182 protein-coding genes and 6 tRNA genes are annotated in these 193,128 nt (G+C 31.5%); 100 read left to right on the top strand and 88 right to left on the bottom strand.

From position 1 onward, the window contains the following. Positions 1–75: 75 nt before the first annotated feature. The 4 genes from GFJ99_RS09265 to lysS form a co-directional block, all read right to left on the bottom strand. Positions 76–447 carry a hypothetical protein gene (locus GFJ99_RS09265; protein WP_153208457.1) on the bottom strand — a complete coding sequence of 124 codons (372 nt, stop codon included), beginning with the start codon at positions 445–447 and terminating at the stop codon, positions 76–78. A gap of 81 nt (positions 448–528) precedes the next feature. Beyond that, the gene (locus GFJ99_RS09260; protein ID WP_008256541.1) at positions 529–948 is read right to left on the bottom strand and encodes a hypothetical protein; all 420 of its coding nucleotides are present in this window, start codon (positions 946–948) and stop codon (positions 529–531) included. Positions 949–1,039: 91 nt separating this feature from the next. Next, on the bottom strand, positions 1,040–2,569 hold the full coding sequence (locus GFJ99_RS09255; protein ID WP_153208456.1) for a hypothetical protein: 1,530 nt from the start codon (positions 2,567–2,569) through the stop codon (positions 1,040–1,042). A 68-nt stretch (positions 2,570–2,637) separates the two neighbouring features. Then, a complete protein-coding gene (lysS, locus tag GFJ99_RS09250; RefSeq protein ID WP_153208455.1) occupies positions 2,638–4,335 on the bottom strand; it encodes a lysine--tRNA ligase in 1,698 nt (565 codons plus the stop codon). Between the two features lie 172 nt (positions 4,336–4,507). Here lysS and lipB point away from each other — a divergent pair, with 172 nt between their 5' ends. Then, complete coding sequence (gene lipB / locus GFJ99_RS09245) at positions 4,508–5,203, top strand: lipoyl(octanoyl) transferase LipB (RefSeq protein WP_153208454.1); 696 nt, start codon at positions 4,508–4,510, stop codon at positions 5,201–5,203. A 79-nt stretch (positions 5,204–5,282) separates the two neighbouring features. On the opposite strand, the gene GFJ99_RS09240 is transcribed toward lipB, so the two are convergent. Next, positions 5,283–5,942: a ribonuclease HII gene (locus tag GFJ99_RS09240; RefSeq protein ID WP_153208453.1), complete on the bottom strand. Its 660-nt coding sequence runs from the start codon at positions 5,940–5,942 to the stop codon at positions 5,283–5,285. A 198-nt stretch (positions 5,943–6,140) separates the two neighbouring features. Here GFJ99_RS09240 and GFJ99_RS09235 point away from each other — a divergent pair, with 198 nt between their 5' ends. From GFJ99_RS09235 to GFJ99_RS09095, 30 genes are all read left to right on the top strand, one after another. Continuing rightward, on the top strand, positions 6,141–9,377 hold the full coding sequence (locus GFJ99_RS09235; protein ID WP_153208452.1) for a SusC/RagA family TonB-linked outer membrane protein: 3,237 nt from the start codon (positions 6,141–6,143) through the stop codon (positions 9,375–9,377). A gap of 11 nt (positions 9,378–9,388) precedes the next feature. Next, entirely contained in the window at positions 9,389–10,885 is a 1,497-nt protein-coding gene (locus GFJ99_RS09230; RefSeq protein WP_153208451.1) for a RagB/SusD family nutrient uptake outer membrane protein, read from the top strand. 19 nt (positions 10,886–10,904) lie between these two features. Continuing rightward, positions 10,905–11,732, top strand: coding sequence for a hypothetical protein (locus GFJ99_RS09225; protein ID WP_153208450.1), 828 nt, complete (start codon positions 10,905–10,907; stop codon positions 11,730–11,732). A gap of 128 nt (positions 11,733–11,860) precedes the next feature. Then, positions 11,861–13,810 carry a putative porin gene (locus GFJ99_RS09220; RefSeq protein ID WP_153208449.1) on the top strand — a complete coding sequence of 650 codons (1,950 nt, stop codon included), beginning with the start codon at positions 11,861–11,863 and terminating at the stop codon, positions 13,808–13,810. A gap of 195 nt (positions 13,811–14,005) precedes the next feature. Next, positions 14,006–15,367 (top strand): pyridoxal-phosphate dependent enzyme, encoded by a 1,362-nt coding sequence (locus tag GFJ99_RS09215; protein ID WP_153208448.1) that lies wholly within the window; start codon positions 14,006–14,008, stop codon positions 15,365–15,367. An 89-nt stretch (positions 15,368–15,456) separates the two neighbouring features. Beyond that, positions 15,457–16,725 carry a DUF2851 family protein gene (locus GFJ99_RS09210; protein ID WP_153208447.1) on the top strand — a complete coding sequence of 423 codons (1,269 nt, stop codon included), beginning with the start codon at positions 15,457–15,459 and terminating at the stop codon, positions 16,723–16,725. A 27-nt stretch (positions 16,726–16,752) separates the two neighbouring features. Then, positions 16,753–16,974, top strand: coding sequence for a PspC domain-containing protein (locus GFJ99_RS09205; protein WP_153208446.1), 222 nt, complete (start codon positions 16,753–16,755; stop codon positions 16,972–16,974). A gap of 78 nt (positions 16,975–17,052) precedes the next feature. Continuing rightward, positions 17,053–18,723, top strand: coding sequence for a sodium-dependent transporter (locus GFJ99_RS09200; protein ID WP_153208445.1), 1,671 nt, complete (start codon positions 17,053–17,055; stop codon positions 18,721–18,723). Positions 18,724–18,743: 20 nt separating this feature from the next. Further along, positions 18,744–18,875, top strand: coding sequence for a hypothetical protein (locus GFJ99_RS13880; protein WP_255473856.1), 132 nt, complete (start codon positions 18,744–18,746; stop codon positions 18,873–18,875). Positions 18,876–18,885: 10 nt separating this feature from the next. After that, positions 18,886–19,764 carry a helix-hairpin-helix domain-containing protein gene (locus GFJ99_RS09195; protein ID WP_153208444.1) on the top strand — a complete coding sequence of 293 codons (879 nt, stop codon included), beginning with the start codon at positions 18,886–18,888 and terminating at the stop codon, positions 19,762–19,764. 35 nt (positions 19,765–19,799) lie between these two features. Beyond that, positions 19,800–20,969 (top strand): acyl-CoA dehydrogenase family protein, encoded by a 1,170-nt coding sequence (locus GFJ99_RS09190; RefSeq protein ID WP_153208443.1) that lies wholly within the window; start codon positions 19,800–19,802, stop codon positions 20,967–20,969. Positions 20,970–21,042: 73 nt separating this feature from the next. Then, positions 21,043–21,237: a 30S ribosomal protein S21 gene (gene rpsU, locus GFJ99_RS09185; protein WP_008256580.1), complete on the top strand. Its 195-nt coding sequence runs from the start codon at positions 21,043–21,045 to the stop codon at positions 21,235–21,237. Between the two features lie 66 nt (positions 21,238–21,303). Continuing rightward, positions 21,304–22,191 (top strand): tyrosine-type recombinase/integrase, encoded by an 888-nt coding sequence (locus GFJ99_RS09180; protein WP_153208442.1) that lies wholly within the window; start codon positions 21,304–21,306, stop codon positions 22,189–22,191. 37 nt (positions 22,192–22,228) lie between these two features. Further along, positions 22,229–22,531 (top strand): ribosome hibernation-promoting factor, HPF/YfiA family, encoded by a 303-nt coding sequence (gene hpf, locus GFJ99_RS09175; protein ID WP_008256582.1) that lies wholly within the window; start codon positions 22,229–22,231, stop codon positions 22,529–22,531. A 92-nt stretch (positions 22,532–22,623) separates the two neighbouring features. Further along, positions 22,624–22,697: transfer RNA gene (locus GFJ99_RS09170), tRNA-Thr, on the top strand. Positions 22,698–22,729: 32 nt separating this feature from the next. Further along, positions 22,730–22,811 (top strand) — tRNA-Tyr (locus tag GFJ99_RS09165). A 73-nt stretch (positions 22,812–22,884) separates the two neighbouring features. Continuing rightward, positions 22,885–22,956, top strand: a tRNA-Thr gene (locus tag GFJ99_RS09160). A gap of 57 nt (positions 22,957–23,013) precedes the next feature. After that, complete coding sequence (gene tuf, locus GFJ99_RS09155; RefSeq protein WP_153208441.1) at positions 23,014–24,201, top strand: elongation factor Tu; 1,188 nt, start codon at positions 23,014–23,016, stop codon at positions 24,199–24,201. Between the two features lie 52 nt (positions 24,202–24,253). Then, positions 24,254–24,325, top strand: a tRNA-Trp gene (locus GFJ99_RS09150). 15 nt (positions 24,326–24,340) lie between these two features. Then, positions 24,341–24,535, top strand: a complete 195-nt coding sequence (gene secE / locus GFJ99_RS09145) for a preprotein translocase subunit SecE (RefSeq protein WP_153208440.1) — start codon at positions 24,341–24,343, stop codon at positions 24,533–24,535. 9 nt (positions 24,536–24,544) lie between these two features. Next, positions 24,545–25,096, top strand: a complete 552-nt coding sequence (gene nusG, locus GFJ99_RS09140; RefSeq protein ID WP_153208439.1) for a transcription termination/antitermination protein NusG — start codon at positions 24,545–24,547, stop codon at positions 25,094–25,096. Positions 25,097–25,162: 66 nt separating this feature from the next. Further along, the gene (rplK, locus tag GFJ99_RS09135; protein WP_008256586.1) at positions 25,163–25,600 is read left to right on the top strand and encodes a 50S ribosomal protein L11; all 438 of its coding nucleotides are present in this window, start codon (positions 25,163–25,165) and stop codon (positions 25,598–25,600) included. A 19-nt stretch (positions 25,601–25,619) separates the two neighbouring features. Beyond that, positions 25,620–26,309: a 50S ribosomal protein L1 gene (rplA, locus tag GFJ99_RS09130; protein WP_153201553.1), complete on the top strand. Its 690-nt coding sequence runs from the start codon at positions 25,620–25,622 to the stop codon at positions 26,307–26,309. A 22-nt stretch (positions 26,310–26,331) separates the two neighbouring features. Continuing rightward, positions 26,332–26,829, top strand: a complete 498-nt coding sequence (gene rplJ, locus GFJ99_RS09125) for a 50S ribosomal protein L10 (protein ID WP_008256591.1) — start codon at positions 26,332–26,334, stop codon at positions 26,827–26,829. A gap of 55 nt (positions 26,830–26,884) precedes the next feature. Beyond that, complete coding sequence (gene rplL / locus GFJ99_RS09120) at positions 26,885–27,256, top strand: 50S ribosomal protein L7/L12 (protein WP_008256592.1); 372 nt, start codon at positions 26,885–26,887, stop codon at positions 27,254–27,256. Positions 27,257–27,496: 240 nt separating this feature from the next. Further along, positions 27,497–31,309: a DNA-directed RNA polymerase subunit beta gene (gene rpoB / locus GFJ99_RS09115; protein WP_008256593.1), complete on the top strand. Its 3,813-nt coding sequence runs from the start codon at positions 27,497–27,499 to the stop codon at positions 31,307–31,309. A gap of 263 nt (positions 31,310–31,572) precedes the next feature. Beyond that, on the top strand, positions 31,573–35,880 hold the full coding sequence (gene rpoC / locus GFJ99_RS09110) for a DNA-directed RNA polymerase subunit beta' (RefSeq protein ID WP_153208438.1): 4,308 nt from the start codon (positions 31,573–31,575) through the stop codon (positions 35,878–35,880). Between the two features lie 222 nt (positions 35,881–36,102). Beyond that, a complete protein-coding gene (locus tag GFJ99_RS09105) occupies positions 36,103–36,411 on the top strand; it encodes a DUF3467 domain-containing protein (RefSeq protein WP_153208437.1) in 309 nt (102 codons plus the stop codon). Between the two features lie 82 nt (positions 36,412–36,493). After that, positions 36,494–36,991, top strand: coding sequence for a GNAT family N-acetyltransferase (locus tag GFJ99_RS09100; RefSeq protein WP_153208436.1), 498 nt, complete (start codon positions 36,494–36,496; stop codon positions 36,989–36,991). A 62-nt stretch (positions 36,992–37,053) separates the two neighbouring features. Further along, entirely contained in the window at positions 37,054–39,204 is a 2,151-nt protein-coding gene (locus GFJ99_RS09095) for an erythromycin esterase family protein (protein ID WP_153208435.1), read from the top strand. A gap of 3 nt (positions 39,205–39,207) precedes the next feature. Here GFJ99_RS09095 and rluF read toward each other — a convergent pair whose 3' ends face one another. The 3 genes from rluF to GFJ99_RS09080 form a co-directional block, all read right to left on the bottom strand. After that, a complete protein-coding gene (gene rluF / locus GFJ99_RS09090) occupies positions 39,208–39,996 on the bottom strand; it encodes a 23S rRNA pseudouridine(2604) synthase RluF (RefSeq protein ID WP_153208434.1) in 789 nt (262 codons plus the stop codon). A gap of 594 nt (positions 39,997–40,590) precedes the next feature. After that, positions 40,591–41,370, bottom strand: coding sequence for a zinc ribbon domain-containing protein (locus tag GFJ99_RS09085; RefSeq protein WP_008256599.1), 780 nt, complete (start codon positions 41,368–41,370; stop codon positions 40,591–40,593). Between the two features lie 2 nt (positions 41,371–41,372). After that, positions 41,373–42,488 (bottom strand): Nif3-like dinuclear metal center hexameric protein, encoded by a 1,116-nt coding sequence (locus GFJ99_RS09080; RefSeq protein WP_153208433.1) that lies wholly within the window; start codon positions 42,486–42,488, stop codon positions 41,373–41,375. 92 nt (positions 42,489–42,580) lie between these two features. Here GFJ99_RS09080 and lpxK point away from each other — a divergent pair, with 92 nt between their 5' ends. Both lpxK and GFJ99_RS09070 read left to right on the top strand, forming a co-directional pair. Further along, a complete protein-coding gene (gene lpxK / locus GFJ99_RS09075; protein WP_153208465.1) occupies positions 42,581–43,597 on the top strand; it encodes a tetraacyldisaccharide 4'-kinase in 1,017 nt (338 codons plus the stop codon). Continuing rightward, entirely contained in the window at positions 43,569–44,381 is an 813-nt protein-coding gene (locus tag GFJ99_RS09070) for a purine-nucleoside phosphorylase (protein WP_153208432.1), read from the top strand. The genes lpxK and GFJ99_RS09070 overlap by 29 nt, the downstream gene beginning before the upstream one ends. On the opposite strand, the gene GFJ99_RS09065 is transcribed toward GFJ99_RS09070, so the two are convergent. The 9 genes from GFJ99_RS09065 to GFJ99_RS09025 all read right to left on the bottom strand — a co-directional run bounded on the left by GFJ99_RS09065 (position 44,371) and on the right by GFJ99_RS09025 (position 53,670). Then, entirely contained in the window at positions 44,371–46,563 is a 2,193-nt protein-coding gene (locus tag GFJ99_RS09065; protein ID WP_153208431.1) for an ATP-binding protein, read from the bottom strand. The genes GFJ99_RS09070 and GFJ99_RS09065 overlap by 11 nt on opposite strands. A gap of 60 nt (positions 46,564–46,623) precedes the next feature. Beyond that, the gene (gap, locus tag GFJ99_RS09060) at positions 46,624–47,622 is read right to left on the bottom strand and encodes a type I glyceraldehyde-3-phosphate dehydrogenase (RefSeq protein WP_153208430.1); all 999 of its coding nucleotides are present in this window, start codon (positions 47,620–47,622) and stop codon (positions 46,624–46,626) included. 102 nt (positions 47,623–47,724) lie between these two features. Next, positions 47,725–48,600, bottom strand: coding sequence for a lipoyl synthase (lipA, locus tag GFJ99_RS09055; RefSeq protein ID WP_153208429.1), 876 nt, complete (start codon positions 48,598–48,600; stop codon positions 47,725–47,727). Positions 48,601–48,707: 107 nt separating this feature from the next. Then, on the bottom strand, positions 48,708–49,154 hold the full coding sequence (locus tag GFJ99_RS09050) for a hypothetical protein (RefSeq protein ID WP_153208428.1): 447 nt from the start codon (positions 49,152–49,154) through the stop codon (positions 48,708–48,710). Positions 49,155–49,200: 46 nt separating this feature from the next. Further along, on the bottom strand, positions 49,201–49,764 hold the full coding sequence (locus GFJ99_RS09045; RefSeq protein WP_008256607.1) for an RNA polymerase sigma factor: 564 nt from the start codon (positions 49,762–49,764) through the stop codon (positions 49,201–49,203). Beyond that, positions 49,755–50,864: a glycosyltransferase gene (locus GFJ99_RS09040; protein WP_153208427.1), complete on the bottom strand. Its 1,110-nt coding sequence runs from the start codon at positions 50,862–50,864 to the stop codon at positions 49,755–49,757. Before GFJ99_RS09040 ends, GFJ99_RS09045 begins: the two co-directional genes overlap by 10 nt. 12 nt (positions 50,865–50,876) lie before the next feature. Further along, entirely contained in the window at positions 50,877–51,080 is a 204-nt protein-coding gene (locus GFJ99_RS09035) for a hypothetical protein (RefSeq protein WP_008256618.1), read from the bottom strand. Positions 51,081–51,398: 318 nt separating this feature from the next. Continuing rightward, positions 51,399–52,433, bottom strand: a complete 1,035-nt coding sequence (gene murB / locus GFJ99_RS09030; RefSeq protein WP_370454308.1) for a UDP-N-acetylmuramate dehydrogenase — start codon at positions 52,431–52,433, stop codon at positions 51,399–51,401. Positions 52,434–52,590: 157 nt separating this feature from the next. Next, entirely contained in the window at positions 52,591–53,670 is a 1,080-nt protein-coding gene (locus GFJ99_RS09025; protein ID WP_162523961.1) for a DNA replication and repair protein RecF, read from the bottom strand. Between the two features lie 135 nt (positions 53,671–53,805). Between GFJ99_RS09025 and GFJ99_RS09020 the strand changes: the two genes are divergently transcribed. From GFJ99_RS09020 to GFJ99_RS08980, 9 genes are all read left to right on the top strand, one after another. Beyond that, complete coding sequence (locus tag GFJ99_RS09020; protein WP_153208424.1) at positions 53,806–54,585, top strand: tetratricopeptide repeat protein; 780 nt, start codon at positions 53,806–53,808, stop codon at positions 54,583–54,585. 2 nt (positions 54,586–54,587) lie between these two features. Beyond that, positions 54,588–55,076: a 6,7-dimethyl-8-ribityllumazine synthase gene (ribH, locus tag GFJ99_RS09015; protein WP_008256626.1), complete on the top strand. Its 489-nt coding sequence runs from the start codon at positions 54,588–54,590 to the stop codon at positions 55,074–55,076. A 109-nt stretch (positions 55,077–55,185) separates the two neighbouring features. After that, positions 55,186–55,485 (top strand): hypothetical protein, encoded by a 300-nt coding sequence (locus tag GFJ99_RS09010; protein ID WP_008256627.1) that lies wholly within the window; start codon positions 55,186–55,188, stop codon positions 55,483–55,485. A 12-nt stretch (positions 55,486–55,497) separates the two neighbouring features. Next, a complete protein-coding gene (locus GFJ99_RS09005; RefSeq protein ID WP_153208423.1) occupies positions 55,498–56,166 on the top strand; it encodes a Crp/Fnr family transcriptional regulator in 669 nt (222 codons plus the stop codon). Between the two features lie 81 nt (positions 56,167–56,247). Then, on the top strand, positions 56,248–58,101 hold the full coding sequence (gene mutL / locus GFJ99_RS09000) for a DNA mismatch repair endonuclease MutL (protein ID WP_153208422.1): 1,854 nt from the start codon (positions 56,248–56,250) through the stop codon (positions 58,099–58,101). Further along, complete coding sequence (locus tag GFJ99_RS08995) at positions 58,101–58,901, top strand: rhomboid family intramembrane serine protease (RefSeq protein WP_153208464.1); 801 nt, start codon at positions 58,101–58,103, stop codon at positions 58,899–58,901. The genes mutL and GFJ99_RS08995 overlap by 1 nt, the downstream gene beginning before the upstream one ends. Positions 58,902–59,050: 149 nt before the next feature. After that, a complete protein-coding gene (locus GFJ99_RS08990) occupies positions 59,051–59,908 on the top strand; it encodes a rhomboid family intramembrane serine protease (protein WP_153208421.1) in 858 nt (285 codons plus the stop codon). A 1-nt stretch (position 59,909) separates the two neighbouring features. Further along, entirely contained in the window at positions 59,910–60,941 is a 1,032-nt protein-coding gene (locus GFJ99_RS08985; RefSeq protein ID WP_153208420.1) for an endonuclease/exonuclease/phosphatase family protein, read from the top strand. Between the two features lie 214 nt (positions 60,942–61,155). Then, entirely contained in the window at positions 61,156–64,638 is a 3,483-nt protein-coding gene (locus GFJ99_RS08980; protein WP_153208419.1) for a T9SS sorting signal type C domain-containing protein, read from the top strand. A gap of 42 nt (positions 64,639–64,680) precedes the next feature. On the opposite strand, the gene GFJ99_RS08975 is transcribed toward GFJ99_RS08980, so the two are convergent. The 10 genes from GFJ99_RS08975 to GFJ99_RS13875 form a co-directional block, all read right to left on the bottom strand. Next, entirely contained in the window at positions 64,681–65,292 is a 612-nt protein-coding gene (locus GFJ99_RS08975) for a WbqC family protein (protein ID WP_153208418.1), read from the bottom strand. A gap of 96 nt (positions 65,293–65,388) precedes the next feature. After that, positions 65,389–67,086 (bottom strand): signal peptidase I, encoded by a 1,698-nt coding sequence (gene lepB / locus GFJ99_RS08970; protein ID WP_153208417.1) that lies wholly within the window; start codon positions 67,084–67,086, stop codon positions 65,389–65,391. 36 nt (positions 67,087–67,122) lie between these two features. Beyond that, complete coding sequence (dapB, locus tag GFJ99_RS08965) at positions 67,123–67,821, bottom strand: 4-hydroxy-tetrahydrodipicolinate reductase (protein WP_153208416.1); 699 nt, start codon at positions 67,819–67,821, stop codon at positions 67,123–67,125. A gap of 44 nt (positions 67,822–67,865) precedes the next feature. Further along, positions 67,866–68,384, bottom strand: coding sequence for a DUF5683 domain-containing protein (locus tag GFJ99_RS08960; RefSeq protein WP_153208415.1), 519 nt, complete (start codon positions 68,382–68,384; stop codon positions 67,866–67,868). Positions 68,385–68,425: 41 nt separating this feature from the next. Continuing rightward, on the bottom strand, positions 68,426–69,325 hold the full coding sequence (locus GFJ99_RS08955; protein WP_153208414.1) for a ParB/RepB/Spo0J family partition protein: 900 nt from the start codon (positions 69,323–69,325) through the stop codon (positions 68,426–68,428). Between the two features lie 8 nt (positions 69,326–69,333). Then, the gene (locus GFJ99_RS08950) at positions 69,334–70,098 is read right to left on the bottom strand and encodes a ParA family protein (protein WP_008256651.1); all 765 of its coding nucleotides are present in this window, start codon (positions 70,096–70,098) and stop codon (positions 69,334–69,336) included. 405 nt (positions 70,099–70,503) lie between these two features. Further along, a complete protein-coding gene (locus tag GFJ99_RS08940; RefSeq protein ID WP_153208413.1) occupies positions 70,504–73,626 on the bottom strand; it encodes a T9SS type B sorting domain-containing protein in 3,123 nt (1,040 codons plus the stop codon). A 268-nt stretch (positions 73,627–73,894) separates the two neighbouring features. Next, on the bottom strand, positions 73,895–75,022 hold the full coding sequence (locus tag GFJ99_RS08935; RefSeq protein ID WP_153208412.1) for a methionine aminotransferase: 1,128 nt from the start codon (positions 75,020–75,022) through the stop codon (positions 73,895–73,897). Positions 75,023–75,029: 7 nt separating this feature from the next. Next, the gene (locus GFJ99_RS08930; RefSeq protein WP_153208411.1) at positions 75,030–75,512 is read right to left on the bottom strand and encodes a DUF6169 family protein; all 483 of its coding nucleotides are present in this window, start codon (positions 75,510–75,512) and stop codon (positions 75,030–75,032) included. Continuing rightward, positions 75,513–75,635, bottom strand: coding sequence for a hypothetical protein (locus GFJ99_RS13875; RefSeq protein ID WP_008256657.1), 123 nt, complete (start codon positions 75,633–75,635; stop codon positions 75,513–75,515). It abuts the gene before it with no gap. A gap of 151 nt (positions 75,636–75,786) precedes the next feature. Between GFJ99_RS13875 and GFJ99_RS08925 the strand changes: the two genes are divergently transcribed. Continuing rightward, positions 75,787–76,353, top strand: coding sequence for a hypothetical protein (locus GFJ99_RS08925; protein WP_238990089.1), 567 nt, complete (start codon positions 75,787–75,789; stop codon positions 76,351–76,353). Between the two features lie 92 nt (positions 76,354–76,445). On the opposite strand, the gene scpA is transcribed toward GFJ99_RS08925, so the two are convergent. From scpA to udk, 6 genes are read right to left on the bottom strand one after another with little or no spacing between them, the layout of a single operon-like run. Further along, on the bottom strand, positions 76,446–78,587 hold the full coding sequence (scpA, locus tag GFJ99_RS08920) for a methylmalonyl-CoA mutase (RefSeq protein ID WP_153208410.1): 2,142 nt from the start codon (positions 78,585–78,587) through the stop codon (positions 76,446–76,448). A gap of 10 nt (positions 78,588–78,597) precedes the next feature. After that, the gene (locus GFJ99_RS08915; protein WP_008256661.1) at positions 78,598–78,891 is read right to left on the bottom strand and encodes a type II toxin-antitoxin system RelE/ParE family toxin; all 294 of its coding nucleotides are present in this window, start codon (positions 78,889–78,891) and stop codon (positions 78,598–78,600) included. Next, entirely contained in the window at positions 78,881–79,201 is a 321-nt protein-coding gene (locus GFJ99_RS08910; RefSeq protein WP_008256662.1) for a hypothetical protein, read from the bottom strand. Before GFJ99_RS08910 ends, GFJ99_RS08915 begins: the two co-directional genes overlap by 11 nt. A gap of 27 nt (positions 79,202–79,228) precedes the next feature. Then, positions 79,229–80,590 carry a methylmalonyl-CoA mutase subunit beta gene (locus GFJ99_RS08905; protein WP_162523959.1) on the bottom strand — a complete coding sequence of 454 codons (1,362 nt, stop codon included), beginning with the start codon at positions 80,588–80,590 and terminating at the stop codon, positions 79,229–79,231. 11 nt (positions 80,591–80,601) lie between these two features. Further along, on the bottom strand, positions 80,602–80,967 hold the full coding sequence (locus tag GFJ99_RS08900) for a septum formation initiator family protein (RefSeq protein WP_153208409.1): 366 nt from the start codon (positions 80,965–80,967) through the stop codon (positions 80,602–80,604). 2 nt (positions 80,968–80,969) lie between these two features. After that, complete coding sequence (gene udk / locus GFJ99_RS08895; RefSeq protein WP_008256668.1) at positions 80,970–81,578, bottom strand: uridine kinase; 609 nt, start codon at positions 81,576–81,578, stop codon at positions 80,970–80,972. 190 nt (positions 81,579–81,768) lie between these two features. Between udk and GFJ99_RS08890 the strand changes: the two genes are divergently transcribed. Both GFJ99_RS08890 and trxB read left to right on the top strand, forming a co-directional pair. Then, a tRNA-Pro gene (locus GFJ99_RS08890) sits at positions 81,769–81,843 on the top strand. Positions 81,844–81,976: 133 nt separating this feature from the next. Next, positions 81,977–82,924: a thioredoxin-disulfide reductase gene (trxB, locus tag GFJ99_RS08885; protein WP_153208408.1), complete on the top strand. Its 948-nt coding sequence runs from the start codon at positions 81,977–81,979 to the stop codon at positions 82,922–82,924. A gap of 524 nt (positions 82,925–83,448) precedes the next feature. Here trxB and GFJ99_RS08880 read toward each other — a convergent pair. After that, complete coding sequence (locus GFJ99_RS08880; RefSeq protein WP_153208407.1) at positions 83,449–84,897, bottom strand: glyceraldehyde-3-phosphate dehydrogenase; 1,449 nt, start codon at positions 84,895–84,897, stop codon at positions 83,449–83,451. 148 nt (positions 84,898–85,045) lie between these two features. Between GFJ99_RS08880 and GFJ99_RS08875 the strand changes: the two genes are divergently transcribed. Beyond that, a complete protein-coding gene (locus GFJ99_RS08875; protein ID WP_153208406.1) occupies positions 85,046–85,681 on the top strand; it encodes an acyloxyacyl hydrolase in 636 nt (211 codons plus the stop codon). A 61-nt stretch (positions 85,682–85,742) separates the two neighbouring features. Here GFJ99_RS08875 and GFJ99_RS08870 read toward each other — a convergent pair whose 3' ends face one another. After that, positions 85,743–87,122, bottom strand: coding sequence for a Do family serine endopeptidase (locus tag GFJ99_RS08870; RefSeq protein WP_153208405.1), 1,380 nt, complete (start codon positions 87,120–87,122; stop codon positions 85,743–85,745). A 123-nt stretch (positions 87,123–87,245) separates the two neighbouring features. Here GFJ99_RS08870 and dapF point away from each other — a divergent pair, with 123 nt between their 5' ends. The 5 genes from dapF (at position 87,246) to GFJ99_RS08845 (ending at position 91,425) form a co-directional block, all read left to right on the top strand. Continuing rightward, entirely contained in the window at positions 87,246–88,034 is a 789-nt protein-coding gene (gene dapF / locus GFJ99_RS08865) for a diaminopimelate epimerase (RefSeq protein WP_153208404.1), read from the top strand. Between the two features lie 66 nt (positions 88,035–88,100). After that, the gene (locus GFJ99_RS08860) at positions 88,101–88,631 is read left to right on the top strand and encodes a GNAT family N-acetyltransferase (RefSeq protein WP_153208403.1); all 531 of its coding nucleotides are present in this window, start codon (positions 88,101–88,103) and stop codon (positions 88,629–88,631) included. A gap of 11 nt (positions 88,632–88,642) precedes the next feature. Next, positions 88,643–89,683: an endolytic transglycosylase MltG gene (gene mltG / locus GFJ99_RS08855; RefSeq protein WP_153208402.1), complete on the top strand. Its 1,041-nt coding sequence runs from the start codon at positions 88,643–88,645 to the stop codon at positions 89,681–89,683. Between the two features lie 121 nt (positions 89,684–89,804). Beyond that, positions 89,805–90,677, top strand: coding sequence for a DUF2279 domain-containing protein (locus GFJ99_RS08850; protein WP_162523958.1), 873 nt, complete (start codon positions 89,805–89,807; stop codon positions 90,675–90,677). Positions 90,678–90,774: 97 nt separating this feature from the next. Further along, positions 90,775–91,425, top strand: coding sequence for a peptidoglycan-binding protein LysM (locus GFJ99_RS08845; protein ID WP_153208400.1), 651 nt, complete (start codon positions 90,775–90,777; stop codon positions 91,423–91,425). Position 91,426: 1 nt separating this feature from the next. On the opposite strand, the gene GFJ99_RS08840 is transcribed toward GFJ99_RS08845, so the two are convergent. The 3 genes from GFJ99_RS08840 to dnaA are packed head-to-tail and all read right to left on the bottom strand — an operon-like array spanning position 91,427 to position 94,052. After that, positions 91,427–92,161: an SAM-dependent methyltransferase gene (locus GFJ99_RS08840; RefSeq protein WP_153208399.1), complete on the bottom strand. Its 735-nt coding sequence runs from the start codon at positions 92,159–92,161 to the stop codon at positions 91,427–91,429. A 4-nt stretch (positions 92,162–92,165) separates the two neighbouring features. Then, positions 92,166–92,621: a low molecular weight protein-tyrosine-phosphatase gene (locus tag GFJ99_RS08835; RefSeq protein WP_153208398.1), complete on the bottom strand. Its 456-nt coding sequence runs from the start codon at positions 92,619–92,621 to the stop codon at positions 92,166–92,168. A gap of 3 nt (positions 92,622–92,624) precedes the next feature. Then, positions 92,625–94,052: a chromosomal replication initiator protein DnaA gene (gene dnaA / locus GFJ99_RS08830; RefSeq protein WP_153208397.1), complete on the bottom strand. Its 1,428-nt coding sequence runs from the start codon at positions 94,050–94,052 to the stop codon at positions 92,625–92,627. Between the two features lie 203 nt (positions 94,053–94,255). Here dnaA and GFJ99_RS08825 point away from each other — a divergent pair, with 203 nt between their 5' ends. Next, positions 94,256–94,657, top strand: a complete 402-nt coding sequence (locus GFJ99_RS08825) for a thioesterase family protein (RefSeq protein WP_153208396.1) — start codon at positions 94,256–94,258, stop codon at positions 94,655–94,657. Positions 94,658–94,661: 4 nt separating this feature from the next. On the opposite strand, the gene GFJ99_RS08820 is transcribed toward GFJ99_RS08825, so the two are convergent. The 4 genes from GFJ99_RS08820 to ribD are packed head-to-tail and all read right to left on the bottom strand — an operon-like array spanning position 94,662 to position 97,785. Next, positions 94,662–95,276 carry a YigZ family protein gene (locus tag GFJ99_RS08820; protein ID WP_153208395.1) on the bottom strand — a complete coding sequence of 205 codons (615 nt, stop codon included), beginning with the start codon at positions 95,274–95,276 and terminating at the stop codon, positions 94,662–94,664. Position 95,277: 1 nt separating this feature from the next. Beyond that, the gene (locus GFJ99_RS08815) at positions 95,278–96,138 is read right to left on the bottom strand and encodes a DMT family transporter (protein WP_162523957.1); all 861 of its coding nucleotides are present in this window, start codon (positions 96,136–96,138) and stop codon (positions 95,278–95,280) included. A 7-nt stretch (positions 96,139–96,145) separates the two neighbouring features. Further along, positions 96,146–96,748 (bottom strand): HAD-IA family hydrolase, encoded by a 603-nt coding sequence (locus GFJ99_RS08810; protein WP_153208394.1) that lies wholly within the window; start codon positions 96,746–96,748, stop codon positions 96,146–96,148. Next, positions 96,745–97,785, bottom strand: a complete 1,041-nt coding sequence (gene ribD / locus GFJ99_RS08805; RefSeq protein WP_153208393.1) for a bifunctional diaminohydroxyphosphoribosylaminopyrimidine deaminase/5-amino-6-(5-phosphoribosylamino)uracil reductase RibD — start codon at positions 97,783–97,785, stop codon at positions 96,745–96,747. The genes GFJ99_RS08810 and ribD overlap by 4 nt, the downstream gene beginning before the upstream one ends. Positions 97,786–97,866: 81 nt before the next feature. Here ribD and GFJ99_RS08800 point away from each other — a divergent pair, with 81 nt between their 5' ends. From GFJ99_RS08800 to prmC, 3 genes are read left to right on the top strand one after another with little or no spacing between them, the layout of a single operon-like run. Next, complete coding sequence (locus GFJ99_RS08800) at positions 97,867–98,343, top strand: GNAT family N-acetyltransferase (RefSeq protein ID WP_153208392.1); 477 nt, start codon at positions 97,867–97,869, stop codon at positions 98,341–98,343. 34 nt (positions 98,344–98,377) lie between these two features. Next, positions 98,378–99,310 (top strand): hypothetical protein, encoded by a 933-nt coding sequence (locus tag GFJ99_RS08795; protein ID WP_153208391.1) that lies wholly within the window; start codon positions 98,378–98,380, stop codon positions 99,308–99,310. Then, positions 99,300–100,181 carry a peptide chain release factor N(5)-glutamine methyltransferase gene (gene prmC / locus GFJ99_RS08790; protein ID WP_153208462.1) on the top strand — a complete coding sequence of 294 codons (882 nt, stop codon included), beginning with the start codon at positions 99,300–99,302 and terminating at the stop codon, positions 100,179–100,181. Before GFJ99_RS08795 ends, prmC begins: the two co-directional genes overlap by 11 nt. 137 nt (positions 100,182–100,318) lie before the next feature. Here the strand turns inward: prmC and GFJ99_RS08785 are convergent, their stop codons facing one another. Continuing rightward, entirely contained in the window at positions 100,319–101,560 is a 1,242-nt protein-coding gene (locus GFJ99_RS08785; protein ID WP_153208390.1) for an ABC transporter permease, read from the bottom strand. A gap of 246 nt (positions 101,561–101,806) precedes the next feature. Between GFJ99_RS08785 and hisS the strand changes: the two genes are divergently transcribed. The 3 genes from hisS (at position 101,807) to GFJ99_RS08770 (ending at position 104,303) form a co-directional block, all read left to right on the top strand. After that, positions 101,807–103,231 carry a histidine--tRNA ligase gene (gene hisS / locus GFJ99_RS08780; protein WP_153208389.1) on the top strand — a complete coding sequence of 475 codons (1,425 nt, stop codon included), beginning with the start codon at positions 101,807–101,809 and terminating at the stop codon, positions 103,229–103,231. Between the two features lie 200 nt (positions 103,232–103,431). After that, positions 103,432–103,779: a hypothetical protein gene (locus GFJ99_RS08775; RefSeq protein WP_153208388.1), complete on the top strand. Its 348-nt coding sequence runs from the start codon at positions 103,432–103,434 to the stop codon at positions 103,777–103,779. 11 nt (positions 103,780–103,790) lie between these two features. After that, positions 103,791–104,303 carry a MepB family protein gene (locus GFJ99_RS08770; protein WP_153208387.1) on the top strand — a complete coding sequence of 171 codons (513 nt, stop codon included), beginning with the start codon at positions 103,791–103,793 and terminating at the stop codon, positions 104,301–104,303. A 51-nt stretch (positions 104,304–104,354) separates the two neighbouring features. Here GFJ99_RS08770 and GFJ99_RS08765 read toward each other — a convergent pair whose 3' ends face one another. The 4 genes from GFJ99_RS08765 to GFJ99_RS08750 all read right to left on the bottom strand — a co-directional run bounded on the left by GFJ99_RS08765 (position 104,355) and on the right by GFJ99_RS08750 (position 111,340). Next, complete coding sequence (locus tag GFJ99_RS08765; protein WP_153208386.1) at positions 104,355–109,274, bottom strand: LamG-like jellyroll fold domain-containing protein; 4,920 nt, start codon at positions 109,272–109,274, stop codon at positions 104,355–104,357. Between the two features lie 271 nt (positions 109,275–109,545). Further along, positions 109,546–110,490 carry a tRNA-dihydrouridine synthase gene (locus GFJ99_RS08760; RefSeq protein WP_153208385.1) on the bottom strand — a complete coding sequence of 315 codons (945 nt, stop codon included), beginning with the start codon at positions 110,488–110,490 and terminating at the stop codon, positions 109,546–109,548. A 27-nt stretch (positions 110,491–110,517) separates the two neighbouring features. Beyond that, positions 110,518–111,201, bottom strand: coding sequence for a prolyl oligopeptidase family serine peptidase (locus GFJ99_RS08755; protein WP_153208384.1), 684 nt, complete (start codon positions 111,199–111,201; stop codon positions 110,518–110,520). Positions 111,202–111,266: 65 nt separating this feature from the next. Further along, positions 111,267–111,340: transfer RNA gene (locus tag GFJ99_RS08750), tRNA-Met, on the bottom strand. A gap of 149 nt (positions 111,341–111,489) precedes the next feature. On the opposite strand from GFJ99_RS08750, the gene GFJ99_RS08745 reads away from it, so the two are divergent. Together GFJ99_RS08745 and GFJ99_RS08740 are read left to right on the top strand one after the other, a co-directional pair. After that, entirely contained in the window at positions 111,490–111,882 is a 393-nt protein-coding gene (locus GFJ99_RS08745) for an START-like domain-containing protein (RefSeq protein WP_008256748.1), read from the top strand. 53 nt (positions 111,883–111,935) lie between these two features. Then, positions 111,936–112,775, top strand: coding sequence for an aminotransferase class IV (locus GFJ99_RS08740; protein ID WP_153208383.1), 840 nt, complete (start codon positions 111,936–111,938; stop codon positions 112,773–112,775). Here the strand turns inward: GFJ99_RS08740 and GFJ99_RS08735 are convergent. From GFJ99_RS08735 to GFJ99_RS08715, 5 genes are all read right to left on the bottom strand, one after another. Then, positions 112,768–113,328, bottom strand: a complete 561-nt coding sequence (locus GFJ99_RS08735; RefSeq protein ID WP_153208382.1) for a YqgE/AlgH family protein — start codon at positions 113,326–113,328, stop codon at positions 112,768–112,770. The two genes, GFJ99_RS08740 and GFJ99_RS08735, sit on opposite strands and share 8 nt — an antisense overlap. A 123-nt stretch (positions 113,329–113,451) precedes the next feature. Then, positions 113,452–113,727, bottom strand: a complete 276-nt coding sequence (locus GFJ99_RS08730) for an HU family DNA-binding protein (RefSeq protein ID WP_008256752.1) — start codon at positions 113,725–113,727, stop codon at positions 113,452–113,454. Positions 113,728–113,903: 176 nt separating this feature from the next. After that, entirely contained in the window at positions 113,904–114,851 is a 948-nt protein-coding gene (gene fmt / locus GFJ99_RS08725; protein ID WP_153208381.1) for a methionyl-tRNA formyltransferase, read from the bottom strand. Beyond that, positions 114,851–116,737 (bottom strand): ATP-dependent DNA helicase RecQ, encoded by a 1,887-nt coding sequence (locus GFJ99_RS08720; RefSeq protein ID WP_153208380.1) that lies wholly within the window; start codon positions 116,735–116,737, stop codon positions 114,851–114,853. The genes fmt and GFJ99_RS08720 overlap by 1 nt, the downstream gene beginning before the upstream one ends. A 38-nt stretch (positions 116,738–116,775) precedes the next feature. Next, a complete protein-coding gene (locus GFJ99_RS08715) occupies positions 116,776–117,315 on the bottom strand; it encodes an AAA family ATPase (RefSeq protein WP_153208379.1) in 540 nt (179 codons plus the stop codon). Between the two features lie 301 nt (positions 117,316–117,616). On the opposite strand from GFJ99_RS08715, the gene GFJ99_RS08710 reads away from it, so the two are divergent. The 6 genes from GFJ99_RS08710 to GFJ99_RS08685 all read left to right on the top strand — a co-directional run bounded on the left by GFJ99_RS08710 (position 117,617) and on the right by GFJ99_RS08685 (position 121,295). After that, the gene (locus tag GFJ99_RS08710) at positions 117,617–117,901 is read left to right on the top strand and encodes a DUF493 family protein (RefSeq protein WP_153208461.1); all 285 of its coding nucleotides are present in this window, start codon (positions 117,617–117,619) and stop codon (positions 117,899–117,901) included. A gap of 7 nt (positions 117,902–117,908) precedes the next feature. Beyond that, complete coding sequence (locus tag GFJ99_RS08705) at positions 117,909–118,610, top strand: DUF4290 domain-containing protein (RefSeq protein WP_008256768.1); 702 nt, start codon at positions 117,909–117,911, stop codon at positions 118,608–118,610. An 8-nt stretch (positions 118,611–118,618) separates the two neighbouring features. Beyond that, on the top strand, positions 118,619–119,929 hold the full coding sequence (gene murA, locus GFJ99_RS08700; RefSeq protein ID WP_153208378.1) for a UDP-N-acetylglucosamine 1-carboxyvinyltransferase: 1,311 nt from the start codon (positions 118,619–118,621) through the stop codon (positions 119,927–119,929). A 71-nt stretch (positions 119,930–120,000) separates the two neighbouring features. After that, positions 120,001–120,768 (top strand): TSUP family transporter, encoded by a 768-nt coding sequence (locus tag GFJ99_RS08695; RefSeq protein WP_153208377.1) that lies wholly within the window; start codon positions 120,001–120,003, stop codon positions 120,766–120,768. A gap of 69 nt (positions 120,769–120,837) precedes the next feature. Further along, positions 120,838–121,023 (top strand): hypothetical protein, encoded by a 186-nt coding sequence (locus tag GFJ99_RS08690; protein ID WP_008256772.1) that lies wholly within the window; start codon positions 120,838–120,840, stop codon positions 121,021–121,023. After that, positions 121,023–121,295, top strand: a complete 273-nt coding sequence (locus tag GFJ99_RS08685; protein WP_008256773.1) for a type II toxin-antitoxin system YafQ family toxin — start codon at positions 121,023–121,025, stop codon at positions 121,293–121,295. The genes GFJ99_RS08690 and GFJ99_RS08685 overlap by 1 nt, the downstream gene beginning before the upstream one ends. A gap of 96 nt (positions 121,296–121,391) precedes the next feature. On the opposite strand, the gene GFJ99_RS08680 is transcribed toward GFJ99_RS08685, so the two are convergent. The 4 genes from GFJ99_RS08680 to GFJ99_RS08665 form a co-directional block, all read right to left on the bottom strand. Beyond that, entirely contained in the window at positions 121,392–123,857 is a 2,466-nt protein-coding gene (locus GFJ99_RS08680; RefSeq protein WP_153208376.1) for a DUF5686 and carboxypeptidase regulatory-like domain-containing protein, read from the bottom strand. Between the two features lie 212 nt (positions 123,858–124,069). Continuing rightward, positions 124,070–124,441, bottom strand: a complete 372-nt coding sequence (locus GFJ99_RS08675) for a GxxExxY protein (RefSeq protein ID WP_153208375.1) — start codon at positions 124,439–124,441, stop codon at positions 124,070–124,072. 420 nt (positions 124,442–124,861) lie between these two features. Further along, on the bottom strand, positions 124,862–125,275 hold the full coding sequence (gene aroQ, locus GFJ99_RS08670; protein WP_153208374.1) for a type II 3-dehydroquinate dehydratase: 414 nt from the start codon (positions 125,273–125,275) through the stop codon (positions 124,862–124,864). A 75-nt stretch (positions 125,276–125,350) separates the two neighbouring features. After that, a complete protein-coding gene (locus GFJ99_RS08665) occupies positions 125,351–125,905 on the bottom strand; it encodes a porin family protein (RefSeq protein ID WP_008256781.1) in 555 nt (184 codons plus the stop codon). Positions 125,906–126,310: 405 nt separating this feature from the next. Between GFJ99_RS08665 and GFJ99_RS08660 the strand changes: the two genes are divergently transcribed. From GFJ99_RS08660 to xerD, 4 genes are all read left to right on the top strand, one after another. Continuing rightward, positions 126,311–126,910 (top strand): outer membrane beta-barrel protein, encoded by a 600-nt coding sequence (locus GFJ99_RS08660; protein ID WP_008256783.1) that lies wholly within the window; start codon positions 126,311–126,313, stop codon positions 126,908–126,910. Positions 126,911–127,071: 161 nt separating this feature from the next. Then, entirely contained in the window at positions 127,072–127,587 is a 516-nt protein-coding gene (locus GFJ99_RS08655) for a hypothetical protein (protein WP_008256784.1), read from the top strand. Between the two features lie 153 nt (positions 127,588–127,740). After that, positions 127,741–128,370: a porin family protein gene (locus tag GFJ99_RS08650; protein ID WP_153208373.1), complete on the top strand. Its 630-nt coding sequence runs from the start codon at positions 127,741–127,743 to the stop codon at positions 128,368–128,370. Between the two features lie 74 nt (positions 128,371–128,444). After that, positions 128,445–129,344 (top strand): site-specific tyrosine recombinase XerD, encoded by a 900-nt coding sequence (gene xerD, locus GFJ99_RS08645; protein WP_153208372.1) that lies wholly within the window; start codon positions 128,445–128,447, stop codon positions 129,342–129,344. 112 nt (positions 129,345–129,456) lie between these two features. On the opposite strand, the gene rny is transcribed toward xerD, so the two are convergent. The 3 genes from rny to GFJ99_RS08630 form a co-directional block, all read right to left on the bottom strand. Further along, complete coding sequence (rny, locus tag GFJ99_RS08640; RefSeq protein WP_153208371.1) at positions 129,457–131,019, bottom strand: ribonuclease Y; 1,563 nt, start codon at positions 131,017–131,019, stop codon at positions 129,457–129,459. A 206-nt stretch (positions 131,020–131,225) separates the two neighbouring features. Next, a complete protein-coding gene (locus GFJ99_RS08635) occupies positions 131,226–131,519 on the bottom strand; it encodes a cell division protein ZapA (protein ID WP_153208370.1) in 294 nt (97 codons plus the stop codon). A 7-nt stretch (positions 131,520–131,526) separates the two neighbouring features. Further along, entirely contained in the window at positions 131,527–131,817 is a 291-nt protein-coding gene (locus GFJ99_RS08630; RefSeq protein WP_153208369.1) for a hypothetical protein, read from the bottom strand. Positions 131,818–132,096: 279 nt separating this feature from the next. Here GFJ99_RS08630 and GFJ99_RS08625 point away from each other — a divergent pair, with 279 nt between their 5' ends. Genes GFJ99_RS08625 through GFJ99_RS08610 form a run of 4 tightly spaced genes read left to right on the top strand, consistent with a single transcriptional unit; the run spans position 132,097 to position 137,759 of the window. Beyond that, positions 132,097–133,779: a M23 family metallopeptidase gene (locus tag GFJ99_RS08625; RefSeq protein WP_153208368.1), complete on the top strand. Its 1,683-nt coding sequence runs from the start codon at positions 132,097–132,099 to the stop codon at positions 133,777–133,779. Positions 133,780–133,794: 15 nt separating this feature from the next. Beyond that, positions 133,795–136,257 carry a TonB-dependent receptor gene (locus GFJ99_RS08620; RefSeq protein ID WP_238990093.1) on the top strand — a complete coding sequence of 821 codons (2,463 nt, stop codon included), beginning with the start codon at positions 133,795–133,797 and terminating at the stop codon, positions 136,255–136,257. Positions 136,258–136,296: 39 nt separating this feature from the next. Then, on the top strand, positions 136,297–137,010 hold the full coding sequence (locus tag GFJ99_RS08615; protein WP_008256797.1) for a hypothetical protein: 714 nt from the start codon (positions 136,297–136,299) through the stop codon (positions 137,008–137,010). An 11-nt stretch (positions 137,011–137,021) separates the two neighbouring features. Continuing rightward, positions 137,022–137,759: an ion transporter gene (locus GFJ99_RS08610; protein ID WP_153208367.1), complete on the top strand. Its 738-nt coding sequence runs from the start codon at positions 137,022–137,024 to the stop codon at positions 137,757–137,759. Here GFJ99_RS08610 and GFJ99_RS08605 read toward each other — a convergent pair. From GFJ99_RS08605 to GFJ99_RS08585, 5 genes are all read right to left on the bottom strand, one after another. Continuing rightward, the gene (locus tag GFJ99_RS08605; protein WP_153208366.1) at positions 137,756–138,457 is read right to left on the bottom strand and encodes a hypothetical protein; all 702 of its coding nucleotides are present in this window, start codon (positions 138,455–138,457) and stop codon (positions 137,756–137,758) included. The genes GFJ99_RS08610 and GFJ99_RS08605 overlap by 4 nt on opposite strands. 196 nt (positions 138,458–138,653) lie before the next feature. Next, positions 138,654–140,483, bottom strand: coding sequence for an ABC transporter ATP-binding protein (locus GFJ99_RS08600; protein WP_153208365.1), 1,830 nt, complete (start codon positions 140,481–140,483; stop codon positions 138,654–138,656). Next, complete coding sequence (locus tag GFJ99_RS08595; protein ID WP_153208364.1) at positions 140,484–142,211, bottom strand: phospho-sugar mutase; 1,728 nt, start codon at positions 142,209–142,211, stop codon at positions 140,484–140,486. A 40-nt stretch (positions 142,212–142,251) separates the two neighbouring features. Beyond that, positions 142,252–143,193 (bottom strand): glycosyltransferase family 2 protein, encoded by a 942-nt coding sequence (locus GFJ99_RS08590; RefSeq protein ID WP_153208363.1) that lies wholly within the window; start codon positions 143,191–143,193, stop codon positions 142,252–142,254. A gap of 4 nt (positions 143,194–143,197) precedes the next feature. Continuing rightward, entirely contained in the window at positions 143,198–143,737 is a 540-nt protein-coding gene (locus tag GFJ99_RS08585; RefSeq protein ID WP_153208362.1) for a DUF4199 domain-containing protein, read from the bottom strand. 220 nt (positions 143,738–143,957) lie between these two features. Here GFJ99_RS08585 and GFJ99_RS08580 point away from each other — a divergent pair, with 220 nt between their 5' ends. Both GFJ99_RS08580 and GFJ99_RS08575 read left to right on the top strand, forming a co-directional pair. Next, entirely contained in the window at positions 143,958–144,209 is a 252-nt protein-coding gene (locus GFJ99_RS08580) for a type B 50S ribosomal protein L31 (protein ID WP_008256814.1), read from the top strand. 141 nt (positions 144,210–144,350) lie between these two features. After that, the gene (locus tag GFJ99_RS08575; protein WP_153208361.1) at positions 144,351–145,526 is read left to right on the top strand and encodes a GlmU family protein; all 1,176 of its coding nucleotides are present in this window, start codon (positions 144,351–144,353) and stop codon (positions 145,524–145,526) included. 17 nt (positions 145,527–145,543) lie between these two features. Here the strand turns inward: GFJ99_RS08575 and GFJ99_RS08570 are convergent, their stop codons facing one another. Next, positions 145,544–145,849 carry a hypothetical protein gene (locus GFJ99_RS08570; RefSeq protein WP_153208360.1) on the bottom strand — a complete coding sequence of 102 codons (306 nt, stop codon included), beginning with the start codon at positions 145,847–145,849 and terminating at the stop codon, positions 145,544–145,546. Between the two features lie 860 nt (positions 145,850–146,709). On the opposite strand from GFJ99_RS08570, the gene mtaB reads away from it, so the two are divergent. Next, positions 146,710–148,053, top strand: coding sequence for a tRNA (N(6)-L-threonylcarbamoyladenosine(37)-C(2))-methylthiotransferase MtaB (mtaB, locus tag GFJ99_RS08565; RefSeq protein WP_153208359.1), 1,344 nt, complete (start codon positions 146,710–146,712; stop codon positions 148,051–148,053). A gap of 49 nt (positions 148,054–148,102) precedes the next feature. Here the strand turns inward: mtaB and GFJ99_RS08560 are convergent, their stop codons facing one another. After that, positions 148,103–148,384 (bottom strand): GNAT family N-acetyltransferase, encoded by a 282-nt coding sequence (locus tag GFJ99_RS08560; protein ID WP_008256819.1) that lies wholly within the window; start codon positions 148,382–148,384, stop codon positions 148,103–148,105. 51 nt (positions 148,385–148,435) lie between these two features. On the opposite strand from GFJ99_RS08560, the gene GFJ99_RS08555 reads away from it, so the two are divergent. Genes GFJ99_RS08555 through GFJ99_RS08545 form a run of 3 tightly spaced genes read left to right on the top strand, consistent with a single transcriptional unit; the run spans position 148,436 to position 150,372 of the window. After that, entirely contained in the window at positions 148,436–149,095 is a 660-nt protein-coding gene (locus GFJ99_RS08555) for an alpha/beta hydrolase (RefSeq protein ID WP_203228782.1), read from the top strand. A 7-nt stretch (positions 149,096–149,102) separates the two neighbouring features. Next, positions 149,103–149,996 carry a lytic transglycosylase domain-containing protein gene (locus GFJ99_RS08550; protein WP_153208357.1) on the top strand — a complete coding sequence of 298 codons (894 nt, stop codon included), beginning with the start codon at positions 149,103–149,105 and terminating at the stop codon, positions 149,994–149,996. A 7-nt stretch (positions 149,997–150,003) separates the two neighbouring features. Beyond that, positions 150,004–150,372 carry a sulfite exporter TauE/SafE family protein gene (locus tag GFJ99_RS08545; RefSeq protein ID WP_008256824.1) on the top strand — a complete coding sequence of 123 codons (369 nt, stop codon included), beginning with the start codon at positions 150,004–150,006 and terminating at the stop codon, positions 150,370–150,372. 46 nt (positions 150,373–150,418) lie between these two features. Here GFJ99_RS08545 and GFJ99_RS08540 read toward each other — a convergent pair whose 3' ends face one another. Beyond that, positions 150,419–150,934: a DUF2892 domain-containing protein gene (locus tag GFJ99_RS08540; protein ID WP_153208356.1), complete on the bottom strand. Its 516-nt coding sequence runs from the start codon at positions 150,932–150,934 to the stop codon at positions 150,419–150,421. A gap of 168 nt (positions 150,935–151,102) precedes the next feature. Here GFJ99_RS08540 and rpmH point away from each other — a divergent pair, with 168 nt between their 5' ends. Together rpmH and carB are read left to right on the top strand one after the other, a co-directional pair. Further along, the gene (rpmH, locus tag GFJ99_RS08535; protein ID WP_007136275.1) at positions 151,103–151,264 is read left to right on the top strand and encodes a 50S ribosomal protein L34; all 162 of its coding nucleotides are present in this window, start codon (positions 151,103–151,105) and stop codon (positions 151,262–151,264) included. Between the two features lie 185 nt (positions 151,265–151,449). Then, positions 151,450–154,305: a carbamoyl-phosphate synthase large subunit gene (gene carB / locus GFJ99_RS08530; protein ID WP_008256840.1), complete on the top strand. Its 2,856-nt coding sequence runs from the start codon at positions 151,450–151,452 to the stop codon at positions 154,303–154,305. Positions 154,306–154,400: 95 nt separating this feature from the next. Here carB and GFJ99_RS08525 read toward each other — a convergent pair whose 3' ends face one another. The 10 genes from GFJ99_RS08525 to rsfS all read right to left on the bottom strand — a co-directional run bounded on the left by GFJ99_RS08525 (position 154,401) and on the right by rsfS (position 161,313). Continuing rightward, positions 154,401–154,778, bottom strand: a complete 378-nt coding sequence (locus tag GFJ99_RS08525) for a hypothetical protein (RefSeq protein WP_153208355.1) — start codon at positions 154,776–154,778, stop codon at positions 154,401–154,403. 71 nt (positions 154,779–154,849) lie between these two features. Next, positions 154,850–155,065, bottom strand: a complete 216-nt coding sequence (locus GFJ99_RS08520) for an SHOCT domain-containing protein (RefSeq protein WP_008256843.1) — start codon at positions 155,063–155,065, stop codon at positions 154,850–154,852. Positions 155,066–155,075: 10 nt separating this feature from the next. Then, on the bottom strand, positions 155,076–155,594 hold the full coding sequence (locus GFJ99_RS08515; protein ID WP_238990091.1) for a hypothetical protein: 519 nt from the start codon (positions 155,592–155,594) through the stop codon (positions 155,076–155,078). 183 nt (positions 155,595–155,777) lie between these two features. Next, positions 155,778–156,551 carry a superoxide dismutase gene (locus GFJ99_RS08510; RefSeq protein WP_370454309.1) on the bottom strand — a complete coding sequence of 258 codons (774 nt, stop codon included), beginning with the start codon at positions 156,549–156,551 and terminating at the stop codon, positions 155,778–155,780. 13 nt (positions 156,552–156,564) lie between these two features. Further along, positions 156,565–156,846 carry an acyl-CoA-binding protein gene (locus GFJ99_RS08505; RefSeq protein ID WP_153208354.1) on the bottom strand — a complete coding sequence of 94 codons (282 nt, stop codon included), beginning with the start codon at positions 156,844–156,846 and terminating at the stop codon, positions 156,565–156,567. A gap of 3 nt (positions 156,847–156,849) precedes the next feature. Beyond that, a complete protein-coding gene (locus GFJ99_RS08500; RefSeq protein WP_153208353.1) occupies positions 156,850–157,503 on the bottom strand; it encodes a phosphatidylserine decarboxylase family protein in 654 nt (217 codons plus the stop codon). Continuing rightward, positions 157,493–158,299, bottom strand: coding sequence for a phosphatidate cytidylyltransferase (locus GFJ99_RS08495; protein ID WP_153208352.1), 807 nt, complete (start codon positions 158,297–158,299; stop codon positions 157,493–157,495). Before GFJ99_RS08495 ends, GFJ99_RS08500 begins: the two co-directional genes overlap by 11 nt. A 2-nt stretch (positions 158,300–158,301) precedes the next feature. Then, positions 158,302–158,907, bottom strand: a complete 606-nt coding sequence (locus GFJ99_RS08490) for a lactate utilization protein B/C (protein ID WP_153208351.1) — start codon at positions 158,905–158,907, stop codon at positions 158,302–158,304. A 106-nt stretch (positions 158,908–159,013) separates the two neighbouring features. Next, complete coding sequence (gene ftsH / locus GFJ99_RS08485; protein ID WP_153208350.1) at positions 159,014–160,933, bottom strand: ATP-dependent zinc metalloprotease FtsH; 1,920 nt, start codon at positions 160,931–160,933, stop codon at positions 159,014–159,016. 8 nt (positions 160,934–160,941) lie between these two features. Then, the gene (gene rsfS / locus GFJ99_RS08480) at positions 160,942–161,313 is read right to left on the bottom strand and encodes a ribosome silencing factor (RefSeq protein WP_073583771.1); all 372 of its coding nucleotides are present in this window, start codon (positions 161,311–161,313) and stop codon (positions 160,942–160,944) included. 86 nt (positions 161,314–161,399) lie between these two features. On the opposite strand from rsfS, the gene GFJ99_RS08475 reads away from it, so the two are divergent. The 3 genes from GFJ99_RS08475 to GFJ99_RS08465 all read left to right on the top strand — a co-directional run bounded on the left by GFJ99_RS08475 (position 161,400) and on the right by GFJ99_RS08465 (position 166,081). After that, complete coding sequence (locus GFJ99_RS08475) at positions 161,400–162,128, top strand: biotin--[acetyl-CoA-carboxylase] ligase (RefSeq protein ID WP_153208349.1); 729 nt, start codon at positions 161,400–161,402, stop codon at positions 162,126–162,128. A 105-nt stretch (positions 162,129–162,233) separates the two neighbouring features. Further along, positions 162,234–165,392: a cytochrome c biogenesis protein CcsA gene (gene ccsA, locus GFJ99_RS08470; protein WP_153208348.1), complete on the top strand. Its 3,159-nt coding sequence runs from the start codon at positions 162,234–162,236 to the stop codon at positions 165,390–165,392. Positions 165,393–165,490: 98 nt separating this feature from the next. Further along, a complete protein-coding gene (locus GFJ99_RS08465; protein ID WP_153208347.1) occupies positions 165,491–166,081 on the top strand; it encodes a glutathione peroxidase in 591 nt (196 codons plus the stop codon). 67 nt (positions 166,082–166,148) lie between these two features. On the opposite strand, the gene GFJ99_RS08460 is transcribed toward GFJ99_RS08465, so the two are convergent. Continuing rightward, entirely contained in the window at positions 166,149–166,643 is a 495-nt protein-coding gene (locus GFJ99_RS08460) for a GNAT family N-acetyltransferase (RefSeq protein ID WP_153208346.1), read from the bottom strand. A gap of 78 nt (positions 166,644–166,721) precedes the next feature. On the opposite strand from GFJ99_RS08460, the gene menD reads away from it, so the two are divergent. Beyond that, a complete protein-coding gene (gene menD / locus GFJ99_RS08455) occupies positions 166,722–168,374 on the top strand; it encodes a 2-succinyl-5-enolpyruvyl-6-hydroxy-3-cyclohexene-1-carboxylic-acid synthase (protein WP_153208345.1) in 1,653 nt (550 codons plus the stop codon). 45 nt (positions 168,375–168,419) lie between these two features. Here the strand turns inward: menD and GFJ99_RS08450 are convergent, their stop codons facing one another. From GFJ99_RS08450 to GFJ99_RS08440, 3 genes are all read right to left on the bottom strand, one after another. Next, on the bottom strand, positions 168,420–169,565 hold the full coding sequence (locus tag GFJ99_RS08450; protein WP_153208344.1) for a T9SS type A sorting domain-containing protein: 1,146 nt from the start codon (positions 169,563–169,565) through the stop codon (positions 168,420–168,422). Positions 169,566–169,740: 175 nt separating this feature from the next. Continuing rightward, on the bottom strand, positions 169,741–170,694 hold the full coding sequence (locus tag GFJ99_RS08445) for a transketolase family protein (RefSeq protein ID WP_153208343.1): 954 nt from the start codon (positions 170,692–170,694) through the stop codon (positions 169,741–169,743). A 4-nt stretch (positions 170,695–170,698) separates the two neighbouring features. Continuing rightward, positions 170,699–171,610, bottom strand: a complete 912-nt coding sequence (locus GFJ99_RS08440; RefSeq protein ID WP_255473858.1) for a transketolase — start codon at positions 171,608–171,610, stop codon at positions 170,699–170,701. Positions 171,611–171,902: 292 nt separating this feature from the next. Between GFJ99_RS08440 and tgt the strand changes: the two genes are divergently transcribed. The 10 genes from tgt (at position 171,903) to GFJ99_RS08390 (ending at position 181,845) form a co-directional block, all read left to right on the top strand. Next, on the top strand, positions 171,903–173,033 hold the full coding sequence (gene tgt, locus GFJ99_RS08435; protein ID WP_008256892.1) for a tRNA guanosine(34) transglycosylase Tgt: 1,131 nt from the start codon (positions 171,903–171,905) through the stop codon (positions 173,031–173,033). A 9-nt stretch (positions 173,034–173,042) separates the two neighbouring features. Then, positions 173,043–174,131, top strand: coding sequence for an LptF/LptG family permease (locus GFJ99_RS08430; protein ID WP_153208341.1), 1,089 nt, complete (start codon positions 173,043–173,045; stop codon positions 174,129–174,131). Next, positions 174,118–175,002 (top strand): DMT family transporter, encoded by an 885-nt coding sequence (locus GFJ99_RS08425; protein ID WP_153208340.1) that lies wholly within the window; start codon positions 174,118–174,120, stop codon positions 175,000–175,002. Before GFJ99_RS08430 ends, GFJ99_RS08425 begins: the two co-directional genes overlap by 14 nt. Before the next feature lie 74 nt (positions 175,003–175,076). Further along, a complete protein-coding gene (locus GFJ99_RS08420; RefSeq protein WP_008256901.1) occupies positions 175,077–176,030 on the top strand; it encodes an acetyl-CoA carboxylase carboxyltransferase subunit alpha in 954 nt (317 codons plus the stop codon). 142 nt (positions 176,031–176,172) lie between these two features. Beyond that, positions 176,173–177,720: a replicative DNA helicase gene (dnaB, locus tag GFJ99_RS08415; RefSeq protein ID WP_008256903.1), complete on the top strand. Its 1,548-nt coding sequence runs from the start codon at positions 176,173–176,175 to the stop codon at positions 177,718–177,720. Positions 177,721–177,814: 94 nt separating this feature from the next. Further along, positions 177,815–178,123, top strand: a complete 309-nt coding sequence (locus GFJ99_RS08410) for a hypothetical protein (RefSeq protein ID WP_153208339.1) — start codon at positions 177,815–177,817, stop codon at positions 178,121–178,123. Positions 178,124–178,494: 371 nt separating this feature from the next. Beyond that, the gene (locus tag GFJ99_RS08405) at positions 178,495–178,758 is read left to right on the top strand and encodes a hypothetical protein (RefSeq protein ID WP_153208338.1); all 264 of its coding nucleotides are present in this window, start codon (positions 178,495–178,497) and stop codon (positions 178,756–178,758) included. Continuing rightward, on the top strand, positions 178,745–179,539 hold the full coding sequence (locus GFJ99_RS08400; RefSeq protein ID WP_153208337.1) for a sensor histidine kinase: 795 nt from the start codon (positions 178,745–178,747) through the stop codon (positions 179,537–179,539). Before GFJ99_RS08405 ends, GFJ99_RS08400 begins: the two co-directional genes overlap by 14 nt. Further along, positions 179,539–180,225 carry a response regulator transcription factor gene (locus tag GFJ99_RS08395; RefSeq protein WP_153208336.1) on the top strand — a complete coding sequence of 229 codons (687 nt, stop codon included), beginning with the start codon at positions 179,539–179,541 and terminating at the stop codon, positions 180,223–180,225. The genes GFJ99_RS08400 and GFJ99_RS08395 overlap by 1 nt, the downstream gene beginning before the upstream one ends. Positions 180,226–180,567: 342 nt before the next feature. Then, the gene (locus tag GFJ99_RS08390; RefSeq protein WP_153208335.1) at positions 180,568–181,845 is read left to right on the top strand and encodes an asparagine synthetase B; all 1,278 of its coding nucleotides are present in this window, start codon (positions 180,568–180,570) and stop codon (positions 181,843–181,845) included. On the opposite strand, the gene GFJ99_RS08385 is transcribed toward GFJ99_RS08390, so the two are convergent. Further along, complete coding sequence (locus GFJ99_RS08385; protein WP_153208334.1) at positions 181,842–182,306, bottom strand: DUF1569 domain-containing protein; 465 nt, start codon at positions 182,304–182,306, stop codon at positions 181,842–181,844. The genes GFJ99_RS08390 and GFJ99_RS08385 overlap by 4 nt on opposite strands. Positions 182,307–182,390: 84 nt before the next feature. Beyond that, positions 182,391–185,009 carry a cyanophycin synthetase gene (gene cphA, locus GFJ99_RS08380; protein ID WP_008256908.1) on the bottom strand — a complete coding sequence of 873 codons (2,619 nt, stop codon included), beginning with the start codon at positions 185,007–185,009 and terminating at the stop codon, positions 182,391–182,393. 224 nt (positions 185,010–185,233) lie between these two features. On the opposite strand from cphA, the gene GFJ99_RS08375 reads away from it, so the two are divergent. Further along, a complete protein-coding gene (locus GFJ99_RS08375) occupies positions 185,234–186,106 on the top strand; it encodes a cyanophycinase (protein WP_153208333.1) in 873 nt (290 codons plus the stop codon). Between the two features lie 88 nt (positions 186,107–186,194). After that, positions 186,195–187,040, top strand: a complete 846-nt coding sequence (locus GFJ99_RS08370; RefSeq protein ID WP_153208332.1) for an isoaspartyl peptidase/L-asparaginase — start codon at positions 186,195–186,197, stop codon at positions 187,038–187,040. Between the two features lie 227 nt (positions 187,041–187,267). Here the strand turns inward: GFJ99_RS08370 and rlmF are convergent, their stop codons facing one another. Beyond that, positions 187,268–188,176, bottom strand: a complete 909-nt coding sequence (gene rlmF / locus GFJ99_RS08365) for a 23S rRNA (adenine(1618)-N(6))-methyltransferase RlmF (protein WP_153208331.1) — start codon at positions 188,174–188,176, stop codon at positions 187,268–187,270. A 133-nt stretch (positions 188,177–188,309) separates the two neighbouring features. Here rlmF and GFJ99_RS08360 point away from each other — a divergent pair, with 133 nt between their 5' ends. Both GFJ99_RS08360 and GFJ99_RS08355 read left to right on the top strand, forming a co-directional pair. After that, complete coding sequence (locus GFJ99_RS08360; RefSeq protein WP_153208330.1) at positions 188,310–188,717, top strand: hypothetical protein; 408 nt, start codon at positions 188,310–188,312, stop codon at positions 188,715–188,717. Between the two features lie 160 nt (positions 188,718–188,877). After that, positions 188,878–189,243, top strand: a complete 366-nt coding sequence (locus GFJ99_RS08355; protein WP_153208329.1) for a hypothetical protein — start codon at positions 188,878–188,880, stop codon at positions 189,241–189,243. A gap of 133 nt (positions 189,244–189,376) precedes the next feature. Here the strand turns inward: GFJ99_RS08355 and rplT are convergent, their stop codons facing one another. From rplT to thrS, 4 genes are all read right to left on the bottom strand, one after another. Then, positions 189,377–189,721, bottom strand: coding sequence for a 50S ribosomal protein L20 (gene rplT / locus GFJ99_RS08350; protein ID WP_133610711.1), 345 nt, complete (start codon positions 189,719–189,721; stop codon positions 189,377–189,379). Positions 189,722–189,847: 126 nt separating this feature from the next. Further along, the gene (gene rpmI / locus GFJ99_RS08345; protein WP_008256922.1) at positions 189,848–190,045 is read right to left on the bottom strand and encodes a 50S ribosomal protein L35; all 198 of its coding nucleotides are present in this window, start codon (positions 190,043–190,045) and stop codon (positions 189,848–189,850) included. Between the two features lie 102 nt (positions 190,046–190,147). After that, complete coding sequence (gene infC, locus GFJ99_RS08340; RefSeq protein WP_083792195.1) at positions 190,148–190,696, bottom strand: translation initiation factor IF-3; 549 nt, start codon at positions 190,694–190,696, stop codon at positions 190,148–190,150. A gap of 28 nt (positions 190,697–190,724) precedes the next feature. Beyond that, positions 190,725–192,665 (bottom strand): threonine--tRNA ligase, encoded by a 1,941-nt coding sequence (thrS, locus tag GFJ99_RS08335; protein ID WP_153208328.1) that lies wholly within the window; start codon positions 192,663–192,665, stop codon positions 190,725–190,727. Positions 192,666–193,128: the final 463 nt, after the last annotated feature.

Below are 193,128 nucleotides of genomic sequence, written 5' to 3'. Positions count from 1 at the left end.
TTTATTGACTAAAAACGGTACTAATCAAAATAGTCGATGTTTTTCAGTGCCCTCGATTTTATCGGGACTTTTTTTTTAATTTATTAAGCTTTTAAGTAAATCAGGTTGACTTGTAATTTTATCCATTTGACTTGGAGTAAGTGTCGCTCTTAATTTAGCTTCAATTTGCTCACTAATTTGTTTTTTTTCATTTTCGTTTTTAGCTAAACTGAATTGATTATACTTGTAAAGAAATAATCCATTTAAATCTTTTGCCATTTGTTGGTCTAATTGTAATAATTTTACCAATTTATAAGTGTCTTTTTTTGCTAAATCATCAAAATCAACTTTTCTTGTTTCAATAGTTGTAATTTGTTTTTCTTGAGAATTAGATTTTTTAACATCTTGAGCATTAGCCGTCATAGAAACGCTAATAAACAATACAAATGCAGCGATTATTTTTTTCATGTTTGTGTAAAATTTATTTTTAGTTTGTCAAATCTAAATTATTTTTAGAATAAAAACAAAAAAAATGATAATGTTTAGAAATTATTCTTGATTTCCTTTTGCTTTTCTTTTAGATTTATCAATCATTGCTTTTCTGCTATTTTGTTTTTCTTCCCATTTTTTCATTTGTTCAGGACTCAAAACTTTTTTCATTTTTGCTTTTAATTCAATTTGATTGTCTAAAACTTCCATTTGCTTTTTGTATTTTTCATTAGAAGTAAATTTTTTATCTTCTTCTTTTCTAGCCTTCATTTCGGTTTTAATAGCTTCTCTTTTTTTAGCTTCTTCTAATAATAATGCTTTAACATCTTTTTGTTGATTAGCATTTAAGTCTAAATCAAGTGTCATTCTTTTGGTTTGAAGTTCAGCTACCTGATCAGGTGTTAATTCTTGAAATTTTTTGTTTTGAGCAAATGTTAAGCTACTTAATGTAAGCGCTACAACTAAAATAAGTTTTTTCATAATTTGTGTATTTTTATGTTTTCTATATATAAGACTATGTAAATGTAAAAAAGTTTAATTTTTGTAAAAAAGTTTTTAAAATAATTCGTTTTTAAAATTTCAAATAACCGTATCGAGCAGAATTACCGCAACGAGAACGAACAATGTAAGTGTTTTCATCAACCGGAATGGCAACAGATAAATCTAATTCATAACAAAAGTTGTATGTTTTTCCTACTCCCGAATTTGGAATATCTTTAGTGCTAACTACTGCACCATCATTGTTAATAATGCTCATAACAGCAAAACGGCTATTGCGAACAAAATATTTTGTATTCATATTAATGTCTCTCGAATTATTATAAATCAATACTAACTGATTGTTTCTAAAGAAATGCAAGTATTTTACATGATCGCCATTGTCGTTTGTGGTTCTTGGTTCTTCGTTTTTAATTCTGCTAATCCAATCTAATTTTCCACTGGTAGCATCTAGTTTAATAACGGTGAATCCAGTTGAAACATAAGAGTATTCTGTTGGTCTTTCTAATGGTTTAGAAGGGTCTGGTGCAGGTAAACGTTTAGATCCTGTGTATATTTCATTGAAAAGTAACCAAAATTTGTTGTCTTTTAAAATTATTTCTTCAAGGTTTATATTGTTTTGTTTTTCTAAAGCTATTTTTTCATTTAAAACTACTTTTCCATCAGCATCAAAATGCATTAAGAGTAACGAGTTTGTTGGGTTTGCTTCAGGTAAAGCACCGCCTAAATCTATGCCTACTTTTCGTTTGCCATCGCTAATACCTCCAATAAAATAGTTTCCATTATCCGTTTCTTTCCATTTAAATTGAGAAACTTGAAAATCTAAATCTTGTTTTAAATTATGTTCAACAACGTTTTGTGTCTTAGAATCCCAGTAAAATAAAGATTTGTAAGGTTTTATTTTTGGCAAATCAAGTTCTCTTACTATAGCTAAATTTCCATTATTTGAAACATGAACATCAATATTGAACGACTGTTTAGTAGTAAAAGCAAATTCGTGTTCAATACTTTTTACTATTTTAAAATTTGCATCTAAAATATGAAAAGTAACTTTTTCGTTTAGTTTTTTATCTCCAATAGGTCTTGATACAATACCATAAAACTGTTTGTTTTCAGATTGTGCAATAAAGTAATCGCCAATATTAAACATGTTTTTAGCTGGCATTTTGGTTAAAAAAGTAGCTTTTGTTTTTGTTCCGGTATCAATATTTGCTTTTTGCGTAAAAAGTTCAAATTCTTTAGTTTCGCTATTGAATTCTGTTAAAAAATACACATAATCTTTTCCTGTTAAATAAAAAAGATGCGTTAAGGTTTTCATATTTTTACCCATCACAGGTTGTTCTAAACCTACAGAAAAATTATTTTCATCTTTTTCGAAATCATCATTAGGTGAAAAAATATCTACAAAAACATCTTTGTTGAAAATTTTATCGTTGTAAGCCGATTTTATTTTAAAGATGCGATTACCATCAAAATGATTTTGAATCGTAAAATTTAATTCATTGTCAATAGACGAAGCGCTTTCACTCCAAGTAAACGTTGGTGTTTGAGCCAAAACAATAATGTTTTGAAACAAAATAATTAATAAACTTATTTTTTTCATTTTTTAAGAGAGTTGATTTTGGTAAATGTAAAAAAAAAGACTTCATTATTGAAGTCTTTTAATCTGATTTATTTTCCTGTGTAAATAGCAATTTTGTTTTCGCCATTTACTTCTATTTTAAGTAAGCCATGTTTGCTAATGCCTTTACTGGCTGCATCCCATTTTTTTCCGCTTAATTCCGATTTTATTTTTAAATCTCCAATGGAAATTCCTTCATTAGCTTTTAATATTTCAATGATATGTTTTTCATCTTCTGTTAATTCAGGTCCTTTTTTCTCTGGACGCATTTGCGGGAAGAACAGCACTTCTTGAATAGAAGCATTATTGGTTAAAAACATAATTAAACGATCCATTCCAATTCCCAATCCAGAAGTTGGTGGCATTCCATATTCTAAAGCTCTTAAGAAATCTTCATCGATAATTCCGTTTGCTTCATCATCACCTTTCTCGGCTAAAGCCATTTGTGCTTCAAAACGCTCACGTTGGTCAATTGGGTCGTTTAATTCCGAATACGCATTTGCAATTTCTTTTCCACAAACCATCAATTCGAAGCGTTCTGTTAATTCTGGATTATCTCGGTGTGATTTACACAAAGGCGACATTTCTTTAGGGTAATCAGTTATGAAAGTAGGTTGAATGAAGTTGCCTTCACATTTTTCACCAAAGATTTCATCAATTAACTTTCCTTTACCCATGGTATCGTTTACTTCAATCCCCATAGATTTTGCTGCTTCAAATAATTCAGACTCAGTTTTTCCAGTAATATCGAAACCAGTGAATTGTTTGATAGCATCGGTCATCGTAACTCTTGCATAAGGTGCTTTGAAGTTTACTTTATGTTCTCCAAAAGTAGCTTCAGTTGTTCCGTTGACTTGATTAGCGCAATATTCTAATAAATTTTCAGTCATTTCCATCATCCAGTTGTAGTCTTTATAGGCTACATAAATTTCCATTGCTGTAAATTCTGGATTGTGTGTTCTGTCCATTCCTTCGTTACGGAAGTTTTTCGAAAACTCGTAAACCCCATCAAAACCACCAACGATTAATCTTTTTAAATATAATTCGTTAGCAATTCGCATGTATAATGGGATATCTAAACTATTATGATGCGTAATAAACGGTCTTGCAGCCGCTCCACCAGGAATCGATTGTAAAACGGGAGTTTCCACTTCCATGTAACCTGCTTCGTTAAAAAACGTTCGCATAGCCGTGAACAATTTTGTTCTCTTCATGAAAACCTCTTTCACCTGCGGATTTACTACTAAATCTACATAACGCATACGGTAACGCAATTCTGGATCAGTAAACGCATCAAAAACATGACCTTCCTCATCAGTTTTTGGTAACGGAAGCGGTTTTAATGTTTTGCTTAACATTTTAAAATCATCCACACGAACGCACATTGCACCAACTTTTGTCATGAATAATTCGCCTTCAATTCCAATAAAGTCACCTAAATCGGTTAATTTTTTGAAAACTTGGTTGTAAAGTGTTTTGTCTTCGCCTTCGCAAAGTACATCTCTGTTAAAATACAACTGAATTCTTCCTTCGCTATCTTGTAATTCAGCAAACGAAGCCTTTCCTTGATCACGAACACTCATTAAACGTCCAGCCAAAATAACCTTCTTACCTTCTTCAAAATTTTCCTTCACCTGCTTTGAAGTGTGATTCACCGGAAATAAATCCGCTGGATAAGGGTTAATTCCAAGTTCGCGCAAAGCGTTTAGTTTGTCTCTTCTAATGATTTCTTGTTCCGAAAGTTGCATAGTATTGTATTTAAGCGTGCAAAGATAGGTATTAGTTTAAAAGTTTAAAAGTTTAGGGGTTTAAAAGTTTAGAGTTTCAAGTTTTTCAACTTCCAGCTTCCTTTATTCAGCTTCCATCATCAAAAAACTATTTGTATCTTTGCTTCACTTTTCAAAATACAACTTCTTACCTATGAATAAAAAAGTCCAACTTCAAGATTTAGGAAATAAAGATTACAAAGACACTTGGGATTATCAAGAAGAATTATTCAAAGAAATTGTAGATATTAAAGTTCAAAATAGGAGAGAGGAAACTTCATTTGCTACTCCAAACTACTTTTTATATGTGGAACATCCGCATGTTTACACATTAGGAAAAAGTGGTGATGTGTCTAATTTATTACTTTCCGAAAAACAATTAGAAGCAAAAGGAGCTACTTTTTATAAAATTAACAGAGGTGGCGATATTACATATCACGGTCCAGGTCAAATAGTAGGCTATCCGATTTTAGATTTAGAGAATTTTTTTACTGATATTCATAAATATTTACGATTCTTAGAAGAAGCCATTATTCTAACATTAGCAGAATACGGATTACATGGAACTAGAAGCGAAGGAGAAACCGGAGTTTGGTTTGATGTTGGAACGCCATTTGCAAGAAAGATTTGCGCCATGGGAGTTAGAGCTTCGCGTTGGGTAACCATGCACGGTTTTGCTTTAAATGTAAATGCTGATTTAGGTTATTTTGACAATATAATTCCATGTGGGATAAAAGGTAAAGCTGTAACTTCTATGCATGCTGAATTAAACCGCCATATTGATGAGCAAGAAGTAAAAGAAAAAATTCTAAAACATTTTCAAAACTTGTTTGAAGCGAATGTTTTATAGTTTTCAGTGTTCAGTCACAGTTTTCAGAAGTGTTTTTTGAATACCACAGCCAACTGCGACTGAACACTGCGACTGCCACTCACAACTCTAAAGCCAATTGCTCAGGTAATAATCGAAAACTCATTCGGTGATATTTGCAAGCGCCATATTTTTTGATAGCTTCTCTGTGTTCAACAGTAGGGTAACCTTTGTTTTTTTTCCAGTTATACATTGGAAATTCTTCATGAATTGTGTCCATGTAATCGTCTCGATATGTTTTTGCTAAAACAGAAGCTGCTGCAATACTTAAATATTTAGCATCACCTTTAATTATGCTCGTGTTGGGTATCGATTTTAAAAACTGAATTTCTTCTTCAGAAAAGATTTTTCCAGTTTTTTGTTTCATACCTAATTTTCCATTCAATGGCCTATTACCATCTACTATAATATATTCTGGTTTAGTATTAAGTTGTAAAATAGATTCTTGCATGGCTTTCATGGAAGCATTAAGAATGTTGATTTCGTCTATTTCGTTTGGAAAAATATGAGTTACTGCATAAGAAATTGCAGTTTCTTCTAAAATAGGTTTAAGTTTTTTTCTGTTATTTTCAGAAAGTTGTTTGGAGTCATTTAATAGTGTGTTTTTAAAATGTTCTGGTAATAAAATAGCAGCGGCAGTTACAGGGCCAGCTAAACAACCTCTGCCGGCTTCGTCGGTTCCAATTTCTAATGTTAAATTACTGTAACTTTTGCTTAACATACTTTTTTTTGACAAAAATATAATTTTATACGCAACCTTTCTGCGATATTTTCATCTTAAGTAAGAGAAACTTCCGTAAAATGCTTTTTTAAAACAAAAACTTTAACAAAAATAAATTAGTAATATTCCGAAGTATTATTTGTTTATTTAAGAAATAATTAAGAAGTTTGCGGAATAACTAACTCAAATAAATTTAATATGAGATCGAAGTTCAAATGGATTTTTACGCTTTTAGTAGCGTTTACGATGCAGTTTTCGTTCGCGCAAGAGAAAACTGTTACAGGTGTAGTTTCTGACGAACTAGGCCCAATTGCAGGTGCTAACGTTGTTGTTGAAGGAACAACTCGTGGTACTACAACTGATTTTGATGGTAACTATACTATCAAAGCTAAGCAAGGTGAAGCTTTAGTAATTACTTACACAGGTAAAAAACCTGCTAAGATTGTTATTGCTGCTGCTAATTCTTACAACGTATCATTGAAAGATGATGTTGTACAAGGTGTAGATGTTATTGTTGTAGGTTACGGTAAAACCTCAAAAGAAGCATTTACAGGTACAGCAACTCAATTAGTAAAAGAAAATTTAGAAGCTAAAACGGTTTCAAATATTTCTCAAGCTTTAAGAGGTGAGGTTGCCGGAGTTAACGTAATTACTGGTTCTGGTGCTCCTGGTAGCGATGCAACTATTCGTATTCGTGGTTTTGGTTCTGTTAATGGGAATCAAGCTCCTTTATACGTAGTTGATGGTGCTCCTTATAGTAGTGATATCAGTGCGATTAATCCTGCTGATATTGAAAATATCACAGTTTTAAAAGATGCGGCTGCAACTTCGATCTATGGATCTAGAGGAGCAAATGGTGTTATCTTGGTTACTACAAAACAAGGTAAAGCTGGTAAAACTATGGTTTCTGTTGATTTTAAAACAAGTATCAACTCTTTAATGTTGCCTAACTATGATGTTATCGATTCTCCAGAAGAGTATATCGAAACTGCTTGGGGTTCGTTAAAAACTAAAGGTATGTTGTTAGGTTATTTAGATCCAGTATCTTATGCTAATTCTAATTTATATGGTGATGGTACAGGTGAAACTATTAACAGTCAATATAACATTTGGAATGTTGATGGTTCTCAGTTAATTGATCCTGCTACTGGAAAAGTTGCTAATGGAGTAGCTAGAAGATATAATCCGGCTAAATGGTCAGATGCTGCTTTTGGTACAGGTTATAGAAGTGAAGCTAATGTTCAGTTTAGTGGTGGTAATGGTGATACTCGTTATTCAACTTCTTTTGGTTATTTAGATGATCAAGGATATGCTATTAACTCTAGTTACAAACGTTATACTGCAAGAATTAATTTAGAGCACAAGCCAAAAGAATGGTTAAGAGTAGGTGGTAATATGGCTTATACAGGAGCTAGATATACAAATTCATCTGATAGTGAAGGTGATGCTGGTTCTTCTGGTAATATCTTTGCTTTATCAAATACAACTCCTGCTATCTATGATTTATACTTAAGAGATACGGCTGGTAATTTAGTTGCTGATCCAATTTTTGGAGGTAGTCAATATGATTACGGAAGTATTTATGGACGTAGATCATGGAATAGTACTAATGGTATTGCTGATGCTTACTATGACTTATCTCAAACTGATGCTACTACTTTATTAGGTAACTTCAATTTTGCAGTTGATTTGACAAAATCTTTAACTTTTGAAACTCGTTACAGTGGTCAATATCAACAATTTGATGGTTCTTCTAGAAGTAATCCTTATTATGGAGGTTTTGCTGCTGATTATGGTGCTTTATTTAAAGATGTAAGTTCTACAGTAAATCAAAATTTCTTACAGTTATTACGTTACAGTAAAACTTTTGAAAATCATAGTTTAGAAGTTTTTGCTGCTCATGAGTCTACATCAAATACTTTTAAAGATTTTAATGCTGCTGCAACTGGAGCAATTTTACCTAACACGTTAGATTTATCTCAATATACTTCAGCTTATGGTAGAGCTTCTTCTTATTCTCAAAGATGGACTTTAGATTCTTATTTTGGTCAGTTAAACTATAACTACAACCAAAAATATTTCTTAACAGGTTCTGTAAGAAGAGATGGTTCTTCTCGTTTTATTAATAATAAATGGGGAACTTTTGGTTCTGCTGGTTTAGGTTGGATCGTATCTAAAGAAGATTTCATGTCTAAATTAAGTTTTGTTGACTTCTTGAAATTAAAAGCTAGTTACGGTTTAATTGGAGATCAAGGTACAAGTTTACAATACGGATGGCAACTTTCATCTATTAACCAAACTCCAAATGGTGATTATTCATTTACTGAAAGTTCAACTTTAGCAAATCCTGATTTAACTTGGGAAACTTCTAAAATTGCTCAAGTTGGTATAGAGTCTTCATTGTTTAATAATAGTTTAGATGTTAATGTTGACTATTATGTAAAAAACACTGAGAATTTATTCTTTACACAAACGTTACCTCCTTTCATTGGTTATACAACTATGCAAATTAATGATGGTCAGTTACGTAATAGTGGTATCGAGTTTGATGTTATGGGTCATATTTTAAAAGCTAAAACTTCTGATGATTTGAAATTATCTATTGGTTTTAATGGAGAAATATTGAAAAATGAAATTACTCAAATGCCAACTGATGTATTTACTGGTGAGAAAAAAGTCTTAGATGGTAGATTATCTGAAGGTCATTCATTATATGATTGGTATTTACGTGAGTGGGCTGGTGTTGATCCTGCTACAGGAGCTGGTTTATGGAATTTATATTATAATGATATAAATGACAATGGTATTTTTGATAATGGTGATGCTCCTATTAGTAGTATGACTATTTACATGAATGATAATCCAGATGCTAAAGTTTTAAAAACTACAACAACTAATTATTCTCAAGCAACTCAAAAATATACTGGAAAATCTGCTATTCCTAAGGTTAGAGGTTCATTCCGTTTAAATGCTGCTTACAAGAATTTTGATTTAACTGCTCAGTTCAGTTATAGTATTGGTGGTCATATCTACGATAATGGTTATGCTCAATTAATGGATAACTCTGATTTAATTGGTGCTAATAACTGGCATAGAGATATTCACAATGCATGGAAACAATATGGTGATGTTACAGATGTACCAAGATTATCTTCTGGTGTAGCTTCAGATGTTAACTTTAATTCTGCATCTACTCGTTTCCTTACAAAAGCAGATTTCTTGTCTTTAAATAATGTTAGATTAGGGTATAATGTACCTGAAGCTTTCTTGAGTAAATTACACTTGTCTAAATTTAGTTTATTTGTTTCAGGTGATAATTTATTAATGTTCAGTGCTAGAAACGGACTTAATCCATCAACTTTGATTAACTCGTCTAACTCTGGAATTTACATGCCAATGACTACTTTTAGTTTTGGTACTAAAATTGAATTTTAAAAAATTGTAATATGAAAAGAAGATTTATTTATTTCTTAGTAGCTACTTCGCTTGTAACAGCGGGTTGTAGTTCTGATTTCCTAGATCCAGTAAGAAACACCAATGTTATTACTAGTGAGGATATTGCTAATAATGTGGATGTTAATCCAGCATTAGTAGAAGGAAGTCTTAATGGTATTGGTAGTTTATTAATTGAGCCAGCTGGTATTACAGGTACAAGACACTATGACTTAGGTCAAAAAGGTGTGGATATTTGGTTAGATATTTTATCTGGAGATATGGCATTATCTGCTAACTCATACGGATGGTATCAAAATACAGCTAACTTAGTTGCTACTGTTGACTTTTCTCGTGAAGAGAATAGTATTATATGGCGTTTTTATTATAAAGTTATTAATTTATCTAACAATGTAATTAATTCTTTTGGTGGAAATGATGCAGAGCCTACAACTGCTCAAGCTCGTCAACTTTTAGGACAAGCTAAAGCATACCGTGCTTATGCATACTTTTATTTAGCTCAAATTTTTCAAAGAGCTTATGACCCTGCACAGCCTATTTTACCATACAATGATGGTGAATTAACTGTAGCTGCTAAAGTTCCAGCTTCTCAAATTTATGATTTAATTGAGAGCGATTTATTACATTCTATTGATTTATTAGATGGTTTTGTTCCAGCTTCTAAACAACAAATTAACCAAAACATTGCAAAAGGTTTATTAGCGTATACTTACGCAGCAATGGGTAACTATTCTGATGCTAGAATTTTATCTGATGAGATTGTTGATTCTGGAGCTTATCCATTAACTACTACTGGTCAATTAGCTTTCCCAGGTGTTGGTTCTGGTTTTAGAGATGTTAACACTCCATCTTGGATGTGGGGTTACGATATTACTACAGAAATGGGTCATCAGTTATTAAACTGGTGGGGTCAAGTTGATTACTATACATATAGTTATCAATGGGCTGGTGATAGAAAAACTATCGACACTGGATTGTTAGCTTTAATTCCTGCTAATGATATCAGAAGATCACAATTTGGTACTTCTGGTACTACTAATAGAATGCCTATTAATAAATTTTTCGACGAAGGTAGAACAGCAGGTGGTCAACAAATCGTAACTACTGATTATATCTTCATGCGTGTTGATGAGTTTTATTTATTGAGTGCTGAAGCTGCTGCTAAATCAGGAGATGAGGCTGGTGCTAAAACTAGATTAAAACAGTTTATGGCTAATCGTTTATCTGGTGGTGCTGCTGATGCTGATGCTTATGTAGATCCATTATCTGGTGATGATCTTAAAACTGCTATTTATCGTCAAACTAGAATTGAATTTTGGGGAGAAGGTAAATCTTATTTAGCATTAAAACGTAATCAAGCTACTGTAACTAGAGGTACCAACCACGTTTTCCGTGCTGGTCAATCTTTTGCTTATGATATTGATGAAATGTCATTCCAAATTCCTCAGGTTGAAATGGATAATAATCCAAGTATCACTGGTCAAAATTAATCATTAAATCATGAAAATTATGATGTTAAAAAAATCAATAGCTTTCTTTACTGCTCTTACATTGACTTTTACAATGTTAAGCTGTGAAGAAGATAATTCAGGTAATAGCCAAGCGGTTAATTATGTTGGATTAGAGAATTACCAAACAGTTGAACTTTCAGATGCTGAAACTGTTGTGGTTGAAGGTCGTATCTTAGCTTCAGAAGCTTCTGGAAGTGATAGAACTTTTAATTTAGTAGTTGATCCTTCAACTACTCATGGTGCTGCTAATTTTTCAGTTCCTGCTACAGTAACTATTCCTGCTGGTTCTAAAGAAGGAATCTATGAAGTAACAGTAGTTGGTAATGGTTTAGTAGACGGTAATAAAATTGTTGTTAGTTTAGAAGCTGATGAAGCTACTAATCAATCTACTTTCTATGGAACATATTCGAATGGTATATTAACAGGTGTAGGTAGTGCTAAATCTACTTTTAACCTTTTCAGACCATGTGCTTCTGTACGTGCAAGATTGTCTATTACTTTTGATAACTACCCTGAAGAAACTGCATGGGAATTATATGATGCAGATTTCAATGTAATTGATTCTGGAGGTTTAGATCCAACTGGTTCATTTATTACAGGATATCAAGCTCTTGGATTTGCAGATAGAAGTACTTTTTCAGTTGTTAAATGTTTGGCTCCTGGTACTTACACTTTTGTAATCTATGATGATTTCGGAGATGGTATGTATACTAGCTCAACAGTTTCTGGATCTTATTCTATGAATAACTTAAACAACGGAGCTTCTTTATTTTCTGGAGGAGGTGACTTTGGTTCTTTTTCAGAACATGAATTCGTAATTGAATAATTTACTTATTTATATATTAAAAACCGAAACGTAATTGTTTCGGTTTTTTTTTGCTTTTTTATATTGATTTTTCCTATTGCTTCTATATTCATAAAAATCTCCTTACATTTGCCATTATATAAATTGTAATGAGATTTTTAATAGTTATACTTTTTCTTACTTTATCAGGAATTTCTAATGCTCAAATTAGAAATGTAAATGGTGGTTTTGGTGGATTGCCAAATAAAAATTCAGATCCAAATGATACATTAGCGAATATCAATAAAGGAAAAAATAAAGAATTATTAGCAAAAGCTCCTCACGATTTATATAAAATCTATACACTACATAAAGATACCACTTATGTAGATACTTCTCTTACCATTCAAAGTGAATATAAATATAACTTACTCCGAAAAGATATTTTCGGTTTAATGCCTTTTGCAAATGAAGGACATACATATAATACGCTAAACTTCGGTTTAAATACAAAAAATGCTTCCCCAAATTTTGGTTTTTTAGCAAAACATTTTAATTACATAGAAGCAAACGATGTTAAGTATTATTCTGTTCCTACTCCATTAACCGATTTATATTTTAAAACAGTTATGGAACAAGGGCAATCTTTAGATGCTTTTTTAACTGTTAATACCAAACCAAATCTTAATTTTTCAATTGGGTATAGGGGATTGCGCTCTTTAGGTAAATATGTAAATAACTTAACTAGTTCAGGTAACTTTAGATTTACCTCTAGTTATTTTACCGAAGATAAACGATACTTTTTAAATGCTCATTTTACAGGTCAAGATATTTCTAACCAAGAAAATGGTGGGATTGTGAATTCAAGTGAGTTTGAATTAAGTGAAGATCCTTTTGGTGAAAGAGAACGAATACAAGTTTATTTTACAAATGCAACTTCTCTTTTAAAAGGGAATCGTTTTTTTGTAGATCATTCTTTCAGAGTAAATAAAAACAATCCTAATAATTTAGTTTTTACGCATCAATTTAATCAAGAATACAAGTTTTTTCAATTTACTCAACCTACAGTTAATTCAAGGTTTGGCGATTCATTTTCAACTAATATTAACAATAAAACACGTTATAATCATTTCTATAATAAATTTGGCGTAGCCTATACCACTAAATCTTATGGCGATTTAGAATTTTTTATAGACGATAATAATTACAATTATTATTATAATAGTGTTGTTTATAATTCTGGTGGTGATATTGTTGTTCCTAATTCTATTTCAGATAGAATCAATATGATTGGCGGAAATTATTCTTACTTAATTAATAAAGTCAATGTGAGGTTACACGTGTCTCAATCCATTACAGATCAATCGATTTCTAATATTGAGGCTAATGCAAATTATAAAATTAATGATGATTATTCGTTTCAATTCAAATACCAAAAATTAAATAGTTTACCTAATTTGAATTTTAATTTATACCAGAGTGGCTATATAAATTACAATTGGTACAATAATTTCAAAAATGAAAAATTAAATCAATTTGAATTTTCTGTTCAAACAAAATGGATAAACCTATCAACTACTTACAAAGTATTAAATGATCATTTGTATTTTGATAATATTACAAACGATATAACAAATTTAGAAGTAAAACCAATGCAGTATGATAATACGATTAATTATCTTGCTGTAACAGCTAGTAAAGAAATTAAGTTTTGGAAATTCGCTTTAGATAATACAATTTTATATCAAAAAGTAGATCAATCAAATGATATAGTTAATGTTCCACAAATTGTAACAAGAAATACATTGTATTTTTCTGATTTTGTATTTAAAAAAGCAATGCTTTTACAAACAGGAGTTACTTTTCAATATTTCAACAAATATTATGCAAATGATTACAATCCTTTAATTGGTGAGTTTTATGTTCAAAACGAAACTAAAATTGGAGGTTTTCCTATGTTCGATTTCTTTATAAATGCCAGAGTAAAACAAGCTCGAATTTTCTTAAAAGCAGAACATTTTAACTCGGCTTGGACAGGTTATGATTTTTATTCTGCACCTAATTATCCTTATCGCGACTTTATTGTTCGTTTTGGATTAGTATGGAATTTCTTTCAATAGAAACGAATCAACAGTGAATTGTTGGTTTCCTTTTTCCTGCTTTTACGAGTAGTTGTTCGCAAGCTCTCAAGCTACTTCGTGCAATCAGGGTTAGTTGGGTTTTCATTTTCATTTTTGTATTCGTAATATTCACACTATCTTTGCAATCAATTTTGAAAACACACATTTTCTAAATTTTAAATTCTATATTTTAAAATGAAATACGCAAAAAATATACTAGAAACTATTGGAAATACACCTTTAGTAAAGTTAAACAAAGTAACAGCAGAAGTAGATGCTTTAGTGCTAGCAAAAGTTGAAACTTTTAATCCAGGAAATTCTGTAAAAGACAGAATGGCTGTAAAAATGATAGAAGATGCAGAAGCAGATGGTCGTTTAAAGCCAGGTGGAACAATTATTGAAGGAACTTCAGGAAACACCGGAATGGGTTTGGCTTTAGCAGCAATTGTAAAAGGCTATAAATGTATTTTTGTAATTTCAGACAAGCAATCAAAAGAAAAATCTGATATTCTTCGTGCCGTTGGAGCAAAAGTAATAGTTTGTCCAACAGATGTAGAACCAACCGATCCTCGCTCGTATTATTCGGTATCAAAAAAATTAGGAGATGAAATCCCAAATTCTTGGTATGTAAATCAATACGATAATCCAAGTAATGCCATTGCACATTACGAGCAAACCGGACCCGAAATTTGGGAACAAACAGAAGGTAAAATTACACACTTTGTAGTAGGTGTTGGTACAGGCGGAACAATTTCAGGAACTGCTAAATATTTAAAAGAAAAAAATCCAAACATTAAAATTTGGGGAATTGATACGTATGGTTCGGTTTTTAAAAAATACCACGAAACTGGAATTTTTGATGAGAACGAAATCTATTCGTACATCACTGAAGGAATTGGAGAAGATATTTTACCTAAAAACGTTGATTTTTCATTAATTGATGGTTTTACAAAAGTAACCGATAAAGATGCAGCTGTTTATACAAGAAAAATAGCGTTAGAAGAAGGAATTTTTGTTGGAAACTCTGCTGGAGCTGCCGTAAAGGGTTTATTGCAGTTAAAAGAACACTTTGGTCCAAAAGATGTAGTTGTGGTCTTATTTCACGATTCTGGAAGCCGTTATGTTGGTAAAATGTTTAATGATGATTGGATGCGTGAAAGAGGTTTCTTAGAAGAAGAAATTACTAAAGCCGAAGATTTAATTAAAGAACACATCGAAAAACCTTTGGTTGTTGTTAGAACAGAAGAATTGGTTTCGCATGCAATTGAACGTATGAGAAAATATAAAATTTCACAAATTCCAGTGATTGATGTAAATGGATTTGTAGGTTCTGTTGATGAATCAGATTTATTTCAAAGTTTTATCACCGATAAAAATACTGCAGAGCGTCCTATTCGTGAAGTAATGGGAAAACCATTTCCAATCGTAAAAATTGGAACACCTGTAGAAGATGTTTCTAAATTAATCACTAAAGATAACCAAGCTGTTTTAATTGATTTAGGAAATGGTAAACATCATATAATTACTAAATATGACATTATTGGTTCTATAAAATAAACTAAGTTTTCTTTTTAAAAAAAACCTGTAAAATTAATTTTTACAGGTTTTTTTATATCTTTGTTTTTCAATTATATACGCCATACAGAATGAAAGAAGATTTTTTGCACCACGTGTGGCAGCATAAGAAATTTGCTGTTACTCAACTTAAAACTACAACAGGAGAATCTATTCAGATTCTTAATTCAGGTCAATATTTACAACTTGCCGGCCCCGATTTTTTTAATGCCCAACTCATTATTGGAAACCAAAAATGGGCTGGAAATGTAGAAATTCATCTCAAATCATCGGATTGGTATGTGCACAATCACGAAAAAGACAGTAATTACGATTCGGTTATTTTACATGTGGTTTGGGAGTATGATACGCCAATTTTTAGAAATGATAATTCAGAAATTCCTACGCTTGAGCTAAAAGAATTTGTTACGCTATCTGATTTACACAAATACCAGTCACTACTTGCCCAAAAATCATGGATATATTGTGAAAATGAAATTTGCACTATTGATGATTTTATTTTTAAGAATTGGCAAGAACGCTTATATTTTGAACGACTAGAAAGAAAAGCAACAGAAATTTCGCTGCTGTTAGAAGAGTTAAACAACGATTGGGAAGCTGTTTTGTTTTGTTTGTTGGCTAAAAATTTTGGTTTAAACACTAATGGTTTGTTGTTTTTTAATATGGCTAAATCTATTTCTTTTTCAATAATCAGAAAAGAATCTTTTTCAATTGAAAATTTGGAAGCCTTGTTTTTTGGGCAAGCCAATTTGTTAGATTTTGAATTTCAAGATACATATGTAAATAAACTACAACAGGATTATAAATGCGTATTACATAAATACGGTATTTCAAAAAAAGTATATGACAAAGTAGCATTTTTCAAACACCGTCCAGATAATTTTCCAACAATCCGACTAGCACAACTAGCAATATTATATCATACACATCAAAATCTTTTTTCTAAAATAATGAATGTTAATTCTATTGATGAAATTTATAATTTATTCAATGTTGAAGTCAGTATTTATTGGGAATCACATTATAATTTCGATAAAATAAGTATTCAAAAGAAAAAGAAAATGTCTCGTTCCTTTATAGATTTAATTCTCATTAACTCTATAATCCCTGTTAGATTTGCTTATGAACAAAGTTTACAAAAAGAAATTTCAGACGAGATTGTTGATTTAATGAAATCGATTCATTCAGAAAAAAACAGCATAATAGATAAGTTTGCAACAATTGGAGTTCATTCTAAAAATGCTTTTGATTCACAATCTTTATTACAATTAAAAAAGGAATATTGTGATGTTAAAAAGTGCTTACAATGTGCTGTGGGTTTGTATCTATTAAAAAAATAAGTATATTTGAACCTTATAAAATCAAAAATGGTACAAGGTGTATTTCATTACTTTGAAAAAAACGGTTTTTTTGTTGCTTCAAGACTAGCAGATAAGTTAGGAATGCGTGCAACTAATGTAAGATTGTTTTTTGTGTACATTACTTTTGTAACTGTAGGCTTAGGTTTTGGATTGTATTTAACAATAGCATTTCTTTTAAAGCTTAAAGATATGATACGAACAAAAAGAAGTTCCGTTTTTGATCTGTAAAATTTCATTATTTATATCTTTTATTTGAATTTTAGATAGTTTTCTTATCTTTGAATAATTAACAACCAATTAAACTTTATGTCAACAAAAACAGAATCGTGGGGTTCACGAGTTGGACTTATCTTAGCCATGGCAGGAAATGCTGTTGGATTGGGTAATTTTTTAAGATTCCCAGTTCAGGCAGTTCAAAATGGAGGAGGAGCTTTTATTATTCCTTATTTAATATGTTTTTTAATAATGGGAATTCCATTACTATTTATAGAATGGTCTTCTGGACGATATGGTGGAAAATTTGGAAACCATAGTACGCCATACATATTAGACTCTATGGTAAAAGGACGTCTATTAAAATATATAGGTGTTTTTGGAATTTTTACAAATATAGCGGTAGTTGCTTATTATTGTTACATTGAGTCTTGGACCATGTCCTATATGTTTCACTCTGTGATGGGAACATTTACAGGAATGAGTCAGGCTGATGTTTCTGCATTCTTTACTTCATATGTTGATATTGGACATTCAACAACAGGTATTCCTTATGAAGCGGTTGTTTTCTATATAATTTGTTTATTGATTAACACCTTTATCTTATCAAAAGGATTAAGTGGTGTTGAAAAAGTTGCAAAAATTGGAATGCCATTATTGATTTTATTTGGAGTTTTATTAGCAATAAAAGGTATTACTTTAGGAACTAGTGGGGCTTCTGAACAATTTCCAGATGCAAATGCTTGGGATGGTTTAAATTTCTTATGGACACCACAATATGAATCACTTTGGGATTTAAAAGTTTGGATGGCGGCAGCAGGGCAAATTTTCTTTACACTTTCAGTAGGTATGGGAACTATTCACTGTTATGCAGCTTATGTAAAACCTAAAGATGATATCGCTTTAAATTCGGTTTCTGCTGGATTTATGAACGAATTTGTAGAAGTAGTATTAGGATCATTAATTGTAATTCCAATTGCAGCGGGTTATTTAGGATTGGATTGGGTTAAAGAAAACGCTGGCTTCGGAATGGCGTTTCAAACAATGCCTTATTTATTCCAACAATGGGGTGAAGTACTTTCTGTAGTTGCAGGTGTAATGTGGTTTGGATTATTATTCTTTGCCGGAATTACATCGTCATTAGCAATGGGAACACCATGGATGGGATTCATGAGAGACGAATTTGGTTGGGGAAGAAATAAAGGTGCTTGGTCTTTTGGAGCTATGGCTTTAATTTTAGGATTACCAACGGTTCTTTTCTATCAACAAGGTGTGTTTGATGAATATGATTATTGGGCAGGAACTGTGAGTTTAGTTGTTTTTGCAATGTTAGAAACTATCTTATTCTCTTGGGTTTTTGGTATGGATAAAGGATGGAGAGAAATTACAAGCGGAGCAGATATTAAAGTTCCAAATATTTATAAATATATTATTAAATATGTAACGCCATTGATGTTGATTGTTATTTTCTTAGGTTCATTATTCAAACCATTAAATAATGATTGGTCAGGAAACGTAAGTAATTTAATGTCGGGTAACGGTTGGAGTTTGGATAATGGTTCAATTATTAAGACGATTACACACGCAGGATTGCATGAGCAAATTGCATCTTCTACAGATGTAGTTCAAATCGCGGCATTAGAAGATAAAATATTCTACATTAACATCGCAAGATTTTTACTTTTAGGATTATTTGTATTTATCAGTTTGTTAGTTTACATTGCATATAAAAAACGAGTTAAAGAAGGGAGAGCAACATTATGAATTCAGCAGCACTAACCACAATGTTACTTACACAGGGCATTGTAATATGTTTTACAGCATTTTTTTTCTATAAAGTTTTAACAACGCCTCCAAGACAAGAACCAGATTCTTATGAGGATAATGATGATGAATTAGTTAGAAAAAACGATTAAATAAAATACAATGAATAAGTTAAAATCCTACTTCCTGTTTTCAAGAGAACACAGAAGTGGGATTTTTTTGTTATTTGTGATTATTGTTTTTGCTCAATTGGGTTATTACTTTTTAGCTGATTATTTTGTTTCGACAAAAAATAATACAGAAGACAAAGCTTGGCTAATGGTGCAAAGCGAGATTGATAGTTTAAAAAACATTCAATTTACAAAGAAAGATACGATCTATCCGTTTAATCCTAATTACATTACAGATTATAAAGGATATAAACTAGGAATGACTATTCAGGAAATTGATCGTTTGCATGCTTATCGCAAAAAAGGAAAATTTGTAAATTCGGCAATAGAATTTCAGCAAATTACTAAAGTTTCCAATTCGTTTTTATCTAAAATTAGTCCCTATTTTAAATTTCCAGACTGGGTTAAAAATAAAGGAACTGCTACTTCTGAAAAGTTTCATAAGTTTTTACCAAAAGAAAAAGTAAAAATCATTCAAAAAGATATTAATGCAGCCTCAAGAGAAGAGTTGATTGCTGTATACGGTATTGGTGAAAAGCTTGCAGATAAAATTCTTCTCGAGAAAGAAAAGTTTGGTGGATTTGTAAGTATGGATCAGTTTCAATTTATTTGGGGAATTTCTCCTGAAGCAATTGCTGATTTAGAAAAGCGTTTTTTTGTTAAATCTCCAGAAGGAATTAAAAAAATTGCAATTAATGATTTGTCAATGAAAGAATTGGCAAAATTCCCTTATTTTAATTATGCGCTTGCAAAAGAAATTGTCGTGTATAGAACAATGAATAGCGGAATTAAAGAAATTGCGGATTTAACAAAAATTAAAGGAATGCCTAACGAAAAAATAAAAATAATCGCCTTATATTTGGAATTCTAAAAAAATATCAAAATTTTATAAAATATTTCAATTATATGAATTCAATATACTTCACAGAAGAACACCAATTATTTAGAGCTAGTTTTCGAGATTTTTTACAAAAAGAAGTTGTGCCTCACATTGAAAAATGGGAAAAAACAGGAACAATAGAACGTTTTATTTGGAAGAAATTCGGAGAAATGGGTTTTTTCGGAATAAATTATCCAGAGGCTTATGGCGGAATGAATTTGGATTTATTTTATACAGTTGTTTTTTTAGAAGAACTGCAAAAAGTAAAATCTTCTGGATTTGCTGCTGCAATGTGGGCTCATGCCTATTTAGCGATGACGCATTTAAACGCAGAAGGTGATGAAAGAATAAAACAAGACTATTTGGCTCCAAGTATTGCAGGTGAAAAAATAGGTGCATTATGTATTACTGAACCTTTTGGAGGTAGCGATGTAGCGGGTATGCGAACTACAGCTGTAAAAAAAGGTGATAGTTATGTAATAAACGGTTCAAAAACTTTTATTACTAATGGAGTTTATGCTGATTATTATGTAGTAGCGGCTAAAACAACTCCAGAGTTAGGAAATAAAGGAGTGAGTATTTTTTTAGTAGATGCAAAAACAAGCGGAATATCTGCAACTAAATTAGATAAATTAGGTTGGAGAGCTTCGGATACTGCAGAGATTGCATTTGATAATGTAGAAATTCCATTAGAAAATTTAATGGGAGAAGAAGGAAAAGGATTTCCTTATATTATGCAACACTTTGCTTTAGAGCGTTTAATTATGGCAATTAATGCTCACGCAAGAGCAGAATATGCAATTGATTATACTATAGAATATATGTCACAACGTGAAGCTTTTGGAACTACAATTAATAAATTCCAAGCATTAAGACATACTATGGTAGAACATGCAACAGAAGTAGAGCATTGTAAAGTTTTTAATTATGCTGCAGTAGCCAGATTAAATAAAGGCGAATACGTGGTTAAAGAAGCAACTATGGCTAAATTAAAATCAACAAAAGTTGCTGATGAGGCAATTTATAGTTGTTTACAGATGTTAGGCGGATACGGTTATATGGAAGAATATCCGTTAGCACGTTTGTTAAGAGATAGTCGTTTAGGTCCAATTGGCGGAGGAACTTCTGAAATTTTGAAAGAGATTTTATCAAAAATGATAATTGATAATCAGAATTATAAACCAGCAGTTAAATAATTTTTAATTTTTAATTTCTAATTCAGAATTATTTTCTACATTTGCACCCTTAACGAGAGGAGGTGTCTATATTATGTTAATTATACCAATTAAAGACGGAGAAAATATCGATAGAGCATTAAAGCGCTATAAAAGAAAATTTGATAAAACAGGAACTGTTCGTCAGTTACGTGCACGTCAAGCTTTCATTAAGCCTTCTGTATCAAATAGAGCTAAAATTCAAAAAGCTGCTTATATCCAAGGATTAAGAGACTCTTTAGAGAGTTAATATTTTTGAATAAACTATACTAACCGCTAATAAATAAAGTGTAACTTTGTTGTTAGCGGTTTTTTTATGTCTACAAATTTACAAGCATATCAGGATTATTTGGTTAAAGAGAAAAATTATTCTCCTTTAACAGTTCGCGCTTATTTAGATGATATTCAATCTTTTCAAGAATATCTTCTTGTTCAGTCTATTAGTTTGGAAGAAGTTGTTTATCCTAATATAAGAAATTGGATAGTTACTTTGGTTGAGCATAATATTTCAACTACTTCAGTCAATCGTAAAATTTCTGCATTAAAGTCGTATTATAAATTTCTATTAAAGGTGAAGCAGATTTCTGTGAATCCATTATTAAAACACAAATCTTTAAAAACAGCTAAAAAAGTACAAATTCCTTTTTCTGAAAAAGAATTATTGGATGTTTTTTCTGAAAATGAATATGCAGATGATTTTGAAGGAATTCGGAATCAATTTATAATTGAACTATTTTATACAACAGGTATTAGAAGGGCTGAGTTGATTAATTTAAATTTAAATAGTGTAAGCGAGATTCAAAAAACAATTAGAGTTATTGGGAAAAGAAATAAGGAAAGAATAATTCCTGTTTTAGATTGTACGTTAAATTTATACAAGAAGTATAAAAGTTTGCGAAATGGTTTAGAGTTAATTAGCGATAAAGAGATGTTAATTTTGTCTAAAACAGGAAATAAAGTAAGTGAATCGTTTGTTTATCGGTTAATAAATGATTACTTTAGTACTGTCTCGAAAAAAGAAAAAAAGAGTCCACACGTTCTTAGGCATTCATTTGCAACACATTTGTTGAATAATGGGGCCGATTTAAATTCCGTAAAAGAGTTGTTGGGTCATGATAGTTTGTCGTCTACTCAAATATATACGCACAGCAGTTTGGCTGAATTAAAAAAAGTATATCAGGAAGCGCATCCTAGAAATAAATAACAACTCTATTGTATAACCATTTTAATTAATTATAATTATGAAAGTTAATGTGCAAGCAGTAAATTTTAATGTAGACAAAAAGTTGATAGATTTCATTCAAGAAAAAATGGATAAATTGGAAAAATATTATGACAAAATAGTATCGTCAGATGTTTTTTTAAAGCTTGAAAATACCAGCGACAAAGAAAATAAAACGGTAGAGATAAAAATTAATGTGCCTGGAGATGATTTTGTAGTAAAAAAAACAACTAAAAGTTTTGAAGAAGGTGTTGATTTATCTGTAGATTCATTAGAGCGTGTAATATTGAAAAGAAAAGAAAAATTAAGAGAGCATCTATAAAAATAAAAAAAACATAAAAAATGTTTTGATTCAAAAATAAATTATATACATTTGCAGTCCGTTAGAAATAGCGGACTTTTTATATTTAAGTTGCCGGTGTAGCTCAGCTGGCTAGAGCAGCTGATTTGTAATCAGCAGGTCGTGGGTTCGAGTCCCTCCATCGGCTCAAGTTTTTAAGTAACTGAATGTAAAAGGTTTGGGGAGATACTCAAGCGGCCAACGAGGGCGGACTGTAAATCCGCTGACTACGTCTTCGCAGGTTCGAATCCTGCTCTCCCCACGAGATTTTGAATTTAGAGTGATGGGTTTAGTTTTTTTCTAAATTCTGACGGCTAACTTCTGAATACACAAAAGCCGGTGTAGCTCAGGGGTAGAGTGCTTCCTTGGTAAGGAAGAGGTCACGGGTTCAATTCCCGTCATTGGCTCTTAAAAAAGTTTATTTTTTGAACACTAATATATAACTAAGATTAAATTATTAAATCATGGCAAAAGAAACCTTTGATCGTTCGAAGCCCCATTTAAATATTGGAACTATCGGACACGTTGACCACGGTAAAACTACCTTAACAGCTGCAATTACTAAAGTATTAGCTGATGCTGGTTTATCAGAAGCAAAATCATTTGATCAAATTGATAATGCTCCAGAAGAAAAAGAAAGAGGTATTACTATTAATACTTCACACGTAGAATATTCTACAGCTAACCGTCACTACGCTCACGTTGACTGTCCAGGTCACGCGGATTACGTTAAGAACATGGTTACAGGTGCTGCTCAAATGGACGGTGCTATCTTAGTAGTTGCTGCTACAGATGGTCCTATGCCACAAACAAGAGAGCACATCCTTTTAGGTCGTCAAGTAGGTGTGCCTAGAATGGTTGTATTCATGAACAAAGTGGATATGGTTGATGATGCTGAATTATTAGAATTAGTAGAAATGGAAATTAGAGATTTATTATCTTTCTATCAATATGATGGAGATAATGGTCCAGTTATCCAAGGTTCTGCTTTAGGTGGATTGAATGGTGATCCAAAATGGGTTGCTACTATCATGGAATTAATGGAGGCTGTTGATAGCTGGATTGAATTACCAGTTCGTGACGTTGAAAAACCTTTCTTAATGCCAGTTGAAGATGTATTTACAATTACTGGTCGTGGAACTGTTGCTACAGGTCGTATCGAAACAGGTGTTGCTAATACAGGAGATCCAGTTGAAATCATTGGTATGGGTGCAGATAAATTAACTTCTACTATTACAGGAGTTGAGATGTTCCGTAAAATCCTTGATAGAGGTGAAGCTGGTGATAACGTAGGTTTATTATTAAGAGGTATCGCTAAAGAAGATATTAAAAGAGGAATGGTAATTGTTAAGCCAGGATCTGTTAAACCACACGCTCATTTCAAAGCTGAGGTATATATCTTGAAAAAAGAAGAAGGTGGACGTCATACTCCATTCCATAATAACTACCGTCCTCAGTTCTATGTACGTACAACTGACGTAACGGGTACTATTTCTTTACCAGCTGGTGTAGAGATGGTTATGCCTGGTGATAACTTAACAATTGATGTTACTTTGTTAAGTCCTATCGCTTTATCAGTAGGTTTACGTTTTGCTATCCGTGAAGGTGGTAGAACAGTAGGTGCTGGTCAGGTTACTGAAATTTTAGACTAATTATAAGTCAATAATAATTAAACCAGCAGTTTTGCTGCTGGTTTTTTAACATACGGGCGTAGTACAAGGGCTAGTATAGTGGTCTCCAAAACCATTGATGGGGGTTCGAATCCCTCCGCCCGTGCAAATAAAGATTAAAATGACAAAAGTAGTTAATTACATATCTGAAGCTTTTCATGAATTGAAAACTAATGTAACTTGGCCAATTTGGGCTGATGTACAACGTTTAACAATTATTGTAGCTGTGTTTTCAATTGTTTTCGCCTTATTAACATGGGGTGTAGATGAGTTATTCGTAAAAGCTCTTGAATTATTTTTTAACACTATAAAATAATACCAAGAAATGGCTGACAATAATGTGAATAAATGGTATGTGGTAAGAGCTGTAAGTGGTCAGGAAAACAAAGTTAAAGCTTACATTGAAACAGAAACAGCTAGATTAGGTATGGCTGATTATATTTCTCAGGTTCTTGTTCCAACTGAAAAAGTTGTTACTGTGCGTGACGGAAAAAAAATAGCTAAGGATAAAGTATACTTTCCTGGTTATATTATGATCGAAGCTAATTTAACAGGTGAAATTCCTCATATTATCAAATCTATCCCTGGTGTTATTGGCTTTTTAGGAGAAACTAAAGGAGGAGATGCTGTGCCGTTAAGACAATCTGAAGTAAATAGAATGTTAGGTAAAGTAGATGAGTTGTCTGTAAAAGTTGACAGTGTTGCTATACCATATAATATTGGTGAAACTGTAAAAGTAGTAGATGGTCCATTTAATGGTTTTAATGGTACTATTGAAAAAGTGAATGAAGAAAAGCGTAAACTAGAGGTAATGGTGAAAATTTTTGGAAGAAAAACACCATTAGAACTGAGTTTTATGCAAGTTGAGAAAGTATAATTTTCGTTACATATATAAATCACATCAATCGCTTCCAATTGATAGATGTGCTAAATTTTTTTAAAAATGGCAAAAGAAGTTAGTAAAGTAGTTAAACTACAAGTTAAGGGAGGTGCAGCGAATCCATCGCCACCGGTTGGACCTGCTTTGGGGGCTGCTGGGGTTAACATCATGGAGTTCTGTAAGCAGTTCAATGCAAGAACACAAGATAAACCTGGCAAAGTTTTACCAGTACAAATTACTGTGTATAAAGACAAGTCTTTTGACTTCGTTGTTAAAACGCCACCTGCTGCAATTCAATTATTAGAAGCAGCTAAATTAAAGTCTGGTTCTGGTGAACCAAATCGTAAAAAAGTTGCAAGTGTTACTTGGGACCAAATTAAAGCTATTGCTGAAGACAAAATGGCCGATCTAAATGCGTTTACATTAGAGAAAGCTATGAGTATGATTGCAGGTACAGCTAGATCTATGGGTATAACAGTAACAGGGAATGCTCCTTTTTAATCGTTAAAAGAATTAGACAATGGCAAAATTGACAAAAAAGCAAAAAGAGGCTGCAGCAAAAATTGAGAAGAATAAACTTTATAGTTTAAAAGATGCTTCTGCATTAATTAAACAAGTTGCTTCTGCAAAATTTGATGAGTCTGTTGATATCGCAGTTAAATTAGGGGTAGATCCAAGAAAAGCGAATCAAATGGTAAGAGGGGTTGTAACATTACCTCACGGAACTGGTAAAGATGTAAGAGTTTTAGCTCTTGTTACTCCAGATAAAGAAGCAGAAGCTAAAGCTGCTGGTGCAGACCACGTAGGTTTAGATGATTATCTTCAAAAAATCAAAGATGGTTGGACAGATATTGATGTAATTATCACTATGCCAGCTGTTATGGGTAAATTAGGTCCATTAGGACGTGTTTTAGGACCAAGAGGTTTAATGCCTAACCCTAAAACAGGAACTGTAACTATGGATGTTGCTAAAGCTGTTGCAGAAGTAAAAGCTGGTAAAATCGATTTCAAAGTTGATAAAACTGGTATCGTTCACGCAGGAATAGGTAGAGTATCTTTTGATGCTGATAAAATCTATGAAAATGCACACGAAATCGTTCAAACATTAATCAAATTAAAACCAACTGCAGCTAAAGGTACATATATTAAGTCTATTCACTTATCTTGTACAATGAGTCCTGCTATTGCTTTAGATCCTAAAGCAATATAATTGGTAGTTAAAAATTTTTAGTATGACTAGAGAAGAAAAATCAATCGCGATTAAAGATTTAACTGCACAGTTAGCGGATGTTAATGTTATCTATTTAGCAGACATTTCAGGACTAGATGCAGATACTACTTCAAACTTAAGAAGAGCTTGTTTTAAAGCAGGTATTAAATTAGAAGTTGTGAAGAATACATTACTTGAAAAAGCAATGGAAGCTTCTGATAGCGACTTTGGTGATTTATCAACTGTTCTTAAAGGAAATACTTCTATGTTTATTGCTGATACGGCTAATGGCCCAGCAAAAATCATTAAAGAATTTCGTAAGAAAGGTGAAAAACCACTTTTTAAAGGAGCTTATATTAACCAAGAAATTTACATCGGTGATAATTTATTAGACAGCTTAGTAGCTATCAAGTCTAAAGAAGAAGTTATCGGAGAAATCATTGGATTATTACAATCTCCTGCTCAAAGAGTTATTGCAGCTCTTAAAAATCAACCTAACAAGGAAGAAGGAGCAGAATAATAAGTACGCACAAATAAATTATATTTTTTACAAAACATTTTAAACGATAGAAAAAATGGCAGATTTGAAACAATTCGCAGAACAATTAGTTAACTTAACAGTTAAAGAAGTTAACGAATTAGCAACAATATTAAAAGATGAGTATGGTATCGAGCCTGCTGCTGCAGCTGTTGTAGTTGCTGCTGGTGGTGGAGATGCTGGAGCTGCTGCTGAGCAAACTGAATTTACAGTAGTATTAAAAGAAGCTGGTGCTTCTAAATTAGGAGTTGTTAAAGCAGTTAAAGAATTAACTGGTTTAGGTCTTAAAGAAGCAAAAGATTTAGTTGATGCTGCACCAACAAATGTAAAAGAAGGTGTTTCTAAAGATGAGGCAGAAGGTCTTAAGAAAGCTTTAGAAGAAGCAGGAGCTGTAGTTGAGTTAAAATAATTTTTACTCATTAATAAGCTAGGTTTAGGTCTTGGGAGTGTTCTCAAAGACCTAAACCATTTTGCGTATATTAAATTATTGTATTTTTTATGCGTTTTAAGGTAAACAATAACGAAGAAAAAAATTAAACTATCTTTCCTGGTTTATTTTAAAGATGTATTGTTTATTAAAAAGGAAGTATTATTAAAACAGTGTATTTACACAAAAATTACTTTTTTTAAATCAAAATTTTATCCATTGATGATTGCTAATCAGACTGAAAGATTAAATTTTGCTTCTACTAAGAACATTCCTCAATATCCAGATTTTCTAGATATTCAGGTAAAATCGTTTAAAGATTTTTTCCAATTGGAAACTAAATCTGACGAAAGAGGCAACGAAGGGCTGTATAATACCTTCATGGAAAACTTTCCAATTACGGATACGAGAAATCAGTTCGTATTAGAATTCCTAGATTATTTTATTGATCCACCTAGATATACCATCGAAGAGTGTATTGACAGAGGTTTAACGTATAGCGTTCCTCTTAAAGCTAGACTAAAATTATATTGTACTGACCCTGAACACGAGGATTTTGAAACAATCGTTCAAGATGTGTATTTAGGAACAATACCATATATGACACCTAGTGGTACATTCGTAATTAATGGTGCTGAGCGTGTAGTTGTATCGCAATTACATAGATCTCCAGGTGTATTCTTTGGACAGTCTTTCCATGCAAATGGAACTAAATTGTATTCTGCCAGAATTATTCCTTTTAAAGGTTCTTGGATTGAATTCGCTACTGATATCAATAACGTAATGTATGCGTATATTGATAGAAAGAAAAAATTACCTGTTACTACTTTATTTAGAGCTATCGGATTTGAAAGAGATAAAGATATCTTGGAAATTTTCGACTTAGCAGAAGAAATTAAAGTTTCTAAAACTGGTATTAAAAAATATGCTGGAAGAAGACTTGCTGCTCGTGTATTAAATACATGGCATGAAGATTTCGTAGATGAAGATACTGGAGAAGTAGTTTCTATCGAACGTAACGAAATTATCTTAGATCGTGATACAATCCTTGATAAAGATAATATCGAAGAAATAATTGAAGCTGACGTAAAAACTATCCTTTTACATAAAGAAGATAACAACGCGGCTGATTATACAATTATTCACAATACGTTACAAAAAGATCCAACAAACTCTGAAAAAGAGGCTGTTGAACATATTTACAGACAATTACGTAACGCGGAACCGCCTGATGAGGAAACGGCTCGTGGTATTATAGATAAATTGTTCTTCTCTGACCAACGTTACAACTTAGGTGAAGTTGGTCGTTACAGAATGAACAAAAAGTTAAACCTTGATATTCCAATGGAAAAACAAGTTTTAACGAAAGAAGATATTATTACAATCGTTAAATATTTAATCGAATTAATCAACTCTAAAGCAGAGATTGATGATATTGATCACTTATCAAACCGTCGTGTAAGAACAGTTGGTGAGCAATTATCAGCTCAGTTCGGAGTAGGTTTAGCTCGTATGGCTAGAACTATTCGTGAAAGAATGAATGTTCGTGATAATGAGGTGTTTACACCAATCGATTTGATTAATGCTAAAACATTATCATCGGTTATTAACTCATTCTTTGGAACTAACCAGTTATCTCAGTTCATGGACCAAACGAATCCATTAGCAGAGATTACACACAAACGTCGTTTATCTGCCCTTGGACCTGGAGGTTTATCTAGAGAAAGAGCTGGTTTCGAGGTTCGTGACGTTCACTATACACACTACGGAAGACTTTGTCCAATTGAAACACCAGAGGGACCAAACATTGGTTTGATTTCATCTTTAGGAGTTTATGCTAAAGTTAACGGAATGGGATTCATCGAAACACCTTACCGTAAGGTAACAGAAGGTGTGGTAGATTTACAATCAACTCCAGTTTACTTAAGTGCAGAGGAAGAAGAAGGTAAAATGATTGCTCAGGCAAACATTGAAATGGATGCAAATGGTAAAATTACTGCAGATAAAGTAATTGCACGTGAAGAAGGTGATTTCCCAGTTGTTGATCCAACTGAAATTCATTACACTGACGTTGCTCCAAATCAAATTGCTTCTATATCGGCTTCATTGATTCCTTTCTTAGAGCATGATGATGCGAACCGTGCGTTGATGGGATCTAACATGATGCGTCAGGCCGTTCCATTATTACGTCCTGAAGCTCCAATCGTTGGTACTGGTTTAGAAAGACAAGTTGCTTCTGATTCAAGAGTATTAATCAATGCGGAAGGAAACGGAACTGTTGAGTATGTTGATGCTAATATGATTACTATCAAATACGACAGAACTGAAGAAGAACGTATGGTAAGCTTTGATTCAGATGATAAAACGTATCAATTAATCAAATATAGAAAAACCAACCAAAGTACTTGTATCAACCTTAAACCTATCGTAAGAAAAGGTGACAGAGTTGCTAAAGGTCAAGTATTATGTGAAGGTTATGCTACTCAAAACGGAGAATTAGCAATCGGAAGAAACTTAAAAGTGGCGTTCATGCCATGGAAAGGGTACAACTTCGAGGATGCAATCGTAATTTCTGAAAAAGTAGTACGTGATGACATTTTTACATCATTACATATTGATGATTATACATTAGAAGTTCGTGATACTAAATTAGGTAACGAAGAATTAACTAATGATATTCCAAACGTTTCTGAAGAAGCTACTAAAGATTTAGATGAAAACGGTATGATTAGAATTGGTGCAGAGGTTAAACCTGGCGACATTTTAATCGGAAAAATTACACCAAAAGGAGAATCAGATCCTACTCCAGAAGAAAAACTTTTAAGAGCTATCTTCGGAGATAAAGCAGGTGATGTAAAAGATGCTTCATTAAAAGCGTCTCCATCTTTACACGGTGTGGTTTTAGATAAAAAATTATTTGCGAAAGCAGTAAAAGATAAGAGAAAACGTTCTAAAGATAAAGAAGACGTTGATAAATTAGAAACTGAATTTGAAGTTAAGTATACTGACTTGAAAGACAAATTAATTGAAAAATTATTTGTTATCATCGATGGTAAAACTTCTCAAGGTGTAATGAACGATTTAGGGGAAGAAGTATTACCAAAAGGTAAAAAATTCACTAAAAAGATGTTACAAGGAGTAGAAGATTTTGCTCACTTAACTAAAGGTCAGTGGACAACAGATGAGCATACCAATGCAATGGTGAACGACTTAATTCACAACTACAAAATCAAATTAAACGATTTACAAGGTTGGTTAAGAAGAGAGAAATTTACAATTACTGTTGGAGATGAATTACCTTCTGGAATTTTAAAACTTGCTAAAGTTTACATCGCTAAGAAACGTAAATTAAAAGTAGGGGATAAAATGGCAGGACGTCACGGTAACAAAGGTATTGTTGCAAAAATCGTTCGTCATGAAGATATGCCATTCTTAGAAGACGGAACACCAGTAGATATCGTATTGAATCCACTTGGAGTACCATCTCGTATGAACATCGGTCAGATTTATGAAACAGTTCTTGGTTGGGCTGGACAAAAATTGAACAAGAAATTTGCTACTCCAATTTTTGACGGTGCTACTTTAGATCAAATTAATGAATTTACAGACGAAGCTGGAATTCCAAGATTCGGTCATACGTATTTGTATGATGGAGGAACTGGAGAGCGTTTCCACCAACGTGCAACTGTGGGTGTAATTTACATGTTGAAATTAGGACATATGGTAGATGATAAAATGCACGCACGTTCAATTGGTCCATACTCGTTAATTACGCAACAACCATTAGGAGGTAAAGCTCAATTTGGAGGTCAGCGTTTTGGAGAGATGGAGGTTTGGGCACTTGAAGCATATGGCGCATCAAGTACTTTAAGAGAAATCTTGACTGTTAAATCGGATGACGTAATTGGTAGAGCTAAAACTTACGAAGCAATCGTTAAGGGTGAAACTATGCCAGAACCAGGATTACCAGAATCATTCAATGTATTAATGCATGAATTGAAAGGTCTTGGATTAGACATCAGATTAGAAGAATAATTATAGTAAACAGTCACAGTCGCAGTATGCAGTTCAATCTGAAAACTGCGACTGAAAACTGAATACTCATTATAATAAGTTTTTAAGGATTTATAACCGTAAACCGTTCCGATTTTTTATTTAAACCTTTTGGTTTTTATAATTAGCACTTCAAAATTTTAGGTTTGAAGTTTAGAGAAGTAATCCGAGTCAACAGAAAAGTAGTATGACTACAGCTGTTCAAAATCAATTTTTAATTGCAAAATAAATCAATAGTAAAAACTATGATGAATAATAGAAATAGTAAAGACAAGCAACAAATCAAAAGATTTAACAAAATCACGATAGGATTAGCTTCTCCAGAATCAATTTTAGGAGAATCTAGAGGTGAGGTTTTAAAACCAGAAACTATCAACTATCGTACTCACAAACCAGAAAGAGATGGTCTTTTCTGTGAGCGTATTTTCGGTCCAGTAAAAGATTACGAATGTGCTTGTGGAAAATATAAAAGAATTCGCTACAAAGGAATCGTTTGTGACCGATGTGGTGTTGAAGTAACAGAGAAAAAAGTACGTAGAGATAGAGTAGGTCACATCAACCTTGTCGTGCCAATTGCTCACATTTGGTATTTCCGTTCACTTCCAAACAAAATTGGTTATATTTTAGGGTTGCCTTCTAAGAAATTAGATATGATTATTTACTACGAAAGATATGTAGTAATTCAAGCAGGTATTGCTAAAAATGTTGATGGCGAATCATTACAAAGATTAGATTTCCTTACAGAAGAAGAGTATTTAAATATTTTAGATACACTTCCAATGGAAAACCAATATTTAGATGACAACGATCCTAATAAATTCATCGCTAAAATGGGTGCTGAATGTATTATGGATTTATTAGCTCGTACAGACTTAGATGAACTTTCTTATAGTTTACGTCATGCCGCTAATAACGAAACATCTAAACAACGTAAAACAGAAGCATTAAAACGTTTAAATGTTGTAGAATCGTTCCGTGACTCGAATAAAAACAGAGAAAACCGTCCTGAATGGATGATTTTGAAAGTTATTCCAGTTATCCCACCAGAATTGCGTCCGTTAGTGCCGCTTGATGGAGGTCGTTTCGCAACTTCAGATTTAAATGATTTATACAGAAGAGTTATCATTCGTAACAACCGTTTAAAAAGATTAATGGAGATTAAAGCTCCAGAAGTTATCTTAAGAAACGAAAAACGTATGTTACAAGAATCTGTAGATTCATTATTTGATAACACACGTAAAGCTTCTGCTGTTAAAACAGAATCAAACAGACCATTAAAATCATTATCTGATTCATTAAAAGGTAAACAAGGTCGTTTCCGTCAAAACTTATTAGGAAAACGTGTAGATTATTCTGCTCGTTCAGTAATTGTCGTTGGACCAGAAATGAAATTGTTCGAATGTGGTTTGCCAAAAGATATGGCTGCTGAACTATACAAACCATTCGTTATTCGTAAATTAATCGAAAGAGGAATTGTTAAAACAGTTAAGTCGGCTAAGAAAATTATCGACAAAAAAGAGCCAGTTGTATGGGATATACTTGAAAACGTAATTAAAGGTCACCCGGTATTACTTAACCGTGCTCCTACGTTACACCGTTTAGGTATTCAAGCATTCCAACCTAAGTTAATTGAAGGAAAAGCAATCCAGTTACACCCATTAGTATGTACGGCGTTTAATGCCGATTTCGATGGTGACCAGATGGCGGTTCACTTACCATTAGGACCAGAAGCTATTTTAGAAGCTCAATTATTAATGTTGGCGTCTCACAATATCTTGAATCCTGCAAATGGTGCTCCAATTACAGTACCTTCTCAAGACATGGTTCTTGGTCTTTATTATATGACCAAAGAGCGTTTGTCTACACCAGAAATGAAAATTTTAGGTGAAGGTTTAACTTTCTATTCAGCTGAAGAAGTAAATATTGCTTTGAATGAAGGAAAATTAGAATTAAATGCTAGAGTGAGAATTAGAGCAAGAGATTTTAATGAAGAAGGTGAATTAGTTTATAAAATTATTCAAACTACAGCAGGTAGAGTATTATTTAATGAAGTAGTACCTGAAGCTGCAGGATATATTAATGAGGTATTAACTAAGAAATCACTTCGTGATATTATTGGTAAAATCTTAGCGGTTACTGACGTTCCTACAACAGCAGCTTTCTTGGATAACATGAAAGATATGGGGTACAAGTTTGCATTCCGTGGTGGATTATCATTCTCATTAGGTGATATTAGAATTCCAGAACAAAAAACGCAGTTAATCGCTGATGCTCGTGAGCAAGTTGACGGAATTTCAATGAACTATAGCATGGGTCTTATTACTAATAACGAACGTTACAACCAAGTTATTGATATTTGGACTTCTGCGAATGCTCAATTAACTGAGTTAGCAATGAAAAATATCCGTGAAGACCAACAAGGTTTCAACTCGGTATATATGATGCTTGACTCTGGAGCAAGGGGTTCTAAAGAACAAATTCGTCAGTTAACTGGTATGCGTGGTTTGATGGCTAAGCCTAAAAAATCTACTGCTGGTGGTGGTGAAATTATCGAAAACCCAATTTTATCGAACTTTAAAGAAGGTCTTTCTATCCTTGAGTACTTTATTTCTACTCACGGTGCTCGTAAAGGTCTTGCGGATACCGCTCTTAAAACTGCCGATGCTGGTTACTTAACTCGTAGATTACATGATGTATCTCAAGATGTTATTGTAAACTCTGTAGATTGTGGTACTTTAAGAGGTATTGAAGTTTCTGCTTTAAAGAAAAACGAAGAGATTGTTGAAACTTTAGGAGAAAGAATCTTAGGACGTGTAGCTTTACAAAATGTAGTTAATCCACTTGATAATGAAATTTTAATTCATGCAGGTGAGCAAATTACAGAAGCTATTGTTAAGAAAATTGAAGTATCTCCAATAGAAAGAGTAGAAGTTCGTTCTCCATTAACTTGTGAAGCTACAAAAGGTATTTGTGCTAAATGTTATGGTAGAAACTTAGCTACTGGTAAAATGACTCAGAAAGGTGAAGCAGTTGGAGTTATTGCAGCGCAATCAATTGGTGAGCCAGGTACACAGTTAACACTTCGTACGTTCCACGTTGGAGGGGTTGCTGGAGGTATTTCTGAAGAATCAAATATTGTAACTCGTTTTGCAGGTAGATTAGAAATTGAAGATTTAAAAACAGTTAAAGGTGAAGATGCTGAAGGAAACACTGTTGATATCGTAATTTCTCGTTCTACTGAATTAAAATTAGTTGATGCTAAAACAGGTATTTTATTAAATACACACTATATTCCTTACGGTTCAAGTATTTTTGTTAAAGACGGAGACGTTGTTGAAAAAGGTACTGTAATTTGTAAATGGGATCCATATAATGGAGTTATTGTTTCAGAATTTACAGGAAAAATTGCTTATGAAGATTTAGAACAAGGACAATCGTTCTTAGTTGAAATCGATGAGCAAACAGGTTTCCAAGAAAAAGTAATTTCTGAAGGTAGAAATAAAAAATTAGTTCCTACTTTATTAATTTATGGTAAAGATGGCGAATTAATTCGTTCTTACAACTTACCAGTTGGAGCTCACCTTATGGTAGATAATGGAGAGAAAATTAAAGCCGGTAAAATTTTAGTAAAAATTCCACGTCGTTCTTCTAAAACTGGCGATATCACGGGAGGTTTACCAAGAATTACCGAGTTATTAGAAGCTCGTAACCCATCTAACCCAGCGGTAGTTTCTGAAATTGACGGTGTTGTAACATTCGGAAAAATCAAAAGAGGAAATAGAGAAATTGCTATCGAGTCTAAATTTGGCGAAGTAAAGAAATATTTAGTAAAACTTTCTAACCAAATCTTAGTGCAAGAGAATGACTACGTGAAAGCAGGTACGCCACTTTCTGATGGTGCAATTACTCCAGAAGATATTTTAAGAATTCAAGGACCATCTGCTGTTCAACAGTATTTAGTAAATGAAATTCAAGAAGTATACCGTTTACAAGGGGTAAAAATCAATGACAAACACTTTGAAGTGGTTATCCGTCAAATGATGCGTAAAGTAAGAATCGTAGATCCAGGAGATACATTATTCTTAGAAGATCAATTAGCGCATACAAGTGATTTCCTTGTTGAAAACGACAAATTATACGGAATGAAAGTGGTAGAAGAAGCAGGTGACTCTGAAAATTTAAAACCAGGTCAAATTATTTCTCCACGTCAGTTAAGAGATGAAAATTCGTTATTAAAACGTAATGATAAAAACTTAGTAGAAGCTCGTGATGTTATTACAGCAACTGCTACTCCAGTACTTCAAGGTATTACGAGAGCATCGTTACAAACGAAATCATTCATTTCTGCGGCATCGTTCCAGGAAACAACTAAAGTATTAAACGAAGCTGCTGTTGCAGGTAAAGTAGATACATTAGAAGGATTGAAAGAAAATGTTATTGTAGGACATAGAATTCCAGCTGGTACAGGTATGAGAGACTATGACAATATGATAGTAGGTTCTAAAGAAGAATACAATGATTTAGTGGCTGCTAAAGAAGAATTTAATTACTAAGAGTAGCGCTATTCTAATACTTAAAAACCTAACAAATTAATTTTTGTTAGGTTTTTTTTTAATCAAAATTATACTTAATCTTGTAATAGATTTAGTTCATCACTTAAACCAATTTAAAAATCCAATAAAGTCAAAAAGTATAAACTCCTATGGCTTATATGTTTTAAAATAAATAATTAACTTAAATGAGGAGATTACTTCGCTCCTCGTAATGATAAAAATATGGAAAACAACAACCAACAAGGACAAATAAACATTGAATTAGACGAAAAAACAGCAGAAGGAATTTATTCTAATTTAGCAATTATTAATCATTCAAATTCTGAGTTTGTTCTAGATTTTGTAGCTATTATGCCAGGAGTACCAAAAGCTAAAGTAAAATCTAGAATTGTATTAACGCCACAACATGCAAAGCGCTTGTTAAAAGCTATGGCCGAAAACATTAGAAGATTCGAAAGTCAGCACGGAGAAATTTTGGAAGGCGAAACACCAAATATTCCATTAAATTTTGGACCAACAGGTCAAGCATAATTTTTTTGTTTGTTAACCTGAACTTGTTTCTGTTTTTTAAGGCGAAACAAGTTTAACTTGACATTTTTATATCATTTGTATAATGAACTTAGTTAAAGTAAATATATCAGATCTTCCTATTATCATCGACTTAACCAAGAAAATTTGGCCCATAGCTTATGGTAAAATTATTTCCATAGCGCAATTAGATTATATGATTGATAAGTTTTACACAGAAACCGCTTTGGGTGAATTAATGCAAAAAGGGCACGTTTTTTATTTGGCACAAGACGATGATGACAAGTACGTAGGTTTTGTTTCCTATGAAATTAATAGCAAACCCAACAAAACCAAAATCCACAAAATTTACGTGTTACCCGAAACCCAAGGCACTGGTTTAGGACGACAGTTTTTTGAGCTCGTAAAAATAAAAGCTATAGAACAAGACCAAAAATACATTTTTTTAAACGTAAATAAATTCAATCATGCCATACATTTTTATACTAAACTAGGTTTTACAAAAGTAAAAGACGAAGTGATTGATATTGGAAACGGTTATATTATGGATGATTATGTGATGGAAGTAGCGATTATGCAATAACTCAATTATTTTTTCGTTATTCTATTGTTTAATTTTTTTTCATAACTATCAAAATAAACTATTTGAAAAATCTAACAATTGTACTTTGTATTTTATTTAGTCTAGCATTGTCTGCGCAAGAATTCAATCCTAAAATAATAACTCTTTCACAAAATCCCGAAATCACTGATTTTAGTTTTTTAAAAGAAGAATTAAAAGATGTTCAAGTGGTTATGCTTGGAGAAAATACGCATTTTGATGGAAATGTTTTTGAAATGAAAACTAAAATCGTTCAGTATTTACATCAAGAAATGGGTTTTAATACTATTGCATTTGAATCTGGAATTTATGATGTGTGGAAAGCTCAAAAAAGTATTAGTGAAGGGCAAAATGTAAAGGAAGCACTATCAAATTCTTTGTTTTCTATTTGGGCAAAAAGAAACGAATTTCAAAGTTTTATCGAGTTTTATAATCAGAAAAAGAAAAATTTTAAAATTTTCGGTTTTGATTATCAGATTACGGGTAATAATGGAAATGTCTTATTAGCTAAAGATTTATTTGAATATGCTAAAAAAATCAATCATAAAATAAAATTTAAACAAGAAGATTTTGAGTTGCTTTTAGAATCGATGACTAATTCTGGTATGTTTGATGAAGAAGATATTTCTTATGAGCAATTTAAAACCGAATTAACATTATTCAAATCTAAAATTAGCCAACAAAAAGATTCTGAAGAAAAGTTTTATTGGAATCAAATTGTAAAAAGTCTTTTAGAGTTAGGTAATGATGCTATTTCAAAAGAAGAGATTTTAAGTACTTTCAGTACAACTTCATTTGATAATATTCGTGATAAACAAATGGCGGATAATTTATTAGCTTATTTAAAACAAAATCCTGAAGCTAAGATAATTTGTTGGGGAGCCAATGCGCATTTTGCAAATAATATAAGTTCAATTACTGAGCCTATATTGAAAGAGTTTGTGCCAATGGGTTCTTACATAAAAAAAGAACTTAAAAACAAAGTGTACAGTTTAGCTGCAGTAACGGCTGAGGATTCAATTTATCTTCAAAATAAATGGTATGAAACATCAATTAAAAATCACTCATTTGAGTATTTTTTAAAAGAAAAAAATACTTCTCCACACATTTTTATTTCTTCAAACCAAAGCAGAATGCAAATTTTAGCATGGAACAGACTTTTTAGCCCGATTACCTTTGTTGAAAGCAAATTGAATGAGTTGCATGATGGTTATCTCTATTTTAGAAGCGTTACACCTTCTACTATAATAGATTCAGATGATGAGAATAAAGTTTTTAAAACTAAAAATATACATACGGCTAAACTATCAGAGTCTAATGATGATGAAATTAAGAAAACGGAATTAAATGAAGTTGTCATTTATGGAAAAAGAACGGCTTATCAGGTTATGAAAAATGTGATAGAATCTTTTGAAAGAAACTATCCTGATAATCCATTTAGTTCTGAGATGAAAACAAATATTCAAGCCAAAGTTTCAAATGTTACATATCTCGATTTTGATTTTATTGCCGAACAATATGATTTAGGTTATGTAAATCATATTAATAGAAGTACAAAGAATGTTAAAGAACTGAGGTGGAATAAGAAAGGTGATTTTTTATCAGAAAGTTTAAGAGAATATCATGGTTTGGTGTACAATTGTCCAATAAAATATGCCCCTTTTTTGAAAAAAGGAAAGTTTAAGAAATTTATTTTTCAAATTGAAGAAACTAAGATGTACAACAACGAAGAAGTCTTTGTGATTAATTTTTCATCGCCAAGAAATCATTCCACTTTTACAAGACGCGTTTTCTTAAGTGACTATTCAGGATATTTGTATGTGAATAAAAAAGATTTTGCCATTGTAAAGATTTTTGAAAATTGGTCAGTAACCGAATTTCCAGAACAGTTTAGAGAAGGATTTCATCTTAAAAATTCGTTGTCAAAATATACTTCAAAAGAGTTTAAAAACGAATCCATGCTTACAGATTTTACTAAGATTGGCGAATACTATTTCATTACACAATCTACAAGTGTTTTATCCGGTAATGTTTATAACAATGCAGTTGATAAAGAAGAATTTGAAATAATAGTAAATTCAAATTGGAAGGATTTTAACATTCAAAATCCTAAACTAATAAAAAATAAGGATGAAGAACATTTATTTGAAAAAGTGAAATATAATGTTGATTTTTGGAATAATATGAAGTTTTAAAAACTATCTATTTCGCTCCCCATAATTCCTCTTACCCGTAAATTTACCTTTATTACTTGGTAAACTTGCTTCTTCGGTTTTGCTCGAAGGCTCAATCAGTTTGTTTAATTCTGTTATTTCCGCATCGGTAAGGTTACGATATTTTCCTTCGGCAACATCTAATGAAATGTTAATGATACGCGTACGTTTTAAAGCAGTTACTTCGTAATCTAAATATTCACACATTCTACGAATTTGTCTATTTAAACCCTGCGTTAAAATAATGCGAAACACAAATTTACTAATATGTTCTACTTTACATTTCTTGGTAATCGTTTCCAAAATCGGAATTCCGTTTGCCATTCGTTCAATAAATCGGTCAGTAATTGGATGGTTTACAGTTACAATGTATTCTTTTTCGTGGTTGTTACGCGCACGAAGAATTTTGTTTACAATATCGCCATCATTCGTCATAAAAATCAAACCTTCACTGGCTTTGTCTAAACGACCAATAGGAAAAATACGTTCGGGATATTTTATAAAATCAATAATATTGTCTCTAACATCTAAGTTAGTCGTACACTCAATTCCTGCAGGCTTGTTGAATGCCAAATAAATTGGTTTTTCTGTGCGTTCCTGAATTAATTTACCATTCACACGAACTTCGTCGCTAGATATTACTTTGGTTCCCATTTCCGGAACCTTTCCGTTTATGGTAACTCTTCCTTGCTCAATCAAACGATCGGCTTCTCTGCGTGAACAAAAACCAGTTTCTGATAAAAACTTATTAATTCGGGTTGCATTTTCTTCCATGATGCAAAGATAAGTTTTTTTAGTGATTAGTGAATAGTGATAAGTAATTAGTCGATTTGGTTTCGTTACATAAAATTTCATTACAAGTTTTAAAAAAGTAAAATATCTCAGTGTATTTCTTTCTATTACAATCAATCCCAAAACTTCGGGACAAAAAACGCTATGAATCTCAGTGTAATTAACCGCAAAAGAGCGCAAAGTTTTTGTCTTAAAAGCTTTTAATAGTAAATGTCTTGGTGTATCTCTTTTCAACACAATCAATCCCGAAGCTTCGGAACAAAAAAACTCTGTGAAACTCTGTGTAATTTAACCACAAAGAGCGCAAAGTTTTTGTCTTAAAAGCTTATGATAGTAAATGTCTCGGTGTAACTCTTTTCAACACAATCAAAATAAAAAAAACTCTATAAATCTCTGTGTAATTTAACCACAAAGAGCGCAAAGTTTTTGTCTTAAAAGCTTATGATAGTAAATGTCTCGGTGTAACTCTTTTCAACACAATCAAAATAAAAAAAAACTCTGTGAATCTCTGTGTAATTAAAAACAAAAAAAGCCCTTTTAAAAAAAGGACTTTCTGTTATTTTGAAAATGTAATAATTACAGCGCTGCAAATAATTTTTCCATTTTTTCTTTTTCTTCGTCAGCTAAAACGCCATCAACTAAAATTCTTCCACTGTGCTCATCTGTAATAATTTTTTTACGTGCAGCAATTTCCATTTGTGTTTGTGGTGGAATAGTAAAGAATGAACCTGCAGAAGCGCCACGCTCAATAGAAACTACAGCTAAGCCGTTTCTTACACTAGTTCTAATTCTGTCATATGCAGCAATTAAACGCTCTTCGATTTGACCTCTTAATTCTTCTGATTTAGAAGATAAAAAGTTTTCTTCTTTTTCAGTTTCAGCCATAATGTCGCTTAATTCAGCTTTTTTATGTTTTAAGTGCGTCTGTTTGCCGTCTAATTTTTCTTTAGTTTGAGCAATTACTTCTTTTCTATGTTCAATAGAAGCTTTCATTTCTTTAATGTGTTTTTCAGCCAATTGAATTTCCAATTCCTGAAATTCCACTTCTTTAGTTAAAGAGTTGAATTCTCTATTATTACGAACATTTTTTTGTTGCTCTAAATATTTTTTAATCGCAGCTTTATGCTCATCAATTGCATTTTTCTTTTCTTTGATTTGCTCGTCAATAGTCTCTAAATCACTTTTTAGTTTGTCTAAACGAGTAGAAAGTCCTGCTACTTCATCTTCTAAATCTTCTACTTCAAGAGGTAATTCTCCTCTTACATTTCTTATTTCGTCTATTTTAGAGTCAACTAGTTGTAAAGCATAAAGGGCTCTTAACTTATCTTCTACACTTAGCTCTTTGATTGTTGCCATATTTAAAAGTACTTAACTGGATTTGTATTTTCTTCTGATAAAATAATTCCGCATTGCAGCGAATTTGGTGCAAAATTAGTGATTTTTTCTTTAAGAAAATCAACAATATAATTTTTTGTATATCTTTCGCTCTCAAAGTGACCAATATCGGCTAAAAGTAACTGATTTTCAGCTTCATAAAACTGATGGTATTTTAAGTCGGCCGTAAGGTAAGCGTCTGCTCCTGAAGATATTGCATTTTTAATTGCAAAACTTCCACTTCCGCCTAAAACGGCTACTTTTTTTATTGATTTTCCAGTAAAAGCAGAGTGTCTAATTCCACCACATTGTAATTTTTCTTTGACTAATTGTAAAAATTCAGTTTCAGAAAGCGGATTTTCAAGTTCGCCCACACGACCTAAACCAATATTTTGATGTTTGTTTTCCAATTGATAAATCTCATAAGGGACTTCTTCATACACATGGTGACTAAATAATGCTTTTAAAATTTTGCTTTGTAAATGTTTTTCAAACGTAACTTCAATTTTAATTTCAGATGCTTCTACAAATTCAAAACGTTCGCCATATTCTGGATTAGAATTTTCATTTCCCATATAGGTTCCAATTCCTTGCGAATTAAAACTACAATCTTCATAATTACCAATTTTCCCAGCACCAGCATCAAATAATGCATTTCTAATTTTTTCTGCATTTTCTGGTAAAGTAAAAGTTATTAGTTTTTGAATATAATTTTCTTTCGGAATTAAAACTTTAGAATTTTTTAAGCCTAGTGCATCGCAGAAAATTTTATTAACTCCATTCTGATGATTGTCTAAAGCAGTATGAACAGCATAAATTGCAATATCGTTTTTAATTGCTTTTAGAATTGCACGTTCTACATAATTTTTTCCTGTTATTTTTTTAATTCCAGAAAATAAAATAGGGTGAAAACATACAACCAAATTACATTTTTTAGAAATAGCTTCATCAATAACCGATTCTAACGCATCATGACAAACCAAAACACCTGAAATTGTCATGTTTTGATTCCCAACTAAAAGCCCCACATTGTCAAAATCTTCAGCATAACCAAGTGGTGCCATTTCTTCAAGAACAGAAAGAATTTTTTGTAACTCCATTTTAAATAATTTTCATTATCAAAGATAAAATTTTAAAAGGTATTTTCTGTATTTAATAGATGAATTTCACTCAAAATAATTACTTTCGTAATATGATTTTATTACGAAAAATACTTTTTCCTGTAGCCTTTTTGTATTGGCTCATTACTTATATCCGAAATTGTCTTTACGATAAAGGCATTTTCAAAAGTTATGCTTTTGATATTCCAATTATTGCAGTTGGAAATCTTAGCGTTGGCGGCACAGGAAAAACACCTCAAATCGAATATTTAATTCGTTTACTTTCTGATGGCTATAAAATTGCCGTTTTGAGTCGAGGTTACAAGCGTTCAACAGCAGGTTTTATTTTAGCTGATGATACAGCTACAGCATCTTCTATTGGCGATGAACCATTTCAGTTTTTTTCGAAATTTCCTAAAATTCAAGTTGCAGTTGATGCCAATCGTAAAAATGGAATTGAAAATTTATTACAACTTAAAGATAAGCCTGATGTTATTTTACTAGACGACGCTTTTCAGCACAGAAAAGTAAAAGCTGGATTTTACATTTTGCTAACCGCTTACGATGATTTGTTTTGCAACGATTATATTTTGCCTTTCGGGAATTTACGCGAACCTTCGTCAGGAAAAAAACGTGCCGATATGATAATTGTCACAAAATGTCCATCCGATTTATCAGAACTTGCACAGCAGAAAATCAGAGAAAAGTTAAATGTAACACAATCTGTTTTTTTTACAACAATACAGTATGATGATTTTGTTTTTGGAAATGATAGTCAATTGTTGGTTTCAGAAATTAAAAAGGAAAGTAAAGTGTTAGTTGCCGGAATTGCAAAGCCTAAGCTATTCTTCGAATTTTTACAAAGTGACACCGATGAAACTTTGGTTTTTCCAGATCATCATCATTTTTCAAAGCAAGATTGTGAGCAAATTTTAGCGAAAGCAAAAGGAAGAAAAATAATTACTACAGAAAAAGATTTTGTTCGTTTAAACGGATTGTTGCCAAAAGCGCAGTTGTTTTACTTACCAATAAAGTCGGCATTTTTAAATAATAAAAACATAGATAAAACGATAAAAGATTATGTGGGAAAAGGTTCAAGAAACAGTTAGTTTCATTAAAAATAAAACCAATTTTACTCCAGAATATGGTGTAATTTTAGGTTCAGGATTAGGCGGATTTACAGAAGATATTACCATAGAACATACAATACCTTATACAGAAATACCAAATTTTCCAGTTTCAACCGTTCAAGGTCATAAAGGTGCTTTAGTTTTTGGAACAATTGGAGCTAAAAAAGTGGTGGCAATGCAAGGTCGTTTTCATTTTTACGAAGGGTACGATATGAAACAAGTAACGTTTCCAGTGAGAGTAATGAAATATTTAGGAGTAACGAAGTTAATTGTATCTAATGCTTCTGGAGGTGTTAATCCAACTTATAAAGTTGGAGATGTTGCAGTAATCACAGATCACGTTAATATGATGCCTGAACATCCTTTGCGCGGGCATAATGATGAACGTTTTGGACCAAGATTTGTAAATATGAGTGAGCCTTATTCAAAGGCTATGAATTTAAAAGCATTTGAGTTAGCAAAAGAATTAAATATAGATTTAAAAAGCGGAATTTACTTAGGTTTACAAGGACCAACATTTGAAACACTTGCCGAATATAAAATGGTTAAAGCGTTAGGGGCAGATTGTGTAGGAATGTCTACAGTGCCAGAGGTGATTGTGGCACGACACATGAACATGGAATGCTTTGGAGTTTCTGTAATTACTGATATGGGTGATGAAGAAAATATTGAAGAAGTAAATCATGAAGAAGTACTACAAGCCGCTCAAAAAGCAGAACCTCATGTTCGCAATTTAATTAAGAACTTAATCGTTAATTACTAGTCAAATATTTAGTAACGATAGTATAGAAATGCTCTGGTTCAAAAGGCTTGGTGATTACATCATTCATTCCGTAGGATAAGAGCATTTCTCTATTTTCGTTTAGAGAAATTGCAGTTAATGCCACAATAGGAATTTTGTTGTTGAATTTTCTTATCTCACTTGTAGCTTCAGTTCCGTTTATACCAGGTAAATGAACATCCATTAAAATTAAATCGTAACTATTTGTTTTAACATCTTCGATGGCGTCTTCACCATTGTCTATTATCTTACAAGTAATACCTCTTTTTTCAAGCATTTTTTTAGTAATCATTTGATTGATCTTGTTGTCTTCTACCAAAAGAATATTTTTTTGGTTTAAAAATTCAACTTTCTGATTAACTTCAATTACAATATTGTCTCTTATTCCTTTTTCAAATTCTAATTCAAAACTAAATGTGCTTCCTTTTCCAGACTCACTTTTTAAATGAATTTGACTTCCCATTATTTCTAAAATCTTTTTCACAATAGATAATCCTAAACCTGTTCCTCCATAAGTTCTGTTAATTTCTACCGAACCTTGGCTAAAACTATCAAAAATGGCATCTTGTTTTTCTTTAGGAATTCCAATTCCATTATCGCATATTTCGAAATATAGAATTACATTGTTTTCCGTTTCAGATTTCTTTTTAATTGTGTACCAAACATCACCATCTTTACTAAATTTAATGGCATTGTTTAATAAATTTATCAGAATTTGCGATAATTTGGTTGGATCTCCTTTTAAATTATATATTATAGAATTATCAATATTTAAATGAAAATTTATATTGTTTTCATTGATAAATTCTTTAAAAGAAGCCGTAATGTTTTCGCTTAATTCAGTTAAGTTGAAGCTTATTTTTTCAATTAATACCTTATCCGATTCCAATCGGTTAATTTCTAATATGTCATTTATAAAATTTAGCAAATAGTTTCCAGAAAACTCTAACGATTTAAGATAATTTAACTGACTTACTTTTGGTTTTTCTTGTAAAAGTAGGTAAGTTATTCCGTTTATTGCGTTTAATGGTGTTCTTAATTCATGACTTACAGTAGATAAGAAATCGGCTCTAGCTTTAGACGCTCTTTCAGCTTTTTCTTTTTCAAGTGTTAACTCTTTGTTTTTATCTTTTAAAAGTTTGTTTGTACTAGTTCTAATTTTATTGTTTTTATATAAAGACAAACTCAACAAAGACAAAATAGAAATTAATGCAATACTTAGTATACTAATTAGCTTAGAAAATCGTAAGGTTTTTTGCTGACTTTTTCTTTCTTTATCTAGTTGTTCTATTGTTTTAAGTTGCTTGTCAAATTGAATTTTGTCAACAGTATTTTCTGTTAAATTGCTATTATTGAATTTGCCAATAGAATCGGTTAAACTAACGTATTTCTTTAAATAAAAATTTGAACTCGAAATGTTGTTGTTCTTTTCGTAGGTTGTACTTAGTAACTTATAAATACGCTTGGTTAATTTATAGTCGTTGTTACTAGCTTCGTTTGTCTGTTTGGCTAAATTTAAAAAGTCAATTGCTTGTGGATAGTCTTTCAATATAAGCTCAATTTCACCAACTTGAATATAGGCTTCTGTTTTTGTACTTAATAATGCATCATCACTTATGTTGTCAATAACGCCTTTTAGTATAATGACAGCTTCTTCGTATCTACCTTTTTCTTTTTTAATTATGGCTTTTTGAAGGTTAATTAACTCAATAGCTTCTAAAAAGTTTAATTTCTCATAAACAACGTTTGCTTTTTCAAAGTAATTTTCCGCATAAGCAATATTATTTTTTTTAAGATAACATTTTCCTAATCCATAATATGAAAGTGCAATATTTGATTTAGGTTCACTTTTGCTGTAAATACTAATTGCTCTTATATAGTAGTCAATTGCTAAGTCATTTTTTTCAAGTTCAAAAAAAATAGTAGCCAATTGTAAATAGCAATCGGCAAGTTTATCATTTAAATCATGTTCTTTGGCATAATCAATTGCTTTTTCGGTATACAAAATCGCTTTCGAATATGATTTTTTATCTTCTTTGTTAAAAAGTCCAATCTCTAAATAATAATCAGTACTGTCGTTAATTTTTGCAGCATCTTTATATACAGACTGCGAGTAACTGTTAGCAGTTACTAAAAACAATAATATGAAAATTTGCTTAATCAAGAATGAATATTGAGTTGAGTTAATCTCTGCAATTTAATGTTTTTAACTAAAACAAAAAATTTATTTTTTTGAAATATAAGTTATAAGATCAATAAGTCGAGAAGAATATCCAATTTCGTTATCATACCAGCCAACAATTTTAACCATTTTATCAATTACAGAGGTTAGTTGAGCATCAAAAACACAAGAATTTTTATTACCAATAATATCTACAGATACAATTGGATCTTCGGTATAATCTAAAATTCCTTTAAAATTGGTTTCTGCAGCTTTTTTAAATGCGGCATTAATTTCCTCAATAGAAACTTGACGTTTAACATTGAAAGTAATATCCGTTAATGAACCATCTGGAACAGGAACACGAATGCCACAACCTCCAATTTTTCCTTCTAATTCAGGAAATATTTTTGTCAATGCTTTGGCTGCTCCTGTTGTTGTAGGAACAATAGATTGTGCCGCACCACGAGCTCTTCGTAAATCTTTATGCGGTTGATCGTGTAAACTTTGGTCGGTAGTGTAGGAGTGAACTGTGGTGATATACGCTTGTTCAATTTCACACAATTCCTGAATGATTTTAATCATCGGCGCGGCATTATTTGTCGTACAACTTGCGTTAGAAATTATCGTTTCGCTTCCGTCTAAAATGTGTTCGTTTACACCTAAAACAACGGTTTTTATTTCATCCACTTCAGATGGTGCAGAAAGAATTACCTTTTTCGCTCCAGCTAAAATATGTTGATTAATGTCTTCAAACGTTTTGAATTTCCCCGTCGATTCTATAACAATATCAACGTTTGCCGATTTCCAATCTAAATTTTTGATTTCTCTTTCATGAAAAAATAAATAGGATTTGTCATCAATGATAATTGAATCCTCAGAAAACGAAACGTTATCATTCAAAACACCGTGAATGCTATCGTATTTTACCAAATGCGCCATTGTTTTGTTATCTGCAATGTCGTTGATGGCAACCACTTCAATAGTAGGATGATTCAAAAGCAATCGAAACAAATTACGTCCAATTCTTCCAAAACCATTAATAGCAATTCTTGTTTTCATTCTTGAGTTTAAAAGTTTAGGTGTTTAAAAATTTAAAAGGAAATAAAGTTTATAGGTTTCAGAAACTTTTTAAACGTATAACCTTCTAACCTCATAACCTTTTTAGTGAATATGTTTCTCCGCATGATAAGACGAACGCACTAAAGCGCCACTTTCCACATGTCTAAAACCTAATTCTTTTCCAATTTGTTCGTATTTAGCGAATTGTTCTGGCGTGATGTATTCTTTTACTGGTAAATGTTTTTTACTTGGTTGTAAGTACTGACCAATCGTTACAATATCTACTTTTGCATCAGCTAAATCATGTAAAACCTGAATCACTTCTTCTTCCGTTTCACCTAAACCTAACATAATACCCGATTTAGTTCTTTTGATGCCTTGCTCTTTCAAATAGCGTAACACTTCCAAACTTTTTTCATATTTCGCTTGAATACGCACTTCGCGAGTCAAACGTTTTACGGTTTCCATATTGTGCGAAACTACTTCTGGAGCTACTTCAATAATTCGGTAGATATTTCTTGTATTGCCTTGAAAGTCTGGAATTAATGTTTCTAAAGTCGTATTTGGATTCATTCGGCGAATCGCTTTCACGGTTTCTGCCCAAATAATTGAACCCATATCTTTTAAATCATCACGGTCGACACTTGTAATAACCGCATGCTTGATGTTCATGATTTTGATAGAACGCGCAACTTTTTCAGGTTCGTCCCAATCCACCGTTTCTGGTCGACCGGTTTTTACACCACAAAAGCCGCAAGAACGTGTACAAATGTTTCCTAAAATCATGAAAGTTGCTGTTCCTTCTCCCCAACATTCTCCCATATTAGGACAACTTCCCGAAGTACAAATCGTATTCAGTTTGTATTTGTCTACTAAACCTCTTAGTTCGGTATAGTTTTTACCCGTTGGTAATTTTACTCGTAACCATTTTGGTTTGGGTTCTCTTGGTGGAAATACATTTTCAATAGCCGTGTCCATAATCAAAATTTTGATAGGCAAAGATACGATATCAAATTTAGAATTTTGAAGTAAGAATTTAGAAATAATGAAAACTTTAGGAAAGTTTTAGGAAATGTAAAAAGAGATTATTTTAATTCCAATTTCTCTTTTTTTAATTTTTCAACAAATGTAATTCGATTTCGTTCAATATGGTCAAACAAACCTATTGGGTAATTGCAATTGCGAAAATTATCAAATTGATTTCCAGAAAATATTTTTGAGAAATATACATACTCAATAGATTTCATAAGAATAATTGATAAATCTCCTTTTCTAAGTTTACTGTTTTGTTTTATACAACTTTTAATATTTAGTGAAGTTGTATCTAATATGCTTTCAATAATTGCATTTCTGTTTTTGATATAATTAACTTTTAAATCTCTAAAGTTCTTGTTTTCAACAAAACGATTAGAAGATGTGTCCCAAGTTAGTGTATGATTAAAATTGAATTCAATTTCAACATTGTCAGTTTGCTTTTCAGAACATGAAGAAAGTAATATTATAATAGGTAAAATCCATTTGATATTTTTCATAAACTCTATCTAAAAGTTAACAGTATAATAAAGATAAAAAATATATTTACTTCCCCGAAATAATCTCCGCTAATAATTTCTTAGCTCGAAGCAATTTAATTTTGATGTTATTCAGTGGTTCATCAATTTGTTCAGCCATTTCTTGATACGTCATTTCTTGAAAATAACGCATTTGAATGACTTCCTGATAAGCAGGTTTTAATTGTTTGATGTATTGTAGTAATTGGGCTAAATTTTGTTCGATAATTAATTCATCTTCGGCAGAATTGGTATCATCGGCAACACTATAGGCTTTATGGTTGTCATCATCAGATATTTCTACAAAAAGCGAGGTTTTTTTCTTGCGTAGCATATCAATATGAACATTTTTTGCAATGGCAATTAACCAAGTATTAAACCCATATTCTGGATTGTAAGTGGCAATTTTATCAAATGCTTTTGCAAAAGTTTCAATCACAATATCGTCAGTATCGGTGTCGTTTTCGGTGCGTTTAAGCATAAAACCATATACTTCATTCCAGAAAAAATCTAATAAGAAGGTGAAAGCAACTTGGTCTCCCTTTTTTGCTTTTTCGATGTTTTCTTGAATAATAACCGAATTTACTTCCAATGTACAGGTTTTGAGATGAGGTTTCTAAAAAATACGCTCAGTTGGGTAAAGATAAGCACAATTTCAATAATTGGATACCAATACATCACATCTTTTTCTTTAAGTTTTCCGGCAGCATAGCCTAAGGAAATCCACGAAAATAAATATCTAAAAACGATAATTCCAGTCACAATCATCCATTGGAATTGAAACGCTAACAAAACAATCGCCAAAACTAGAAACCAAAACTGACTAAAGAAGAATAATCCCAATTGAAATTTGTCAAATCCTTTATAGAAATTAGCTGTAGTAGCGTGTCTTCTTTTTTGGTACATCCAAGATGAAAAAGTAGTTTTTGGTTCCGAAAAAGTAAAACTTTCGGGTGTGTATAAAATCGCAGTATTCTTTTTTGTAGCTGCTTGATTAATAAACAAATCATCATCTCCTGAACGAATTTTCATATGATCCATAAAACCACGAACGTTGAAAAATTCTTCTTTTTTATATGCTAAATTACGCCCAACACCCATATAAGGTTTACCAATTTTTGCCCAAGAAAAATATTGCGTAGCGGTTAACATTGTTTCAAAACGAATGATCTTATTTAAGAAAGAGTTTTTTACTTTTTCGTAAGCGCCATAACCTAAAACAATAGTTTTTTCTTTCGTAAACTGACTAGATATTTGTAATAACCAGTCATTACCCGAAGGATAACAGTCGGCATCAGTGAATACTAAATATTCATTTTTTGCGGCTTTAATTCCTAATGTTAAGGCGAATTTTTTATTGCCCCAAAAGGCTTCATTATTCTGAACCTTTACCAATTTTACATTCGCATATTGTTTTTCATACGCTTCAAAAAGTTCTAAAGTTTCATCACTTGAAGCATCGTCAATTAAGACAATTTCATAATCGGGATAATTTTGAGTAACCAAAGTTTGAAAATATTTTTTTATATTTTCTTCTTCGTTTTTAGCGCAAACAATAATAGAAATAGGCAAACGTTTCGGAGTTCCATCTGTTTTATTTCCAAACGAGAATTTTCCAAAAATAAATGAATAGTAAATAAATTGAATAAACACAATAACCGCAAATGCGATTAAAACTATTGTTAAGGCCATAAATAAAGTAAATTATGAATGCGAAGGTTCGCTGCAATCTTTCATTTCTTCCGGAGTTTTACCACAAAACCCACAGTTTTCACCTTCTTTATTTAAAAACGGACTTTGGCTGGCGCAAGTTCCTGCAAATTTTCCGTCTTTTTTTGCCCAAATTTTAATAGCAATTCCTGCAAAAGCAAGAGCTAAAAGTACAATGGTAAGTAATATAAGTTTCATCTTTTTCTATTTTGAACTGCAAAATTAATTAAAATCCAAATAACAAATCCCAAATTCCAAACAAATCTCAAAAAACAAATTCAAAATTTTTGGAACACTGATTAAAGAAATGGAAGAAATCTTTAAAGTTGATAAATTTAGCACGCGGATAGAACAGATTTGTTATTACAAAACGCAGATTAAAACAGATTTCTTATGTTCACTATGTCAAGTGAAATGTCCGAAGCTTCGATCCGACATTTCGGATTAAAATCAAAACAAAGCAAATCTAATGTGCCTATGTGTTTAAAAAAGAACACAATGATTTTAAACTCCCAACTAAATGATATTCACTTCCGCTTCTATTGCAATTCCGAATTTTTCTAAAATCGTTTGTTGAATATTTCTCGAAAGCGCTACAATTTCAGCTCCAGTTGCGGTTCCGTAATTCACCAAAACCAAGGCTTGGTTTTTATGAACTCCAGCATCGCCAAAACGTTTTCCTTTAAAACCAGCTTGTTCAATTAACCAACCCGCAGGAACTTTTACTTCGGTTTCTGAAACTACATAATGCGGCATTTCTGGGTGAAGTGCTTTTGCTTTTTCGTAAGCTTCTTTTTCGATGATAGGATTTTTAAAGAAACTTCCGCTATTACCTAATTTTTTCGGGTCAGGTAATTTGCTTTGACGAATGGTAATTACAGCATTACTAACGTCTTTTAAGGTTGGATTTTGTATGTTTTGATGCTGTAATTCAGTTTCGATTGCTCCATAAGTGGTAGAAACTTTATGGTTTTTCTTAGTCAATTTGAAACAAACTGAAGTAATGATGTATTGATTTTTTAGTTCGTTTTTAAAAACACTTTCACGATATTCAAATTTGCATTGCGCATTGGTAAACGTTTCGATTTCTAATGTTTTAAGGTTTAAAGCTTCGCAAGAAAACATAGTGTCTTTAATTTCAACACCATAAGCGCCAATATTTTGAATAGGAGTTGTTCCTACATTTCCTGGAATTAAAGATAAATTTTCAATTCCGCCAAAATTTTGATTAATACTCCAAAGTACAAATTCGTGCCAATTTTCACCAGCTTGCGCTTTTACGATGGCAAAATCATCATTTTCTTCTACAATTTCTCTTCCTTTTAAATTTACATGAACCACAAGTTTCTCGATGTCTTGTGTTAAAAGCATATTGCTTCCTCCACCTAAAATAAAAATGTCTTTATTGATTTGTAAAACTTCTTTTAATTCTGCAATCGAACTTACCGAAACAAATTGTTTGGCTTTTGCTTCAATTCCGAAAGTGTTATAGTTTTTTAAAGAGAAATTAGTTTGAATATTCATCGTGGAATAATTTTTTTCAAATGTAATGCATCTAGTAGAAATTCCAAAAATAAACACAGATTTCAAGAATTTTCACAAATCAAATCTATGTTGTCTATGAAAAGTGGAACGTCTTTTTATTTGTATAGTAAAACTAATGTGGCTATGTGTTTAAAAAAAGACTTCCAGCTTCTATAATCTAACACTAAATGGAAAATATTTTATAGGATTGATGGGTTTCTTTAATAATCAACTCCGTACGTTCAGCATGAGTATCGGAAATAAAAATTTGTCCAAAAACGGCATCATTCACCATAGTTACAATTTTTTGAACTCGGGTTTCATCTAATTTATCAAAAATATCATCAAATAGCAAAATAGGTAATTCACCACTTTGTTTTTTCATGAATTCAAATTGGGCTAGTTTCAAGGCAATTAAAAATGACTTCTGTTGGCCTTGTGATCCAAATTTTTTAATTGGGTACCCTTCAATTTCAAAAATTAAGTCGTCTTTATGAATTCCGGCACTAGTGTATTGGATAATTCGGTCTTTTTGAAATGATTCTTCTAAAAGTAGGAGTAAGTCTTTTTCAAACAATTGGCTTTCGTATTTTAATGCAACTTTTTCATTTCCTCCAGAAATATTGGCGTGATGTTTTTCGAAAATTGGAATAAAATCGGAAAGGAACTGTTTTCTCTTTTCAAAAATTAATTGACCAGAATGACTTAGTTGTTCGTTATAGATGGAAAGGTTATCGGCATCAAAAGTTTGATTTAATGCAAAATACTTTAATAAGGCATTTCTTTGAGCTACTATTTTTTGATACTGAATTAGCAATTGCAAATACGAATTGTCTAACGTAGCAATCACGCTATCAATAAATTTTCTTCTTGTTTCGCTTCCTTCAACAATTAAATCAGAATCAGATGGAGAGATTATTACTAAAGGAATTAATCCTAAATATTCAGAAAGTTTATCATATATCTTTCCGTTTCTTTTAATGGTTTTTTTTTGTCCTTTTTTTAAACTACAAACAATTTTTTCTTCTTTATTGTTTTTTTCTAGTAAAGCGTCAATAACAAAAAACTCTTCACCATGTCGGATATTTTGAATAGCCAAAGGGTTAAAATAACTTTTACCATAAGCCAAATGGTAAATTGCATCTAGGATATTCGTTTTTCCAACCCCGTTTTTACCTACAAAACAATTAATTTTAGCATCAAATTCAAATTCAATTTGTGCTAAATTCTTGTAATTAAGTAACGATAACTGTTTTAAAAACACAATAAATATAGGTTGTTTAGTAGATAATAATACGACTTCTTGCAAAAGTAAATTGAATTTGTTAAAAATATATACAAAAATGGTTTTTAATTTTAATAAAAATTATATTTTTGCACCTCATTAAATTTAAATTAAATGGCAACATATAACAAAAGAGGTTACAAAGCTCCAAAACCAGAAGAGGCTAAAGTTGAAAATGAATTTGAAGAAGTAGTAGATGTTCAAGATAGTACTACAGCTGAGGTTTTTGATGCGTTAGACGAAAAAGCTTCAAGAACCGAGGAGTGGGTAGCTAAAAATCAAAAAGTATTATTGGCTATTGTAGGTGCTATTGCTATTGGAACTTTAGGATATTTATTATACAATCGTTTTATTGTTGAACCAAAAGAAGAAAAAGCAGCTAATGAAATTTTTCAAGCACAACAATATTTTCAACAAGCGGTTGATGCTACAGAGAAAAACGATTCATTATACAATTTAGCACTTAAAGGTGGTGAAGGTAAATTAGGATTTATTGGAGTTGCAGAACAATATGCTGGAACTTCAGCAGGAAACCTTGCAAATTACCATGCAGGTATGGCTTATTTAAACTTAGGTGATTTTAAAAATGCTATAACTTATTTAGAAAAATTTAAATCTAATGATGCCATTTTAAATCCTTTAGCACTTGGTGCAATTGGAGATGCTTTAGCAGAAACAAATAAAATTGATGACGCTATTGTTTATTACAAAAAAGCGGCAGAAGCAAATAATAATGATTTTACTACACCAAGATTTTTATTAAAAGCAGCTCAATTGTCTTTAGTAGCAGGTAAAAAAGCGGAAGCACATGCATTATTTGTTGAGATTAAAGAAAAATTTGAAACTTCTAAAGAAGGTTTAAATATTGATGCTTTCATTGCAATGACAGAATAATAATGGCAACAGAAAATAAAAATTTATCCAATTACGATAAAAACACAATCCCAAACGCGAAAGATTTTCGGTTTGGGATTGTTGTTTCTGAATGGAACGAGCAAGTAACAGAAGGTTTATATAATGGGGCATTTTCTGCATTAACCGATTGTGGGGCATTGCCAGAAAATATAATCCGTTGGAATGTGCCAGGAAGTTTCGAATTGATTTTTGGTGCTAGACAAATGCATGAAAAACAAGAAGTAGATGCTGTAATTGTTATTGGTTGTGTAATTAAGGGTGAAACCATGCATTTCGAGTTTGTTTGTGAAGGTGTAACGCAAGGAATGAAAGATTTAAATCTTTTGTATGATGTGCCCACCATCTTTTGTTTGTTAACAGATAATAACATGCAACAATCTATTGATAGAAGCGGTGGAAAACATGGAAATAAAGGAGTTGAAGCAGCAATTGCAGCTATTAAAATGGTAGATTTAAACAGAAAATCATAATTTTTTTAAAATATTAGATATTTAATCCCGCTTATGGCGGGATTTTTGTTAACAAATAATTAGAAGTATAAAGTTTTTAATTTGTTAAATTTGAAAAAAATAGCGCAGTATGTTTAAGTTTGGTCGCGGTGGTCTAAAATTACCACAAAACAAGAAGTTTAATTATACGCCTCGTCATTACCAAGGTAAAGAGGTAAACAATCCTTTTGATTTTGATTCTTCTATACGTAGAGATAGAGAAACAGTTAATTATAACGATTTTCGTGCTCATTGGAGTGAAGCTAGAACAAATAGTCGCCATAGAGGAAACCGAAATTTTAATATGAGAATATTAATAATTGTCTTATTGTTATTAATGGTTTTTATGTACGTAATTGATTTTGATTTGTCTATTTTTAGAAGAAAATAACAGAAGAATTATATGAATAACTCCATTTGGTTTTTTGATAATATTGATGTGTTTCAAATTCTTTGTCCACATAAATTTAAAGAGTTTGAAAAAGACCACAGTTTTAATTTCTTTAAAAAAGGCGATTATATCTATTTTGAAGATGATTTAGCGAATAAAGTTTTTTTAGTTAATTCGGGTAAAATTAAAATTGGATATCTTACTGAAGACGGAGAAGAAATAATAACTTCGATTTTATCTAAAGGTCAAATCTTTGGAGAAAAAGCAATTCTTGGAGAAGAAAAAAGGAACGAATTTGCTCAGGCATTAGATAATGAAGTTTCATTATGTGTGGTTTCTTTAGATATGATGTATGAGTTACTTAGAAAAAATACCGAGTTTAGCATATCAATCTATAAATTCATAGGTTACCGATTTAAAAAATTAGAGCGAAGGTTACAGATTATGCTTTTCAAAGATGCAAAAACTAGATTGTTAGAATTTTTGAAAGAACTTTCTGAAGAGCACGGATTTAAGAATGCGGTTTCTGGTGATACCGTAATTAAACATCCATTTACTCAAAAAGAAATTGCATCATTAATTAGTTTGTCTCGCCCAACATTAAATATTTTAATAAATGAATTGCAAAATGATAAAGTGTTATCGTTTGAACGAAAGCAAATCATTTTGTTTAAAAAATAGCTACGATGGTTTTTTAAACTATAGAAAAAACCATATAATTTCTTTATTTTTGCAAATCACTCAATACACATTCAAACATTAATGGCTGCAAGTATAATTCAACTTTTACCGGATCATGTTGCTAATCAAATAGCTGCTGGAGAGGTTGTTCAAAGACCGGCTTCGGTAGTAAAAGAATTACTTGAAAATGCAGTTGATGCAAAGGCTTCTGATATTAAATTAATTGTAAAAGAAGCCGGAAAAACATTGGTTCAGGTTATCGATAATGGATTAGGAATGAATACAACCGATGCTCGTTTGTGTTTCGAGCGTCATGCAACGTCTAAAATTCGACAAGCAGAAGATTTATTTGATTTGCATACCAAAGGGTTTCGTGGAGAAGCATTAGCTTCTATTGCTGCAATTGCACATGTGGAAATGAAAACCAAACAAGATCAGGAAGAATTAGGGAATCATATTGTAATTGAAGGCAGTAAGTTGGTTATGCAAGAAGTGGCGGTTTTGCCAAAAGGAACTTCTTTTGCGGTTAAGAATTTGTTTTTTAATATTCCAGCTCGAAGAAACTTCTTGAAATCGGAAACGGTTGAATTTCGTCATGTAATGGATGAATTTCAGCGTGTTGCCATGGCGCATCCTTCTATTTCTTTTACCTTGATTCATAATGGAAGTGAATTATACAATTTACCTAGTTCAAATTATCGTCAGCGAATCGTAAATATTTTTGGAGGAAAAACCAATGAAAAATTAGTTCCCGTTACCGAAGATACCGATTTAATTACCATTTCTGGATTTGTAGGAAAACCCGAATTTGCAAAAAAGAGTAGAGGAGAACAGTTTTTCTTTGTAAACGATCGATATATTAAAAGTGCCTACTTGCATCATGCAATTATGAATGCCTACGATGGCTTGCTAAAAGAAGGCAATCAACCAAGTTATTTCTTGTATTTACAAGTCCCGCCTCACACAATTGATATCAACATTCATCCTACAAAAACCGAAATTAAGTTTGACGACGAACATTCGTTATATGCGATATTGCGTTCGGCTGTAAAACACAGTTTAGGGCAATTTAACGTAGCGCCAGTTTTAGATTTTGAGCGCGATGCTAATTTAGATACTCCTTATCAGTATAAAAATAAAGATGCCGATTTTCCAACCATTCAAGTGGATTCTAATTTTAATCCGTTTGCCAATGAAAAACCGACTAAATCACTTTCTTCATTTGGGAGTTATGAAAAAGAAACGAATACGGCTAATTGGGAGAGTTTGTATGTAGGGTTAAAGCAAGATACGCAAGAATTAGATGCCTTTAGTTTTGAAACAGAAGAAGTGACAAGTAAACTATTTGATGATGAACTTGAAGAAAAAGTACCCACTTCAACCTATCAAATTCATAAAAAATACATTGTTAGTGCTATAAAATCGGGCATGTTGGTTATCGATCAAGGAAGAGCGCATCAACGTATTTTATACGAACAATTTTTAACAAATATTACCTTAAATAAGGCTTCTAGTCAGCAATTGTTATTTCCTTTAGAGTTGTACTTTTCTTCAGATGAAATGATTTTACTTAAAGAATTACAACCTGTTTTAGAAAATACTGGATTTGTTTTTGATGCTTTTAATTCGGATTCATTACAAATATCAGGTTTGCCAATTGCAATGGCCGAAAGCGAAGTTTCAATAGTAATTGAAGAATTAATTAATAATTTACAAAATGAGATTCCTGAAAGTAGTTTTTCACAAAGCGATAGTATTGCCAAATCGATGGCAAAGAGTATGGCGGTAAAAACAGGAACTTATTTAACAGTAAAAGAACAAGAGAATTTAGTAAATTCGCTATTTGCGTGTAAAGATCCTAATGTTTCACCTTTTCAAAAACCAACCTTCATTACCTTAACGGTAGAAGATTTAGATAAAAGATTTGCTCTATGATGAATAATATGACCGATACCGTAAAACAACTTTTAATTATAAATATTTTATTTTTTATAGGAAGTTATTTTGTGCCTCAAGCTAATGAATTATTGTCGTTGCATTATTTTGAAAGCGATGGTTTTAAATTTTGGCAACCTATTTCGCACATGTTCATGCATGGAAGTTTGATGCATATTTTCTTTAATATGTTTGCTTTAATTTCTTTCGGAAGTGCTTTGGAACACTTTTGGGGAGCAAAGAAATTTTTATTTTTCTATTTTTCGTGTGGAATTGGAGCAGCTTTGGTTCATTCAGGAGTGAATTATTATGAAATACATTCATTATTGAATCAGTTAGAAAACACATCTATATCTTCAGCTGATATTCATACGATTTTAAATACCGATTTTGTTAGTGGTAATCAATATGTAGGAAAGTTATTGTATGAAAATGCAGTTACAATTTTCGATAAATTAAAACTTAATGATACCGATTTCGGATTGTTGTTTAATGCTGCAGTAAAAACACAATCGGCAGCAGTAGGAGCTTCTGGAGCGATTTATGGGTTGTTAGTTGCTTTTGCGTTTATGTTTCCAAATGCCGAATTAGCCTTAATGTTTATTCCGGTGCCAATAAAAGCCAAATATTTTGTTCCTGTAATTGTATTGTTGGATTTGTTTTCAGGTGTAACTGGAATTAATCTTTTTGGAGCTGGAAATATTGCACACTTTGCTCACGTAGGTGGAGCATTAATTGGATTTATTATGATGTGGTTTTGGAAAAAAAATCAATTCAATCAAAACCGTTGGGATAGATAAGAGTATTCAGTGTTCAGAAATCAGTTCTCAGTTTGTCATGCTGAACTCGTTTTAGCATCTTTTTTAGATTTTATTATTACACAGATATATATAGAGACGTTTTAATCTTTTGAGTTTTGAACTTGAACTTGAATTTGAAAATTTAATATATGAATATTTTAGACGATTTAAGACTACAATACAAAACAGGCGGAATGACTCAAAAGTTAATCTTTTGGAACATTGGGTTCTTTTTGTTGTCTTTGGTGTTTTTTTATAGTTTTTCATCTGGAATTTTTAGTTTTCCAAGTTGGATTGCTTTGTCGTCTAGTATAACTACTTTTATATTTAATCCTTGGACATTAATTACCTTTAATTTTTTTCATGTTGGTTTTTTGCATTTAGTTTTTAATCTAATGGTTTTGCATTTTTCTGGTAGATTGTTTTCAACATATTTTACTGATAAACAATTGATAGGTGTTTATGTTTTAGGCGGTATTTTTTCTGGAATTACTTTTGTCTTAACTTATTTTGTTTTTGGAAAGTCTTCATTATTATTAGGTGCTAGCGGTGCTATTATGGCTATTTTGATTGCTACTGCAACTTATGCTCCTTTTATGCTATTACGAATGCCATTAATTGGTATCGTGAAATTATGGCATGTTGCATTTGTAATTCTTTTAATCGATTTAATTCAACTACCTTTAGCAAACACAGGAGGTCATTTAGCCCATTTAGGTGGCGCTTTTTTCGGATTTATTTATATTAAATTATTACAAAAAGGTACTGATATTACAAAGCCTTTTTCTGCTTTATTAGATGTTTTTGCAAATCTTTTCAAACCTAAAAAGAAAACGCCATTTAAAAAAGTACATCGAAATACAACAAAAAACAATGTAAATTCGTTTCAAAAAGAAAAAGATATTACACAAAGACAAATTGATGAGATTTTAGATAAAATCAGTAAATCGGGATATGATAGTTTAACAAAAGTAGAAAAAGAATTTCTATTTAAAGCAGGAAAGTAATATGCGTAAACAAACTTGGTTGAGCAAAATAATGTTGTTTTTTAATATAGTACTTACTGTATTAACCTTTCTTGCTTATTCATTGCCGTTTTTAGCGCCAAAAGCATTTCCTTTTTTAAGTGTACTTACTTTACTATTGCCGTTTTTTCTAATGCTCAATTTTTTCTTTTTTGTATATTGGTTGCTTCAATTAAAACGATATGTTTTGATTTCTGGAATGGTATTATTGTTTGGAATTACATTTATTAATCGTTTTTATAAGTTTTCTGAAACCAATTTACCAAAAGAAGATTCCGATTTTACTCTAATGAGTTACAATGTTCGTTTGTTTAATTTATATGGTTGGTTGCCAAAAGATGATGTTCCAGATCAAATTTTAAAATTAATTCAAGAAAAAAAACCAAATATTTTATGTTTACAAGAATTTTCTCCAAATGATGCTGTAAATGCATCAGATTACAAGTATAGTTATGAAAAACTTTATGGTGGGAAAAATAAATACGGACAAGCAATTTACTCTAATTATAAGATTATAAATAAAGGTGAAATTACTTTTCCAAACTCTAGTAATAACGTAATTTTTGCAGATATTGTAAAAGAAAAAGACACACTGAGAGTATACAGTATGCATTTACAATCAATAAAAATTAGCACCGATATTGAAGATAAAATTGATGAGGCTAAATCTAAATTTATATATAGAAGATTGAGTAAAGCGTTTACAGAGCAACAAGTTCAGGCTGAATTAATTAAAGAACATTATGATACTTGTTCTTTTCCTAAAATTATTTGTGGTGATTTAAATAATAGTGCATTTTCATATGTGTATAGAACCATAAAAGGGGATATGGATGATGCTTTTGAAGAAGCGGGTTGTGGTTTTGGAAAATCTTATAATTTTAAATATTATCCTGCACGAATAGATTATATTTTAGTAGAAAACACAATTAAAGTTAAGCAGTATAAATCATTAGATGCTTTTTTTCAAAGTGATCATTTTCCTCAAATTGCTAGATTTTCAATTTCAAACTAGTTGTTTTGATATAGAATTAGTTATTTTTTTTGTTTCAACGATTTTTTTTGTTTTATATCGATTTAATCATTGATTGTTAACTTTTTAAGTTATTTTTGTAGCTTAATTTAAACCCCCTAAACCTGAAATGCTTATTAATAAGTAAAAATCATATTAATTGATATTTACTTAAAAATTTAATTCGGTATTTGGTTTTGCAATCCCTAAAAGCAAAATGAAAAATCACTACTTATTTGTGTGCCTATTTTTAGGTGCTTTATATACTTATTCACAATGTTCCTTTCCCGTTGGAGCTACTCAAAATGGGGCTACGCAATCTTTTTGTGTTAGTGCACCACCTCAAAGTCAAAATGTATCTAATGCTAGAGGGAATAATTATATCCTCTTGAATGTTGTGCAAGGTTTTACTTATGAATTCAGTGTTGGTGATGAATTCCCTTCTAGTTCTGAAAATTTAGACATTTTTAATTTGTCGAATGTTAACATTGGATTTTCTTCTGGAACAAACGGAGCTACTATTACAAATTGGGTTGCGCCTTATTCAGGTCAAGTAAAAATTGTATTGTCTTTTGATGCTTGTAATTTTTCTAGTGTTTCAGGTAGAACAATTACTCTTACATTGTTAGGTGTTGGTAATACATTAGATAATCAAAATGCAAGAGGAGTAAATACTTGGATTGGTCATGCTTATGATTGGATTTATGTTCCGCCTTCTCCTGGTGAGTTTGAACTTCCTCCAGGTGGGACAGTTTCGCCTGTTACTCCTACTTCAACATTCCCATTTAATAATGAAAATTATATAGGATATTATAATGTTGGTTCTGAAACTATAACAGAAAATTTTGGAGGCAATACAGTTTGTTTTCCACTAATAAGTGGCGGTTCAACACTTTCTTCTGTCTTTACTACTTCTTTTGCAATGAGATATAAAATGCGTTCAACACGTCCTGCAGGATGTTATATGGCTACAATTAAATGTAATGATGGTGTTCGTTTATATGTTGATAATCAGTTAGTTTTTAGTGAATGGAAAATTCAAAATACTTTATACAGTAATATTCTTATCTATTTAGATGGAGATGCTGAATTAGTGTTAGATTATTATGATAATGTTACTACTAATATTATTGAATTTTCATTGTCAAGTTTTGATAACACAACAAATTCAATTTCATTTGTAGGAGATTCTCAAGTTTGTAATAATGTGGCTCCAGGATTTCTTAATGGAACAAGTTATACTTATAGAGCTACAGCAACTAATCCAACTATTCACTACCAATGGCAAGTTTCAAATGACAATATTACGTTTGTAGATATTCCAGGTGCAACTTCTCAAAATTACACTCCTCCTGGAACTACAACGGCTGGGTTTAGATATTTTAGAAGATTGGTTTCTCCTTCATCAAATATAGGTAGTTGTTTTAATCCTAGTAATGTTATTAGTCTTGAAACAATAGCTACCCCTCCTTTATCTACGCCTGTAATTATTACTCCAACTAATTTACAATGTGATAGTTTTGATGCTAATTGGAATACGGTTTCTGGAGCAATTAGTTATTTGTTATATGTTTCAACCACTAGTAATTTTACTGCAATACTACCAGGATATGATGGATTAGATGTTGGAAATGTAACAAGTTATACTATTTCTGGATTAGATTATAGTACGACATATTATTACAGAATTCAAGCAGTTTCTTCTGCATGTTCTAGTAGGTTTTCATCTACAGTAAATTTTATTTATTTATATCGACCTAGCCGTCCCACAATATCTTTCATTTCATGTGATTCATTTTCAGTTAATTGGGCAAGTATACCAAGAGCAGATAGTTATGAATTAGATGTATCATCGGTTAGTAATTTTGCTACTTATTTACCGGGTTTTAATGGGTTAAATGTTGGAGGTGCTACTAGTCATCTTTTAACAGGCTTACCATTAGATACACCTATTTATTTTAGAGTTAGGGCTGTTAGTAATATTTGTGGAACTAGTCTTAGCTCTGCATCAAATAGTAATATGACTATATGGAATGGTACTACATGGTCAGCAGGAATTCCAGATTTCACGAAGTTTGTCCTGATTAATGGTGATTACGATATGACAACCTTACCAAGTATTGATGCCTGTTCTATACAGGTTAATAACGGACGTACTTTAACTGTTGTTGCAGGAAAAAATGTAAATGTTCAAAATAAAGTTATAGTGCAACCTCTTGGATTGTTGGAGGTTATTAATAACGGTTCTTTAGTACAAATTTCTGATGGAATCACTAATATTGGTGATGTTACTGTTGAAAGAACAAATCAAATACGTTTACAAGATTATGTGTATTGGTCTTCACCTGTGCTAAATTTTCCTCTTTTAAATCTTTCACCTAGTACACCTTCAAACTTTGTTCTTAATTGGGATGCTGTTTCTTTAAATTCTAATGGAGGACAAGGTGATTGGAAAATTGCGAATGAAAATATGGTTCTTGGAAAGGGTTATGCTATTCGTGGGCCTAATGGATTTACAAATGGAGCACCACAAAATTTCACGGCAACATTTACAGGAGTTCCTAATAATGGGGTTATTTCATTTCCTATTGAAAGAGGAAGTAATTTAGGAGCGGGATCTAATGGTCCAAATGGTGTATTGAGAACCGTTTTTGATGATAACTGGAATTTAGTAGGAAATCCATATCCATCATCAATAGATGTTATGGCTTTTCTAACAAATAACCCGGATATTGATGGTAATATTAGAATTTGGTCGAGTACTACTTTACCTTCTGATTTGGTTTCGGATCCATTTTATAATAATTTTTTATATAATTATTCTCCAAATGATTATATCGTTCATAACGGCACAGCTACAACCAGTGGTCCTGAATCTTTTAATGGTTATATCGCATCAGGTCAGTCTTTTATGGTGATGATGAATGAAGGGGCAACTGCAGCAACGAGTTCGGTTGTATTTAATAATGCAATGAGAAGTAATTTATATGATAATTCAGAATTTTATAGAAATGCCCAACCAGTTAATGAAAAACATCGTATTTGGTTAGATTTAATTTCAAATAGACCTAATGGAAGTGTTTCAAGAACAGTAGTTGGATATGTTGATGGCGCAACAAATGATAAAGACCGATTATATGATGCTGATACAACTAATAAATTGAGCCAGAATTTCTACTCTATTTTAGATGACGATATTTTATGTATACAAGGAAAAGGGCTTCCGTTCCTAGAGTCGGATGTCATTTCATTAGGATATAAAGGTTCTCAAAACGGTAGTTATACGATTGCAATTGCAGCTGTTGATGGTGTTTTTGAAGGTAGTCAAACAGTTTATTTAGAAGATAGATTAACTAATATTATTCATAACCTTTCGGAAAGTCCTTATGTTTTTCAGTCAAATTCCGGAATTTACAATAATCGTTTTGCCTTACGATATGCAAATTCAACTTTATCTAATCCTGATTTTGATGCAAATAGCATTGTAATTTATACAGAAGATGATAAAATTTATATGAATTCAGGAATTGAATCTATTTCTTCTTATGAAGTTTATGATATTTTAGGAAGGCTTTTAATTAGTGATTCAAAAGTGTCAAGTAATCAAGTAATTGTTGAATTGCAAAAATCAAACCAACCATTAGTAGTAAAAGTAAAATTCCAAAACAATCAGGTTGTAACTAAGAAGATAATTCATTAATATATTTAAATAATAAGCCTCTAAATTTAGAGGCTTATTTATTTATATTTTTTGTTTCTTTAAATAATCAACGGCATATCTGCCTTCATTAAATAGTAAATCTAGAATACTTAAATTATTCAAAAAACCATGCTTTTCATTGAAAACTTGAGTGTATTCTTCTAATTTAATAGTATCTTTTTTTCCGTTGACTAAGTGTCTGAAATCAGTGTAATTAGTTGCTTCATGAAAAAATTCAATAGTTTTTTTGGTTTCTATATTAATTCCTAAAGAATCATTTACCAATTCAAAAACTTCCAAATTCAAATCCATAAGAAATTCATGTTTTTTTTCAAATAACGGACGAAAATCATCTTCAAAATATTCAAAAAATGGAGAAGTTCTATAAGCTGCTTCTAAAGATTTAAAATGATTTTTTTGCCATCCAAAATCGTTTTCAATTCGAACGTCTTTATATTTTTGATGCTTTTCGAAAGCATGTTTTACTGGTATATTCAATAGCTGAACACCATTTGGACTATAAATATACATCCTGTTTCTGTTGGTTTGTTTTTGGAAATTATCTTCCATTTCAAACGTAACCGAATCAGCCTGAATCATAGCGATATAATGACTAATCGATGGAAAATAAGAGGGATGTATTAAGATGTTCATTATTAAATATTTTAATTAGTTATTAAAACATAAATTTCACTAATTAGCACATGAAAATTTGTGTTAATAGTGAAATTTACATGAAATAGCCTAAAATTAAGCTTCTTCTTTTTTCTTTTTCTTCTTTCTAAAATAATCAAAGCCAAAATAAAAGGCTAATGTTATTAAAAAATATTGAAAATACGATTGTGGTTGCCCTTTACCGCTTACTGTAGTAAATAATCTATCCCAACGAATGCTCCAATTTTTAATACCATCATTGATACCATCGATACTCATCCAAATAAAAATAGGCTTTCCTACAATATGATCAGCAGGAACAAATCCCCAATAACGTGAGTCTAAAGAGTTATGACGATTGTCTCCCATCATCCAATAGTAATCTTGTTTAAAATTATAAGATGTAGCTAACTCTCCATTGATACGGATTTCATTTCCATTTACTTTTAAATCGTTTCCTTCGTATTCACCAATTACTTTTTTATAAAATGGTAGTGTTTCTTTATTTAGTTCAATAGATTTTCCAGCTTCAGGAATGTAAATTGGACCTAAATTATCTACGTTCCAATCTTTATTTCCTGGGAAAATAGATTTTTCAACATCTTTGTGAATTATTCTTACTACAGAATCAACTATTTGTTTTTTTCTTAAATTTTCAGCATTCTCTAAAGTGAAATTAGCTTCTCTTTCAAAATCATTTACTTCGGTAATTGTAATGTTGTTGTTTGATATAACATTATTTGGAATACCTTTTTGTTCTGTAAAAACGGTTACAGTTCCATCGTTATTTTGAATAGAACCTCTTACATACGGATTTAGTGCTTCAGCTTGATTTTGATTGTATATAGTTGTTATATATTTTCTTGTAAATTCAGTAGAACCATTTTCAAGTAAAGTTGGTGACGAAACTCCGTTTTTAGAGTAAATTTTATGCATGTATTGCGGTTTAGCTCTTTCCGGAAGTATCGATTCTTTTCCGTTAATAAAAATAATTCCATCTTTTATTTCAATTTTATCACCAGGAATAGCTGTACAACGTTTTACATAGTTGGTTTTTTTATCAATAGGTTTTTCGTAACGTTTGTCTGCCGCTTTATACATGTGATATAATGTGTCGGCTGGCCAGTTGAAAACCACAATGTCATTACGCTCAATTTTTTGCAATGCAGGAAAACGGAAATAAGGTAAAGAAGGTTTTTCTAAATATGATTTTACTTTTATTACAGGCAAAGTGTCATGAACCATTGGCGCTGCAATGGGCGTCATAGGTGTTCTTGCTCCATAATGAAATTTACTAACAAATAAAAAGTCGCCTACTAATAAAGATTTTTCTAAAGATGAAGTAGGAATTGTATACGGTTGAATAAAATAGGTGTGCACTAAAGTCGCTACCACAACTGCAAAAGAAATAGATCCTAAAGTGTCCATTGTTTTGTTAGGCGCTTTTAAATCGCGATTTGCGTGATAAATTGTTTCTTGAGTATAGTTAACATAAGTAATGTAAAGTCCCAAAGTAACAACTCCCAAAACCATGTCTGCAGTTGATTTTTTGCCAAAAGTTCTTAAGGTTTCTATCCAAATAATTGGAAATAAAAACAAATTAATTACCGGAATAAAAAGTAATAAAATCCACCATTTTGGTCGATTGATGATTTGCATTAATACAATTCCGTTATATACCGGAATAAATGCTTCCCATGCTTTTCTCCCTGCTTTTACATATAATTTCCAAGTTCCAATTCCGTGAATTACTTGAACTAATAACATAAATATTAACCAACCTGATATTTCCATTCTATATTTGTTTTTATGGTTTATGAATATAAACTATTATATTCCTAATACGTCTTTCATTGTAAAAACTCCTTTTTTTCCAACTAACCACTCGGCAGCAACTACAGCACCTAATGCAAAACCTTCTCGACTATGAGCGGTATGTTTTATTTCAATTTGATCTACTTCGCTATCATAAAAAACACTGTGTGTACCGGGAATATTTTCTATTCTCTTTGCATTAATTTCAATTTGATTTTTAGTCGGATTTTCTAATGTCCAATTTGTATAATCAGTATGTTTAATAATGCCTTCGGCTAAAGTTATAGCTGTACCACTTGGTGCATCTAATTTTTGTGTATGATGAATTTCTTCCATAGAAACATTGTATTGTTTCAGGTTGGCCATCATTTTAGATAAATACTCATTCAATTCAAAAAAGATATTTACTCCTAAACTAAAATTAGAACCGTATATAAAACTGCCATTTTTTTCTTCACACAAAGCTACTACTTTCGGATAATCGTTTAGCCAGCCCGTTGTGCCAGAAATAACAGGAATTTCATTATTTAAACATTCTGTAATATTACTAACTGCGCTATCTGGAATACTAAAATCAATTGCAATATCAGCATTTAATAATCCATCAAAACTATTGCTTTGGTCTTTTTTTAATACGATTTCATGACCTCTTTCTAAGGCTATTTTTTCAATAACCTTTCCCATTTTACCGTATCCTAAAAGTGCAATTTTCATTCCTGTTAGTTCTTATATTAATAGTAATGTTACCTAATATTTTGTTAAAAATTAAAAGTAAGTGTCATTCCGTAATTGAATCTATAATCCATTTGATTTAGATTCATGTCGGGTTTAAGAGATAAGTTGTCATTAACATTAAATTGCATTAAATGAGCATCAATGTTAGCATCAATAATATTAAAAATATAAATTCCTGCTGTAATTAATGCCGACAAATCTCTATTTCTTTGATGAAATTTTTGAGCACGAATTAAACGATCATTATCTAAGTCACCATAAATTGGATGATTAGGGTCAAATGTTCCGTCTAATCTTCTTTTGTATTCGTCTCTAAATTCGTGGTATTTTTTTTGATTGAAAGTATAATAATAAAGTCCAGCACCTAAACCTGCATAAACAATTGGAATTTTCCAATATTTTTTGTTGTATGCCTGACCTAATCCTGGTAAAAGGGCCGAATAAAAAGCTGCTCTTGCGGGAGCATTAGGATTTATGATTGCTTTTACAGTATCTGAAGGTTTTAACGATATGTCTTCTTGTGCATTTCCTTGAAAACTCAAAAAAAGACAAATAAAAACCGCTATGTATGGAAGCACCTTCACTAAGAATTGATTAATTTTAATATACGATTAAAGTCTTCTTCAGAATGAAAAGGAATCGTTATTTTTCCTTTTCCATTTCCTGCCACTTTAACGTCAACTTTGGTGCCGAAATAGTTAGCAAACGCTTTTTTCTCGTCTTCTTTAATATCAAAAGAGTTACCTTTTGCAGGCTTAGCTGTTTTTGGTTTTAAACTATCTTGATAATTTTTTACCAATGCTTCCGTTTCTCTTACCGAAAGGTTTTGAGTGACAACTTTATGGTAAATATCGCTTTGAATATCTTGATTCTCAATATTAATTAACGCTCTTCCGTGTCCCATTGAAATAAATCCGTCTCTCATTCCAGTTTGAATAATAGGATCTAATCTTAATAAGCGAAGATAATTAGTAATAGTAGAACGTTTTTTTCCTACTCGTTCACTCAATTCTTCTTGAGTTAATTTAATTTCTTCAATTAATCTTTGGTACGAAATTGCAACCTCGATTGGATCTAAATCATGACGTTGGATGTTTTCTACCAAAGCCATAACTAATGATTCGTTATCATTTGCTAAACGTATATACGCAGGAACAGTTTGTAAACCTATAAGTTTTGAAGCGCGTAAACGACGCTCTCCAGAAATTAATTGAAATTTATTAAAATCTAATTTTCTAACGGTTATAGGTTGAATTACACCTAATTCTTTAATAGACTTGGCTAATTCTTGTAACGTTTCTTCATTAAAATTCGTTCTCGGTTGAAATGGATTAATTTCAATCGATTCGATATCAAGTTCAATAATATTTCCTACAACTTTATCTGCATTTTTGTCCTCAGCTGATTTTATATCATTTTCAGGATCTTTCAATAAAGCCGATAATCCTCTTCCTAAGGCTTGTTTTTTTACCGCTTTTGTCATCTTGTATATTATTGATTTTTCTTAATAATTTCTTCTGCTAAGCTCAAATAATTTGACGCTCCTTTACTTGTAGCATCATAGTTTATTATACTTTCTCCAAAACTTGGAGCTTCGCTTAGTTTGATATTTCTTTGAATAATAGTTTCAAAAACCATATCGTTAAAGTGTTTTTGCACTTCTTCCACTACTTGATTTGATAAACGTAAACGTGAATCGTACATAGTTAATAGCAAGCCTTCAATATCTAAATTTGGATTGTGAATTTTTTGAACACTTTTAATTGTGTTTAATAATTTTCCTAAACCTTCTAAAGCAAAATATTCACATTGAATAGGAATTACAACACTATCTGCAGCTGTTAACGCATTAAGAGTTAATAAACCTAATGATGGTGCGCAATCTATTAAAATATAATCGTATTTATCTTTTATGCTTTCTAATGCTTGTTTTAGCATGTACTCGCGATTTTCTTTATCAACAAGTTCAATTTCAATAGCAACCAAGTCTATATGAGCTGGAATTACCGATACATTTGGTGCAGAACATGAAACTATTGCTTGCTCAGGAGTAGCACTATGTTCTAGAACTTGATAAGAACCAATTTCAACACTTTCTACATCAATTCCTAATCCCGAACTAGCATTTGCTTGTGGGTCAGCATCAATTAAAAGTACTTTTTTTTCTAAAACACCAAGAGAAGCAGCCAAATTAACCGAAGTGGTTGTTTTTCCTACGCCACCTTTTTGATTGGCAATTGCAATGATTTTACCCATTTGATAATTAAAAAATTTAAGTGGTAAAAATACAATTATTTATGGTTTTTTCAAGGCAATTTTGTTAACAATGGGTTAAAGTATGATTTAACTGTTTTAGAGTCAGAAAAATATCGATTTAAAAATAATTTTCAACTCAAAATTATTAAATTTTAAAGCAGTATTTTGGTATTTGTTTCTGTAACTAATAAAAAAAGAAACACGAATATAATTCGTGTTTTGGGTATAAATTAATCACGCTTTGGCGTATTTTTTTTAGTACGTTTTTCTTCTTTTTTTTCTTTTGCCGTTTTTAATGGTTCTTTTTTTGCCGTTTTCTTTGCGTCTTGACTTTTTGCCATAATTTCTATGTTTTAGTAAATATAGTGATTATAAAGTAAACCTTGTAAAAATTGAAGCTAAGAATTATCGAATTAAACTAAAATGCGATTTAAATATTTTGGTAATATTGTTTTCTGTATAAGTAATCGTAAACCAATAATCAGATGCTGGTAATACTTCATTATTGTATATTCCATTCCAAAAAGGAACGTTTGAATTCATTGTTTTTAGTAATTTACCATATCGGTCAAAAATTGAAATACTCCAATTGTCTAAATTGTTTATTCCGTTTATTTGCCAAATATCGTTATATCCGTCATTGTTTGGGGTAAAGTAATTTGGATAATCAATTAATAAAATTTCTTCACTTATAGGTGCAGAACAACCATTTTTGTCATAAACTGTTATGGTATGATTTCCTGGAATTACATTTTCAAAAACATTACTTTCTTGAGGCACTTCATCATCTAATTGGTACAAATATTCACCATTTGAAATAGCGGTAATTGTAACCATCTGGTTGTTTGAAAAGGCATCGGATAGCGTGTATTCAATTGCAGTTAAAGTTGGTTGAAAAACAGTTGTAGTAATGGTTTGCGGAACTGCACATGCATTAGATGTTGGAGTAAATGTGTAACTTCCAGAAACTAAATTATCAATTATTGAAGGTGTCCAAGTACCAACTATCCCGTTTGGTGACGTTGCAGTAAGTACTGGTGCTGTTTCTCCTGCACAGAAAGCGATATTGTCAGTAAAATCAGGATAAAAGTTATCTCCAATCGTAACAGAAATAGAATAAGCAGTTACGGTAGTGCAAGGAATAGTTTGTGGTATAAATGTATAAGTGGTTGTTCCTAAAGTAGATGTGTCTATTGTTGAAGGATTCCAAGTTCCATTAATTGGAGTACTGTTATTAGATAAAACTGGAAGTGGAGCTGCAATTTCATTTAAACAATATAGTGTTTGAATTCCTGTAAAAACAGGTGTAATGTTGGTTTGTGGATTTACCGTTACCATTATCGTTTGTGGTGTTCCTACGCAGCCATTAAGTGTTGAATTTATAGAATAAATGACAGTTCCAGTAGTATTTCCTGTATAAGTTAATGTTTGTGAAATAGAATTGCCTGAACCGTTTGAAAATCCTGTTACATCAGTTGAACTGGCTGTCCAGTTAATGGTTGCATTTGGATCTGAAGCTACTAAATTTAGTGCCGTTGTTTGGTTAGAACAAATCGTTGTAGGACCATTAGAAGATATTGTAGTATTATTTGTTCCAACTGTTACATTTATCGTTTGTGTGTTAGCACACTGATTTGGATTTGGAGTAAAAAGATAACTTCCAGAGTTCAAATTGTCTATTGTTGCAGGCGTCCATGTTCCACTAATTCCGTTTGGAGATGTGGTGTTTAATGTTGGTGGAGTTGCTCCAGAACAAAAGAAAATTGTCGCATTAAAATCAGGTGAAATGATATTAGTAACGGTAATATTTATAGAATAAGGAGCATAAGTTACACAAGCATTTGTTTGAGGTGTAAATGTGTAAGTAGTCATTCCGGCAACTGAAGTATCAATTGTTGAAGGACTCCATGTTCCGTTTATTGGTGTGCTATTAGATGACGAGGTTGGAAGCAAAGGTGCGACTTCGTTTAAACAAAATGATGTTTGAATCCCTGAAAAAACAGGCGTAATGTTGGTTCGTGGATTTACCGTTACCGTTATCGTTTGTGGTATTCCTTCACAACCATTAATTATTGGAGTTACATTATAAATTACTGTTCCGGTAGCATTTCCAGTATAAGTCAATGTTTGTGAAATAGTATTCCCTGAACCGTTTGAAAATCCTGTTACATCAGTTGAACTGGCTGTCCAGTTAATAGTTGCATTAGAATCAGATGCAGTTAAATTTATTCCTGTATTTTCTAAAGAGCAAATTGTAGTTGATCCTGAAAAAGAAATGGTTACTACAGGTAAAAGAGTTATGGCTGTTCTTGTGTTACTTACACAATTTGTTATTGTGTTAAAAGACTCAGCATAAAAAGTTCCTGGAGCTGTTGGTGTATATTGTAAAGAATTTGAGAGCAATAAATTTCCATTTGTTGGACTATCATACCAATTAACACTTTCATTTGTAGAAACTGTTACGACTAAATTACTAGCCTGATTAGAACAAACAGTTTTATCTCCGTTTGAAATAGGAGGGTTAGGTGATGAATTTACAACAACTGTGTAAATTTCAGAAAGTGTAGAGCAAAATGGATTATTCAGATTTGAAATATCTTGTGCGGCTTTAACTCTGTAATACGTCGTTGTGTTTAAAATAGGAATTGTGAAATTTGATCCATTTTCTCCAACTATATCGGTATAATTTATATTGTCATTGCTTTCTTGCCATTGGTAAACATGTGCGATTGAACCTGTTGTATTTACTGCTAAGTTTGGATGGGGTGCAATGGTGTTTTCACAAACAATAGTACTGTTTCCGCCTGTATCAGTATCTGTTATTACGCTATATTCTCCACAAGCTCTAAACATAATATCATCAATAGCTAAATCATTTCCACAACCACCATTTCCATTATTTCGCATTTTAAGTATTACAGAAGTTTGCGAAGCGGGCATTGTAAAAACTAATCCAAATTGGTTCCAGTTAGGAAACGATGTTCCCGCAATATTTCCGGTATTTCCAGATTGAAGCAATATGGTATCTGTTGCATCCCAAATTTCGAATGTTACATTAATTGGAATGCCAGTGCCAGTACAACCTCCTGATGCAGCATTATAAATATTTAGTAGCCAAGCAGAAAATTCAAAACGAGTGTTGCTGCATAAACCAGTGACAGTTCTTCTGTAAAATTGCCCTGGGGTATTGCTAGCATTAACAATTAAACACTTTCCATTAACTCCATTTGGTTCACTATCAGGTGTATGATCTAAAGAATAAAGCCAGTTAGAGGAATTAGGAATTAAATTAGTTCTAAAGAACAATGTATATTGACCATCTTGTGGAAAACCACTATTAACATAGGTGTAATTTGTTGTTCCCGCAGGTAATGCCGGTCCGTAAGTTGTGCCGCTTCCAAAATTTTCAAAAAATATAGGTGAGCCACTACTGCCAGTACAAAAACTTAATTGTCCATAAGTAACAATGGGTTTAAGTATGACTACTAGTAAAATTGCACAATAGCTTATTTTTTTTAACGAAATCATCTTTTTAATATCAATTTTTATAAATGTAATGTTTTCAATTGGCAAAAAATTAAAAAATGATTTTACAAAAACTATACAAAATTAAGTATCAAATAATGGTCTGTAATAGCAATATCAAGTAAATTTTAGTATTAACCTTTGTTTAATGTATAGGTATTGTTAAGTTTTATTTTGCAATTTTTTAGAGTAAAAAATAAGGATTACTTTTTTATTTTATCAAAAAATGATTTTTCGGTAAAAAAGTTAAACTACATCGTTTGATTTTCATTTATAATAAGCATAATTTTTCCGCAGCAGCAATTAATGTTTCATCGGTTTTGGCAAAACAAAAACGCAACATGTGTCTGTCTGTAGCGTCTTCATAAAAAACAGATATTGGAATGGCGGCAACACCAAATTTTGTAATAAGTTTTTTTGCAAAATCCACATCATTTTCTTTAGAAATTGCATTGTAATTGACTACCTGAAAATACGTTCCATCACAAGGCATTAGTTCAAAACGGCTATTTTTTAGAAGTCCCTGAAATAAATCGCGCTTTTTTTGATACATTTTCGAAACTTCACTAAAATCAACCACATCCAAATATTCAGCTATAGCGTGTTGCGAAAAACTATTGACACTAAACACCAAAAATTGGTGTACTTTCTTCATTTCGTACATTAAATTTTCAGGCGCAATTAAATAGCCCACTTTCCAACCCGTAACATGTAACGATTTTCCAAAAGAAGAAGCAATTATGGTTCTGTTTACTAACTTCGGTCGTGTATTAAACGAAATATGCGGTTGCGAAAACGTAATGTATTCATACACTTCGTCTCCTAAAATAAGGATTTGAGGATGTTTCTCTAATATCGTTTCTAAAGATTCAAAATCACTTTCTGTCCAAATTCTGCCTGTAGGATTATGCGGATTATTTACCACAATCATTTTTGTTTTTGGAGTAATCGAAGCTTCAATGGTATTAAAATTAGGTGTATAGTCTAAATTCAATGACACTCGAACTGGTTTTCCACCCGCTACCAAAACCGAAGGTTCATAACTATCATAACTTGGATCTAAAATAATAACTTCGTCTCCAGCTGAAACAAATGTATTTATTGCTGTAAAAACACCTTGAGTAGCACCAGCAGTAATCAGTATTTCAGTTGCGGTATTGACTTTTCTACCGTATTGTTTTAACGTTTGATTTGCAATTTTTTCCAATAACGAAGGCAAACCTGCCATTGGTGTATATTGATGAATATTCGAACGAATTAAGCGCTCCGAAATTTGCAACAGACGTTCGTCTTCAGGAAAATTGGGAAATCCTTGCGATAAATTAATAGCTCCGTGTTCATTCGCTAATTGCGACATTACGGAAAAAATACTGGTGGTGATGTTAGGTAGTTTTGACATGAGATAATTATTTCATACTTGAAAAATCATCAAGTTGTGTTTTGATATGTTGTTTTACTATTTCGATATTATGAAACTCATTTTTGAATACGAATTCGAGTTTGTAACGAATTTCTTCCTCAGGGATTTCATAATTGATTTCCAATTTTGAAAATTCTTTATTATCTGATTTGGAATACCATTTGTCAAATAGTTTACTTCTAAAAAGTTGTTTGTTATCTAAACTATCACAAACATAGTGTAGTAAACTATCAGGATAAGATGCAAAGAAATCGAAAATAATCTCAATGATTGTATTTTCAATCAAATCGTCTTTTATGAATTTCTTGTTGTTTAATTCTCCAAAATCTATGGCATAAAGTCTATTGAAATTCTCATTTTCTAAATCCATTTTCTTAAACGAAACATAATATTCTAAACCATGCTTGGTTAAAAAAGTAAAAAGAGGGTCATTGCCCTCTTTTGTATATGAATATGAATTCGTGCTCATTTATTTTTTTGAAGCCTTAATTTTTGCCACAACAATTTCACGGTTTTCTTTTTTCAAAGCAACCATTTTTTTTAATGTAGCAGCCATTTTGATATCTGCTGTTATTGTAACTGTTTGTTTCATAGTTATGCAAATGTATATTATTTTGTAATATTCTCAAAAATTATTCCAATTTATTCTTTTTGAGAGTATTAAATTTGATTTTATATTTTTCGAGAATATACATACTTTAATTTCTTCAAATTACTTTATTTTGTAGTTTAATTCTAAGATTTTGAAAGTAATTATCCTAACACCGATGGAAATTGAGCGTGAAAAAGTACTAAATGCTTTAGCTCGAATTCCCAATTTGAATCATACCTACGAAATAATCGTTTCTGGAATTGGTCGTGAAAGTACGGCTAAGGCGATTATGCAAATGCCTCCTCACGATATTTGCGTGTTAATGGGTTTTGCCGCTGTAGTTGGAAAAGAAGCTCATTTGCCCGATTATTTGCATTTAGGAAAACCTATCGAAATTACCAATGCTTCGCTATACGGTTACGAAGGCGGCTTGTTTGAAAACGGAAAACCCATTATCACCGAAAAGCCAAAGCTAAATTTACCTTGTTTGTCTTCTTTAACTTCGGATAAGTTTGTAAGAACAACCGATTTAGGCGAAAAAACGGTTGTTAATATGGAAGATTACACGTTTAAATATTTGAAGAAACCACAAGATTTTATCGTGCGCATCATCTCCGATTTTTTACCTCACGAAACCGAAATTGACTTTTTTGAAGAAGTGAAAAGTATTGATTTTTATGATGGGATTTTAGCTGTTGTGAATTTAATTGAAAGATAATTTAATTATTATGTTATAACAAAAACACCAACATTTCTGCTGGTGTTTTTATTTTTAGATGCTGAAACAAGTTCAGCATGACAAGTTTTTATTTATTCCTCCAATAAAACCTCTAAAATCGTAATCGCCGCTTCGCTAATTTTAGTTCCAGGACCAAAAACCGCTACAGCTCCGGCGTCGAATAAGAATTGATAGTCTTGGTGTGGAATTACACCGCCAACAATGACCATAATATCTTCTCTTCCGTATTTTTTTAGCTCTTCGATTACTTGTGGTACTAAAGTTTTGTGTCCGGCTGCTAAAGAAGAAACGCCTAAAATGTGTACGTCATTTTCAACCGCTTGTTTCGCAGCTTCTTGTGGCGTTTGGAATAATGGGCCAATGTCTACGTCAAAACCTACGTCGGCATAACCTGTTGCTACTACTTTTGCACCACGATCGTGACCGTCTTGTCCCATTTTCGCAATCATAATACGAGGACGACGACCTTCTTTCTTCGCGAAAGCATCGGCTAATTGTTTTGCTTTTTCAAAACTTTCATCGTTCTTAATTTCTTTACTATACACGCCGCTAAAACTTCTAATTTGTGCTTTATATCTTCCAAAAACTACTTCTAAAGCATCACTAATTTCACCTAATGTAGCTCTGTTTCGTGCTGCTTCTACTGCTAAAGATAGTAAATTTTCACCACCATTTTTAGCGCTTTCGGTTAATTTTGCTAAACATTCGGTAACTTTAGCGTTATCACGAGTGGCTTTGATTTGTTCTAAACGTTCAATTTGTTGTTTGCGCACCATTTGGTTATCCACATCCAAAATATGTAACGGATCTTCTTTTTCCAAACGGTATTTGTTCACCCCAACAATAATATCTTGACTGCTGTCAATACGTGCTTGTTTGCGTGCTGCAGCTTCTTCAATTCGTAGTTTAGGAATACCAGCTTCAATGGCTTTTGTCATGCCGCCAAGAGTTTCTACTTCTTCAATTAAAGCCCAAGCTTTTTCAGCAATTTCTGCTGTTAAACTTTCTACATAATAACTTCCTGCCCAAGGGTCAACCGTTTTACAGATTTTAGTTTCTTCCTGTAAAAAGATTTGGGTATTACGAGCAATTCGAGCTGAGAAATCGGTTGGTAAAGCAATTGCTTCGTCCAAAGCATTGGTGTGTAATGATTGGGTTCCTCCAAAGGCTGCTGCAGCAGCTTCAATCGCAGTTCGAGCCACATTATTAAAAGGATCTTGCTCCGTTAAACTCCAACCCGAAGTTTGGCAATGTGTTCTTAAAGCTAATGATTTTTCGTCTTTTGGATGGAATTGTTTCAATAGTTTTGCCCAAAGCATACGGCCGGCACGCATTTTAGCAATTTCCATAAAATGATTCATTCCAATCGCCCAGAAAAACGAAAGGCGAGGAGCAAAAGTATCAATATCCATTCCAGCAGCTAAACCGGTGCGAATGTATTCCAAACCATCTGCTAAAGTGTACGCTAATTCAATATCTGCAGTAGCCCCGGCTTCTTGCATGTGGTAACCCGAAATCGAAATCGAATTGAATTTTGGCATATTTTTACTCGTATATTCGAAAATATCCGCAATAATTTTCATAGAAGGCGTTGGTGGATAAATATAGGTATTTCGCACCATGAATTCCTTCAAAATATCATTCTGAATTGTTCCTGACAATAGGTTAGGAGCAACGCCTTGTTCTTCCGCAGCCACGATGTAGAATGCCATAATGGGTAAAACCGCACCATTCATAGTCATCGAAACCGACATTTCACCTAACGGAATTTGGTCGAAAAGTACTTTCATATCTTCCACCGAATCGATGGCAACTCCAGCTTTTCCAACGTCACCAACCACTCGTTCGTGGTCAGAATCGTAACCTCTGTGCGTAGCTAAATCAAAGGCAACTGATAAGCCTTTTTGTCCAGCCGCTAAATTTCTTCTGTAAAAAGCATTACTTTCTTCCGCTGTTGAAAATCCGGCATATTGACGAATCGTCCATGGTCTGCGAACGTACATAGTTGCATAAGGTCCGCGTAAATTTGGTGCAAAACCAGCAGCAAAACCAATATGTTCTAAATTGGAAATATCTTCTTTAGAATAGGTTGACTTTAACTCAATTCCTTCTGCAGTGGTAAATGAGTTTAAAGTTTGGAGTTTAGAGTTTGGAGAAACTTCTAACTTCTGACTTTTAACTTTTAACTTTAAATGTTGTATATCTTTTCTCATAGTTATAAAACTATTTTGGGTATTTTTTGGTGCTTCTAGATGTATGAAAGCAACTTAATATTTTTATTTCTTTATTGTATTCGTCAATTTCAAAAATTAATATAAAAGGAAAAACTTTTAGAGGAATCGACCTATATGATTTATATTTAATTTGGAAATGAGGATTTATACTTAAAACTTTGTATGCTTCTTCAAGTTCTTCCAAAAATCTGACCACAATTTCAATAGTTATAGCTTCATAAAAGTCGGTAATTTTTTCAATATCATTATTTGCTAATGGCGAAACAATAACCTTATATTCCATATTTTTTCTTCAATCTGTTTATTGATTCTTCTCCTGAAATGAAGTCTTCTTTTGGTTGATTGGCTCTAAAATCCAATAACTTTTTATCTTCGTCAGATAAAGTATTATCATCAAATTCAATTCCAACTGAAGGATTCTTTAAATAATTTTCGGTTCGTTCTCTAACTTCATCAATTTGCCATTGTGGAATTTGATATTCCTTAGAAGTTGGAAGAATTATCACTTCTACTTCTTCTGCATTGAAATCTTCAGGTAAAGTGATGTTTACTTGATGATTTTTTACTTTTACAAATCTTCTAATTGCTTCCATGGTCTTCTTTTTCTGAAAGTTACGAAATTATTCCGAAGCTAATCTTTCTTGTTCTAATTTTTCAGCCAAACGTTTTTCGATAATCGGTGTGATTAGCGTTTTTCTAGCGTTTTGTTTTACAAATGGAAATAATTCCAAATCGTTTTTCATTTGGTCGTTTTTGTTTGGATACTTGTTAGTTCCTAACAAAACTTCTTTGCCTGAATCAAAAAGCTCTTGTTCTTTTTGTGCGCTCTCGTTAATTTTTCTTTGAATCGTTCCATCGATTAATTGCGAAATCAAACCGCCGTTTTTCTCGATATCTTTAAATAATTCTAAGGCTTTCTCGGCTAATTGTTCCGTTAACGTTTCAATGTAATAAGCGCCATCAGCAGGATTGTTTACCTTATCAAAATAACTTTCATGTTTTAAAACTAACAATTGGTTTCTTGCAATTCGATCTCCAAATTCATTGTCTTTATGATATAAAGCATCGTATGCTAAATTGGCAACTCCGTTTGTTCCGCCTAGTATAGCAGCCATACATTCTGTTGTAGTTCGTAACATGTTTACGTTGTAATCGTATATCGTTTTGTTACGTTTTGTGGGAGTTGCGATGATATGACAATCGAAATTATGATTGTATTCTGATGCTAATGTATTGAATAAAAGACGTAAGGCTCTTAGTTTTGCTATTTCGAAAAAATAATTCGTTCCAACAGCGACTTCAATTGTAATAGGTTGATTGATTGCTGAAATTCTATTGAAATATTCGTTTGCATGTGCTAAAGTGTATGCCAATTGCTGAATCATATTTGCACCAGCATTTTGATAAATTCCGCTAGAAATAGTTAAAAAAGGAATTGCTATTTTAGTTGCAATATTCTTTAGCTTATCAAAATCTTTTTCAAGGTTTTCAAACCAATTTCCTTCTTTTACTAATTGTCCTATTGGGTCAATTTGAATGGATATGTTGGCCTTGTTTTTTGAAGCAAAATCATTGATTTTGGATACGAAATCGATTGATAGAAAAGGCAAATTAAAGTAATAGATTACTTTTTCTAAGGGAAGATTTTGCATCAAATCATCAATAGAAATTGTTTCGTTTTCAATTGTAAAACGAATACTTTCTGCTCCTCTTTTTAGCGTGTCAATTGCACGTGAATTTGATTTTTGTATATCATGTACAAAAATATTTTGCACAATTGCAAAAGGATCTGAAGGAATAATTGCATTTAAATTTACTTCCGATTCATCGTTATGATAAAACGGTTTTACTTTTATGCCTTCTGGACTTTCCCAAACAAGAGTTTCGTTGTAATCGGCTCCTTTTAGTTCAAATTGAATTTGTTGTTTCCATTGTTTGGTGGAAATAAAATCAAATTCTGAAAATAGTTTATGATTAGTCACGAATTATATATTTAATTGTTACTATTTGTTTTTTCTCGAAATGTTTCGGTAGAATCTTTTTTATTGTCTTCAAAGTCAATAATATAGATATCTTCGTTTTCACGCTTCATATAATATTTTTCACGAGCATATTTTTCAACTCTATCATCATTTTTTAGATGTTTGATACTCGTACTGTCTTTTTTTATTTCGTTTTTATAATAATTAATGTTGTCTTCAATTTCATTAATTTCTTTATCTAAAACACGATGTTCTAAATAGGAATAATTATCAAAAAACATCATCCAAATCCCAAAAAGAATTAATACCAAAATATACCGATTCACTAAAAATTTTAGGAACGGATATTTGGAAATTAAATTTTTGAGTTTTTTCATAATTATGCAATTCTTTGGTTAATTACAGCTCTAACAACATCAATAGCTACTGTATTGTATTTGTCATTAGGAATTATAATGTCTGCAAAAGCTTTTGTAGGTTCGATAAATTGTTCGTGCATAGGTTTTAAAGTGTTTTGATAACGATTTAAAACTTCCTCCATATCTCTTCCACGTTCTGCAATATCACGTTTTAATCTTCGTATTAATCTTTCATCAGAATCGGCATGCACGTAAACTTTAATATCGAACATATCTCTTAATTCAGGATTGGTTAGAATTAAGATACCTTCAACGATCATTACTTTTCTTGGATGTGTGATAATTTTATCATCTGTTCTATCGTGAGTTACAAAAGAATAAACGGGTTGTTCAATAGTGTGACCTGCTTTTAGTTCTTTTAAATGAGCAACTAAAAGTTCAAAATCGATAGCTCTTGGATGATCAAAATTGATTTTGGTACGTTCTTCATAGCTTAAATGATGTGTTTCTTTATAATAAGAATCTTGAGAGATAATACCCACTTCTGAAGAAGGTAACTCGTTCATAATCTGATGTACAACTGTTGTTTTACCACTTCCGGTACCGCCGGCAATTCCTATAATAAGCATAAAGATTCTAAAGTTGATTATTTTAGCAAAAATAGAAATAATATTCTAGGTCTTTTTTGTTTTGATAAGAAAGTTTTTGGAATAAGTGCTAAAAAAATATAGGTTATTGATGTTAAATAATTTATTTTAAAAAAAATAATTGATTTTTTTGATACAATAGAAATTAGTTATATATTTGCACTCGCTAATACGGGGTGTAGCGTAGCCCGGTTATCGCGCCTGCTTTGGGAGCAGGAGGCCGCAGGTTCGAATCCTGCCACCCCGACGAAACCTTCTTGTTTACTCAAGGAGGTTTTTTTATTGTTAAAAACTATACGTTTATAATTAATTCTAATCTATTTTTAAGAATTATTTTTAATTAAAAACTTACATTTGCTATTCTTAAAAGATTATAAGTTATGTCAGATACAATTGAAAAAGTAAAATGTTTAATAATTGGTTCAGGACCTGCAGGATACACTGCAGCTATATATGCAGCAAGAGCAAATATGAATCCTGTTTTATATCAAGGACAACAACCAGGCGGACAATTAACAACTACAAATGAAGTTGAAAATTTTCCAGGATATCCTGAAGGAGTAACCGGACCTGAAATGATGGTTCAGTTACAAGAGCAAGCAAAACGTTTTGGCTCTGATATTCGTGATGGATGGGCTACAAAAGTTGATTTTTCTGGAGCTATTCATAAAGTGTGGATTAATGATACTATTGAAATTCATGCGGAAACAGTAATTATTTCAACTGGAGCTTCTGCAAAATATTTAGGATTAGAATCGGAGCAACATTACTTAAAACTAGGTGGTGGTGTTTCTGCTTGTGCGGTTTGCGACGGATTTTTCTATAGAAATCAGGAAGTTGTAATCGTTGGAGCAGGAGACAGCGCGTGTGAAGAAGCACATTACCTTTCTAAATTATGTAAAAAAGTAACGATGTTGGTTCGTAGCGATAAATTTAGAGCTTCTAAAATTATGGCTGAACGTGTACAAAAAACAGAAAACATCGAAATTTTAATGCATACTGAAACCGAAGAAGTTTTAGGTGACGGACAAGTGGTAACTGGTGTAAGAGCTAAAAATAGAGCAACTGGAGAAGTAAAAGAAATTCCAGCAACAGGATTTTTCGTAGCGATTGGGCATAAACCAAATACAGATATTTTTGCGGATTATATTACGTTAGATGAAACCGGTTACATTGTAAATGTTCCAGGAAGTTCAAAAACAAATGTAGCTGGTGTTTTTGTAGCAGGTGATGCTGCAGATCATGTGTATCGTCAGGCTATTACAGCTGCAGGAACAGGTTGTATGGCAGCTTTAGATGCAGAACGTTATATGGCGGCAAAAGAGTAATTCCAATACTATAAAAACCAAAAGCTCCTATTGAAAAATAGGAGCTTTTTATTTAAAAATCCAATCTTTATTTACAAATATAGCGCTAAGAAATAACATCGTTAAACTTGTTAAATAGTATATTAAAACAATAAATATAGATTCGATTGTTTTGGATCTAGGATTTATTTTTGTGTACGCATTGTAAATTTTTTCATAATTTTTATTGTAAGAGTATTTCAAGATAATTAATCCTCCCAAAATAGTTAACAAAATGATTTCTAAGATTTCGTTTTTTAATTTAAATAAAATAAAAAGTGATTGAATATTAAACATGAAACATAGAAATACAAATAATAAAGATATTATTAAAGGATTGTCTCTGTTGGCTTTCGATTTTAAAGCTAGTGAATAAATGTTTACAAATAAATGATTATAAATCATGCAAAAAATAATTAGTATATCTAATTTAATAATAATTTGTTTTAAAACAACAAAAAGCTCCTAGTTTCCACCAAGAGCTTTTAAAATTTTAAAACTATCTACTAATAGTAGCTGTATCTTCTTACTTTAGCAATGTATTTTGCTAAACGTATAACCTGGTGGCTATAACCATATTCGTTATCGTACCAAACATACATTACAATGTTTTTTCCGTCTCCAGAAACAATAGTTGCGTTACTATCAAAAATAGCAGGAGCTGATGTTCCTACAATATCCGAAGATACTAACTCGTTGTTTAAAGAGTATTTAATTTGCTCTACAAGATCACCTTCTAAAGCGTATTTTTTCATAATGTTGTTTACTTCTTCAATAGAAGTGTTTTTTTCAACTTCTAAATTCAATACTACTAATGAACCATTTGGAACTGGCACACGAATTGCATTTGAAGTTAATTTTCCAGCTAATGCAGGTAATGCTTTTGCAACAGCACTTCCGGCACCAGTTTCGGTAATAACCATGTTTAAAGCAGCAGCACGACCTCTACGGTATTTTTTGTGCATGTTATCTACTAAGTTTTGGTCATTTGTATAAGCGTGAATTGTTTCTAAATGTCCTTTTACAACACCTAAAGTATCTTCAACAGCTTTTAAAACAGGTGTAATAGCATTTGTTGTACACGAAGCTGCAGAGAAAATATTTACTTCATCTGGATTATAATCTTCATGATTTACTCCGTAAACAATATTAGGAACTCCTTTTCCAGGTGCTGTTAATAAAACTTTATCAGCTCCTTTAGAAGTTAAATGACGTTTTAATGCTTCTTCTGTAGTGAATGCTCCTGTATTATCAATTACTAATGCATCTTCAATGCCATATGCTGTATAATCAATTTCTTCTGGAGAATTAGCTGTAATGATATGAACGGTTGTTCCATTAATTATTAAAGCATTATTTTCTGGATCAGCAATTACAGAACCTGGAAAATCACCATGAACAGAATCGTAACGCAATAATGAAGCTCTTTTTTCTAATAAAACGGCATCATTTTTATCTCTAGTTACAATCGCTCTTAAGCGTAATTGTTGTCCTTTTCCAATTTTAGACATGATTTCACGAGCTAATAAACGACCAATTCTACCAAAACCATAAAGAACCACATCTTTTGGTTTTATTTCTTGAAAGTTTTTAGCATTTTTTAATTTGTCAATTACAAAGGCTTTTGCATCATTGTATTTGTCATCTTCTAAATGATATTCGTAAGTTAATTTTCCAATATCAATTCTTGAAGGTGGTAAATCTAAATCTACAATTGCACTTGCAATTTCAACAGAGTCGAAAACGTTAATAGGTTTTTCAACAAAAGCACCAGCATATTCGTGTAAGTTGATAATTTCACTTACGTTTTTGTCAATCAATTGATTGCGGAATAGAACCAATTCAATTGATTTGTCATACCATAAATCACTGATAATTTTAATGAATTCTACACCAGCTTTTCTTCTGTCTGCCTGAAAAGCTAATTCTTTTTCGTATAAAGAGATATTGCTCATGAAATAATTATGTGTTGTTTTGTGGTGCAAAAGTATATATTTCAAACGTTTTCGTAAAATTTATTTTAATTTTTTTTAGTCTTATAAAATGAATTTTTAAATCGCTCTTTTTATTTTGTTTATTTTTCTATTTTTGAAAAAAAATGAAATGAAATTAAAATTCATATATATCTTTTGCCTTTTGTTTTTTGGTTTTGGTTATTCTCAAGATTCAATTCCTAAATATAAGTGGTTAAGAACGGGTTTGGTTTTTGGTTATGCCTCTCAAAATACTTTTATAAATCAAGATTCAGATTATACTTATGAAACAAAGTGTATTAAATTTTCTAATCATTTTAATATCTCTAAAAAGAGAAAACATTCATGGGAAATCTTAATTGAGCCAAGTTATTATAGATCCAAACATCAGTTGTTAAATTATTGGTTTATTAGTCATACAGTTGAAAATGGTGATGAACTTAGAGCTAAATTCATGCCTCTAAAATCGATGAATGAATATGTTTTAAATGTAGGAGTTGTATACAGACGATATTTAAATTTAAATTCATCAGTATTTGCAACATTAAACTCGGGTCCAATGTATATTGATACTGATACAGAACGATTAAAGAAAGGATTTGCTTTTAGTGATATATTGACCTTCGGCTATAATTATAGGTTGAAAAATGTATCTTTTGATACAAAATGTGTGTTTAGACATGTTTCAAATGCAGATCTTCAAAAGCCAAATTTTGGACTAAATTCCGTTGGGTTTGAATTTGGAACCTATTTTGAGCTCAATTAAAGAAAAATCGCAACACCTATTAAGTATTGCGATTATATTTAAAAAGAATTTAGTTTGAATTTTACATGATGATACTATACATTTGACCGTTTTTGGAAATGATTTGATATCTTGCTTTTTGGTTTTCTTTTTTTGCCAAATAACTAGACACCGTTTCCATATCTTTTGCCTTGTTGCCATCAATGCTTAAAATTACTGCACCATCTAAAATATCGCTATATTCTGCATATTCAGGATTATTCACTTTTTTAATTTTGATACCTTCCTTTATATTAAATTGTTTTTTATCAGAAGCATCAATGTCTTCAAACTCAATTCCATTGAACTCGTAATTCAAAATTTCTTTTTTGGTTAACTTTACAGGAAGTGTTTTTTGTTTTCCATCTCGTAATACACTTACTTGTATTATATCGTTAGGTCGTTTTGTATTAATATAAGCTGATAATTCAGCAAAACCATTGATTTTTTTATTATCTAATTTTATGATGATATCGCCTTTCATTAAGCCTGCTTTTTCAGCTCCAGAATTTTTTGTCACTTTATTTATGTAATAGCCTTGTGTTTCTTTTATGTCTAATTCTTTTGCAAAGTTTGAATTCAATTCTCCGCCTTCAATTCCTAAAACACCTCGCTGAACGTTTCCAAACTGCATTAAATCTTCTATGATTTTTCTAGTTAAATTTGAAGGAACAGCAAACGAATAACCAGTATAGCTTCCTGTTGGCGAAGAAATCATGGTGTTAATTCCTACTAATTCGCCACGGGTGTTTACTAAGGCACCACCACTATTTCCAGGATTAACTGCAGCATCGGTTTGGATAAAAGATTGAATGCCGTTGTTTGATAAATTTCTAGCTTTTGCCGAAACAATTCCAGCGGTAACAGTAGAATTTAAGTTATACGGATTCCCAACTGCCAAAACCCATTCGCCAACTTTAATAGCATCAGAATCTCCAAAAACCACATAGGGTAATTTTTCATCAGCATCTACTTTTAAAAGCGCAATATCCATTTTAGAATCGGTTCCAACTAATTTAGCCTTGTACGATTTGTTGTCGTTTAATGTAACCTCTAATTCCGTAGCATCTTGAATTACGTGGTTGTTTGTAACAATATAGCCGTCTTCGGTAATAATTACTCCAGAACCTGTACCAATTTGCGTTTGTTCTCTGTCGCCTCTATAACCATACATAAAATCAATAATATTACCAGGAACTTTTGATACACTTACATTTTTTACGTGTACAACTGCGTGAACTGTATTTTCTGCTGCAGCTGTAAAATCTATGTTTTCAGCTCCTAGGCTTACATTTTTAGCGTAATTAGTTGATGCAAGTGTAATTTTGCCTGCGTTATTTGGTTCTAAAAAGAATTTGTAAGCGCCTAATGTTACGGCACCACTAAATAATGATACGAATACTAAACTTCCAAATTTTTTCATGATTTCTATATTTTTGTTTACTCAAAATTAAAATAAAAAATAATTCATAAAATCACTTTAACGCTCGATTAACAATGTTTAACATCTTATTAATAATTTGTACTTTTGTGTAAATTAATTACCATGCAAATTTCATTTTATAAATATCAAGGAACTGGAAACGATTTTGTAATGATTGATAATCGATCTGAATTTTTTCCAAAAAAAGATACTAACTTAATTAAGCAACTTTGTGACAGAAGATTTGGTATTGGTGGTGATGGTTTGATTTTATTGGAAAACCATCCACAATATGATTTTAAAATGGTTTACTATAATTCGGATGGTAATGAAAGTTCGATGTGTGGTAATGGAGGTAGATGCTTGGTTGCATTTGCTAAACAAATCGGTGTTATTGATCATAAAGCAGAGTTTGAAGCGGTTGATGGTTATCATTACGCAACTATAGATGCTAAAGGAATTGTAGCCCTACAAATGAAAGATGTAGATACCGTTAATCAACAAGAAAATTATACTTTTTTAAATACGGGTTCGCCACATCATGTGCAATTGGTAGACAATTTAGTTGAATTGGATATTAAAACAGAAGGCGCTAAAATTCGATATTCTGATTTGTATGGAGATGCAGGTAGTAATGTAAATTTTGTAAGCCAATTAGAAAATGACATTTTTGCTGTTCGCACTTATGAAAGAGGAGTAGAAGATGAAACCTTATCTTGTGGAACAGGTGTAACAGCAGTTGCTATTGCCATGCATCAAACCGGAAAAACAAGTAATAATATTATAGATTTGAATGTTGAAGGCGGAAAATTAAAAGTGCAATTTGATGTTGATAAGGGAAATTATACCAATGTTTTCTTAATTGGACCTGCTACTTTTGTTTTTGAAGGTAAAATTGATTTAGAATTTTGATTGAAGAGTAACGATTTTTGATTTTTGAACTTGTATTTGAACTTGTATTTGAACTTGTAATTGATAATGATAACATTAAAAGGAACTAATATATACCTACGCGCACTCGAACCTGAAGATTTGGATTTTATCTATGCCATAGAAAATAACGAATCGGTGTGGGAAGTGAGCAATACACAAACACCATATAGTCGTTTTTTAATTCGTCAGTATTTAGAAAATGCACATCAAGATATTTATGAAGCCAAACAATTACGTTTAGCCATTTGTTTAACTGGTAGTTTTGAAACAATCGGATTAATCGATTTGTTCGATTTTGATCCTAAAAATAATAGAGCTGGTGTTGGTATTGTTATTTCAAATGAAACGAATCGAAATTCAGGAATTGGTTCAGAATCATTACAACTTGTTATTAATTATGCTTTTCATCATTTGCAATTACATCAATTATATGCAAATATTGGGAGTAATAATGAAATTAGTATAGCTCTTTTTACTAAATTTGGCTTTGAAAAAATAGGAGTTAAAAAAGATTGGAATAAAATGAACAATCAATATGAAGATGAAATTTTATATCAATTAATCAATAAATACTAAAACTGCACCCCTTGAACGTAAAAAAACTTATTTCAATAGTAGCTGTAGCTGGGATAGTAATAGCAACTATATTAGGAACATTTGTTTATTTTAAAGCATTTACTGCTAATACCCAATTTGCACAAGATGAGGTGTTTGTTTATGTGCCAACCGATGCTTCCTATGAAGAGGTAAAAGAAATGTTATCTCCTTTATTAAAAGATATTGATAAATTTGATTTTGTTGCGACCTCAAGAAATTACGCTACGAATATAAAATCAGGCAAGTTTTTGTTGAAAAAAAACATGACTAGTTTTGATATTGTTAGAAGTTTACGTCTAAATGTTCCTGTTAAAGTAGCATTTAACAATCAAGAAACTTTAGGTAAATTAGTTCAACGTTTGGCTACTCAATTAGAACCAGATAGTTTAAAGTTAGAAGTAGCGTTTACAAATACCCCATTTTTAGAAGAAAATGGTTTAACAGAAGAAACGGTTTTAGCTCTTTTTATACCCAATACATATGAATTTTATTGGAATACAACGGCCGAAAAAATTGCTAAAAAATTATCAAAAGAGTATCGAGTTTTCTGGAATAACGAACGTTTAGAAAAAGCAAAAGCTAAAAATTTAACCCCTATTCAAGTGTATATCTTAGCTTCTATTGTTCATAAAGAAACGGCTAAAGTAGATGAAAGACCAACGGTGGCTGGTGTTTACTTAAATCGTTTGATCCAAGATATGCCACTTCAGGCAGATCCTACGGTTATTTATGCAATTAAAAAACGTTCTGGCGATTTTGATCAAGAAATTAAACGAGTTTTTTACAACGATTTACGAATAAATTCACCTTACAATACGTATATTAACAAAGGTTTGCCTCCTGGTCCAATTGCTATGCCAGATGTTTCAGCTATTGATGCTGTTTTAAATGCAGAAAATCACGATTATATTTATTTTTGTGCCAATCCAGATAAACCAGGTTATCATGCTTTTGCTTCTAGTTATGAAGCGCATCAAGTTAATGCCAAAAAATATGCAGATTGGGTAAGTAAATTGGGAATTAACAGATAATTTTAAGCGAATGGATTGGGCTTTATCAGTAAACCATTTTCCTGCTTTCCATTTCAATCTATGCTTGCAGCATAGGATTTTCATTACAATCAGGGCTAGTTTGCTGTCCATTTTTTTGTTTGTGTCTGTTTTTTCTCAGGCGCAATCCGACATCAATACTTTCTTAAAACCTTCTGACACGCTCAATAAACCAAGAAGAACTGGTGTTTATGTAGGAGAATCTGTTTTTTTGGGAGCTACTTTAATTGGTTTAAACCAACTTTGGTACAAAGATTATCCAAAATCAAATTTTCATTTCATCAATGATAACAATCAATGGCTGCAAATGGATAAGTTAGGACATATGTATTCTGCTTATCATTTAGGTAGCGTTGGTGCTGATATGTTGTATTGGAGTGGCGCTTCTAAAAAAGAACAACTAATTTATGGTGCTACTCTAGGATTAGGATTTTTAACTGTAGTTGAAGTATTTGATGGATTTTCTCAAGAATGGGGCGCTTCAACAGGAGATGTTATAGCGAATATTTCAGGAACCGCTCTTTATGTATCACAAGAGTTACTTTGGGAAGAACAACGCATTATACCAAAATTTTCATTTCATCAAACTAGTTTTGCTTCGCAACGGCCAGAAACCCTTGGAGTCTCTTTTAATGAACAACTTTTAAAAGATTATAATGGTCAAACCTATTGGTTGTCTTTTAATATTCATTCTTTTACAAAAGACAACTTTATTCCTAAATGGTTAAATGTTGCTATTGGTCATGGAGCGGAAGGTATGTTATATGGCAAAAATAAAGAAGCGGTTGAAAATGGAATAATTCAAAACCCATATCGTCAGTTTTATCTTAGTTTGGATGTAGATTTGACGAAAATTAGTACAAAATCAAATTTTTTGAAGACACTTTTTTCTATTTTTAATACCATAAAAATTCCGGCTCCAACTTTGCAATATGATGATTTTAACGGAGTTAAAGCGCACTTTATCTACTTTTAGAAAAGATTAACACGCTGTAAATCAATATTATAATTTTTTTTGTATATTTGCACCGGTAATTTCAGATGGGGTGACAGACGCTGAGAAATAACAATTCATGATAAAAAAAAGGTCGTATTTTATAGGATTGACACTCCTAGTATTAGTTGTATCTTCAGGTTTTATAACCTTTAAAGAAGAAAAATTGGAAGGGTTTCATTTAACGAACAATGAGGTTATTAAATATCATGTTCCAAATGAAAACGAAAACGAAAACGAAGAGATTACTCCAGTTAAAGTACCACACGTTGGTAAATCATTTGCTGGTTTTGCTCAAAAAATGGCTTACAAAGAGTCAAGAGGTATTTTGCATTTAGTGAATCCATACGGATACATGGGAAAATACCAATTCGGAAGAAGTACACTACGAACTGTAGGTGTATATGATTTTCAAGAATTTTTACGTAACGCAGAATGGCAGGATAAAGCTTTTGAAGCTTTAATTGCACGTAATAAGTGGGAATTACGTAAAGAAATTGATAAATATTCAGGTAGAATTATCAACGGTGTTGAAATTACAGAATCGGGTTTAGTGGCAGCAGCACATTTAGGTGGAGCAAGTTCAGTAAAAAAATATTTGCGAAGTAACGGAAGAAATGGTTTTAAAGATGGTTTTGGAACTTCATTGTCAAGCTACATCAGAAAATTTTCAAACTACGATATTTCACACATTAAACCAGATGTAAATGCTAAAGTAGTTTTAGAATAATTTACATTTTGTGAATAATAAAAATACAAGGTCGATTATGTAAATCGGCCTTTTCTTTTTTCCATTGGTTAGCCGTTTTAGTTTTTATAAATTCTGTAGGTAAAGTAATATCACAAGCCACACACAAATACGTATTTGGTTGTAAAATTTGCAACAAATCTTCCATTAATTTATTATTACGATACGGAGTTTCAATAAACAATTGCGATTGATTTTTATCTTGCGATATACGTTCGAAATTTTTCAATGCTTGTTTTTTATCGTTTTTATCAATAGGTAAGTAGCCATTAAAAGCAAAACTCTGGCCATTCATTCCACTTGCCATTAAAGCTAATAAAATAGAACTTGGGCCAACTAACGGTACTACTTGTATTCCTTTTTCATGCGCTAACTTCACAATCACAGCCCCAGGATCGGCAATTCCAGGGCAACCCGATTCGCTCATTAAGCCAATGTTTGCTCCGTTTAATAAAGGTTGAATAAATTCGTTATGCTCTGTAATTTCTGTATGCTTATTTAATACCGAAATTTTTAATTCAGGTTGTTTCTTTTCTGGATGAATACTTTTTATAAACTTACGAGCCGTTTTTTCGTTTTCTACAATGTAATAATCAATAAAATCAATTGCTCTTTTAATGGTTTGTGGTAAAACATCTTCAGGAACCACCGTAGTTTCACCAGGATTAGATAATGTAATGGGAATTAAATAGAGTTTGCCTAAAGTATTCGATTTCATGATATTATCTCTTAAGTTTTCTTGCAATTTCTTCACAAGCTTTGTCTAACATGTTGTAAACGTTTTCAAAACCATCTTGACCGCCATAATACGGGTCGGGAACATCAACGTTTTCACCAGGAAAAATTTCGTTTAAAATAAGTTTGACTTTCGATTTTGCTTCTTCATTGGGTGCTAACGCCATAACATCTTTGTAATTGGAATTATCCATTACAAAAATATGGTCAAAAGTATCAAAATCACTTTTTTTAAATTGTCGAGCTCTTTGGTTGGTAATATCTAGGCCTTTGCTTTTTGCTGTGGCAACAGAACGTTTGTCAGGTAATTCACCAGCATGCCAGCCGCCTGTTCCTGCAGAATCCACTATAAAATCTTCAGAAAGTTTAGAATGCATAATGCCTTCTGCCAAAGGAGAACGGCAAATATTTCCTAAGCAAACCATTAAGATTTTAGTAGCCATTATTTATAGCGATAATTTCTTGTTGATATCGTCAACGAATTTTCGGAATTGTTTGTCTGTAGTAACTAAATTGTCAACTGTTTTACAAGCATGAAGAACCGTTGCATGGTCTCTATCTCCAATTTGTGATCCAATATTTGCCAAAGAAGCTTTTGTGAATTTCTTTGCAAAAAACATAGCTAACTGTCTTGCTTGAACTACATGACGTTTTCTGGTTTTGGATTGAAGAGTTTCAACATCCAATTGAAAATAATCAGAAACAATTTTTTGAATGTAATCAATTGAAATTTCACGTTTTACATTCTTAACGAATTTTTCAACTACTTGTTTTGCTAATTCAAGGTTTACTTCACGTTTGTTAAATGAAGATTGTGCAATTAAAGAAATAATAGCACCTTCTAATTCGCGAACGTTTGATTTGATGTTTTTAGCAACATATTCTACGATTTCGTCAGGAATTTCAACACCATCTCTAAATAAAATATTTTTTAAGATAGAAATTCGAGTTTCGTAATCGGGTTGGTGTAATTCGGCAGATAATCCCCATTTGAATCTAGATAATAAGCGTTGCTCAATATCTTGCATGTCAACCGGAGCTTTATCGGAAGTTAAAATTACTTGTTTTCCATTTTGGTGTAAATGGTTAAAGATGTGAAAAAATACATCTTGTGTTCCTGATTTACCTGATAAGAATTGTACGTCGTCAATAATCAAAACATCAATTAATTGATAAAAATGAATAAAATCGTTACGAGTATTTTTCTTAACAGAATCGATATATTGTTGTGTGAATATTTCAGCCGAAATATACAACACGGTTTTTTCTGGATATTTATCTTTAATTTCAACACCAATAGCATGCGCTAAATGCGTTTTCCCTAAACCAACACCACCAAAAATTAACAATGGATTAAATGAAGTTCCGCCAGGTTTATTAGCAACAGCCATACCAGCACTTCTTGCTAAACGGTTTGAATCTCCTTCAAGAAAATTATCAAAACTATAATTAGCATTTAATTGCGATTCGATTTTTAAATTACGAATTCCTGGAATAACAAACGGATTTTTTAATTCTGGATTTTTGTTAACAATTGGCACATCGACTTCCTGAGGTTTTACCGCTGTTCTGTTGTAACTTGGAATTTGCTCAGTAAATGGAAGTTTATTGCCATAAGTGTTTTCCATCTTAATTTTATACAATAACTTTGCGCCCGGACCTAACTCTTTTGTTAGGGCTACTTTTAATAATTTTACATAGTGTTCTTCTAACCATTCGTAGAAAAATTTACTAGGTACTTGAATAGATAACGCGTTATCGTTAAGCTCAACTGACTGTATAGGTTCAAACCAAGTCTTGAATGCTTGGTCTTGAATATTGTCTTTTATAAAAGACAGACAGTTGTTCCATACCGATTGCGCAGTTTTTGTCATAAATTCAATTAATTATTATTTGTTTATTAGTGTTTTGTATAGTTTACAAAAGCGAACAGAACGAATATTCTGTTCTTGTTTTTCGGGATAGCAAATATGTGAACAAATTTCTTTAAAAAAAATTTTTTTGCTATTGATTTTTCGAAAAAAAAATTGTAAGCCTTGTAGGTAATTTTTTAAGATTAATTTAATGTTAGTTTAATATGAAAGAATATCAGTTTCAAGTTCGTGTGCGTTATGCCGAAACAGATCAAATGGGAGTTGTTTATCATGGTAATTATGCCCAATATTTTGAGATGGGACGCGTGGAATGGCTAAGGAATATGGGGGTTTCTTACAAATGGATGGAAGAAAACGGCGTAATGTTGCCTGTAGTAACTTTAACCATGAATTATAAAAAGCCTGCTCGGTATGATGACTTGCTAACCGTTAAAACAATTTTTAAAAGTCAGACTTCTGTGAAGATAGAATTTGACTACGTAATATACAATGAAGCAAATGAGTTGTTAACAACGGGTTATTCTATGTTGGTGTTTGTAGACATGAAAACAGGACGTCCAATGTTGCCTCCAAGTTATGTTTCGGAGAAGATAAATGCGTTATAAAATTTTAAATTTCGGTTAATTTAATTTCGTACAAACTTTCAAAAGTGTCCAAAAGATTTTGGACATTTTTTTTTCGAATTGCGATTTCAATTTCACAATCCATTTCCATTTTTTGAGAAATTATTTGTAAATTTTTTTCTTTAATGATTCGCATTACTTTATTCATGTTTGCATAACCAAAAGAAATAACGAAATGTTTGTTAATTGTTTTTTCAATAATAACTGCATTTTCTAATGCCATTTGGGCGGCGGTTTTATAAGCAGAGATTAATCCGCCAACGCCCAGTTTTACGCCTCCAAAATAACGCACTACTACAATTAGTATGTTTGTAACTTCAAACGACTGAATTTGTCCATAAATTGGCATTCCGGCACTATTATTTGGTTCGCCATCATCATTAGCGCGATATTGTATTTTTTCGGCACCAATTTGATACGCATAACACCAATGTCTGGCTGAAAAATGTACTTTTCTAAGTTGCTCTATAATTTCTTTAATTTCCTCTTCTGTTGTTACAGGATATGCATATCCAAAAAATTTACTGTTTTTTTCTTTGAATAGCACTTCTTCTGACGGAAGATTTATGGTTTTATAGGTATCGTTATCTGAAAGCTCCATTTTAATAAGTAACTAAATAAAGTGCAAATAAAGCCAATACAATCCCAAAAGCATTTCGAATTGAAATTTTTTCTTTAAAAAAAAGAATTCCCACAAAGGTTGAAACAATAACAATTGAAATATTGTGAATCGTAAATAATGTGGCACTTTGAAAAGCTTTTGCTTCTAACATTTTTACTAAAAAATATAAAGAAAAGTAATTTGGAATTCCTAAAATAATTCCGCCTAAAATATTTCTGCCATTCAGTTTAAATTGACCTTTAATTGCTTGAATGGTTAAAATTAAGAGACCAACACTAAAAGCACATAAAAATGTTATGGATGAAAATAAACCAATTTCATTTGATGCAACATGATGTGTTTGAAGGTATTTTAAACTTGAATCAATAGTTCCGGCTCCAAAAAAAACTAAAATAGGATATATTAAATTACTTATTTTTTGTATTTCGCCTGTTTCTTTTTTTGAAGTGAAATAAACTGCAATTAATGCTAAAATAATTCCAATAACTTTAATAATTCCAAGAGTTTCATTATACAAAAGAACACCAAGGCTAATAGGAATTATAACCGACATTTTTGAAGCTACTGATGCTACAGATAATCCGTTTATTTGAGATGTTAATGTGGTAGCATAAAAAGTGCCAATAAAAACTAATCCTAATAAAACACTTCCATAAAACCAATTACTTTCAATGACTGATTGTGGATTTATTTGTTGGTCTAAAAAAAACAACCCAACTCCAAAAGCTACTATATAATTAATAACTAATGCGGGTAATGCGTCGATGTTAAATTTTGCAAAAAGTTTTATAATTACAAAAAGTAAAGCATTAAAAATGATGCTTAATAATAAATAGATCACTTAGCTGTTATATTATTTTTTTATCAAAAAGTTCAATTACATCTTCTTTGCCTACTTGTAGATTCCAAACTTGTAATCCAAGTTGTTCTGCAATATCTGTGTTTTCTTTTTTATCATCAACAAATAAAGTCTTTTTGGGATTTAAATTATGATTATGAATTACATATTTGTATGCGTCCTCGTTGGGTTTTCTCATCCCAATTTCATATGAAAAATATACTTTTTCAAAGCAACTGTAAAAATCGCGTGCAAAAGTTTGACCTTCTTTGTGTTCAAATTTTTCAATATGAGTGTAATCGGTATTGCTTAAAAGAAATAAACGATACTTTGATGCAATCATTTGTAAAAATTCTAAACGATACAAAGGAAAATCGCCTATAATTGAGTTCCAAGCAGTTCTAATATCGATTAAATCAACATTCGGAAGGTGTTTTTGAAAACCTTGCATGAATTCTAATTCATCAATTTTTCCAATTTCGTATTTTTTATTTAATTGATCTAAGTCGTCATGCCATTCAGTTAACCCTAATTTTCTAAATTCAGTTTCAACAGCTTCTTTGTTTAAATTAAGAAATACATCGCCAAAATCAAAAATAATTGCTTCAATCATAATTGTTTGAAAATTTTAAGTTCATCATTTATTATGTCAAAACGAGCCACTGGATTTCCAGAGATTATAGGTGCAATAATACCGTTTTGAAATATTTTTTTCCCTCTAAAAACTCTAGCTTCATCCCATAAATTTGCATCTATAAATGTTTGTAAAGTTTTAGTTCCGCCTTCAATTATAATAGATTGTATGTTGTTTTTATACAAAATATCACAAATAGAACGAACAAGGTTAACATCAAAGATAGTATTTTCGTAGTTACAATTTTCTGTTGACGCGTATTTTTCACTTTCTGTTATAAAAATTGTCTTTTGTGAATTATCTTTAACATGATAGTTTTTTGATACTTTTCCTGATTTATCTAAAACAACTCGAATTGGATTATTCCCAGAAAAATCACGCGCATCTAATTTCGGATTATCTTCTAAAACGGTATTCGTTCCAACTAAAATAGCTTGTTCTTCTGTGCGCCATTTATGAACTAATTGTCTGGAATATGGATTCGTTATCCAAACAGGACTTTTTTCTTCCTTCGAAATAGGAGCAATAAAACCATCAGCGGTTTCAGCCCATTTCAGGATAATATAAGGTCTTTGTTTTTGATGAAAAGTAAAAAATCGCTTGTTGAGTTCGTTGCATTCGTCTTCTAAAATGCCAACGGTTACATTTTTACCGCTTTCAACTAGTCTTTTAATGCCGTTTCCAGCCACTTTTGCAAACGGGTCAACCGTTCCAATAACTACATTCGGAATTTCATTTGCAATAATTAAATCACAACATGGAGGTGTTTTTCCAAAATGACTACAGGGTTCTAAACTTACATAAATCGTGGCTTCTTTTAATAGCGATTTATCTTTAACCGAATTAACAGCATTGACTTCCGCATGAGGCTCGCCAGCTTTTTTATGCCAGCCTTCTCCAATAATTTTCCCATCATGTACAATCACACTTCCTACTAACGGATTTGGATAAGTAGTTCCCAAACCATTTTTGGCGAGTTCAATACAGCGTTTCATGTAAAATTCGTGCGTCGTCATAATACAAAAGTAGTATTTTTAAGATAGAATTAATAATCGATTCTACCAATTTACGTACTTTTACCCAACAATAAAAATGCTATGCTAATTAGAGAAATCCAACAAAAAGATAATGAGTCGATTGCTAAGGTAATTCGTGCTATTTTTCATGAATTAGATGCGCCAAAAGTAGGAACGGCTTATGCTGATCCAATTTTAGATACACTATATGAAGTCTATCAAGCGCCTCGTTCAGTGTATTATGTAGTGGAACACGATGGAAAAGTGGTGGGAGGCTGTGGTGTGGCGCTTTTAGAAAATGGTGATGATTCGGTATGTGAATTACAAAAAATGTATTTTGCTCCCGAAATCAGAGGAACAGGTTATGCCGAGAAAATCATTGAAAAATGTTTAGAATATGCCAAAACTCAAGGATTTGAAATCTGTTATTTAGAAACTTTATCTTTTATGACAACCGCTCAAAAACTTTACAAAAGAATTGGTTTCGAAAATATCGATGGTCCAATGGGAAACACAGGACATAATAGTTGTGAAGTTTGGATGATTAAGAAGTTGTAGTAAGATTTGAGTATTAAGTATTAAGACAAGAAGTATGAAGATTAAATTTTTGTTTTTTTTATTAATTTCAGTGGTTGGTTTTTCTCAAAATAAGAAAATTAACGAAGAATATGATTACATCAATAATTACTATCAGTTTGTATATCAAGCGCGATATGAATATTTGAATAAAAATTATCAAAAAGCCTATGATTTATTAAAAATAGCTGAAAAGAATTGCCCGTTATTGAATCAAATGGGAATTTATGAACCCACAATTTTGGCTGCGTGTGCAGTTAAATTGGGTAAACAAAAAGAAGCTTTAAATTACATTGAATTTACATTAAAAGAATTTGGAACAAAGTTCAGTTATATTGAAAACGATTCTGTTTTTCATGAATTAAAGACTTACAAGCGATGGAAGAAAATTAAAAATAACGCTGAAAAATATTTTAAAAATTACTCAAATAAAGTTGATTTTCAATTACGAAAAGAATTGAATTTTATGTCCATAGAAGATCAAAGAGTAAGGGTCGATGGTTTTGATGCAGAAGGAGCGAAAATAGTTGATAGTGTCAATAATGAGAAGTTGAAAAAAATAGTAGCGAATTGTGATTGTTATCCAAATTACTCTATAAATTTAGTTGGTAATTATGATGTAGACGAATTCGACCCAGAAATTTCTGTTTTAGTTATGCATATTAATAGTGAAAGAGCGGAATATTGGAAACCTATTTTTTTAGATTTAATTAGAAGGGGTAGGGCTCCTGCAAGTATTTATGGCGATTTAATTGATAGTAACTTAAGAATTAATGGTGTTTTTGATTATGGAATATATCAAAATGTTGGGCCTGATCGCATAAATGATTATGAAAATTTAGATAAGAGAAGAATTGCCGTTGGTTTACCAACAAGGGCTTATCAAGATTTTGTTTATGAATATTGGCAAAGAGAATACAGGAAATACAAGAAGCAAAATGGTAATTAAAGAGCTAAAAACCCACTTTTTCAATTCACTGAAAAGCATACAAGACGAGCGAGAAATTGAAAGTTTCTTTTTCATCTTAACCGAATATTTGCACAACTTAAAGCGAGTAGATGTCGCTTTGAATCCGAATTTTGAGCTTTCAGAAGATGATGTTAAAAGGTGGAATGCTATTTTATCTGAATTACAACAAGAAAAACCCATTCAATATATCACAGGTGAAGCTTGGTTTTACGGTTTGCAATTTGAAGTCAATGAAAACACTTTAATTCCAAGACCAGAAACAGAAGAATTGGTAGAATGGATTTTAAATTCACCCATTACCCATTACCCAACACCCATCACCATTTTAGATATCGGAACGGGAACGGGTTGTATTCCAATTTCATTAAAAGCGAATTTACCACAAGCCAATGTTTCTGCTATTGATGTTTCTGTAAAAGCGTTAGCAGTAGCTAAAAGAAATGCTCAATCCAATAAGGTTGAAGTCAATTTCATTGAAGCTAATATATTAGAAGTTGAAGACTTATTTAAGCTGCCATCAGCCATCAGCCATAATCCATCTTCCTACAATATTATCGTTTCCAATCCGCCATACGTTCGCAATTTAGAAAAGCAAGAAATCAAAAAGAATGTATTGGACTTTGAACCGCATTTAGCACTATTTGTAGAAGATACCGATGCGTTACTTTTTTACAGAAAAATTGCGCAATTGGCTTTAAAAAACCTATCACCAAACGGATTGTTATTCTTTGAAATTAATCAGTATTTAGGAAAAGAAACCGTTGAATTATTAAAAAATCTAGGTTTCAAAAACATCGATTTGAAGAAGGATATCTATGGTAACGATCGAATGATTAAGTGTAAAAAGTAAAAAGTAAAAAGTAAAAAGTAAAAAGTAAAAAGTAAAAAGTAAAAAGTAATTTTGCACTAATCACTAATCACTAATCACTAATCACTAATCACTAATCACTAATCACTAATCACTAATCACTAATCACTAATCACTAATTACTCATATCGCAACGCTTCCACAGGGTCTAATTTAGCAGCCTTTAAAGCCGGAATTAATCCTGAAAGAATAGTTACGGCAAATGTTACTACAAAAGCCCAAATAATTGCCATCCAAGGAATTGCAAACGAAAAGCCAATTGCAGTAGCAATTGCATATCCAATTAATATTCCTAAAATTATTCCAACAATTCCACCTATTTGTCCAATAATTAATGTTTCAGTAAAAAACTGCCAAGCAATGGTGCTTCTTTTCGCACCAAGAGATTTTCTTATTCCAATTTCTCTAGTTCTTTCAGATACTGAAACTAACATTATATTCATCAAAGCAATAGAAGAACCAAAAATGGTGATAATTCCAATAACCCATGCCGAAATTCCAAGAACAGCAGTGTTTGAAAGTAAGGTTTGGATTAAATCATCACTTCGTTCAATTCCGAAATTATCTTTTGAAACCGGACTTAGTTTTCGAACTCTTCGCATGGTAATAATGGCATCATCAACCGCTTCATCAAGTAATGCTTCGTTATTTACCATGACATCTAAATCATAATTAATATTAGGAGCAGAAAATAATGAGCGTGCAACTTGAATAGGAATCATTACGCGTAAATCTTGACTGTTTCCAAACGTAGATCCTTTTTCTTTTAAAACGCCAATAACTTTAAATTTAGCACCACGAATAGATATTATTTTATCTATAGGATTAATGTTTTCAAATAAACCTTTTTCAAAATCAGAACCTAAAACACATACATAATTATTGTTAGATATATCAAATGAATTGAAGTTTCTGCCTTTCACCACTTCTAATCCTTTGTTTGGACAAAAATTCTCATCAATTCCTACAATAGAAATTTCTGGATCGGTTTTCTTTTCGCCATATTTTACTTCAATTGCAGAACCTGCTGTAAAAGATAAGGATGTATTTGTAAAAGGAAAATTATATTTGTCCTGAAAAGCCTTTGCTTCTGGATAACTAATAATAGGATTTACACGTTGTTCTGCATCATTCTGATTAATTTCGGAAGAAAAATCATATCTACTAATTGAAAAAGTATTGGCTCCCATTGAAGCAAAATCTTTTAAAATAGTGTTTTCTAAAGCAGAAACTACGGTTAGAATTCCAACTAAAGCGGTAATTCCAATAGCAATAATCATTACAGTTAATGAAGTACGTAAAGCCTGACCTTTAATAGAATCAAGCGCAATTTTTGTATTTTCTTTAAATAATCCTACCATAACTATAAGACTAAAAAATCTTTTTTTTGTTACAGTTTAAAGTGAGAATTTTGTCAGTTCGAGCGAAGTCGAGAACTTTTTAATGAATGAATCTCGACTCCGCTCGAATTGACAATAATAAAACAGCACTTCAATTTTTGAAATGTTTGATTTGATTTTTTAAACTCCACAATATATCCGATATTTGCACTTCAAAATAATTAAAATTGTCTGATTGACATATTTTCAAATTGACACATTATAAAGATGGCTCAAAAACCAAGCATACCTAAAGGAACTCGAGATTTTTCGCCTGCAGAAGTAGCGAAACGTAATTATATTTTTAGTACAATAAAAACCAATTTTGAGAAATTTGGTTTTCAACCGATTGAAACACCTTCGTTTGAAAATTCAGAAACTTTAATGGGGAAATATGGCGAAGAAGGCGATCGATTGATTTTTAAGATTTTGAATTCGGGTAATTATTTTTTCAATAAAAATAAAATTGAAATTCCAGATTCAATTGACGATTTACAAGTAAAATCAGCAGAAGATATTTCTAAAGAAGAACTAATTCAATTAAATCAGTTTACATCTAAAATTTCTGAAAAAGCCCTTCGTTACGATTTAACCGTTCCATTTGCGCGTTACGTAGTACAACACCAAAATGAAATTGAGTTTCCGTTCAAACGTTACCAAATTCAACCTGTTTGGCGTGCCGATAGACCTCAAAAAGGACGTTTTAGAGAGTTTTATCAGTGTGATGCCGATGTGGTGGGTTCGAATTCGCTTTGGCAAGAAGTAGAGTTGGTGCAATTATATGACTCGGTTTTTTCGCAATTAGGATTAAACGGAGTGACTATAAAAATTAACAACCGTAAAATATTATCTGGAATTGCTGAGGTAATTGGTGCTTCGGATAAATTAATTGATTTTACGGTAGCTTTAGATAAATTAGACAAAATAGGTGAGGATGGCGTGAAGAAAGAAATGTTAGAAAAAGGTATTTCGGAAACCGCTATCGAAAAAGTACAGCCTTTATTTAATTTCACAGGAACTATTTCAGAAAAAATACAAAAATTAGCTGTTTTATTAGCAAATTCTGAAGAAGGAATGAAAGGGGTTAATGAGTTACAATTTATTTGTGATAATGTTTCGACTTTAGGTTTACAAACCGCTTTCTTAGATTTAGATGTTACGTTAGCTCGTGGTTTAAATTACTACACTGGTGCTATTTTTGAAGTTGCTGCGCCAAAAGGAGTGGCAATGGGTTCCATTGGTGGTGGTGGTCGCTATGATGATTTAACCGGAATCTTTGGATTGAAAAACATGAGTGGTGTTGGAATTTCATTTGGTTTAGACCGAATTGCTTTAGTAATTGAAGAACTTGGATTATTTCCAGAAGCTGTTTTAGCGACATCAAAAGCGTTGTTTTTAAACTTTGGAGATAAAGAAGCTTTGTACGCAATGCAAGCAATTGGAAAATTGCGTCAAGCCGGAATAAAAGTAGAATTATATCCTGATAATGCAAAAATTGGAAAACAATTTCAACATGCCGATAAACGCGGAATTCCTTTCACAGTTTTAGTAGGTGAGGAGGAAATACTTAACAATCAGTATGCTATTAAAAATTTAGCATCAGGTGAGCAGCAAAAAGTAGATTTTGCAACATTAGTTACGTTATTGCAATAAAATTAAGTCGAACTTTGCTAAACACAAACTTGTTACACTGAAAAGTGTCTTTTTTTACACAGAGTTACACAGAGTTTTTTTTATTTTGATTGTGTTGACTAGAGATACACTGAGCGTTTCACTTAAGTGAGTTTGAATTTGTTTTTGATTTTTGAACTTGATTTTGATTTTTGCCCTTGAACTTGTAATTGATTTTTGATATGAATGTAGACGACGAAGCAAAAAAAGTAATTTGGTCACTTCAAAACAATAAACGTTCTGAAGCTGAACGAAATGTTTTTGAGCCAACAGGAAAAAAGCCAATGAATAAAAATGTGGTTTATATTTTTTCGGCTATCGGAATTACACTTTTAATGAGTTTTGCGTTGTCTCAGTTTTCTAAAGAAGCTACTTATTTTTGTTTTTTAATTGAAAATTTTTGTTTTAATTCTGAAGAAAATCCAATAGTGTATGCGTTTTATGTTTTTATGAATCTATGGATTTTAATCTTAGGAATTGGAATTGCCTATTTGATTGGTAAGAGGTTGGGTGATCGCTTTAAAATTTAATTTTCCGATAAATGTCATCAGAATTTTTTTTAGACGATTTACAAATTACTAAAAAGTTACTTTATATTAAATGTGGTTTTCAATTGCAAAACATACTTCTAAGCACTGAGAGCAACAATTATAGTGCTTGTACTTTTGAATTAAATAATAAAAGAATTGAATTTCGTGTTGCTAACATTACTCCTGCAAAAATTGGACAGTTTGTTGCTGTTTGGAAAAGAGATTATAATGGGATAACAGTTCCTTTTGATGTTGCTGATTCTTTAGATTTTATGATTATTTCAGTACGAGATTCAGAAAATTTCGGTCAATTTGTCTTTCCAAAACCAGTATTAGTTTCGAAAGGAATTATATCTTTAAATGGAAAAGGTGGAAAGCGTGGATTTAGAGTTTATGCTCCTTGGGATAAGCCATTAAACAAAACAGCTAAGCATACACAAGAATGGCAAACTAATTACTTTATTCATATTAAAGAAGAAAATAGGGTAGATGTAGAATTAGCAAAACGGATACTTTTAATTTAAAAGTACCCGTTTTTTTTAGAGAGTAATTAATCTGTAGTTGTCTTCTTTTTATTATTTTACAATAATTTTTTGGCTAAAATAAAGGTTGTCAGTTGTTTTTAATTTTACAATATAAACCCCTGTTTCAATATTTTTAACAGGTATTTTTATGCTTTTTTCGGAACTATTTATTTTCCAATTACTTATTTTTTGACCTAAAAGAGAGAATAATGTAGCTTCTTCAATTTCCAAAATTTGGTTGTTTTTAATTTCTATATTATTTTCTGTCGTATTAAAAAACACAGTAGTTGGCATTGAATCAAAGTCAGTTGATGAAAGTGTTTCGTTAGTAAATCTGAGTGAGAATCTGTTGGTTATTTCTCCCGCAGGTATAGTAATACTTGCGTTTGAAGTTCTTAAGTTGTAATAAGTATTATTACTGTTATCGTGAATATAAATAGGTTGGTTAGGGTCAAAATTTTCTAATCCATCAATCATGAAATTAACCAAACCTGTTTGACTTGATTTTAGGGTTAACGGATAAGAATTATTTATGTTAAAGAATCCAACTCCCTGAATCACTAATTTGTAACTTCCTGCTTGAAAATAAATATCGTTTGGTTGAATATCTATAATTTCGGCATCATAGCCTAAATTATAGCTATCGTCTGCATGTTCGTTCATAAAACCTATTAATAGTTGTCTGTGATAATTAGTGCTCCCCGTATAGCCTAATCTTATTCTAGAAAATAAATCTGGAATAACTTCTACATCATTATTATTGTTTAAACTAAGAGATTGATTTGGTGTTCTGAACATTTCGTTTGAGTTTACATTGTCTTCTTTAACAAATTTACGTTGACTATTTTGATATATAATTTGTCCGCCATTTGTATTTCCTTTTACAAAAAAGCCTTGTGCTACTGGAATGTATCTTCCAGGAATTCTAGAACTTGAACCTAATCCGCTTATTAATGCTGGGGAAACAGGAGGAACACCGCCTACTAAATTTCTGGTAGCATAACCACCTTGATATCCTGATAGAACGTGAGTGCTATTAGAAGTATAATGTTCCCAAAAATATAGCGATCCAGTAATAGCGCTTAAGTTGTCTATAATAAATTCATCTGCATCAAGCGCTGATGCATATGGATTTCCAACTAAGTTAATATTATTAATTCCTATTTGAATTCCAGTATTATTGATTAATCCGTTATTTGGTTTTCCAGAAAAAACATAATTTTGAGCCAACACACTTGGAGGTATTACAATACCACTTCCTTTCATTGTGTACCCTTGACCAGATTTAAGTAATGTGTTTTCTGTAATTTGTTGCCAATTAGCATACTCAGATGTTAAGTTGGTGAATTTATATAACCAATATCTTGCAAGTCTCATAGGGCTTGAAGCGCCATTTACACCAGCAATCCACGTAATTGTTTGAGGCGACGCAGGATTGGTTCCATCTCGCAAAATATTTCCAACTGTAAATCCGGTGTTGTTTTCGGTACTACTTACAACAGAACTAACGGGAGAAGACCAATAGTTGTAATTATATAAGTTTCCTGTCCCTTTTTGGTCTTTTTCTATACTTCCGATACTTGCAGGATCTAAATCGCTATCATCTGTTTGTAGTAATTGCGAATACTCTTGTAAATCAATTATGCCATCTAATTTTAAATACCAATCATTTTGTATTTTGGTGTCGTTAATAACATCTATTCTAGCACTTGCGTTAACAAACATTCCTAAGTCGATATGGTTAGAATTAGATGTAATATTATGATTTACTTGAATAATTGACCAATCGTAATCATTTACATCTAAGCCACGAATTTGTTTTGAAATTGAGTGAGAAGCAGTGGCAAAATCACCCGTTTGTTCTGTAATAAATGGCATTGGCGCTTCTTGAGGAGCAATTGTTTTTACATTAAAAATTTTAGCTCCGGGAGTTGTATCAATAATTAATGTAGCATGATTGTCAATTACATCGTCTTTGTAGTTATCCATTCTATAATAGCGAATTAGATTTGGCCAAAGTAAGTTTGGAACATCTTTTGGAATAATAGCTCCTCTAACTTGGTTGCTGTTTTCTTCAATTTCTTGATACACTATTTTTTGAAATTGTGAATCAGATAAAGCGATATCAAATAATCGTACTTCATCTATTTTGCCTTTAAAGAATTGTGTATCTGAAATTGCATTTTTCCCAATAGTAAATAGTGAAGTGTCAGAAGAGATAACTCCGGAAACAGATGTACTATTTACCATTTCTCCATTAATAAACAATTTCAGTGTTTCATTTGTACCGTCATAAACCGTTCCAACATGAATCCATTGTGCTGTGTTTAAGATTTCACTACTAATTAGAGAAACTCCGTTGCCAATAACTTCAACTTGTTTAGAATTTGTTATTTTAATTTGAAATTTATTTTGACCAACAACAACTCCTTCAGAAGTAAATGCATTATTAATGTTAATCCAAGCCATTAAAGTAGCATTTTCCCAATTTATAATAATATTGTCATCTGTTGCATAGTCGTTTCTACCGTCAAAGGATAAGAATAGTTTTCTTTCTAAGTTTCTTGGAGAACCAAATACACTATTATTGGTGTCAAAAGCATCTAAAATTCCATCTCCATCACTATCGGTATTTCCATCAATGATTCCATCATTATTGGTGTCTAAATGGGCATAAAGTGTTTGTGAAATATCAAAAGTTAATCCGTTAGACATTACATCTAAATAATCTGGATTTCCATCTCCATCAGTATCTTTTACGTAATAATTAAAAGGTGCAATATTAGTTCCTTGATCATAGTTACCATAAATATTTACAGCATAATCATATATGTCTAAAATTCCATCGCCAAAGCCCTCAAGAATTCCATCTCCATTAGTATCTTTATTTCTAAACGTTTCTGTTTCAGGTCCGTCTCCGCTTCCATCTCCGTTAATATCTCCATCTCCATTTTCATAACCTACATAAGCATTTATATTTTCAGACCACGATTCATCAACATCAAATACACCATCATTATCGCTATCCAAATCTAAATAATTTGGAGCTCCATCTCCATCGAAATCAGGAACAATGTTTGATTCTGCACTATCATGCATGCCGTTTAAATTTGTGTCAACCCAACTGTGTAAATAGGCTTTTCCATCTGATAGATTTCCTAAACCAACTTCAACAACATCTGGAATTCCGTCATTATCTGAATCTAAATCAAAAACATCGGCAATATTGTCTCCATCTAAATCACATAATGTTTGAGAAATTAAAATATCGTCTAAGGCTAAATCATTACCAGTACCACCAGTTTCGTTGTTAATAAAAATTACACGAAAAGCACTTACGTTTAAATTTAAATCTGCTGTAAAATGTTGCCAATCTCCAGCTAAATTACCAGCTGTTGTTGGAGGAATATCACCGGTTTCTATAAATGTTATTAAATTATTACTCATGTCTCTAAATTCAACTCGCACGTTTGGGCGTAAACGTGTTGCAATTCCTGGCGCATCTGTTCTATCTAAGTTAATTACCCAAAAACTATAAGTAATGGGTATGTTAGGTAATGCCCCAGTAATAGTTGCAGTATAAAAAATTCCAGGTGTATAAGAAGCGTTAAATATTGCCATTCTTCCGTTGAGGTTCCCTGTATGATCTCCACCAAGATACCAATATGTTGGAGCCCATGATGCTATTTGAGCTGATTGACCTACTGTATATTTTCCATCGTTTAAGTCAGTTAAATCTTGTTTTGGGCATTCAGGGGTGTTTATTCCAACGGTTCCGTCCTCAAAACAGTAAGTGGTTAAAGCATCGTAGGTTGTATTAATTGTAGTTCTTGATCCAGCCCCAAATGTTTCGTTTAGAAATTTATAATTGATTTTATTTCCGGTTAAAGAATTGCAATTTGATTCTTCAATATCATCACGAATTCCATCATTATCATCATCAATATCTACATTGTCAAAAATACCATCACCATCACTGTCAAAAAAAGTTTGTATTCCACTACCTATAATTTCAAATAAATAAGGATTCGCATCGTCACTGTTACTTGCGATTGAAACCTGAGCTGTTTTTATTCCGGTTGTAGTTGGGTTGAATTCTATTTCAAATGTTGTTGAATTACTTACAATAATAGAACTACTAGGGTTTACAGTAACAGTAAAATCGGTACTTCCAATAATTTCTACTAAAGGACTTCCTGTTAAATTAATAGTTGTTGTTCCTGTATTTTGTATGGTAAATATTCTAGTAACTGGATCGGTGTAAATTTGAGTTTCTCCAAAATCGGTGCCATTTGCTAAAATAGCAGAGGAATTGTGCGCAACTAATAAATCGTTTAAACCTAATACATTAAAATGATTTCCAATACTATTTCCATACAGACTAACGTTATCAATAAAATAGAAGTCATTGGTGTTATTTTGTCCATTATTTTCGTCAAATCGTATTTTTACTTTTATTTGAGTATTTCCGCTAGGAACTGAAAATATATAAGGAGAACCAACTGTGTTTCCAGAACTCGCACTATGAGTAAATGAGTAAATATCTGAAGAAGTACTCGTTTTGCCATCAATAAGTTTTACAGAAGTTGCGTAAGTAACTCCATTATTATATGAAATATCTAGATATAAGTCATCTTTATCATCAGGTGAGCCGTTTGATGAAAAATAGATTTTTAAATATACATTTGTGTATAAACTTATATCAACGTTATCTAGTGTTATAAAAGGGTCATCTGGAGAAGAACTCCCAGAACCGCCCAATCTTAATGAATTAGGTGTAGAAACAAAAGTAGACGTGTTGGTTTGAATTGTACCTGTATTGAGTGTTGAGGTATAATTCCAAGTATCTTCTATAGTACTATCAAAACCTTGATAATTAATTTGTACTTGAGCATTGCCAATTGCTACATAGAAAAAAAATAAAATAGAAATAACTATTTTACGGTGCTCTAGGGTGAATTTTTTTTCCATAATAAAATGTCTTTTTTTTAAAGAAATGACATTATTAGCATCGAGAGCTTAAAATTTATTACGGAAAATTCTTGGTAATATTTTTCAGTTCATAATCTGTTGATAATAGTGTTTGTTTCTTTAAGCTATTTATTAGAGTAAAGTTTGGAAAAAAATACTACAAAAAGGATTGCAAATTAATAACTGTATGGTTTTTTTAAACAACTGTTTTGACAGGAAATTAGTCGTTTAAAATGTTGATTTTTAATATTTTAAAATATTTTTTTTGGTTTTAGCCATTTTTAAAAATTTCTTTAACAGCTAATTCATAATTTTTACTATTTCCTGCCTTTTTAATTTTTTTGTACGTCTTTTGAGGATTTGAAAAAGATTCTGAAAAGTATTCCCAAAAACCCAACATTTTCATACGAATTGGAGTTGGACCTTGTAAATAAGCATCGTATTCTTGATAAATAGTATCATGAAACTCTTCAAATAGTTGATATCTGTTTTTTGGGTATTCTGTAGTGTTGTTTTTAATCATACTTGGCAAAAAAGGATCGGCAATTAAACCTCTTCCTATCATAAAATGATCTATAGATGGGAAACGTTCCTGCATTTCTTTAAATTTAGTTACCGAAGTAATGTCACCATTGTAATATAATTTATGTTTAGAATGATCTAAGCACTTTTGAAAAGAATCTAAATCTACACCTCCTTTATACAGTTGTTTGCCAATGCGAGCATGAATTGCAATATTTTTTATTGGATATTGTTCTAAAATAGGGAATACATCTAATATTTCTGAAGGATTTTCATAACCCATTCGCATTTTCATTGAAACTATTATGTCTGTCTCATTATGAACTCGTTTTAAAATATGTTCAATTTGGTCTGTATTCTTAATTAATCCAGATCCCATGCCACATTTCGCCACCATTGGGTAAGGGCAACCTAAATTCCAATTTAATTCTTTGTAACCAAATTGCTGGACGTATTTAGCAACAAATAAAAATTCTTCAGCATCATTTGTTATAATTTGTGGAATTACTTCTAAAGTTGAATTGTTTTCTGGTAAAATATCACGTTCATATGAACCTTTTATAACCATTTTTCCATTCAATTTTATGTACGGAGAATAAAAAGTGTCAATACCACCAAAGTGTTTGTGAAAAGCATTTCTGAATCGGAAATCGGTAAAACCTTGTAAAGGAGAAGATAATAATGTAATACTCATAATGCAAAGATAAGTGAAAGCAGTGAATTACTCTCTTTTCTGTTTAAATAACCAATTGTACATTGCGTCTTCATGAAATATACTTTCAACGGTTCCGTGATTTCCTCCTTTTATTATTGTAAAAATAAGATTGGCTTTGTCGTTGCATTTTCTAATAGCATTTACAATTTTTTGCGATTCAGAAAGAGGTACTATATAATCTTTATCTCCATGCTGAATCCAAATAGGGATTGTTGCTAATTTACAAGCATCATTTGTATTTCCTCCACCACAAATTGCAACCGCTGCTGTAATTTTATCTGCATATTTTCCTGCAAAATGTAAAGTTCCGTAACCACCTAAACTCATGCCGCAAACATAAATTCTAGATTCATCAACATTGTAATTTTTCTTTACATATTCTAAAATTTCTAAAACTTTGTCAGGATTCCAGTTGCCTTTTGCTAATTGAGGAGCTACTACAATAGCAGGAATTTTTCTTCCTTTATCCATTGCGCGAAGAACTCCATAGCGTCTTACGCGATTTAAATCGGTTCCCGAAAGGCTTTTTCCGTGCAAAAAAATTAATACGGGTTGCTTTTCAGCGCTTTCATTTTGTGGAATATTAATCCAAAATGGATATGTGGTTTGGTTGGTAATAGTTTTTAACTGAGAATATCCAAAAGAACTTAAAAATATAAATAAGGATATAAAAACAGGTTTTAATTTCATAATCAGTTAATTAGCTTTAAAAACAAAACCCGAAATTTACAATAATGTAAAATTTCGGGTTTTTGTAGCGAAGACGGGAGTTGAACCCGTGACCTCAGGGTTATGAATCCTGCGCTCTAACCGACTGAGCTACCTCGCCAAATTTGGTCTAGCATCCTTGTTGAATGCGGGTGCAAATATAAAACTATTTATATTCTTTGCAAATATAATTTTTAAAAAAATAAATAAAATGTTTTTTTGTATATTCAATTAATTCTGTATATATTTCCAACATTAAAAAAAACAATAATGAGTGTTAAAGTAAAATATGAATTAGAATTTCCAATTCAATCTTCCCCACAACTACTATATCAATATATTTCAACGCCATCAGGGTTATCGGAATGGTTTGCCGATAACGTAAATTCAAGAGGTGAATTTTTTACTTTTATATGGAATGACTCTGAAGAAAAAGCAAAATTAGCTTCAAAAAAATCAGGAGAAAGAATAAAATTTAGATGGTTAGAAGAAGATAATACAGAAACCGATTACTTTTTTGAGATAAAAATTATGGAAGACGAAATTACAAAAGACGTTTCTATAGTTATTTCAGATTTTGCTCACGAAGATGAATTAGATGAATCTAAATTATTGTGGGAAAATCAAATTTCCGACTTAAAACATGTGTTGGGTTCTGTTTAAAAACTCAATTATATAAGTTATATTTGTCCCGATTTAAAAATCGGGATTTTTTTATGGTAAATTGTAACGGAAATATTCAGGATAATAGCGCAATTAGTATTGATTCGAACAGAGGTTTCTTGTATGGTGATAGTGTTTTTGAAACTATTAAAGTATTAGATAATAAGGTGCTGTTTCTTGAAGATCATTATTTTAGATTGATGGCATCTATGCGTATTTGTCGTATGGAAATTCCGATGAATTTTACAATGGAATACTTTGAAGAACAAATTTTGAATTTAATTTCTAATTTTTCAAATTCAAATTCTTATCGCGTTCGTTTTTCTGTGTATAGAGATTCTGATGGTTTTTATATGCCAACAGCGCGTGGTGTTCGATTTATTGTTACTGCTTCGTCTTTAAGTAATGATTTGTATGCTTTTACAAAAACAGAATACGAAGTGGAATTGTACAAAGATTTTTACGTTTCAAAACAATTGCTTTCTACTTTAAAAACAAATAATAAAATGCTTCAAATTACAGGAAGTATTTTTGCCGATGAAAATGGTTACGATAATTGTTTGGTTTTAAACGATGAAAAGAATGTAGTGGAAGCTTTACAAAGTAATTTGTTTATGAAAACAGGTAATGTTATTATTACACCTCCAGTTTCTGATGGCTGTTTAAATGGTATTATGCGTAAACAAGTTATTGAAATTTTAAAAAAAATGGAGGGAATAGAAGTAAAAGAAGTTTCTATTTCTCCTTTTGACTTACAAAAAGCAGACGAGTTATTTTTAACTAATGTAATTTCTGGTGTTCAACCCATTACTCAATATAGAAAGAAAGGCTACCAGTTCGATTTTGCAAATGATGTATTAAAACGATTGAATGCTAAAATCAGACTTAGTTAAGCATAGGATTTTCTGGCGAATTTGAAAAAAGTACATATTCTCCTCCTTGTTCAATAATTTTTTCTTTCCAAAACAAATCACTTGCCTTAGATAATAATTTATCTTTAAGCGTGTTTTCAGAAACTATCCATGCGTTTTCTTGCATTTCATTTTCTAGTTGATTAATGCTCCATCCGCTATAACCTAAGAAAAAACGAATATGGTTTCTAGTTATTTTACCTTCGTTTATAAGTTGTTTGGTAGTTTCAAAATCACCACCCCAAAAAATACCATTAGATATTTCTACACTGTTGGGAATAACATCTGGAATATTGTGAATAAAATATAAATTATCTTGCTCAACAGGTCCGCCATTGTATATTTTAAAGGAAGCTTCTATTTCTGGAAGTAAATCGTTAATTGTGTAATTCAAAGGTTTATTTAAGATAAAACCTATTGAACCTTCATTGTTATGCTCTGCTAATAATACTACAGAGCGATTAAAAGAAACATCGCCTAAAATAGAAGGTTCTGCTATAAGCAAATGGCCTTTTTTTGGTAAAGTTGATATCATATTTCTGCAGTTTATTAATTAAAGTTATCAAAAAAAATCAGAAATTCAAAATAATCTCATATAAATGTAAAAAAAAAGTCCCGATTTGTATCGGGACTCTCTTATTTTTATGTAACAAAAATATTATTTGTTTACTGCACCTTCTAATTCAGCACCAGCTTTAAATTTTACTACATTTTTAGCAGCAATTTTGATAGTTTTACCAGTTTGTGGATTTCTACCATCTCTTGCAGCTCTTTTAGATACTGACCAAGATCCGAAACCTACTAAAGATACTCTTCCACCTTTGTTTAGAGTTCCTTCAACATTGCTTAAAAATGATTCTAAAGCTAATTTAGCAGCTGCTTTTGTAATACCAGCAGAAGCTGCCATTGCATCGATTAATTCTGATTTGTTCATGATTAAAGTTATTTATAATTGGTTAAACTTAATTATTTATCACAAATTTAGCGGTATTGTTGAACTACGCAAGCATTCGTGCTGTTTTTCGATTAAAATGTTAATAAAATAGATTAAATGTTAATAACATTGTTTGTTTTTTAAAATTTCACCACCATTTATAGTGTTTTCGGGGCTTAAAGTGCTATTGCATTTTCAGAAAATGAAATTCCGTTTAATAATTCATGTGCTAGCATTCTTTTCTTTCCTGGAAATTGTAAGCTTTCTATTTTTAATACACCATCTTTAGTATTTATAAAGATTTCTTTTTTTGTTGTTGTTATTTTTCCAATTGTATCTGAGTGATCCGACTTTTCAAAACTAGCTATGTATATTTTTACATTCCATTCGTTTTCTCCGTCTTTAATGTAAGTCCAGGCAGCAGGATAAGGCGATAAACCTCTAATTAAATTAAAAATAGTTCGTCCAGATTGCGACCAATCTATTTTGCAATTTTCCTTATTTAATTTATAAGCGGTTTTAACCTCAAGATTATTTTCTTGTAAAGTAGTGCTTGCCTTTTCGGATTCAATTAGTTGTAAAGTTTCTAAAACGGTTTCACTTCCTAAATGCATTAAACGATCGTGTAATTCTCCTGCAGTTTCGTTTGTACCAATTGCAGTTTCTTTACTTAAAATCATAGCGCCCGTATCTATTTTATCATCTATAAAGAATGAAGTAACTCCGGTTTTAGTTTCGCCATTAATAATAGCCCAGTTAATAGGAGCAGCTCCGCGATATTCTGGTAACAAAGATGCGTGGAGGTTAAATGTTCCTAATTTTGGCATTTTCCAAACTACTTCGGGTAACATTCTAAAAGCAACAACAACTTGTAGATTGGCATTCAAACTTTTTAATTCGGCTAAAAAATCTTCCGATTTTAAATTGGTAGGTTGTAATAAACGCAAGTTTTTTTCTAAAGCATATTCTTTAACAGCACTTGTACTAACTTTTTGTCCACGACCTGCTGGTTTGTCTGGAGCTGTTATAACGCCTACAATGTCATAGTTATTTTGATAAATGGTATTCAGAATCCCAACAGCAAAATCAGGTGTTCCCATGAATACAATTCTAAGTTTTTCCATTATAATAAGTAATATTGATTGTTTGAATTTAGTGCAATTTTATTGTTCTCTAATAATAACTGTAGGGCAAAGATAGTAGCTTCTGAAGAAATGTTAAGTTTACTTTCTATTTCTCTAGAAGAAAGCGCTTCTTTTTTTAATAATTCAATTACCAATTGTGTGGTAGCTATTGGATTGTCTTTATTTTTAGAAAAGCAATAGGAACAAATGCCGCAATCTTCTTTGGTAACTTCATCAAAATAAGCCAGAAGCATTTTGTTTTTGCAAGTATCCTCATTTGAAATATAATTTACAACACTCTGAAATTGTTCTTGCTTTAAATTGTTTTGATGCTCTAAAAATTTAGCGACACGATTTATTGTTAAATCGTCTTCTCTTGCCTCATTAAACGTAATGTAACTATCATTGTTTTTGGCATGTAAAATTATGCAATTACTTTTGGCTAGTTTATCTATTACCTGTTCAACTTGACTTTCTGTGCATTGCGATTTTTTTGCAACTAAATGCGGATTAATTGTGGTTTCTACCTCAAAAATTCCAGAATAAGTTCTTAAAATAGTAGTGATAACGGTTTCGTCATGCGGATGCAAACTAATGTAACGAATTACTTCTTTACTTGGAATAATAAATTGCAAATTAATTTTTTCCGAAGATTCATTCTGGAAAGTTAAAATGCCTTGTCGGTCTAAAAATTGTAAACTATTAAAAGTTTTAATTATTGGGAATTGATATTGCGCACAAAACTGGTTTAAATTAAAGGCAAAACTTTCATTATAACCTTCACCATAAGCAATTTGGAAGTAATTATTTAGTTTTACATAAACATCTCTTACAAATTTTTTATCGGGTAAAACATCAATAAATTGTGCTTTAGTGTAATTAATATCTGTAGCATTGGTTAAAATAATTCCAAAAGCTTTTTCGCCATTTCTTCCTGCTCTTCCAGCTTCTTGATAATAGTTTTCAATATTTTCTGGTAATTGAATGTGAATAACCGTTTTTACATCGGGTTTGTCTATTCCCATGCCAAAAGCATTGGTGGCAACCATAACTTGTGATTTGTTTTCTAGCCACGATTGCATGTTTTTTTCTTTCTCTTTAGCAGGCAATCCACCATGATAAAACGTACAAGTAAATCCTAATTGATTTAACTGTTGCGATGTTTCAATGCACGATTTTCTATTTCGAACATAGATTATCGAAGATTGCGGATTTTTAGTTAAAATCTGACGAATTTTAAAGAGTTTATCTTCGGTTTTTATAACGTGATAGGCTAAATTTTCTCGTGTAAAAGACTTTGTAAATACTTTTGGGTTAACAAAGGCTAAATGGTTACAAATATCTTCCTGAACTCTTTTATTTGCTGTAGCGGTTAAGGCTAAAAATGGAGTAGAAGGGAAGTGTGTTTTTAAAGCCGAAATTTTTAAATAGGCGGGTCTAAAATCATGTCCCCATTGGCTTACACAATGTGCTTCGTCTATTGCAATTAAATTGATAGGCAATTGTTTTAGGCGTTCCACAATCCAGTCGTGCTGTAAACGTTCGGGTGAAAGGTATAAGAATTTGTAATTTCCAAATTGGCAATTATCTAATATGTCTATTACTTCGTCCTGAGAAACGCCACCAGTTAATGCAATAGCTTTGATGTTTTTACTTTGTAAATTCTGAACTTGATCTTTCATTAGAGCAATCAAAGGAGAAATAACCAAACAAATTCCATTTAACATCATAGCCGGAATTTGAAAACATACCGATTTTCCTCCACCTGTTGGTAAAAGGGCAAAAGTGTCATTTCCATTTAATACCGACTGGATTATTTCTTCTTGAGGTTCTCTAAAACGCTCGTGTTTCCAATATTTTTGAAGAATTTGTAAGGCTTCAGACATGTTGTTTGGCTTTTAGAAACACTAAAATACAAAAATAATTATTTAACAAGATGTTTCATGATAAAATCAACTCTATTTGCAACCGTATCTTTAGGAACTTCTGTAATAGAATAGCCATAACTTTTATAGGTTTCCATTAAATGTTCGTGAATTAAAACTGCTTGTTCGTAATTTTCATAACGTTCTGCATCACTTACATAAATTTCTTTCCATGGAGGTAAAACAAATATGGCCGTGTATTTGAATTCCTGACAAGCTTTATCAAAAAACGAAGGGTAAGAGTCACCAATGTAATGCATATATGCCAAAACATCTGGAATACCACGATCTAAAAAAACAATATTAGAGGATTCATTTAAAGCTTCTTTGTACTGTCTTTTTCTGCCTTCTAAAAGCAATTCACTAAACAAAAGTGGTTTCTCAAGAAACAATTGTTCAATTCCTTGTTCCTGAGCTTCACGAATAACTTCGCGCGAAACTTCTGGATAACAAGTATGTCCATTTTCTTTTAAAGCATCAATTAAAGTGGTTTTCCCAGAGCTTGGTCCACCAATTAAAACCACAATTTCTTTATTCATATCTGAAATTCTAAGGCGCAAAAGTAAGTTTTTTTAAAAATCTAATCAACTTTAAACCCAGAATCCGCATTAGACTTCGTAGCGAAACTGAATTATTCAATAAAATCAAGAGCTCACGGACTATTTTTAAAGATGTAATACTAAAGTATATTGAATTTAAAAATGGGAGTAAGTTCTTGGTTTTGAAGAAGAATTTAGTTGGAGTAGATTTCTATTTCGGAATCTGGGTTAAATTTATAAGTTACTACAATATAATTCTGAGTAGAAAAAAGTATATTTGCTTTTCCAATAAGAAATGATGATGGATAAGAAAACAGAAGATTTTTACGTTAGATTAAAAGAAGAGTTAACAAATTCAACCCTTTGGCCTTCAGAGTATTTGTATAAATTTATTATGCCTTCTAATGCGCATAGTATTGCAAAAGTAGAAGCTGTATTTAACGATATGGGTGCGGTTATTACTACACAACAGTCTAAAACAGGTAAATTTACTAGTGTTTCTATCAGTGTAACGATGGTAAGTCCTCAAAGTGTGATAGATAAATACATTGCCGTTTCAGATATTGAAGGCATCATTTCATTATAAATTAAACATGCAAGAAGAAGTAAGTTATTTAGAATATAATTCAGAACGTTCACATTTGATTATTCCAGAATATGGAAGACATTTGCAGAAATTAATCGATCAAGCAACCGCAATTGAAAATCGTGAGGAACGAAACAAAGCGGCACGATACATTATTTCTGTAATGGGTTCTTTAAATCCGCATTTAAGAGATGTATTGGATTTTCAACATAAATTATGGGATCAGTTGTTTATCATGTCTGATTTTAATTTAGATGTCGATTCGCCTTATCCAATTCCATCAAAAGATATTTTATTTCAAAAACCAGATCGTTTAAAATATCCTCAGAATTTTCCAAAATATCGTTTTTATGGAAATAACATCAAATATATGATTGATGTTGCGAACAGTTGGGAAGAAAGCGATTTAAAAAACGCTTTGGTCTTAGTGATTGCTAATCATATGAAAAAGAGTTATTTAAGTTGGAATAAAGATACGGTTACAGACGAAATTATTTTTCAACACTTGTTTGAATTATCTGATGGAAAAATCGATTTAAAGAGCACAAAAGAAGAACTTTCGAACACACACGATTTAATGAAAGTGAACAAGAAAGTTTCTAATAAAACACAATTTGGTCCTAGTAAAGTTGGAATTATCAAGAAAAACAACAATACAAAAGGACATTTGAATAAAAACAATCAAAATAAAAATACATTTAAAAAATAGGCAGTTACATGGGAACATTTAAAATAGAAGGAGGAAAAGCTTTAAAAGGAGAAATAACACCACAAGGTGCAAAAAATGAAGCTTTACAAGTATTGTGTCCTGTTTTATTAACTTCTGAAAAAGTAAGAGTAACCAATATTCCTGATATTATTGATGTTAACAAATTGATTACACTTTTAGGTAATTTAGGAGTTAAAATTCAAAAAAACGGACCTGGCGATTACACGTTTCAAGCAGATGAAGTAAATGTAAATTATCTTAAAACGGAAGCTTTTAAAAAAGAAGGCGGAAGTTTAAGAGGTTCTATTATGATTGTTGGACCTTTATTAGCGCGTTTTGGTTGTGGTTATATTCCAAAACCTGGAGGAGATAAAATTGGGCGTCGTCGTTTAGATACGCACTTTGAAGGTTTTATTAACCTTGGAGCAAAATTCAGATACGAAAGAGAAGACCATTTCTACGGAGTGGAAATCGAAGGAAGATTAAAAGGTTCTTACATGTTGTTAGACGAAGCTTCAGTAACAGGAACAGCAAACATTGTAATGGCAGCTGTTTTAGCAGAAGGAACAACAACGATTTATAACGCTGCTTGTGAGCCTTACTTACAACAATTGTGTAAAATGTTGAATTCTATGGGTGCGAAAATTACTGGCGTAGGTTCAAATTTATTAACGATTGAAGGAGTTGAAAGTTTAGGCGGATGCGAGCATAGAATTTTACCAGATATGGTAGAAATTGGTTCTTGGATTGGTCTTGCGGCAATGACACGAAGCGAAATAACGATTAAAAATGTGAGTTGGGATAACTTAGGACAAATTCCAAACGTGTTTAGAAAATTAGGAATTACGTTAGAAAGAAGAGGCGAAGATATTTACATTCCAGCTCATAAAGAAGGTTATGAAATTAAAACCGATATTGATGGTTCTATTTTAACAGTTGCCGATGCTCCTTGGCCAGGTTTTACACCTGATTTATTGAGTATTGTTCTTGTCGTTTGTACACAAGCAAAAGGTGATGTTTTAATTCATCAAAAAATGTTTGAAAGCCGTTTGTTCTTCGTGGATAAATTAATCGATATGGGAGCCAAAATTATGTTATGTGATCCGCACAGAGCTGTGGTTATGGGGCATAATTTCCAATCGCAATTAAAAGCAACAACCATGAGTTCTCCAGATATTAGAGCCGGAATTTCCTTATTAATTGCTGCTTTAACTGCAAAAGGAACTTCTACTATTCAAAATATTGAACAAATTGATAGAGGTTACGAGCGCATCGACGAAAGACTTCGCGCTATTGGAGCTAATATCGTAAGAGTATAATATTAGTTTTCAGTTTTCAGTTACAGTAAGCAGTTTTACTGTGACTGAAAACTGAGACTGAAAGCTGTAGTATGGAGACTTACATCATCATTTTTCTTTGCATTGCTTCCTTCATAGCTGGTTTTATTGATGCTATTGTGGGTGGCGGTGGTTTAATTCAAACTCCAGCAGCTTTAATATTGTTGCCAAATGTATCTGTTGCTTCTATTATTGGAACACTCAAAATTCCGGGCTTTAGCGGAACAAGTATGGCAACCTATCATTATTTAAAATCTGCAAAAGTAAATTGGAAGTTATTTATTGTAATGGCAATTGTTTCTTTTATTTTTGCTTATTTAGGCTCGAGTTTACTTAACGTTATGCAAAACGATTTCATGAAACCCTTGCTTTTTGTGATTTTGATTTTGTTATTACTTTACACCTATTTCAAAAAAGATTTTGGCCAATTTCAAATTGATAAATTAACCACCAAGCAAACTTATATTTACGGAAGTGTTATTTGTGTTTTTTTAGGTTTCTATGATGGATTTATTGGTCCAGGAACAGGAAGTTTATTAATTATGGCGTTTATAGCCATATTAGGTTTCGATTTTTTAAAAGCAAATATCTACGCAAAATTAGTCAACTTGGCTACTAATTTTGGTTCTATTACTTTATTTGTTTTAAAAGGAAAAATTATTTGGACGATTGCTATTCCTATGGCAATTTGTAATGTTACAGGCTCGTGGTTAGGTGCCAAGTTAGCCATTTCTAAAGGAAATGGATTTATTCGAATCTTCTTTTTAATTGTGGTAGGATTAGCGTTGTTGCGTTTTGGATATGATGTGTTTTTGAAGTAAAAAATCAATTGATAATCTATTTATTTAACTAGCACGATTTTTGTATCTTTGTATTTAAATTCTATAATCATGGCAGAAATAACATTAAAATTCGATGCAAGAAACCCAATTGCAAAAAAAACGATAGACTATGTTCTTTCACTTGGAGTTTTTAAAAAAGTTTCAGGCTTAGATCAAGCAATTGAAGATGAGAAGAAAGGTAAAGTGAAAAAATATAAAAATAGCGAAGATTTGTTCAAAAAAGTATTGGGTTAATGTATACTATAACTACAACTAATAAATTTGACAAAAGTTTAAAGCTTTGTAAAAAGAGAAATTATGATTTGTCTTTATTAAAAGTTGTTATCGATTTACTTCAAAAAGACGGTAAGCTTCCTCAAAAATATAAATCGCATAAATTATCTGGAAACTATAAGGATTGTTGGGAATGCCATATAAAACCAGATTGGCTTTTAGTTTGGAAACAAAACGATACGGAACTCATTTTACTTCTTCTTGACACAGGTACGCATAGCGACTTGTTTTAGTTTTTCCGAATTTATAAAATTGCATTCGTTTTGGATATGATGTGTTTTTGAAGTAAAAAAAGCACTCCTGTTATTGAAGTGCTTCCTTTATTTTTTTTAAAACTTCAACCCAAACATTACACCATCACCCTGATAACCATTTTGATAGCTTCTAACATAATCAACACGTAAGAATCTGAATTTACCAAAACCAATGTTATCAAACCCAACAGTAAATTCTTGATACGGTTTCATGTTCGGAATGTTCAACTGATGAAATCCTCCAATTAAATTCCATTGTAATTTATTTAACAACGGAATTTTGTTCATAATAAAACCTTTAAAATTATGTTCAATATGGGTTTCTAAATAAGCATCATTTGTAGAATGACTATAATAAGGTAGTAAATTAAATGAGTTTAATGAATTATTCATCAAATTTACATGCGTTTGATTTCCGTTGAAATGTTTATAATCTACAAACGAAATATTCTCGGCATTAAAGAATTTTCCGGCTTTAAAGCGTAAGCCAAAATCGCCTTTATTACCTATTGTTTTGTTATAATCAACCGTTCCGCTAATTAAATCATAATGATAATTACTGTTCGACGCACCAAATGCTTTTTCGTAATAAAAACTCAACACCGGATAATCATCGTTTTGGATATTTAATTTTCCGTTAGGACGCGAAATGTATTTTTGTCCAAATCGAATACGCGTTCCTAAACTTGCTTTCATTATATGATGGTTTTCAAAAGGAACCGAAGTATAATTATCAGGTTGCAACGGATCATTAGAAAAATACAAATCATCGTTTTTAATAAAGGTATAATCTGTAGTATTAAATAAAGCCCTACGATTTTCATAAAGTAATTTTCCAGAAGCATAAATGCCGTTTACAACTTCTCTTCCGTAGTTAATTTCTGCAAATTCTTTATTATATAATTTCATGAAATTGTTTTTAAAGAATAAGGTTGCAATTGTATTTAACATAGGACTTATAGGTTCATTTGGATTAAACTGACTAATAGCACTTCCGCCACTAATATTAATGTATGCGTTGTTAATATTGTTAAATTGGTGAATATATCTTCCGCTAACACGTAATCTGTCTTCAGAAAATCCGTAATTAAAGGTAGTGGAAATAGAGGTATATTTCCCAGTTTCGTCATTCCATTTTCTAAAAGAAAACCCACTATCTAAATTATAGCCTTGAACGGTATTAAAACTTAGAGAACTTATGTCTGTAAGTCCTTGATAGTTGAAATTCCATTTTTTATGTGTGTTTTTATAATTATAACCCGTAATTATTTTAAGAAAATTAAATTTATTTCCTTTCGCATCTATAGAATCTAAATATACTTGAGATTTTCTAATTGTTTGAATGCTGTCTTTTTTTAAGTAATTAGTAGATTCTTCTTCGGTTAACGGAACAGGTCTAAATTCATTCCAAAAAGTAGCTTCTTTCTTATTTGCGTTTTCGGCAAAAGTCACAATTTCTTTCCCAAAGGTTTTTTTCTCAAACGCATCTTTAAAATTGTAATTCGTAAATACATGTGTAAACTTACCCGTAAATTTCATTCCGAAAATTCCGGCCTGAAAATCTAACGTTTGAATATTTTTTGCCCAAATTTTATTTTCGCTATTGTAACTAAAATTTTGAGTTAGTTTCATAGTTTCTAAAATAGGCTGTTGCATGCGATAGCCTTTAATATCCAAATCAATACCATAAATAGCCCACGAATCTTCAACTATATAAATGTAGCCTTCAAAAACAGGTTCTTTATCGCGTTTTGTAATAACCTGTATTTTATTAATTAATTGGTTTTTATCGTCGTAAAATGTACTTTCTAATTTGTATTTATAATAATTAAAAGCGTTATCTGCAATTGGAGAAATCATATTAATTCCAAAATCAACATAATTCTCATAAAAATCATAATTTGTATTTAAAGCTGTATTGTAACTAAAGCCATTATCGTCACCAGCAATTTTAGATGCGATGATTTCTTCTTTTAAATTATCTGGTTTTTGAAACTTTATTTTAGATACGGTTTCCGATTGGTAAATAATACCACTTCGGGTAGAATCTAAGTTGCCTTCTAAATCACCAATTTCAACTCCCATAAATTTCTTAGGAATGTCTTTTGCTTTAAAAACACCTCTCGAATAAAAATCGGCTTCAAACTTATCTGTTTTTGCAGCGTTTTTCTTTTTTTCTTTAATGGAATTTCTAATTATTTCATTGGCAGGATTTTCATTATTGACCACAACTACTTCTTTTAGCTGAAAATCTTCTTCAATTAAAACGACATCAAATTGATATGGGAATTGCGAAATATTTAGAATTTGTTTTTGTGTTTTATAACCTAAATATTGAAAAATTAAAGGAACATTACTTTTTTCAGTTGTGCTTAATTCATATTTACCTAATTCGTTAGAAGTTGTACCTATATAAGTGTTCTCTATATAAATATTTACAAACGGTAATGGGTTGCCGTCTTTGTCTTTAACTGTTCCTTTTATTTGTGCAAAGGAAATGGTGGTAAAAACCAGTAGGAGTAAAGTAATTTGTTGTTTCATTTGGTTTAATTTTTTTTACACAGAGCTCCACCGAGCTTTTTTAAATTTTCTTTGTCTTTTATAGAGCTACACCGAGGCGTTTCACTTGTTTTTTACACAGAGCTACACAGAGCTTTTTTTGATTTTTATTGTCTTAAAAGAGTTACACAGAGTCCGAAGTTTCGGACCGAAACTTCGGACGTTACACTTTAGACGTTTTGTGATAATTATTGTTACATGGAAAATCTTTTAATTCCTTGAGATAATAATTTGGTATTAAAATTAATTAGCAGACCTGTTTTGTAATTCCCTAATCTCATATACGTTAATATTTGTGCTTTATGAACATCCGTAAAAGTTTCAACTGTTTTTAATTCAAGAACCAATTGATCTTCTATTAATAAATCAATTTTATACCCATGATCTAATTTGATTTCTTTGTAAGCAATTGGAAGTTTTTTCTCTCGTTCAACTTTCAAATTAGCTTTTTTTAATTCATAGTATAAACATTCTTGATAAGCAGATTCTAATAATCCCGGACCCAAATGACGATGAACTTCAATAGCTAAACCAATTACTTGTTCAGTTAACTTATCAACTTCCATAATATAATTTCAATTTTATAAATGTTCTTTAATTAACGAAGTTTAACACTCTCTCAAACTCAGTTTCCACTAATTGTATTTTAAAACTCTGTGCTTCTCCTTTTACTCGGAGCATCTCTGTGTAACAAACAAGTGCAACGCTCTCATCATCTCATTCATCAACGCCAAGCATATAAATAAGCTCGGTGCATCTCATTTCTCTCGGAGCATCTCTGTGTAACAAAAAAGTGCAACGCTCTCCATCACTCACATTCAACACAAAGTTTATAAAACTCTCGGTGCATCTCCTTTTACTCAGTGCGCCTCTGTGTAACAAAAAAGTGCAACATCTCTCAATCACTCTTTCAACACAAAGCAAATAAAACCTCTGAGAATCTCTTTTTAACTCAGTGCATCTCTGTGTAACAAAAATGTGCAACGCTACTCAAAAGCTCTCAAAGCCAATTCATAACTCTGCAACCCAAAGCCAATAATTATTCCCTTTGCATTTGGTGAAATGTATGATTGATGACGAAACGATTCTCTTGAAAACGTATTGGAAATATGAACTTCTATAACAGGTGTAGTAATTGCTTTTATAGCATCTCCTATACCTATAGAAGTATGTGTATAAGCACCAGCATTTAAAATAATACCATCATATGAAAATCCGGTGTCTTGAATTTTAGAAATGATTTCACCTTCTATATTACTTTGATAATATTCTAGTGTTAAAGAAGAAAATTGCACTTGTAATTTATTAAAGTACGATTCAAAAGTTTCATTTCCATATACTTCTGGCTCTCTTTTACCTAATAAATTAAGATTTGGACCGTTTATAATAATAATCTTCATGCGGATTGTTTTTGTAAAAATAAAAAAACCATTCCTTTTGAGAATGGTTTTAATAAAATATTGTGAGTTTTAGTCTTAAAACATATAACCTACTGAAAATTGAATTAAAGAATTCTTAACATCAGCATCTTTTTTAGGTTCTGTTAAACCTGCAGCATAACGTCCAGAAACAAAAAAGGCATCTGTAATTTTAAAACTCAATCCACCGGCAATAGCAAAGTCAAAACTGTTACTGTCTCCAGCATCAACATTATTGCGCTCACTTACAAGAAAAGAAGCTTGCGGACCTAACTCTAAACTTAACTTATTAGGTGTTAAATAAAATTTTGCTAAAACAGGTATAGATATATAACCTAACTCGTTTTTAATTTGGTCTCCCAAGCCATCTAGCTCAGAGCCCTGAGTAGAATATAAAAGTTCGGGTTGTAAAGCAAAGTTTTCAAACAATTTTACTTCCATTACAGCTCCAGCATGAAAGCTTGTTATGGTTTTAAAATCGACACCCGAAACATCTCCACCAGTGTAGTTAGCAAAGTTAAGACCTCCTTTTACTCCAAATTGTAGTAATTGTGCTTGCGATAAACCAGTTCCTAGAACTAGTAATATCATTGTTACGATTGTTTTTTTCATGATGTGTAAATTTATTAAATTATAGTTTTATAAACAATTTAAAATTTTATATAATTACTTCATTGCACTCAATTGTAAACGTAATTTTATATCAATTTATTAACAAGTGTAAGGCTATTTAGCGTTTTTAGGCATTTTTTTGTGTTTTACTCGATGAAATACATTTTTTAACGATTTTGGGAAGTATTTGATTTTCAGTTATTTGATGTTTTTTATTAAAATATTTTATCTTTTTGTTTTATTAAAAAAACTTTAATTTTTTGTTTTTTTGTTTTTTTAACTCCTTGATTATTAACATTTTCTATTTTTGTTGTTAATAAAATTGTTAATAACATAACAAAATATGTTATTTTGTATAGAAAAATGATATAAATTTGCCCTATTAACTTTAAATTTAAACTAAACATGAAAAAAGTTTTATTATCTGCAGTAGCATTATTGGCTTTCGGTTTTGCTAACGCACAAGAAGAAAAATCTACAAATGGTGGATTTGCTAAAGGAGATGTTTTTGTAACTGGTGCTTTTACATTTGGAAGTACTAATGACAAAGATTCTGATGTAAAAACAAACGGATTCGAAATTGCACCACAAGTTGGTTATTTCTTAACTGAAAACATCGCTATTGGTGGTAAATTAGGTTTTGCTTCAATGAAAGAAAAGTCTTCAGGTGTTGATACTTATGATATGTCAGGTTTGACATTAGGAGCTTTTGGTCGTTACTATTTTACTCCTGCTAACCAATTTTCTTTATTCGCTAATTTAGGTTTAGATTATTCTTCAATGAAAAATAATTTAGCTGGTGGTGGAAAACTTAATGGTTTTGATGCTGGTTTAGGTGCTGGTTTAAACTATTTCGTATCTTCAAACTTTTCAATCGAAGCTGGTGTAGCTGTTTTAGGTTTTTCATCTGAAAAATCTGATGCTTCTGGAGCTAAAGGAACTTCTTCTTTTGGATTTGGTGGAGACTGGAGAGCTGTAACTTTCGGAGTTAACTACAAATTCTAATTTGTAACTTTCTTATAAAATTAAATCCCGCTTCGGCGGGATTTTTTTGTTTTTATACTATTTCATAATTGAAGTTTTTTCGTTTTTATAATGGGTTAAAACTATTTTTTTTAAAATATTGCATAAATTTGTGCTATAAATCAAAAAAAAATAAGTAAAATATGAAAAAAGTCGTATTCATCTTTGTTGCCATTTTAGGGTTTACATTGGCTAATGCTCAAGACGGACAATTTAAAGGAGGTCTTACTGTTGGTTTACCAATGGGAGATGTTAAAGATTCTTATTCTTTAAACGTAGGATTAGATATTGCTTACACATGGGCAATTACTGATAAATTTAATGCAGGTGTAGGGTTAGGTTTTACAAATTTTTCAGGTAAAAAAGAAGAATTTGATTTAGGTGTTGGACCCGGAACAGTAGAAGTTAAAAATTTAGATGCTGCTTTTGTTCCTGTATATGGAACGGCACAATATTCTTTTACTGAAAATATTTTTGCAGGAGCAGATTTAGGTTATGCCTTAGGAACAGCTCCAGAAGGAAATGATGGAGGTTTTTTATTTCAACCAAAAGTAGGGTACCAAACAACAAAATTTGAAGTGTATACAGGGTATAAAGGAATTTCTGTAGATGGTAGTACTTTTTCTTCTTTAAATTTAGGCTTTAATTACAAATTCTAATTTGTACTTTTTAAATATATCATTATCCCGAGTATTCCTCGGGATTTTTTTTAACTATTAATTAAAAACATTTAAAGAAGCAAATGTTTTTACGTACTAAATTTCTTTCTTTTTTAAATACCTTTGCGTATTATTTATCATTATCAATTTAATATGAAAAAAGTTTTATTGTCAACCGTAGCTATGATGGCCTTCGGTTTTATGAGTGCTCAAGAGGAAGTAAAATCAACTTCAGAAGTAAAATTTGGAGCAAAAGGAGGAATTAATTTAGCAAATATTGTTGGCGATGATGCTGGCGATGCTAACATGTTCGTTGGTTTTAATGCAGGTTTTTTTGTTGAAATTCCAGTTACAGAAAAATTAACAATTCAGCCAGAGATTTTATACTCAGCTCAAGGTTCAAAGTCAGAGGGACCTTTGGTGATTGATGGTAGTTTATATGATGTAAAGGCTACAATGAAATTTAATTACATTAATATTCCTGTAATGTTTAAATATAATGTTGTAGAAAAATTCTCATTAGAAGCAGGTCCTTATATTGGTTTTTTAACAACAGCTAAGATAAAAGTTGATGTTAATGGTTTTGGTTCTGCAACTGAAGATATGAAAGATTTAGTAAAGTCGACAGATTTTGGAATTGCTTTGGGTATGAACTATGAGTTTTCAGATGTTATTTTTGCTAATGCAAGATATCAAGGTGGTTTGTCGCAAATAGGAGATACTGGTGAAGGAGATAATATTAAAAATTCAGTATTCCAATTAGGATTAGGGTTTAGATTCTAATAGTTTTAAATATCTATTATTTATCCCGCTTCGGCGGGATTTTTTTATTCCTATAATTTGTCTATTTTTGGTACATGAGTACTTGGCAATCGTATATTAAAGAATATCAAAATTATCTGCGTTTAGAACGTGGTCTGTCTAAAAATACCATTGAAAATTACACGTTTGATATTGAAAAACTGGTTGTGTTTTTAAATACTCATGATATTCAGGTTTCACCTATTCATATTTCAGAAGAAACCATTCAACAATTCATTTATGAAATAGCGTCAAAAGTAAATGCCAGAAGTCAGTCGCGACTCATTTCAGGATTAAAAAGTTTTTTTAATTATTTGGTTTTTGAGGATTATAGAATAGACACGCCACTTGAATTAATTGAAGTACCTAAAACCGGTAGAAAATTACCCGATACTTTAGCTACAGAGGAAATAGACGCTTTAATTGCTGCAATCGATTTATCTACACCAGAAGGAGAGCGTAACAGAGCAATGTTAGAAACCTTGTACAGTTGTGGTTTACGTGTTTCTGAACTGGTTGGGTTAAAGATATCTGATTTATTTTTTGAAGAAGGCTTTATTAAAATAACAGGCAAAGGAAATAAACAGCGTTTTGTTCCTGTAGGTGGTTCTACAATAAAATACATTACGTCGTATATGAATTTAATTAGAGTGCATTATACGGTTCAGAAAGGACATGAAGACACACTTTTTCTAAATAGGAGAGGTAAACAATTAACTCGCGCTATGGTTTTTACGATTATTAAGGATTTAGCCGTAAAAATTAATTTAAATAAAACCATTAGTCCGCACACGTTCAGGCATTCTTTTGCAACTCACTTATTAGAAAATGGAGCCGATTTACGTTCCATACAATTAATGCTCGGACATGAGTCTATAACGACTACAGAAGTGTATATGCATTTGGATAGAAAATTCCTTTCAGAGGTATTGAATAACTATCATCCACGTAAATAGTTAGCAGTCTCAGTTTTCAGTCACAGTACTATAACGTACAAAAAAAAGATGTTTCAATTTTGAAACATCTTTTTTTTATCTGTCAACTGCGACTGCGACTGAAAACTAAAACTTACTTAGCAATATTCACAGCTCTTGTTTCTCTAATTACTGTAATTTTCACTTGACCAGGATATGTCATTTCAGTTTGAATTTTTTGAGAAATATCAAACGATAAGTTTACGGCTGCATCATCAGATACTTTTTCGCTTTCTACAATTACACGTAATTCTCTACCTGCCTGAATTGCATAAGCATTTTTAACTCCGTTAAATCCAAAAGCGATATCTTCTAAATCTTTTAAACGTTGGATGTAAGAATCTAATACTTGTCTTCTTGCACCAGGGCGCGCTCCAGAAATAGCATCACAAACTTGGATAATTGGCGAAATCAATGATTTCATTTCAATTTCGTCGTGGTGAGCTCCAATTGCATTACAAACTTCTTCTTTTTCACCGTATTTTTCAGCCCATTGCATTCCTAAGATTGCGTGTGGTAATTCGCTTTCAGTATCAGGTACTTTTCCAATATCGTGTAACAAACCAGCTCTTTTAGCTAATTTAACGTTTAATCCTAATTCTGCTGCCATAATACCACACAACTTAGCTACCTCTCTCGAGTGTTGTAATAAGTTTTGTCCGTAAGATGAACGGTATTTCATTCTACCCACAACTTTAATTAATTCAGGGTGTAATCCGTGGATTCCTAAATCAATTACAGTACGTTTACCTGTTTCAATAATTTCTTCGTCAATTTGTTTAGCTGTCTTAGCCACAACTTCTTCAATACGAGCAGGGTGAATACGACCGTCGGTTACTAACTTGTGTAGCGCTAAACGAGCAATTTCTCTTCTAACAGGATCAAAACAAGATAAGATAATTGCTTCTGGTGTATCATCAACAATAATTTCAACTCCAGTTGCCGCTTCTAAAGCTCTAATGTTACGACCTTCACGGCCAATAATTCTACCTTTAACATCATCAGACTCAATGTTGAATACAGAAACACAATTTTCAACTGCTTCTTCTGTTCCTACACGTTGAATAGTACTAATAATGATTTTCTTAGCTTCTTGATGAGCTGTCATTTTCGCTTCTTCTACAGTGTCTTGAATGAAAGACATAGCATTTGTTTTAGCTTCAGCTTTTAAACTTTCTACTAATTGGTTTTTAGCATCTTCAGCAGATAAACCAGAAATCACTTCTAATTGTTCTACTTGGCTTTTATGTAATTTGTCAACTTCTTGCTGTTTTTTCTCTAAAAGTTCAATTTTAGCAGCGTATTCCGCAATTTTGCTTTCTGCTTCATCGTTAACTTTTTTAGCTTTTGCTAACTCATTAGAAATTTGAGATTCTTTATCTCTAGTTCTTTTTTCGGCTTCAGTTGTTTTTTTATCTCTAGCTAAAATAACTTGTTCGTGTTCCGCTTTAAGTTCTAAAAACTTCTCTTTTGCTTGCAGAATTTTTTCTTTTTTAGTGGCTTCGGCTTCTGTTTTAGCGTCTTTTAAAATAGAACCTGCTTCTTTTTTTGCGTTTTTAATAAGGTTGGAAACATTGCTTTTTTCTAAAAATTTAGCAATTCCAAAACCTCCGGCAATCCCGACAACAATTCCAATTATTATGCTTAGTATATCCATTATATGTGTTAAAAAATTATATAAAAAAAGCCTACATTAGGTGTTTGTATAAACTCTGTTATACAAGATTTAAGCTAACCTGCAGTTCAAACTTCCCACTAAAGGGCCTGTTATAGTTGCAAAGATTCACTCGTTTAATTTGTTAGTGTTGAGTTTATCAAATATATACTAATGTAGGCAGTATCTTTGTTATTGTAAGAACGTATTTATTTAGAAAGTAACTCGCTCAATTTTTTATCCAAATTTTGTAATCTGGTTAAAGCTGTTTCATTGTCTTGCGAGCCCGATATTTGTTTTTGTTCTACTTGTGCTGCAAATTGCAAAGCACACATAGCCAAAACATCTTGTTTATCTCTAACGGCATAACTTTGTTCAAACTGTTTAATCATGGCTTCTATTTTTTTAGTAGCACTTCGTAGACCTTCTTCTTGTGATGGATCCACGGTTAATGGATACACACGATCTGCAATTGATAATTTAATTTTCAGTTTTTCACTCATATGCTTTCTAATCAGAAAGTTGGGCTATACAATAATCGATTTCTCGAATTAATGAATTTATTTTGAGTTTTGTTTCTCTTTTGTTTTCTTCACTGCCTAATAATGAGTTTACCATTTTAAGAGTATCCAATTGGTTCTTTAAAGCTTCTACTTCGCCTGATTGCTCTTGTTGATTTTTTTTAGAAAGCAACAATTCTTCTTGCAACTCTACGTTTTTCTTTTGAAGCTGAGCCACTTTTTGATTGAGCTTAAAAAATTTAACTTCTAGAGAATCAATTAATTCAGATAATCCATTCATTAATGATACAATTCATTCATTATTTCACAAAGTTAGCATTAGTATTCAAAAATAGCAATACTTTTTACTAAATTTTATGAATTAATTTTTATAATTTGTAACTTATTGGAAATTAATTCATTATTAAAGGTATGGTTTTTGTTTACTTTATCTATCATAATTTTTATTAATTTAGCGCAAAACATAAAACAATGAGATTACTAACTATAAATTGTAGTTTGTATCCTCCAATTTTTACATGCAATATCCTCCAACTTTTGAAATAGACAAACACTCCATATGAAATTTTTATTAGCCTTTTTACTTGTTCCACTTTTTGTTTTTAGTCAGGATTTTCCTCAAGATTATTTTCAATCTCCTTTAGATATCCCGCTCGATTTGTCGGGTTCTTTTGGAGAATTACGAAGCAATCATTTTCATTCTGGTTTAGATTTTAAGACAAAAGGAGTAGAAGGTTTACCTGTTTATGCCGCCGGAGATGGTTATGTTTCCCGAATTAAAATTTCTACATTTGGTTATGGAAAAGCTATTTATATAACGCATCCAAATGGCTACACTTCGGTTTACGGACATTTACAAGCGGCTAACGGAGCAATTCAAAACTACATTAAGAAAAAGCAATATGAAGAAAATTCGTATGAAGTAGAAATGTATTTGTATCCTACAGAATTGCCTGTTAAAAAAGGTGATATTATAGCTTTTACTGGAAATACTGGTGGAAGTGGTGCTCCTCATTTACATTTTGAGTTTCGAAATACAAAATCGGAAGAAATTTTAAATCCGTTGCATTTTGGTTTTAAGAAATTATTAAAAGATGAAAGAAAACCAGTTATTCAAGGTGTTGTGGTTTATCCTTTAGATTCTACTGTTGTAAATAAGTCGCAAAAACCCATTGAAGTCAATTTTTCTAAGCAATCAGACGGAAGTTATTTAGGAACAAAAGTTCATGCAAATGGTAAAATCGGTTTTGGAATTAATGCGTATGATTTTTGCACAAATGGCTACAATAAAAACGGACTATACAAAGTAAAAGCGTATTTAAACGGTGTTTTGTATTACCAATATGATTTTGATGGTTTTGCGTTCGATGAATCTAGATACATTAATAATTTTATCGATTATGAACGTTTTCATTTAATGGGGCAACGTGTACAAAAACTTTTTCAACTAACAGATTATCCACTTTCAATTGTTGCAGATAATAAAAAAGATGGCACAATAAAAGTACAACCCGGCGCAAATTATAACTATAGAGTTGAGTTGTATGATTTTCATGGAAATAAAGTAGAATTAATACTTCCAATAACTTTTTATAGTACTGAGATAGCAATTAAAAAGGAGATTAAAAAAACACCTTATTTTGTTAAAGCTAAAAATGAAGCTATATTTGAGAAAGAAAATGTTTCGGTACAAATTCCAGAAAATGCTTTTTATTCTAATTTTTACTTGAATTTTGATGTTGCTAATGATGTTTTAACATTGCACGACGATAGTGTACCTGTTCATAAAAACATTACCATTACTTTTAATGATGTAAAAGGTTTAACCGAAGAACAATTAGCAAAAACATATATTGCTACATTAGATGGTTATAAATTAGATTACAATAGAACGTATAGAAAAGGGAACACGTTTTCGATAAAAACAAGAACTTTAGGAAAGTTTAAGTTGGCACAAGATATAACACCACCCCGAATTTATAATGTAAATTTTGTAGAAGGTAAAACGATAAAAGAACAAAAAACAATTAGTGTTTCTGTCAGTGATTTACAATCGGGAATTAATACCTATAATGGATATTTGAATGGAAAATGGATTTTGTTAGAATATGATTATAAAACAAAAAAACTAGTGCACAATTTAGACGATGGTATTTACGTTCAAGGTAGAAACGATTTCAAGTTAGTTGTTACTGATAATTTACAAAATTCTACTACCTTTGAATCTTACTTTTTTAGATAATTAAAACGAATTCTTTTGAAAAATATATTTTTAGTACTCATTATTGCATTGTTTTCAACGACACTTTTGGCTCAAAAAGCCAGAGTTAAAGGGGTTATTTTAGATGAATTTAACAATCCGGTTGAAAATGTAATGGTAAAAGTTGGAGAAAAGGTAACAGTTTCCAATGAAAATGGTTTTTATATTTTAGAAATTGATGCCAATAAAAAAGTTGCCATTACGTTTTCTCACGTTTCATTAAAAAAGACAACGCTAGAGTTAAAACTTAAGCCAAATGAAGATTTTGAATTGAATCCGGTGATGAATTCGAAAGTAGAAGAGTTTGGCGAGGTATTTATTACGGCAGATAGTAAAAAACGTATCGAAGGAATTACCGCAATTGACCCCGTTGTTATTAGAAAAATTCCAGGGGCAAATCCCGGAATTGAAAATATTTTGAAAACACTTCCTGGATGGAATAGCAATAATGATCTAAGTACTTCTTATGCGGTTAGAGGTGGAAATTACGATGAAAACTTGGTTTATGTCAATGAAATAGAAATATATCGTCCGTTTTTAATTCGTTCTGGACAACAAGAAGGTTTGAGTTTTACCAATACCGATATGGTATATAATGTTGATGCATCAGCAGGTGGATTTCAGGCTAAATATGGAGATAAATTATCATCGGTTTTAGATATAACTTATAGAACACCAAAGCAATTTGCAGCAAATCTTGAAGCTAGTTTTTTAGGTGGTAGTCTTACCATTGAAGGAGTTTCTAAAAATCAAAAATGGAGTAATATAACAGGGGTTCGATATAGAGATAATAGCCTTTTGGTAAATAGTCAGGAAACACAAACCAATTTTAGACCTACTTTTTTTGATGTACAAACATTGTTAAATTTCAATGCTTCAACCAAATGGAATTTTAGTTTTTTAGGAAATATATCTCAAAACACATACAATTATCAGCCTTTAACGCGTCAAACTAATTTTGGAACTATTGATGAACCAATTGCTTTATTGGTATTTTATGAAGGTCAAGAAAAGGATCAATACCGAACTTTTTTTGGTGCGGGAAAAGCAGTTTATGAGTATAATGAAAATAATAAATTAAAATTCATTCTTTCGGGTTATCATACGCAAGAGCAAGAATATTACGATATTTTAGCGCAATATCGCTTAGGTGAAGTAGATGCAAATATTGGTTCTGAATCTTTTGGAGATGTTGTTTTTACCCGCGGAATAGGTTCGCAGTTAAATCATGCTCGTAACGATTTAGATGCTTTAATTGTAAATGCCGAAGTAAAAGGGTTTCACCAACTAAATGAAAAATCTCAGTTGGAATGGGGAGCAAAATTAACTATTGAAGATATTAGAGATCGATTAGTAGAATGGGAAGTGATAGATTCTGCTGGTTTTTCATTGCCAAATCCTATTTTAGACTATCAAAATGATCAACCTTACAATCCATATGTGGGACCATTAGCGCCTTATCAAAATGTTAGAGCTACAAATTATACCCGAATTAATCGTTTTTCGGGCTACTTTCAATGGAATTACAGAGGGAATATTGGCGAACACGAATATTGGATGAATGCCGGAGTTCGTGCTCATCAATGGCAAGTAGATGCAGATGGAAGACCTAAAGGCGATAGACAAATTACATTTTCTCCAAGGGTTCAGTTTGCTTTTAAACCCAACTGGGACAAAGATATGCTGTTTCGCTTATCAGGAGGATTGTATCACCAACCACCATTTTACAGAGAACTTCGCGATTATGAAGGAGTTGTGCAAACGAATGTAAAAGCGCAACAATCAATTCATGTGGTGTTAAGTAACGATTATAGTTTTAAAATGTGGAACCGACCATTTAAATTGGTTTCCGAAGCGTATTATAAAAATATTACAGATGTAAATACATATACAATTGATAATGTGCGTATTAGATACAGAGCTAACAACAATGCTGAAGCGTATGCTTACGGATTTGATGCGCGTTTAAATGGAGAATTTGTACCAGGAACAGAATCTTGGTTTAGTTTTGGTTATTTAAAAACAGAAGAAAATCAGGATGGGAAAGGTTTTATAGCTCGTCCAACAGATCAGCGATTAAAATTTGGAGTCTTATTTCAAGATTATATGCCAAATATTCCCAACCTAAGATTGTATTTAAATTTAGTATATAACACAGGATTGCCAGGAGGTTCGCCATCATATGCAGATCCGTATGCTTATCAATTGCGTTTAAATGATTACAGAAGAGCCGATGTTGGTTTCTCTTTTGTGTTTAAAGATGAAAAAATAAAGTCATCTAAAGTGTGGTTAAAACCTTTTAATGAATTGTCATTGGGATTAGAAATTTTTAACTTATTCAACAATCAAAATTCAATTACGAATACTTGGGTAAGAGACGTGTATACAAAATCGCAATACGGAATTCCAAATTATATGACCACACGAGTTTTTAATATAAAATTAGTTGCAAGGTTGTAATCAATGTTTTTTAGTATATTTGACTATAAAAATTTCAGAATGAAACATATTCTTTTTTCATTAGTTTTATTTACAGCTTTAATTAGTTGTAAAAAAGAAGAAACAACACCAAAAGTAATTTACGAAGAAGGTAAAGCTAAATCGGAAGTGGTTGTAAGAGATAGTGGTTCAATAAAAATTGCCGATTTGCCTATCTTAATGGAAGGAACAAAATATCTGATTCATCCTATTGGCGATGTTAGGGTGTACGATACGAATAGTAAAGTATATGGTAGTAGTAAAACCAATCAAGTGAGTTATGCTATTTCTAATTACAATCGTTTTGAAATTACTGGTTTTTTTGATAATTTAAATTTCCAACATATCGATTCTACAAATGCAAAGCCATTAACCGATAAAAAAATCCAAATTCAAACTGCTACTTTTTTAGACGGAATTGCTGCAAAAACTAAAAAACAAATATTTGTTTATACTTTAGTAGATTCTGATACGAATAAAGATGGTAAAATTAATCAAAACGATATTAAGTCATTGTATTTAAGTACAGCAAGTGGAGAGAATTTCACAAAACTTTCAGAAGAATTTCAAGAATTAATCGACTGGAATATTATTGAAGCGCAAAATCGTTTGTATTTTAGATGTATTGAAGATATCAACAAAAACGGTGCTTTTGATAAAAATGATAAAGTTCATTATCACTATGTAAACTTGTTATCAGACGATTGGAAAGTGGAAATGTATACTCCGAATTAAAATCTGTAGACTTGAATAAAGAAAAATTAAGAAGCGTTATTGAGGATAATACAACTTTCAACGGAAAAGTTTTTGATTATATCATTCAATTATTAATTTTCGTATCTTTAATTGCCTTCACTATAGAAACTTTACCGAATAATTCTAAGAGTTTAATTTCAATTTTAAATTGGATTGAGTTGATTTCTGTTTTAGTGTTTTCTTTTGAATATTTGATAAGAATATATGTTGCTAAAGAACCATTTAAGTATGTTTTTAGTTTCTATGGAATAATTGATTTATTCGCAATTCTACCTTTCTATTTAAATTTCGGATTAGATTTAAGATCGTTAAGGTCATTTAGAATTTTTAGAATTTTCCGAGCTTTAAAAATTGTTAGGTATAATAGAGCATTAAAACGTTTTGGAGTCGCTGCCAAAATTGTAAAGGAAGAAGTTATTCTTTTTTTGATAATAATAATGATTTTTATTTTCATTGTTTCATCAGGAATTTATTATTTTGAAAATGAAGCACAACCCGAATCTTTCAAATCGATTCCTCACAGTTTTTGGTGGACTATTGTTACTTTAACAACCGTTGGATATGGAGATGTTTATCCAATTACAATTGGTGGAAAAATATTTACCTTTTTCGTTTTATTGTTAGGTGTAGCTGTTGTTACTGTCCCTGCTGGATTAGTTGCAACTGCATTAAGTAAGGCGAGACAATTAGAAGACGAAATTGACAATGACGAAAAGGAACTTTCCTAAATTAAAATATCACTTTCTAAATCCGATTTTTCAATTTCAAAATCAAATCCTAATTTCGAAACCAATTCAATTACCAAATTTTTATACCAGTTTTCACTTTTAGGGTGAATGTATATTTTTTCTATTAATTGATTGATGTCAATGTCAATTTTTAAACCGTTATCAATTTTCATTCCGCTTGTTGAAACGTCAGATATTATTCTAATTTCACGCTCGTATTGAAAACTTTTTCGTTTAAACAAAAATGGAAAAAATGTATCCTCAAACGGAATAAACTCTTTTTTGTAATCAATATAGTTTACAGCGCCAATGTATTGCTCTGTTTTTTTCTCAGAAAGCAAGGCTTCTTTTAATCTGCCAATAGTAGTTTGAATGGCTAATCCTTCTGTATTTTGGGTAAAAATCTGCCACATGGCAAACGATTCATATTCATTAATATGCCAACTGCTTATGACTACTTTTTCACGATGCGATTTATAATAATCTAAAAACTTAGGGTTATTAGCTGCTATTTTCTTGATTTCTTCAAAAGTAGGTTCCGAAAACGTGCCTTCATATTGATCTTCAAACTTATCAGAGCGTGACATAAATAACTGACGCGACAACAACATGTCTAAAAACTTAGACAAGTCCAAATACTTCCAAACAATGGTATCATTGTCATCGGGTAACGTAATATTTGAGCTGTTTATGTACATTTTTCAATTTCAAATTTCAATTTCAAAAATCAAATTCAATTACAAGTTCAAAATTCAATTATTAAAGAGATTCCTAACGGGATGACACGTTTGTGTGTAAATCTTAAATGAACTTATCCATAAAGATACGAAACTTTAAAATTTATGTTACTTATATATTTAAAATTCAAAATTCTGTTTAAATCCGCGAGCTAATCTACTCGAAACTCTGCATCATCACTAACTTAGAATATGTTCCGTTTAAAGCTAATAATTCGTCATGCGTTCCTTGTTCCACGATTTCACCTTTTTGCATTACCACAATTTTATCTGCTTTTTGAATAGTAGATAAACGGTGAGCAATTACAATTGATGTTCGGTTTTGCATCATATTTTCTAATGCCACTTGAACAAACTTTTCACTTTCTGTATCTAAAGCAGAAGTAGCTTCATCTAAAATCATAATCGGTGGATTTTTCAAAACAGCTCTTGCAATCGATAAACGTTGTTTTTGTCCGCCCGAAAGTTTTCCACCAGCATCGCCAATATTAGTTTCAATTCCGTTAGGTAAATCTGAAACGAATTCGTAAGCATTCGCCACTTTTAAAGCGGCAATAATTTCTTCGTCAGTTGCATCTTGTTTTCCTAAGCGAATATTGTTTTTAATCGAATCATTAAATAAAATAGAATCCTGAGTAACCAATCCCATTAAATCACGAAGCGAATGTAACGTCATATCTTTAATATCAATTCCGTCAATTTTTACGGTTCCTTCTTGCACATCATAAAAACGCGTTAATAAATTCGCAATTGTACTTTTCCCAGAACCTGATTGCCCAACCAAAGCCACAGTTTTCCCTTTAGGTACTTCTAGAGAAAAGTTTTTCAACACATTTTCTTCAGCATATCTAAAGTTGATGTTTTCAATGCTAATTTTTTCGTTGAAAGAATCTTTGATTATAGCATTTTCTTTGTTGGTAATTGTATTTTCAACTTCTAATATTTCAAAAACACGTTCAGCAGCAGCTAGTCCATTTTTAACGGCATAAGATGCTTTAGATATTGATTTTGCTGGAGTTAGAATGTTATAAGCTAGTCCGAGATAAACAATAAAAAGTGCTCCGTTTAATGTTTTATCAATTAATACTAAATTTCCGCCATACCATAAAAGTGTTGCAATTGTAACTATTCCCATAAATTCGCTCATAGGAGAAGCTAAATTGTTTTTCTTTCCAATGCTATTATTCAATCGAAGTAATCTATCAATTGAATCATTGAAAATAGTTTTGAAATAGCTTTCAGAATTATAGCTTTTAACCACTTTTAATCCGCCTAAACTTTCTTCTACCACCGAAATTAAAAAGCCGTTTTCTTTTTGAGCATTTTGCGATTTTGATTTTAAACTTTTCCCGATTTTAGATATAATAAATCCAGAAATAGGTATAAAAATAAAAACAAACAGCGTTAATTCGAGACTTATTCGCATCATGGCAATAATGGCAAAAACAATGGTTAAAGGTTCTTTTACAATAAGTTCTAAAACCATGAAAAATGAATTTTGAACTTCATTAACATCACCAAGCATTCGAGCCATAACATCACCTTTTCTTTTTTCAGAATAGTAGGAAATCGGCAAAGAAATAATTTTATCGTACATTTTTTCACGCAAATCACGAAGTACTCCGTTTTTTACTTTTGTTAAATGTTGCGATGCAAAATAGTTAAATATATTTTTGAATAAAAAGGTAGAAATAACTAATGCAACTGTTAGTAATAGTGCATATTGAGGTCCGTTTTCTACTGATAATTTAGTAATGTAATATTGTAAATATTCTTTTCCATACGATCCTGCTTCCCAAATTCCAGTATATTTTGGTAATTCTGTAACAGCTTCATTCATTTTAAATAAAACTTCCATTAACGGGAAAAGCGCTACAAACGAAAGTGTGCTAAACAAAGCATACAAAACATTAAAGAACACATTCCAAAAAATGTGTCCTTTGAATTTTTTTGCAAACGGAATTATCTTTTTAAAATTTTCGTCCATTTAGTTTAGTTTCATTGCCGAAATAATTCCTGCAATTTTGTTATCTAATTCTTTTTCAACTGATTCAGCGTTTTCAATTGTGTCTAAAACCCCATTTACACTGAAATAGAATTTAATTTTAGGTTCGGTACCACTTGGTCTTGCGCAAATTTTACTTCCGTCTTCCAAATAATAAATTAATACGTTTGATTTTGGAATGTTAATTTCAAATTCCTCATTGTTCATGAAGTCTTTCCCTTTTGCAGTTTGATAGTCTTCAATGCAAATTACACGCTCTCCGTTAATTTCTTTCAACGGATTTTCGCGTAAATCAATCATCATTTGTTTGATTTCGTTAGCACCTTCAATTCCTTTTTTAGTAATCGAAATTAAAGATTCTTTATAAAATCCAAAATCAATATATAAATTCAATAATTCCTGATATAACGAACTTCCTGAAGCTTTTGCTTGAGCTGCAATTTCACTCACTAATAGGATAGCTGCAACCGCATCTTTATCACGAACGGCATCGCCTACCATGTAGCCAAAACTTTCTTCACCACCACCAATGAATTTCTGATTTGGGAAATCTTTAATAAATTTTGCAATCCATTTGAAACCTGTTAACCCAACTTTACATTCCACATCATAAGCCGCTGCTAATTCTAACATCATTGGTGTAGAAACAATGGTGGAACCAATGAATTCATTTCCTTTGAATTTATCAGCGCGTTTCCATTGTTCTAAAAGGAAAGCCGTCATGATAACCATCGTTTGGTTTCCGTTTAGCAATTTGATTTTTCCATCTAAATCACGAACAGCAACACCTAAACGGTCAGAATCTGGATCCGTTCCGACCACCATATCCGCACCAATTTTGTCTGCCAAAGTAATTGCCATTGACAACGCTTCTGGTTCTTCTGGATTTGGAGAAACTACAGTTGGGAAATCACCATTAGGTTCCGCTTGTTCAGGAACAATATGTACATCAGTATAACCAGCTTTTTCTAAAACATTCGGAATGGCTTTGATAGATGTTCCGTGCAACGAAGTATAAACGATTTTTAAATTCGCCTTAGCTTCTGCATTAGTATTAAAACTTGCGTTTTCGATAGTAGAAGTAGCAAAAGCTTCATCCACTTTGGTATCAATATATTCAATTAAGTTGTTGTTGGCTTCAAACTTAATTTCGCTGTATTTTAAATCTTCGATTACTTTAATAATTTCGGCATCTTGTGGCGGAACTAATTGACCACCATCTTGCCAATATACTTTGTATCCGTTGTATTCTGGTGGGTTGTGAGAGGCAGTTAACACAATTCCGGCATGGCAATTCAAATAACGAACCGCAAAGGATAATTCTGGCGTTGGGCGCATATCTGAAAACAAATACACATGAATTCCGTTTGCCGAAAACACATCAGCAACCACTTTAGCCAATGTATTACTGTTATGACGACAATCGTATGCAATAGCTACTTTTAATTGCTCGTTTGGAAATGATTTATGTAAATAATCAGATAAACCTTGTGTGTTTTTTCCAAGTGTATATTTGTTGATACGATTCGTTCCAACACCCATAACACCGCGCATTCCACCCGTTCCAAACTCTAAATTTTTATAGAAACTTTCTTCCAACTCTTTTGGAGCCGAAGTCATCATTTCTTTGATTGCGTCTTGAGTTGCGTTGTCAAAAGTAGGAGTTAACCACTCGTTTACTTTGTTTAAAATACTTTGTTCGATATGCATATTCTGTATGTTTTGAGAAGACTAATGTTTTCTCGTGATATTATAATTCTTCTGAAATTTTATAACGTTCTTCGTTATTTTTTGTTCGTAGGATAATTTCACCTAAAAAACCAGCTAAGAATAATTGTGTTCCTATTAACATTGCTGTTAATGACAAATAAAACTGCGGTCTTTCGGTTATTAATCTTCCTGAAGTGTTGATGAATAATTTATCGATTCCTAAATAGAAAGCGAATAAAAATCCAATAATAAACATGATAGATCCTAATAATCCAAAAAGATGCATGGGTCTTTTTCCGAATGTGGATAGAAACCAAATGGTAATTAAATCTAAGAAACCATTAATAAAACGGCTCATTCCAAATTTAGAATTGCCATATTTTCTGGCTTGATGAATCACTACTTTTTCACCTATGTTTGAAAACCCAGCATTTTTTGCCAAAACCGGAATGTATCGATGCATTTCGCCCGAAACTTCTATGTTTTTGATAACACTATTCTTATAGGCTTTTAATCCACAATTAAAATCGTTCAATTTTACGCCTGAAGTTTTTCTAGCTGCCCAATTAAATAGTTTTGAAGGAATGTTTTTTGCCACAACCGAATCGTAACGTTTTTTCTTCCAACCCGAAATTAAATCATAGTTTTCATCATTAATTAAACGAAATAACTCAGGAATTTCATCAGGACTATCTTGTAAATCAGCATCCATAGTGATAATAACATCGCCTTTTGCTTTTGCAAAACCAGCATGTAACGCTTGTGATTTTCCGTAATTTCTAAGAAAACGAATACCTTTTACATTTGGGTTTTCACTTGAAAGCTGTGAAATAGTTTGCCAAGAAGCATCGGTACTTCCATCATCAATAAATAGAATTTCATAAGAAAAGTTATGAGTATTCATAACTTTCACAATCCAATTGTGTAATTCGGGTAACGATTCTTGTTCGTTTAATAATGGGATAACTATGGATAAATTCATTTATTTAGAATACAGGTTTGTCTTTTTTTACAATAACTCCAACAATTAATGAATGAATTAATCCAATAACACAATACATTATAATTGTAAATGGAACAACAACATATGGATTCATAAACATTTTGACAAATTTCATTGACATTTTTAATTGTTCTGAAGTCATACTTGGATTTTGTTTAACTGTAATTTCTTGAATTTGATTTAACAATTCATCTTTAAATTCAGGAAAAATAAAATCAAATATTAAGTAAAAAATACCATACATTAAAGCTGCAAGAGCACTTATTGTAAGCCCAATTTTTAATGTTTCACCTAATGAAATAAAGCCATGATTAATTTTTGTTTTGTAATGGTTTGCTGCCAAATAAATGAAAAGGAATGGCAAAACCAAATAATTAAGAATATTAATCGCAGCACCAATTATAGGCGATTCTTGTGGATTAATATCTAAAACATACATTATTACAAATTCTAATATCATTATGATACCAAAAGTAATAGCATAATTTATTGCCGATTTGCCTGGAGATAGTGTTTCTGTCATAATAGGTTTAATTAATTTACAAATATAAGAATTCTAATCGTTACTCTATTAGAGATAAAAAATAAAAAAAAGTTACAGAAACATTGGTAAATTAAAAATTAAATGTAATTTTGCACTCTCAAATAAAAAGTTTATAAACAAAAGGTTATAAATTGTTTACACCTTTACTTAAGTAAAGCCGCGGAACAAGTTGTAATCGCAAATAAAAAAGATTTATATTATGCAAAAAGGTATTCACCCAGAAAATTACAGATTAGTAGCATTCAAAGACATGTCAAACGAAGATGTTTTTATTACTAAATCTACAGTAGAAACTAAAGAAACTATTACTCACGAAGGTGTTGAGTATCCAGTTTTCAAAATGGAGATTTCAAGAACGTCTCACCCTTTTTACACAGGTAAATCTAAACTTATTGATACTGCAGGTCGTATCGATAAATTCAACAGCAAATACGCTAAAAAAGCAAAATAATTTTTTGTTTTTTCAAAATATAGAAAAGCTTCACTCAGGTGAGGCTTTTTTTATGGAATAAATTGTATTTTTGAATTTATAATCTAATAAAAATTAAAAGTACAGACAAGTCAAAGACTTGTCTCAACAAAATAATAAAATATGAACTATATACTATTTGATGGAACCGTTCGCAATGCGTTACTTCCATTTACTTTTACTCGTCCAGTTGCCGATATTCGTGTTGGGATTTTAACTATTCGAGAAAAATGGGAAAAACATTTAGGTACTACAACAACTACTCTAACAGAAGAGTATTTAATGGAAAAGTATCCTATGGTTGAAATGGAACAAAACGTTATGATTAATGCTTCTTTTTTGCCTAATCCTATTTTGGTAGAAATGGTTCAAAATTTAGAAAACAATCAGGCTATTTTTATTAATGATGAAGTAGTTGCTTTTTACACTTATGAAAATCAAGAAGAAGTAGATTTTGACACCTATGAAATTATAGATTTTACTTCAGATTATTTACGAATAGAAAATACATGGGACATTTTTGCTAAAAATGATGCAGCTATTCGTGAAGATTTTGATTTACTAACAGAAGATAGAGTATCACAGCCAATTCCAAAATCAGTAAATGTTATAGCACCAGAAAATATATTTCTTGAAGAAGGAGCAAAATTAGAATTTGTGACTTTAAATGCTTCAACTGGACCAATTTACATTGGAAAAAATGCTGAAATTATGGAGGGTTCTGTAATAAGAGGACCTTTTGCACTTTGTGAAGAAGCACAAGTAAAATTAGCTACAAAAATATATGGAGCAACAACTGTGGGGCCTCATTGTAGAGTAGGAGGAGAGGTTAATAATTCGGTTTTATTTGGTTATTCTAATAAAGGACATGATGGTTTTTTAGGGAATTCTGTTTTAGGAGAATGGTGTAATATTGGTGCCGATTCTAATAACTCGAATCTTAAAAATAATTACGAAGAGGTGCGCTTGTGGAGTTATGAAACAGAAGGTTTTGCAAAAACAGGATTACAGTTTTGTGGTTTAATGATGGGCGATCATAGTAAATGTGGTATTAATACGATGTTTAACACCGGAACAGTGGTTGGTGTATCGGCAAACATATTTGGTTCTGGATTTCCGCGAAATTTTGTGCCAAGTTTTTCTTGGGGAGGTGCTTCTGGTTTTACAACTTATTTAACTAAGAAAGCTTTTGAAGTGGCTAAAGTTGTAATGAGTCGTAGACATGTTGAATTTTCAGAAGAAGACGCTAAGATTTTAGAACACATTTTTGAAGAAACTAAAAAATACAGAAAAGAATAGTCAATATGTCAATTTTTCTATAAACCAGAGTTCATTTGTATTCCTACGTAATTGATTTTTGTTATTAAATAGATTACCAAAATCGCAACGATAATTGAGAGAAGTGCCAATATTATTTGGTACTTCTTTCTTTTTTTGTTTTCGGTTTGTATTCTAAAGCGAATAGCTTCTAGCTGTTCAGGAGTAGATGTAATAGGATCGTTTCCAGGAGTTAGGTCTTGGATTTTGTAATCTTTCCAGGTTACACGATTATTTCTGCTTCTTAAAGACTTATTGTAAGCTAAACTTTTAATTGCATGTAGCATTGAACCCTCTCCTGCCATAAGTATTTGTGTTTATTTCTTATACGCATTTTTACAAATAAAGTTACATTTTACCACTTATTACCTAGACAAGTACACTTGTTAATTTGCATGTACACAAGTTGTAAAATGATATTACTTTTACATTATAAAAATTTTTAATTCTGTAGGGGGAATATAAAAATTAATAAAAAGCTAGACATTTGTCTAGCTTTTTTATTTGGTACTACTTTTAATAAAAACAGCTAAACTTGTCACTTATTACCTAGACAAGTACACTTGTTAATTTTCATATGCATGGGTTGGAAAATGATGCTAGTTTTACATCATAGAAATTTTTAATTCTGTAGGGGGAATATAAAAATTCATAAAAGGCTAGACGTTTGTTTAGCCTTTTTTTTGGTACTATTTTTAGTTTTCTATTGTGCGATTTTTAATAAAACACCTAAATTTATCACTTATTACCTAAAATGACCCACTTGTTAATTTTCATATATACAGGATGGAAAATGATATTAATTTTACATCATAGAAATTTTTAATTCTGTAGGGGGAATATAAAAATTCATAAAAAGCTAGACATTCGTCTAGCTTTTTTATTTATTGGTGTTTTTAGTTTTAGTTATTTATTTTCTTATAAATTCAGGTTCATTTTACCGCTTGTTACTTAAATACAAACACTTATTAATTTACACATGTTCATTCATTCAAATGATGTTACTTTTAACCCATAGAAAGAAATTTTTAATTCTGTAGGGGGATTTTAAAAATTTTAAAAGGTCAGACATTTGTCTGGCCTTTTTATTTTGGTGCTAATTTTTTTGTCCGTAAATTTGCATTCTCAATTTTTTGACAACGATTTCATTAATTGAGTTTTACTTATGGAAAACAAGAAAAAAGTCGCATTCTACACTTTAGGATGCAAATTGAACTTCTCAGAAACGTCTACTATTGCACGTGATTTTCAAAATGAAGGTTTTGAACGTGTTGATTTTGAAGAAATAGCCGATATTTATGTAATTAACACATGTTCGGTTACGGATAATGCCGATAAGCAATTTAAGCAAATTGTAAAAAAAGCAATGAAGCTAAATGATAAAGCTTTTGTTGCGGCTGTTGGGTGTTATGCCCAATTAAAACCAGAAGAATTAGCAGCAGTTGATGGTGTGGATTTGGTTTTAGGAGCAACTGAAAAATTCAAAATTACAGATTACATAAACGATTTGTCTAAAAATGACATGGGAGAAGTGCATTCTTGTGAAATTGAAGAAGCCGATTTTTATGTAGGTAGTTATTCATTTGGAGATAGAACGCGTGCTTTTTTAAAAGTACAAGATGGTTGTGATTATAAATGTACCTATTGTACTATTCCTTTAGCTCGAGGAATTTCTAGAAGTGATACTATGGAAGGTGTTCTAAAAAATGCAAAGGAGATTTCTGCCAAAGGAATTAAAGAGATAGTCTTAACCGGTGTTAATATTGGCGATTACGGAAAAGGAGAGTTTGGAAACAAAAAGCACGAACATACTTTTTTAGATTTAGTTACCGAATTAGATAAAGTAGAAGGAATAGAGCGTTTGCGAATTTCTTCAATAGAACCTAATTTGTTAAAAAATGAAACGATTGAATTGGTTTCAAAATCAAGAGCTTTTGTGCCTCATTTTCATATTCCTTTACAAAGTGGAAGTAATGATATTTTGAAAAAAATGAAACGCCGTTATTTGCGTGAATTATACGTAGATCGTGTAAATAAAATTAGAGAAGTAATGCCACATGCTTGTATTGGAGTAGATGTAATAGTAGGATTTCCTGGAGAAACCGATGAGCATTTCTTAGAAACCTATCATTTTTTGAATGATTTAGATATTTCCTATTTACACGTTTTCACCTATTCTGAAAGGGATAATACAGAAGCCGCAGAAATGGAAGGAGTAGTTCCTGCAAACGTACGTTCTAAAAGAAGTAAAATGTTACGCGGACTTTCTGTAAAGAAAAGAAGAGCTTTTTATGAAAGTCAAATAGGAACTAAAAGAACGGTTTTATTTGAAAACGAAAACAAAGAAGGTTATATTCATGGATTTACCGAAAATTACGTAAAAGTAAAAACACCGTGGAATCCTGAATTAGTAAACACATTACACGAAATTAATCTAACTAAAATAGATGAAGATGGAAGTGTACGATTACAATTTATAAACGAAAAATTCCAAATTCCAACTGTTTAAAAGGTTGGAATTTGGAATTTTATTTGATGAATTTCTTCTAAGATATTATTTATATCATCAATCCTGGAGGTAAAAGCGTTCTGTATTTTCTATTCTTTCTAAAGAAACTTATGAATTTTGCGTGCGTTGGCACCACTTTTAATTTTCGTTCCTCTGCTTGTTCTAGTACGGTTTTAATAAACTCATGATGTAACTCTTCATCTTCATTGTTATTATTACAAAACTTCGTTAAAAATAGCTTGCGTTCTTGTACAGAATACTCAATTGCAACCAAACCTGTTTCGGTAATAATTTCAAATTGTCTTAAAAGTTCATTATCTTTGATTTCCATGATAACTTCAATTAGAGTGCAAATTTACGAAACTTTTTTAAATTAATGGTAATGAGTAAGGTTCCAGTTTATTTTATGCCTGGTTTAGCGGCAAGTCCTGCTATTTTTGAAAATATAAAATTACCAGAAGATCAATTTGAAATGTATTTTTTGGAATGGTTTTTGCCTAATGATAAAGAGTGTATTGAAAGTTATGCATTACGCATGATTAAAAATATTCAGCATGAAAATCCAGTTTTAGTTGGGGTTTCTTTTGGAGGTGTTTTAGTTCAGGAAATGGCGAAACAAATGAAAGTAAGAAAAGTAATTATCATTTCGAGTGTAAAATCGAATACGGAATTCCCTTCCCGATTTAAAGTCGCAAAAACAACTAAAGCCTACAAGTTAATTCCGACTCAATTATTAGCTGATATTGAAAAATTGGCAAAATATGCTTTTGGAGATAATATAGTAGCAAAACGATTAAAGTTATATGAGAAATATTTGTCCGTTCGCGATAAGAAATATTTAGATTGGGCAATTGAAACTATTTTGTGTTGGAAACAAAAAGAAGTAAATGAAACGGTTATTCATATTCATGGCGATGCAGATGCCGTTTTTCCAATAAAAAACATTCAAAATTGTATGGTATTGAAGGGTGGAACACATATTATGATTGTTAATAAATTCAAATGGTTGAATGAAAATTTACCTAAACTAATTTTAAAATAAAGGAATAATGAAAAAGTTAATGAAAAAGAAAATAGCTATCCTGGTTTTGTTGGGTATTTTGGGTAGTTTTTTTATTTATGGTGTAGTTTCAGATGAAACTAAATATGCGCCAATAGGATATAACTTAAAAATGGATTTCGCTGGAGAAGAAGTGCCAACTTTTATGGCAGATGTTCAGGAGCGTTTGGATAAGGAAATGATTACCAATATGAATTATCATACCAATACAACTTTAGTGATTAAAAGAGCTAATAAAGTATTTCCTATAATTGAGCCTATTTTAAAAGAATATGGAATTCCAGATGATTTTAAATATTTGGCAGTAATTGAAAGCAGTTTGGTTAATGCTGTTTCTCCAGCTGGAGCTAGAGGCGTTTGGCAATTTATGCCTGCAACTGCTAAAGAAAAAGGAATGGAAGTTAGTGATGAGGTAGATGAACGATATCATTTAGAAAAATCTACAAAAGCTGCTTGTAAATACTTATTAGTAGCAAAAGAAAAATTTGGTTCTTGGACACTTGCTGCAGCTTCTTATAATGGTGGAATGAGTGGTATAAATAGAAAAATGGATGAGCAAGGAGTTGAAGATTATTACGATTTATTACTTACTGAAGAAACGTCTCGTTATGTTTTTCGAATTTTAGCTTTAAAAGAAATTATGTCTCATTCTGAAAAATATGGTTTTAAAATTCCTAACGAAGCTTTATATTATAATGTTCCCACTCGAAAAATTGTAATCGATTCGAGTATTACAGATTTAGCACAATTTGCAAAAACACAAGGAGTAAATTATAAAATTTTAAAAATTCATAATCCTTGGTTGAGAGATAAAAAACTAACCGTAACTTCAGGAAAATCATATGAAATCGAAATACCAACCTCAGGATATAATAAACAATAAGAACCCAATGGATATTCAAGTCATTTTATCTTTAGTATTAATTGGCGTTTTAGCTGGAATTTTAAGCGGACTAGTTGGAGTAGGTGGCGGTGTAATTATGGTGCCGCTTTTGGTTCTTTTTTTTGGCTTTAGTCAGCATCAAGCACAAGGAACAAGTTTAGCTGTATTAGTGGTTCCGGTAACGGCAATTGCAGTATATACCTATCATAAAGAAGGATACATCGATTGGCGATATGTGGGAATAATAGCTGTTTTTTTTGTTGTTGGAGGTTACTTTGGAAGTAAAATGGCAGTTAATCTAGATCAAAAAATATTAAAAAAAGTATTTGGTTTTATTCTTTTACTTATTGCAGGAAAAATGCTCCTCGGAAAATAAAAAAAGCACCTGTAAAGGTGCTTTTGTATTATAAAATAAAAATGGATTACATTTTTTTCATTTGGTCTTTCATCATCTTAATCTGTTCTTTTAGCATATTTTGCTTGTCTAATTTTTTAGCTTCATTTAATAAAGCAGTTGCTTCCATTTTTCTTCTTCGGGTCATTGCTATACCAGCTAATTGTAGTTTAGCTAAAGCTAAATCCTGGTCCATAGATAAACCTAGTGCAATTGCTTTCTTAAAATAGCGTTCAGCTTCATTTAAATTGGTTTGTGAAACCATTAAGCCGTGTAAGTAATTAAAATACCCTTGTTGCTTTTGTACTAAAGCAGCTTCTGGGTTTTTAATATAAGACAACCATTTTTGCGCTCCAGGAAAATCTTGCTTTCTTAATTTTAAAAAAGCTAATAAAATAAATTCGTTTTTAAAATATAAGAAAATAAATATAGTAGAAAATAAAATTAAAAAAATTCCATTACCTATATTGTTTTCAGTAAACTGATAAATTCCAAAAGCAACGATTAAAGCGACTAAAACTAATTTGATATTTTTGTGAAACATTATTGATGTATTTTTGTTGTGTACAAAGATAATAAAATGAATTAAAAATATTTTTAAAAAAGTACTTGCGAATGAAAAAAGTCTTTGTATATTTGCACTCGGTTTTCAGGGGATGAAAACCTACGAGTTTTAAAAAGATTTTTATTATAGATTTTAAAAGATACTACAATGAGTAAGAGAACGTTTCAACCATCAAAAAGAAAAAGAAGAAATAAGCACGGTTTCATGGATAGAATGGCTTCTGCTAATGGAAGAAAAGTGCTTGCTCGTAGAAGAGCTAAAGGAAGACATAAGTTAACTGTTTCTTGCGAACCAAGACACAAAAAATAATGTTTATAGCTTAAACAAATATAAAGCCGTTACTTTTATTAGTAGCGGCTTTTTTTTAAACTTGTTTATAAAATTTAATAAGTTTCAACTGTAAATGAGAAGTTTAAATAAGTTTCTTATTATTTTTATAACCAAATTAATAATACATACAACACATTACTTACCTATAATATAACTACAACAAAATGCCTAAAGACACAACAATCAAATCGGTATTAATTATTGGATCAGGACCTATTGTAATTGGACAAGCTTGCGAATTTGACTACGCAGGATCTCAATCTGCACGTTCGCTTAGAGAAGAAGGAATTGAAGTTATTTTAATTAACTCAAATCCGGCAACTATCATGACCGATCCTTCAATGGCTGATCATGTTTATTTAAAACCGCTTACAACCAAATCAATTATTGAAATTCTTAAAGCGCACCCGCAAATTGATTCAGTTTTACCAACAATGGGTGGACAAACTGCATTAAACCTTTGTTTGGAAGCTGATGAAAAAGGAATTTGGAAAGATTTTAATGTAAATATGATAGGTGTTGATGTAAATGCCATCAATATTACCGAGGATAGAGAACAATTTAAACAACTTTTAGCTAAATTAGGAGTTGGGGCTGCCCCTGCAAAAACAGCTAACTCTTTTCTTAAAGGTAAAGAAATTGCACAAGAGTTTGGTTTTCCATTAGTAATTCGACCTTCTTTTACTCTTGGAGGAACTGGAGCTGCTTTTGTTCATACAAAAGAAGAATTTGACGAAAAACTAACGTATGGTTTAGAAATGTCTCCAATTCACGAAGTTCTTATCGACAAAGCACTTATTGGTTGGAAAGAGTATGAGTTAGAGTTACTTAGAGATAAAAATGATAATGTTGTAATTATTTGTACTATTGAAAATATGGATCCAATGGGAATTCATACTGGAGATAGTATTACAGTTGCTCCAGCAATGACATTATCAGATACAACATTCCAAAAAATGCGTGATATGGCAATCTTAATGATGCGCTCTATCGGAAATTTTGCTGGAGGTTGTAACGTACAATTTGCAGTTTCTCCAGATGATAAAGAAGATATTGTAGCTATCGAGATTAATCCTCGTGTTTCTCGTTCTTCTGCATTGGCTTCTAAAGCAACAGGTTATCCAATTGCAAAAATTGCAACGAAATTAGCCTTAGGTTATAACTTAGATGAATTACAAAATCAAATTACAAAATCAACTTCGGCTTTATTTGAACCAACGTTAGATTATGTAATCGTAAAAATACCAAGATGGAACTTCGATAAGTTTGAAGGTTCAGACCGTACGTTAGGACTTCAAATGAAATCGGTAGGAGAAGTTATGGGAATTGGACGTTCTTTCCAAGAAGCACTTCACAAAGCAACTCAGTCTTTAGAAATTAAACGTAATGGTTTAGGTGCCGATGGTAAAGGCTATAAAAACTACGAACAAATTATCGAAAAATTAACCTTCGCAAGTTGGGATAGAGTTTTTGTAATTTATGATGCCATTGCAATGGGAATTCCGTTAAGCAGAATTCATGAAATTACAAAAATCGACATGTGGTTTTTAAAACAATATGAAGAATTATTCCATTTAGAAAGAGAAATTTCAAATTATAAAGTTGATACACTTCCAAGAGAATTACTTTTAGAGGCCAAACAAAAAGGCTACGGTGATAGACAAATTGCTCATATGATGGGTTGTTTAGAAAGTCAAGTTTATAACCTTCGTCAAGTACAAAAAATTAATAGAGTTTACAAACTTGTTGATACTTGTGCTGCCGAATTTAAAGCGGTAACGCCTTATTTCTATTCTACTTTTGAAGCGGAAATTGAGAAAGCTGATGGAACAAGATACGTTCATAATGAAAGTATTGTTACAGATAAGAAAAAAGTGGTTGTTTTAGGATCTGGTCCTAATAGAATTGGACAAGGAATTGAGTTTGATTACTCATGTGTTCACGGAGTTTTAGCAGCAAAAGAATGTGGATATGAAACCATCATGATTAACTGTAATCCTGAAACGGTTTCTACCGATTTTGATACAGCTGATAAATTATATTTTGAACCTGTTTTTTGGGAACATATTTATGATATCATTCAACACGAAAAACCAGAAGGCGTAATTGTGCAACTTGGTGGTCAAACCGCTTTAAAATTAGCTGAAAAATTATCAAAATACGGAATCAAAATTTTAGGAACTTCATTTGACGCTTTAGATTTAGCTGAAGATAGAGGAAGATTCTCAGATTTATTAACAGAATTGAATATTCCATTCCCTAAATTTGGAATTGCAGAAAGTGCAGAAGAAGCTTCTGTTTTAGCTGACACTTTAGATTTTCCGTTGTTAGTTCGTCCTTCATACGTTTTAGGTGGACAAGGAATGAAAATTGTAATTAATAAACAAGAACTAGAAGAACATGTAATTGATTTATTAAAATCGATTCCAGGAAATAAATTATTGTTAGACCATTATTTAGATGGCGCTATAGAAGCTGAAGCAGATGCTATTTGTGATGCTGATGGAAATGTTTATATTATTGGAATAATGGAGCACATAGAGCCTTGTGGAGTGCATTCAGGCGATAGTAATGCTACATTGCCTCCTTTTAATTTAGGAGAATTTGTAATGCAGCAAATAAAAGATCATACACACAAAATTGCTAGAGCATTACAAACAGTTGGTTTAATAAATATTCAGTTTGCCATTAAAGACGATACAGTTTATATTATTGAAGCCAATCCGAGAGCTTCTCGTACTGTTCCGTTTATTGCAAAAGCGTATGGCGAACCTTATGTAAATTATGCAACTAAAGTAATGTTAGGTCATAATAAGGTTACCGATTTTACTTTTAATCCGCAATTAAAAGGATATGCAATTAAGCAACCTGTGTTTTCATTTAGTAAGTTTAAAAATGTAAATAAAGCCTTAGGACCAGAAATGAAATCAACCGGCGAGAGTATTTTGTTTATAGATGATTTAAAAGACGATCAATTCTATGATTTATACGCAAGAAGAAAAATGTACTTAACTAAGTAATACAGAAAATCCCAATCGATAGATTGGGATTTTTTATTTAAATGGCTATTGAATTTTATATCAATAATATGTAATTATTACATTGAGAAAGAAAATTAATTTTCAAAAAAACTTTTAACAAAAGCATCTTTTTCATTATCTGTCATTTTATCTGCTGCTTCAATATCAATTTGAATGTTTTTAAAATGTAAATCTTCGTTCAAATAATTATTTAATTCTGTTTTAGCGTCTGTTGGGCCAAATAACAACACATGATCGTAGTTTAAAATGGTATCTGCAATTTCTTTGTAATACGCTTCATGCAATTGTTGGCGTTTGTTGTGCATGCTTTTTTCACTTCTTTGTAAAACGGCTTCTTTGGTTTCAAACGTAAATTTTGAAGTTATAGAGTGACTCTTTTTTTTTGAATTTAAATCAATTAATTGAGCTGTTGCATGATCCATCCAAATACCTAAGTTTTTTTGTGTTTCCATTTTCTTCTTTATTTGCTTTTATTAAAGCTGTTTTACTTCCGTTTTTATTTATGATTCAATTAGTTACGCTATTAATTAGATTCTATTGTTTTTTTCATAGCGTTAAATTCTTCTTCATTTATTTCTCCTAAGGCATATCGTTTTTTTAATATTCCAAGGGGTGAATCTTTTTTTGTTCTTTTACCGGGAATGTCATAAGGTGTTGCAAATATCCAAAAGAGAAACACTAATAAAATAACCCACCATATTAAGTGCATTCCCCAAAATTGATAATCGTTATTGTTCATTTTGTTTTTTTTATCCGTTATCTTCCTCTAAATTATTGTGGTTATCTCCTCCTAAACTATAATAGTTGTTTTCTTCATCTTCACTTCCTATACTTTCTTGTAAATCATCTAATTCTGAGCCAGGAACATCTAAATCTTTGCCGGACATGTCGTCTTTAAAGGCTTTTTCATTTGAAGTGTCTGCTTCTTCATTTGGAGTTTTGTTTTTAGAAAGATCTTCAGGATTTAAATCTGACATTTCTTTAAATTGTTGGTATATATCTTCAGACTTTGGATATATGTGAAGGTCTGAATAAACAGATTTTTCAGCATCAATTTTATCTTTTGCAGCTTTATGTGTTTTTGAATATTCGCTTATCAACTCTACTAGCGTATTATAATAATCTTTCAGATTTATAATATTAATTGCTTCGGTTTCTGAGTTGTTTGATGGAATTTCGGCAATGTATTTAGCGAGTTCAGGGTAGTTTTTCCGAATAGAATTCGTAATTTTTATAATGTCTTGTTCTAATTCTATTTTTGTTTTCATTTTGAACTGTTTAAGGCAGTTATTTAATTATAACAACATTACAAATTTGACATTATTATAAATGAAAAGCATTACATAATTATGTAGAATAGTTACATTAATTACATATTTAATAGTTTAGTACAAAAGTCTAATACAAATTGAAATTTATGAAGAAAGAATATTTATGTATGAAAAGGTTAATTAGATTTTACTAACTGCTGTTTCATATTTAGCGTTTACAATATTCCAATCAATTACATTAAAAATAGCAGTTAAATACTCGCTTCTTTTGTTTTGATAGTTTAAGTAATAAGCATGTTCCCATACATCAATAACTAAAATTGGAGTCCCTCTTACTTCAGCATTCGGCATTAGCGGATTGTCTTGGTTGGCGGTGCTAGTAATGGCTAGCTTGCCATCTCGTGTAACTACTAACCAAGCCCAGCCACTTCCAAATTGTCCTGCAGCAGCTTCTGTAAGTTGTTTTTGTAAGTTGTCAAACGAACCCATTTCTGTTGTAATAGCTTCAGCTAAAGCACCATTTGGAGTTCCGCCTCCTTTTGGGTTTAAAATCTCAAAAAATAAATTGTGGTTGTAGTAACCTCCAGCATTATTTCGAATTTCTTTATTGTTAGTGTCAAGGTTTTTTAGAATTTCTTCAACAGTTTTTAATTCTAAATCGGTTCCAAGTACTGCTTTGTTTAGTTTGTTTGCATAACCTAAATGATGTTTTGAATAATGAATTTCCATTGTTCGTCCATCTATATGAGGTTCTAAACCATCATATGCATATTTTAAACCGCGCATTTGAAAAATTCCACCTTCTGTAGTTTTTACATCTGCTGGATTTCCTAGAGCAGAAATTTTAGTTTCTACTTCAGGATCAGGAATTTTAACTTCTTCAAGTTGGTTTTCTTTTCTGCAGCTTATCATCAAAAATGATACACAAGCCAAAATAAAGACTGTCTTTTTCATTTGTAATGCGAATTTATAAGTTACGTTCTTTAAGAAGTTTATTAATGATGGTAATGTATTCTTCCTTAGCATCATCTGGTTTAAGATGTTTTACTTGCATCCAAGCGTTTAATTTGAATGCATTTCTAATATCTTGAGGATTTTGAAATAATAAAGGATTTGAAGTTTCGGATGTAGCTTGTTTGTACAAACCATACAATATAAGTTGCATATCTTGTGGCACTGATTCTTGTGGAATCAATTGCGCATTTGTAAATGCCTCTTCAAATAAAGTATTAATATCCTTTTCTGTCATTCTTTATGCTTTTTTACTGATAACCGTTTTGTTTCCAATTGCCTTATCGCCTAATTTTACATTAATTTCGGTTCCTAAAGGCAAATAAATATCTACTCTAGATCCAAACTTAATGAAACCAGCATCTTTTCCTTGAACTACTCTCATTCCTTCTTGTGCGTAATTCACAATACGTCTTGCTAATGCACCAGCAATTTGACGATATAAGATTTCACCATAAATTCTATTGTTAATAACAACAGTAGTTCTTTCGTTTTCTTCGCTTGCTTTTGGATGCCATGCAACAAGGAATTTTCCTGGATGGTATTTACTATATTTAACAATTCCGTTTACGCAGTAACGTGTAACGTGAACATTTATTGGTGACATAAAAATGGAAACCATTAGTCGTTTGTCTTTGAAATATTCAGGTTCGTAAACTTCTTCAATCACAACTACTTTTCCGTCTACTGGAGCTAAAATATGATTGTCGCTATTGTCAGCAATACGAGTTGGATTTCTGAAAAATTGTAATATTAATATTAGTATAGCTAAAGCGAATAAATATAGAATTGTTTTTAGCCAAGTAATATCTACTAAGTAGTCTGTAGCGAAAATAATTCCTACAACAAGTAGTAATGTAATAAAAATGATTTTAGATCCTTCTTTATGAAACATAGTATAAAATTAAATAAAATAAATTAATAAATGGGATGACAAATATAATACTATCTAGCCGATCTAGAATACCTCCATGGCCAGGCATTATATTTCCTGTATCTTTTATTCCAGCTACACGTTTTAATTTAGATTCGATTAAATCTCCTAATGTACTGAAAATACTAACAATTGCGGCAATAACAATCCAAATATATAGATTAGTAGCCATGATGAAATAGTGTGCTAATAAAATTCCTCCAATAATTGTGAATACTAAACCTCCTGCAAATCCTTCGATTGTTTTTTTTGGCGAAACACTTGGAAATAGCTTGTTTTTTCCAAAATTTTTCCCAACCAAATAAGCAAACGTATCATTAGTCCAAATTAAAATGATAATGGATATTAAAATTTTTGGATTATATCCTTTTACACCCATTGCAACATAATTTGTTAATATGAATGGAAGTATAACGTATCCAAATAATAAAAAATATCGTGTATAGGTTTTAAAATGGGTTTTATTTGTGTTGAAAAGATACAATAATAACTTTATAGAAATTACAACTGCTGTAGCTGTTAATCCTGTTGTTAAGTTGAAATCTAAGTTTTTATTCCATAAGAAATAATAAGAGGCAATAGCTGCGGGAATACTAATAAAGTAATTTAATCCGCACATTTTGCAAAATTCATAAACACCAATAACTAAAAAAACACCAAATAGAATTGCTAAACCCTCTCTAGAGTAAGATATACAGCCAAGTAGTAAAATAACATAAACGGCTCCAGATAAGGCTCTTTTTAGCGTTTCGTTCATTATTATAAATCTTCTAAAAGAAGTAAATAAAGATTTTTATGACAACTTCCATAATGAAGAAAATCTTGTTCTTTTACTTCTTCAAAGTACTTAATTGTAGTAATATTTGAAGGATAATTTTTTTCGTGCGTATTTTTAATTCGCCTCAATCCGTCACTTTTGCTATTTACAATCTGACTTGTGGTTGCAAAAATAATCATGTTAGTAGGTAATTCGTTTGGCTTAAAGTGCTTAAACTGATTAGAAGAAAATAAAATGGAACCTTCATCTGCGATTAAATTCTCACAAGGAGAAAGAATAAAAACAGGAGTTATGTCGCTTTTGTAAGTTAATTTATTTTCGTCTAGTAAATAAATAAGTCTGTTATCATAGCATTGAGCATTACATTCAAACCAATCGTTTTCTGCTAATATGTTTTCAAAATTCTCTGCAATTTCTTGTAAATTTTCGCAATAAATAAATTTACCTCCATTTTCTTTGAAATTGAAAGTAAATTGGTCATCTATTGGCATCGTTGTTTCAGGAGAATAAGGACTTTTAACGTCAGTTTTCTTGTCGTTATCGTCTTCATTTCCTAAATTCCCAAAAAATTTTTTAAAAAGACTCATGTATTTTTTCTGGCTTTTTATAGTATAAGTATCAAAGATAAAAAAAAACTTAGTTCTTTATTGGTAGAACTAAGTTTTTTATTAATATAATTTTGTTGATAACTACTTATTCTGAAACCGTAATTTCCTCTTCTTTATCAAACGGTCTTTTTCCAAAAATGGTTTCCAAATCATCTTTGAAAATAACTTCTTTTTCTATCAGAATATCAGCTAATTGTGTTAATTTATCTTTATTAGTTTCTAAAAGATGAATTGCTCTTTGATATTGTTGTTCAATTAATTTAGAAATTTCTGAATCAATAACTTTTGCTGTTTCTTCGGAATAAGGTTTAGAAAAATTATAATCTGATTGCCCAGTTGAATCATAAAATGTTATGTTTCCAAGTTTGTCGTTTAGTCCGTATATTGTTACCATAGCTCTTGCTTGGCGTGTTACTTTTTCTAAGTCACTCAAAGCTCCAGTAGAAATTTCATTAAAAATAACCTTTTCTGCAGCTCTTCCGCCCATTGTTGCACACATTTCATCAAGCATTTGATCTGGACGAACAATTAATCTTTCTTCAGGTAAATACCATGCAGCTCCTAAACTTTGTCCACGAGGAACAATCGTTACTTTTACAAGCGGTGCAGCATGTTCCAACATCCAACTTACGGTTGCGTGCCCAGCTTCGTGAATGGCAATAGCGCGTTTTTCAGCAGGAGTTACAATTTTATTTTTCTTTTCTAAACCACCAACAATTCTATCTACGGCATCTAAGAAATCTTGTTTGTCAACTGCTTTTTTGTCTTTACGTGCAGCAATTAAAGCCGCTTCATTACAAACGTTTGCAATATCAGCTCCAGAAAATCCTGGTGTTTGTTTTGCTAAAAATTCAGTATCTAATTCTTCTGATTTTTTTAAAGGTTTTAAATGCACCTCAAAAATTTCTTTACGTTCTCTAATGTCTGGTAAGTCTACATAAATTTGTCTATCAAAACGACCAGCACGTAATAATGCTTTATCTAAAACATCAGCACGATTGGTTGCTGCTAATACAATTACATTAGAATTAGTACCAAAACCATCCATCTCAGTTAGTAATTGATTTAAAGTGTTTTCTCTTTCGTCGTTAGCGCCTGTCATGTTGTTTTTTCCACGCGCTCTACCTACAGCATCAATTTCATCAATAAAAATTATAGATGGCGATTTTTCTTTTGCTTGTTTGAATAAATCTCTAACACGAGAAGCACCAACACCTACAAACATTTCAACAAAATCAGAACCTGACAAAGAAAAGAAAGGTACTTTAGCTTCACCGGCAACAGCTTTTGCTAATAAAGTTTTTCCTGTTCCTGGAGGTCCAACTAATAATGCTCCTTTTGGTATTTTACCACCAATTGAAGTGTATTTTTCAGGAGTTTTTAAGAATTCTACAATTTCTTGTATTTCTTCTTTAGCACCTTCTAATCCAGCTACATTTTCAAATGTTATGCGAGTATCGTTCTTTTCATCAAATAATTTAGCCTTAGATTTTCCGATACTGAAGATTTGACCACCTCCGCCACCAGAACCACCAGACATTCTTCGCATCATAAAGATCCAAAGACCAATTAGTATAGCAATAGGTAAAAGCATTGAAATTACTTCACCCCACATACTTTCAGGTTCTTTTTCATATGAATTGATTTTCTTTTCTGCGTCTGCTTTTGCTAAAGCTTCCTGGAAAGTTCTTAAATCACCAATTTCAAAAGTATAATGAGGACCTTTAGTATTTAATTTACCAGTAATGTCATTTTTTACCTTGTCGTGTCTTTTATCTTTTAAAGCTTCTTTTTTTAGAAAAACAGTCGCTTTTGTATTAGTAAAGATTACTTTATCAACTTGACCGGCATTTAAATATTCATTAAATTTTGATAAACTAGTTTTACCAGGATTGCTTAAATCAAGACCATCTGAAAATAGACTAATTGTAAAAAAAATCGTTAGAACAAGTACAATACTCATCCATGGACTAAACTTGAAGTTAGAATTACTATTTTGTGCCATATAATTTTTTAGTATTTAGTTTCAATGGTTGTGATTTTTGCATCACCCCATAAACTCTCTATTCGGTAGTATTCGCGAATGTGTTTTTGAAAAACATGAACCACAATATTTACATAGTCCATTAAAACCCATTCTCCATTTTCTGCACCTTCTACGTGCCATGGTTTGTCTTTTAATTCTTTAGAAACAATTTTTTGTATTGAGCCTACAATTGCATTTACTTGTGTATTAGAATTCCCATTACATATAACAAAGTAATCACAAACGGTATTGTCAATTTCTCTTAAATCAAGAATATCAATATTTTCGCCTTTTACTTCTTCTATCCCTTTGATGATGTTTGCTAATAAATCATCATTATTAATCTGCTTCTTCGCCATTTATTATTTTTGTATTTATGCAAAGGTATCATTTTTTGTCATTATTTTTGAACCTTAACATAAGATTAAATTTTCTTACTAGTATCATGAAGATAATCAAACTCAATGCCATAGATTCTACCAATACTTTTTTAAAGAATTTGGCTAATGACAAGCAGACTGAAAATTTTACAATTGTAGTTGCAGAACATCAAACAAAAGGTAAAGGTCAGAGAGGTTCTGATTGGCTTGTGGATAGTGGTAAAAACCTAACTTTTAGTGTTTTATGTAATTTTTTAACATCAGAAATTAATTTATTTTCTTTAAATGTAATAGCTGCTATAAGTATTGTTGAGGGTTTAAAAACAAAAAGTAATTTAAATTTTGAAATTAAATGGCCAAACGACATTTTGGCAGACAATAAAAAAATTGCGGGTATTTTAATTGAAAATAGTTTTAAAAGTCAGCATGAAATTCAATCTATTATAGGTGTTGGGATAAATGTAAATCAGGACTATTTTGAGAATTTACCTCAAGCCTCATCAATGTTTATTTTAGAAAATAAAATATTTGATAAAGAGGAGTTGATGATTGGTATTGTTTATGAACTTAAAAAAAATTTAGAAGAGGTAAAGTCTGTAGGAGAAGATTATTTTTGGAATAAATACCATGATTTACTTTTTAAAAAAGGCAAGGTTTCTGCATTCGAAGACAAATTAGGATTAAGATTTGTTGGTAAAATTATTGGAGTAAATAAGGAAGGAAAATTAAAAGTAGAATTAGAAAATGAAGCTGTTACTTTCTACGATTTGAAAGAAATTAAATTGTTGTACTAAATTAAACATTGCTTAAAATCCTAAATCCTATGTTAAACTTCGTTAAAAAGTTTTTCAATTTAAGTACATTTGTGGCAATTTTATAAATACGTATTCCTAAATCTCATGGAAAAAAAAATATTCTCCTTTTTGTTTTCAACACGTTTAATGGCTGTTTTGTTTATAGGTTTTGCTGCGGCTATGGCTGCCGGAACTTTTATTGAAGACGCTTATAATACCGATACAGCTCGAGTAATTGTTTATAATTCTTGGTGGTTTGAATCTATTATGGTGTTTTTTGTAATTAATTTTTTAGGTAATATTAAACGTTACCAATTACAAAAAAAAGAAAACTGGGCTACTTTATTATTGCACCTTTCTTTTATTCTAATTATTGTAGGCGCTTTTGTTACTCGTTATATTAGTTATGAAGGAATGATGCCAATTAGAGAAGGCGAATCTTCAAATATTATTTATTCAGATAAACCTTATTTAACGGTCTTGGTTGATGGCAATTATCAAGGGGAAATGAAAAGAAAAACGGATGAAAAAGGCTTAATTCTTGCTCCAGAAGTTAAAGACGATTCTTTTTTAAATCTATTTGCAAGCAACGATTTTTCAATGAAAGGTGAATTTAGCGGAATACCTTTTGAGGTAGAGCATCAAGAATTTATCATGAATGCATCTGAAACAATTGTGGCTTCAGAAAACGGACAGTTAATGATTAAAATGGTAGAATCGAGTGGAGGAACTCGCCATGAACATTATTTAAAAGAAGGAGAAGTTCAAAATTTACATAATGTGCTTTTTGCATTTAATAAATATACTAAAGGCGCTATAAATATTTCTAAAATTAGCGAAGCCTATATGATTCAGACTCCTTTTGAAGGAGATTTTATGAGAATGGCCGATAAATTGCAAGGAAAAGTGGTTAAAGATTCTGTACAGCCTTTAATGTTGCGTTCGTTGTATAATATTGGTGGTGCACAGTTTGTGTTTCCTGAACCTGCAATAAAAGGGGAATTGGCTTATAAATCGAATAATGATTTTAAAGACAAACAAACCGATGATGCTTTAAAAGTTAAAATTAAAACACAAGGAAAAGAAGAAGTTGTAACATTAGTAGGAGCAAAAGGGAAACAAGGAATTCCGCAAAGTGTAAAAATTGGAGAATTAGAATTTACTTTATTTTATGGTAGTAAAGTTTACACAACACCATTTACAGTAAAATTAAACGATTTTATTGCCGATAAAAGGCCTGGAACAGAAAATAGCTATTCTGCTTTTAAAAGTAAAGTTGATGTTATAGATTCTGATTCAAAGAAAACGTTTACAGATAGTATTTACATGAATAATGTTCTAGATTACAGAGGTTTTAGATTGTTTCAAGCTAGTTTTGATAAAGATGAATTGGGAACTATTTTGTCTGTTAGTCATGATTTTTGGGGTACATGGATTACTTATATTGGTTACTTTTTGTTGTATTTTGGTTTGATGGCGATTATGTTTACAAAGAGTAGTCGTTTCAGCAGTTTGAAAGAAAAATTAGAAAAAGTAAAGACAAAGAAAGCAAGTTTAATGAGCGTGTTTTTGATTTTATTTTCGACTTTAACTTTCGCTCAACAACACAATCATCAACCAAGTAAAGAAGAAATTCTGAAGTTGTTAAAGAAATATGAAGTTTCTGAGGAGCATGCAGGAGAATTTGCAAAAGTAGTTATTCAGGATAATGGACGTATGAAACCTGTCAATACGTTTTCTTCGGAATTACTTCGTAAAGTATCAAAAAGCGATTCGTATGAAGGTATGAATTCTGACCAAGCGTTTTTATCGATGACGCAATATCCTCAGTATTGGTATTCGTTGCCAATCATCTATTTAAAAAGAGGAAACGATAGTATTCGGAAAATAATTGGTGTTGATAAAGATGCTAAATATGCTCCTTTAATTTCCTTTTTTGACGAAACTGGAAATTACAAATTAGCTAAATATTTAGATGATGCTTACAGAGAACCGGTGCCAAATCAATTTCAAAAAGATTTTATTGAAGCTGATAAAAAAGTAAACCTTCTATATTCGGCTTTAAGCGGACAAATTTTAAAAGTATTTCCTGTTCCGGGTGATAAATCGAATAAATGGGTTTCGTTTTTAGAAGTCAACCAACCAACAGGAACAGCTTTAGATTCGATTAAAAACGTAATGCCATTTTATTTGAATGCCTTAGATAAAGCATCACAAAATAAAAATTACGAATTGCCAAACAGCCTCCTAAAAGGAGTAAACGAATATCAAAAGAAATACGGAAAAGCTGTAATGCTTACAGAACGAAAAATCAATCTTGAAATTCTTTACAACAAATATGATATTTTTAAGAGGTTATATTATATGTATATGTTGGCAGGAGTTTTAATGTTAGCTTTCTGTATTGTTCAAATTTTCAAAAATTCGAAAGCAATCCGAATGATTATAAACGGTTTTCATGGATTGATTGTTTTATTTTTCATACTGCATTTAGCTGGATTAATTGTGAGATGGTACATTTCAGGACATGCGCCATGGAGTGATGCTTATGAAAGTATGATTTATGTAGGATGGGCTACTATGTTTTTTGGATTAGCTTTCGGAAAAGATTCAAAACTTACCGTTGCATCATCTGCATTCGTGGTTTCTATAATTTTAATGGTGGCCCATTGGCAATGGATGGATCCATCAATCGGAAATTTACAACCCGTATTAGATTCGTATTGGTTAATGATTCACGTTGCCGTTATTGTGGCAAGTTACGGCCCGTTTACATTAGCTATGGTTTTAGGATTAGTGGCTTTGTTCTTAATGATTTTTACGAATGAAAAGAACAAAGAAAAAATGAAAATGAGCATCGACGAAATCACCTATATTAATGAAATGGCTTTAACCGTAGGTTTAGTAATGTTAACCATAGGAAACTTCCTTGGCGGACAGTGGGCAAACGAAAGTTGGGGACGATATTGGGGTTGGGATCCAAAAGAAACTTGGGCTTTAATTAGTATTATGGTGTATGCATTTGTAATTCATGCACGTTTTGTGCCAGCATTACGCGGAAGATGGATATATAATGTAATGAGTGTCTTGGCTTTTGCTTCTATATTAATGACCTATTTTGGTGTAAACTTCCACTTAAGCGGTTTACACAGTTACGCTTCTGGAGAAAAACAAAATGTAATTTATTATTTATATATTTTAATAATTGTTATAATCATAGCAGTATTGGCTTATTTTCCATACAAGAAGTATTTTAAAAAATAAAAATAGATCTTAAAGGCTATCATTTAGATAGCCTTTTTTTATGAAATGTTTAATATAAAATTAATTTGAAAAAGGTAAATTTGAATAAAATAAACAAAATGAAAAAGACATTTTTAGTATTTACAGTAATTGTATCGTTTTGGAGTTGTCAAAATCAAGCACAACCTAAAGAAATGAATGAGCCTAATTCAGAAAAAGTTATGGAAAAACAAACCATTTATCAATTTAAAGTAGAAGATTTAGAAGGAAATCAATTTGATTTTTCAACCTTAAAAGGAAAGAAAATATTAGTTGTAAACACAGCTTCAGAATGTGGGTTAACACCACAATATGAACAGTTACAAGAAATTTATACTACTTATAAAGATAAAAATTTTGTTATTATAGGATTTCCGGCAAATAATTTCGGATCTCAAGAGCCAGGAACAAATAAAGAAATTGGCGCTTTTTGTCAAAAAAATTATGGTGTAACTTTTCCTATGATGGCTAAAATTTCAGTTAAAGGGAATGATATGCATCCTGTTTATCAATTTTTAACTCAAAAAGTTAAAAATGGATTACAAGACAGCAATGTAGAATGGAATTTTCAAAAATATTTAATTAATGAAAATGGTGAATTAGCTAAAGTAATATCGCCAAGAGTACTTCCAACAGATGCTGAAATCGTAAATTGGATAGAAGGGAAATAATTTAGTATTCAGTTTTCAGTCGCAGTTTTCAGTATCTGTTGACTGCGACTGAGAACTGCGACTAATTTTAAAGCATTTTTTGCACAATAACCGAATGCAGCCATCGGTCAAATTTAAAACCAGATTCTTTAATAAAACCAACTTCTTCAAAACCAAATCGCTTGTGAAAATCGATGCTGTTTGTGTTTTCAGAATCGATTACGCCAATCATGGTGTGAAGGTTTTGTTTTTTGGCTCTTTCGATTAATTCGGTCAACAATAACTTTCCAATCCCTTTTCCAATAGCATTCTTATTCGCATAAACCGAATGCTCTACTGTGAATTTATACGCTTCTCTGAAACGAAATTCGCTATAATAACCAAAGCCTACGACTTCATTATTTATTTCGGCAACGATTACAGGAAAACCTTTCTGAAGTTTTTCTTCAAAAATCATTTCTTGTGCAGCCAATGTTCGTTCGTTGTAATCGTATAATGCAGTCGAATGCAAAATCGCATCGTTAATGATGGCTAAAATTGCAGGACAATCTGCTGTTTGGTAGTCTCTTATTTTTATCTCCATTTCATAAAGAAATTATGGAGTAAAAGTACTAAAAACCTTTTCAACTTCGTAACTTTGTAGTCTAGTTATTTTTTTAAAATGATGTATCCCAAAATTCCTTTAGCGCAAAGCATTATTGAAATTTGCCAACAAAAAGGAGTCCAACATATCGTAATTTCTCCGGGTTCTCGAAACGCGCCTTTGACTATTGGATTCACAAACAATCCCTTTTTCAAATGTTACAGTATTGCAGATGAACGATGTGCTGCCTTTTTTGCTTTGGGAATTGCCCAACAATTAAAACAGCCTGTAGTAGTAGTGTGTACTTCGGGTTCAGCTTTATTAAATTACTATCCTGCTGTTGCTGAAGCATTTTATAGCCAAATTCCTTTAGTTGTAATTTCTGCTGATAGACCACAAAGCAAAATTGATATTGGAGACGGACAAACCATTCGTCAGGAAAATGTATTTGCTAATCACAGTTTGTACAATGCAAATTTATTAGAAAAGGTATCAACTGAAAACGATAATAACATTCAAATGGCTTTGCAAGTAGCAGTTGCTCAAAAAGGCCCCGTTCATATTAATGCGCCTTTTGAAGAGCCTTTGTATGAAACCGTTTCCGAGTTGCAAGTACAACCTAAGATTATCAATTTTACTACCGAAGAGAAATATTTTTCTCTTGGAAATAGTACAAAAGAAGCTTGGAATAAAGCCACTAAGAAATTAGTTTTAGTAGGAGAGTTGTCTCCAAATTCAGTAGAGCAACAATACTTAGATATATTAGCAAAGGATTCAAGTGTTGTAGTTTTAACCGAAAAGACTTCTAATTTACATCATTTAACATTTATCGACCAAATTGATACGTTGATAACGCCTTTTTCTGACGATGATTTTAAAACGTTTCAACCTGAAATTTTATTAACATTTGGCGGAATGGTTGTTTCAAAACGTATAAAAGCGTTTTTACGAAAATACAAACCTGCTCATCATTGGCATGTAGATGAATTGCGTGCGTATGATACATTTGATGCGCTAACAATTCATTTTGAAACTACAATTAATACTTTTCTAAGTCAGTTATTGGATGAAAATTTTAATAATAGCTCATATCAATCTCATATTGCAACTATTTGGAAAGATAGAGTAGAGAAACACCAAGAATACACTGCGAAAATTCCATTTTCAGATTTTAAAGTGTTTGATTTTCTTTGTAAAAATGTGCCTAGTAATATACAGTTACAAGTAAGTAATAGTTCGGCGATACGCTATTTGCAATTGTTTGATTTGAATAAAACCGTGCAAGTTTTCTGTAATCGAGGCACAAGTGGAATCGACGGAAGCACTTCTACAGCTATTGGAGCTGCTTTAGCGTCTGATTTACCAACGATGTTGATTACTGGCGATATTAGTTTTTTATACGACAGCAACGCTTTGTGGAACAATTACATTCCAAAAAATTTCAAAATCATTTTACTGAACAACAGCGGTGGTGGTATTTTCAGAATTCTACCAGGACATCAAGAAACCGAAACGTTTAATACCTATTTTGAAACCTCGCACCAATTAAACGCATCACATTTAGCCAAAATGTATGGATTGGATTATTTTAAAGCGAATGATCAAGCTACATTACAACTACAATATGCTGCATTCCTAAACCAAAACCAAAAACCAAGTATTTTAGAAGTTTTTACACCTGAAAAAGAGAATAACTGGATTTTGTTGGAGTTTTTTAGAGGGTTGTTATAAAATCTTATGCGTTATGAAATTCTTACGAGAATTGAATTAGCTTATTTATTTTTTAATTACTTGTTTTACAATTAATGTGTTATCAATTTTAATTTGTACAAAATAGTGTCCTTGTTTAAGGTTTTCTAATGCTATTTCAGCGACATTTTGTTGTTTTGCCAACATTTTACCAGAAAGATCATAAACAGCAATTTCATCTACAATTTTGTTCGTTTTCAGGTTTGTGTCGAATGGATTAGGATAAAGTATGACGCTATTATCTATTGTAATATTTGGAACATCTAAAAGTGTATCAGAATTAATTTCAACAAACCATAATTTTGCAGGAAATGTTATAGATATTGGTCCAGAAGAAAAGGTGTATTTTTCGTTTGAAATATACAAACGGTGTTTTGTTGGAGTAATCTCAAATAGTGCAATTGCTTCGACCTGATTTCCTAAAGAGATAATAGTTGTAATTTTTTCAGAAACAGTTCCAGAAAAAACATCTAAACTATTACTAGGGATGTCATGAATTGTATACATAAAAGGTGCTTGAGAATTACTATATCCCGTAAGGTAAATAATATCTTCACTAAAAGAAGTTTCTGCACCTGTAATTAATCCGTTAGTATTGTAACTACTTTCTAAAACAGCGCTATGAGTACCAATTGTTTTAGGAATTGAGTATACGTTTACCATTTTGTTTGCCCAATTTTTAGAAAAAATAAGTAGGTTATCACCACGAGATATAAGTCCTTCAGCATCCCAATTATTGTTGTTTGGATTTGAAGTGAAATCTGTTTGATTTGCGTAAGAATAAGAAATAATTTCAGCTAAAGCTGTATTATCAGGTCCATCATAATCGGTTTTAGAAATTTTATATACTTTTAAATCCGTTCTATTGCCATTATTGTTGCCAATGTCGTCAATATATATAAAAGATGCATCTTGTGTAATATCTTCCCAATCTACATTTGTAGCATTAGTAATAGATACTGTTCTTAAAATGTTACCTGTTGTACTATTAATTTCATACAAATTAGCGTCACCACCACTATCATTAAAAGTAATTATATTATTATTGTAAAATAGTAGACCCGAGGTTTCATCTAAATTTGGAGTTTGTAAATTTGTTAAATTTGCAGCTGTTTGAGATTGGATTGTTGATAACCCAATGAATAAGAATAATATGGATAATATCTTTTTCATTTTATAGATTTTTAAGACCCCATTTTTAAACGCTATATAATAAGCGTTACAGCTGTAATTCTAATCGAAGTGAATTTCTTAATGATTATTCAATTAGTAGAAGAATTAATTGTATAGCAATATACAAAAAAATCCCCAATTGCTTGAGGATTTTAGTGTAAATTAAAATAGAAAATCACTTTCTTTTTATTACTTTTTCAACCGCTTCAACAATCGCTTGGTTGTTTAATTTGTATTTTTCCATTAATTGGTCAGGTGTTCCACTTTCTCCAAAACTGTCGTTTACAGCAACAAATTCTTGAGGCACTAAATGGTTTTGAACTAACGTTCTAGAAACACTTTCTCCTAAACCACCAATAATGTTATGTTCTTCCGCTGTAACTACACAACCTGTTTTCTTCACTGATTTTAAAATCGCTTCTTCGTCTAACGGTTTAATTGTGTGAATGTTAATTACTTCAGCTGAAATTCCTTTTGCTTCTAAAGCTTCTGCAGCTTCTAAAGCTTCCCAAACTAAATGTCCGGTTGCAATAATGGTAACATCAGTACCTTCGTTTAACATAATGGCTTTTCCAATTACGAAAGGTTCGTCAGCAGGCATAAAGTTAGGCACCACTGGGCGACCAAAACGCAAATAAGCAGGACCATGGTGATCAGCTAACGCTAAAGTAGCGGCTTTAGTTTGGTTATAATCACAAGTGTTAATCACTGTCATTCCAGGTAACATTTTCATTAAACCAATATCTTCTAAGATTTGGTGTGTAGCTCCGTCTTCTCCAAGAGTTAATCCTGCGTGAGAAGCACAAATCTTTACATTTTTATCTGAATATGCTACTGATTGACGAATTTGATCGTAAACTCTACCAGTTGAAAAGTTAGCAAATGTTCCAGTAAATGGAATTTTACCACCAATGGTTAAACCTGCAGCAATTCCAATCATATTCGCTTCTGCAATTCCAATTTGAAAGAAACGCTCTGGGTGATTTTTCTTGAAATCGTCAAATTTTAACGAACCAATTAAATCGGCACAAAGAGCTACTACATTTTCGTTTTTTTGACCTAATTCTGTCATTCCAGCTCCAAATCCTGAACGGGTATCTTTGCTGCCTGTGTTGGTATATTTTTTCATAATTCTAGTAATCTCCTAAAGTTTCAACATTTTGTTCTAACGCTTTTGCTAATTGCTCATCATTTGGTGCTTTTCCGTGCCAAGCGTGTGTGTGCATCATAAAATCTACACCATTACCCATTTCAGTGTGTAATAAAATACAAACTGGTTTTCCGTTACCTGATTTTGATTTTGCATCAGCCAAACCAGCTTTTATAGCATCAATATTGTTTCCTTGAGCAATTTCTAAAACAATCCAATCAAAAGCTTCAAACTTTGCTTTTACGCTTCCCATATTAAGAACTTCATCTGTAGTTCCATCAATTTGTTTTCCGTTTAAATCAATAGTGGCAATTAAGTTATCTACTTTTTTTGCAGAAGCATACATGATAGCTTCCCAGTTTTGTCCTTCTTGTAATTCACCATCACCTAAAAGAGCAAAAACTAAATTAGAATCGTTGTTTAATTTTTTAGCTTGAGCTGCACCAATTGCAACTGACATTCCTTGTCCTAATGAACCAGATGCCATTCTAATTCCAGGTAACCCTTCATGAGTTGTTGGGTGACCTTGTAATCTTGAATTTAATTTTCTGAATGTTGCTAATTCTGCTACTGGAAAGTAACCGCTTCTAGCTAAAACACTATAAAAAACGGGAGAAATATGTCCGTTTGATAAGAAGAATAAATCCTCACCAATTCCGTTCATATCAAAACCTTCGTTACGTTTCATAACGTCTTGGTAAAGGGTAACCAAAAATTCAGCACATCCCAAAGAACCTCCTGGATGACCTGAGTTTACGGCATGAACCATACGAAGAATATCTCTTCGAACTTGTGTTGTAAAATCTTGTAGTTGTTGCGTGTTAGACATTATAAAAGATATATATGTGTTAATTGAATGCAAAAGTAATTTTATTTTTTTGGTGGTACAAATCATTTTGTTAGAAGTTATTAAGAATTGTTTTTTGATGGAAGATGGATGATGGGTGATGGATGATGGATGAAGGGTGATGGGTGATGGGTAATGGGTAATGGGTAATGGGTAATGGGTGATGGGTAATGGGTGATGGGTAATGGGTGATGGGAGTTTGGTTGTATTGAGTATAATTTGATTTTTAAACTTGAATTTGAACTTGAACTTGAACTTGAATTTGATTTTTCTAATTTTATCCTAAATTCTAAAACTACAATTGAAATTAATTTATCTTTGCGTTTCGTAAAAGCACAATATGAAGTTTGATTTAATTACCAAAGACCCAAAAAGTAAAGCCAGAGCTGGAAAAATAACTACTGATCACGGTGTTATTGAAACCCCAATTTTTATGCCCGTAGGAACCGTGGCTTCTGTAAAAGGAGTACACCAGCGCGAGCTAAGAGAAGATATTAATCCAGATATTATATTAGGTAATACCTATCATTTATATTTAAGACCTCAAACCAAAATTTTAGAAGCCGCTGGAGGTTTGCATAAATTCATGAATTGGGATAGAAATATCTTAACCGATTCTGGTGGATATCAAGTGTATTCTTTATCCGGAAGGAGAAAAATTAAAGAAGAAGGGGTGAAATTCAAATCGCATATTGATGGTTCGTATCATTTCTTTTCGCCAGAAAATGTAATGGAAATTCAAAGAACTATTGGAGCCGATATTATTATGGCTTTTGATGAATGTACACCTTATCCGTGTGATTATCGTTATGCAAAACGTTCAATGCACATGACGCACCGTTGGTTAGATAGATGTATCAATCATTTAGAAAAATTACCATTTAAATACGGTTACGAACAAACGTTTTTCCCTATTGTTCAAGGAAGTACCTATAAAGATTTACGAGAACAATCGGCAGAATATATTGCTAATGCTGGTGCACAAGGAAATGCTATTGGCGGACTTTCTGTAGGAGAACCTGCAGAAGAAATGTACGCAATGACCGAAATTGTTACCGCAATTCTTCCAGAAGACAAGCCAAGGTATTTAATGGGTGTGGGAACGCCTATCAATATTTTAGAAAATATTGCGTTAGGAATTGATATGTTCGATTGCGTTATGCCAACTCGTAATGCCAGAAATGGAATGTTATTTACCGCTTACGGATCTATAAATATTAAAAATAAGAAGTGGGAAGACGATTTTTCTCCAATTGATGAAATGGGACACACTTGGGTGGATACCGAATATTCAAAAGCATATTTAAGACACTTATTTGCTGCAAATGAATTTTTAGGAAAACAAATTGCAACCATTCATAATTTAGGATTTTACATGTGGTTGGTTCGCGAAGCAAGAAGGCAAATTATCGCAGGAACATTCAGAGAATGGAAAGATAAAATGGTGATTCAAATGAGTCAACGATTATAAATTCAGAAAATGAAAATAATAGACAAATATATTTTAAAACGTTATTTGGTTACTTTTTCGGTGATGTTGATTATGTTTATTCCGATAGGAATTACGATTGACGTTTCGGAAAAAGTGAATAAAATGATTGAGAAGAAAATCCCATTGACAGATATTTTAGTCTATTATGGCGATTTTACTGTCTATTTTGCCAATCTATTATTTCCTATATTTCTATTTTTATCTATCATTTGGTTTACCTCTAAATTAGCAAATAATACTGAAATTATTGCAATTTTGAGTTCAGGAATTTCGTTTGCAAGATTCCTAAGACCTTTTATATATGGTGCAGTAATTGTATCTATTTTTGCTTTATTAATGGGATTTTTTTTAGTTCCGCAAGCAAGTAAAGGTTTTAACGATTTTAGATATCAAAACTTAAAAGGGAATTCTCAAACAAGAGAAACATCAGATATTTTTAGACAAATTAAAAAAGAAGGTAAAATTGAAGAAAATATCTATGTAAGTAATTATAATTATTTATCGCAAACTGGATTTAATTTTACGTTTGAAAAAATTATTGATAATAAATTAGTAGAAAAAGTAACAGCAAACAGAATAAGGTATAGTGAAAAAACTAAAAAATATACGTTATTTGGATACAATAAAAGAATTGTAGGTATTGATAATGATAAAATTGAAATTTTAGATAAAATTGATTTGTCTTATAATTTTGAACCCGATGATTTAACTCCAGTTGTTTATGTTGCAGAAACCATGACTATTGGACAATTAAATTCTTTTATTAATAAAGAAAGAGCTCGTGGAAACGGAAACATAAATACGTACTTGGTAGTTTTTTATAAGAAATTTAGTTTGCCAATTTCCGCTTTTATTTTAACCATTATAGCAGTTGCGGTTTCTTCAATGAAACGCAGAGGAGGAATGGGAATAAATTTAGCAATTGGAATTGTTATCGCCTTTACTTTTATCTTCTTCGATAAAGTTTTCGGAACTTTAGCAGAAAAATCGAGTATTCCTCCATTTTTAGCCGTATGGTTTCCAAATATTGTTTTCGGAATTTTAGCTGCTTATTTACTTCGCAATGCAAAACGATAATTTAAAAAGTTATTTACATCTTCATGTAATTGTATTTATTTGGGGATTTACAGCCATTCTTGGAAAACTAATTTCATTAGAAGCTTTAGATTTGGTTTGGTATCGAATGCTTTTTGCTTCAGCAATCATGACGATTGTTGTAATGCTTTCTAAAGAAAAAATTAAAGTACCATTTAATGTTTTAAAAGGTTTTATTGTTTCAGGAATTATTATTGCGGCACATTGGCTTACTTTTTATCAAGCTATAAAAGTTTCAAATGTATCGATAACATTAGCATGTTTGTCTACTGGAGCTTTTTTTGCTTCTATCTTAGAACCTATATTTTATAAACGAAAAGTTATTTGGTATGAATTACTTTTTGGACTTATTGTTGTAGTAGGATTAGGCATTATTTTTAAAGTAGAAACTAAATATGCAACTGGAATATATTTAGCTATTACTTCAGCTTTTTTATCAGCTCTTTTCTCAGTTATTAACGGAAAATATGCTAAAGAATATAATCCGAATATTATTTCATTATATGAATTATCAAGTGGTGTTTTCTTTTTAAGTATCTACTTGTTTTTTGCAGGAAGTTTTACACCAGCCTTTTTTACACTTTCTAGTAACGATTTAATTTGGTTATTTTTATTGTCATCAATTTGCACTGCTTATGCTTTTTCAGCATCTGTAAAAGTGATGAAATTTTTAAGTCCGTTTACCGTAATGTTAACTATAAATTTAGAACCTATATACGGAATTATTTTAGCCTTGCTAATTTTTAAAGATGGAGAAGAAATGTCTCCTTTGTTTTATATAGGGGCTTTACTAATTTTAGCTACTGTAATTGCTAACGGAATTGTAAAAAGTTACAAAAAAAGTAACAACTAATTAAGATTAGTTTATTAAAGTTAATTGAAAATTTTATCTTTGTCACAACAAACACAAACCCAAATAAACCGATTATGGAATATTTAGATTTTGAATTACCAATAAAAGAGCTTGAAGACCAATTAGATAAATGTCAAATTATTGGTCAAGAATCAGATGTCGATGTATCTAATACTTGCAAGCAAATTGAGAAGAAATTAGAAGACACTAAGAAGAAAATATATAAAAACCTTACGGCTTGGCAACGTGTTCAATTATCACGTCATCCAAATCGTCCGTATACATTAGAATATATTCAAAATCTAACTAAAGGGACATTTTTAGAACTTTTTGGAGACAGAAATTTCAAAGATGATAAAGCCATGATTGGTGGATTAGGTCAAATCAACGGACAATCATTTATGATTATTGGTCAGCAAAAAGGAGTAAATACTAAAATGCGCCAATATAGAAACTTTGGGATGGCAAATCCAGAAGGATATAGAAAGGCACTTCGTTTAATGAAAATGGCTGAAAAGTTTAATATTCCCGTTTTAACATTAATAGATACTCCAGGCGCTTATCCAGGTTTAGAAGCAGAAGAAAGAGGACAAGGTGAAGCTATTGCAAGAAATATTTTTGAAATGGCTCGTTTAAAAACACCTATTATTTCTATAATTATTGGAGAAGGAGCTTCAGGTGGAGCATTAGGAATTGGAGTAGGTAACAGAGTATACATGTTAGAAAACACTTGGTATTCTGTAATTTCTCCAGAATCTTGTTCGTCTATTTTATGGAGAAGTTGGGAGTACAAAGAGCAAGCTGCAGAAGCATTAAAATTAACTTCAATTGATATGAAAAAGCAAAAGTTAATTGATGATATTATACCAGAACCTCTAGGTGGAGCTCATTACGATAAAGAAACTACTTTTAAAACTGTAGCTGAATTTGTAACAAAAGCTTTTAACGAATTAAAAGATTTATCAACAAAAGAATTAGTTGCTCAGCGAATGGATAAATATAGTAATATGGGTGAATTCAAAGAATAACCGATGTAAATCTAAAATATATTAAATCCGGAGCTATTAGTTTCGGATTTTTTTTGGCTTATTAACAATAATTTCAAGTTATTAACAGTTCGTTATTAAGAACTCAAAACGTTTTTTTGTAAAATTTGGTTAACTTCGCAATATGGAAAATGTCAGAAATATGAACCCAATAAAAGTAGATAAAACTACTATTATCAATTTGGAAAAAGGAAAACTACCTCCTCAAGCGTTAGACCTTGAAGAAGCAGTACTTGGTGCCATGATGATTGATAAAAAAGGGGTAGATGAGGTAATTGATATTTTACAACCTGATGCCTTTTATAAAGAAGCACATAAGCATATTTTTGAAGCTATTGTGCAACTTTTCAATGAAACACAACCGGTTGACTTATTAACGGTTTCAGCACAATTAAAGAAAAACGGAAAACTAGAACTTTCGGGTGGCGATTTTTACTTAATTCAATTAACTCAAAAGATATCTTCATCGGCGCATATTGAGTTTCACTCGCGTATTATTCTGCAAAAATTTATTCAAAGAAGTTTGATAAAAATTTCAAGTGAAATTATTGAAGAATCTTATGATGATGCTACCGATGTATTTGATTTATTAGATAAAGCGGAATCAAAACTGTATGAAGTAACGCAAGGAAATATTAAGCGTAGTTCAGAAACAGCTCAAAGTTTAGTAATTCAAGCTAAAAAGCGTATTGAAGAAATTGCAGGAAAAGAAGGCTTGAGTGGAATTGCAACAGGATTCCATAACTTAGATAAATTAACTTCGGGTTGGCAACCATCCGATTTAATTATTATTGCAGCTCGTCCGGGTATGGGTAAAACCGCTTTTGTACTTTCAATGGCTCGAAATATGGCAGTTGATTATAATCATCCAGTGGCTTTGTTCTCATTAGAGATGTCGTCTGTTCAGTTAATAACCCGTTTAATTTCTTCTGAAACCGGATTATCATCAGAAAAATTAAGAACCGGAAAATTAGAAAAACACGAATGGGAGCAACTTTCTATCAAAGTAAAAAACTTAGAAAAAGCACCTTTATATATTGATGATACACCATCGCTATCCATTTTTGATTTACGTGCAAAAGCAAGAAGGCTTTCATCGCAATATGGAATCAAAATGATTGTAGTTGATTATTTACAATTAATGACAGCGGGTGGAAATGGAAAAGGCGGTGGAAATCGTGAGCAAGAAATTTCAACTATTTCCCGAAACCTTAAAGCATTAGCAAAAGAATTAAACGTTCCAGTTATTGCATTATCTCAGTTATCGCGTGCTGTGGAAACACGTGGTTCTAGTAAAAGACCTTTACTTTCCGACCTTCGTGAATCGGGTGCAATTGAGCAAGATGCCGATATTGTATCGTTTATTTACCGACCAGAATATTACAAAATTGATGAGTGGGATGATGAAGAACGCTCGCCTACACAAGGTCAGGCTGAATTTATCGTTGCAAAACACAGAAATGGTGGTTTAGATGAAATCCGCTTAAAGTTCGTTGGAAACTTAGGAAAGTTCGAAAACTTAGATGATTTTAGTTCTCCATTTGACGAATTGCCTTCTAAGATGAATTTAGACGATTCAAATCCTTTTATAACACCTAATCTTCCAACACCAAACGAGGCTTTCGGAAGTACTATGAATTCTTTTGACGACGATTCAGATGTTCCATTTTAAAAAACTTTAAAAAAATAAAAAAAACAGGCAATTTGCCTGTTTTTTTTATTTTTTTTATTACTATATTTATATTCTAATCTACAAAATATAAAACATGTCAAAATTTACAATTAGCTTAAACGAAGCAAAAAAATGGGTAAAATCATGGAGAACAAATCCGCCAAAAGATTTAGCAAAAGGTCATTTAATTACAGGAGAAGCCTTGACAGAATTATTAGCAACTGAAGGAGTTGTTGATGTGAGAGCTTATATGGGAGTTGACGAATCGGGAACACAAAAATTAATTTTTGTTGGGGTAGATTCTAACGGTAAAGATTTAATTGATGATAATCATTTAATATATGATAGAACATGTCCTTGTCCAACATTTTGTGACACTACTAGTCCAATATTTAATCCATAATTTTGTTAGAACCTAAGTACTTATTCTTAACATCTGCAATTTTATGTTTGCTTTATTTTATAGGTTTTTTCAAGTATGATAAAGCCTATAAAATTTTTTCAATTTATTTAGCCGGAGTTTTGTTCATAGATTTTATTGCATCTAAACTCTGGATATGGTTTAAAATTTATAACGTTTTTACAGCTCATTTCTACGATTTGTTTCAGTTTGTAATTCTAAGTTATTTTTATTCTCATTTATTAAAAACAAAAAAACAATTACTTACAATTTATATCCTTTTAATTATTTTACCTGTTTTTTTAATATTACGATTTGTTATTAATACTAGTTTATTTTTTGAATACAGTCTTTTAGAAACGTACTTAACTACAATGCCTTTAATAGTTTATTCAAGTATGCATTTGTATAATAGTTTAGGAGAGAAACCAGTATTTTATGTTGCTAATATTGGATTATTATTTTATTTGTTTACAAGTACTTTTATATTTTTATTGTTTAAATTAATAGATGTTTTTAAAATGGAAGAATTTAATTCAACTATGATAAATACTAATATTATTCTTCAGTACATTAAATTCGGATTTTTCTTTTATCAATGGAAACTAATTTTTTTTAATAAAAATGAACAATATTAATATTGAAAATAATGAGATTATTAATGTAGTATTTTTTATACTATTGGCTTTTTTATCCATGTTTTTGGTGTTGATTTTGTTTTTTTATTTTTCAAGAAAGAAAATAGTTCAAATAGAAGTTAATAAGAAAAATTTAGAAATTGAACATCAAAAAGAGTTAATAAATTCTGTTTTAAGTACTCAAGAAGAAGAACGGAATAGAATTGCCCAAGATTTACATGATGAAATAAGTTCAAAATTAAATGTTGTATCATTAAATAGTTATTTATTAAAATCAGAAAATTTAACAGAGGAAGAACAATCGGTTATTATAAATAACGTAATTGAATTAACTCAAAAAGCAATTGAAAATTCTAGAAGAATTGCTCATGATCTATTGCCACCTGTTTTAGAAAAATTCGGCTTACATGCAGGTATAGAAGAACTAGTAGAAGAATATAATAGTACAAAATTTGTTGAAGTTACATACGAAAATAACATACATTTCGAAAGCTATCTGGTTGAAAAGCATCTACATATATTTCGTATTCTTCAAGAATTATTAAATAATTCAATTCGCCACGGAAAAGCTACTAAAGTTTCAATTCAATTTACTAATTTCGAAAATAAAAAAACCTGTATCTATAGTGATAATGGAATTGGTTTTGATAATAGTATGAGTAAAAATCAAAAAGGATTAGGAATGAAGAACATAGAAAGTAGAATTTACTTTTTACAAGGAAATTTCAGCTTTACTTCAAAACCAAATGAAGGAGTAAAAATGGTATTTAATTTCAATTAATGAAAAATAAAATTAAAATAATTTTAGCTGATGATGAAGAATTATTCCGAAAAGGAATAGCATTCTTACTACAACGTGAACCTAATATTGAAATTATATTTGAAGCCTCAAACGGAAGTGAATTAGTAGATCATCTAAAAAGCGGAAAAGAACTCCCAGAAATTATTATGATAGATTTGAAAATGCCACTTTTAAACGGAGTTGAAGCCACCAAATTAATTCATAAAGATTTTCCAGGAATCCGAATTATTGCATTAACAAGTTATAACACCAAATCATTTATTGCTAACATGATTAATGTAGGTGCAGCTTCTTATTTAGTAAAAAATGCTTCACCATTGGAAATGGTTAAAACGGTAAACGAAGTGGCGCAAAAAGGATTTTATTATAACGAAATTGTAATGGAAGTAATCCACCAAAATATGATTTCTAATGCAGCTTCTAAAACGGTTTTAGATGAAGATTTTTTAACCGAAAGAGAAAAAGAGGTGTTAAGTTTAATTTGTAAACAATATAGTTCTATTGAAATTGCCGAAATGCTTAGTTTAAGCACAAGAACAGTTGATGGTCATAGAAACAACCTTTTATTAAAGACAAATTCAAAAAATATGGCAGGTCTTGTCATATTTGCAATTCAAAATAAAATCATATCGTTAGAAGATTCAAATGATAATATAGAATCATAATATATTTTTATATATTAATAATTTCTATAGAATTGAAATACTAAAACAAAGTACACAAGAATAGTTATTCCAAGTACTATATATCCAATTTTTTTTAATATTTTCATTTCTTTAGAATTTAATAACGACATATTGCTATTATCTGTGTTCATATTTTCTTTATTTAAATACAAGTCAAATCTAAACCAAATAAATATCTTGTGTAAGAGTATAAATACCTGATTTTTAAACCAAGTATTTTTACGGGGGTAAGCAGGTATTTTTACGGGGGTAGTACTTTAACATTTCAATAAATGTTATTTGCTAGAAATGTTTTAAATTAGTCAATTATATCATTAAACCATGAAATCTAAAGCCTTTAGTCTATATCTTGTCTTGTTTTTTCTATGCTCATTTTCGAGTAGAGCTTCATTTGTTTTACTTCCAATGGAAGCTGAAGGGCAACAAAATCACTTAAAAGCGTATGGAATTACGTATTGGGCTTTAGAAAAAAGTTATAAAGTTAGTTGGCTTTTAAATTATAGAGGTGGTTCATTTTTATTGCCCGATGCTCCTGAAATAAGAAAAGAATGTCAAATTAGAGGTGTAACTTTTGAAGTGTTATCAGATGCTACAACAAATTCTATTTTAGAAGATATCAGTTCGCCTTCTCAAAACATGGAAACGGTTGTTTTAGAAAAATCACCTAAAATTGCAGTATATACTCCAAAAGGCAAACAACCATGGGATGATGCTGTAACAATGGTACTTACCTATGCAGAAATTCCATATACAGAGATTTACGATGAAGAAGTGTTGTCTGATCAGTTGTTATTATATGATTGGTTACACTTACATCATGAAGATTTTACAGGTCAATATGGTAAGTTTTTTGGAAATTATAGAAATACACCTTGGTATATTCAACAAAAAGGAGAAGCTGAAGCATTGGCTAAAAAATTAGGCTACAGTAAAGTATCAGAAGAAAAATTGGAAGTTGCCAAAAAAATACGAGATTTTGTAATTGGAGGCGGATTTATGTTTGCGATGTGTTCTGCAACAGATAGTTTTGATATTGCGCTTTCTGCAGAAGGAGTTGATATTTGTGAACCAATGTTTGATGGAGATGATTCAGAAGCCAATTATCAAACCCGAATAGATTATACAAGTACCTTTGCTTTTAAAGATTATAAGTTAGAAAGAAATCCAATTGTATATGAATTTTCTGATATCGATACTACAGATGAACACGGTAAAGGAGCTTTTGTAATGGATAAAGATTATTTTACTTTAATGGAATATTCTGCAAAATGGGATCCAATTCCGACTATGTTATGTCAAAATCACACCCAATTAGTAAAAGGATTCATGGGACAAACTACGGCTTTTGATTCAGAGAAAATCAAATCAAACGTTTTAATTATGGGTGAATGTAAAATTAATGGAGAAGCACGTTATATTCATGGAACAAAAGGGAAAGGAATGTTTACATTTTACGGTGGCCATGATCCAGAAGATTATCAACATAGAGTAGGAGATGCGCCAACCGTTTTAGATTTACATCCTAATTCGCCAGGTTATCGTTTAATTTTAAATAATGTATTATTTCCTGCTGCAAGAAAAAAGAAGTTGAAAACTTAATTTAACTTCAAAACATCATCAATAATCATCAAATGATGTTTCGTGTGTAATACTAAAAAATCTTCTGTCTCTTTTTTATTTAAATCGCCAAAAAAGGGATGTGAAAAATGTGCATTTTTTTCTAATTGATTCCAATTGATAAGATTTTCTTTTACTTTTTGTAAACTTAATTGCAATGAATCTGATGAAATAGCTCCATCAGGTCTAACAATTTTAGGAGCTTTCGCTTTTCCTCTCGGGATTTTTTTAACAATTCCCATTATTAAAAAACGTTTAAAGTTAAAACGCCATATGTAATTTACCGGATTTGAATTTTTACAACCCGTAACAATTTGATCTATCGTTTTTAAACTGTGTTCAATATGCCAACCCACACTTCCTTCAGAAATCGCAAGATTAGTAGTTTTAAAATGTATTATTTTTGATTCTAATTGATTAATTAAATGGTGTAAGTTTTGCATATAATAGTTTTAATGATTTAAAAATATAAAAAATCCCAAAAACATTTTCAGAATTTGGGATTTATATTTGATAATTAACTTTTATTACGCTTCTTCGTTTTCTTTGTCTAAATATTCCTGAACAACATCAATAGCATTGGTAATAACATCACTTAAAGCGGTAATAAAACTTCCGTCTTCTGCACTATTAATTGCGTGTTTTAATGCTTCAACTTCTTTAGTAATAATTTCATGCGTTACTGTTTTGCCACTAGCAGCAATTCCTTCTAAAATAAGATTGTTAATTTCTTCTTCTGTTCTTCCTCGTAAATGTTTTTCTTGACGAATAATTATGTGGTCAAACATTCGAGCAGCAATAGTAGCACATTCTTTAATGTCTTCATCTCTTCGGTCACCAACTCCTGCTATAATTCCTATTTTTTTGGTAGCTTCTACAGAAGATAAATACTCTTCAACACCTCGATATCCTGCTGGATTATGAGCAAAATCAATTAATACTTTGAATTTTTTAAATTCAAAAATATTCATTCTTCCAGGTGTTTGTGCGGCACTAGGGATAAAAGTTTGTAACGATAAACTAATATCATCCGTTTTAAATCCTTGCAAATAAGCCGCTAAAGTGGCAGCTAAAACATTTGCAATCATAAATTTTGCTTTTCCTCCAAGCGTTAACGGAACATGTGTGGCTCTTTCAATTCGAATTTTCCATTCGCCTTTTTTTATCGTAATAAACCCATTTTCATAAACAGCTACAATTTTACCTTCTTTTGCTAGTTGTTTTACTATTGGTGTGTTTTCTTCTAAACTAAAATAAGCAATATTACAATTTAAGTCTTGTGCAATTTTTAAACAGTTTTCGTCTTCTGCATTCAAAATAGCCCAACCATCTTTTTTAATACTTTTTACAACTGTAGCTTTTACTCGTGCTAAATCTTCTAAAGTATTAATATCACTTATACCTAAATGATCTTCTTGAATGTTAGTTATAATTCCAATATCGCATCGGCTAAAACCTAATCCAGATCTAAGTATTCCGCCTCTTGCAGTTTCTAACACTGCAAATTCTACAGTTGGATCTTTTAAAATATATTCTGCAGAAATAGGTCCGGTTGTATCTCCTTTTTCCATCATGTGATTTTGCACATAAATTCCATCAGATGTTGTAAAACCAACTTTGAATCCGTTGTTTTTTACAATATGAGCAATTAATCGGGTAGTGGTAGTTTTTCCGTTTGTTCCAGTAACTGCAATAATTGGAATACGACTTGGTTTACCTGGTGGATACAACATATCAATTACTGGAGCAGCCACATTTCTTGGTAACCCTTCAGAAGGAGCTAAATGCATTCTAAATCCAGGCGCAGCGTTAACTTCTAAAATACAACCTCCATTTTCTTTTAATGGTTGAGTTAGGTTTTCTGCCATTATATCAACACCACAAATATCTAGCCCAATAACACGAGAAATTCGCTCGCAAAGAAAAATATTTTCTGGGTGCATCATATCAGTAACATCTACAGAAGTTCCTCCGGTACTTAAGTTGGCAGTTGATTTTAAATACACTACTTCGTCTTTTCTTGGAATCGTTTCTAATGTATAGCCTAATTTTTCTAATAAATCGGTGGTATCTCGATCAACGTCAATTTGGGTAAGCACATTTTCATGTCCGTAACCTCTTCTCGGATCTTTATTTGTTTCTTCAATTAATTGCTCAATCGTATGTGTTCCATCCCCTTTAACATGAGCAGGCTCTCTTTTTGCAGCAGCTACTAGTTTATTATCAATAATCAACACACGGAAATCATAACCTGTAATAAATTTTTCAACAATTACTCGTCGGCTATAATTTTTAGCATATGCCAATCCAGCAACTGCATCATCCCAATTTTTAACATTTATAGAAGCGCCTTTACCGTGGTTTCCATCTAAAGGTTTAATTACAATTGGATATCCAATTTTCTTAATTACATCTTCTAAATCTTCTTCATCAACACAAATACCTCCACTAGCCACAGGAATAGAGGCTAATTCTAACATACGTTTGGTTTCTTCTTTATTGCATGCAATATCAACAGCAATGTTACTTGTTTTACAAGTTATAGTAGCTTGAAACCGCATTTGGTTAACACCGTAACCCAGTTGTACTAACGAATTTGTTCCTAGTCTAATCCAAGGAATATCTCTTGCAACCGCTTCTTCTACTATGCTTCCAGTTGAAGGGCCTAATCGAACACGTTCACGAATTTCACGCATTTTCTGAATATCAGCTTCTACATCATATGGAGCTCCTAAAATTAAAGCTTCAGCTATTGCAACAGCACTTTCCGCTGCAAACATCCCTACATTTTCTTCGGTGTAACTAAAAACAACATTATAAATTCCAGGTGTTTTAGTCTCCCTAGTTCTTCCAAACCCAGTTTCCATTCCGGCTAAGGTTTGGATTTCCAATGCAATATGCTCAATTACATGTCCCATCCAAGTGCCTCTGTCTACACGAGAAAAGAACCCTCCTCTACATCCTTCAGAGCATCTATGCTCTATCATAGTTGGAAACATAGTTTCAATACGCTCTCTAAAGCCTTCGATTTTATTGGTTGGAGATTGCTCCATTTCTTCCAAGTCTAATCGCATCTGAATTAATTTTTTTCTTTGAACACTCCAAATGTTAGGACCTTTTAAGGCTTGAATTTTTAATATTTTCATAAAAATTGAAAGTTGTATTTTAAATGGATAATGATTTTGTTAAAAATAGAAAATATTATTAAATAGTTATCTTTTTTTATAAAAAAAAATAAAATATATAGTGTTAAATATTTTGATACGAAATTTGGTGAGCTACTTTAATTTTGTTGAAAAGTATGCAATAAGTTTTATTTCTTTCCTTAAATTTCATTTGTGTAGTATTAAGAAATAGTTATTTTTACAGCATGGAAATACAAGGAAAATTAATAATTATAGGTGGTGCTGTAGATAAAGGAAGTTTTACTGAAACCAACTTAGATAAAGATCCTTCAAAGAATTTAAATTTCTTTGAAACTGGAATTTTAAAACGAATCATTAACGAATCTAAACATAAGGAACAATCTCGAATTGAGGTTATTACGACTGCTTCTGTAATTCCTAGAGAAATAGGTCCTGAGTATATAAAAGCATTTAGCTATTTAGGAGCAAATAATACAGATGTTCTTTATATTGAAAAAAGAGAACAAGCTAGTGATCCTGAAATTTTAGAACGTCTAAAGGCAGCTGATGTTGTTATGTTTACGGGTGGAGATCAGTTACGATTAACTTCAATTTTAGGAGGAACTCCATTTGATGAAATTCTAATTGATAAATATAGAAATTCTGATTTTATCTACGCAGGAACATCTGCAGGTGCTGCAGCAGCTTCAAATAACATGATTTATCAAGGGAGTAGTTCTGAAGCTCTACTTAAAGGTGAAGTAAAAATAACTTCTGGTTTAGGTTTAATTGATGATGTTGTTATAGATACTCATTTTGTAAAAAGAGGAAGAATTGGACGTTTATTTCAAGCAGTTGTTGGTAATCCAAAAGTACTAGGAGTTGGACTTGGTGAAGATACAGGTTTGTTAATTACAAATGGTCGTCAAATGGAAGCGATTGGTTCTGGATTAGTAATTTTAGTAGATGGAAGAGAAGTAAAAGACACCAATTTAACACAAGTAGAATTAGGTCAACCTATTTCTATCAATCATTTGGTGACACACGTAATGAGCCAGTTTGATCGATTTGATTTAGATACTCATAAAATGACGATTCATTCGTCGCAATACGTTTAATTTTCAAATTTTTTTGGAACACAGATTATAGAAATTTTTATGATTCATGCAATTTCTCTAATCTGTGTTCCTTTTTTAATATACTGTTATGTCTAAAATTATAATTCACGGCGGATTTTTCTCAGAATCATCAACCAATATAGAAACAAAAATCGCAAAACAACAAGCTCTTTTACGTATTGTGAAAGATTCGTATGCGTATTTGCAAAATCATTCGGCATTAGAAACGGTGGTGTATGCGGTTTCACAATTGGAAGACGATGAATTGTTCAATGCTGGAATTGGTTCGCAAATTCAATCCGATGGTAAGATTAGAATGAGTGCTTCTTTAATGGATGGCGAATCGCAAAAAATGAGCGGTGTTATCAATATTGAAGAAGTAAAAAATCCAATTCAAGTCGCACAAGTTTTAATGCAAGTCGATGACCGAATTTTAGGAGGAAGCGGAGCCACAAATTTTGCCAGAAAACACGGATTTGAACCTTTTTCAACTGAAATTCCACAAAGAAGAGCCGAATATGAAGCCAAATTAGACTCATTAGGAACGGGAACTGTAGGTTGTGTAGCTTTAGACAATAACGGAAAAATTGCAGTAGCGACTTCAACCGGTGGAAAAGGATTTGAAATTCCAGGAAGAATCTCAGATTCGGCAACCGTAGCAGGAAATTATGCTAATGAATTTTGTGGAGTAAGCTTAACAGGAGTAGGAGAAGACATCGTAAGTAACGCCACAGCAGCAAAAATTGTTACTAGAGTTACCGACGGATTTGAAATAGAAAAAGCCTTCGAAAAAACTTTTGCTGAATTAAAACCTTATGATGGTTTCGCAGGAGCCATCGGAATTGATAAACAAGGAAATATCTTTCATCAAGATTCGCATCCAAGTATGGTTTTTGCCAGCTTTGATGGAGAGAAAGAAGAGGTTTTTGAATAATAAATTTGTCTTGATATTTGTCAAGCTGAACTCGTTTAACTTCGTTGAATCTTCGATTTCAGTTTCTCAAGATAGATTCCGAAACAAGTTCGGAATGACAAAAAATATCATTTAACTTTATGACCAAATCCCACTTCCGTCACTTCGAGTGTTTTGTATTTGTAAATCCTTAGATTTATAAATACAAAATGTATCGAGAACTAAAAACACCCTTCACCCTTCACCCATCATTCTTTCAAAAACGTCCAAAACAAAATTCTACTTACTTTGTTTCCGTGTTTCATTTCTGTAATTTGGTAGGTTGCTTTTACTTTTCTAAGATGCGAAAGCAAGGGTTTCAAGTTATCCTTTTTAGAAACTAAAGAAGAAAACCATTTGCATTGCGCTTTAAAATGCACACTTTCATAAATCATATTACTGATGAACGTTAGTTCACCACCTTCACACCAAAGTTCTGAGTTTACGCCACCAAAGTTCAATGTTGGTTTTTTAGAATCTTCGATGCCTAAGTTTTTATTTTTACGAATCGTGCCTTTATTTGCTTCTTCCTTTGAAGTATGAAATGGTGGATTACAAATCGTAATATCAAATTTATCGTCTGGAAGAATGATATTTTTAAAGATATTACGCTTTGAAGTTTGTAATCGCAACGTAACGTTTTCTTTTAATTTCTGATTTGAATTAATATTTTCTTGAGCCGCTTCAAAAGCTTGTTTATCAATTTCGCTACCCACAAAGCGCCAATCATATTCTGATACACCAATAATTGGATAAATGCAATTCGCACCAATTCCGATATCTAAAATGCGAATTTTATGCTTGGTTTGAATCGTTCCGTAGGTATCTTCTAAAATATCGGCTACTTGATGAATGTATTCTGCTCGTCCTGGAATAGGCGGACAAAGAAATCCTTTTGGAATATCCCAATTTTTCAAACCATAAAAATGCAACAACAACGCTTTGTTCAACATTTTCACTGCATCTGGATTCGCAAAATCAATCGTTTCTGTTCCAAATTCATTTACCGCAACAAACGGCGCTAAATCAGGATTAGCTGCAATTAAAGTTTTAAAATCGTAATTGCCGTGGTGTTTGTTTTTCGGATGAAAGCCAGTGATGGTTTTGGTTGTATTCAAAGTATTATTTTTAAAGTGTAAAGGTATTGAATTCTGAGGAATAAAAGTAAAGAAGGTTTTTACTACAGAATAATTAAAAAGTTGTATATATTTGAGGGTATAAACGAGTTGTAGCACATTTTAGAAAAACTGAATGAAAAGATTAATCTTAATTCTAATTTTAATAATATTCACTTCTTGCGACCCTGGCGTTGTAAATAGATTCGTTGTAGAAAACAGAACTGAATCGAATATTAAAGTTGAATCAATATTAAAATATGGAAATAGAAATATATCTGATAAAGACTCTATTAAAACAGTAGAATTAAAACCTAACTCAGAATTACTTATTGTGGAATATGGAGAAATTGGAACTGCTAAAGACAAAGGAGTTGATTTTCTTGAAGGAATTGACACAATAATTGTAACAAAGGAGAAGGAAGTTTTAAATAAAAACATATTTGACAGAATTAATTGGGAATTTAAAATTCTGAATAGTGGAATTCTCAAAATGAATGAAGTTGAATATAAAATTATTTTAACCGAAAGAGATTTTAAGTAAAAAAACGTGCCACAACAGCGGTTTTCTTCAATGGCTACTTTTGGATTTTCCTACGGATAATCCTCAACTTAATGGAAAGTTTTGTTATTTTTGTAATGGCTTGGTGTTGGTTCAATGCCTCTGAAAGAAAGCCAAATCAGCGTTTGCAACAATTTTATTTATGAATCGTAGAAATATTATAATTATATTAATAGTTTTATTTATTGCTTTATCATTAGCATATGATAACATTTATACACCGCGATTTATTTCTGGAACTTATATTTATCATTTTCCATCTGCAGTAGCAGAAGGGCCAAATCTAAATGATAAATTGACATTAAATGATGATGGAAAATTTGAAAGTGATACATGGGGGGAAGGAACTTATGAAATAAGTGGCTCCGATTTAGAATTAACATATCAATACGAATTAGGAAACGCTGGCTTTGAGTTAACTATTTATCGACCTATGTTTTGGGGAGAACCTCGTTTGTATGTAGTAAAAGACCTTGGTTATTATTTCGCAAAAGTTAATAAAAACTGATTACTAACAGCCGTTTGCTACCCGCTAGCGCGGAATTGCATTCCTTGCCCACAATTCAAACATACTACAAATAAAAAACCCCGATTTTTATCGGGGTTTAATATATAAGTAAGATAAACTGAGTTAGACGTAATTATTTAATTTTGTTAACGATAGCTGTGAAAGCAGCTGGGTGATTCATAGCTAAATCAGCAAGAACTTTACGGTTCAATTCGATATTGTTAGCTTTTGCTTTCCCCATAAATTGAGAATAACTCATACCATGTAAACGTGCACCAGCATTGATACGCGTAATCCATAAAGCACGGAAATTTCTTTTGTTTTGTTTTCTATCACGGTAAGCATAGCACATTGCTTTTTCTACCGCGTTTTTAGCTACAGTCCAAACGTTTTTACGTCTTCCAAAGAAACCTTTGGCTTGTTTTAATACTCTTTTTTTTCTAGCTTTTGTAGCTACTGAATTGGTTGCTCTTGGCATAATTTTAAATGTTTTTTGCAGTAAGGCGGTTTTTCAACACTTTTAAACTTCGTACTTTGTATTTCATACTTCGTACTTCGTTCAGCCCACTCCAGGGTTACTAAATTGTTTTAACCAAACAACTAATTAAATAATGTTTAATTGTTGTTTAATGCTTCTTTCATCTGTTTTGTGAACCAAACCAGAGTGAGTTAAAGCTAATTTACGCTTTTTAGATTTTTTAGTCAAAATGTGACTTTTAAAAGCGTGTTTTCTTTTGATCTTTCCAGAACCAGTAACTTTGAATCGTTTCTTAGCACTAGATTTCGTTTTCATTTTAGGCATTTTCTTCCTGTATTTATAATCTATCTTACTTATTATTTTTTAGTTTTCAGTCTCGGTTTTCAGTTTACAGAGTAATTACTGAATACTGCGACTGCTAACTGCTTACTTTTTCTTTTTCGGAGCAATATACATAATCATACGTTTTCCTTCTAAAACTGGCATCGCTTCTACTTTTCCAAACTCTTCCAATTCTTGAGCCAAACGTAATAACAAAATTTGTCCTTGCTCTTTGTAAATAATAGAACGTCCTTTAAAGAATACAAATGCTTTTAATTTAGCACCATCTTGTAAAAATTTAAGGGCATTCTTTTTCTTAAATTCATAATCATGCTCATCAGTTTGAGGTCCAAAACGAATCTCTTTTACAACGATTTGAGTTGATTTAGCTTTAAGTTCTTTATCTCTCTTCTTTTGTTGGTACAAAAATTTACCATAATCCATCAACTTACAAACCGGTGGTTCAGCATTTGGAGAAATCTCTACCAAATCTACTTCCTGCTCTTCAGCAAAACGAAGGGCTTCCGCTATTTTGTATACTCCAGGCTCAATATTTTCGCCTACTAAACGTACTTCAGGAACACGAATCAAATTGTTGATACGGTGTGCTGCTTTTTTCTCTTCGCGAGGTTGAAAACCTCTGTTGTTTCTAATTGCTATGGCTGTAAAATTTTAGTTAAACTTAAAATTGTTTTAATGTTTTGTTTATTTCTTCGTTTATCATTGCCGCAAATTGCTCAATAGTAACCGATATATTTCCTTTTCCTTCTTGTCCGCGTTGTCTCACAGAAATCGTTCCGTTTTTCTCTTCTTCCTCGCCAACAATCAGCATAAACGGGTATTTGTTCATCTCCGCTTCTCTAATTTTCTTCCCGATTGTTTCATTTCGGTTGTCAATTAGGGCGCGAATTTCGTGATTTTCTAGCAAATCTAAAACTTTTTTCGCATAATTTTCATATTTCTCACTCAAAGACAAGATTATAGCCTGTTCTGGCATCAACCAAATTGGGAAATTTCCTGCAGTGTGTTCCAATAAAATAGCGATAAAACGTTCCATCGAACCAAAAGGCGCTCGGTGAATCATTACAGGTCTATGTAATTTGTCGTCAGATCCTTTATAAGTTAATTCAAAACGCTCTGGTAAGTTGTAATCTACTTGAATTGTTCCTAATTGCCAACTTCTGCCTAAAGCATCTTTAACCATGAAGTCTAATTTCGGACCGTAGAAAGCGGCTTCACCAGCTTCTATTACATAATTCAATCCTTTGTCTTTCGCTGCACTAATAATTGCATTTTCTGCTTTTTCCCAGTTTTCAACGCTACCTATATATTTATCCGGATTATCTAAATCACGAACTGAAACTTGTGCTGTAAAGTTTTCAAATCCTAACGAACCAAAAACATACAATACTAAATCAATTACATTTTTAAACTCAGTATCTAATTGATCAGGTGTACAAAAAATATGCGCATCATCTTGAGTAAATCCTCTAACACGAGTTAAACCATGTAATTCTCCCGATTGCTCATAACGATAAACCGTTCCAAATTCAGCATAACGTTTTGGTAAATCTTTATATGACCAAGGTCTCGCATTGTAAATTTCACAGTGATGAGGACAGTTCATTGGTTTTAACAAGAATTCTTCTCCTTCAGCAGGTGTCTGAATAGGTTGAAAACTATCTGCTCCATATTTAGCATAGTGTCCAGAAGTAACATACAAGTCTTTCATTCCAATATGAGGAGTAATCACTTGTTCGTAACCTGCTTTCTTCTGTGCTTTTTTCAAGAATTGCTCTAATCTATCGCGCAAAGCAGCACCTTTTGGCAACCATAACGGTAAACCTTGACCTACTTTTGGAGAAAAATGGAATAAATCCAATTCTTTTCCTAACTTTCTATGATCTCTACGTTTTGCTTCTTCTAATAATTCTAAATAATCTGTTAGGTCTTTTTGTTTTGGAAACGAAATTCCGTAAACACGAGTTAACTGTTTATTCTTTTCATCACCTCTCCAGTAAGCACCAGCAACCGATAAAATTTTCATCGCTTTGATAATACCTGTATTCGGAATATGACCACCACGGCATAAATCAAAAAAGTTAGCATGATCACAAAAGGTAATCGTTCCGTCTTCTAAATTCGAAATCAATTCCGTTTTATACTCATTATCTTTATAAACTTCTAAAGCTTCTGCCTTTGAAACCGGACGCATTTTAAACTCATGTTTCTCTCTCGAAATTTCTAAAACACGGTCTTCTATTTTCTTAAAGTCAGCATCTGTAATTCTTTGCTCACCAAAATCTACATCATAATAAAATCCATTATCAATAGCAGGACCTAGTGTAAGTTTAATTCCAGGGAATAATTCTTCTAAAGCTTGCGCCATTACGTGAGATGTTGAATGCCAAAAAGCTTTTTTTCCAGCAACATCATTCCAAGTATATAAAACAAGTGTACCGTCCGTCGTTAAAGTCGTGGTTGTTTCAATAGTAGTGCCATTGTAAGATGCAGAAATCACATTTCTAGCTAATCCTTCGCTAATACTTTTAGCAACATCCATTGGAGTGGCTCCTTTTACCATCTCCTTAACCGACCCGTCGGGTAAAGTAACTTTTATCATTTTTTAAAATTTATAAGTTGCAAATATAAGCATTAATAAAATCCATACAATATATATATAGTTATATTGTTAAAAAAGATTAGTAGCACACATTCTGCATTCCATAAAACTTTTAGTCCCGCTGTCCGTTATAATTTTTTTTACCTTGTCAAGTTGAGCGAAGTCGAAACAAGGTAAAAAAAGATTTCCACTTCCATCGGGGCTATTAAAGACGTTAGGTATTCCAGATGACTATCGCCACGACTCGTAACGCTAGTAAAACTTGTTCTTGCCCTTGCCCTTGCCTTTGTTCTTTAATTCCGCAGTTAAGCCATACCCCCAATTCCAACAAGTGCAACGTCCGACACTTCGGACCGAAACTTCGGTCCGACGCTTCGGACTCTGTGTATCTCATTCAACACAATCCATATAAAAAAAAACTCGGTGAATCTCTGTGTACAACTTCACACAACCTAAAACCATA

The organism is Flavobacterium sp. LMO6 (assembly GCF_009495795.1).
GTDB lineage: Bacteria > Bacteroidota > Bacteroidia > Flavobacteriales > Flavobacteriaceae > Flavobacterium.
Note: the sequence above shows the minus strand (reverse complement) of the source record. Positions and strands in the feature narration are given on the sequence as shown.

Bases quoted from the DNA above. Each gene is read 5' to 3' on its own strand.
- GFJ99_RS08730 (WP_008256752.1), bottom strand. From the start codon at position 113,727: ATGAACAAATCAGAATTAATCGATGCAATGGCAGCTTCTGCTGGTATT.
- trxB (WP_153208408.1), top strand. From the start codon at position 81,977: ATGTCAGATACAATTGAAAAAGTAAAATGTTTAATAATTGGTTCAGGA.
- scpA (WP_153208410.1), bottom strand. From the start codon at position 78,587: ATGAGAAAAGATATACAACATTTAAAGTTAAAAGTTAAAAGTCAGAAG.
- GFJ99_RS08655 (WP_008256784.1), top strand. From the start codon at position 127,072: ATGAAAAAAGTCGTATTCATCTTTGTTGCCATTTTAGGGTTTACATTG.
- lipB (WP_153208454.1), top strand. From the start codon at position 4,508: ATGAATAAAAAAGTCCAACTTCAAGATTTAGGAAATAAAGATTACAAA.
- GFJ99_RS08520 (WP_008256843.1), bottom strand. From the start codon at position 155,065: ATGAACAATAACGATTATCAATTTTGGGGAATGCACTTAATATGGTGG.
- GFJ99_RS09215 (WP_153208448.1), top strand. From the start codon at position 14,006: ATGAAATACGCAAAAAATATACTAGAAACTATTGGAAATACACCTTTA.
- GFJ99_RS09210 (WP_153208447.1), top strand. From the start codon at position 15,457: ATGAAAGAAGATTTTTTGCACCACGTGTGGCAGCATAAGAAATTTGCT.
- GFJ99_RS08555 (WP_203228782.1), top strand. From the start codon at position 148,436: ATGAGTAAGGTTCCAGTTTATTTTATGCCTGGTTTAGCGGCAAGTCCT.
- mtaB (WP_153208359.1), top strand. From the start codon at position 146,710: ATGGAAAACAAGAAAAAAGTCGCATTCTACACTTTAGGATGCAAATTG.
- rluF (WP_153208434.1), bottom strand. From the start codon at position 39,996: ATGGAAGAAAATGCAACCCGAATTAATAAGTTTTTATCAGAAACTGGT.
- GFJ99_RS08735 (WP_153208382.1), bottom strand. From the start codon at position 113,328: ATGATATCAACTTTACCAAAAAAAGGCCATTTGCTTATAGCAGAACCT.
- GFJ99_RS08450 (WP_153208344.1), bottom strand. From the start codon at position 169,565: ATGAAAAAGATATTATCCATATTATTCTTATTCATTGGGTTATCAACA.
- GFJ99_RS08995 (WP_153208464.1), top strand. From the start codon at position 58,101: ATGAATAATATGACCGATACCGTAAAACAACTTTTAATTATAAATATT.
- GFJ99_RS09235 (WP_153208452.1), top strand. From the start codon at position 6,141: ATGAGATCGAAGTTCAAATGGATTTTTACGCTTTTAGTAGCGTTTACG.
- GFJ99_RS08585 (WP_153208362.1), bottom strand. From the start codon at position 143,737: ATGACAGAAACACTATCTCCAGGCAAATCGGCAATAAATTATGCTATT.
- GFJ99_RS08975 (WP_153208418.1), bottom strand. From the start codon at position 65,292: ATGAACATCTTAATACATCCCTCTTATTTTCCATCGATTAGTCATTAT.
- GFJ99_RS08675 (WP_153208375.1), bottom strand. From the start codon at position 124,441: ATGGAAGTTGATAAGTTAACTGAACAAGTAATTGGTTTAGCTATTGAA.
- GFJ99_RS08405 (WP_153208338.1), top strand. From the start codon at position 178,495: ATGCCTTTAATAGTTTATTCAAGTATGCATTTGTATAATAGTTTAGGA.
- GFJ99_RS08625 (WP_153208368.1), top strand. From the start codon at position 132,097: ATGAAATTTTTATTAGCCTTTTTACTTGTTCCACTTTTTGTTTTTAGT.
- GFJ99_RS08980 (WP_153208419.1), top strand. From the start codon at position 61,156: ATGAAAAATCACTACTTATTTGTGTGCCTATTTTTAGGTGCTTTATAT.
- GFJ99_RS08510 (WP_370454309.1), bottom strand. From the start codon at position 156,551: ATGAAAAAGACAGTCTTTATTTTGGCTTGTGTATCATTTTTGATGATA.
- GFJ99_RS08940 (WP_153208413.1), bottom strand. From the start codon at position 73,626: ATGATTTCGTTAAAAAAAATAAGCTATTGTGCAATTTTACTAGTAGTC.
- ribH (WP_008256626.1), top strand. From the start codon at position 54,588: ATGGCAACAGAAAATAAAAATTTATCCAATTACGATAAAAACACAATC.
- GFJ99_RS08420 (WP_008256901.1), top strand. From the start codon at position 175,077: ATGGAATATTTAGATTTTGAATTACCAATAAAAGAGCTTGAAGACCAA.
- GFJ99_RS08390 (WP_153208335.1), top strand. From the start codon at position 180,568: ATGAAATCTAAAGCCTTTAGTCTATATCTTGTCTTGTTTTTTCTATGC.
- GFJ99_RS08540 (WP_153208356.1), bottom strand. From the start codon at position 150,934: ATGTTTCACAAAAATATCAAATTAGTTTTAGTCGCTTTAATCGTTGCT.
- dapF (WP_153208404.1), top strand. From the start codon at position 87,246: ATGCAAATTTCATTTTATAAATATCAAGGAACTGGAAACGATTTTGTA.
- aroQ (WP_153208374.1), bottom strand. From the start codon at position 125,275: ATGAAGATTATTATTATAAACGGTCCAAATCTTAATTTATTAGGTAAA.
- menD (WP_153208345.1), top strand. From the start codon at position 166,722: ATGATGTATCCCAAAATTCCTTTAGCGCAAAGCATTATTGAAATTTGC.
- GFJ99_RS08795 (WP_153208391.1), top strand. From the start codon at position 98,378: ATGAAGATTAAATTTTTGTTTTTTTTATTAATTTCAGTGGTTGGTTTT.
- GFJ99_RS08605 (WP_153208366.1), bottom strand. From the start codon at position 138,457: ATGTACATAAACAGCTCAAATATTACGTTACCCGATGACAATGATACC.
- ribD (WP_153208393.1), bottom strand. From the start codon at position 97,785: ATGACGACGCACGAATTTTACATGAAACGCTGTATTGAACTCGCCAAA.
- tgt (WP_008256892.1), top strand. From the start codon at position 171,903: ATGAAGTTTGATTTAATTACCAAAGACCCAAAAAGTAAAGCCAGAGCT.
- GFJ99_RS08360 (WP_153208330.1), top strand. From the start codon at position 188,310: ATGAAAAGATTAATCTTAATTCTAATTTTAATAATATTCACTTCTTGC.
- GFJ99_RS09260 (WP_008256541.1), bottom strand. From the start codon at position 948: ATGAAAAAACTTATTTTAGTTGTAGCGCTTACATTAAGTAGCTTAACA.
- GFJ99_RS09035 (WP_008256618.1), bottom strand. From the start codon at position 51,080: ATGAAACTTATATTACTTACCATTGTACTTTTAGCTCTTGCTTTTGCA.
- murA (WP_153208378.1), top strand. From the start codon at position 118,619: ATGGGAACATTTAAAATAGAAGGAGGAAAAGCTTTAAAAGGAGAAATA.
- GFJ99_RS09265 (WP_153208457.1), bottom strand. From the start codon at position 447: ATGAAAAAAATAATCGCTGCATTTGTATTGTTTATTAGCGTTTCTATG.
- GFJ99_RS08505 (WP_153208354.1), bottom strand. From the start codon at position 156,846: ATGACAGAAAAGGATATTAATACTTTATTTGAAGAGGCATTTACAAAT.
- GFJ99_RS08710 (WP_153208461.1), top strand. From the start codon at position 117,617: ATGGATAAGAAAACAGAAGATTTTTACGTTAGATTAAAAGAAGAGTTA.
- GFJ99_RS08410 (WP_153208339.1), top strand. From the start codon at position 177,815: ATGTCAAAATTTACAATTAGCTTAAACGAAGCAAAAAAATGGGTAAAA.
- rpmH (WP_007136275.1), top strand. From the start codon at position 151,103: ATGAGTAAGAGAACGTTTCAACCATCAAAAAGAAAAAGAAGAAATAAG.
- dapB (WP_153208416.1), bottom strand. From the start codon at position 67,821: ATGAAAATTGCACTTTTAGGATACGGTAAAATGGGAAAGGTTATTGAA.
- cphA (WP_008256908.1), bottom strand. From the start codon at position 185,009: ATGAAAATATTAAAAATTCAAGCCTTAAAAGGTCCTAACATTTGGAGT.
- GFJ99_RS08860 (WP_153208403.1), top strand. From the start codon at position 88,101: ATGATAACATTAAAAGGAACTAATATATACCTACGCGCACTCGAACCT.
- GFJ99_RS08800 (WP_153208392.1), top strand. From the start codon at position 97,867: ATGCTAATTAGAGAAATCCAACAAAAAGATAATGAGTCGATTGCTAAG.
- GFJ99_RS08845 (WP_153208400.1), top strand. From the start codon at position 90,775: ATGATAAAAAAAAGGTCGTATTTTATAGGATTGACACTCCTAGTATTA.
- GFJ99_RS08650 (WP_153208373.1), top strand. From the start codon at position 127,741: ATGAAAAAAGTTTTATTGTCAACCGTAGCTATGATGGCCTTCGGTTTT.
- GFJ99_RS09005 (WP_153208423.1), top strand. From the start codon at position 55,498: ATGAATAACTCCATTTGGTTTTTTGATAATATTGATGTGTTTCAAATT.
- GFJ99_RS08740 (WP_153208383.1), top strand. From the start codon at position 111,936: ATGGTAAATTGTAACGGAAATATTCAGGATAATAGCGCAATTAGTATT.
- hpf (WP_008256582.1), top strand. From the start codon at position 22,229: ATGAAAGTTAATGTGCAAGCAGTAAATTTTAATGTAGACAAAAAGTTG.
- GFJ99_RS09230 (WP_153208451.1), top strand. From the start codon at position 9,389: ATGAAAAGAAGATTTATTTATTTCTTAGTAGCTACTTCGCTTGTAACA.
- udk (WP_008256668.1), bottom strand. From the start codon at position 81,578: ATGCTTATTATAGGAATTGCCGGCGGTACCGGAAGTGGTAAAACAACA.
- GFJ99_RS08705 (WP_008256768.1), top strand. From the start codon at position 117,909: ATGCAAGAAGAAGTAAGTTATTTAGAATATAATTCAGAACGTTCACAT.
- GFJ99_RS08545 (WP_008256824.1), top strand. From the start codon at position 150,004: ATGGATATTCAAGTCATTTTATCTTTAGTATTAATTGGCGTTTTAGCT.
- GFJ99_RS08495 (WP_153208352.1), bottom strand. From the start codon at position 158,299: ATGAACGAAACGCTAAAAAGAGCCTTATCTGGAGCCGTTTATGTTATT.
- mutL (WP_153208422.1), top strand. From the start codon at position 56,248: ATGGCTGCAAGTATAATTCAACTTTTACCGGATCATGTTGCTAATCAA.
- prmC (WP_153208462.1), top strand. From the start codon at position 99,300: ATGGTAATTAAAGAGCTAAAAACCCACTTTTTCAATTCACTGAAAAGC.
- rplL (WP_008256592.1), top strand. From the start codon at position 26,885: ATGGCAGATTTGAAACAATTCGCAGAACAATTAGTTAACTTAACAGTT.
- GFJ99_RS08930 (WP_153208411.1), bottom strand. From the start codon at position 75,512: ATGAGCACGAATTCATATTCATATACAAAAGAGGGCAATGACCCTCTT.
- GFJ99_RS08915 (WP_008256661.1), bottom strand. From the start codon at position 78,891: ATGGAATATAAGGTTATTGTTTCGCCATTAGCAAATAATGATATTGAA.
- lysS (WP_153208455.1), bottom strand. From the start codon at position 4,335: ATGCAACTTTCGGAACAAGAAATCATTAGAAGAGACAAACTAAACGCT.
- dnaB (WP_008256903.1), top strand. From the start codon at position 176,173: ATGGAAAATGTCAGAAATATGAACCCAATAAAAGTAGATAAAACTACT.
- GFJ99_RS08825 (WP_153208396.1), top strand. From the start codon at position 94,256: ATGAAAGAATATCAGTTTCAAGTTCGTGTGCGTTATGCCGAAACAGAT.
- GFJ99_RS08515 (WP_238990091.1), bottom strand. From the start codon at position 155,594: ATGAAAACAAAAATAGAATTAGAACAAGACATTATAAAAATTACGAAT.
- GFJ99_RS08395 (WP_153208336.1), top strand. From the start codon at position 179,539: ATGAAAAATAAAATTAAAATAATTTTAGCTGATGATGAAGAATTATTC.
- GFJ99_RS08440 (WP_255473858.1), bottom strand. From the start codon at position 171,610: ATGATTTGTACCACCAAAAAAATAAAATTACTTTTGCATTCAATTAAC.
- ccsA (WP_153208348.1), top strand. From the start codon at position 162,234: ATGGAAAAAAAAATATTCTCCTTTTTGTTTTCAACACGTTTAATGGCT.
- GFJ99_RS08840 (WP_153208399.1), bottom strand. From the start codon at position 92,161: ATGAAATCGAATACTTTAGGCAAACTCTATTTAATTCCCATTACATTA.
- GFJ99_RS08595 (WP_153208364.1), bottom strand. From the start codon at position 142,211: ATGCATATCGAACAAAGTATTTTAAACAAAGTAAACGAGTGGTTAACT.
- GFJ99_RS08615 (WP_008256797.1), top strand. From the start codon at position 136,297: ATGAAACATATTCTTTTTTCATTAGTTTTATTTACAGCTTTAATTAGT.
- rsfS (WP_073583771.1), bottom strand. From the start codon at position 161,313: ATGGCGAAGAAGCAGATTAATAATGATGATTTATTAGCAAACATCATC.
- GFJ99_RS08745 (WP_008256748.1), top strand. From the start codon at position 111,490: ATGAGTGTTAAAGTAAAATATGAATTAGAATTTCCAATTCAATCTTCC.
- GFJ99_RS08385 (WP_153208334.1), bottom strand. From the start codon at position 182,306: ATGCAAAACTTACACCATTTAATTAATCAATTAGAATCAAAAATAATA.
- carB (WP_008256840.1), top strand. From the start codon at position 151,450: ATGCCTAAAGACACAACAATCAAATCGGTATTAATTATTGGATCAGGA.
- GFJ99_RS13880 (WP_255473856.1), top strand. From the start codon at position 18,744: ATGTTACTTACACAGGGCATTGTAATATGTTTTACAGCATTTTTTTTC.
- GFJ99_RS08550 (WP_153208357.1), top strand. From the start codon at position 149,103: ATGAAAAAGTTAATGAAAAAGAAAATAGCTATCCTGGTTTTGTTGGGT.
- rpoC (WP_153208438.1), top strand. From the start codon at position 31,573: ATGATGAATAATAGAAATAGTAAAGACAAGCAACAAATCAAAAGATTT.
- GFJ99_RS09020 (WP_153208424.1), top strand. From the start codon at position 53,806: ATGGCAACATATAACAAAAGAGGTTACAAAGCTCCAAAACCAGAAGAG.
- GFJ99_RS08695 (WP_153208377.1), top strand. From the start codon at position 120,001: ATGGAGACTTACATCATCATTTTTCTTTGCATTGCTTCCTTCATAGCT.
- GFJ99_RS08400 (WP_153208337.1), top strand. From the start codon at position 178,745: ATGAACAATATTAATATTGAAAATAATGAGATTATTAATGTAGTATTT.
- GFJ99_RS08570 (WP_153208360.1), bottom strand. From the start codon at position 145,849: ATGGCAGGAGAGGGTTCAATGCTACATGCAATTAAAAGTTTAGCTTAC.
- rplJ (WP_008256591.1), top strand. From the start codon at position 26,332: ATGACTAGAGAAGAAAAATCAATCGCGATTAAAGATTTAACTGCACAG.
- dnaA (WP_153208397.1), bottom strand. From the start codon at position 94,052: ATGACAAAAACTGCGCAATCGGTATGGAACAACTGTCTGTCTTTTATA.
- GFJ99_RS08475 (WP_153208349.1), top strand. From the start codon at position 161,400: ATGAAGATAATCAAACTCAATGCCATAGATTCTACCAATACTTTTTTA.
- GFJ99_RS08630 (WP_153208369.1), bottom strand. From the start codon at position 131,817: ATGAATGGATTATCTGAATTAATTGATTCTCTAGAAGTTAAATTTTTT.
- GFJ99_RS08500 (WP_153208353.1), bottom strand. From the start codon at position 157,503: ATGTTTCATAAAGAAGGATCTAAAATCATTTTTATTACATTACTACTT.
- GFJ99_RS08430 (WP_153208341.1), top strand. From the start codon at position 173,043: ATGAAAATAATAGACAAATATATTTTAAAACGTTATTTGGTTACTTTT.
- GFJ99_RS08765 (WP_153208386.1), bottom strand. From the start codon at position 109,274: ATGGAAAAAAAATTCACCCTAGAGCACCGTAAAATAGTTATTTCTATT.
- GFJ99_RS08590 (WP_153208363.1), bottom strand. From the start codon at position 143,193: ATGAATTTATCCATAGTTATCCCATTATTAAACGAACAAGAATCGTTA.
- GFJ99_RS08575 (WP_153208361.1), top strand. From the start codon at position 144,351: ATGAACTATATACTATTTGATGGAACCGTTCGCAATGCGTTACTTCCA.
- GFJ99_RS08460 (WP_153208346.1), bottom strand. From the start codon at position 166,643: ATGGAGATAAAAATAAGAGACTACCAAACAGCAGATTGTCCTGCAATT.
- GFJ99_RS08910 (WP_008256662.1), bottom strand. From the start codon at position 79,201: ATGGAAGCAATTAGAAGATTTGTAAAAGTAAAAAATCATCAAGTAAAC.
- GFJ99_RS08775 (WP_153208388.1), top strand. From the start codon at position 103,432: ATGAATGTAGACGACGAAGCAAAAAAAGTAATTTGGTCACTTCAAAAC.
- GFJ99_RS09040 (WP_153208427.1), bottom strand. From the start codon at position 50,864: ATGGCCTTAACAATAGTTTTAATCGCATTTGCGGTTATTGTGTTTATT.
- rpoB (WP_008256593.1), top strand. From the start codon at position 27,497: ATGATTGCTAATCAGACTGAAAGATTAAATTTTGCTTCTACTAAGAAC.
- GFJ99_RS08820 (WP_153208395.1), bottom strand. From the start codon at position 95,276: ATGGAGCTTTCAGATAACGATACCTATAAAACCATAAATCTTCCGTCA.
- GFJ99_RS09240 (WP_153208453.1), bottom strand. From the start codon at position 5,942: ATGTTAAGCAAAAGTTACAGTAATTTAACATTAGAAATTGGAACCGAC.
- GFJ99_RS09050 (WP_153208428.1), bottom strand. From the start codon at position 49,154: ATGAAAAATATCAAATGGATTTTACCTATTATAATATTACTTTCTTCA.
- GFJ99_RS08880 (WP_153208407.1), bottom strand. From the start codon at position 84,897: ATGAGCAATATCTCTTTATACGAAAAAGAATTAGCTTTTCAGGCAGAC.
- GFJ99_RS09220 (WP_153208449.1), top strand. From the start codon at position 11,861: ATGAGATTTTTAATAGTTATACTTTTTCTTACTTTATCAGGAATTTCT.
- GFJ99_RS09255 (WP_153208456.1), bottom strand. From the start codon at position 2,569: ATGAAAAAAATAAGTTTATTAATTATTTTGTTTCAAAACATTATTGTT.
- secE (WP_153208440.1), top strand. From the start codon at position 24,341: ATGACAAAAGTAGTTAATTACATATCTGAAGCTTTTCATGAATTGAAA.
- GFJ99_RS08465 (WP_153208347.1), top strand. From the start codon at position 165,491: ATGAAAAAGACATTTTTAGTATTTACAGTAATTGTATCGTTTTGGAGT.
- GFJ99_RS09070 (WP_153208432.1), top strand. From the start codon at position 43,569: ATGTGGGAAAAGGTTCAAGAAACAGTTAGTTTCATTAAAAATAAAACC.
- lipA (WP_153208429.1), bottom strand. From the start codon at position 48,600: ATGGACACGGCTATTGAAAATGTATTTCCACCAAGAGAACCCAAACCA.
- GFJ99_RS09105 (WP_153208437.1), top strand. From the start codon at position 36,103: ATGGAAAACAACAACCAACAAGGACAAATAAACATTGAATTAGACGAA.
- GFJ99_RS08755 (WP_153208384.1), bottom strand. From the start codon at position 111,201: ATGAAATTAAAACCTGTTTTTATATCCTTATTTATATTTTTAAGTTCT.
- GFJ99_RS08560 (WP_008256819.1), bottom strand. From the start codon at position 148,384: ATGGAAATCAAAGATAATGAACTTTTAAGACAATTTGAAATTATTACC.
- GFJ99_RS09195 (WP_153208444.1), top strand. From the start codon at position 18,886: ATGAATAAGTTAAAATCCTACTTCCTGTTTTCAAGAGAACACAGAAGT.
- GFJ99_RS08935 (WP_153208412.1), bottom strand. From the start codon at position 75,022: ATGTCAAAACTACCTAACATCACCACCAGTATTTTTTCCGTAATGTCG.
- GFJ99_RS08685 (WP_008256773.1), top strand. From the start codon at position 121,023: ATGTATACTATAACTACAACTAATAAATTTGACAAAAGTTTAAAGCTT.
- GFJ99_RS08355 (WP_153208329.1), top strand. From the start codon at position 188,878: ATGAATCGTAGAAATATTATAATTATATTAATAGTTTTATTTATTGCT.
- GFJ99_RS08490 (WP_153208351.1), bottom strand. From the start codon at position 158,907: ATGAGTCTTTTTAAAAAATTTTTTGGGAATTTAGGAAATGAAGACGAT.
- GFJ99_RS08950 (WP_008256651.1), bottom strand. From the start codon at position 70,098: ATGGGTAAAATCATTGCAATTGCCAATCAAAAAGGTGGCGTAGGAAAA.
- GFJ99_RS09085 (WP_008256599.1), bottom strand. From the start codon at position 41,370: ATGGCAACAATCAAAGAGCTAAGTGTAGAAGATAAGTTAAGAGCCCTT.
- GFJ99_RS09205 (WP_153208446.1), top strand. From the start codon at position 16,753: ATGGTACAAGGTGTATTTCATTACTTTGAAAAAAACGGTTTTTTTGTT.
- thrS (WP_153208328.1), bottom strand. From the start codon at position 192,665: ATGATAAAAGTTACTTTACCCGACGGGTCGGTTAAGGAGATGGTAAAA.
- GFJ99_RS08985 (WP_153208420.1), top strand. From the start codon at position 59,910: ATGCGTAAACAAACTTGGTTGAGCAAAATAATGTTGTTTTTTAATATA.
- GFJ99_RS08375 (WP_153208333.1), top strand. From the start codon at position 185,234: ATGGAAATACAAGGAAAATTAATAATTATAGGTGGTGCTGTAGATAAA.
- lpxK (WP_153208465.1), top strand. From the start codon at position 42,581: ATGATTTTATTACGAAAAATACTTTTTCCTGTAGCCTTTTTGTATTGG.
- GFJ99_RS08955 (WP_153208414.1), bottom strand. From the start codon at position 69,325: ATGACAAAAGCGGTAAAAAAACAAGCCTTAGGAAGAGGATTATCGGCT.
- rplT (WP_133610711.1), bottom strand. From the start codon at position 189,721: ATGCCAAGAGCAACCAATTCAGTAGCTACAAAAGCTAGAAAAAAAAGA.
- gap (WP_153208430.1), bottom strand. From the start codon at position 47,622: ATGAAAACAAGAATTGCTATTAATGGTTTTGGAAGAATTGGACGTAAT.
- GFJ99_RS09080 (WP_153208433.1), bottom strand. From the start codon at position 42,488: ATGGAGTTACAAAAAATTCTTTCTGTTCTTGAAGAAATGGCACCACTT.
- GFJ99_RS08660 (WP_008256783.1), top strand. From the start codon at position 126,311: ATGAAAAAAGTTTTATTATCTGCAGTAGCATTATTGGCTTTCGGTTTT.
- GFJ99_RS09100 (WP_153208436.1), top strand. From the start codon at position 36,494: ATGAACTTAGTTAAAGTAAATATATCAGATCTTCCTATTATCATCGAC.
- lepB (WP_153208417.1), bottom strand. From the start codon at position 67,086: ATGGAAATATCAGGTTGGTTAATATTTATGTTATTAGTTCAAGTAATT.
- GFJ99_RS08665 (WP_008256781.1), bottom strand. From the start codon at position 125,905: ATGAAAAAAACAATCGTAACAATGATATTACTAGTTCTAGGAACTGGT.
- GFJ99_RS08720 (WP_153208380.1), bottom strand. From the start codon at position 116,737: ATGTCTGAAGCCTTACAAATTCTTCAAAAATATTGGAAACACGAGCGT.
- GFJ99_RS08680 (WP_153208376.1), bottom strand. From the start codon at position 123,857: ATGAAACAACAAATTACTTTACTCCTACTGGTTTTTACCACCATTTCC.
- nusG (WP_153208439.1), top strand. From the start codon at position 24,545: ATGGCTGACAATAATGTGAATAAATGGTATGTGGTAAGAGCTGTAAGT.
- rny (WP_153208371.1), bottom strand. From the start codon at position 131,019: ATGGATATACTAAGCATAATAATTGGAATTGTTGTCGGGATTGCCGGA.
- GFJ99_RS09190 (WP_153208443.1), top strand. From the start codon at position 19,800: ATGAATTCAATATACTTCACAGAAGAACACCAATTATTTAGAGCTAGT.
- GFJ99_RS08990 (WP_153208421.1), top strand. From the start codon at position 59,051: ATGAATATTTTAGACGATTTAAGACTACAATACAAAACAGGCGGAATG.
- rplK (WP_008256586.1), top strand. From the start codon at position 25,163: ATGGCAAAAGAAGTTAGTAAAGTAGTTAAACTACAAGTTAAGGGAGGT.
- GFJ99_RS08785 (WP_153208390.1), bottom strand. From the start codon at position 101,560: ATGGTAGGATTATTTAAAGAAAATACAAAAATTGCGCTTGATTCTATT.
- GFJ99_RS08600 (WP_153208365.1), bottom strand. From the start codon at position 140,483: ATGGACGAAAATTTTAAAAAGATAATTCCGTTTGCAAAAAAATTCAAA.
- GFJ99_RS08690 (WP_008256772.1), top strand. From the start codon at position 120,838: ATGGCAGAAATAACATTAAAATTCGATGCAAGAAACCCAATTGCAAAA.
- hisS (WP_153208389.1), top strand. From the start codon at position 101,807: ATGGCTCAAAAACCAAGCATACCTAAAGGAACTCGAGATTTTTCGCCT.
- GFJ99_RS08635 (WP_153208370.1), bottom strand. From the start codon at position 131,519: ATGAGTGAAAAACTGAAAATTAAATTATCAATTGCAGATCGTGTGTAT.
- GFJ99_RS08835 (WP_153208398.1), bottom strand. From the start codon at position 92,621: ATGGCTACTAAAATCTTAATGGTTTGCTTAGGAAATATTTGCCGTTCT.
- ftsH (WP_153208350.1), bottom strand. From the start codon at position 160,933: ATGGCACAAAATAGTAATTCTAACTTCAAGTTTAGTCCATGGATGAGT.
- GFJ99_RS08445 (WP_153208343.1), bottom strand. From the start codon at position 170,694: ATGAAAAAATATACCAACACAGGCAGCAAAGATACCCGTTCAGGATTT.
- GFJ99_RS09225 (WP_153208450.1), top strand. From the start codon at position 10,905: ATGATGTTAAAAAAATCAATAGCTTTCTTTACTGCTCTTACATTGACT.
- GFJ99_RS08370 (WP_153208332.1), top strand. From the start codon at position 186,195: ATGTCTAAAATTATAATTCACGGCGGATTTTTCTCAGAATCATCAACC.
- rpsU (WP_008256580.1), top strand. From the start codon at position 21,043: ATGTTAATTATACCAATTAAAGACGGAGAAAATATCGATAGAGCATTA.
- rplA (WP_153201553.1), top strand. From the start codon at position 25,620: ATGGCAAAATTGACAAAAAAGCAAAAAGAGGCTGCAGCAAAAATTGAG.
- GFJ99_RS09010 (WP_008256627.1), top strand. From the start codon at position 55,186: ATGTTTAAGTTTGGTCGCGGTGGTCTAAAATTACCACAAAACAAGAAG.
- GFJ99_RS08425 (WP_153208340.1), top strand. From the start codon at position 174,118: ATGCAAAACGATAATTTAAAAAGTTATTTACATCTTCATGTAATTGTA.
- xerD (WP_153208372.1), top strand. From the start codon at position 128,445: ATGAGTACTTGGCAATCGTATATTAAAGAATATCAAAATTATCTGCGT.
- GFJ99_RS08715 (WP_153208379.1), bottom strand. From the start codon at position 117,315: ATGAATAAAGAAATTGTGGTTTTAATTGGTGGACCAAGCTCTGGGAAA.
- GFJ99_RS08870 (WP_153208405.1), bottom strand. From the start codon at position 87,122: ATGAAAAAATTTGGAAGTTTAGTATTCGTATCATTATTTAGTGGTGCC.
- GFJ99_RS09180 (WP_153208442.1), top strand. From the start codon at position 21,304: ATGTCTACAAATTTACAAGCATATCAGGATTATTTGGTTAAAGAGAAA.
- GFJ99_RS08525 (WP_153208355.1), bottom strand. From the start codon at position 154,778: ATGGAAACACAAAAAAACTTAGGTATTTGGATGGATCATGCAACAGCT.
- GFJ99_RS08900 (WP_153208409.1), bottom strand. From the start codon at position 80,967: ATGAAAAAACTCAAAAATTTAATTTCCAAATATCCGTTCCTAAAATTT.
- GFJ99_RS08760 (WP_153208385.1), bottom strand. From the start codon at position 110,490: ATGAGTATTACATTATTATCTTCTCCTTTACAAGGTTTTACCGATTTC.
- GFJ99_RS08770 (WP_153208387.1), top strand. From the start codon at position 103,791: ATGTCATCAGAATTTTTTTTAGACGATTTACAAATTACTAAAAAGTTA.
- GFJ99_RS09200 (WP_153208445.1), top strand. From the start codon at position 17,053: ATGTCAACAAAAACAGAATCGTGGGGTTCACGAGTTGGACTTATCTTA.
- GFJ99_RS08580 (WP_008256814.1), top strand. From the start codon at position 143,958: ATGCAAAAAGGTATTCACCCAGAAAATTACAGATTAGTAGCATTCAAA.
- GFJ99_RS08875 (WP_153208406.1), top strand. From the start codon at position 85,046: ATGAAATTAAAATTCATATATATCTTTTGCCTTTTGTTTTTTGGTTTT.
- tuf (WP_153208441.1), top strand. From the start codon at position 23,014: ATGGCAAAAGAAACCTTTGATCGTTCGAAGCCCCATTTAAATATTGGA.
- rpmI (WP_008256922.1), bottom strand. From the start codon at position 190,045: ATGCCTAAAATGAAAACGAAATCTAGTGCTAAGAAACGATTCAAAGTT.
- fmt (WP_153208381.1), bottom strand. From the start codon at position 114,851: ATGGAAAAACTTAGAATTGTATTCATGGGAACACCTGATTTTGCTGTT.
- GFJ99_RS08810 (WP_153208394.1), bottom strand. From the start codon at position 96,748: ATGATTGAAGCAATTATTTTTGATTTTGGCGATGTATTTCTTAATTTA.
- GFJ99_RS13875 (WP_008256657.1), bottom strand. From the start codon at position 75,635: ATGAAACAAACAGTTACAATAACAGCAGATATCAAAATGGCTGCTACA.